The following is a 230,686-nucleotide window of genomic DNA, read 5'->3' on the forward strand; positions in this document are numbered from 1 at the left end:
GTGCTGGCGTCGGCCGCCGTCGGGGGACTCGTGCACGAGGGTGGAGACGATCCCCACGCCGAAGGGGGCGAGCAGCTCGTCCAGGTTGTTGCCGTGGGTGTCCTGGTCGCACTCGGCGAGGACGACCAGGCCGCCCCCCGCCGCCACGTGGTCGACGACGGCGTCGATCTCGGACTGGTCGAGGACCGGGGGAAGTCCGCCGGTCACCCGCTCGCTCGCCTCGGCGGCGAGGTGCGGGATGACGAGGACGTCGACGCCCTCGAGGGCCGTGGGGGTCAGCCGGCCCTCGGTGTGCGCGTCGACGCGGGTGCCGCGCTCGCGCAGCAGGGCGGCGGAGCGGGCGAGGCTGGCGTCCCCCGGGTTGGCGGGATTCATCTCCGCGGCACGGTCGGCGTCGAGCGACCACGCGCTGGAGTGCACCTGGTCGACGAGGACACGGGCGAAGGGGGTCATGACAGCCTCCGGGGTCGGAACGGGAAGTTCATCCGTTCCAGCGTGTCAAAACAGGACGAGTTTCGCCAGTTCGTGCACGCGGAAGGTGGATCATCCGTCCGCGACCCGGGGTGGCCGCAGCGTGACGTCCCCCCGGCCCGGCGTCCGTAGGATGGGCCCACCCGACATCGAACCGGAGTGTGACGCCCGACCATGGACTCGTCCGCGAGCCCCCCGACATGATCACCACGATCATCACCCTGCTCCTCGGGATCGTCGTCCTGCTGGCGGTCATCGCCGCGAACGGCTACTTCGTGGCCCAGGAGTTCGCCTACATGTCCGTGGACCGGACCCGCCTGGCCGCACAGGCGAAGGCCGGTGATGCGGCGGCGGAACGCGCCCTCAAGGTCACCCGGCGCACCTCCTTCATGCTCTCCGGGGCGCAGCTGGGCATCACCGTCTCGGGCCTGCTCGTCGGTGAGCTCGCCGAGCCCATGGTCGGCGAGGCCCTCGGTGCGCTGCTCGGGGTGGCGGGGGTGCCGGCGGCCGTGAGCATCGGCATCGGCACCACGCTCGTGCTCGTCCTGGCGACCGTCGTGCAGATGATCTTCGGCGAGCTCTACCCGAAGAACCTCGCGATCGCCGCGCCCGAGCCGCTGGCCCGTCGACTGGCCCGCTCCACGGTGATCTACCTCAACCTATTCGGCTGGCTCATCACCCTCTTCGACCACGCCGCGAACGCCCTGCTGCGGCTGCTGCGCATCGAGCCCGTCCACGACCTCGACACCAGCGTGACCGCAGAGGAGCTCAAGCGGGCCGTGGCCGAGTCCCGTGAGTCGGGTGACCTGCCGCCGGAGCTGTCCCTGCTCATCGACCGGGTGCTGGATTTCCCCGACCAGGACGTCGAGCACGCGATGGTCCCGCGCGCGGGGGTGGACGTGGTGTCCACGGACACCACGGTGGAGCGGCTGCGGGACCTGATGTCGCAGGCGCACACCCGGTACCCCGTCATCGACGGAGAGGGCGACCCGGTGGGCGTCGTCGCGCTCGGCGACGTCCTGCATGCCGGGGGTGCCGGGACCGCTGCGGACCTCATGGGCGAGCCGCTGGTCGTACCGTCCCTGATGCGGCTGCCGGAGGCGCTCGCCCAGCTCGTGGCCAGCCGCAACCAGCTCGCCTGCGTCGTCGACGAGTACGGCGGCTTCGCGGGCGTCCTCACGGTCGAGGACCTCGCCGAGGAGCTCGTCGGCGAGATCACCGACGAGCACGACGAGGAGCCCGCACCGACCGTGGTCACCGAGGCCGACGGTGTCTGGCGGATGGCCGGCGACGTGCACCTGGACGAGGTCGCCCGCCTCCTGGGCCACGACCTGCCGGAGGGCGACTACGAGACGCTGGCCGGCCTGCTCATCGCCCACGAGGGCACCCTCGTCGAGGTCGGGAAGAGCGTCCGGGTCCCGTTGCCCGACGACCCCGGCGACCTCGCCTCCGAGCACCCCGCGCACCGTGCACTCGCACTCGAGGTGCTCGATGTCTCACGACACGTGCCGAGCGACCTGCGGGTGCACCTCGTCGAGGACGTCCCGGACGGGTCGGACCCGTCCCCGGAGCCCGCCACGGAGGAGGAGCGATGAACCCGGTCACGGTCGTCCTCGTCACGGTCGCGCTGCTGGTCCTCAGCGGCTTCTTCGTCGTCATCGAGTTCGCCCTCATGGGTGCCCGACGGCACACCCTCGAGGCAGAGGCGGCGACGAGCCGCTCCGCGCGGGCCGCGCTGCGCGGCATCCACGAGCTGACGATCATGCTCGCAGTCGCCCAGCTCGGGATCACCGCGTGCACCTTCGCCCTCGGCGCGGTGACCAAGCCGGCGGTCGACGACTGGCTGGGACCGCTCCTCACCGGGGTCGGTGTCCCCGGGTGGCTGGCCGGGAGCACGTCCTTCGCCCTGGCCCTGCTGGTGGTCACCTTCCTCCACCTCGTCGTGGGGGAGATGGCGCCGAAGTCGTGGGCCATCGCCCATCCGGAACTGGCGGCCAAGATGGTCAGCCCCCCTGCCCGCGGCCTCGCGTGGCTCTTCCGCCCGCTGCTGGTGTGGATCAACGACATGGCCAACCGGCTCGTCTCAGCAAGCGGGGTCACGCCCGCGGACCGCGCCGCCGTCGGGGGCCAGGACGTCGACACCATCCGCCAGCTCGTCGACCACTCCGCGTCCGTGGGCGCGCTCGAGGCCGGCTTCCGGACCCAGATCTCGCAGGTGCTCGACCTCGAGCGGATCGTCGTCGCCGACCTGGTGCCGACTGACTCTCCCACCGCGGTCCCCGCCGGGGCCACCGTCGCGGACGTCCAGCGCGCCGCTGCGGAGTCGGGTCACATGCGCATCCTCGTCGGTGACCGGGCGGTCCCTCCGCGCCAGGTCCACGTGCGCGACACGCTGCGCGAGCCGGGGGACCGTCCGGTGGCGGACCTCACCCGCGAGGCGATGACCTTCGACGCGCAGACGCCGGCCCACGAGGCACTCCACCGGATGCGCTCGGCCAGCGAGCAGCTGTCGGTCGTCGTGCGGGACGGGCGGTTCGTCGGGGTCGTGAGCATCGCCGACATCCTGCGCCGGGTGCTGCCGGGCCAGGAGGACCGCACGGGCTGATAGCGTCCGGAGGGCGCGCGACGCGCGCGGGGGTGACCAGCCCCTCAGGGCCCTCTACCGTAAGGGCCCATGGCACCCGTGACGCAGAAGTCAGCACTCGAGTTCGCCCCCACCGACCTGCTCGTCGGCGGGCGGTGGCGGCAGGCGGAGCAGGGTGGCACCTTCGCCGTCCACGACCCGGCGACGGGTCAGGTCCTGGCCGAGGTGGCCGACGCCACGGTCGCCGACGGGCGGGCCGCCCTCGATGCGGCCGTCGCCGCCCAGGCCGACTGGGCCGCCACCGATCCGCGCGAGCGCTCCGAGATCCTGCGGCGCGCCTTCGACCTGCTCACCGAGCGGGCCGACACCTTCGCGATGCTCATGACCCTCGAGATGGGCAAGGCCCTGGCCGAGTCCCGTGGCGAGGTCACCTACGGCGCGGAGTTCTTCCGTTGGTTCGCCGAGGAGGCGGTGCGCATCCACGGCCGCTACGCGGCCGCTCCCTCAGGCGGCACGCGCCTGCTGACGATGCAGCAGCCGGTCGGTCCCGTCTTCGCCATCACCCCGTGGAACTTCCCGCTGGCGATGGGGACGCGCAAGATCGGGCCGGCGCTCGCCGCCGGGTGCACGGTCGTCATCAAGCCCGCTGCCGAGACACCGCTGACGACGCTCGCGCTGGCGAGGGTGCTCGAGGAGGCCGGACTGCCGCCCGGCGTCCTCAACGTCGTCACCACGAGCCGCTCCGGCGAGGTCAGCGAGCCGATCATCCGCGACCCGCGCCTGCGCAAGCTGACCTTCACCGGCTCCACGCCGGTGGGCCAGACGCTGGTGCGGCAGTCCTCCGAGCAGCTGCTGCGCACGTCGATGGAGCTGGGGGGCAATGCCCCCTTCCTCGTCTTCGACGACGCCGACCTCGACCGCGCCGTGGACGGCGCGATGCTGGCCAAGATGCGCAACATCGGCGAGGCCTGCACCGCGGCCAACCGCTTCCTCGTCCACGAGTCGGTGGCGCAGGAGTTCGCCTCCCGGCTGGCCGAGCGGATGGGCAGCCTGACCGTCGGCAAGGGCACGACGAAGGGGGTCGACGTCGGCCCCCTCATCACCGAGAAGGCGCGCGCCAAGGTCGTCGACCTCGTCGAGGACGCCGTCGAGGGCGGCGCGAGCGTCCTCACCGGCGGTGAGGTCCCGAGCGGCAAGGGGTGGTTCTACCCGCCCACGGTCCTCACCGACGTGCCGACGAGCGCGCGCTTGCTCAGCGAGGAGATCTTCGGCCCGGTCGCCCCGATCACGACCTTCCGCACCGAGGAGGAGGCCGTCCGCCTGGCCAACTCCACCGAGTACGGCCTCGTCGCCTATGTCTTCACCGAGCAGACGGCGCGCACGATACGGGTCGCCGAGGCGCTCGAGTTCGGCATGGTCGGCGTCAACCAGGGCGTCGTGTCCAACCCCGCGGCCCCCTTCGGCGGGGTGAAGCACTCCGGCTTCGGCCGAGAGGGCGGCTTCGAGGGGATCGAGGAGTACCTCGAGACCAAGTACGTCGGACTGGCGTTGTGACATGAGCAGACGATGGCGCCTGCGGATCCGACTCGCCGGGGCCGTCCTCGTGGTGGTCGCGGCGAGCTGGATCATGCTCAACGGCGGCGACCCCCGAGAGCTGAAGGTCCCCGGGTCGCCCGCGGACCGGTCGAGCACCTCGGCACCCCGGGACTCCTCGACGCCCGACTCGGGGCTCGGGACGATCCCGGAGTCGCAGCTGCCGCCGCAGGGGCGGGAGACCCTGGGGCTGATCCACGACGGCGGCCCCTTCCCGTACGACCGCGACGGGATCACCTTCGACAACCGCGAGGGCATCCTGCCGCAGCAGCAGAGCGGCTACTACGACGAGTACACGGTGCCGACCCCCGGTCTGGACCACCGTGGCGCCAGACGCATCGTCTGTGGTGAGGCCATGGACTGCTACTACACCGACGACCACTACGCGAGCTTCGCGCAGATCGAGGAGGGCCAGTGATCCACATCGAGGCGGCGGGGGTCGACGGGCTGCTCGCCCGGGCCGCAGCCGGCACCGACCACGTCCACGTCGTCGACGGTGGCACCGACCGCACCGCGATCTACGACCACTTCGTCGAGGCCCTCGCGCTGCCGGAGCACTTCGGGCGCAACCTCGACGCGCTCATGGACTCCCTCCGTGACGTCGCCGACCGGCACGACGCGCCGTGGACGCTCGTGTGGCGCCCGGGGCGGGCCGTGCCCGGGACCGGGGGGCTCGACGCCGGCACCGACGAGGGGGTCCTCGACGTGCTCGCCTCGCTGGAGCGGGAGTACCCGGATCTCAGCGTCGTCATCGCCGACCGGTGAGGGGGCCCGCCCACGGGTCGAGGACGAGGTGCACGTCGTCGGCGATCCGGTAGGGGCCGGTCGTCACCAACCCGCCGACGACCCGCCGCAGCCGGCTGACCTCCGCACGGACGGTCACTTTGTGCTCCTCGTCCTCGAAGAGCGCACGACTCAGCTGCGCGGCACTGCACCCGCTCGCTCCGACCCCGGCCAGCACCCGCAGGATCTGGGCGTGCCGTGGCGTCAGCGTCGTGGACCAGCCGCGGTCGTCGCCGGCGGCCACGAGGTCGAGCACGTCGCTGCCGGCGACGGTGCGCAGCCGGGCTTCGAGCCCGGTCGCGGCGGCGGCGGGTGGCCGCACCAACCATCCCTCCGGCAGCCGCTCCGGCAGGCACAGCCCCAGCCCGGGGACGGCGATCAGCCTGCCCTCCTGCGGGACCGGGATCCGGTCGCGCACGGGCACACCGGAGCCATGGGCCACCCAGCCATCGTCGTCGACGACGAGCACCGGGGCCGATGACGTCGCGACGAGGTGCTCGGCCGACCGGCGCAACCGTCGCAGCGACTCCGCGTGGTGCTCTCGCAGCCGCATCTCGGCGAGCGCGGTCGTCGTCTCGACGAGGGCCGTCACCGCCGGGTGCATGGTCAGGGCGGGGCCGCTGACGTCGATGACGCCGAGCAGGGCGCCCGTCCGGGGGTCATGGACCGGCGTCGCGGTGCAGTACCAGGGGTGCTGGCCCTCCTCGAAGTGCTCCGCGGCGAAGAGCTGGACCGGGGCACGCTCGGCGAGTGCAGTCCCGATCGCGTTGGTACCCACGACCGCCTCGGTCCACCGCGCTCCGCACTGGAAGCCGAGCCGGTCGGCGCCCCGGAGCACGCCCGAAGAGCCCCGCCGCCACAGGATGACGCCGTCCGCGTCGGTGACGACGACGATGAAGTGGGAGGCGTCGGCCACCGCCGTGAGCGCGGTGAGCACCTCGCGCACGACGCGGGTGAGGGGTGAGGTCCTCCGCCGCTGCTCGATCTGCTCCCTGGGGAGCGGCGCGCGGTCGGCCGGGCGGGACGGGTCCAGTCCGGCCTCCAGCACCCTGCTCCAGGAGCGGGAGACGAGGGGCCGCGGGGCCGAGGGTGGCGTGTCACCGGACATGACCGCGTCGTGCACGGCCAGGAGGGCGTGGGCGTGCCGGTCGAGGTCGGCCCCCGGGGCGACCGCACCCGTGATCCGGGCAGCCATGGTCGTGCCTCCTTGCCTCACCACTTCGTGACGCGTGCGCCCAGCATAGGACGGTGGCGGGCGGAAGGGGAGGTGGTGCCCGGAGGTGCGTGCAACCCCGTGCAACTCTTCCCGCGGGCACCCGGCCGCGCTGGACTGGGCCCTGCGGGTCAACGAGGACCCGCAGGCCACGAAGGAGAGACCCGGATGACCGACACACTGGACCGGACCGAGGACGAGCAGACGGCGGCACCCTCCCGCGCCGAGGCTTGGCTGGCCGACTTCGAGACCACGCTGACCGCCGGCGACCCAGCCGCGGTCGCCGACCTCTTCTGCACCGACAGCTACTGGCGTGACTTGGTGTCCTTCACCTGGAACCTCGTCACCGTCGAGGGGCGTGCCGGCGTGCGTGACCTCGTCGCGGAGACCGCGACGAGGACGGCACCGTCGGACTTCACCACGAGTGAGCCCGCCACCGAGGACGGGGGCGTGGTCACGGCCTGGATCGCCTTCGAGACAGCGGTCGCCCGCGGCGAGGGGCTGCTGCGCCTGCGTGAGGAGGACGGCCGGGACCGGGCGTGGACCCTCCTCACGGCGATGACCGAGCTGAAGGGGTACGAGGAGCCGAGGCGGGACCGCCGGCCCATGGGTGCCGCCCATGGTGCGTCGAAGGAGCGGACCACCTGGAAGGAGCGCCTCGAGCAGGAGGCCGCCACCCTCGGTGAGACGACGCAGCCACACGTGCTCGTCATCGGGGGCGGTCAGGGCGGGATCGCCGTCGGCGCACGGCTGCGCCAGATGGACGTACCGGCGCTGGTCGTCGACGCCCACGAACGTCCCGGCGACCAGTGGCGTGGGCGCTACAAGTCGCTGTGCCTGCACGACCCGGTCTGGTACGACCACCTGCCCTACCTGAAGTTCCCCGACAACTGGCCGGTCTTCGCGCCCAAGGACAAGATCGGGGACTGGCTCGAGTCCTACGTGAAGGTCATGGAGATCCCGTACTGGTCGAGCACACGGGTCACCTCGGCCCGCTGGTCCGAGCCGGACCAGCGCTGGGACGTCGAGCTCGTCCGGGACGGGCGGCCCATGACGCTGCACCCGAGCGAACTCGTCTTCGCGACCGGGATGTCGGGCAAGCCGAACATGCCGGAGGTGCCCGGCGCGGATGTCTTCAAGGGGGAGTTCCACCACTCCTCGGCCCACCCCGGTCCGGACGCCTACCGCGGCAAGAAGGTCGTCGTCATCGGCAGCAACAACAGCGCCTTCGACATCTGCGGGGCGCTGTGGGAGCACGACGCAGACGTGACGATGGTTCAACGCTCCTCGACCCACATCGTCAAGAGCGCCAGCCTCATGGAGTACGGGCTCGGTGACCTCTACTCGGAGCGGGCGCTCGCGTCGGGGGTCACGACGGAGAAGGCCGACCTCACCTTCGCCTCTCTCCCGTACCGGATCATGCACGAGTTCCAGATCCCGGCCTACGAGAAGATGGCCGAGGTCGACCAGGACTTCTACGAGCGGCTGGAGGCCGCCGGCTTCTGGCACGACTGGGGCGCCGACGGCTCCGGTCTGTTCATGAAGTACCTGCGGAGGGGCTCGGGCTACTACATCGACGTGGGCTCGGCCGAGCTGGTCGCCGACGGCGAGGTCGCCCTCGTGCGGGGTCAGTTCGACCACCTGACCGAGGACTCCGTCGTCCTCCAGGACGGACGGGAGCTGCCCGCCGACCTCGTCGTCTTCGCGACCGGCTACCGGTCCATGAACGGCTGGGTCGCCGACCTCATCGATCAGGAGACCGCGGACCGGCTCGGCAAGTGTTGGGGCCTGGGCTCCGACACGCCCAAGGACCCCGGCCCCTGGGAGGGCGAGCAGCGCAACATGTGGAAGCCCACCCAGGTCCCACACCTCTGGATGCACGGGGGCAACCTGCACCAGTCCCGGCACTACTCGCTCTACCTGGCCCTCCAGCTCAAGGCGCGCCACGTGGGGATCGACACCCCGGTCTACGGGCTCCAGGAGGTGCACCACCTGGGGTGACAGGACGCCGCACCTTGCGATGATGGCCCCGTGACGACATCCACCGACACCCGCATCACGCTCTCGCGCATCATGACCAATGCCGAGGCCAACCTCCTCGGCACGGTCCACGGCGGCAACATCATGAAGATGGTCGACGACACGGCCGGCGTCGCGGCCAACCGCTTCGCGCAGGGGCCCGCGGTCACCGCCGCGATGGACGAGATGGCCTTCCACAACCCCGTCCGGGTCGGTGACGTCCTCCACGTCAGCGCACAGGTCAACTGGGCCGGCCGCACCTCGATGGAGGTCGGCGTGCGCGCCGAGGTCGACCGCTGGGACGCGGTGACCGAGCGCGTCCACGTCGCGAGCGCCTACCTCGTCTTCGTGGCGGTCGACGACGAAGGGGGTGTCCGCGAGATCGGCGAGCTGGTCACCTCCGAGGAGGAGGAGGTCCGCCGCTTCCGCGAGGCGCAGATCCGCCGGGAGAGCCGCCTGGCCCGCCGCGAGGCGATCAGGTCCAGCCGTGAGGACGCGACGGGAGCGAGCGCGTGAGCAGCGGCGACCGCACCCGGGTCACCCTCCTCGGCTCGACCGGCTCCATCGGCACCCAGGGCCTGCAGGTCGTCTCCGCGCACCCCGAACGCTTCACCGTCGCCGCGATCTCCGGCGGGTCCAACCTCCGGCTGCTCGCCCAGCAGGCGGCCCGGTACACCCCGGCCCTCGTCGCCGCCGCGACCGGCACGGTCGAGGAGCTGACCGACGCGATCACCGCTGCCGCCCACGAGACCGGCACCACCGACTACACGCCCGAGGTCCTCGTCGGCCCGGACGCGGCCACCGAGGTCGCCGGACGCCCGAGCGACGTCGTCCTCAACGGCATCACCGGCGCCATCGGCCTGCGGCCGACGCTGGCGGCGCTGGGCAGCGGCGCGCGCCTGGCCCTGGCCAACAAGGAGTCGCTGATCATCGGCGGCCCGATCGTGCGGGAGGCCGCCGCCCCCGGACAGATCGTGCCCGTCGACTCCGAGCACTCGGCGATCGCCCAGGCGCTGCGCTCCGGCCGCCGGGAGGAGGTGCGCAAGCTGGTCGTCACCGCCAGCGGCGGCCCCTTCCGCGGCATGTCGCGTGCCGAGCTGCGCGAGGTCACACCGGAGGCCGCGCTCGTGCACCCGAACTTCGCCATGGGACGGGTCATCACGACCAACAGCGCGACCCTGGTCAACAAGGGCCTGGAACTGATCGAGGCGCACCTGCTCTTCGACGTGCCGATGGACCACATCGAGGCCGTGGTGCACCCGCAGCAGATCATCCACTCGATGGTCGAGTTCCACGACGGAGCCGTGGTCGCCCAGCTCGGTCTGCCGACGATGCTCGCGCCGATCGCCCTGGGGCTGTCCTGGCCCGACCGGCTCGCCGACGTGGAGACCCCCGTCGACTGGACGCAGGCCGCCGACTGGCGCTTCGAGCCGCTGGACCACGAGGCCTTCCCCGCAGTGCGGCTGGCCCAGCAGGTCGGTGAGGCGGGCGGCACCCACCCGGCCGTGTACAACGCGGCCAACGAGGTCGCGGTCGACGCCTTCCACGACGGTGCCTGCGGCTTCCTCGACATCGTCGACACCATCAGCGAGGTCGTCTCGCGGCACGACGGCGCGGACTTCGACGCGCACACCGTCGAGGGCGTCCTGGCCGCCGACGACTGGGCCCGGCGGGAGGCGGCGCGCGTCCTGTCCACCTGACCCACCCCCTTCGCACGTCCGCACATCCTCGGGGAAATCGGGGGAGAGGGCGTGCGGGTGCGCGTGAGACGATTGAGACATGCTCTATGTCCTCGGGGTCGTTCTCGCGTTCGTCGGGATCGCCCTGTCCATCGCGCTGCACGAGGTGGGCCACCTCGTGCCGGCCAAGAAGTTCGGCGTGCGCGTGCCCCAGTACATGGTCGGCTTCGGGCCGACGATGTGGTCACGCACCCGCGGTGAGACCGAGTACGGCGTCAAGGCCGTCCCCCTCGGTGGCTACATCCGGATGATCGGCATGTTCCCGCCGGCCAAGGGCCAGGACCCGACGATGACCCGGGCCTCGAGCACGGGACGCTTCGGCCAGCTCGCCGACGAGGCCCGCAAGCAGAGCCTCGAGGAGATCAGGCCCGGCGACGACGGCCGCATGTTCTACCAGCTGCCCGTGTGGAAGCGGGTCGTCGTCATGATGGGCGGCCCGACGGTCAACCTCCTCATCGCACTCGTCCTCTTCACGGGCATCTTCACGCTCCACGGCGTGGCGGTGGCGACACCGAAGATCTCCTCGGTGAGCGAGTGCGTCGACATCACCAGCGCCGGCCAGCAGGCACGCACCGAGTGCACTTCCGACATGCCGCTCGCACCGGCCAACGAGGCCGGGCTGAAGCCCGGCGACACGATCACCGCGGTCAACGGGACCTCCGTCTCGACGTGGGACGACGTGCGCCAGGCCATCCGCGACAACCTCGGCGCGCCGTTGACCCTCACCGTCACCCGGGACGGCGACCCGATGACGCTCGAGGCCGACCCGATCGTCCTCGACCTGCCCGTCTACGACGAGAACGGCCAGCTCCAGCACGACGACGACGGTGAGGTCGTCACCGAGCGGGCCGGCTTCCTCGGCGCCAGCGGCAGCCGCGAGATGCAGGAGCAGCCGGTCACGGCCGTCCCGGGCCTCTTCTGGGACCAGGTCGAGCAGACCTACGGGCTGCTGGTGAGGATCCCGGAGAAGCTCGTCGGCGTCGCGGAGGCCGCCTTCGGCAGCGCCGAGCGGGACCCGAACGGTCCGATGTCGGTCGTCGGCGTCGGCCGGATCGCCGGTGAGGTCGCCAGCTCCGACGCCTTCGGCGACACCCGGGAGAAGGCGGTGCTGCTGGTCTCCCTGCTCGCCTCGCTCAACCTCGTCCTCTTCGCCTTCAACACCATCCCGCTCCTGCCCCTCGACGGGGGGCACGTCGCCGGGGCGCTGTGGGAGGCGCTGAAGAAGGGGTGGGCCCGGGTGCGCGGGCGTCCCGACCCCGGGCCCGTCGACGTCGCCAAGGCGCTGCCGCTGGCCTACGGGGTCGCGCTCGCCTTCATCGCCATGACCGTGCTGCTCGTCTACGCGGACTTCGTCAAGCCGATCCGTCTGACCTGACGCGCGCCCGCTGGACGGTACCCAGCGGGCGTTCAGACGCCGGGACGCATAATGGAGGCATGAGTGTCTCCCTCGGAATGCCGAAGGCCCCCGCGCCCGTGCTCGCGCCGCGCCGCCCGACCCGACAGATCAAGGTCGGTGCCGTGGGGGTGGGCAGCGAGAGCCCGGTATCGGTGCAGTCGATGACGACGACGAACACCGCGGACGTCAACGCCACCCTGCAGCAGATCGCCGAGCTCACTGCGGCCGGCTGCGACATCGTCCGGGTGGCCTGCCCGACCCAGGACGACGCGGACGCACTGCCGGCGATCGCGGCCAAGTCGCAGATCCCGGTCATCGCCGACATCCACTTCCAGCCGAAGTACGTCTACGCGGCCATCGAGGCCGGCTGCGCCGCCGTGCGCGTCAACCCGGGCAACATCCGCAAGTTCGACGACCAGGTCAAGCAGATCGCCCAGGCGGCCAAGGACCACGGCACCTCGATCCGCATCGGCGTCAACGCCGGCAGCCTCGACCGGCGTCTGCTGGAGAAGTACGGCAAGGCCACCCCGGAGGCGCTCGTCGAGTCGGCCGTGTGGGAGGCCGGCCTGTTCGAGGAGCACGACTTCCACGACTTCAAGATCTCGGTCAAGCACAACGACCCGGTGACGATGGTGCGGGCCTACGAGCTGCTCGCCGAGGCCGGTGACTGGCCGCTGCACCTCGGCGTCACCGAGGCGGGTCCGGCCTTCCAGGGCACGATCAAGTCCGCCACCGCCTTCGGCGCGCTGCTCTCCAGGGGCATCGGCGACACGATCCGCGTCTCCCTCTCCGCGCCGCCCGTGGAGGAGATCAAGGTCGGCCAGCAGATCCTGCAGAGCCTGGGGCTGCGCCCGCGCAAGCTCGAGATCGTCTCCTGCCCCAGCTGCGGCCGGGCGCAGGTCGACGTCTACGAGCTGGCCGACAAGGTCACCGCCGGTCTCGAGGGCATGACCGTCCCGCTGCGCGTCGCCGTCATGGGCTGCGTCGTCAACGGCCCGGGGGAGGCCCGCGAGGCCGACCTCGGTGTCGCCTCCGGCAACGGCAAGGGCCAGATCTTCGTCAAGGGCGAGGTCATCAAGACCGTCCCCGAGGCGCAGATCGTCGAGACCCTCATCGAGGAGGCCATGCGCATCGCCGAGGAGATGGGCGAGGACGCCGAGGGCGAGGAGGCCGGGGCCACCGTCACGGTGAGCTGACCCCCTTCGCCCCCGACGTGCAGGTGGGCTCACTAGGGTGGGGGAGTGCTGCGCACCCGCCAACCGATCCGGCTCCTGGGCGTCGACGACGTCGATGACGCCTTGGACCTGTGTGCGCGGGATCCCGCGGCGAACGTCTTCGTCGCCAGCCGGATCCTCGACGGCGGGCTCGGTCCCGGGTCGACCGCCGCGCACGGCTACTTCGCCGACGGGCGGCTCGAGGCCTTCGTCTGGTCCTACGCCAACGTCGTCCCCGTCAACACCGGGCCCGACAGCTGGGGTCCCCTCGCGGGCCAGGTCAAGCGCATGCGGCGACGCAGCGCCTCCTTCCTCGGCCCCCGCGAGGAGGTCCTCGGCCTGTGGAAGGAGACCCGGTCGGCCTTCCCCCGGCCGCGTGCGATGCGCTCGGAGCAGCCGCTCATGGCCACCCGCACCCCGCCGTCACAGCTGGGCTTCCCGGTCGACGCGCGCGTGCGGCAGGCCCAGCTCGACGAGGTCGACCTCGTCATGCCGGCCGCCGAGCACATGTTCACCCACGAGATCGGCTACCGCCCCTACACCGGCAGCCCCGCCTTCTACCGCGACTCGATCTGGCGCCTGATCCGCCAGGGACGCACCTACGTCGTCATCGAGGACGGACGGGTGATCTTCAAGGCCGACATCGGCTCGGTGGCCCTCGACGCGTGCCAGATCCAGGGCGTCTGGCTCTCCCCGGAGCTGCGCGGGCAGGGGCTGGCCGCCGGCTTCATGGCCTCGGTGGTGGAGCAGACCATGGCCGACCACGCCCCCTTCGTCACGCTGTACGTCAACGACTACAACGTGGCCGCCCTGGCGACCTACGACCGCATCGGCATGCAGCGGGTGGGCACCTTCGCGACGATCCTCTTCTGATCAGAGGGTGAAGACGACCTTGCCCACGAGGTCGCCGGACTCCATCGCCGCGAAGCCGTCGCGGGCCTGCTCCAGCGGCAGGGTGCGGTCGATGAGCGGTCGCGCGCCCGAGGAGTCGAGCAGCCGCATGAGGTCACCCAGCTCGTCCCGGGACCCCATCGTCGAGCCGATGACGCTCAGCTGCAGGAAGAAGATCCGGGTCAGGTGCGCCTCGTCGGGCCGGGCTCCGGAGGTGTGCCCGCAGATGACGATGCGGCCACCGGGACGGAGCGAGCGGATCGAGTGGTCCCAGGTGGCGCGGCCGACGGTCTCCATGACGGCGTCGACCTTCTCCGGCAGGCGCTCGTTCGAGTCGAAGACCGCGTGCGCCCCGAGCTCCAGCGCCCGGGTCTTCTTCTCCTCGCTGCGCGAGGTGGCCAGCACCCGCACGCCGGCGGCGCGGGCCAGGGTGATCAGCGCGGTGGCCACACCACCGCCGACACCCTGGACGAGCACGGTCTCACCGGGGCGCACGCCGCCACGGACGAAGAGCATCCGGTAGGCGGTCAGCCACGCCGTCGGCAGGCAGGCGGCCTCGGCCATCGACAGGCCTGCGGGCTTGGCGACGACGTTGCGGGCCGGCACGACCACGGTGTCGGCGAAGGTGCCCTGGTGCTTCTCGGACAGCAGCGAGCGGCGCGGGTCGGTCGTCTCGTCGCCGGTGAACCCGGGCGAGGAGATCACCGAGTGGACGACGACCTCCCGGCCGTCCTCGTCCAGACCGGCGGCGTCGCAGCCGAGGATCATCGGCAGCTTGTCCTCGCCGAGCCCGACGCCCTTGAGCGACCACAGGTCGTGGTGGTTCAGCGCGGCTGCCTGCACCGTGACCCGCACCCAGCCGTCCGGAACCTCCGGCTCGGGACGCTCGCCCACCACGAGTCCGGACAGCGGGTCGTCGGGGTTGATGCTCTCGGCGTACACGGCACGCATCGACGCGTCCTCTCGATCGGGGGTCTCTCTCCGGCCACTCTGCCAGCGCGGACTCCGGAGATCCACGGGGGTCCACGGGGGCGCAGGTCGCTCTGCGACCGTGAGCCCCTGTGCGAGCGGCTAGCGTGAGCGCAGCCACGCCGATCGCAAGGAGCGAGCATGCCGACCATCGCGGACAACGCCGTCGCCACACTGCGGGCCAACGGGGTGACTCGTGCCTACGGGATCCCCGGGGACTCCCTCAACGGCTTCACCGAGGCCATGCGCCGGGACGGGTCGATCGAGTGGATCCTCGTGCGCCACGAGGAGGCCGCGGCCTTCGCCGCGGCGGCTGACGCCGAGCTCACCGGTGAGCTGGCGGTCGTGCTCGGCAGCTGCGGCCCGGGCAACCTGCACCTGATCAACGGGCTCTTCGACGCCCACCGCAACCGGGTCCCGGTGCTGGCGATCGCAGCGCAGATCCCCAGCGCGGAGATCGGCAGTGGCTACTTCCAGGAGACCCACCCGCAGGACCTCTTCCAGGAGTGCAGCGTCTACTGCGAGATGGTCTCCGACCCCCGGCAGATGCCGCGGATGCTGCAGACCGCGATGCGCGCGGCGATCCAGCAGCGCGGGGTCGCGGTGCTCGTCGTGCCCGGCGACGTCGCCCAGGCCGAGGCGGTCGACGAGCGGGTCAGCGTCATCGAGCGCGCTCGCGCCAGGATCGTCCCGCAGGCCGACCAGCTGGAGCGGGCGGCGCAGCTGCTCAACTCCTCCCGCCGCACGACGATGCTCGTGGGTGTGGGCGCGCAGGGGGCGAAGGGGGAGGTCCTCGAGCTCGCCGACACCCTCGCCGCACCGATCGTGCACACCCTGCGCAGCAAGCAGCACATCGAGGGCGACAACCCCTTCGACGTCGGGCTGACCGGGCTGCTCGGCTTCGCCTCGGGCTACCGGGCCATGGAGGAGGCCGACACCATCCTGATGCTGGGCACGGACTTCCCGTACCGGCAGTTCTACCCGCAGGGCGCGACGATCATCCAGGTCGACGTGCGCGGGGAGCAGCTCGGCAAGCGGGTGCCCCTCGACCTCGGCCTCGTCGGCGACGTCGGCGAGACGGTCCGCGAGCTGCTCCCGCTGCTGCGACGCAGCACCCACCGTGGCCACCTCGACGACGCGGTCAAGCACTACGGCCGCACCCGCGAGAGGCTCGACGACCTCGCGGTGCCGACGAAGACGGGCCGGCTGCGCAGGAGCGAGGCCATCCACCCGCAGTACCTCGCGCGCGTGGTCAACGAGGTCGCCGACGACGACGCCGTCATCGTCCCCGACGTCGGCTCGCCCGTCGTCTACGCCGCCCGCTACGTGCAGTGCCACGGGGACCGCCGGGTCATCGGTTCCTTCATCCACGGCTCGATGGCCAACGCCGTACCGCACGCGATCGGTGCACAGACCGCCTTCCCGAAGCGCCAGGTCATCACGCTCAGCGGCGACGGCGGGCTGACGATGCTCATGGGCGAGCTGCTCACCGTGCGCCAGCTGGACCTGCCGATCAAGATCGTCGTGCTGAACAACTCGTCGCTGAACTTCGTCGAGCTGGAGATGAAGGCCGCCGGCCTGCCGGACTTCGGCACCGGACTGGACAACCCGGACTTCGCGAAGGTCGCCGAGGCCATGGGCATCCGCGGCTGGCGGGTCGAGGACTCGGACGCGCTGGAGCCCGCCGTGCGCGAGGCCTTCGCCCACGACGGTCCCGCTCTCGTCGACGTCGTCACCGACCGCCAGGAGCTGACGATCCCGCCCGCCATCTCCGCGGAGCAGATCAAGGGCTTCACGCTCTACGCCCTGCGGACGGTGATGTCGGGACGCGGCGACGAGCTGCTCGACCTCTCCCGCTCCAACCTGCGACAGATCTTCTAGACGATGCTGGAGTGGTCGGCGACGACCGACGCGGACGTCGGGGCACTGGTGCGTCTCGGGCAGGCCTGCCTGGAGCGGGACGGCGGTCTGCCCGACCTGGCCGACCCGGAGCACATGCGCACCTCCTTCGTCACCGGTCAGGCGATCTGCGGGCGCGACGAGCTCGGCGACGTCCTCGCCGCCGCCGCGATCGGCCGCGACTCCTCCGGCGGGCGCACCGCGACGGGGCTCGTCGACCCCGCGGTGATGGGGCAGGGCGTAGGTCACGAGCTCGCCGACTGGGTCGCCCGCCACGCCGGGGGGCCGGTGCGCTTCGTCATGGACTCGGTCAGCCCCGAGTCCGAGAGCCTGCTCGTCGACATCGGGCTGCACCGCGTCTTCGCGGAGACGATCATGCGCCACTCGCTGCGCCACGTCCCCGTGGTCAAGGTGCCCGACGACATCGTCACGCTGCCCTTCACCGACGACACGTCCGAGGCCTTCCACCACGCCTACGAGGAGTCCTTCGGGGACCAGCCCGGCTACGACGAGGGGAGCGCCCGGGCCTGGGGCCGGTGGTTGCGCGAGCAGCGCGGCTTCGTGCCCGAGGACTCCCGCGTGGCCATGGACCGCTCCGGCCACGTGGCCGGATTCGTCACCGTCAGCGAGGGCTGGATCGAGGAGGTCGGTGTCGTGCCGGCCTGGCGCGGTCGGCGGTTGGGTGCCCACCTCGTGGCCCGTACCCTGACGGCGATCGAGAAGCAGGGCCGCACCGAGGCCTGGCTGGCCGTCGACTGTCGGAGCCCGGCACGATCCCTCTACGAGCGCCTCGGGTTCCGCAGCCACGGCACGCGGGCCCTGTACGACCAGCGATGACCACGCCGCACCCCGCAGGAGGAGACCGATGACGACGCCGGAGACGACCGCAGACGCCCTGCCCGAGGAGGTGGTCGCCGCCGTGCGCGGCGCCCGCCGCGTGCTCGTGCTCTCGGGCGCCGGGATGAGCGCCGAGTCGGGGGTGCCGACCTTCCGCGACGCCCAGACCGGGCTGTGGGAGGAGTTCGACCCCGCGCAGCTGGCGACCGCCGAGGCATGGCAGGAGGATCCCCCCTTCGTCTGGGGCTGGTACGCGTGGCGGATGCACCTGGTGCGCGGGGTCGACCCCAATGCCGGCCACCGGGCCCTCGCCGAGCTCGGGCGGCTGCGGGAGGTGGCGATCTCGACGCAGAACGTCGACGACCTGCACGAGCGGGCCGGCTCGGACGTCGCCGCGCACGTCCACGGGTCCCTCTTCGCCCTGCGGTGCGCGGACTGCGGCGCCCCGTACGAGCAGGAGGTCGACCTCCCGACCGAGCCGCAGGAGCGCCTCACGCCACCGGAGTGCCCCGCCTGCGGCGGCCACGTGCGCCCCGGCGTCGTGTGGTTCGGCGAGATGCTCCCCGAGGCGGACGTCGCGGCGACCGAGTCCGCGATCGACGCGCTGGAGCCCGGTGACGTCGCCCTGGTCGTCGGCACGTCCGGGATCGTCTTCCCGGCGGCCGGCTACCCGGCGATGGCCCGCGCCGAGGGAGCCACGGTCATCGAGGTCAACCCGCTCGAGACCGACATCTCCGACATGTGCCACCACGTCGTGCGCGGGACCGCGGCCGAGGTGCTGCCCGCACTCGTCGCCGCCGTCCGCGACGCGGACCGGTGAACCCCGTCGTCCTCGATCTGCCCTTCCGTGGGCGCTGGCGCGCGGAGATGAGCCCCGTGCGGCGGGTGCCGAGCCACGGCACCGAGGCCTACGGGTCGAGTCACGCGATCGACTTCGTCGCGGTCGACGAGCGCGGCCGCAGCGCCCCGTCGTCGTGGCGCAGCGTGCTGGCCACCGAGCCGCCCGAGGGCTTCCTCGGTTTCGGCACCGAGGTCCTCGCACCCGTGGCCGGCACCGTGGTCGCCACCCACGACGGCGAGCCGGACCACGAGGGGCGACGCTCGCCCTTCGCCCTCGTGCCGTACGCGCTGACCCAGGCCTCCCGGGCGCGGGCCGGCCACCACGCCCTCGCCGGGAACCACGTCGTCATCGAGATCGCCGGCGGCCGGGTCGTCCTCCTGGCCCACCTGCGATGCGGCTCCCTGCGGGTGCAGCCGGGCCGGCAGGTGGCCACCGGGGACGTCGTGGGGGAGTGCGGCAACTCCGGCAACTCCACCGAGCCGCACGTGCACCTCCAGGTCAGCGACCGCAGCGACTGGGACCGTGCGAAGGGGGTGCCGCTCGCCTTCCGCCTGGCCGACGGCGTGCGGGTACCGCGGGAGCGCGAGGTCGTGCGGGGGTGACTAGCGCGTGCCGGCCACGGGCACGGGGACCGGCTCCGGCTCGACCGGGACACGGCGCCGGGACCGGCTGGAGGCCAGCAGCACGCCGCCGATGACGAGCGCACCACCGAGCAGCTCGAGCGGTTGCGGGACCTCCGCGAGGACCAGCCAGGCCAGCCCTATGCCGGTGACCGGGACGAGCAGCGAGAAGGGCGCCACCGACCCGGCCGGGTGCCGGGACATCAGCCAGGTCCAGATCCCGGATCCGACGACGGTCGCCACGATCGTCGTGTAGGCCAGACCGCCCCACGCCAGTAGGGCCTCGCTCGAGAGCGAGGCGGTGAGGGCCTCGCCGATGCGGGCCGGCCCCTCGGTGGCCAGGGACAGCGCGAGGAGCGGGACGGGCGGGACCACGGTCATCCACATCGTCAGGTGCAGCGGTCGCGGGGCCGCGGCCAGGCGTGAGGAGAGGTTGCCGAAGGCCCACCCCAGACCCGCCAGCAGGGTCAGGACGAAGGGGAGGATCCCCGCCGCGCCGTCCATGCGCTGGCTGCCGACCACCGCCATGCCGGCTGCGGCGACGAGCACACCGGAGCCCGCGCGCAGGGTCAGGTGCTCACCCAGGAGGGCGGCGCCGAGCACGACGGTGAAGGGCGCCGAGCTCTGCAGGACGAGGGAGGCGAGGCCCGTCGGCATGCCGCTGTCCATCGCGAGGTAGAGGAAGGCGAACTGCAGGACGCCGAACCCCGCCCCGTACCCGAGGAGCCACCGGGTCGGGACCTGCGGACGCGGCACGAGGACGATCGTCGGGATCGCCAGGAGGGCGAAGCGCAGCGCCGCGCACAGCAGGGGCGGGAAGACCTCGAGGGAGGCGTGGATGGCGAGGAAGTTCGCACCCCAGATGACGGCGACGGTCGCGGCGAGCAGTCGGTGGCGGATGGGCATGCCCTCGATCCTGCGTCCCTCGACCATGCAGGACAAGCGAATACTCGTGCATCATCGAGTTAGGGTCCCTACATGGATATCCGGCACCTGGAGCTGCTGAGGGACCTGCGTGAGCGGGGGAGCCTGTCGGCCGTCGCCGCGGCCACCCACCGCACTCCCTCGGCCCTGTCCCAGCAGCTGCGCACCGCCCAGCGGGCGGCCGGGACCGCGCTCGTCGAGCAGGACGGACGCCGGCTCCGGCTCACCGAGGCCGGAGAGCTGCTCGCCGACGGAGCGGACGACGTGACGGCGGCGATCGCGCGCGTGCAGGCCCGTCTGGAGGAGCACCGCGGCCGCCCCGTCGGCCGGGTGCGCGTCGCCGGGCTGCCGAGTGCCCTGACCTTCCTGCTGCCGGGGACCCTCGCGGCGCTCGCCGGTTCCGGGGTCACCCTCGACGTCACGGACCGGGACCTCGCCGAGCCGGACTACGCGGCCGCCGCGGCGGACACCGACATCGTCGTCGCCCACTCCCTCGTCAGCGACGTGCCGGCCGGCTCGGCGGGGCTGCACCGCACGGTCCTTGCCCGCGAGCCGCTCGACGTCGCCCTCCCCGTCGGCCACCCGCTCGCGGCCGGGGTGGGGCTGCGCGCCCGGGACGTCGCCGCCGAGCCGTGGATCGGCGTGCCCGAGCACTACCCCTTCGACACCGTGCTCGAGCGGATCTCCGCGGCCTGCGACGTGGCGATCAGCCCGCGCCTGCGCATGCGCGACAACCAGCTCATCGCCGCACTGGTGGCGGCGGGGGAGGGCATCGCCCTGCTGCCGCGGTACACCACGGACGAAGGGGGCGGACTCGCCCTTCGTCCCCTCCTCGACGTGCCCTCCGCCCGCTGGGTGGTCGCCCTCTCCCGGCGGGACCGGGCGGAGCGGGCGGCCGTGCGACTCGTCGCCCGCACGCTCGCCGAGGTCGGCTCCGCGGTCGCCGTCTGAGCCGGACGATATCCTTGGTCGGTACCGACCCCGTCACCTCCAGGAGCCGCTCCCGTGGTCACCCGCATGTCCTCCCTCTTCCTCCGCACCCTCCGGGAGGATCCGGCGGACGCGGAGCTGCCGGGGCACAAGCTGCTGGTGCGCGCCGGGTACGTGCGCCGCGCCGCGCCCGGCATCTACACCTGGCTGCCGCTGGGGCTGCGGGTCCTGCGCAAGGTCGAGGCGATCGTGCGCGAGGAGATGGAGGCGATCGGCGGCCAGGAGCTGGCCTTCCCCGCCCTGCTGCCCAAGGAGCCCTACGAGGCGACCAACCGGTGGACCGAGTACGGCGACAACCTCTTCCGCATCGTCGACCGCAAGGACGCGCAGATGCTCCTCGGGCCCACCCACGAGGAGATGTTCTGCCTCGCGGTCAAGGACATGTACACCTCGTACAAGGACCTGCCGCTGACGATCTTCCAGATGCAGAACAAGTACCGCGACGAGGCCCGGCCGCGCGCCGGCGTGCTGCGCGGCCGCGAGTTCATCATGAAGGACTCCTACTCCTTCGACATCGACCAGGCGGGCCTGCAGAAGGCGTACGACGCGCACCGCGACGCCTACATCAAGATCTTCGACCGCTTCGGCTTCGAGTACGTCATCGTCCAGGCCGACTCGGGGGCGATGGGCGGCAGCGCGAGCGAGGAGTTCCTCGCGGTCAGCCCCAACGGCGAGGACACCTTCGTCCGCGACGCCTCCGGCTACGCGGCCAACGTCGAGGCCGTCGAGATCCCGGTCGCCGCTCCGGTCGAGGTCACGGCCGGCCCGGCGCACGTGGAGGACACCCCTGACACCCCGACCATCGAGACGCTCGTCGCGGCCCTGCAGGCCGACCACCCCCGCGCCGACGGCCGCCCGTGGACCGCTGCGGACACGCTGAAGAACGTCCTCGTGATGCTCGTGCACCCCGCCGACGAGGAGCACCCGCAGGGACGCCGTGAGCCGCTGGCCATCGGTGTCCCCGGTGACCGTGACGTGGACGCCAAGCGGCTCGAGGCGCAGGTCGCCCCGGCACAGGTCGAGGGCTTCGAGGAGACGGACTTCGCCTCCCACCCGACGCTCGTCAAGGGCTACATCGGGCCGGGGGTGCTCGGGACCGAGCGCGCGTCGGGGATTCGCTACCTCCTGGACCCCTCCATCGCCGAGGGCAGCGCCTGGGTCACCGGCGCCGACGAGCACGGCAAGCACGTCCTCGACCTCGTGCTCGGACGCGACTTCACCGCCGACGGGCGCATCCAGGCCGCCGAGATCCGCGAGGGCGACCCCAGCCCGAGCGGCACCGGCACCCTCACCCTCGCCCGCGGCGTCGAGATGGGCCACATCTTCCAGCTCGGCACCAAGTACGCCGAGGCGCTGGGTCTGAAGGTCCTCGACGAGAACGGCAAGCTCGTCACCGTCACCATGGGCTCCTACGGGGTCGGCGTCACCCGCGCCGTCGGCGTCATCGCCGAGGGCAACCACGACGAGGTCGGCCTCGTCTGGCCGCGCCAGGTCGCCCCCTTCGACGTGCACATCGTCGCCGCCGGCAAGGGCGAGGAGATCTTCGCCGGTGCCGCCGACCTTGCTGCGCGGCTGGAGGCGGAGGGCGTCGAGGTCCTCTACGACGACCGCGCCGGCAAGGTCAGCCCGGGTGTGAAGTTCAAGGACGCCGAGCTCATCGGCGTCCCCACGATCCTCGTCGTCGGCAAGGGCCTGGCCGAGGGCAACGTCGAGATCAAGGACCGCCGCACCGGCGAGCGGCGTGAGGTCCCGGTCGACCAGGCCGTCGAGGCCGTCCTCGCCGAGGTCAGGAGCACGGGATGAGCATCGACGAGGTACGCCACCCGCTGGCCGTCCACGAGCGGCCGGCTGCGGGACCGGTGCACGCGGTGATCTTCGACTGGGGCGGCACCCTCGCCCCCTGGCACACCATCGACCTGGGCCAGCAGTGGCGCGTCTTCGCCCGCGAGGTCCACGGCATCCCCATCGACTCCGACGAGGTGCCCCAGGAGGACCTCGACCGGGCCCAGGAGCTCGGCGAGCGGCTGCACGCCGTGGAGCAGGCGGCCTGGCAGCGGGTGCAGGAGGACCACCGCAGCGCCCGCCTCGACGACATCCTCGCCGAGGCCGGCGTCGATCCCCGTGAGGACCGCCACCACGTCGCGCTCGCGGCCTACCGGCGCTTCTGGGAGCCGCACACCCGCACCGACCCGCAGGTGCGACCGCTCCTCGAGGGACTGCGCGCCCGCGGCCTCAAGATCGGCGTGCTGTCCAACACCATCTGGAGCGGCGAGTTCCACCGGGAGATCTTCGCCCGCGACGGGGTGCTCGACCTCATCGACGGCGACGTCTACTCCTCGGAGCTGCACGTGATGAAGCCGCACGCGGAGGCGTTCGAGGCGGCCTGCGCGGCCCTCGGGGTCGAGCCGGTCAACTCGGTCTTCGTCGGCGACCGGCTCTTCGAGGACGTCCTCGGCTCGCAGGAGGTGGGCATGCGGGCGATCTGGGTGCCGCACAAGGACATCCCGACCGACCAGCAGGTCACCGTCGAGGACGTGACCCCGGACGGCGTGGCCGAGTCCCTCGTCGACGTGCTGGACGTCCTCGACCCGTGGCTCGCCGAGGGCGCCTGACCCAGCAGATCCGCTGCTGTCGCGTGCGCCGTCGGGGTCACCCGCCGCCGAGCACCGCGAGCACCTCGGCGACGACCAGCCAGGTCGCCAGCCCCAGCGCGAGGACGAGACTGGCCTGCCACACCGCTGCGGGGAGCCACGTGAGCCGGGCGAGGACACCGACGTCACTCGTCGCGTCGGCCCGGCCGAGCACCGTCGCGAGGTGGCGCCAGGCCCCGACGAGGAGCACCACGCCGACCCCGACCAGCACGTGCTGCTGGAGCACGTCGTCGCGCCACCACCACAGCGCGCCGGTCCCCGCGAGAGCGGCGAGGACGACGACACCGGTGAGTGCCGAGCGGACGAAGAGCAGCGCGACCACCAGCCCCGCCAGCAGTGCCGTCAGGACCGGGGCGGTCCACCCCTTCGCCGCGACCCACACGAGCAGCGCCCCGATGACCGCCGGCGCCGGGTAACCGGCCCACGTCGTCGCGATGACGCCCGGGCCCGTGGGACGGCCGACGGTCACCGCGTGACCGGACATGTCGGCGCGCAGCACGAAACCGCGCAGCCGGCGACCGACCGCGACGCCCACCACCGCGTGCCCGAGCTCGTGCACGAGCGTGACGACGAGACGGAGCACGCGCCACGCCGGCCACCAGAGCGCGGCGACGGCGGCGACGGCGAGCACCGTGGCCAGACCGGGTGCGGCGAGCCGCGGGGTGCGGGCCGCGGGCAGCGCGCGGTCGACGATCTCGGTGAGCAGGTCCACGCCGCAGACCGTACGGGGTGGGCCTGCGGTGGACCTGTGTGCCCGTGGCAGTCTGGGCGCATGACGCACGTGCTGGTCCTCGGTGGCACCGCCGAGGCCCGTGACCTCGCCGCCCGCCTCGAGGCGAAGGGGGTCCCCCTCACCTCCTCGCTCGCGGGCCGGGTCTCCTCGCCGCGGTTGCCGGTCGGGCCGGTGCGCATCGGCGGCTTCGGGGGCGTGGCGGGGCTCGTCGACTGGATCGCCGAGCACGAGGTGGGTGCGGTCGTCGACGCGACGCACCCCTTCGCCGGGACGATGGGTTCCCATGCGGCACAGGCCTGCTCGCAGGCCGATGTCCCGCTCCTGCGACTCGCCCGCCCCGGGTGGAGGGACCATCCCGACGCCGGTGACTGGACCTGGGTGGACGGTCACGACGCCGCCCGTGAGGCGGCCGACGCCCTGGGCGGGACCCCCTTCGTCACGACGGGTCGGCAGACCCTGCACCACCACGTCACGGCATGGGCCGACCGGGAGGTCCTCGTGCGGCTCGTCGAGCCGCCGGAGGAGCCGCTGCCGCCGACGTGGACGGTGCTGCGCTCGCGCGGTCCCTTCGAGGTCACGGGCGAGGCGGCGCTGATGCGTGGGCACGGGGTGGGGGTGCTGCTGACGAAGGACTCGGGTGGCAGCTTCACGGCGGCGAAGCTCGCGGCCGCCCGAACCCTCGGGATCCCCGTGGTCGTCGTCGCCCGGCCCCCGCGCACCGACGGTGTCGCGCAGGTCGGCGACGCCGCCGCTGCCGCGGACTGGGTGCTCACCCGCTCCTGAGCCGGATGCCCGGAACGGCCACGGCGACGACCGCTGCGAGGGTGATGGCACCCACGCGCCGGGCCAGCCGCACCGCGCGGGGGAGGTCCGCCACCGTGACCGGCCGCCCGTGGCCGAGCGCCGGGCGCTCCTCGACCCCGCTCGCGTAGACCGTGCGGCCACCGAGGCGGATACCCAGGGCCGCCGCGAATCCCGCCTCGACCGGGCCGGCGTTCGGGCTGGGGTGGTCCTTCCCGTCCCGGAAGGCCGTGCCGACCACCGCTCCCGCGCGAAGGGGGACCGCCGCGGCCGTCGCGAGCACGGTCACCCTGGCCGGCAGCCAGCCCAGGGCGTCGTCGAGGCGCGCGGCGGCCCAGCCGAAGCGCGCGTACCGCTGCGTGCGGTGGCCGTGCATCGCGTCGAGGGTGTTGGCGGCGCGGTGCAGCACCACCCCGAGCGGCCCCAGGAGCGCGCCCCACACGAGCGTGCCCACGACGGCGTCCGAGGAGTTCTCCGCGACCGACTCGACGGCCGCCCGCGCGACCTCGTCCGCGGTGAGGTCGTCGGTGACCCGCCCGACGAGGTGGCGCAGCCGCGCCCGGGCCCCCGGCAGGTCCCCGTCGACGAGCAGGTCGTGCACGGCCGTGCCCTCCCGCCCCAGGCTCGTGCCACCGAGGGCGGCCCAGACCAGGGCCGCGGTGGCGCCGCCCCGCGCCGGTGCGGGGAGCCGGCCGGCGGCGACCCCGAGGGCGAGCACCGGCGCCAGCACGATCGCCTCGGTCGCGATCCCCGCCGCGCGCGAGTCCGCGTGGGTGCGGGCCTCCACCCAGTCGGCCCAGGAGCCGAGGAGCGCCACGGGATGGCCCCGGCGCGGGTCACCGAGGAGCTGGTCGGCGACCCACCCCGCGACGAGGCCCACCGCGACGGGCGGGGCCGCGGGCAGCGTCACGCCCCGCCCTCCACGGAGCCGTCCGCCTCCTTGACCGTGAGCACCTGCCCGGCGACGACGAGGAGCACACGGTCGGCGCTCGCGGCGAGGCGCTGGTTGAGCAGCCCGAGGCGGTCGGCGAAGACCCGCCCGGAGCGGTGCTCGGGGACGACACCCCACCCGACCTCGTTCGTCACGGCGACGACGTGCCGTGACGCGTGCCAGGCGGAGTCGAGCGTGGCGATGCGCTCGTCGAGCCGCGGTCCCCACCGTGACTCGGGAGCCTCCCACGCATCGAGCTCGTCGAGCTGTGCGGTCAACCACGTGCCGAGGCAGTCGAGGAGCACCGGGCCCGTGGCGTCGGTGAGGGCCGCGGCGGCGTCGGTCGTCTCGAGCGTCGACCACGACGCGGGACGCCGCTCCCGGTGGCGGGCGACGCGTGCGGTCCAGTCGGCGTCGTCGCTGCGGGGGCCGGTCGCGAGGTAGGTGACCGGGGCGTGGAGCGGCAGGTGCGGGGGCAGCAGCAGCGACTCCGCGTGCCGGGACTTGCCGGAGCGGACACCGCCGGTGACGAGGACGCGCATGCTCACCACGCCAGCGTGAGGACGACGAGGGTGGTGGTCAGGGTGACCTCGACGGCGGCCCCGAGCACGTCACCGCTGATCCCGCCGAGGACGGCGACGGCCTTGTCGCGCAGGAGGGTCGGGGCCAGCAGGCCGAGGACGACCGCGAGGAGCACCATGAGGCCGCCGCGCAGCAGGTCCCTGCCCTCGAGGAGGGACAGCTGGGGGAGGGCCGCGAGGAGGAGGACCCCGGCCATCGCCAGGGTGAGGGCCGCTGCGGCCGGGACGGGCACCGTGCCGACGAAGGTCGCCGCCATGCGGGAGCCGTCCGCCGGCGTCGTGTCCGTCGCGCACAGCCGCGCGCACACCGACCGGGAGAGCAGCACCGCGGCGGCCACGACGAGGGCACCGCGCCACCCGGCGGCGAGGAGGTCGGTGATGGCGGCCGCCTGCAGCAGGAGCACGAGCACGAGGGCCGCGGCGCCCATCGGGCCGACGTCACCACGACGCATCACCGCCAGGGCCCGCTCGCGGTCCCAGCCGGCGCCGAGCCCGTCGACGACGTCCGCGAGCCCGTCGAGGTGCATGGCCCGGGAGCCGTGCGCGAGGACGAGGAGGACGAGCCCGGCGGCGACGAGGGGAGGCAGCCCCACCTCGACGCCCGCGGCCACCAGTCCGGCGAGGAGTGCGAGCGGCAGCACCGCGACCGGCGCGAGCAGCAGCGCCGCGCGGGCCGTGCGCTCGTCGAGCGTGACCGTGCCGCTGGGGATCCTCGTGAAGGTCCCCAGCGCCAGCCGCAGCCCGTCACCGGTCGTGCTCACCCGCGCTCCTCCGTACCGGCCAACGCTGCCACGACGTCCCCGATGACGGTGATCGCGGGCGGGGCGATGCCCCCTTCGTCCGCGGCGCGTGCGATCCCGGACAGGGGAGCGCGCACGACCCGCTGGTCGGGGCTGGCGCCGTCGGCGATGGACGCGGCCGGCGTGGTCGGGTCGAGCCCGGCGTCGATGAGGGCCCGGGCGATGGGACCGAGCGTGGCCACGCCCATGAGCACGACGACGGTCAGGCCGGAGGTGGCCAGCGCCGGCCAGTTGACCTCGCTGCGCGGGTCCTCGGGGGCCACGTGCCCGGAGACGACGGCGACGCCCTGGGACAGGCCGCGGTGGGTGACGGGGATCCCGGCGAGTGCGGGCACCGCGAAGGCCGAGGAGACGCCCGGCAGCACCTCGACGGGGATGCCCGCGTCGGTGCACACCTGCCACTCCTCGCCGCCGCGGCCGAAGAGGTAGCCGTCGCCCCCCTTGAACCGCACGACGGTCCGGCCGGCGCGGGCGTGCTCGAGGAGGATGTCGTTGATGCGCTCCTGGGGGGTGAACGTCCCGCGGGGGATCTTGCCGACGTTGATCACCTCGGCCTGCGGGGCGTGCTCGGCGATCGAGGCCAGGGGCGCGAGCCGGTCGGTGACGACGACGTCCGCCGCGGCGAGCGCGTCACGTCCGGCGAGGGTGAGCAGGCCCGGGTCACCGGGACCGCCGCCGACGAGGAGGACCCGGCCGGTGCCGTCGCTGGGGGGAGTGCTCATGCTGACCTCGTGTGCTCTCGTCGTGGCAGTATCCGACCCAGCTCGCGCAGCAGGCCGTCGATGGTGTGCGGGTCACGGACGGCGATCCGTACCCACGCAGGGTCCAATCCCGGAAAAGTATCCCCCCTGCGCACGGCCCAGCCGGCAGTGCGCAGCCCTTCGCGGACGCCGGGACCGACCCGGGCGAGGACGAAGGGGGCGTGCGTGCCCGCCGTCGGGACGCCGAGGTCGGCCAGCCCGGAGGTGAGGTGGGCGCGCCAGCGGGTGGTCTCCTCGGCGGCGCGGGCGGCCTCGGTCCCGGCGTGGGGAGCGGCCGTCTCGGTCATGACGCGCAGCGCGAGGGAGCCGACGGACCAGTGCGGCTGGTGGGCGGCGAGGGCGGCGACGAGGTCCCGGTCACCGGCGACGTACCCGGCGCGCAGGCCGGCGACGGCCCACGTCTTGGTCAGCGAGCGCACGACGAGCAGCCCGCCGAGGTCGCCGGGCAGCAGGGACTGGACCTCGCCGGGCACCGCGTCCATGAAGGCCTCGTCGACGAGGACGACGCGTCCCGGACGTGCGAGGGAGCGGAGGGTGTCCGCCCGGTGGAGTGCCCCGGTCGGGTTGGTCGGGTTGCCCAGGACGACGAGGTCGGCGTCGCCGATCTCCTCGGCGGCGGCGTCGGTGAGCGCGAAGTCGTCCTCCGGTCGCAGGAGCACCCGACGCACCTCGTGGCCGGCCGCGACGAGGGCGGCCTCCGGCTCGGTGAACTGGGGGTGGACGACGACGGCGTCGCGCGGGGTGAGGGCGCGCGCGAGCAGGGTGAAGGCCTCGGCGCCGCCACTCGTCGGGAGCACCTGCTCCCGGGCCAGCCCGTGCCGGCCAGCGAGGGCGTCCCGGGCCCGGGTGGCGTCCGGGTAGGTCGCGACCGCGGCCAGCTCGTCGACCAGCGCCGCGGCGAGCCATGCCGGCGGCCGGGCCAGTCGCACGTTGACCGCGAGGTCGACGAGGTCGTCGGCGAGCTCGGCGTCGCCGTGGTGGCGGAGCGGGTCGCCCGGGGGCGCCCCCTTCGCCCCCTCCGGATACGAACTACTGCAGGCAGTACCTGGTATCGCGTGCAGTACCTCGAGGTGCTGCTGACGATACGAAGTGCTGCCTGCAGCAGTTCGTAGGGGTGGGACGGCGGCGGCCGCACCGACGAAGGACGCAGCGACCTCGGGGGAACCGGCCCAGTGGGTGTGCAGGTAGGAGGCGACGAGGGTGGCGCGACCCGTGCCGGCGGGATCGAGGGCGAAGCCCTCCTCGCGTCCGTCGAGCGACCAGGCGGCGCTCGTCCCCGCGCCGGGAGTGGTCCGGGTGCGGTGGAACTCGTGCCCGGTGACTCGCGTGCCGGCCGGTCCGAGCACGGAGTCGGTGGCCGAGACCGCCTCGCGGTAGCCGAGGGTGAGCCGCTGGCCCATCGCGGCCCGCGCGGGGAGGGCACCGACCATCGGGTGGTCGTCGAGGGACTCGGCGAGGTAGAGCATCCCCGCGCACTCGGCCACGGTCGGCATCCCGGCGGCGACGGCGGCCCGGATCTCCTCCACGAGGGGACGGTTCGTCGCCAGGGTCCGCGCGTGGACCTCGGGGAAGCCTCCGCCGAGGTACAACCCGCGCGTCCCCGCGGGCAGCGCAGCGTCGCGCGCGGGGTCGAGCTCGACGACCCGCGCGCCGGCGGCCTCGAGCAGCTCGACGGTCTCCGGGTAGCGGAAGGTGAAGGCACGCCCGCCGCCCACGGCCACGACGGGCCGGTCGGCGCCGGCCGGGACCGATGGCCCCACCGCGACCTCGGGGGCCCACGGCTCGACACCCAGCGCGGGCGCGGTGGCCGCGGCGGTCAGCAGCGCGTCGAGGTCGAGGTGCTCCTCGGCGACCGCGGCGATGTGGCCGAGCGTCGCTGCGGCGGAGTCGCGCTCGGCGGCCGGCACGAGCCCGAGGTGGCGCGAGGGGACGTGCATCGCGGCATCCCGGGGGAGCACGCCCCACACGGGGACACCGACCGCCTCGACGGCCCGCCGGGCCTCCTCCCCGTGCCGGGAGGTGCCGGCCTTGTTGAGCACGACGCCGACCACGTCCAGCCGCGGGTCGATCGCCGCGAGCCCGTGCACGCTCGCGGCGACCGTCCGGGACGTGGAGGAGATGTCCACGACGAGCACGACCGGGGTGCGGGTGAGCGTCGCGACGTGCGCGCTGGAGGCGAAGCCGTCGGCGCCCAGGCGCCCGTCGAGCAGACCCATGACCCCCTCGATGACGGCGATGTCCGCGGCCGTGGGGTGCGTGGCCCCGCGGGCGAGGAGGGGAGCGACGCTCCCTTCGCCCACGAGCCACGGGTCGAGGGTGCGGCTGGGCCTGCCGGTGGCGAGCGCGTGGTAGCCGGGGTCGATGTAGTCGGGCCCGACCTTGGCCGGCGCGACGGCCAGGCCGCGGCGCGCCAGTGCCGCCATGACGCCCACGGCGACGGTCGTCTTGCCGTGCCCGGAGGCGGGGGCGGCGACGAGCACGCGGGGAAGGGGGGCGCTCACCTGCTCCGGTGAGGTCACCACTCGATGCCCTTCTGGCCCTTCTGGCCCCGGTCGAAGGGGTGCTTGACCTTCGTCATCTCGGTGGCGACGTCGGCGACCTCGAGGAGCTTCGGGTGCGGGTCGCGGCCGGTGATGACGACGTGCTGGTAGCCGGGCCGCCGCGTCAGGGTCTCGACGACGTCGTCGACGTCGACCCAACCCCACTTGAGGACGTAGGTGAACTCGTCGAGCACGTAGACGGTGTGGGTCCCGGCGGCGAGACGGCGCTTGATCTCGGCCCACCCCTCGCGGGCGTCCGCGGCGTGGTCCTCCTCCGTCCCGGCCTTGCGCGACCAGGACCAGCCCGAGCCCATCTTGTGCCACTCGACGGGCGCGCCCTCGCCGGTCTCCTCGTGCAGCCGGCCGAGGGTCCGGTAGACCTCCTCCTCGCCGATCCGCCACTTGGCGGACTTGACGAACTGGAAGACGCCGATGGGCCAGCCCTGGTTCCAGCCGCGCAGCGCGAGCCCGAAGGCGGCGGTCGACTTGCCCTTGCCGGTGCCGCCGTGGACGACGACGAGCGGGGAGTGGCGGCGCTGCCGCGTGGTCAGGCCGTCGTCCGGCGTGACGGGGGTGCTTCCGCGGGCCATCAGGCGGCGCTCCTTCGGGGGTGGGTGCGGTCGGTGACGATCTCGACGAGGCCGCTGGCTGCGACCTGCTCGAGGGGGATGTGCTCGGCGCCCATGCGTGCCGCGAGGTCGGCGGCCAGGCCCATCCGGAAGCGGCCGGACTCGCAGTCGACGACGACCGTCTCCGCGGAGGAGGCCGCACGGCCCCACCGATCGGCCACCAGCCGGGCCCGGACGAGGGCGTCCTCGCCGGCCGTCGCGCGGCCGTCGGTGACGAGGACGACGAGGGCGCGTTGGTGGCGGTCGCGCACGCGCTCGCGGGCGACGACGCGGGCGACCTCGGCCAGGCCCTCGGCCAGGGGCGTGCGACCGCCGTGGGGCAGCTCCGCCAGCCGTGCGGCGGCGGCGTCGACGGACGAGGTCGGCGGCAGGGCGACGTCCGCTCCGGTGCCGCGGAAGGTGACCAGCCCGACGCGGTCGCGGCGCCGGTAGGCGTCCAGCAGCAGGGACAGGACCGCGGTCTTGACCTCGCTCATCCGCTTCCGGGCGGCCATCGAGCCCGAGGCGTCGACGGCGAGGAGCACGAGGTTGGCCTCCCGGCCGCGGGTGACGGCGTGGCGCAGGTCGGCGCCGGTGACCCGGGCGGGACCCGTGCCCGTGGCGCGGCGAGCGGCGCTGGCGCGAAGGGTGGCGGTCAGGTGCACGGGCGAGCCCGCCGGTTCGCGGTCGGGCGGGTGGACGCCGACCACGCGGCCGCGCGGGGTCAGCGCGGGGGAGCGCTGCCCGGACGGGCCGGAGCCGACGCCGGTCAGCTCGAGCCGGCGGGCGCGGTAGGGCTCTTGCGCGCTCGCGGTGCCCACCGGGACCGGTATGCCGCCGGGGGGCGCGTCCCCGGACTCGGGCGAAGGGGGGTCCACCGGGTCGGAGGCGTCGTCCGGCGCGTGGTCCGTTGCGCTGGGTGACGGTGCGTCGCGGCCCTCGTGCGCTACCTCACGCGGTGGGGTAGCGCACGAGTCGCCGGAGGCGCCGTCCGGCCCGTCGCCCTGTGGTGCGTCCTCCTCGGGGCCGCCGTCGCCCCCTTCGCCGTCGCCGGGGGAGTCCCCACCACCGGGCGGGTCGTCCTCCGGCTCGTCGTCGAGGAGCGCATCGAGGAGGTCCTCGTCCAGGCCGGGTGCGTCGAAGGGCGCACGGCGCCGTCGGTGGGGGAGCGAGAGCAGCGCGGCGGCGCGGACGTCCTCCCGGGTGACGTGGTCGCGACCCTGCCAGGCGGCGTGGGCGGCGGCGGTGCGGGCGGTGACGATGTCGGCGCGCATCCCGTCGACGTCGAAGCCGGCGCACACCCGGGCGATGGTGCGCAGCATCCGCTCGTCGAGGCCGACGTGGCGCACCGCGTCGCGGGCAGCGGCCAGGCGCTGGGTCAGCTCGGCCTCGGACTGGGCGAACCGCGCGGCGAAACCCACCGGGTCGGCGTCCGAGTCGAGCCGCCGGCGCACCACCTCGGCACGCTCGTGCGGGTCCCGGCTCGCCGCGACGTGCACGGTCAGGCCGAAGCGGTCGAGCAGCTGGGGGCGCAGCTCGCCCTCCTCCGGGTTCATCGTGCCCACGAGGGTGATCCGGGCCGGGTGCGAGATCGAGACGCCGTCGCGCTCGACGGTGTTGCGCCCCATGGCCGCCGCGTCGAGGAGGACGTCGACGAGGTGGTCGTGCAGCAGGTTGACCTCGTCGACGTAGAGGATCCCGCGGTGGGCGTCGGCGAGCAGCCCCGGTTGGTAGGCGGCCTCGCCGTCGCCGAGGGCGCGGCGCAGGTCGAGGGAGCCGACGACCCGGTCCTCGGTGGCGCCGACGGGCAGCTCGACGAGTCGTGCCGGTCGGGTCGTCGCCGCACCGGTGTGCGGGCCGTCGGGGCACTCCTCGGTGCGCTCGGGGTCGCACCCGAAGCGGCAGTCCTGTGCGATGTGCTGCTCGGGCAGGACGGAGGCCAGCGCGCGCACGGCGGTGGACTTGGCCGTGCCCTTCTCACCACGGACGAGGACACCACCGATCTCCGGGGCGATCGCGCTGAGCACGAGGGCGGTCGTCAGCTCCTGCGCGCCGACGAGTGCCGTGAAGGGATAGCTGGGTGCAGAGCCGGAGCGGGTCACTGATGCCTCCTGGCGAGTGTCCACGCTCGCCGTACGACGTCGCCGGGGCGGGCTCGCTCCGACGAGCGCAGACCGATGTCCTGGCTTGGCCCAACGGGGCCTTCACAGTGGCGGGACCGCTCCGGATTCGCACCGGATTCCTCGGTTGGCTGCGCCGGGCGACAGCATGCCACAGGTGGTCGTGGGCCTATGGTTGGCCTCCGTGATCGACGTCGTGGGTATCGGTGATGACGGCTGGGTCGGCCTGGACGACGGGCGGCGCCGCCTCGTCCGCGACGCCGCCACCGTCCTGGGTGGCCGGCGTCATCTCGACCTCGTGGCCGGGCACACCGCCCCCGGGACCGGTCTCGTGGCCTGGCCCAGCCCCCTTCGCCCGGCGCTGCCGTGGCTGCTCGAGTCGGCCGAGCGAGCCGGTGCCGTCGTCGTGCTCGCCAGCGGGGACCCCCTTCGCTCCGGGATCGGGACGACGCTGATCGACCTGCTCGGAGCCGACCGGGTGCGCATCCACCCGGCGGTCTCCTCGGACGTCCTCGCCCGGGCCCGGCAGGGCTGGTCCGCGGAGGAGACGACGGTCGTGACGACCGTCGGCCGGGACCTGCGGTCGGTGCTGCCGCACCTGGCCCCGGGAGCGCGGCTCGTCGTGCTCTGCTCGGACGGCGCGGACTCGGCCAACCTCGGTGTGCTGCTGGCCGAGCACGGCTGGGGCGCAACGCAACTCACCGCACGCTGGCACCTGGGCGGCCCGGGTGAAGGTGCGCTCGCCGCCCGCGCGGACGCCTTCACGGACACGACCGCGGACCTCGTCGTGTGCTGCCTCGACGTGCGCGCCGACGACCCGGGTGCGGGGACGACCGCCGGGGCCATGCCGGGGCGGGTGGAGGACTTCGTCGAGCACGACGGGCAGGTGACGAAGCGGGACGTGCGCGCCAGCGCCCTGGCGCGCCTGCGACCCACCCCCGGCGCGCACCTGTGGGACCTCGGCGCCGGCAACGGGACCATCGCCCTGGAGTGGTGCCTGGGCGCCGACCGGGCCACCGCCACCTGCGTCGAGAAGGACGGCGTCCGCGCCGAGCGGATCACCGCCAACGCCCGCGCCCTCGGCCTCGCCGGACGGGTGCACGTCATCCACGACGACACCGCGACGGCCGACCTGGGCGCGCTCACGCGGCCGGACGCGGTCTTCGTCGGCGGGGGACTGGCCGAGCCGGTGCTCGAGAGGGCCTGGTCCTCCCTTCGTCCCGGGGGTCGGCTCGTCGCGCACGCGGTGACCCTCGACGGGGAGGCCGCGCTGCTCGCCCTCCACGGGCGCACCGGCGGGGACCTCACCCGCCTGACCGTCGAGCGGGCAGTCCCGCTCGGCACCCACCTGTCGTGGACCCCGGCTCGTGCCGTCGTCCAGCTCGCCGTCGTCCGAGGAGACGCATGACCGTCCACTTCATCGGCGCCGGCCCCGGTGCCGCCGACCTGCTCACCGTCCGCGCCACGCGGCTGCTCGCCGCGAGCCCGGTGTGCCTCTACGCAGGTACCTACCTCGATGCCGCCGTCCTCGAGCACTGTCCCGAGGGGGTCCGCCTCGTCGACACCCAGCACCTCGACCTCGACCGGATCATCGCCGAGATGGCTTCCGCCCACGAGGGCGGCGAGGACGTCGCCCGGCTGTGCTCCGGCGACCCGTCCGTGTACTCGGCGATCGCCGAGCAGACACGACGTCTCGATGCGCGGGGCATCCCGTGGGACATCACCCCGGGCATCGCCGCCTACGCCGCGACCGCCGCGCGCCTGGGCCGCGAGCTGACCGTTCCCGAGGTCGCCCAGTCGGTCGTGCTCACCCGCGCCCAGCGTGACTCGACGACGATGCCGACGGGGGAGTCGCTCGAGGCCTTCGCCGCGACGGGCGCCACGCTCGTGCTGCACCTGGCGGTCCGGCGGGTGCGCGAGCTCGCCGGGCGCCTCGTCGAGCACTACGGCGCGGACTGCCCGGTCGCCGTGGCCTACCGCGTCGAGCAGCCCGAGGAGATCGTCCTGCGCGGCACTCTCGCCGACATCGCCGACCGGGTCGAGGCCCACGACCTCCGGCAGGCGGCGGTCATCGTCGTCGGCCGGGCGCTGCGGGCCGAGGACTTCGTCGAGTCGCACCTGTACTCGTGCCACCGGGTCGAGGGGCTGTCCGGTGGGCGGGGTCCCGGACGCCGCTGAGAGCGCGTGCGGACACGCACGCGGATCGAGTTACCCTTCAGTAGCACCCGTTTTTCTGCACCTGTCGAAGGATCATCGTGAACCGTGCCCCGCGCGTCCTCTGGACCGTCCTGACCGCCCGCCGTCGTGGCCGGGTCGCCACCGGTGAGGTGGCCGTGCTCCCGCTGCGGGTGCTGCCCAACGACATCGACCTCGCCGGGCACATGAACAACGGCGTCTACTTCACGATGGCCGACCTCGGTCGCATCGACCTGGCGATCCGGTCCGGATGGATCCGCGCCCAGCTGCGCCACCGCGTCGCACCCGTGGTGATGCAGGAGACGATGACCTTCCGCACCTCGCTGCAGCCCTTGCAGGCCTTTCAGCTGCACACCCACCTCGCCGGGTGGGACCGGATCAGCGTCTTCTACGAGCAGCGGTTCGTCGCCGACGGGCAGGTCGCGGCGCAGGCGCTGGTGCGCACGCGGTTCCTGCAGCGCGGCAAGGGTGTCGACCCGCAGCGACTGTGGCAGCTGCTGGGCATCGACCCGCCACCCTCGCAGGTCCCCGGCTGGGCGAAGGGGTGGGGAGACGGGACCCGCCTGCCGTCACCGCGCGCGGACGCCCCCGCGGGTCCGCCACCCTTCTGGACCTGAGGTCCCGATCGACGGTCGCGTCCGGCCTCACCGCGCCGCCCGGGCCGGTCGGGCCGTCCGGGCCGGTCGGGCGAGCTGGTTGACCGCCGCGTCGAAGACGGCGGGCACCCCGGCTGCGGCACCGACGATCCCACGACGGATCGGTGGCACGGCGGTGGCCAGGACCAGCCCCCCGGTGAGCAGGTCGTGACGTCGGCGCAGCCGGCGCCAGTCGCCCTCGTAGCGCTCTGGTCGCTCCTCCGCGAGGGCGGCCACCGCCGCGTGCGCCTGCGCCATCCCCAACGCGATGCCCTCGCCGGTGAGCGCGTCCACGTAGCCTGCGGCGTCGCCGACCAGGAGCACCCGACCCGCGACCCGCGCCCGGGACCGCTGCCGCAGGGGGCCGGCGCCCCGGGTCCGTGACGTGGCCCGTCCGGCGATGCGCCTGCCCAGGAGTGGGAACTGCGCGAGCAGCTCGGGCATCGGTCGTGGTCCTGAGGTGAGCACGGCCACGCCGACGAGGTCCTCGGCCACCGGGGTGACGTAGGCCTCGCCGGCGCCGGACCAGTGCACCTCGACGTAGGAGGTCCATGGCGCGACCTCGACGTGGCAGCGCAAGCCGTAGCGCCGATGGCGCGCCGGAGACCGGCCCAGTCCCAGCAGCCGGCGCACCGGCGAGTGCAGCCCGTCGGCCGCGACGAGGTAGCGGGTCGGCTCCCCGTCGACGACGAGGTGGTCGCCGCGGTCGAGGACCTCGCGCACCGGCCGGTGGTCGACCTCGATCGCGGCCTCGGCGGCACGGGCCCGCAGGGCGCCGTGCAGCACGGTGCGTCGCACCCCCAGCCCGGGCCCGTGGCGGAAGTCCGCCTGCGCCGTCCGTGCCCCGTCGAGGTATCGCACGCCGAGGACCGGGTGGCCGTGGGGGAGGACGCCCAGGTCGTCCAGGGCGGCCACCGCGCCGGGCATCAGACCTTCGCCGCAGGCCTTGTCGATGTCACCGCTCCGCGGCTCGCGGACCGCGACGTCCAGCCCGGCCCGGGCGGCGTACAGCGCCGCGGCGAGTCCGATCGGGCCGCCCCCGGCCACCAGCAGGTCACGCATCGGCGGTCCCGGGCTCGGGCAGCGACGCGAGGGCGGCGTCCTCCACCCGCAGCCGCACGGCCAGCAGGCCGGCGTTGAGGACGGTGAACGTGACCGCGGTGATCCACGCGGCGTGCACCATCGGCAGCGCGATGCCCTCGACGACCACCGCCACGTAGTTGGGGTGGGCGAGGAGGCGGTAGGGGCCGGTCCGGACCGCAGGGAGGTCGGGCACCACGATGACCCGGGTGTTCCACCGGGGGCCGAGGGTGAGGATGCACCACCAGCGCAGCGCCTGGGAGGCCGCGACCAGCGCCAGCATCGACCACGCGAGGACCGATGGCACCTCCGGGCGGCGCACGAAGGCCTCCACCAGCATGGCCACGAGGAAGCCGGAGTGCAATACCACCATCACCGGGTAGTGCCCGCGGCCGTACTCGCGCCCACCGCGCGCGAGGCTCCACGCGGCGTTGCGCCGGGAGACCACGAGCTCGGCCAGCCGCTCGAGGGCGACGAGCCCGACCAGGACGACGAAGGGGGTCAGCCCGGTCACGGCGCACCGCCGTCCCCGGTGGCGCGCAGCAGTACTAGCTCGGAGCAGAACCCCGGTCCCAGTGCCATGAGCATCCCGAGGCTGCCCGGCGCGGGAGGCCGCTCCCGCAGGGTGTCGGCGAGCACGTGCAGCACCGAGGCGGAGGAGAGGTTGCCGATGTCGGCCAGCGACTCCCGCGTCAGGGCGAGGTCGTGGTCGCTCAGGTCGAGGGCGTCGCGAAGCGCGTCGATGACCTTCGGCCCACCGGGGTGGCAGACCCACCACCCGATGTCCGCCCGCGACAGGCCGTGGTCGGCGAGGAAGCCGTCGACGTCCTCGCCGATGTAGCGTCCGACGATCGCGGGTACCTGGGCGTCGAGCACGATCCGCAGCCCGTGGTGACTGACGTCGAAGCCCATGGTGCGCTCGGAGTCGGGGTAGAGGCGGCTGCGGCTGTCCAGGACCTCGACGGGGCCCTCGGACCCCGGCCCCTCGTCGCCGCCCCGGGCCACCACGGCCGCGGCGCCGTCGCCGAAGAGGCCGCTGGCGACGAGGTTGGGCATCGAGGTGTCGTCGCGCTGCACGGTCAGCGAGCAGAGCTCGACCGTGACCAGCGCTGCGACCCGACCGGGGTGGCCGCCGAGGTAGTCGTGCAGGCGGGCGAGGCCGGCGGCCCCGGCGACGCACCCGAGTCCGACCATCGGGACCCGTCGCAGGTCGGGCCGCAGCCCGAGCACGGCCGCGATGCGTGCATCCAGTGACGGGATGGCCAGGCCGGTCACGGTCGCGCAGACCAGCAGGTCCAGGTCCTCCCGGCGCAGGCCGGCGGTCTCCAGCGCATCGGACAGCGCCCGGGCGCCGAGGGCGACGGCGTGCTCGAGGAAGAGGTCGTTGGCCTGGCCGAAGTCCTCGAGCTCGCCGTAACGGGTGATGGGCAGCACCAGGTTGCGGTGCTCCACGCCGGCGTTGGCGTGCAGCCGCCGCAGCACCCGCTGGTCGACCTCCCCGCGGGCGATGACCTCGGCGAAGGCGTCGGTGATCTCCGCCTGGCTGTGGCGGTGGGGCGGTAGTGCCCCTCGGACGGAGAGCACCTCGGTGGTCGACATGTCAGCCTCTCATCGGGGTCAGCTGGTTGCGGATCAGGCCGGCGCCCAGCGAGGCGACCAGGCGGGGCGTCAGCCGGCCGTCCCCGAGCCCGAGCTCGACCAGGTCGTCGAAGGTGTGCTGGTCCCTGCCCGCGGCGGTGATCCCGGCCTCGACGACCTGCGGGTGGCGGGTCAGCCGTCCGGCGAGCCAGGTGTGCCGCAGGTGGTGCTCGAGCAGGGCGCGGACCGCGGCTCGGTGGCGGGCCCCGGCGGCGACCGCTGCGTGGTCGGCGACGCAGGTCATGGCGGTGCGGCCCGCGACGGCACCCGTGGCCACCGCGTAGTAGATGCCTTCGCCGGTCATCGGGTTGACCAGGCCGGCGGCGTCGCCGGCGTAGAGGACGGGTCCGTCGGGCTGCTCGGTCCGCCACCCCCAGCCCGAGAGCGGCAGGTGGTGGCCGCGCCACCGCTCGGCCTGCGGGACGGTCCCCGGCAGCAGCTGCTCGAGCTGGTCGAGCAGCACGCCGCGCGAGGGCTGCCGTGGGCCACCGAGCAGCTCCCCGTAGCCCACGTTGGAGATCCCGTCGCCGCGGTCGAAGGCCCACGCGTAGGACGGCTGGGACCGCCCTTCGCCGTACCGGATCAGCTGGCGCCCGGCCCGCCCGGGCGGGGTCGGTGCATAGCCGCGGATCGCGATGGCCTCCCGTACGCGCCGGGGACCGGCCAGTGCGGTGCGGACCGCCGAGCGCGCACCGTCGGCGGCCACGACGACCCGGGCCCGGAAGCGTCCGTCGAGCACGACGGCACCGTCCTCGACCCGGACATCGCGGACGCGGTGCTGCACCAGCCGCGCGCCCGCGGCCACCGCGTGGTCGACGAGCCGGGCGTCGAAGACCTCGCGCGGGACCACCCGGACCGGCCGCGCCATCTGTCCCTCGACGGTGCGCCGACCCCGCGAGAGCTCCAGCCGCTGCAGGGGACGCCAGCCGTCCACGACGTCGTCGGCACCGAGGGGAGCGAGGACGTCGAGCACGTGCGGGGCGATCCCGTCCCCGCAGCTCTTGTCGCGGGGGAAGCGTGTCCGGTCCAGCAGCAGCACGCGTGCGGTGGGCTGCTGGGCCAACGCCGCCAGGGCCGCGGTCGAGCCGGCGGGTCCGGCGCCGACGACGGCGAGGTCCCAGGTCTCCTCGTTCATCCGGCCGCCACCACCAGCAGCAGCACGTCCAGCACCGCGATGCCGATCGCTGCCCGGAAGGGGACCCGACCACGGGCGACCAGCGCGAGCCCCGCGAGGGCGACGACCGCGACGAGCACGAGCGCCACGACCGGCCGGGGCACCTGCCCGGCGCCCACGGCGACCACCACCGATGCGGTGGTCAGGGCGGCGACGGCCAGGACCGACGCGGCCCGGGCACCGATCCGGTGCGGCAGGCCGCGGACACCGGTCGCCTCGTCGTCCGCGAGGTCCGGCAGCGTGTTCAGCAGGTGCGCGCCGACGCCGAGGAGCGCCCCGGCGGCGACGATCCACCAGGGCGGCGGCCCGGAGCCCGGGTCGGCGAGGGTGACGAAGACCGGGAGCCCCCCGAAGGCGAGGGCGTAGGGCAACCACGACCACACCGTGGCCTTGATGCCCAGGTTGTAGGCCCAGCCCGCGGCCACGCACCCCAGGTGCACGGCCCCGGCCACGAGGCCGCAGGCCAGGGACAGGACCACGGTCGCCGCGATCGCTCCCGCGCACGCGAACCGCGCGACCGGGAGCGGCAGCTCGCCGGTTGCCAGGGGCTTGTCGGTCCGACCGACGGCACGGTCGCGGCGGGCGTCGAGCAGGTCGTTGCCCCACCCGATCGACAACTGTCCGGCGAGGACCGCGGCCGTCACGAGCGCGGCCCGCCCGGGAGCGAGGCCGGTCGACACGGCGAAGGCCGCCGCCAGCAGGGTCACCGCCAGTGCCGGGCCCGGGTGCGCGGCGCCGAGCAGCGTCGACCGGACGCGCGGGGACGTGGACGGAGGGCCGGTCCCGAGCAGGCTGCGGGATTCACTGCTCACCGGCGGCTCCTTCGGATCGGTGTCGCGGACCGCGTCCGCAGCCCGGGTCCTACCCGCGGGAGGGGCGGGCATGCGATGACACGTCCGCGGGTCCGGTCCGGGACGGGTTGTCCACCCCAACCCTGCTCCCCAGCGAGCGCGGCGTCCAGACCCGTCCGTCGGCGGTGACCCGCGTGGTCGAGGCGCCGACGACGACGAGGCACCCCATGTCGACGGCGGCGACGTCGAGCCCACCGAGCGTGGTGACGACGACGGACTCCTCGTCGCGGCCCACGTGGCGGGCGACGACGACCACCCGCTCGGGGCCGACCGCCGCGACGAGCAGGTCCCGCGCGGCACCGAGGGTGTCCGGGCGGGAGCGCGACCGCGGGTTGTACAGCGCGACCGCGACGTCCCGTGAGACGAGGGCGGTGAGCCGGTCGGCGAGCACCTCCCACGGCTTGAGGTTGTCGCTGAGGTTGACCAGGGCGTGGTCGCCGCCGAGGACGGCGCCGACCAGCGCGCTCGCGGCGTGCGCGGCGGTCACGCCGGGTACCACTCGTACAGGGACGTCTGCATACGCGGCGTCGTCGTGCAGGGCGCTCTCCCGGGACTCGAAGATCGCCGTCGCCATCCCGAAGACCCCTGCATCACCCCCGGAGACGACGGCGACGTCGTCCCCGGCCCGGGCCAGGTCGAGCGCGAGCCGGCCGCGGTCGGTCTCCACGCCGTTGCCCGATGCGTGCCGCGTCAGCCCCTCTCGTTGCGGCACCCGGGCGACGTAGGGGCCGTAGCCGACGACGTGGTCGACCGCGGCGAGGACCTCGCTCGCCTCGGGGGTGAGCCAGCGGTCCGGCCCGGGGCCGAGACCGACGACGTGCACGGTGCCGGGGGACGAAGGGGGCGTGAGGTCGCCCTCGTCGGTGGTCGCGGTCAGCCGTGCGAAGTCGGCCGCCCGGCCCGCCGCGTCGTCGCGCAGCCCTTCCCCCGGGACGACGACGAGCGACATGTAGGGCACCCGTCCCTCGTCCACCTCGGCGGCGGGCAGGACGACCTCCCCCGTGCCGGAGGCTCGCTCGACGTAGACGGCACGCTCGAGCACGCCGGCCCGGCGCAGCGCCTCGCGCACGCCGGCGAAGGTGCGGCCGAGCTTCATGATGATCGCCGCATCGGTGTCGGCGAGCCGTCGGGCCAGCTCGGTGACGGGCAGCGTGCCGGGCAGGACGGTCAGGGTGTCCTCGTGGCGGCACAGCCCGGTGGCGACGGCCGCCGTGGCCGCCGACAGCGAGGTGATGCCCGGGACCACCTCGGTGGGGTAGCGGGGGCTGAGCCGGTCGTGGACGTACATGAAGGACCCGAAGAACAGCGGGTCCCCGACGGCGAGGACCACGACCGTGCGCCCCGCTGCCAGGTGCGCCTCGAGACGGTCGGAGCACTCGTCGTAGAAGTCGGCCAGCGCGCCGTAGTAGCCGCGCGGGTGGTCGGTGAAGCCGGTCGTCACCGGGTAGCGCAGCTCCTCCTCGACGACACCCTCGGGGATGAGGTCGGCGGCGATGGACCGGGCCATCGACTGCTTGCCGGTGCCCGCGTGGTAGGCGACGACGTCGGCCCCGGCGATGAGCCGCGCGGCCTTGAGGGTGATCAGCTCGGGGTCGCCGGGGCCGACGCCGACACCGTAGAAGTGCGCGCTCATGCCAGCTCGTCCGGGTTCGCGAGGGCGTTGAGCGCGGCGGCGGCCATCGCCGACCCGCCGCGTCGGCCGTGCACGACGAGCCAGGGCACGGGGCCGCCGGGCAGCTCGTGCCCGGCCAGGGCGACCTTCGACTCGGCCGACCCGACGAAGCCGACCGGCATCCCGATGATCGCGGCCGGGCGCGGCGCCCCGTCGTGGAGCATCTCGAGCAGGTGGAACAGGGCGGTCGGCGCGTTGCCGATGGCCACGACCGCGCCCTCGAGCCGGTCCGCCCACAGGGACACGGCCGCAGCGGCGCGGGTGGTCTCCCACTCTCGGGCCAGGTCCGGCACGGAGCCGTCGCGCAGGGTGCAGACCACCTCGTTGTCCGCGGGCAGCCGCCGTCGGGTCACCCCCGAGGCGAGCATGTGGCTGTCGGTGAGGATCGGCGCCCCGGCGGCCAGCGCCGCGTGCGCGGCGTCGGCGACGCCGGGGTGGGCGGCGACGTCGCGGGTGATCGCGACGTCACCGGCGGCGTGGATGATCCGCACCGCGGCGCCGTGCAGGCTCGGTGGCAGCGCGGACAGGTCGGCCTCGTCGCGGATCGTCGCGAAGGAGCGGCGGTAGATCTCCTGGCCGTCGGTGACGTAGTCGTAGCGCCGCGGGGGCTGGATGAGCACGTTCATCGGTCCTTCTCGGGTCGTGGGGAGCGTTGTGCGGCAACGATGTCCGCAGTGGTCGACGGGTTCAGGGAGATGTTGTGCGGGCGAGCGGGGTGGCCGCAGGAGCGGTCGCACCCGATGACGTGCACGGGTGGTCCGTCGACGTCGACGAAGGGGGCCGCCTCCCGCGCGATCCGGCGCGTCCGCGTCGTCGTGCGGCCGCACGAGGGTGCCCCGGCGCAGGCGGTCAGGACCGTCCAGGGGGAGTCGGCGGTCGTCGCGAACCCCGCGGCCGCGAGGTCGTCCGCGTGCGCGGCGCCCCCGGGCACGACGACCGACCGCCACGGGGTGGTGCGCAGGGTGGTTTCGAGGCTCGGCCGCGGGCGGCCTCGCACCTCAACCACCGATGCACGTCGGCTGAGGTGCGAGGAGCTCTGCGACGAGCCTCGAAGCCCGGAGAGCACCTCGGCCATCTCCGGAGTGAGCACCCCCAGCGGCACGAGGGCGACGAGGTCGTCACCGTGGACTCCCGGTGCCGGTGGCCCACCGGGAGCGGGCGCGAAGGGGGTGCCCCCCGGCAACAGGTCGGCCCGGTCCGCCGCGGGCAGGTCCCGCACGTTCCACGTGCGCTCGTCGGTACGCCTCGCGAGGAAGCGCCGGGCCGCCTCGAGAGCGCAGCCGACGGCATCACCACGGGCGACCACGACGCCCCTGCCGTCGACGACGACGCGAGCGGACCCCCCTTCGTCCACGATCGCCAGGTCCCACGGCTCGGCCAGGACCGGCCCGTCCGGCTCGGCGACGGCCATCAGGAACCGCCCGGGCAGTCCTGCGAGGTCCGGGTCGGCGAGCAGTCCCGCGTCGAGGTCGGCGACGAGGTCGTCCAGCACGCCCGCCGGGTCCGCGACGATGTTGCGCGCCTTGTCGTGGGCGCCGGACGGGACGAGCCCGAGGTCGTCGACGGCGGCGACGAGCCCGCGGGGGAGCGGGTCCGCCAGGCCGCGCAGCTGGACGCTCCCGCGGGAGGTGAGGGTGATGTCCGGGTCACCGAATCGCGTTGCGAGGGAGGAGATCTCGCCCAGCGTCGCGGCCTTGATCCGACCACCGGGGAAGCGCAGCCGGACCATGGCGCCGTCCGCGGAGACGAAGGGCGCCAGCAGTCCCGGGCAGCGGTCGGCGCCGTCCCGGGAGGGCGAAGGGGTGGACACGGGGTCGCAGCATACGCAGGGTCCGGCAGTGCGGTCCTTGTCCTCCGTGTCGGTCGCGGCTCTAATGGGGGGGAGACCGTGCCGGGAGGGCCGCATGCTGGATGTCCTGACAGCCGTACTGATCCTCACGCTCGTCGGCGTCTGGCTGGCCGCCTTGGGCCGCTCGACCATGCCGCGTGCCGAGCGGCTGCCGCTGGGCGCGTGGCGGGTCCCCGAGGTCGTCGCGAACATCGCCATCGGCTACCGGCAGCTGGTGGCGGTCCACGAGCGCATGAGGTGGACGGCCGGCAGGCGCGACCACCCGGGTGGGTAGGCTGCGCTCGGCAGATCCAGACGGAACCCGGTGCGAACCCGGGACGGTCCCGCCACTGTGAGCGATTGATTCGCGAGTCAGACACGTCGGATCCGCTGGCCCGGGCACACGGCGCGGGTCCCTTTCGACCGCGGGGCGCGGAACCCCGCTCAAGGAGCGCACGACGTGCCCACCGTTGCCCTGCTGTCCACGTCCGACACCGACCTGCTCAGCGCCCGGACCGCCACCGACTCCGGTGCCGACTTCGTCGTCGGCAACCCGGCCCGCCTGGACGAGGAGCAGATCGCCGAGCGCGTCTCCGGCGCCGACATCGTCGTCGTGCGCTACCTCGGCTCCCCGCAAGGACTGTGGGAGGGCTTCGCCGACCTGCGCACGGCCGCCGCCCCCCTCGTCGTCCTCGGCGGCACCCAGGAGCCGGACGCCGCGCTCATGGAGCTGTCGACCGTGCCACCCGGCACCGCCGCGGAGGCCCACCGCTACCTCGCCGAGGGCGGTCCGGCGAACCTCACCCAGCTGCACGCCTTCCTCGGTGACACCCTGCTGCTCACCGGCGAGGTCTTCGACGCCCCGAGGGCCCTGCCGACCTGGGGTGTCCTCGAGCGGGAGGCACCCGCCCCCCTTCCCGACGGGGCCGTGCGCCCCCGCGTCGGTGTGCTCATCTACCGGGCCCAGTACGCGGCCGGCAACACCGCCTACGCGCACGCCCTCGCCGACGCGATCGACGCCGCCGGCGGCCACGGCGAGGTCATCCACGCCGCGTCCCTGCGCGACGCCCCGGAGGGGCTGCTCGCCCACCTCGCCACCCTCGACGCGATGGTCACCACCGTGCTCGCCGCCGGCGGCACCAGGCCCGCCACCGCCGGCGCCGGGGAGGACGACGAGGCCTGGGACGTCGAGGCGCTCGCCGCCCTGGACATCCCGATCCTGCAGGGGCTGTGCCTGACCTGGGGCCGTGCCGACTGGGCCGACTCCGACGACGGGATGAGCCCGCTCGACGTCGCCACCCAGGTCGCCGTCCCCGAGTTCGACGGCCGGCTGATCACCGTCGCCTTCTCGTTCAAGGAGTTCGACGAGGAGGGCCTGCCGCACTATGCCGCCGACCCCGAGCGCGCCGCCCGCGTCGCCGGCATCGCGGTGGGCCACGCGCGGCTGCGATCCACCCCGCCGGCGCAGCGCCGGGTCGCGGTCGTCCTCTCCGCGTACCCGACGAAGCACTCCCGCCTGGGCAACGCCGTCGGCCTCGACACCCCGGTCTCGACGGTCCGCCTGCTGCGCGCGATGCGCGAGGCCGGCTACGACCTCGGGGAGGGCTGCGTCGGGATGGACCCGCTGCCCGAGGTCGACGGCGAGGCGCCCGACACCACGTGCGGCAACGCCCTGGTCCACGAGCTCATCGCCGCCGGCGGGCAGGACGAGGAGTGGCTCACCCAGGAGCAGGTCGAGGGCGCGCAGGTGCGCATCCCCGCCGACCGGTACCGCGAGTGGTTCGACCGCCTCCCGGACGAGCTGCGCGGGGCGATGACCGAGCACTGGGGCGAGGCGCCGGGCGAGGTCTTCGTCGACACCACCCGGGACGCGAAGGGGGAGATCGTCACCGCAGCCCTCGTGCGGGGCAATGTCGCGCTGCTCGTGCAGCCGCCGCGCGGCTTCGGGGAGAACCCGATCGCGATCTACCACGACCCCGACCTGCCGCCGACGCACCACTACCTGGCGACCTACCGCTGGATCGAGGAGGAGTTCGGCGCGCACGCGATCGTCCACGTCGGCAAGCACGGCAACCTCGAGTGGCTCTCCGGCAAGAACCTCGCGATGTCCGCCGCCTGCGGCACCGACGCCGCGCTGGGCAACGTGCCGCTGATCTACCCCTTCCTCGTCAACGACCCCGGCGAGGGCACCCAGGCCAAGCGCCGCGCCCACGCGACGATCGTCGACCACCTCATCCCGCCGATGGCCCGCGCCGAGTCCTACGGCGACATCGCGCGCCTGGAGCAGCTGCTCGACGAGTACGGGAACGTCACCGCCATGGACCCGGCCAAGGCGCCGGCCCTGCGCGGTGAGATCTGGCAGCTGATCCACGCCGCGCAGATGCACGTCGACCTCGGCCTGACGGACGTCGACCTCGACGACGCGGAGGGCTTCGACGAGCTCGTCATGCACGTCGACGGCTGGCTCTGCGAGATCAAGGACGTCCAGATCCGCGACGGTCTGCACGTCCTCGGTCAGGCGCCCGAGGGGGAGGAGCTGGTCAACCTCGTGCTCGCCGTCCTGCGCGCCGCCCAGGTCTTCTCCGGGCAGGTCGGGTCCGTGCCCGGCCTGCGCGCCGCGCTCGGGCTCGGCGAGGACGCCTCGGCCACCGAGACCGACGCGGTCGAAGGGAGGGCCCGTCGCCTCGTCGAGGGGCTCGCCGCACGCGACTGGTCGGCCGGCTCCGCGAGCGCCGTCGTCGCAGAGGCGGAGCCGGACCTCGATCCCGGCCGGGTCGACGAGGTCACCCGCGTCCTCGAGTTCGCCGCCACCCAGGTCGTGCCTCGCCTCGCGGCGACCGACCGGGAGCTCGACGTCGTCCTGCACGCCCTCGACGGCGGGTACGTGCCCGCGGGGCCGAGCGGGTCCCCCCTTCGCGGCCTGGTCAACGTCCTGCCCACCGGCCGCAACTTCTACTCCGTCGACCCCAAGGCGATCCCCTCGCGGCTGGCCTACCAGACCGGCACGGCGATGGCGGACTCGCTGCTCGAGCGCTACCGCGAGGAGACCGGTGGGCTGCCGCGCTCGGTCGGCCTGTCGATGTGGGGCACCTCGGCCATGCGCACCTCCGGGGACGACATCGGCGAGGTGCTCGCGCTGCTCGGCGTCACCCCGGTGTGGGACGAGCAGTCCCGTCGCGTGACCGGGCTCGAGCCGATCCCGCTCGCCGAGCTCGCTCGTCCCCGCGTCGACGTCACGGTGCGCATCTCCGGGTTCTTCCGCGACGCCTTTCCGCACGTCATCGCACTCATCGACGACGCCGTCGCCCTCGTCGCCGGGCTCGACGAGAGCGCCGAGGACAACCACGTGCGCGCCCACGCGGCGGCCGACCTCGCCGAGCACGGGGACGAGCGGCGTTCGCGCACAAGGATCTTCGGCTCCAAGCCCGGTAGCTACGGCGCCGGCATCCTCCAGGTCGTCGAGTCCGGCAGCTGGCGCAGCGACGAGGACCTCGCGCAGGTCTACACGCAGTGGGGCGGCTACGCCTACGGCCGCGACCTCGACGGGGCGCCCGCCGCCGAGGACATGGAGCGCACCTACCGACGCATCCAGGTCGCGGCGAAGAACGTCGACAACCGCGAGTCCGACATCCTCGACTCCGACGACTACTTCCAGTACCACGGCGGCATGGTCGCCACCGTGCGCGCGCTGACGGGCGCCGAGCCGAAGGCCTACGTCGGCGACTCCACCTCGCCGGACGCCGTGCGGACCCGCACCCTGCAGGAGGAGACCAACCGCGTCTTCCGCTCCCGCGTGGTCAACCCGCGGTGGGTCTCGGCGATGCAGCGGCACGGCTACAAGGGCGCCTTCGAGCTGGCGGCGACCGTGGACTACCTCTTCGGCTTCGACGCCACCGCCGGCGTCGTCCACGACTGGATGTACGACCGGATCGCGCGTGACTACGTCCTCGACGGGGCCAACCAGGAGTTCATGCGCCGGGCCAACCCGTGGGCGCTGCGCGGCATCGTCGAGAAGCTCACCGAGGCCGCCGACCGGGGCCTGTGGGAGGAGCCCGATACTGAGGTCGTGCAGCGGATGCAGCAGGTGTACCTGGACGTCGAGGGTGATCTGGAAGACGCAGCGGACGGAGACTGACGATGACCGACGAAGGGGGCGCCCCCCGGTACGCGCGGCCCGTCCCCACCGTCGGGGACGTGAGCAGCGCCGCGCAGCGGCGGGAGGACCCTGCCGGCTGGGCGATGGGGGAGACGGTGACCGAGGCGCTCGCCGCGGTGGTCGCCGGGCGGCGGGACATCCGCCGCTACCGACCGGACGCCGTGCCGGAGGACCTGCTCACCGCCGTCCTCGAGGCCGGTCACCGCGCCCCCAGCGTCGGCCACTCCCAGCCGTGGCGGTTCATCGTCGTCACCGACCCCGCCACCCGTGACCGGGCCGCGGCGATGGCCGACCGGGCCCGTCTGCAGCAGGCCGAGCACCTGGCCTCCGAGCGCGCAGCCCGCATGCTCGACCTCAAGCTCGAGGGCCTGCGCGAGGCCCCGGTCGGGGTCGTCGTCGCGTGCGACCGGCGGACACCCGCGAGCGGTGTCCTCGGCCGGGCGACCTTCCCCGACGCGGACCTGTGGTCGTGCGCCACCGCGATCGAGAACATGTGGCTCACGGCCCGCGCGCACGGCTTGGGCATGGGCTGGGTGACGCTCTTCGACCCCGACGAGCTCGCCGACCTGCTCGGCCTGCCCGAGGGCGTCGTCACCCTCGGCTGGTTGTGCCTGGGCTGGCCGGACGAGCGGCCGCCCTCGCCCGGGCTGGAGCGGGCGGCCTGGTCGCGGAGGACACCGCTCGACGAGGTCGTCATCCGCGACCGGTGGCCCGCGGACGAGGGCGCGCCGCGGCAACCCGTCTCGCACCTGCGGGCCCCCGCGGGGGAGCGCCTGGTCTCGGCCACCGACGCCGCCGACGAGCTGCTCTCGCCGCCGGAGTCGCTGGGTGTCCTCGACCGGGCGCTCAACCGGGCGGTCGCCGTGGGCGCGGAGGGCGTCACCGGCGGCACGCTCGTGCTCGCCGGGGCGGACCACCCCGTGACCGACCTCGGGGTCAGTGCCTTCCCCGCCTCGTCGACGGGCGACGTGCTCACCGCGAGCGTCGCGGGTACCTCCCTCGGTGCCGCCACGGCGGCGGGCGCCGGTCTCGCCGTCGTCCCGGTCGACGCGGGCGTGGCCACCCCGGTCGCGGGCGCCCGGGACGCGCGCCCGTCCGGCCCGCGGGGTGACCTCGCCACGACCGACGCGATGACCGTCGCGGACGTCGAGGCCCTCGTCGCGGCCGGTCGGGAGGTCGGCGCCGAGGCAGCGGCCTCCGGCCTCGTCTGCCTCGGCGAGGTCGGTGTCGGCAACACGACGGTCGCGGCCGCACTCGCCTGCGCCCTGCTCGACCTCGAGCCCCAGGACGCCGTCGGCCTCGGCTCCGGCTCCGACGCAGCGATGGTCGCGCGTAAGCGCGAGGTCGTCGCGTCCGCGCTCGCCCGGACGAAGGGGGAGGCCGGGCCGCCCAGCCCCCTTCGCCTCCTCGCCACCGTCGGTGGCCCGGAGATCGCGCTGCTCACCGGGGTCACCCTCGGTGCCGCCGCGGCGGGTGCGCTCGTCGTCCTCGACGGCCTTGCTGCCTCGCTGCCCGGGGTCATCGCCGCGCGTCTGGAGCCGGGGGTGCAGGGCTACCTCCTCGCCGGGCAGGTCAGTCGCGAGCGGGCCCACGCCCTCGTGCTGCGCGAGCTCGGTCTGGAGCCCCTGCTCGACCTGCGGCTGCGGGCCGGCGAGGGCGTCGGCGCCTGTCTCGCCGCCTCGATGCTCCTGCAGGGGCTGGCGGTGCGCCGCGTCGCCGCCCGGACCCGCTGAGACACGTCTCCCGCACGGGTGACCGACCCGTGGCACCTTCCGCCTGCGCGCCGGTAGATTCGGCGCGATGACGGTTCTCTTCCTGCACGGTGCCGGCGGCTCCGAGGACGACCAGGTGATGGTCGATGCCCTGCGGGCGGGGCTCGACGAGGAGGTGCTCGCCCCCGACCTCGACGAGGGCGAGACGACCCACGAGGCCTGGTCGCAGCAGATCGCCGAGCACCTGGGCGCCGACGTCGACGTGGTCGTGGGCCACTCCTTCGGCGGCTCGACGGTGCTCAGGATGCTCACCGAGCGCGACCTCGGGATCCGTCGCCTCATCCTCCTCGCCACCCCCGACTGGGGACCGGACGGCTGGGACGTGCCCGAGCTCGCCCTGCCCCACGACACCGCCGACCGGCTCCCGGCGGGTGTCGAGATCGAGCTGCACCACTGCCTCGACGACGAGGTGGTGCCCGTCGAGCACCTGTACCTGCTCGCCGCGCGGTTGCCCGATGCCCTGGTGAGGTACCGCCACCACGGCGGCCACCAGTTCCTCGCGCCCGCGATCGACGCGATCGTCCGGCGTGTGCTCGGCACCCGCGAGGTCGAGGACACCGGTCCCTTCTTCCACGGCACCCGGGCCCACCTCCAGGTCGGCGACCTGCTGGAGCCGGGGCGTGACTCCAACTACGGCGTGCGTCAGCGGGCCAACTTCATCTACCTCACCGCGACCCGGGACGCCGCGGTCTGGGGCGCGGAGCTGGCCCTCGGCGAGGGGCCTCCTCGCCTGTACGAGGTGCAACCCACCGGCGTGATCGAGGACGACCCCAACCTCACCGACCAGCGGTTCCCGGGCAACCCCACGCGCTCCTACCGCACGCGTGAGCCGCTGCGCGTCGTGGGTGAGGTCACCGACTGGGAGCCGCACCCACCCGAGGCCGTGCAGCGGATGCGCGACGGGGTCGCCGACCTGTCCCGCCGCGGCATCGAGGCGATCAACGACTGAGCCCAGCTCGGGCCGGCGTGAGCGCGTAGACGTCCATCACCCAGCCGTGCTCCTCGCGCAGCCGGGCACGCAGGTCGACGATCTCGTCGATGACGTCGGCCAGGCGCCCGGAGCGCAGCTCCTGCTGGGGCATGCCGACGTAGGCGCCCCAGTGGATGACCGTGTCCGGGTGGGTGTGGGCGATCTCGCGGCAGTGGAGGTGCCCGTCGAGCATGACGACCACCGTGCCGAGCGCGAGCCCGGCGGACTCCGCACGGGTCCACTCGTCGACGAGCCGGCGCCCGGTCGTGACGTGGACGGGTTCGCCGACGCGGTGCAGCACGATCCCGTGCGCGGCGGCGAGGGTCTGGAAGGCGGAGATCCCCGGGATGACCCGGACCGTGGTGGGGAGGCGCTCGCCGATCGCGTCGACGACGCGGATCGTGCTGTCGTAGAAGGCCGGGTCCCCCCACACGAGGAACCCGACGACGGCGTCCGACGGCAGCTCCTCGATGATCCGCACGTAGGCGTCGGTGCGTGCGGCGTGCCAGTCGCGCACTCCCTGCGCGTATGCGCCGGAGTCGCGCTCGGCGTCGGGGCCGCGCCTCGGGTCCGGCACGGTGACGAACTCGTACGCGTGGTCGGCCGGCACGAAGCGGTCGCAGATCGCGCGCCGCACGGCCACCAGCTCGTCCTTCGCGTCGCCCTTGTCGGCGACGAGGAAGACGTCGACCTCGGCCAGCGCCTCGGCGGCCTCGGCGGTCACGTGACCGGGCGACCCGGCGCCGATGCCGATGACCCGGATCGATCGAACGCTGCCCGGGCGGGCCGTTGGATTCTTCACGGGGTCTCCCCGACCATGGCCAGGAGGGCGTCGACGTCGACGTGCGCCTCCAGGGCGTTGGCGAGGGTGTCGACCATCCGCTCCCGGCGTGCGGCGAAGGGGGTCCCCCCGGCGGGTGCGCGCCAGCCCGACCCGGTCGTGGTCGCCACGTCGGTCAGGAGGGCGTGCCGGAAGTCGTCGCACTCCAGCGTGCCGTGCCAGATCGACCCGCGCACCGGTCCGACCGCGTGCCCGCCCGGGAAGTCCTCGCCGCCGGTCGGGGTCACGACGCCGTGGTGGATCTCGTAGCCCTCGACAGGGTGTCCGTGCCAGCCTCCGGACGGTCGCGCGAGGACCTTCTCCTCGCGGAAGTCGACCCGTCCGGGGAGCAACCCCAGACCGGGCACCGCTGCGGGGGAGGGGTGCTCGCCCCCCTTCGAGGCCCCTTCGTCGCGCCTCAGGACACCGCCTTCGCCCTCCACGCCGTCGACGATCTCGTCGGCGAGCATCTGGTAGCCGCCGCAGATGCCCAGGACCGGCGCACCGCGCCGCGCGCGCTCGACGACTACGTCGGCGAGGCCCGAGCGCCGCAGCCAGGCCAGGTCCGAGACCGTCGCCCGCGAGCCGGGGAGCACGAGCAGGTCGGCCTCCCGGGCGGTGTCGACGTCCCGTGTCACCCGCACGTCCACGCCCGGCTCCGCGGCCAGGGCGTCGACGTCGGTGGCGTTGGATGTGCGCGGCAGCCGGACCACCGCGACCGTGAGGTGCTGGTCGGCCGTCCCACCGACGTCGCCGTCCCCCCACGCGCCGACCGAGAGGCCGTCCTCGGAGTCCAGCCACACGTCCTCCAGCCATGGCAGCACCCCGAGCGAGGGCATCCCCGTGCGGCGGGTGATCTCCGCCAGCCCGGGCTCGAGCACCGAGGCGTCCCCGCGGAACTTGTTGATGACGTACGCCGCCAGCAGCGGCCGGTCCTCGTCGGACACCAGCGCCCACGTCCCGTACAGCGCCGCGAGCACCCCACCGCGGTCGATGTCACCGACGAGCACTGTCGGCATCGAGAAGCTTTGCGCCAGACCGAGGTTGACGTAGTCGCCGGCACGCAGGTTGATCTCCGCGGGGGAGCCCGCGCCCTCGCAGACGACGACGTCGTGGTCGGCGGACAGCTCCTCGTACGCGGCGAAGGCGGCGTCGGCGAGGTGCTGCCGGCCCGTGGTGTACTCACCGGCCCGCAGCTGCCCGGCGGGTCGACCGCGCACGACGACGTGGGCGCGCCGGTCGCTGCCGGGCTTGAGCAGGACCGGGTTCATCGCCGACGTCGCCTCGACGCCGGCCGCCTGCGCCTGGAGGTACTGCGCCCGACCGATCTCGGAGCCGTCGCGGCAGACCATCGAGTGGTTCGACATGTTCTGGGCCTTGTACGGCGCGACCGACAGGCCGCGCCGGGCGAGGACTCGGCACAGGCCGGTGACGACGAGGGACTTCCCCGCATCGGAGGAGGTTCCGGTGATCAGCAGTCCGCTCACGAGCCGCCACTCTACGAGCGCGGGCTAGCGTGGACCCCGTGAGCCCCACCCGTGTGCACCTGATCCGTCATGGGGAGTCCACCTGGAACCGTGACGGGATCATCCAGGGTGCCCACCGGGGGTCCGGGGAGGCGGTCCTCACCGAGGTGGGACGCACCGATGCCGCCCGGGCCGGACTGGCACTGGCCGCCCTCCTCGGGGCGCCGGGCGGGCACCGCTCGCTCTCCCTGTGGAGCAGCGACCTGCTGCGCGCGCTGCAGACCGCCGAGATCATCTCCGTGGCGCTGCGCCCGGGCGGCTGGAGCGCCTCCGTGCGCAACGAGGCCGGCCTGCGGGAGCAGGCCCTCGGCGACCTGGAGGGGGAGCGCGCCGACACGCTCCGGGCGCAGGAGGTTCCCGAGGGGCAGCACATCAGCGAGGTCCGCTGGGGCGGTGGCGAGTCGATGCGCGACGTCCACGACCGGGTCGGGGAGTGGTTCGCCCCCGCCCTCATCGAGCAGCCCGAGCACCTCGTCGTCATCAGCCACGAGCACACGATCCGGGCCGCGCTCGCCTGGCTGCGGCAGCGATCGTGGCGCGACATCGACTGGGACGAGCCGATCGGGCCCGGCACGATCACGACCTTCGACGTCATCGACTGACCCCACCCCCGAGGGTGCCGGACGATCAGGCCCCGAGTTGCCCCGCCAGGGCGTCGGCGTCGGTCACCGGCCGGTCGCAGACGAATCCCCGGCACACGTAGGCCGTCGCCCGCCCGTCCACGAGCGGCCGGTCGGCGAGCAGCGGCTCCCCGGGTGCGTCCGGTCGGCCGGTGACGATGACCAGGCCCGGTGCCGGGGAGGCCTCCGCCACGGCGCGAAGGGGGCCGGTCCCCCCTTCGTCCTCGCCCACGATGGCGACCTGCCGGGGCCCGTCGAGCATCGCCTCGGTCTGCGCCAGGGCCCACCCGGCGAAGCGCGGGTCGTGGGTGATGATCCGCGACTGGGCCGCGACGGCCTCCTCGGCCAGGGAACGGTGCTCGGCGCTGCCGGTGACGGCCGAGTGGGTCAGCAGCGCGCCGGCGATCGCGGAGACCCCGGACGGCTCGGCGTTGTCGGTGCGGCCGCGCGGGCGGGTGATGAGGGCCTCGCCGTCGATCGGGGTGTCGTGCCACCCCTCGGCGTCATGGAAGAGGTGGGTCGCCAGGTCGATGACCGTCCCGGCGTGGTCGAGCCAGGCGGTCTCGCCGGTCGCTCGGTGCAGGGCGAGCAGGCCCTCCGCGAGGTTGCCGTGGTCGTCGAGGACGGCCGGCGCGGCGCCCACCCGGCCGGCGAGCGAGGTGCGGCGCAGGCGTCCGTCGACGAGGTGCCGGTCGAGGACGAGGCGCGCTGCGGCCGCGGACGCGTCGACGAGCTCGGGGCGCTGCAGGGTGACGCCGGCGTCGGCGAGGGCGGCGACGGCCAGGCCGTTCCAGCTCGTGACCACCTTGCCGTCGAGGGCCGGCTGGGGGCGCTCGTCGCGGGCGGCGAGCAGCCGGACGCGCACCTCCTCCCACCACTGCGGGTCGTGGGGGTCGTGCAGCAGCTGCAGCGTCGACGCCCCGTGCTCGAAGGTCCCCTCCGGAGTGACCTCGAGCAACCGCGCCGCCCGGGCGGCGTCCTCCTCGCCGAGCACCTCGGCCAGCTGGGCCGGGGTCCACACGTAGGTGGCGCCCTCGACGGAGCGGCCGTCCACGACCGTGTCCGCGTCGAGGGCGGAGGCGAATCCCCCTTCGTCCGTGCGCAGGTCCCGCAGCAGGAAGTCCGCGGTGCTCCCGGCGACCCGGGCGGCCAGCGGTGACCCCGTCTGGCGGTACCAGTGGGTGTACACGCGCAGCAGGAGGGCATTGTCGTAGAGCATCTTCTCGAAGTGGGGGACGACCCACTCGGAGTCGACGCTGTAGCGCGCGAAGCCCCCCGCGAGCTGGTCGTGGATGCCGCCGCGGGCCATCGCCTCGCAGGTGCGCTCGACCATGGCGAGCGCGTCCGCGTCACCGGTGCGGGCGTGGTGGCGCAGCAGGTGCTCGAGGGTCATCGACGGCGGGAACTTCGGCGCCCCACCGAAGCCGGCCCGGGCGTCGTCGAAGGTCTTGCGCAGCGAGTGCACGGCCAGCGCGACCTGCTCCTCGTCGACGGGGGAGCCGGGGCCGGGGTCCGCGATGCCCGCGAGCTGACCCGCGATGCTCGACGCGCTCGCCATGAGGCGCTCGCGGTCCTCCCGCCAGGCCGTGCCGGCTGCGTCGAGCAGCTGCAGCAGCTGCGGCTTGGGCAGGTAGGTCCCGGCGAAGAAGGGCTCCCCGTCGGGCGTGATGAGCACGGTCATCGGCCAGCCGCCCTGCCCGGTCATCGCCTGCGTCGCGAGCATGTAGACGGCGTCGATGTCCGGTCGCTCCTCCCGGTCGACCTTGACGCTGACCCATCCCTGGTTGAGGGCGGCGGCCACGGTCTCGTCCTCGAAGCACTCGTGCGCCATGACGTGGCACCAGTGGCAGGCGGCGTACCCGACGCTGAGGAAGATCGGCACGTCCCGCCTGCGCGCCTCGGCGAAGGCGTCCTCGCCCCACTCGAACCAGTCGACGGGGTTGTCGGCGTGCTGGCGCAGGTAGGGGGAGAGGCTGTCGGTGAGTCGGTTGGCCATGCCTCCACCGTGTCACGCAGGGGTGGGCGTGGGTGGAAACCCATACGTGTGGGACCTGCGAAAGGGTGGGCCGCGGGTCGCGTGTCGGACCCGGACCGGGTCGATCTGCCGAGGGTGACGTCGATGTTCATGCCTAGCCGACGACATACCGTGGACCGAGCGTGAAGATCGACGTCACCCATGGCTGTGGACAACTGACGGCGCGGTCAGGCGGGTGCCCGGCACGATGAGCCGATGGACCCACGGATCGCGACCGTCCTCGGGACGAATCACGACGTCACCTCCACGCGACACCTCCTCGCCCGGGGCGTCGCCCGCCGGGAGATCGACCACGCACTGCGTACCGGTGGTCTGGTGCGGGTGAGACGCAATGCCCTCGTGCGCGGCTCGACCTGGCGCGAGTCGGCTCCGTGGGAGCGTCATGCGCTGCGGGCCCGGGCGGTGATGGCCGGAGCGAGCCGGGGGAGTCCGGTGGTGCTGACCCACCACAGCGCGCTGGCACTCCACGGGATATCGCTGCACGACGTCGATGACCGGGTCCACCTGGCGAGGACGGACACGACCCGGGGTCGATCGGACGCCGTCGTGTGCAGTCACCGGCATCTCCCCGAAAGCCAGGTCACGACGGTGGGCGTCGTGCGGGTGGCGACCGTCGCGGCAGCGTGCCTGCAGGTGGCGGCACAGTCGGGTGTTGAATCCGGGCTCGTCAGTCTCGACGACGCGCTCCACCGGCGGCTCTGCCGGTGGACCGACGTGGAGTCGGCGTTCACGGACCTGAAGCTGGCCACGTGGTCTCGTGCCGCCCGACAGGTGATGGCTCTCGCCGACGGTCGGACCGAGTCCGCAGCCGAGTCCCGGGCCCGGTGGGCCTTCCATACGCTCGGGTTCCGGCAGCCGACACCGCAAGTGGAGATTTATGACGGGGACGGGGTCCTCGTCGCGCGGGTGGACTTCCTCTACGAGGACCTGAAGCTGATCGTCGAGGTCGACGGCCTCGGCAAGTACCGGGGTCCGCAGGACCTCATCGCCGAGAAGCTGCGCGAAGACCGCCTGCGCGACCTCGGCTACGCGGTCGTGCGTCTGACCTGGGCCGACCTGGACGATCACGTGGTCGTGCAGCGCAAGGTGCTCGACGGGGTGGGTCGAGCGGCAGCGTGACGTCGAAGTTCACGCCTGGCCCACGACATACCGTGGGCCAAGCGTGAAGATCGACGTCACCTCCCGCCGGTCGCCTACCTCAGTCGCCGAGCGCCTTGATGATCGAGATCGCGAGCGAGACCCGGTCCTGGTCATCGTCCTCGAGCGCCCAGATCGCGTTGACGACCTCGCGCAGCGCCGAGACCGGCCGGACGACGTCCTCGTCGAGCCCGCCCACCTCGCACGCGAGCTCGACCCGCCGCCGCACCGACCACCGCAGCGACGCGCCCGTCCCCATCTCCTCGGCGCGGTTGGCCAGCAGCGGGGCGACCTCCCACGCGGGGTGCCCGTTGACGGGCTTGGGGTCGATCGCGACCCAGTCGGTGCCGTCGGAGAGGACGTTGGCGTAGTGCAGGTCGCCGTGGAGGAGGCGCACCTCCTCACCGTCCAGGGAGCGAAGGGTGGCTCTCGCCCTCTCGAGGACCTGCCGGGGCAGTCGTCGGCCGGCCGGTCGGGACAGGACCTCCGCCACCCACGGCGTCAGCGCCGGCACCCGCGGCAGCGGCTCGGTGTGCAGGTCCGCGTAGAGGCCGGCGACGACCCCCACGGCCTCCTCGTCCCACACCAGGGACAGGTCCTCCGTCGTCAACCGCTCGAGCAGCATGACCGAGCGGCGCGGGTCGGCGGACAGCAGGCGCACCGCCGAGCGGCCGTCCCAGGCGCGCAGCGCGAGGTGCTCGCCCTCCGCCTCGGTGTGCGGCCACCCGAGCTTGAGCGCGGCCCGCCCGCCGTCCCTGCGCACGGGGAGCACGAGCGAGCACCGGCCGGTCGTCGGTGACCCGTCGACCTCGAGGGACCACTCGTCGAGCACGTCCGCGAGCAGGTGGGGGAGCGCGGCCACCCACGAGGCCCCCGACGGACCCCCTTCGGCCCCGAGGCCGGCCATGCGCTCGGTGAAGGCCGCGGGCACGAGCGCTGCCGCGTCCTCGACCCTCACGAGTCGGTCGGGTCGTCCCCGTAGAGGACCGGGACCTCCAGCGGGAAGCGGTCGCGGGAGAGCCGCTCGGCGGTGACCATCCACTGGGGGACCTCGAGGGCGGCCCTCCGGTCCCCGCCCAGGCGGGGGAAGGTGTCCGCGTACGCCGCCAGCAACCGCTCGAAGCTGCGCCGGCCGAGCTCCCGCCCCTCCTCCGCGGTCAGCTCGTGGGGCACGTCGTAGCCCAGGGGTGCGGGCCTGACCGCCTCACCCGCTGCCGTGGTCTGGCGCACGCTCAGTCGGTGCAGGCCCTTCGCGGCCTCGAGGACCTGCTTCGAGACCCGCTCGTCGGTGGCCCTCGCGGCGATGAGGTCCAGGGCGTAGACCGTGGCCCGGGTCGCCTGCAGGGCGTCGGCCGCGGCCCCGCGCGCCCGCCAGGCCTCGGTGCCGGGCTCGCTCCACAGCTCCTCGTGGGCGCCCGCGAGGATCCGGTGGGTCGCGGTCAGCCGGCCGACGAGGGGGAGCACCCCGGGCCCGCAGTCGCGGATCGACCCCTCGAAGGCGGAGACGACCTCTCCGCCCGTGGCCGGCGCCGTGACGTCGGCCACGAGATCCTGCGGGACCTGGGCCTCGAGGAGTGCCTGCCGCAGCAGCTCGGCCCGCTCGTCGGCGTACTGCTCGTCACTGCCCTCCAGCGCCCCCAGCATCGCCAGCAGGGCCGACTCGCCGGGGATCGGCTCCCGCGTCGGGACGAACGGGATGCGCGGTGCGTCGTCCTCCAAGCGGACCCCGCAGCCGGTCAGGGTCGTCACGCCGGCGGCGAGGGCACCGGCGAGGACGAGTCGGCGACTGGGCGGGACGAGCACGGGGACGATCTTCGCACGAGGCAGCGCGTGTCGTTCATGACTAGAGTGTCGGCCCAGCACGGCAACTCCACACGGAAGGCTTCCCATGGGTCTGGACCAGGACGTCCACGAGCAGGTGTCCGCGGCACTGGGTGACGACTTCACCGTCGACGCGGTGACGGTGACGCCGGCCGGTCGGCGGCGCGTCGCCCGCATCACGGTCGAGCGGCCCGTCGAGGAGGTCGTCGGGGACAGCCCGGTCGAGCCGTTGACCCTCGACGAGATCGCCGACGCGACCAGGCTGGTCAGCGACGCACTCGACGCGAGCGACGTCATGGGCAGCCAGCCGTACACCCTCGAGGTCTCCACGCCCGGCACGGACCGCCCGCTGACCGAGCCCGTGCACTTCCGCCGCGTCGTCGGCCGGATGGTCGCGCTCGCCCTCACCGACGGGGAGCAGACCGGCCGGGTCCTCGCCGTCACCGCGGACGGGCTGGACCTGCACGTCAAGGGCACGAAGACGAAGCAGCCGCACACCGCCCACATCCCCTTCGCGGAGATCACCAAGGGCGTGGCCCAGGTGGAGTTCTCCCGACCCCAGAACCCGTCGGTGGATGCCGACGCCGAGACGGAGGCCTGATCCATGGACATCGACATCCACGCCCTCAAGGCGCTCGAACGCGAGCGCGAGATCCCCTTCGACGTCCTCGTGGACGCGATCGAGGCGGCCCTGCTGGGTGCCTACCACCGCACGGAGGGTGCCTACAAGCACGCCCGCGTCGAGCTGGACCGCAAGCACGGGCACGTCATCGTCTGGGCCCGCGAGGAGCACCTCGTCGAGGAGGAGGTCCCGGTCGAGCCGGCCGAGGGGGAGGCCCCGCCGGTCGACGAGGACGGCAACCCGCTGATGCGCACGCGCACGCGCCGGGAGCAGGGCCCGGAGTTCGAGGACACCCCGGAGAACTTCGGCCGCGTCGCCGCCGCGACGGCCCGCCAGGTCATCACCCAGCGCATGCGTGACCTCGAGGACGAGGCGGTCCTCGGCGACTTCCGCGGCCGGGAGGGCGACATCGTCGCCGGCGTCATCCAGCAGAGCCCCAACCCGCGCCACGTCACCGTCGACTTCGGCACGGTCGAGGGCATCCTCCCGTCGGCGGAGCAGGTGCCGGGCGAGGTCTACAACCACGGGGACCGCATCCGCGTGTACGTCGTCTCGGTCAAGCGCGGCATGCGCGGCCCGGAGATCACCCTCTCGCGCACGCACCCCAACCTCGTGCGCAAGCTCTTCGCCATGGAGGTGCCGGAGATCGCCGACGGGTCCGTCGAGATCGCCGCGCTGGCCCGCGAAGCCGGCCACCGCACCAAGATCGCCGTGCACTCCAAGATCCCCGGCCTCAACGCCAAGGGCGCGTGCATCGGCGCGATGGGCGCCCGGGTGCGGGCGGTGATGTCGCACCTGCAGGGCGAGAAGATCGACATCGTCGACTACTCGCAGGACCCGCAGCAGTTCATCTCCGCGGCCCTGTCGCCCTCCAAGGTCCAGTCGGTCACGGTCGTCGACCCCAAGCTGCGCTCGGCCCGCGTCGTCGTGCCGGACTACCAGCTCTCGCTCGCCATCGGCAAGGAGGGGCAGAACGCCCGCCTGGCGGCCAAGCTCACCGGTTGGCGCATCGACATCCGCCCGGACACGGCTCCGGACGTCAGCGGCGGGGTCGCCGTCCCGGGGCAGTCCCCGGGGTGACCGATCCGGATCGGATAGGCGGTAGAGTGGTGGAGGTCGCTCGGACTGGACTCCAGTGCGAGGCACCCCCGACAGGCCCGATCCGGACCTGCATCGGGTGCCGAGGACGGGATAGCCGATCGACACTGCTGCGCATCGTCGTGGTGACGGATGATCGTGGGTCGACCACGGCGGTCCCGGACCCGCGCCGACGTGTGCCGGGTCGTGGGGCGTGGCTCCACCCCGACATCGCCTGCCTGGAGCTCGCCGTCCGGCGGCGGGCCTTCTCCCGTGCGTTCCGACGCCGGGTGGATGGGACCGACGCCGTCCGTGACTGGCTCGAGGACGAGCGCAGCAGCAACCAGTGAGTATCGACCAACCGTACGCACAGAACCGAGAGCGGGTTTGACGCTGATGAGCACCCGATGAGTACTCAGCAATGAGCATTCACCTCAACTGACGACGGTCCGCGCCTTCTCTCAGGTACGGACCAGAGAAGGAGAAACGTGGCCAAGGTCCGTGTCCACGAGCTCGCCAAGGAGCTCGGGGTTTCCAGCAAGGCCCTCCTCACCCACCTGGGTGACATGGGGGAGTTCGTGAAGTCGGCGAGCTCGACGATCGAGGCGCCGGTCGTGCGCAAGGTGAAGGACAACCCACCTGAGCCCGACCCCAAGGCGAAGAAGGCTGCCGCGAAACCCGCGGCCAAGCCCTCGCCCGCCAAGCCGGGACCGGCCAAGCCGGCCCCCCAAGCGCCGGCCGCCGAGGCACCCGCGGAGCCCTCGGCTCCCGCGCAGCCGTCGGCTCCCGCAGAGCCGTCCCGGCCCGCTGCCGGGCCGGCCCCGACGCCCGGCCCCGCGGCGCCCAAGCCCGGCCCGGCCGCTCCCGAGCAGCCGGCCGCCGAGACGCCCGCTGCACCCGAGGAGAAGCCTGCCGCCCCGGAGCAGCCGGCTGCCAAGAAGTCCGACGAGGGCGCGAGCCCGGCTGCCAAGCCGGGCCCCAAGCCCGCGACCCCCGGCCCGCGTCCGACGCAGGCCAAGCCGGGCGGTGGCCGCCCGGGCCCGCGCCCGGGCAACAACCCCTACGCCTCCAACCAGGGCATGGGCACCCGTCGCGAAGGGGGCGGCAGCGGCGGTCCTCGTCCCGGCAACAACCCCTTCGCCTCCAGCCAGGGCATGCCGCGTCCGGGGCAGCGTCGTGACGGTCAGCGGCCCGGGCCCCGTCCGGGCGGTGCCGGTGCCGGCGCCGGCCAGCGCCCGGGTGGCGCAGGCGGCGGTGCCGCCGGGGGCGCTCCGCGTCCGTCCCCGGGGATGATGCCGTCCAGCTCGGCCGTCCCGCGTCCGGGCCAGCGGCCCGGTGGTCGCGGCGGTGCCGCAGGTGGTGGTCGTGGCCGTCCCGGTGCCGGCCCCGGCGGTCGTCCCGGTGGTGGCGGCGGTGGCTACCGCGGTGGTCCCGGCGGTCGTGGCGGCACCCAGGGTGCCTTCGGCCGTGGCGGCGGCAAGCGCAAGCAGCGCAAGTCGAAGCGCGCGAAGCGGGCCGAGTTCGAGCAGATGCAGGCGCCGTCGGTCGGCGGTGTGATCGTCCCCCGCGGCGACGGCACCACCAAGATCCGCGTGCGCCAGGGCGCCTCGATGACCGACTTCGCGGAGAAGATCGACGCGAACCCGGCATCGCTGGTCACCGTGATGTTCAACCTCGGTGAGATGGCCACGGCCACCCAGTCGCTGGACGAGGAGACCTTCCAGCTGCTCGGTGCCGAGCTCGGCTACGTCATCGAGATCGTCTCGCCGGAGGAGGAGGAGCGTGCGCTCTTCGAGTCCTTCGACGTCGACCTCGACTTCGGTGTCGATGTCGAGGAGGACGAGGACCTCGAGGCCCGCCCGCCGGTCGTGACCGTCATGGGTCACGTCGACCACGGCAAGACGCGACTGCTCGACGCGGTGCGCAACGCCGACGTGGGCGCGAGCGAGGCCGGTGGCATCACCCAGCACATCGGTGCCTACCAGATCCACACCGAGCACGAGGGCCACGAGCGGGCGCTGACCTTCATCGACACCCCGGGCCACGAGGCGTTCACCGCCATGCGTGCCCGTGGTGCGAAGGTCACCGACATCGCGATCCTCGTCGTCGCGGCCGATGACGGCGTCATGCCGCAGACCATCGAGGCGCTCAACCACGCCCAGGCGGCGGATGTGCCGATCGTCGTCGCCGTGAACAAGGTGGACGTCGAGGGCGCCGACCCGGCGAAGGTGCGCGGTCAGCTGACCGAGTACAACCTCGTGGCCGAGGAGTACGGCGGCGACACGATGTTCGTCGACGTCTCCGCCAAGCAGGGTCAGAACATCGACTCGCTGCTCGAGGCCGTCCTGCTCACCGCCGACGCGGCCCTCGACCTGCGGGCCAACCCCGAGCGGGACGCCCGCGGCGTCGCGATCGAGGCCAACCTGGACAAGGGCCGCGGCGCCACGGCGACCGTCCTCGTCCAGTCGGGCACGCTCAACGTCGGTGACGCGATCGTCACCGGCTCGGCCTACGGCCGTGTGCGCGCCATGCTCGACGAGCACGGCAACCAGGTGAAGGAGGCGGGTCCGTCCCGTCCGGTCCAGGTGCTCGGGCTCTCGTCCGTGCCGCGGGCCGGCGACACCTTCGTCGTCGCCCCCGACGACCGCACCGCGCGCCAGATCGCCGAGAAGCGTGAGGCGGCCGACCGTCAGGCGAGCCTGGCCAAGGCCCGCAAGCGGATCAGCCTCGAGGACCTCGACCAGGTCATCGCCGCGGGCAAGATCGACACCCTCAACCTCATCATCAAGGGTGATGTGTCGGGTTCGGTCGAGGCGCTCGAGGACGCGCTGCTGCAGATCGACGTCGGCGACGAGGTCGACCTGCGGATCATCGACCGCGGCGTCGGTGCGATCACGCTGAACAACATCAACCTGGCCATGGCCTCCGACGCGATCATCCTCGGCTTCAACGTGCGGGCCGAGGGCCAGAACGCCGAGGTCGCCGAGCGCGAGGGCGTGGAGATCCGCTACTACGGCGTGATCTACCAGGCCATCGAGGAGATCGAGCAGGCCCTCAAGGGCATGCTCAAGCCGGAGTACGAGGAGGTCGAGCTCGGCTCGGCGGAGATCCGCGAGGTCTTCCGCTCCAGCAAGTTCGGCAACATCGCCGGTTCGATCGTCCGCAGCGGCCTGATCAGGCGTGGCGCCAAGGCGCGCATCACCCGCGAGGGTGTCGTGCTCACCGAGGGCCTCGAGCTGACCGGTCTGCGTCGCTTCAAGGAGGACGTCACCGAGGTCCGTGACGGCTTCGAGTGCGGTATCAACCTCGGCAGCTTCAACGACGTCCGTGAGGGTGACCTGATCACCACCTACGAGATGCGCGAGAAGCCCCGCGACTGATCGACGGGCACAGCCACGAAGGGGGGCCGGCAGCGAGAGCTGACGGCCCCCCTTCGAGGCTCCTTCGTCGCACCTCTGGACGGCGCCCTTCGCCTGCCCCCGTACACCCCGCGGGGTGCGTAGGGTGTGCGCATGACGACGCCACCCCCACCACCGCCCGGACCGGGCGGAAACCCTCCCTACGGCTCCTCCGAGGGACCCGAGGGGGAGCCCCCCCGGAGGCCGGGCCCCGCGGGCCCGCCGCCGGGTCCCCCCGCCGGCCCACCCCAGGGTTCGCCCGCGGGTCCGCCGCCCCCTCCCGGCTCGCCACCGCCCCCACCCGGGTCCCCGGCGCAGCCGCCCTACACGGGCCCCGCCGGACCGCCCTACGGCGGCCAGCCGTACCAGGGCCAGTCGCCCTACGGTGCGGGTGGACAGCCGCCGATGGCGCCGCCGCCGGCCCCCGGCAGCGGTGGCCCGGGCGACAACAACGCCAAGATCATGTCGATCGCCTCCCTCGTCGTCGGCGTCATCGGCCTGTGCTCGTGCATGTGCTTCGTGGGCTCGATCGCCGCGATCGTGCTCGGCGTGCTGGGCAGGAAGGGCGCCGAGAGGACGGGTGACGCCAGCAGCCGGACGATGGCGCTGATCGGTCTCGGGCTGGGTGTCGCCGGGATCGTCGTGGGCATCGGGTGGTGGATCTGGATGCTCGTGTCGGCCTCCAGCGGCTACTCGACGTACTGACCCCACGACGGGCAGCGCCCCCGGCCACGCGGTCGGGGGCGCTGCCCGTCCCATCGGCGTCGCCCGCCGTGCCGTTCGTCGCATACCGTGGGGTCGTCCCCACCCCAGCCCCTCACCGGAGGTGTGCCATGGCCGACCCGGCCCGCGCCCGCAAGATCGCCGACCGCATCAAGGAACTCATCGCAGCCAACCTCGAGCAGGTCGTCAAGGACCCCGACCTCGGGTTCGTGACGATCACCGATGTGCGCGTCACCGGTGACCTCCAGCACGCCTCGGCCTTCTACACCGTCTTCGGCGACGAGGCCCAGCGCGAGCGGACCGCGGAGCTGCTAGAGGCCAACCGCGGCCGGCTGCGCTCCTTCGTCGGGCAGCGGTTGGGCATCCGCCTGACCCCGACCCTGGAGATCATCCCCGACGCCCTCCCGGAGAACGCCTCGCACATCGACGACCTCCTGCGCTCGGCCAAGGAGCGCGACGAGGACCTGGCCCGGTCGCGCAGCGCCGCCCGGCCCGCCGGTGAGGCCGACCCGTACCGCACGAAGGGGGACGACGAGCAGTCCCCGTCCGCGCCGGAGTGAGCGACGGACTGGTCGTCGTCGACAAGCCCGCCGGCTGGTCGAGCCACGACGTCGTCGCCCGCAGCCGTCGGCTCTACGGCACCCGCAAGGTCGGGCACGCCGGCACCCTCGATCCGATGGCCACCGGCGTCCTCGTCCTCGGGGTCGGCAGGGGCACCAAGCTGCTCACCTTCCTCGTCGGCGCCGACAAGGCCTACACGGCCACGATCCGTCTGGGGCAGGCGACGATCACCGACGACGCCGAGGGCGAGGTCACGGCCACCGGTGGGGTGACCGGCATCGACCGGCCCGCGCTGGAGGCGGCGATCACCCGGCTCACCGGCGACATCGAGCAGGTGCCGAGCTCCGTCAGCGCCATCAAGGTCAAGGGCGAGCGCTCCTACGCCCGGGTGCGCGCGGGGGAGGACGTCGAGCTGCCGGCCCGTCCGGTGACCGTCTCCCGCTTCGACCTGCTCGACGTGCGCGAGGCGAGCTCGGGCAGCACGGCCGGGCCCGGCGGTGCTGTCGGTGTCCTCGACGTCGACGTCGAGGTGGAGGTCTCCTCGGGCACCTACGTGCGCGCGCTCGCCCGTGACCTCGGCGCCGACCTGGGCTGCCACGGCCACCTGACCGCCCTGCGTCGCACCCGCGTCGGTGGCCTGACCCTCGAGCACTCCCACACGCTCGAGGAGCTCGCCGCCCTGCGTGACGGCGGCACCGAGCCGGCGGACCTGCCGATGACGCCCCTGGCCGACGCCGCACGCGCGGCGCTCGTCCAGCGTGAGCTCACCGCCGAGCAGGCGCGCTCGCTCGGCTTCGGGCAGCGGATCCCCAGCGCCCTTCCGGGCCGGCAGGAGCCCGTGGGGGCCTTCGCCCCGGACGGCTCGCTCGTCGCCGTGCTCGACGAGACCCGTCCCACGGCACGTGCCCACGTCGTCTTCGCGCCGGCCAGTTCGTAGAGTGGGTGCCCGTGCAGCACTGGACATCCCCGGGTGACACCCCGTCGCAGCTGAAGCCGTGCGTGGCGACCTTCGGCAACTTCGACGGGGTGCACCGCGGTCACCGCGCGATCCTCGACGAGCTGGTCCGCCAGGGCCGCGAGCGCGAGCTGCCGGTCGTCGTCGTCACCTTCGACCCCCATCCCGTCGAGGTGATGCACCCCGAGCGTGCGCCTGAGCTCATCGCGCCGGGCAGCCTGCGTGACGACTTCCTGCGGGAGGCGGGCATCGACGGGGTGCTCGTCCTGCCCTTCACGGCGGAGTTCGCCCAGACCTCCGCCGTCGACTACATCGTCGACACCTTCGTCACCGGTCTCGGTGCCGCCGCCCTGGTCGTCGGCGCGGACACCAAGGGCTTCGGTGCCGGCTACACCGGGGACGTCTCGTTGATCCGCGAGCTCGGGGAGCAGCACGGCTTCGACGTGGTCGTCATCGAGGACCAGGGCGACGAGGAGCGCTGGTCCTCCTCCGCCGTGCGCACCCACCTGGCCGCCGGTGAGGTGGAGGCCGCCGCCGAGATCCTCGACCGTCCGCACCGGGTCGTCGGCACGGTCGTGCACGGTCACCACCGCGGCCGCGACCTCGGCTACCCGACCGCGAACCTCGGCAACGACACCCTCGGCCTCGTGCCGAGCGACGGCGTCTACGCCGGCTGGCTCACCCGCCTCGACCTGCCCGAGGGCAGTGTGGACCGGCGCCTACCCGCCGCGATCTCGGTGGGCACCAACCCGACCTTCGACGGGCAGGTGCGCGTCGTCGAGTCCTATGTCCTCGACCGCACGGACCTCGACCTCTACGGCGAGCTGGTCGCCGTCGACTTCGTCGGCCACGTCCGCCCGACCCTGCGGTTCGACTCGATCGACGAGCTGCTCGAGGCCATGGCCCGGGACGTCGACACGACCCGGGCGATCCTGGCGCCGTGACCACGCGGAGGCGCGGCTGGGACATCGCCGGTCTGCTGCGCTCCGACCTCGTGCTCGTCGCGGCGGCGCTGACCGCCTCGGGTCTGGGCGCCCTGCTGGTGCACTCCGCGACGCGGACGGAGGCCGGGTCGGCCTACCTCGTGCGGCACCTGCTCAACCTCACCATCGGGGTGGTCATCGCCCTCGTCGTGGTGCGGCTGGACCGGTCGATGCTGCGCGCCCTGGCGCCGGTGGTCTACCTCGCGGGGATCCTCGGGCTCGTCCTCGTGCTCACCCCCCTGGGCGTGGAGGTCAACGGCTCGCGCTCGTGGATCCGGGTGCCGGGGGGCTTCTCCCTCCAACCCAGCGAGCTGGCGAAGGTCGGGCTGTGCGTCGCCCTGCCGATGCTGCTCGCCCCGGCCGCCGAACGGCGCCAACGCCCCCGCCCGCGCGAGATCCTCCTCGCCGGGCTGGTCACGGGGGTCCCGGTCCTGCTCGTCATGGCCCAGCCGGACCTCGGGTCGGCCCTGGTGCTCGTGGCGCTCGCACTCGGCGTGCTCGTCATCTCCGGGGCCGCGTGGCCGTGGTTGCTCGCGGTGCTCGTCGCCGGCGTCACCGCCGTGGTGACGGCGTTCACCACGCCCCTACTCAGCCCGTACCAGCGCGACCGGCTCACCGCCTTCCTCGACCCGGGGACGGATCCGCAGGGGATCGGGTACCAGACCCGGCAGGTGCGGGCCGCGATCTCCGAGGGCGGCTGGGGCGGCCAGGGCCTGTACTCGGGCGAGCTGACGAGCGCGGGCGCGATCCCCTTCCAGGAGACCGACTTCGTCTTCTCGGTGGCGGGCGAGGAGCTCGGCTTCGTCGGGGCGGCCTTCGTCATCGGCCTGCTCGGCCTCATCGTGGCCCGGATCGCGCTCGCGGGCACCCGCAGCGTCGACCCCTTCGTCCAGCTCGTCTGCTGGGGGGTCGCGGCGTGGTTCGCCGTGCAGTCGGTGGAGAACATCGGGATGAACCTCGGCCTCGTCCCGGTGACGGGACTGCCCCTGCCCTTCCTCTCCTACGGTGGGTCGTCGATGTTCGCCTGCTGGGCGGCGGTCGGCATCGTGATCGTCGTCACGACCGAGCACCGGGGTCGACCCGGGCTGCAAACGCGCGCAAGGGAACTGGCGCGCGAGTACCGGATCTGACCGGCGTGGTCACCAATGGGTGAACATGTGGACAGGTGGGTGACAATCGACGTACCGGTGGGTCATGATGCGCTCACCGAACGCCCACAAAGGAGTGGCCACCGTGCCTGACACCATCCCCCGCACCCCCGCCGACGAGGCCTTCGACGCCAGTGTGTTCGACGACCGCGCCCCGAGTGTGGGGCACCTGCTGCGGCAGCGCATCGCCGACACCCCCGACAGCACCGCCTACTCCTTCCCGGCGGGCATCGCCTGGGACGAGCTGACCTGGGCACAGCTCGGGGACCGGGTCTGGGCGCTCGCCGCCGGCCTCGTCGACCTCGGCGTCCAGCCCGAGGACCGGGTCTCCCTCGCCTCGAGCACCCGGATCGAGTGGGTGCTGAGTGACTACGCGATCATGGCCGCGGGCGCGGCGACGACGACGATCTACCCGACGTCGATCAGCGACGACGTCGCCTTCATCCTCGACAACTCCGGCTCCAAGGTGGTCATCGCCGAGGACGCGGAGCAGGTCGGCAAGATCCGCGAGGTCCGCGACGCCATCCCGGGCGTGACCCACGTCGTGGTCATCGACCCCGAGGGTGTCGAGCTGGATGACTGGGTGCTCACCTTCGCCGACCTCGAGCAGCGCGGCGCAGCGGTCCTCGCGGCGGAGCCGGGGCTCGTCGACGCCCGGATCGACGGCACCGGGCCCGACTCGCTCGCGACGATCATCTACACCTCGGGCACCACGGGACGGCCGAAGGGGGTGCGCCTGCAGCACAAGACGTGGACCTACCAGGGCGCGGCCATCCGGGCGAACGGCATGCTCACCCCGCAGGACGTGCACTACCTCTGGCTGCCGCTGTCGCACGTCTTCGCCAAGGTGCTCCTGCTCATCGCCACCGATGTCGGCATGCAGACCGCCGTCGACGGGCGCATCGACAAGATCGTCGACAACCTCGGTGAGGTCCGTCCGACCTTCATGGCGGCGGCCCCGCGCATCTTCGAGAAGGTGTACGCCAAGATCTCGCTGGGCATGGCGGAGGAAGGGGGCGCGAAGGCCAAGATCTTCGACTTCGCCTCCCGGACGGCACGCGAGTACTCCCGGGCCCTGTCCGAGGACCGCAAGCCCGGGATGGTCCTGCGCCTGAAGCACTCCATCGCCGACAAGCTCGTCTTCGCCAAGGTCCGCGAGCGCTTCGGTGGCCGGATCCGCTTCTTCATCTCCGGCTCCGCCGCGCTCAACCAGGACATCGCGCACTGGTTCAACGGCGCCGGGCTGCAGATCCTCGAGGGCTACGGCCTCACCGAGACCTCCGCCGCGGCCACGGTCAACCGGCCCTACGCGCTGCGGGTCGGGTCCGTCGGCTGGCCCACCCCCCAGACGGAGATCAAGGTCGCCGAGGACGGCGAGCTCCTCGTCCGCGGCGAGCACGTCATGGAGGGCTACCACGACAACCCCGAGGCGACGGCCGAGGTGCTCACCGAGGACGGCTGGTTCCACACCGGCGACATCGGCGAGATCGACGAGCGCGGCTTCGTCAAGATCACCGACCGCAAGAAGGACCTGTTCAAGACGAGCAACGGCAAGTACGTAGCGCCCTCGCTCATCGAGTCGACCTTCAAGGGGCTGTGCCCGTACGTGGGCCAGCTGCTCGTGCACGGCGAGTCGCGGCAGTTCGTCACCGCGCTGGTCACCCTCGACGAGGAGGCCATCCGGCCCTGGGCGGAGGCCAACGGGCTCGGCGAGGCGAGCTACACCGAGATCGTCTCCTCGCTGCAGGCCCGCGAGATGGTCCAGTCCTACGTCGACGAGCTCAACGCCGGCCTCAACCGGCACGAGCAGATCAAGAAGTTCCACATCCTCGGCCGCGACCTCACCGTCGAGGACGGCGAGCTCACCCCGAGCCTGAAGATGCGCCGCAAGGTCGTCGCGGACAAGTTCAGGGGCGACATCGAGGAGATGTACCCGAGCTGACGCGACGTAGGTCAAGTCCGGACGAGGATCGGCGTCGCCCCTTGGTCGTTCGTTCCGGGTCCTGAGGTTGTGAGTCCGCGCAGCGGGCGAGCCTCGAAGGGCACTCCCTGAGTCGGGGCAACCCCGACCTCGTCCGGACCCTCCACCTTCGACCTCGTCGCCTTTGGGAGGAGGTGGCCAGCCCCCGTACCCTTGGTGCATGAGCGGTGAGACGATCTTCCCTGCCCTCGAGCCCCTGCTCGAGAAGGTCAGCAAGCCCATCCAGTACGTCGGCGGCGAGCTGAACTCCACGGTCAAGGAGTGGCAGGTCGGCGGCCACGGGCCCGGGGGCGAGGAGCTGACCGTGCGCTGGGCCCTGATGTACCCCGACGCCTACGAGGTCGGCGTGCCCAACCAGGGCGTGATGATCCTCTACGAGGTGCTCAACGAGCGCCCGGACGCGCTCGCTGAGCGCACCTACGCCGTCTGGCCCGACATGGAGGCCCTCCTGCGGGAGCACGGCCTGCCGCAGTTCACCGTCGACGGGCACCGCCCGGTGGGTGACTTCGACGTCTTCGGGCTGAGCTTCTCCACCGAGCTCGGCTACACCAACATGCTCACCGCCCTGGACCTCGCGGGCATCCCGCTGCACAGCAGCGAGCGCACCGACGAGCACCCGCTGGTCATCATGGGTGGCCACGCCTCCTTCAACCCCGAGCCGGTGGCCGACTTCGTCGACGCCGCGATCGTCGGCGACGGCGAGGAGGCCGTGCTCGCCGCGACCGACATCATCGGCGAGTGGAAGGCGCAGGGCCGGCCCGGTGGTCGGGTCGAGGTGCTGCGTCGCCTCGCCGCGACGGGCGGCGTCTACGTCCCCGCCTTCTACGACGTCGACTACCTGCCCGACGGGCGCATCCAGCGCGTGGTGCCGACCGAGTCGGGCGTGCCGTGGCGCGTCGACAAGCACACGGTCATGGACCTGGACGAGTGGCCGTACCCGAAGCAGCCCCTCGTGCCGCTCGCGGAGTCCGTCCACGAGCGGATGAGCGTGGAGATCTTCCGCGGCTGCACCCGCGGCTGCCGCTTCTGCCAGGCGGGCATGATCACCCGACCGGTGCGCGAGCGCTCCATCACCGGTATCGGCGAGATGGTCGAGCAGGGTCTGCAGGCCACCGGCTTCGAGGAGGTCGGCCTGCTCTCGCTCTCCAGCGCCGACCACTCCGAGATCGGCGACGTGGCCAAGGGGCTCGCCGACCGCTACGAGGGCACCAACACCGGTCTGTCGCTGCCGAGCACGCGCGTGGACGCGTTCAACATCGACCTGGCCAACGAGCTGACCCGCAACGGTCGCCGGTCCGGGCTGACCTTCGCGCCCGAGGGCGGCTCGGAGCGCATCCGCAAGGTGATCAACAAGATGGTCACCGAGGAGGACCTCATCCGCACCGTCTCCGCCGCGTACGGCGCGGGCTGGCGCCAGGTGAAGCTCTACTTCATGTGCGGCCTCCCGACGGAGACCGACGAGGACGTCCTGCAGATCGCCGAGGTCGCCAAGCGCGTCATCGAGACGGGCCGCGAGGTCGCCGGCCACAACGACATCCGCTGCACCGTCTCCATCGGTGGCTTCGTGCCCAAGCCGCACACCCCCTTCCAGTGGTCGCCGCAGCTGGGCGCCGAGCAGACCGACGAGCGGCTGCACAAGCTGCGCGACGCGATCCGCGCCGACAAGCGCTACGGCCGCTCCATCGGGTTCCGCTACCACGACGGCCGGCCGGGCATCGTCGAGGGACTGCTCTCGCGCGGTGACCGCCGCGTCGGTCGGGTCATCGAGCAGGTGTGGCGCGACGGTGGTCGCTTCGACGGCTGGAGCGAGTACTTCTCCTACGACCGCTGGATGGCCGCGGCGGAGAAGGCCTTCAAGGGCACCGGCGTCGACGTCGACTGGTTCACCACCCGTGAGCGCGAGGAGGCCGAGGTCCTGCCCTGGGACCACATCGACTCCGGGCTGGACAAGGAGTGGCTCTGGCAGGACTGGCTGGACGCCCTCGACGAGACCGAGGTCGAGGACTGCCGCTGGACGCCGTGCTTCGACTGCGGTGTCTGCCCGCAGATGGGCACCGACATCGAGATCGGCCCCACGGGCAAGCAACTGCTGCCCCTGACCGTCCTCGGCTCCGGCAAGGAGTCGATGGTGCGCTCCTGACGCGCCGAGCGTCGGGACACCCCTCCACGGGAGCGGGGCGAAGGGGGACAATCGCCTCATGACCGCGTCGACCCACGAGATCACCGAGGCCCTTCGTCGCTCCGGGGTCGCCGATGTGCGCGCCGACGCGCTGACGGTGGGGATGTTCTCCACCGACGCGTCGCTGTACCGGGTGCCCCCGCGAGCCGTCGTCTTCCCCCGGGAGACGGGCGAGATCGAGGCCACGCTCGCCGTCGCCCGCGACCTGGGCGTCCCGCTGACCGCCCGTGGCGGCGGGACCTCGTGCGCCGGCAACGCCGTCGGCCCGGGCATCGTCGTCGACACCTCGCGGTACATGAACCGCGTCCTCGAGGTCGACGTGGACGACGCAGGCGACGGCTCGGCCCTCGTGGAGGCCGGCACCGTCCACGCCACCCTCCAGGCCGAGGCCCGACGCGTCGGGCTGCGCTTCGGTCCCGACCCGAGCAGCCACTCCCGCTGCACCGTCGGCGGCATGATCGGCAACAACGCCTGCGGCAACCGCGCCCTCGGGTACGGACGCACGAGCGACAACATCGTCGGCATGGACCTGCTCACCGCGGGCGGCGCGCACCTGACCGCGACGACGGGAGTGGCGGGGGGACCCCCTTCGCTCACCGGTGACGACGTCCTGGTGACCCGGCTGACCGAGCTGCGTGACGCCCACCTGGAGACGATCCGCACCGAGTTCGGCACCTTCGGGCGGCAGGTCTCCGGTTACGCCCTCGAGCACCTCGCGCCCGAGCGCGGCCTGGACATCGGCCGCATGCTCGTCGGCTCCGAGGGCACGCTCGCGCTGGCCACCCACGCCCGGGTCCGGCTCGTCAGCGACCCGCCGGCGACCGCGCTGGCCGTCCTCGGCTTCCCCGACATCTACGCCGCGGGCGACGTCGCCCACCTGCTCAAGGGACTAGGCGCGGTCGCCGCCGAGGGCATCGACTCCCGCATCGTCGACGTCGTGCGCGTCCGGCGCGGGCCGCAGGCCGTCCCGGACCTGCCACGGGGCGCCGCCTGGATGCTCGTCGAGGTCCCGGGGGAGAGTCCGGCGGGCGCCGTCGCGGCCGCCGAGCGCATCTGCCGCGAGATCGAGTCCCTCGACGCCCGCGTCGTGACCGACCCCGCCCAGGCCCGCTCGCTGTGGAGGATCCGCGAGGACGGCGCCGGCCTGTCCGCGCGCTCGCAGCGCGACCGCCCCGCCCACGCGGGGTGGGAGGACGCGGCCGTGCCGCCGGCGCGGCTGGGGGACTACCTGCGCGCCTTCGACGACCTCCTCGAGGAGCACGACGTCCAGGGCCTGCCGTACGGCCACTTCGGGGACGGCTGCCTGCACATCCGCCTCGACATCGAGCTCGACACCCCCGGCGCGCAGGAGCGCTACCGCTCGCTCGTGGAGGAGGCCGCCGACCTCGTCGCGGCCCACGGCGGATCGCTGTCGGGGGAGCACGGGGACGGCCGCGCCCGCTCGGCGCTGCTGCCGCGGATGTACGGGCCGGAGACGATCGCCCTCTTCGGCGCGGTCAAGCACGCCTTCGACCCGACGAACCTGCTCAACCCCGGCGTGCTCGTCGACCCGGCGCCGGCCGAGGCCGACCTGCGCATCCCCGCCGCGCACAAGGTGGCCGTGCCGCTGGCCTTCGGCTACCCGGAGGACGGCGGCGACTTCAGCCAGGCCGTCCACCGCTGCACCGGCGTCGGCAAGTGCCGCGCCGCCGGGACGTCGACGACGGTCATGTGCCCGAGCTACCAGGCGACGGGGGAGGAGAAGGACTCGACCCGCGGCCGCGCCCGGGCCCTGCAGGAGATGCTCAACGGCACGACGGTCACCGGCGGCTGGCGCTCCCCGGAGGTCCACGAGGCCCTCGACCTGTGCCTGTCCTGCAAGGGCTGCGCCAGCGACTGCCCGACCGGTGTCGACATGGCCACCTACAAGTCCGAGGCACTGCACCAGACGTGGAAGGGGCGCCTGCGGCCGCGCAGCCACTACTCGCTCGGGCGGCTGCCGCAGCTGGCCCGGGTCGCCTCGCGCGCACCGCGGCTGGTCAACGCGATGACCTCGCTGCCGGGGCTGAAGAAGCTCACCCTGCCGGCCGCCGGCGTGGACCCGCGGCGCAACCTGCCGACCTTCGCATCGGAGACCTTCCGCACGTGGGCCCGGCGCGAAGGGATGATCGCCTCCGCCCCGCAGATGGCCGGCGCCGACCACCCGGTCGCGCTCTTCGTCGACTCCTTCACCGACCACTTCTCACCGCACGTCGGCCGCGCGACGGTGGCGCTCCTGCGGGAGGCGGGATTCTCCCCCTTCGTCCCGGCGGAGGCGTTGTGCTGCGGCCTGACCTTGATCTCCACCGGTCAGCTCGACGCGGCGAAGTCCACGCTGGAGACCGCCGCCCGGGTGCTCGCCCCCGCGACCCATGCCGGCATCCCGGTGCTCGGCATGGAGCCGAGCTGCACCGCGGCCCTGCGCCACGACCTGCCGCGACTCGTCGACTCCGCCGCGGCCCGGACGGTCTCCACCAACGTGCGCACGGTCGCCGAGCTGCTCGCCGCCGCCATCGACGAGGGCCGGTGGAGCGCGCCCGACCTCACCGGGACCGAGGTCGTCGCCCAGCCGCACTGCCACCAGCACGCGGTGATGAGCTGGAGCGCGGACGAGGCGCTGCTCGCGCGCACCGGCGCCACGGTGACCCGACTGGGCGGCTGCTGCGGGCTGGCGGGCAACTTCGGGGTCGAGCTCGGGCACTACGACGTCTCGGTGCAGGTGGCCGAGCTGCAGCTGCTCCCGGCGATCCGGCAGGCGGGCACGGACACGGTCGTCCTCGCGGACGGCTTCTCCTGCCAGACGCAGATCGCGGACCTGTCCGAGCGCGAGGGCGTGCACCTGGTCGAGCTGCTCTCGCGCGACGCATAGGGTTGATCCCCATGGCCAAGCAACGCACCCCCGAGGGGCCGCCCCCGCCGCCGCCGGTCCAGAAGCTGCGCATCCAGTACGCCCGGCGCGGACGGTTGCGCTACTCCTCGACCCGTGACTTCGGCCGGGCGCTGGAGCGCGCGCTGCGCCGCTCCGGGGTGCCGATGGCCTACTCGGCCGGGTTCCACCCGCACCCGAAGATCTCCTACGCCAACGGCGCACCCACGGGGGCGGCGAGCGAGGCGGAGTACTTCGAGATCTCGGTGACCGAGCAGGTCGACCCCGCCGCCGTGGCCACGGCCCTGGACGAGGCGCTGCCCGAGGGGCTGGACATCGTCGCGGTCGTCGAGGCGCGCCCGGGGTCGCTCGCGGACCGGTTGCAGGCCAGTCGCTGGGAGCTGCGCTTCCCCGGCGTGGACCCGGCCGAGCTGGAGACGGCGGTCGCCGGATTCCTCGCCGAGGAACGCATCGAGGTCGAGCGGATGTTCAAGCGTGGGATGAAGTCCTACGACGCGCGCGGACCGGTCGAGTGGGCGCGTACCGGGGTCGCCGAGGACGGTTGTGCGATACTGGAGATGGTCGTGCGGCACACCACACCTGCCGTACGCCCCGACGACGTCCTCAGCGCGATCACCGCTGCCACCTCGTTCGCGCCGCCGCGGTCGCCGATCGCGACCCGGTTGGCGCAGGGGATCTGGAGCAGCGAGACCGAGAGCGTGGCCGATCCACTGGCCACCGACTGAGTCGCCGTCGGCCCCGTGGGGGTGCCGCGCACGGCGCGAGCCACCTCGAGGTAACACGGACTTGCTTCCGCGGGCCACCTGAGCCCGCGAACGCCGCGCCTGCGGCCTGGTCGCACCCTGCGAGGTGCCGGTGTGGGGCAGGGTCGCCGGCGCTGGAGGTGCCGCATGGCTCCCGAGAACGAGCACGCCGAGGAATCGACCGAGGCCACCGCCCCGGCCGACCAGCCCGAGCAGACCGAGGACGAGCAGACCGAGGACGAGCAGACCCCGGAGCAGGCGCCCGCCGCCGCACCGGGCTTCGGGCTCCTCTTCCAGCCGCCCACCCCCGTCGCCGCCCCGCCCCGCCGTCAGCGCGACCCGGAGCCGTACGACGACGAGGACGAGGACGAGCAGGACTCCGCCCGGGACTCCGACGACAGCGACACCCCGCAGGGTGACGACTCGGACAACCAGCAGGGCGAAGGGGGCCGCAACCGGCGTCGCCGCCGTGGCGGGCGCGGTCGCAACCGCTCCTCCGACTCCTCCGACGGCCCCGACTCCGACGACGACGGCTCGAGCGGGTCGGGCTCCTCCAAGAGCTCGTCCAAGGACTCGCCGAAGGAGACCTCGAAGGATTCCTCGAAGGACTCTTCGGACGACTCCTCCGACGACGAGGACGACGACCAGAAGTCCTCCGGTGGACGTGGCCGCGGCCGCGGCCGGGGTCGAGGCCGCGGCAACGGCTCTTCGGGGCAGGACGAGCGCTCGTCCGACTCCGGCGATGACGACAACGACAACGACGACGACTCCGACACCGACTCGGGCGACGAGGACCAGTCCTCGGGCAGCTCGCGTCGTCGGCGCCGTCGCCGCCGTGGTGGCGGCGGCAGTGGTGGTGGCAACGGCGGCGGCAGCGGTGGCGGAAACGGTGGTGGCGGCTCCGGGCAGGACGACCCGCCCGGGACCGTGACCAAGGTCCGCGAGTCGCGCCGCAGCGAGCCGCAGGCCATCAAGGGCAGCACCCGCCTGGAGGCGAAGAAGCAGCGTCGCCGCGAGGGCCGCGAGGCCGGTCGGCGCCGCACGGTCATCACCGAGGCAGAGTTCCTCGCCCGCCGCGAGAGCGTTGAGCGGGTCATGGTCGTGCGCCAGCAGGGTGACCGCACCCAGATCGGCGTCCTCGAGGACGGCGTGCTCGTCGAGCACTACGTCTCCCGGGAGACGACCTCGACGATGGTCGGCAATGTCTACCTCGGCCGCGTGCAGAACGTGCTGCCGAGCATGGAGGCCGCCTTCATCGACATCGGCAAGGGCCGCAACGCGGTGCTCTACGCCGGTGAGGTCAACTGGGACGCGCAGGGTGTCGGCAACGGCCAGGCCCGGCGGATCGAGAACGCCCTCTCCTCCGGCGACTCGGTCCTCGTCCAGGTGACGAAGGACCCGATCGGCCACAAGGGCGCGCGACTGACCTCGCAGGTCTCCCTCCCCGGGCGCTACCTGGTCTACGTGCCCGAGGGCAACATGACCGGCATCTCCCGCAAGCTGCCCGACACCGAGCGCTCACGCCTGAAGTCCATCCTCAAGCAGGTCGTCCCGGACAGCTCCGGCGTCATCGTGCGCACCGCCGCCGAGGGGGCCTCCGAGCAGGAGCTGACCGCCGACGTCGAGCGGCTGACGAAGGCCTGGTCGAGGATCAGCGACAAGGCCGAGGCCAAGAAGGGCAAGAAGACCTCCGCGGGCGGCGCCCCGACGCTCCTGCACGCCGAGCCGGACATGACCGTGCGCGTCATCCGCGACATCTTCAACGAGGACTTCGCGAAGATGGTCGTCTCCGGCGACGGTGCGTGGGAGGAGATCAAGCGCTACGTCGACGACGTCGCCCCCGATCTGGCCGACCGCCTCGAGAAGTGGACCGGCGACCGGGACGTCTTCGCCGAGCACCGCATCGACGAGGGGATCTCCAAGGCGATGGACCGCAAGGTCTGGCTGCCCTCGGGTGGTTCGCTCGTCATCGACCGCACCGAGGCGATGACCGTCGTCGACGTCAACACCGGCAAGTTCACCGGCTCCGGGGGCAACCTCGAGGAGACGGTGACGAAGAACAACCTGGAGGCCGCCGAGGAGATCGTGCGGCAGCTGCGGTTGCGCGACATCGGCGGCATCATCGTCGTCGACTTCATCGACATGGTCCTCGAGGCCAACCGCGACCTCGTCGTCCGGCGCCTGCTGGAGTGCCTGGGGCGCGACCGCACCAAGCACCAGGTCGCCGAGGTCACCTCGCTCGGCCTGGTCCAGATGACGCGCAAGCGGGTCGGTTCCGGCCTCATCGACGTCTTCTCCGAGAACTGCGAGGCCTGCAACGGCCGCGGCATCATCGTCCACAACGAGCCGGTGGCCCACGACCACGGCGGCAACGGCGGCGGTGGCTCCGGCAGCGGTGGCGGTGGCGGCGGCAAGTCCCGACGGGGCCGCGGCAAGGGCGGCAGCGACAAGGACCCGCAGCCGAAGCCCGCGCCCGAGGAGGAGAGGGACGCCAACGGGCGCACCGCGGCCCAGATCGCGGCCGCTGCCCACGCGGCCGCGGTCAAGAGCATCGCCGAGCCCGGCGCCGGCGAGGACGTCGCTGTCGGCGACCCGGGGGCGAGGACCCCCGCACTGGAGCCGGAGGAGCCGAAGAAGGGCGAGGCGCCCGAGCCCGAGCCCGAGGCGCCCGCCCCCGAGCCGGCGGTCGTGGAGGCAACCCCCGAGGCTGCCCCCGAGCCCGAGCCCGAGAAGAAGCCGGCTCGACGTCGTGCCGGTCGCCGTGCGGCCTCCAGCGCGGGTGCCCCGGTGGCTCTCGAGCCGGTCGACCTGACCGCCCCCGCGGCCACCGCGAGCGCACCGCTGACGTCGATCGCGGGGGAGAGCGGGGAAGCCCCCACGACCCCCGTCGCCGACCCCCCGGCCGAGCCGGCCACCCCGCCGCGTCGCAAGCGCAAGCGCGTCACCGCCCAAGCGGGGCCGCCGGCGCCCGAGGCCACGGACTGACCCCCGTCGAGGTCCCTGCCGGAGCGCGCAGTCGCGTTTTGCGGCGGCAGGGCCCTCGACGGTAGTCTCTACCCTTGGTGCGCCCACCGCGTGGACGCTTCGTGCCCTCCGGCGCGAGGATTGTCTGCCGGTCAGACCAGAGCGAGTGCGCCGGAAGCGAAAGTGAGTTCCCACTGATGTACGCGATCGTTCGCGCAGGTGGTCGCCAGGAGAAGGTCTCCGTCGGCGACACCATCACCATCAACTCGATCAAGGGCAACGCCGGCGACAGCGTCGACCTGAAGCCGATCCTCGTCGTCGACGGCTCCACCGTCACCTCCGACGTCGACGCGCTGGCCAAGGTCAGCGTGACCGCCGAGGTCGTCGGGGCCGCCAAGGGTCCGAAGATCGTCATCACCCGGTACAAGAACAAGACCGGTTACCGCCGTCGCCAGGGTCACCGCCAGCCGCTGACCCAGCTGAAGATCACCGACATCAAGGCCTGAGCCTTCCAAGAGAGGAACCACTGACATGGCATCCAAGAAGGGCGTGTCCTCGACCAAGAACGGTCGCGACTCCAACTCCCAGCGCCTCGGTGTGAAGCGTTACGGTGGCGAGGTCATCGGCACCGGTCAGATCATCGTCCGCCAGCGCGGCACCCACTTCCACCCCGGCGACAACGTCGGTCGTGGCGGTGACGACACGCTGTTCGCCCTCGCCGACGGCGAGGTGCAGTTCGGCTCCAAGCGCGGTCGCAAGACCGTGAGCATCGTCCCGGTTGGTTCCGCCGGCTGACGCGACACACTGCGTGAGGCGAAGGGGGCGGGTCCTGTCGACCTGCCCCCTTCGTCGTCCCATCCAGCCAGAAGTAGAAGAGGTGAGGTCGTGACGACCTTCGTAGACCGGGTCACCCTGCATGTCGAGGCCGGCAAGGGTGGCCACGGTGTCGCCTCCGTGCACCGCGAGAAGTTCAAGCCGCTCGGTGGACCGGACGGCGGCAACGGCGGTCACGGCGGCGACGTCGTGCTCGTCGTCGACCCGCAGGTGACGACCCTCCTCGACTACCACCGCAGCCCGCACCGCCGCGCGACCAACGGGGCGCCCGGCGCCGGGGACGAGAAGAACGGCGCCAACGGCGAGGACCTCATCCTGCCCGTGCCCGAGGGCACCGTCGTGACCGACAGCCGGGGCGATGTGCTCGTCGACCTCGTCGGTCCCGGCGCGCGCTTCGTCGTGGCCACGGGCGGACGCGGTGGCCTGGGCAACCGCGCGCTGGCCAGCCGCCGACGCAAGGCCCCCGGCTTCGCGCTGCTCGGCGAGCCCGGGGAGGCCACCGACGTCGTGCTGGAGCTGAAGTCGCTCGCCGATGTCGCCCTCATCGGCTTCCCGAGTGCCGGCAAGTCCTCGCTCGTCTCGGTGCTCTCGGCGGCCAAGCCGAAGATCGCCGACTACCCCTTCACCACGCTCGTGCCCAACCTCGGCGTCGTCACGGCCGGTGACGTGCGATACACGGTCGCCGACGTGCCCGGACTCATCCCGGGAGCGAGCGAAGGCCGTGGCCTCGGCCTGGAGTTCCTGCGCCACGTCGAGCGGTGCTCGGTGCTCGTCCACGTCATCGACTGCGCGACCCTCGAGCCCGGCCGCGACCCGATGACCGACCTCGACGTCATCGAGGAGGAGCTGTCGGCCTACGTCGCCGACGAGACGCTCGGCGGCCAGCCGCTGTCGGAGCGCACCCGCATCGTCGTGCTCAACAAGGCCGACGTCCCCGAGGCCCGTGAGCTCGCGGAGATGGTCAAGCCGGACCTGGAGGAGCGGGGCATCGAGGTCTTCATCGTCTCGGCCGTGGCGCACCAGGGGCTGAAGGAGCTCACCTTCGCCATGGCGCGCCACGTGGTCGAGGCGCGCAAGCAGATCGAGTCCGACGTCAGCCCGCAGCGGGTCGTGCTGCGGCCGAAGGCCGTCGACGACTCCGGCTTCGTCGTGCGACGGGAGACCACCCACGAGGGCGAGGTCTTCCGCGTCATCGGCGCCAAGGTCACCCGCTGGGTGCACCAGACCGACTTCGCCAACGACGAGGCGATCGGTTACCTCGCCGACCGGCTCAACCGGGCCGGCGTCGAGGAGGAGCTGACCCGGGCGGGTGCCGTCGCCGGGTCCACCGTGCTCATCGGTCCCGAGGACAACGCCGTCGTCTTCGACTGGGAGCCCACCCTCGTCGGTGGCGCCGAGCTGCTCGGTGGCCGCGGGCAGGACCTGCGTCTGGACGAGAACACCCGCCGCACCACCGGCGAGCGCCGGGAGGAGTTCCACGCCCGCAAGGACGCCCAGACCGCAGCGCGCGAGGAGCTGCGCGCCGAGCGGGCGTCCGGCCACTGGGTCGAGGACGAGTGAAGCCCGAGCGCGCGCGACGGGTCGTGGCCGAGGCGCGACGTCTCGTCGTCAAGGTCGGCTCGTCGTCCCTGACGAGCGCTGCCGGGGGAGAGCTCGACGTCGCCCGGTTGACCGCGCTGGTCAACGCCCTCGCCGCGCGCCACACTGCCGGCACCGAGGTCGTCCTCGTCTCCTCGGGCGCGATCGCCGCCGGCATCGGCCCGCTGGGGATGGCCACCCGTCCGCGTGACCTGGCCCGCCAGCAGGCCGCGGCAAGCGTCGGGCAGGGCGTGCTGCTGTCCGCCTACGACGCGGCCTTCGGCCGGCACGGGCACACGATCGGCCAGGTGCTGCTCACCGTCGACGACGTCACCCGGCGCACCCACTACACGAATGCCCGGCGCACCCTGGACTCGCTGCTCGGGATCGGTGTCGTCCCGATCGTCAACGAGAACGACACGGTCGCCACCGACGAGATCCGCTTCGGCGACAACGACCGGCTGGCAGCGCTCGTCGCCCAGCTGATCCGCGCAGACGCACTCGTGCTGCTCACCGACGTCGACGCGCTGTACACCTCGTCGCCGCACGACCCCGGTGCCGAGCGGGTCCCCGTCGTGGAGGACCCCAGGCAGCTGGCACAGATCTCCATCAGCGGCACCGGCTCGGCCGTCGGCTCGGGTGGCATGACCACCAAGGTCGAGGCGGCGACGATCGCGCACGCCGCGTGCATCCCGACGGTCCTCACCTCCGCCGACCAGGTCTGCGCGGCGATCGACGGGGAGGACGTCGGCACCGTCTTCCTCCCAGGGGAGCGCTCCCGCGGCTCGCGCGGGCTGTGGTTGGCCTACGCGACCTCGCCCCGCGGGTCGGTGCAGATCGACGAAGGTGCGGTCACCGCCCTTCGCGAGCGGGGCCGCTCACTGCTGCCGGCCGGGATCACCGGGGTGACCGGCTCCTTCACCGACGGGGACCCGATCGACGTCATCGGGCCCGACGGCGTGGTCGTCGCCCGCGGGCTGGTCAACTACACCTCCGGCGAGCTGCCGCACCTCATGGGCCGCTCGACCAGGGAGCTCGCCGCCGCGATCGGCCCGCAGTACGAGCGTGAGGTCATCCACCGGGACCACCTCGCGATCCTCTAGTCGACCCGGACGAAGGGGGGCCTCGCCTCAGCGCACCCGCGTGACCTCGAACTGCATCCGCGGGTCGGCGTAGACCTCCTGCGCCTGGACGAGCTGCAGCTCACGGCGCCCGGAGTCGAGGGTCGTGCTCAGCAGGTCGAAGACCGAGGAGGCCGTCCGGCCGAGCGCCTCGGGCAGCGAGCGCGTACGCACCCAGTGGCTGGTGAAGAGGGCGGCGGTGACGTCACCCGAGCCGTTGGCCTTCAGCGGCAGGTGCGGCGTCTGCACGATCCACGCCTCGTCGTCGTGGCAGGCGAGCATCTCGATGGTGCCCTCGGGGCGGTCCGGCCGCAGCACGGAGGTCACGAGGATGGTGCTGGGCCCGATCTCGCGGGCCCGGTCGACCGAGGCGAGCGTCTCCTCGAGCGTGTGCGGCTGCGTATCGGTGAGGTAGCCCAGCTCGAACTGGTTCGGCGTGATCAGGTCCGCCTTCGGGGCGACCTTCTCGCGCAGCAGCACCGGGATCGACTCGTGGACGAAGCAGCCGGACTTCTCGTTGCCCATGACCGGGTCGCAGGCGTAGATCGCCTCGGGGTTGGCGGCCTTGACCTCGGCGACGGCCTCGAGGATCGTCGCGCCGATGCCCTCACCGCCCTGGTAGCCGGACAGGACCGCATCGACCTCGCCGAGGGCATCGCGCTCGCCGATGCCGGTGATGACGTCGGCGACGTCCGCCGGGTCCATCAGGGGACCGCGCCAGGCGCCGTAGCCGGTGTGGTTGGAGAAGTTGACCGTGTGGACCGGCCACACCTCGACACCGAGGCGCTGCATCGGGAAGACGGACGCGGAGTTGCCGACGTGTCCGTACGCGACGTGGGACTGGATGGACAGGATCGTCGTGGTCACCCGGGCATTCTTCCACTGCCCACCTCCCGGACCGTCATCGGCGGGGGGAGCGATCCCTCCTACTCTGGTGGCATGACCGACAGCACCTCCGTCGTCCGTGACCTGGCCGAGCGGGCCCGCGTCGCCTCCCGCCGCCTCGCGCTGCTCACCCGCGCGGAGAAGGACGCGGCGCTCCTCGCGCTCGCTGACGCGCTGGACGCGGCCACCGAGGAGGTCGTCGCCGCCAACGGCGAGGACCTGGCACGGGGGCGCGAAGGGGGGATGGCCACCGGTCTCCTCGACCGCCTGACGCTGGACGCCGACCGTGTCGCCTCCGTCGCGCAGGCCCTGCGCGACGTCGCGGCCCTGCCCGACCCGGTGGGGGAGGTCGTGCGCGGCTCGACGCTGGCCAACGGCCTGCAGATCCGCCAGGTCCGCGTGCCGATGGGCGTCGTCGGCATGATCTACGAGGCCCGGCCCAATGTCACGGTCGACGCGGCCGGCCTCGGCCTGAAGTCCGGCAACGCGATGATCCTGCGTGGCGGCTCCGCCGCGGCGAGCACCAACCGCGCGCTGGTCGCCGCCCTTCGCGCCGCCCTGGCCGAGCACGGGCTGCCGCAGGACGCCGTGCAGCTGCTCGAGGGCGACCACGACGCCGTCAAGGCGCTGATGACCGCCCGCGGCCTGGTCGACCTGCTCATCCCGCGCGGGGGAGCGGGCCTGATCCGGGCCGTCGTCACCGAGTCGACCGTGCCCGTGATCGAGACCGGCGTCGGCAACTGCCACGTCTACGTCGACGCCGGCGCCGACCAGGACAAGGCACTGGCGATCACCCTCAACGCCAAGACCCACCGGCCCAGCGTGTGCAACGCCGCCGAGTCGCTCCTCGTGCACGCCGGCATCGCCGGGGACTTCCTGCCCCGCGCGCTCGCCGACCTGGCGGCCGCCGGCGTGACGCTCCACGGCGACGAGCGCACCGTCGAGCTGGCGCCCGAGGGTGTCGAGGTCCTCCCGGCCACCGACGAGGACCACGACTGCGAGTACCTGGCGCTGGAGATGTCGGTCGCGGTCGTCGACGACGTGGACGCGGCGATGGAGCACGTGCGCCGGCACGGCTCGGGCCACACCGAGGCCATCGTCACCGAGGACCGGGCAGCCGCCCGCCGGTGGACCGCCGAGGTCGACGCGGCCGCCGTGCTCGTCAACGCCTCGACGCGCTTCACCGACGGTGGGGAGTTCGGCTTCGGCGCGGAGATCGGCATCTCGACGCAGAAGCTGCACGCCCGCGGCCCGATGGCGCTGCCGGAGCTGACGACGACGAAGTGGGTCGTCGAGGGCGACGGTCAGGTCCGCGCCTGACGGTTCGCCGCGCAGGCCGGCGGGTACCGGTCCACCACCCGGGAGGGGCCGACGCAGGACGAGGGCCCTCCCTTCGGGGAGAGCCCTCGTCCGCTGTGTGCGAGCCACGATCCTGCGGCGACAGCAGCACGGCGTCGTGGCACGAGGCCGCGACGTCGCGGTGACACGTGGACCAGGAGGTGCCGACGCAGCGGTCGCCAGGGCCAGCACGGTGTGGGCCCGTGCAGGCATGCCGACGTCGTTATCCCTGTGGTCCGTTGGCCGTGCACCCCCCTCTGGAGTGGCGATCACGACCGCGGTGTGAGGACTGTTCTACGCCGCTGCGGCGCTCGGTGGCAACAGTTGTCGGCCACGATCTGTGAACGGCCACCACACACAGCCGTGTCCACAGGAACATCGCGCTTCCCTCGTGGTCGTCCACAGGGCTGTGGACGGGGACGGTGGACAAAGGTGGTGTCGAAGGGGGCGCCGCCCCTCGTGCGCGGGCCGGTAGGATGGCCGCCATGCTGAGTATCGCCCTGCCCCTCCTCGCCGGGGCCGAGACCCACGTCGAGCTCCCGGTCCCGCCGTTCGTCTACGGCCTGATCGCCCTGGCCGTCTTCGCGATGATGCTGGGCGCGCTCTTCGCCGTCCGCCAGGCCTCGACGAAGTTGCCGCGCCGGGAGAACACCGTGGCGCACGGGGCCCCGCACGCCTACGAGGGCAAGGGCGTCTACGGCCACGGCGACGACGAGGCCCACCGCTGAGCAAGCGCCCCAGGCGGCTGGGCGTGATGGGTGGGACCTTCGACCCCATCCACCACGGCCACCTCGTGGCGGCCAGCGAGGTCCAGTCGCTGTACGAGCTCGACGAGGTCGTCTTCGTGCCCACCGGCAAGCCGTGGCAGAAGGCGCACGCGGAGGTCTCGCCCGCCGAGCACCGCTACCTGATGACGGTGGTCGCCACGGCGTCCAACCCGCGCTTCACCGTCAGTCGGGTCGACATCGATCGTGAGGGGCCGACCTACACGATCGACACCCTGCGAGACCTGCGCGAGCAGCGGCCCGACGACGAGCTGTTCTTCATCACCGGTGCCGACGCCCTCGCGCAGATCCTGTCCTGGAAGGACATCGACGAGCTGTGGGAGCTGGCGCACTTCATCGGCGTCACCCGTCCCGGCTACCACCTCAGCGAGTCCGGACTGCCCCGGCACCGGGTGACCCTGCAGGAGGTGCCGGCCATGGCGATCTCCTCCTCCGACTGCCGTGCGCGCGTCGCCGACGGCGAGCCGGTCTGGTACCTCGTACCGGACGGCGTCGTGCAGTACATCAGCAAGTACGAGCTCTACACCGACGACCGGGAGTGACCGACAGACCGTGGTAGCCACCCAAGAGGCCATCGACCTCGCCAAGATCGCGGCGCATGCCGCCCATGACAAGCTCGCGACGAGCATCACCGGACTCGACGTGTCCGGGCAGATGCCCCTCACCGACATCTTCCTCATCGTCTCCGCGGACAACGAGCGCCAGGTCCAGGCGATCGTCGACGCCGTCGAGGACGACATGCGGGAGAAGGCGCAGGCCAAGCCGCTGCGCCGCGAGGGCAACGGGCCCGGCCGGTGGGTCCTGCTCGACTTCGGCGACGTCGTCGTGCACGCGCAGCACGACGAGGAGCGCGACTTCTACGACCTCGAGCGCCTGTGGCGCGACTGCCCGCACCTCGACCTCGGCGTCGTCGGCTCGGCGCAGGAGCAGGGCGGAGCGTGAGCGAGGTGACCCGCTCCCTCGCCGCCGAGGCCACCACCGGTGCGGCGAAGGGGGAGCCCCGTCGCCTCGTCGTGCTCCGGCACGGCCAGACCGTCTCCAACGCCCAGGGGATCTGGCAGGGCCAGCTCGACCACGAGCTGTCCGAGCTGGGCCACGAGCAGGCGCGCGCCGCCGCGGCGGCGATCTCCTCCCTTCGCCCCTCGCGGGTGGTCTCCTCCGACCTCTCCCGCGCCCACGTCACCGCGCAGGAGGTCGCCTCCGCCAGCGGCAGCCTCGACGTCAGCCTCGACGAGCGCTGGCGGGAGATCCACGCCGGCGGCTGGCAGGGGCTGACGGCCGACCAGGTGTACTCGCAGTACCCGGAGGACGCCGACAAGCTGCTCACCGGTGAGGACTTCCGGCGCGGAGGCCACGGCGAGTCCCTCGCCGACGTCGCCGCGCGCACCCGTGCGGCCCTCGACGAGCTCATCGCGACGATGGGCCCGGGGGAGTGCGTCGTCATCGCCACGCACGGCGTCACGGGCCGCTGCCTCGTCGCCGAGCTCGTCGGCTTCGACCAGTCGCTCGCCTGGCGTGCGCTCGGGGGCTTCGGCAACTGCCACTGGGCCGTCGTCGAGGAGGGCAGCACCCCCGCGACCGGCCGCAGCGGCTGGCGCATCGCGCAGTGGAATGCGTCAGCGGAGGGGCTCTGAAACGCCGATTTGGATAACGGTGGGTGCGTCGGGTTAAACTCTCGCAGTCCCCTTCACGGGGGATCCCACACTCGGGGCTGTAGCGCAGTTGGTAGCGCACCTCCATGGCATGGAGGGGGTCAGGGGTTCGAATCCCCTCAGCTCCACTTCGTAGGACCGGGCTCGGCGAACGCACGTTCGCCGGGCCCGCTGCCGTTGGTGCAGACGGCTGCCTGCCCGCTCAGGCGAAGTGAGGCGCTCGGCGCAGGAACTGCCAGGTGAGGTCCACGGGCGCGTCGTCGCTCTCCGCCGAGTCGTCCTCGGTCCAGTGCTCGATGATCGCCCAACGCGTCGTGGTGCGCGGCACCTCGAACGACGCGCGCAGGGTCGCTCCCGAGTCGGACCTCGCGTCCACCTCGTGGCTGCCCGGGGGGAGGCTCAGGGGGAAGTAGATCCAGTTGTGCTGGTCCTCGACGTGGAAGTCGTCGTCGACGACCGTGACGCCGTCGATCACCACGGTCAGGCGCGCTTGCTCGTCGTCGAGCGACTGGTTGCTGACGATGAGGACCAGATCGGCCCTGGCCTCGTCGACGAGTGCGACGGTGGCGTCGGGAGCGGTCACGTCGGAGTGCGGTGTGGGGTCCTCGCCCTCCGTCACGCCGCAACCCACCAGGGCGAGGGCGGCGATGGCGAGAACCAGGGGGCGGCGCACAGTCACGAGGATAGGCCGCTGCGGGTCCTACCGTGGACCCCATGACCACGATCCACACGATCGGCCACTCCACGCGACCGATCGAGGAATTCATCGAGCTGCTCACCGACCAGGGCGTCACGCGGGTCGTGGACATCCGCACGGTGCCAAAGTCCCGGCACAACCCCCAGTACTGGGGTGATGCGCTCGAGGCGTCCCTGGCGGACGCCGGGCTCGGCTACTCCTACGTCAAGGCGCTCGGCGGGCTGCGGCCCAAGCACGCGGACTCGCCCAACACCGCCTGGCGCAACACCTCCTTCCGCAACTACGCCGACCACATGCTCACCCACGAGTTCCGCTCCGGGCTCGAGGAGCTGATGGCGCTGGCGGAGGACGACTCGTGCGCGATCATGTGCGCCGAGGCCGTGCCGTGGCGCTGCCACCGCCGGCTCGTCGCCGACGCCCTGCTCGTGCGCGGGTACACCGTCCTGGAGATCATCTCCGGGGGCGCGCCGAAGGAGCACGAGCTGACCCCCTTCGCCGTCGTCGAGGGGACGCGGGTGACCTATCCGGGCAGCGATGAGGGGGAGCCGGCCGGGGAGTGAGGCTCAGCGCGCCTGCGAGTGGTACTCGTGGTTGGGCACCATCCCCAGGGCGCTGGAGACGCGGTTGGTCATGTTGAACATGCCGATCACCTGGACCGCCTCGAGGATCTCGTGCTCGTCCATGCCGGCCGCGCGCATCGGCTCCAGGTCGCCCTCGTCGACCGACCCCGGGGCGCGCGTGAGCAGCTCGGCGTACTCGGCCATCGCCTGCTGTCGCTCGTCCAGCTCGGCCTGGCGCCAGTTGACCGCGACGAGGTCGGCCGTCACCGGGTCACCGGAGTACTCCCGCAGGGCGGCCCCGTGGGAGACGGCGCAGTAGGTGCACCGGTTGATCCCGCTGACGACGACGGCGATGAGCTCGCGCTCGGCATTGCTCAGGTGGCCCTCCTTGTTGACCAGGAGGTTGAAGTACTTCCACCACGCCTCGAACTGCGCGCCGTTGAGGGCCTGCGCGCGGAAGACGTTGGGGATGAAGCCGAAGGCCTCGCGGGACTTCTCCCACAGTCGCTGGACGCCCTCGGGGACGTCCTCGACGCCCGGGACACGGAGGAAGGAGATCGGACGCGGTGTGTCAGCCATGCAGGCACGCTACTGCGGCGTGTGGGCGATGAGCGCGATCCCGCGCAGGTGGGAGCGGTGGGCGCGGAAGGTGGCCCGCATCGCCAGCACGCGTCTGCGGGCGTCACGCTGCCGCAGGAGGTTGACGCCGAAGCGCAGGGCACCCACGAGCCCCTCGTCGGCGATGATGCGCATGGGGTCGAGCAGCGCCATCGGGGCCGTGCGCACATGATCGATGACCAGACCCTGCCCGATGAGCAGGTCCTCCCACTCGAGGACCGTCAGCGGGCGGGCGTTGAGCTTGATCGAGCGGGCCAGGGCCCGACGGATGTCGGTCCTGACCTCTTCGGCGATGGACTCCGGCACCAGGGCGAGCTCGTGGATCGCGTAGCGCCCACCCGGCCGCAGGAGCCGCACCGCTTCCGCGACGATCGCTGCCTTGGCTCCCTCGCCCTGCATCGTGAGCATCGCCTCGCCGATGACGACGTCGGCGTCGGCATCCGGCAGCCCGCTGCGGGCGGCGTCGGCGGTGACCACTGTGCCCAGTGGCGCGACGACCTGCTCGGTGGCGCGCGCCGCGTCGGGGTCGGCCTCGACGCCGCGGTAGCTGCGCGGATCCAGCGCGATGATCTCGCCGGCGGTACGCCCCAGGCCCGGCGCGAGCTCGACGACGCCCACCCCGGTCGGTCGGCTCTCCCGCAGCAGAGTTCGCGTCAGCTCCACCCCGCCGGGCCGCAGGACGCGCTTGCCCAGCCGGGCCAGCAGCCAGTGGCCGTGGACGGCCAGGTCGTCACGGTCGGCGAAGGGGGTCGGTCGGGCGCTCATGGCGGTTCTCCTCGGGCGGGTGAGGGTAATTAGTACACCAGAATTCGTGAAAAAGATCACCCGGTCACTACGCTGGGTCCAACGCACCCACCGAAGGAGAGATGTCATGCAGTCGCTGTCACTGACCGAGTTGGCGCAGGAGCACCTGGCGAAGGCCCGTGGCGGCAGCGCCGGCCGCAGCGCCGTCACCGTCCACGGCCGGCACGACTACGTCCTGCGCCAGACGCTCGTCGCCCTGGTCGAGGGTGAGGCGCTCGCTCCCCACGACAGCCCGCAGGAGGCGACCTTGCAGGTCATCTTCGGCAGGGTGCGCCTGGACACCGGTGAGGAGACCTGGGAGGGCGGTCCCGGCGAGCTGCTCGTCATCCCGCCGCAGCGCCACGACCTGCTCGCGCTGGAGGACTCCGCGGTGCTGCTGAGCGTCGGCACCGGCAGCAACACCTGAGGGTGGACACCGCCCGCTCGAGCGTGGTGGCACCCGGCCCGGTGATGATCGCCCTGGGCTGCGTCGCTGTGGTGCTCGGGGGCCTCGTCGCCGCGTTCACCGGTCCCCTCGACTGGGCGAAGGGGAGCTGGGCCGCGGCCTACCTCGTGCTCGTGGTCGGCGCGGCCCAGTACGTCATGGGACGGATGCGTCCGGCCGGCCGGCGACCCGACCGGACGGGGTGGGCCCAGCTGGCCGGCTGGGACCTCGGCAGCCTCCTCGTCATCGGCGGCACCCTCGTCGCCACCCCGGTCCTGGTCGACCTCGGGTCGGCGTTGCTCGTCGCGGCGCTGGCCCTGGCGCTGCTGGCGGACCTGCGGGCACCAGAGCGCGCCGGGGCGTGGGGGACGTGGGCCTACCGCGCGATGCTGCTCGTGCTGCTCGCGAGCATCCCGGTCGGGATCGTGCTGTCCCACCTGCGCAACTGAGCGGTCCGCTCCCTTCGCCGGGTCACGGCCCCAGCAGCCGGGCGGCGTTGTCGTGCAGCACCCCGCGCACCCACTCGTCCCCGAGGCCGAGCCCGATGACGGCGTCGACCGCCTCGAGGTACGGGTAGGGGATGTTGGGGAAGTCGCTGCCGAAGAGCACCCGGTCACCGAGTGCGCGCAGGTCGTCCAGACGGTCGCTGGGGAAGGGGGTGGCCTCTTCGGTGAAGGCCGTGAACGCCATCGTCGTGTCCAGATGGACGCGCGGGTGCTCGGCGCAGATGTCGAGGAACTCGCCGTAGTCGGGCATGCCCATGTGCGCGATGACGAGCGTGAGGTCGGGGTGGCGGGCCAGCAGCCGGCGCACCGCCTTCGGCCCGGTGAAGGTCCCCGGCGCCGGGCCGTTGCCCGCGTGCGTGATGATCGGCGTGCCCGCCTCCTCCAGCACGGTCCACACGTCCTCGAGCAGCGGGTCGGCCATGTCGTAGTCGCCGACCTGCACGTGCACCTTGAACAGCTGGGTCCCGCTCGCGATCGCGCTGCGCACCTCGTCGGCGGCGCCCGGCTCGGGGTAGAAGGTCGCCGAGCGGAGCACGTCCCGGTGGTCGTCGGCGAAGCCCGCGGACCACCCGTTCAGCCACGCGGCCATGCCGGGTTTGTGCGGGTAGTTCAGCGACGGGAAGGCGAGCACGCCGAAGGAGCGCAGCGTCGCCAGGCGCTCCTCCTCGCTGGTGCGGTAGGCGATCGGCCACGGCCGGCCGATGAGCGGCCCCGCCGAGTCGAAGTACGCCCACACCTTGTCGAGCACGCGCTGCGGCATGAAGTGCGTGTGGACGTCGATGATCCCGGGCAGGCGGAGCGCGTCCACCCGCGCCCTGATCCGTGCGGCCTCGTCGGCGGGTGGCGCGTACGTCGTCGGGGCGTCCATGGCGCCACCCTAGGAGGCGCTCGGACCGACCCGGCGGGCGGTCAGGCGAGGTGCGCCAGCGCCGCGACGACGAGGGCCCGGGTGCCGACCTCGAGCGTCGGCCGGACCACCGGTGCGAAGGCAGGGGAGTGGTTGACCGGGATGTCCCGGTCGAGACGTCCGGCGGCCTCGGCTCGGGCGTACTGCTCGGGGTCGGTGCCCCCGATGCCCCAGTACGTGTACGGCGCGTCGAGCGCGTCGGGCACGTCACTGAAGTCCTCGCTCGCCGACTGCAGCGCCAGCTCGCCGGCCGCGTCGCCGAAGTGCGTCTCGAATGCCGCCCGCACCGTCGCGGTGACGCCGGGGTCGTTGACGGTCACGGGGAATCGGTCGTAGTACTCGAACTCCGGCTCGCGCGGGCTCCCGGACGCCGTGCACTCGGCGCGCACGATGCGCTCGATCGACGCCAGCAGGCCGGCGCGGGTGGCCTCGGAGTATGTGCGCGTGTTGACCTCGAGGACGGCCCGGTCGCTGATCACGTTGCTCTTGCTGCCCGCGTGGAGCGACCCGACGGTGACGACGGCGGGGTCGGTCGGGTCGATCTCCCTGGAGACGATCGTCTGCAGACGCAGCACGATCATGGCCGCGAGCACGACCGGGTCGACGGAGGTCTGCGGCATGGAGCCGTGGGACCCCCGCCCGTGGACGGTGATGCGGACGCTGTCGGCCGCCGCGAGGACCGGACCCTCACGGGTGGCGACGGTGCCGGCGGGGAGGGCGAGCACGTGCTGGGCCATCGCGACGTCGACGGGCCCGACCAGGTCGGCGAGCCCGTCCGCGACCATGGTCCGTGCCCCGTCGCCGAGCTCCTCCGCCGGCTGGAAGAGCGCGATGAGCGTGCCCGACCACGCCGCCCGCTCACCCGCGAGCAGGTCCGCGGCCTCGAGCAGGCAGGTGACGTGCACGTCGTGCCCGCAGGCGTGGGCGACGGGCACCTCGGTGCCGTCTTCGGTGGTCGCGGTGGCCGTGCTCGCGTGGTCGGCGCCGGAGGCCTCCCGGATCGGCAGGGCATCCATGTCGGCGCGCAGGAGGACGCGCGGCCCCTCGCCGTTGGTGAGGACCCCGACGACGCCGGTGCCCCCGACCCCTTCGGTGACCTCGAGGCCGGATGCCCGCAGGCGCCCGGCGACGCTCGCGGCGGTCGCGTGCTCCTGGTGGGAGAGCTCCGGGTGGGCGTGCAGGTGCCGGTAGTACTCCTCCCGGCGGGTGCGCGTCTCCTCGAGGCGGGCGAGGACCTTGGGGGGCGGTGCGGTGTCGCTCATGACGCAGCTCTCCTCGAGCGGGGGTGATGGCTGCGAGCCACTGTGCCACCGATGCCGCAGTGCTCGTTTACCCTGTATCAGTCCCACGTCCTTGACCCACGGAGCCGCCACATGATCTGCACCGTCAGCACCATCAAGGACTCCCTCACCAACGTCACCCGCTTCGTCGAGGGCAACCTGGCTGCCGGGGCGGACCACCTCTTCATCTTCCTCGAGGGCGGTGACCGCGAGGTCCTGGCCTACCTCGAGAAGCACCCGCACGCCACCGTGGTCGACTCCGACGAGGCGAACCGGCACAACCCGCAGCCGGACAACCTCAACGCCCGGCAGACGATCAACGCCAACCGCGTCAACGTCCTGCTCTCCGACATCGAGAGCGCCCAGTGGCTCTTCCACATCGACGGCGACGAGTGCCTGGACATCGACAAGGACCGCCTCCTCGCGATCGATGGTGGCGTCGCGACGGTGCGGCTGCTCCCCAAGGAGTCCGTCAGCTCCTCGCGGGAGGGCGATGACCGGTACTTCAAGCGTCTGCTGGCGCGGGAGGAGCTGTCCCTGCTGACGGTGCTCGGCCTGATCGACAAGCCGACCAACCGCAGCTACTTCCACGGTCACGTCTCCGGCAAGATCGGGATCCGTCCCTCCTTGTCGTTCGGCATGCACATCCACCAGGCGCGCGTCCTCGGCGAGGACGAGACGACGACCGACTTCGAGGCTGACTGGTTGCACCTGCTGCACTACGAGTCGTTCACGATGGAGGAGTTCCTGCGCAAGTGGGTGGCCCACCTCGGCGCCGGCGAGGGGGCGAAGTTCCGCGGGGAGAAGGACCTCGTGCGCGGCGCGGTCAGCGCGGTGCTGGCCAACCCGCACCTCGACGAGGACGAGAGGCGTCGGTACCTGACCGAGATCTACCAGCGGCGGATCGAGGAGGACGTGCCGACCCTGCTGAAGCTCGGTCTGCTGGACACCGTCGAGCGGGGCGACTACCGGCCGAGCTCCTTCACGCCGCGGGAGCGGAAGAAGCTGACCCACGAGCTGTCGGCACTGCTGGTGGCTGACAAGGGGCACTTCCAGCCGCGGAAGATCGAGCACGACCTCGTGGAGCTGAAGCGCAGGATCCACCGCGGCCCCGTTCGCCGCTTCCACCGCACGAGCTGAGCAGCCATCGCCCGCGGTGGCCACCGCGGACCGGACGGGGGCAGGGCGTGTCCGGCTAGTAATGTGCGCCGTGGGCCGAACGGCCGAGGCAACCCCGGGAGACACAGCACTGATGAGCGAGACGCCGTACCGCTACACCGCCGAGATGGCCGGTCGGATCGAGGTCGACTGGCAGGACCGGTGGGAGGAGCAGGGGACCTTCCGTGCGCCGAACCCCACCGGACCGTGGGCCGAGCCCGAGCGCGTGGCCTCCTACGACGGGCACATGCTCGTCCTCGACATGTTCCCCTACCCCTCGGGCGCCGGCCTGCACGTCGGCCACCCGCTGGGCTACATCGCCACCGACGTCTACTCGCGCTTCCAGCGGATGCTCGGCAAGAACGTCCTGCACTGCCTGGGCTACGACGCCTTCGGACTGCCCGCGGAGCAGTTCGCCGTGCAGACCGGCCAGCACCCGCGCAAGACCACCGAGGACAACATGGTGGTGATGAAGCGCCAGCTGCGCCGCCTGGGCCTGGGGCACGACGACCGGCGCGCCTTCGCCACGATCGACCCCGACTACTACCGGTGGACGCAGTGGATCTTCCTGCAGATCCACAACTCCTGGTACGACCCGGACGCGGTGCGCCCCGACGGCGGCACCGGCCGCGCCCGCCCGATCGACGAGCTGGTCGACTCCTTCGCCTCCGGTGAGCGGCCCCTGCCGAAGGGGGAGACCCGCCCCTGGGCGCAGCTGTCCCCCAAGGAGCAGGCGGACGTCCTCGACGAGTACCGCCTCGCCTACACCAGCCACGCCCCGGTGAACTGGGCCCCCGGTCTGGGGACCGTGCTGGCCAACGAGGAGGTCACCGCCGACGGACGCTCCGAGCGCGGCAACTACCCGGTCTTCAAGGCTAACCTGCGCCAGTGGGTCATGCGCATCACCTCCTACGCCGACCGTCTCGCCGACGACCTCGACCGGGTCGACTGGCCGGAGAAGGTCAAGGCCATGCAGCGAAACTGGATCGGCCGCAGCGAGGGTGCCGCCGTCACCTTCCCCGCGAGGGGTGCAGACGGGAGCGAGCACGGCATCGAGGTCTTCACCACGCGCCCGGACACGCTCTTCGGCGCGACCTTCATGGTCCTCGCCCCGGAGCACCCGCTCGTCGACGCGCTCGTGCCCGAGGGTGGTTGGCCCGAGGGGACCGACGAGCGCTGGACCGGGGGAGCGGACACCCCCTTCGCCGCCGTGAGCTCCTACCGCGACGCGGCCGGGCGCAAGACCGAGGTCGAGCGCCAGATCGACACCAAGGACAAGACCGGTGTCTTCACCGGTGGCTGGGCGACCAACCCGGTCACGGGCGAGCAGGTCCCGGTCTTCGTCGCCGACTACGTCCTCATGGGCTACGGCACCGGCGCCATCATGGCGGTGCCCTCGGGCGACCAGCGCGACTTCGAGTACGCGACCGCCTTCGGGCTGCCGATCGTGCACACCGTGCAGGCGCCGGAGGGGCACGAGGGTGCCTGGACCGGCGAGGGCACGATCATCAACTCCACCGCCGAGGGCATCTCCCTGGACGGGTTGAGCGTCGCCGAGGGCAAGGCGAGGATCACCGCCTGGCTCGAGGAGACCGGCCGGGGCGAGGGCACGGTCAACTACAAGCTGCGCGACTGGCTCTTCTCCCGGCAGCGCTACTGGGGCGAGCCCTTCCCGATCGTCTTCGACGAGGACGGCGTCGCGCACGCCCTGCCCGAGTCGATGCTGCCGGTCGAGCTGCCCGAGGTCGAGCACTACAGCCCGCGCACCTTCGAGCCTGACGACGCGAGCAGCGAGCCCGAGCCGCCGCTGGGTCGCGCGACCGAGTGGGTCGAGGTCGAGCTCGACCTCGGTGACGGGCCGAAGAAGTACCGTCGCGAGACCAACACGATGCCCAACTGGGCCGGTTCCTGCTGGTACTACCTGCGCTACCTCGACCCGGCCAACGACCAGGCCTTCGTCGACCCGGGCAACGAGGCCTACTGGGTCGGCCCGCGTCCCGAGTCGGTGCCCGGCGCCCCCGCCGGCACCCGCGACCCGGGTGGCGTCGACCTGTACATCGGCGGTGTCGAGCACGCCGTGCTGCACCTGCTCTACGCGCGCTTCTGGCACAAGGTCCTCTTCGACCTCGGCCACGTCACGAGCGAGGAGCCCTTCCGCAAGTACTTCTCGCAGGGTTACATCCAGGCGCACGCCTACCGCGACGGCCGCGGCCAGCCGGTGCCGGCCTCCGAGGTCGAGGAGCACGGTGATGAGCACGGGCGGACGTCGTTCACCTGGCAGGGCCAGCCGGTCACCCAGGAGTACGGCAAGATCGGCAAGTCGCTGAAGAACGCCGTCAGCCCGGACGAGATGTACGAGCAGTTCGGTGCCGACACCTTCCGCGTCTACGAGATGTCGCTCGGCCCGCTGGAGCAGTCCAAGCCGTGGGAGACCCGCGCGGTCGTCGGCAGCCAGCGCTTCCTGCAGCGCCTGTGGCGCAACGTCGTCGACGAGGAGAGCGGCGAGGTGCACGTCACCGACGACGCCCTCGACGCCGACACCGAGCGCCTGCTGCACCAGGTGATCGCCGCGGTGCGCGAGGACTACGACGGTCTGGGCTTCAACACCGCCATCGCGCGCCTGATCGAGCTGAACAACGCGCTGACCAAGCTCGACTCCGTGCCCCGCGCGGGCATCGAGCCGCTCGTGCTCATGGTCGCCCCCGTGGCGCCGCACCTCGCGGAGGAGCTGTGGTCGCGCCTCGGGCACGAGGAGTCACTGGCCCACGCGCCCTTCCCGGTCGCCGACGAGTCGAAGATGGTCGAGTCGAGCGTCACCTGCGTCATCCAGATCAAGGGCAAGGTCCGGGATCGGGTCGAGGTCCCCGCGGACATCAGCGAGGCCGACCTCGAGGCGCTCGCGCTCGACCGCGAGAAGGTCCGGGCGGCGACCGAGGCGGGCGTGCGCAAGGTCATCGTCCGCGCGCCCAAGCTGGTCAACGTCGTCCCTGTCTGACGCTCGCCCGTGCGGGCCCCACCCGTGCCACCCCGCCCCGTGCCGGCTCCGCCCGGACGAAGGACGGGAGGCCCTTGGTCGTTCGTTCCTCACTCCCTGAGTCGGGCCAACCCATCCTTCGTCCGTGCATCGCCCACTGCTCCCGTGGGGCCTCACTTCCATTGAGGCAGCACGCAACTCCGCCGGGCTGGCCTGGCCGGTCGTCAGGTGGTCAACTCGTGCGACTCACAGCGGAATTTGACGCACCACGTGACCACCTGATGGGCCGCCTACTGTCCTCGCGGCCTGATCCGTGCGTTCGGTAACGCCGGAGCAGGAAGGGGGGCGGGCTGGTTCGGCGGGAAGGTCCCGAACTGCGGGTACCCGATACCGGCGCCGTAGCTGCCGGACTCGGCGGCCGAGACGGCGCCGGGGAACTGCTCGGCGCCGATCTCGGTCTGCCAGGCCTCGCGGTGGGCGACGATCTCGTCGTGGCTGCGGCCGACGAAGTTCCACCACATGACGATCTGCTCGCCGAAGGGCCGCCCGCCGACGAGGATCGCGCGGACCGGCTCGTCCCCGGCCTCCAGACGGATCGTGCCGGGACCGTCCTCGGGCAGGTGGGCGAGCTCGGTCGGGGCGACCGGCTGCCGGTGTCCGTCGACGACGAGCGTCAGGTCACCGGAGTCGACGAGGACGCCGTGCTCGAAGTCGGTGTCCACCTCGAGCTCGACGCTCTCGCCGGCGCGGACGTCGACCTGGGCGGCGAGGGCGTCCACCCGCGTGCGCACGGGTGAGGTGATCCCGGCGCAGGTGCCGATGTAGGTCATGACCGCGCCGCCGGGGACCTCGGCGCGCTCGGCGACGTGGTGCTGGGACCCGGGGGCGGAGTGACGCACCGCGTCCGGGAGGGCGTACCAGAGCTGGACACCGTGGAGCGTCGTCGTGTCGGCGGAGGAGAACTCCGAGTGCGAGACCCCGGTGCCCGCGATCATCAGGTTCACCTCGGCGGGGCGCACGACGTTGGCGAAGTCCGTGGAGTCGATGTGCTCGATGCGCCCCTCGAAGAGCAGCGTCACCGTGGCCAGGCCGGTGTGCGGGTGGCGGGGGACCGACATCCCACCGCTGCTGGCGACGGCGTCGGGGCCGAAGTGGTCGACGAAGCACCACGGACCGATGAGGCTGCGCCTGCGCTGGGGCAGGGTGCGCCGCACCTTCATCGCCCGTGGGCCACCGAGGGGGACCTCACGGGCGGTGATGATCTCGATGGCATCGGCGCACGTGACGTGCTCGCCCTCGTACTCGAGCGGGTCGATCTCTGCGTTGCTCATGGCTCTCCTCGCCGCTTGACGGGGTGCTCCGAGAGGATGGAGACGCGGTTGTAGGCGTTCATGGTCACGGCGGCCCACTCCACGGCGGTGAAGGCCTCGTCGCCGAGGGTGTCGTGCGCGGAGCGCAGCCGCGCCCGTCGCACGTCGACGTCGGGGAGGGAGGTGGTCACCTCGGCGACCTCGAGCACGGCGCACTCGACGACGTCGAAGAGGGTGGACTCCCGCCACGCCGGCAGCTGCGCGATGCGCTGGCTCGTGGCGCCCGCCTCCTCGGCCTTCCGGGTGTGCAGGTCCAGGCAGAACGAGCAGCCGTTGAGCTGGGAGATGCGCACGTTCATCAGCTCGAGCGTCTGGCGGTCCAGCCCGGCGGCCTCCGCGGCGGCCGAGACCTTCATCGCGAGGGAGTTCAGCGCCTTCCACACGTCGGGGTCGGAGCGGTCCAGGAAGGGCTGACGGTCACTGGAGGACATGCCCGCAGGCTAGCCCGGACCGCTGATCGTGTCGCTCCTCGATATCCTCACCTCGTGAACATCGCCGTCGTCACCGACTCCACCGCGTCGCTGACCGAGGACCTCCGCAGCCGGCACGGGATCACCGTCGTGCCCCTGCACGTGGTCGTCAACGGCGTCGACCGCGCCGAGGGCGAGGGCGCGGACACCGGGTGGGTCGTGGAGGCGCTGCGCGCCAAGGCGGACATCAACACCTCCCGGCCGACCCCGGCGGCCTTCCTGCAGGCATACCAGCAGGTGGCGAAGGGGGGTGCCGACGCGATCATCTCGGTGCACCTGAGCGGTCACCTCTCGGGCACGGCGGACTCCGCCCGCTCCGCCGCACCCGAGTCCCCGGTACCGGTGCACGTCGTCGACTCGCAGCTGATCGGGATGGCCCTGGGGTTCGCCGCGATCGGTGCCGCGCGGGACGCGCAGGCCGGGTACGACGTCGACGACGTCCTCGAGCGCCTGGAGCGCCGCTGCGCGGCCTCGTCGATCCGACTGGTCGTGCACAGCCTCGAGCGGCTGCGCCGGGGTGGCCGCATCGGCGGTGCGGCGGCGCTGCTGGGGTCGGCCCTGGCGATGAAGCCCCTCCTCCACGTGGTGGACGGCGAGGTCCAGCCGCTGGAGCGGGTGCGCACTGCCGGCAAGGCGATCGCCCGGCTGCAGGCGCTGACGGAGGCCGACTGCGACGCGCTGCCCGACTGGGCCGACGGCGCCGACGTCGCCGTCCACCACATCGACGCGGGGGACAGGGCCGAGCTGCTGGCCGCGAACCTGGGGCAGCACGTCGACGGTGACGTGGACCTGGCGAACCTCAGCGCCGTCGTCGCCGCGCACGTCGGCCTCGGCACCGTCGGTGTCGCCGTGAGCCCGCGCCCCCGCGACTGAGCCACCACTGCTCCACAACCACCAGCGCTCGACCGGCCGGTCCACAGCGCAACGCAGGACCGACCCCGCACACCCCGCACCTCCCTAGCGTCACGGGCATGAGCCCACGTGCCAGCGAGCCCTCCACCCGGGTCGCCGAGATCCTCGATGACGACCGTGACCCCGCGGTGCTCGAGCTGCCCTCGACCGTGGCGACCGGTCGCTACTCGGTCAGTCGCCAGGCCGTGATCGGCATCGCCCTCGTCGTCGCGGTCGCGGTGGCGGTGCTCGGTGGTCGCTATCTCATGGCGCGCCAGGACGCGGCTCCCCAGCCCGTGGCGGCGGTGGCCGACGAGGGGGACCGCAGCGCCTACGCCGGGCAGGAGGCTGATGGTGAGGGCGGTGGCGCCGGAGCGGGCGGATCGGTCCCGACGCCGGCCAGCGAGCCGGACGGGGCAGCCGGCTCGGTGGCCGCCGCACCATCTGCCGCACCCGGCGTCACCGTCCACGTCGTCGGCGAGGTCAAGAGCCCGGGGATCGTCTCGCTGCCCGGGGGCTCGCGCGTCACGGACGCGCTGGAGGACGCGGGCGGCGCAACCTCCAAGGCCGACCTGACCGGCATCAACCTCGCCCGCGAGCTCGTCGACGGTGAGCAGGTCGTGGTGCCGAAACCCGGGGAGACGCCTGTCGGGGCGGCGCCTCCGACCGGGCCGGGTAGCCCCGGAGGGCCGGCCTCGCCGGATGCCCCGGTCAACCTCAACACCGCCGACCTCGCCACGCTCGAGACGCTGCCGGGTGTCGGCCCGGTCCTGGCGCAGCGGATCATGGACTGGCGCCTGGAGCACGGGCAGTTCGTCGCCGTCGAGGAGCTCGGCGAGGTCAGCGGCATCGGCGACAAGACCTACGCGCAGCTCGCCCCCAAGGTCACCGTGTGACCTCCGCGCAGCCGGTCCTCGACCTGCGGCTGCTCCTGCCGTGCCTCACAGCGTGGGCGGTGGGGGCGTGGGCGCTGTCCTGGTCCGGCGCCCAGCGCGCCACCGGTGTCGCCCTCGCCCTCGCCCTGCTTGCCGTGCTCGTGGCCGCGGGTGTGCGCTACCGCGGTCGGCACGCCCGGGCGTCGTGGCGCCGGGACGGTCCCGGCGTGCTCGCGCTGACCCTCGTCGCGACCGTGCTCGTCCTGGGCTCCTCGGCCGCGCACGAGTGGCGCCGACAGCTCGGCCCGGTCGACCGGCTCGCCGAGCGTGGCGCGATGGTCCGGGCGGAGGGGGTGGTCCTCACCGAGCCGAGGGTGCGCGCCGGGCGGCCCTCGGGCGACGAAGGGGGCGAGCCCCCTCAGCAGGCCTACCTCCGGGTCCGGCTCGAGAGCGTCGACTCACGCGGGGTCAGGACCCGGGTCCACGCGCCGGTCTTCGTCCGCGGTGACGCGGCGTGGGCCGAGGTCGGCTGGCACGACCGGATCGAGCTGACCGGCAAGCTCTCGCCAGCCGATGCCGCGGCCCCGGAGGTCGCGCAGCTGAGCCCCCGCGGCCCGCCGGTGCCGGTGGGGGAGCGCTCCACCGTCCGGGCCGGCGCCGAGCACCTGCGCAGCGGGATGCGCGAGGCGGTCGACCCGCTGCCGACCGATGCCCGCGCCCTGCTGCCGGCCCTGGTCATCGGCGACACCTCGATGACACCGCAGGAGCTGACCGACGACATGCTCGTCACCGGCATGAGCCACCTGTCGGCGGTGAGCGGCTCCAATGTCGCGGTCGTCCTCGCGGCACTCGTCGGGGCCTGCCGGCTGGGTGGGGTCCCGCGGCGCTGGCGACCGTGGGCGGCCGGGGCCGGCCTGGCGTTCTTCGTCGTCCTCGCGCGACCGGAGCCCAGCGTCATCCGGGCGGCGACGATGGGGGCGATCGGCCTGATCGGGATGAGCACCTCCCGTCGCGGGGCCGGGACACCGGTGCTCTGCACGGCGGTACTCGTGCTGCTGGCGATCGATCCGTGGCTCGCCCGCTCCTACGGCTTCGTGCTGTCGACGCTGGCGACCCTGGGGCTGCTGCTCTTCGTGCGGCCCTGGTCGGCGGCGATCAACGCGCACCTGCCCCGGCAGCTGCACCTCATCGGGCCGGCGGTCGCGATCCCGCTCGCGGCGCAGCTGGTCTGCGGCCCGGTCATCGTCCTGCTCCAGGGCAATGTCAGCCTCATCGCCGTCGTGGCCAACCTCGTCGCCGCACCCTTCGTCGCACCGGCCACCGTCCTGGGCGTCACCGCCGCCCTCGTCGCGGTCGTGAGCACCACGGTGGCGACGCTCGTGGGGTGGCTGGGGACCCCCTTCGCCCTGGTCATCGCGTGGACCGCCCGGGTGGCCGCGGACGTGCCCGGCGGGGCCCTGCCGTGGCCGGACGGTGCGCCGGGGGCGCTGCTGCTCGCGGCCGTGACGGCGGTGGGCATCCTCTGCGGGCCGTGGGTGCTGCACCGGGCCCGGGCCAGTCCGCTCGTGGCTCTCGGGGTCCTCACCGTCCTCACGACCGGGTTGGTCCCCTCCCGCAGCCTCGGGTGGCCACCACCGGGGTGGCGGCTCGTCGCGTGCGACGTCGGGCAGGGGGACGGGCTGGTCCTCGCCTCGGGCCCCCGTCGGGCGGTGCTCGTCGACGTCGGTCCGGAGGACAGCGACATCGACGGTTGCCTGGACCGGCTCGGGGTGCGCTCGCTCGACGCGGTGGTGCTCACGCACTTCCACGAGGACCACGTGGCCGGTCTCGAGGACGCGCTGGGCGGACGGGCGGTCGGGGCGCTGCTCGTCACTCCCGAGGCCGATCCCGAGTGGGCGGCCCGGCAGGTCCGGGAGGTCGCCGCGGAGCACGACGTGCCGGTGCGCACGGTCGTGGCGGGCGACCGCTTCGAGCTCGGTGAGGTCAGCGCGACGGCGTGGTGGCCGGCCCGTCCCGTGGCCGGGGGGTCGCCGGCCAACAACGCGAGCATCGTGCTGCACGTGCGCAGCGGGGACGTCGACGCGCTGCTGCTCGGGGACATCGAGCGCGAGGCCGGGCACGCCCTGCTGCTCGCCCTGCGGCGCGACCCGGCGATGGCCGCGGCCGCCGACGGGCTCGAGGTGCTGAAGATGCCCCACCACGGGTCGAGCAACCTGGACGAGGGCTTCATGGACGAGGTCGCCGCGCCGGTCGCGCTCATCAGCGTCGGTGCCGACAACGACTACGGCCACCCCACGCCCTCCGCCCTCGCCTGGGCCGCGAGCCACGCCTCCCGGACCCTGCGCACCGACGTCCACGGTGACATCGCGGTCCTCGACGGGCCCAGGGTCGTCACCGAGAGGCCCGGGTGAGCCCGTAGCGTCAGACGGAGGCGGGCGTGGCCGTCGCGGCGGAGGCGACGAGCGCCTCGAGCGTGGCGGCGACGGCCGGCACCTTGAGCAGGTCCTCGGTCGTGACCGCGTGGATCCGGCGATGGCTCGTCGGGTCCAGCGGACGGATGACGACGTCGGGGTTGGAGGTCGCCGCGCGGATGAGGTCGGGGATGAGCGCCACCCCGAGACCGGCGGCGACGAACCCCTGGACGGCGACGTAGTCCTCGGTCTCGAAGGCGACCTTGGGCGCGAATCCCGCGTTGTTGGCGATCTGCAGCAGGTGCCCGCGACAGCGGGCGCACCCGGCGATCCAGTCCTCGTCGGTCAGGTCGGTCATCGAGACGACCTCCTGCCCGGCGAGCGGGTGGTCGTGGGGGAGGGCGACGCGGACCTCCTCCTCGAGCAGGGGGTGGACGGCGAAGCCCTCGAGGTCCTCGCCACGGGCGATGTCGCTGCCGTCGTAGGAGAAGGCGACGGCGAGGTCGACCTCCCCGGAGCGCAGCGCGGCGATCGACTCGGGCGGCTCGGCCTCGGCGAACTGCACCGACAGGTCCGGGTACTGCCTGCGCACCGCGGCGAGCGCGCGGGGGACGAGCGTGACCGAGGAGGAGGGGAAGGCCATCAGGCGGACCCGACCGGAGCGCAGCCCGGCGATCGCGGCGACCTCCTCCTCGGCGGCGTCGAGGGCGGCGAGCACGGGGGCGGCGTGGCGGGCCAGGACGCTGCCGGCCTCGGTCAGGCGCACGGAGCGACCGACCTTCTCCACGAGCACGGTGCCGGTGCGCTGCTCGAGCCGCTTGACCATCTGGGAGACGGCCGGTTGCGAGTAGCCGAGGGCGAGGGCAGCGGCGGTGAAGCTGCCCTCCTCGGCGATGGCGCGCATCACGCGCAGCCCTGCGGCGTCGATCATGCCGCCATGCTAAGCCGTGGGTGGTGGATCAGGGGTCCGGCTACGTCGCATACTGGGCGGGTGATCGAGGACATCGCCCGCGTGCTGTCGGCAGGACCGGCGCTGGTGCTCACGGGCGCCGGCATGTCCACCGACTCCGGCATCCCCGACTACCGCGGCCCGGACGGCCAGCGGAAGGTCACGCCCATGCACCTCTCGGAGTTCGTCGCCAGCAGCGAGGCGCGGCGGCGCTACTGGGCGCGCAGCTTCGTCGGTTGGCGCCGCTTCCACGCGGCCCGGCCCAACGCGGCGCACCATGCCGTCACGCGCCTGCAGGAGCTCGGAGCGGTGGGCCCGCTGATCACGCAGAACGTCGACGGCCTGCACCAGGCCGCCGGCACCCGCGAGGTCGTCGAGCTGCACGGCAACCTCGTCGACGTCGTCTGCCTCACCTGCGACGCGCGGGTCGCCCGTCCCGTCCTCGACGAGCGGATGGCCGCGGAGAACCCCGGCTTCGACGTCGACAGCGACGAGATCCGCCCGGACGGCGACGTGCGGCTCGACGCCGTGGACGTCGAGCGGTTCCGGGTACCGATCTGCACCTCGTGCGGGCAGGACACGCTCAAGCCGGACGTCGTCTTCTTCGGGGGAGCGGTGGACAAGCCGAAGGTCCAGCACTGCTTCGACCTGACCGACCAGGCGCCGAGCCTGCTCGTGCTCGGTAGCTCGCTGCAGGTGATGTCCGGGCTGCGCTTCGTGCGCCGGGCGGCCAAGCGCGGGATCCCGGTCGCGCTGATCACCCGGGGGCCGAGCCGGGGCGACGACCTCGTCGACCACCGCGTCGACGGGGAGCTGGCCGACTCCCTTCGCTCACTGACGCAGTCGTTGGACCGGGTGGCCGCGAGCGCCTGAGGTGGTCAGCGCAGCGCGGCCCTGACGACCTCGGGGTCGGGGTTGGTGTGCACCTCGTCGCCGATGCGCACGGTCGGGACGGTCTCGTTGCCGCCGTTGACCGAGCGGACGAAGGCGGCCGCGTCCTCGTCCGCCCAGATGCTGACCCAGGCGGCCTTGTCCTTGTCCTTGCCCAGGGCGCCGCGCAGGCGCAGGCAGAACACGCACCCGGGGCGCCAGTAGATGACGACGGGGAACTCGCTGCGCCTCGCCTCGACCTCGGCGTGGCCCGGCCCGCCGCGGCCGTTGAGCGGGGAGAGCCACCACGCGAAGACGAGGACGACGACGAACAGCACGACGTTGGACCCCTCGCCGGTGCGCACTCCCTGTGCCGCGAGGACGATGCCCGCGACGAGCAGGGCCAGTGCGGATCCCCATCTGCGCATGGGGCGATTGTGCCTCAGAGGCTGCGCAGGACCGCCGTCACCTTGCCCAGCACGGTCGCGTGGTCGCCGTCGATCGGCTCGAAGGCCGGGTTGTGGGGGAGCAGCCAGACGTGGCCGTCCTTGCGCTTGAAGGTCTTGACCGTCGCCTCGTTGTCGAGCATCGCCGCGATGATGTCGCCGTTGTCGGCGTCGGGCTGCTGGCGCACGACGACCCAGTCGCCGTCGCAGATGGCCGCGTCGACCATCGAGTCGCCGACGACCTTGAGCAGGAAGAGGGAGCCCTCGCCGACGATCTGCTTCGGCAGCGGGAAGACGTCGTCGACGAGCTCCTCGGCGGTGATCGGCACACCGGCGGCGATCTCACCCAGGACCGGCACGTAGCTGGCCTCGGGCCGCTCGTCGCCGGAGCCGGTGATGTCGACGTCCTCGTCCTGCGCGGTCGCACCACCACGCATGCCGCCGAAGTCGGCGGTGTCGGCGATGACCGCCTCGGCGTCCGCGTCGGGGGAGATGACCTCGATCGCGCGGGGGCGGTTGGGGTCGCGGCGCAGGTAGCCCTTGCGCTCGAGGGAGGAGAGCTGGTGGGCGACCGAGCTGGGGCTGGTCAGGCCGACGAGCTGCCCGATCTCGCGCAGGCTCGGCGGGTAGCCGCGGGTCGCGACGGCGGTGCGGATAACCTCGAGCACCTTGCGCTGGCGGGCCGTGAGGCCGTCGCCGGAGTCCCGCTCCGGGAGGTGGCGCACGGTGCTGTCGCCGCCGCCGGAGTCCGTGCTCGTGTCCTTGCCGCTGCCCTTGCTCATCTCGACCCTTCCGTCCGTGTCACCAGCGTTGTCGGTGGTCGCTGGTCAACTTCTCGGTAGTGGAGACAGTAGGACGATCGAACAGGTATTTCAAACATGTGTTCGAGCGTGTTGTTGATCTTCTTCGAACATCCGTGCTAGACATCGTACAGACGTTCTATCGAACACCGGTTCGAGGGAACACGCCACGAGGAGGACCAGATGACCGCACTCACCGTCACCCACGGCGCGCCGGTCGGTGCGCCCGCAGTCCGACCGACCCGCACCCGCCACCTGCACTCCGTCCCCACGGGCGACGCGGTCGCTGCCCCGGCGAAGGGGGCGGTGCGGCTGACCCGTCGCGGTCGCCTCACGATGACCCTGACGACGCTGGCGGTTGCCTCCGTCGCGGGCGCGGGGATGGCCTTCGGTGGCCCCGCGGCCACGCCGCAGGAAGTCACCGTCGAGCAGGGACAGACCCTGACCTCGATCGCCGCCGTCGAGATGACCGGCGTGCCGACCGACGACGCGATCGCGCAGATCCGGCAGGCCAACGACCTGGCGACCAGCCACGTCCACGCGGGGCAGACCCTGGTCATCCCCACCCCCTGAGAACCTCCCGGGCCCATCGACCCAGCCCGGGCCGGCCGTCGGCCACCTCCGCATGCCGGAGGTGGCCGACGTGCGTGTCAGGGGGGTCGGTCGAGGTGCCGCAGGGGGTTGGTCGAGGCGTCGCGGTCGCGGGTGCCGGCGAGCTGATCCCCGGTATTCCGGCCCTGTGCGCAGGGCGGTGACCGCTCACCGACGGCGCCACGCCGGGGACTTGCATCCGTTGTGTGACAGGGGTCTAATGGTCACTACATCTAGTGGTTACACAGATGTCATTCGTCCACATCTAGTACACAGGATGAGTTCGGTTCTCCACAGGATTCGGGGAATCGTCCCCATCCCGTCCACCGTTTCATCCACAGGCACACCCCTACGAACCGAGAGGAGTCGGCCATGCACTGTCCCTTCTGCCGGCACACCGACTCCCGGGTCATCGACAGCCGGACCACCGACGACGGCAGCGCGATCCGCCGCCGCCGCCAGTGCCCGGAGTGCTCCCGGCGCTTCACCACGCTGGAGAGCGCGAGCCTGTCGGTGACCAAGCGGTCGGGTGCTGCCGAGCCGTTCAGCCGGGCCAAGGTGCTCGCCGGTGTCCGCAAGGCCTGTCAGGGCCGCCCGGTCACCGAGGACCAGCTCGCCCTGCTCGCCCAGCGCGTGGAGGAGAGCATCCGCTCGCAGGGCAGCGCCGAGATCGACGCCCACGAGGTGGGCATGGCGATCCTGCCGCCCCTGCGGGACCTGGACGAGGTCGCATACCTGCGCTACGCGTCCGTCTACCAGTCCTTCGAGTCGCTCGAGGACTTCGAGGCGGCCATCAGCGCCCTGCGCCGCGAGCACGCGACCGCCACCGAGGGCGCCACCCCATAGACCCCGGGTACCGATACGCGATTGGGCTGTCGGTACCCGGTGCAAACGTAAGAACCGTACACACGGATCGAGGAGAGAAGAGCATGACCGAGACCGCCGGCAAGTCCAGCGCACGTCGCGGCTCCCGCACGAACAAGGGGCTGACGATCGAGCGCATCCACACCACCGAGGGCGTGCACCCGTACGACGAGGTGACGTGGGAGAAGCGTGACGTCGTCCAGCAGAACTGGAAGACCGGCGCGACGATCTTCGAGCAGCGCGGGGTCGAGTTCCCCGACTTCTGGTCGTTGAACGCCTCGACGATCGTGACGACGAAGTACTTCCGGGGCGCCCTGGGCACCCCGGAGCGCGAGACCGGTCTGAAGCAGCTCATCGACCGCGTCGTGCTCACCTACGTCAAGGCCGGCAAGGACAACGGCTACTTCGCCACCGACACCGACGCCGAGATCTTCGAGCACGAGCTGACGTACGCCCTGCTCCACCAGATCTTCAGCTTCAACTCCCCGGTGTGGTTCAACGTCGGCACGCAGAGCCCGCAGCAGGTCAGCGCCTGCTTCATCCTCTCCGTCGACGACTCCATGGACTCGATCCTCAACTGGTACAAGGAGGAGGGCTTCATCTTCAAGGGCGGCTCCGGCGCCGGCCTGAACCTCTCCCGTATCCGCTCCTCCAAGGAGTTGCTCTCCTCCGGTGGCACCGCCTCCGGCCCGGTCTCCTTCATGCGTGGTGCCGACGCCTCCGCCGGCACGATCAAGTCCGGTGGCGCGACCCGTCGCGCGGCGAAGATGGTCGTCCTGGACGTCGACCACCCGGACATCGAGGAGTTCGTCGAGACCAAGGCCCGCGAGGAGCACAAGATCCGTGCGCTGCGTGACGCCGGCTTCGACATGGACCTCGGCGGCGCGGACATCACCTCCGTGCAGTACCAGAACGCGAACAACTCGGTGCGCGTCAACGACGAGTTCATGCGTGCGGTCGAGGACGGGACCGAGTTCGGTCTGAAGTCGCGCACCGACGGCTCGGTCATCGAGAGCGTCGACGCCCGCGAGCTCATGGGCAAGATCGCCCAGGCCGCGTGGGAGTGCGCCGACCCGGGCATCCAGTACGACGACACGATCAACGACTGGCACACCAACCCCGAGTCGGGTCGGATCACCGCGTCGAACCCCTGCAGCGAGTACATGTCCCTGGACAACTCCTCCTGCAACCTCGCCTCGCTGAACCTGCTGAAGTTCCTCGGCGACGACGACACCTTCGACGCCGAGCGCTTCCAGAAGGTCGCCGAGCTGGTCATCACCGCGATGGACATCTCCATCTGCTTCGCGGACTTCCCGACGGACCCGATCGGTGACACCACGCGCGACTACCGCCAGCTGGGCATCGGCTACGCCAACCTCGGCGCGCTGCTGATGGCGACCGGTCACGGTTACGACTCCGACGGCGGTCGTGCCCTCGCGGCGTCGATCACCTCGCTGCTCACCGGTGCCTCCTACAAGCGCTCCGCGGAGCTCGCCGGCATCGTCGGCCCGTACAACGGCTACGCCCGCAACGCCGACGCGCACAAGCGCGTCATGCGCAAGCACCAGGCCGCCAACGACGAGATCCGCACGCTGCACACGATGGACCGCTCGATCCACAAGGCGGCCACCAAGGCCTGGGACGCGGTCGTCAAGGTCGGCGAGAAGAACGGCTACCGCAACGCCCAGGCGTCGGTGCTCGCTCCCACCGGGACCATCGGCTTCATGATGGACTGCGACACCACCGGTATCGAGCCGGACTTCTCGCTGGTGAAGTTCAAGAAGCTCGTCGGTGGCGGCTCCATGCAGATCGTCAACCTGACGATCCCGCGTGCGCTGAAGCTGCTCGGCTACACCGAGGAGACGTCCGAGGCGATCGTCGAGTACATCGCCGACAAGGGTCACGTCATCGACGCCCCGGGTCTGAAGCCGGAGCACTACGAGGTCTTCGACACCGCCATGGGTGAGCGCGCCATCGCGCCGATGGGCCACGTGCGGATGATGGCCGCGGTGCAGCCCTTCCTCTCCGGTGCGATCTCCAAGACGGTCAACCTGCCGGAGAGCGCCACGGTCGAGGAGATCGCGGACGTCTACTCCGAGGGCTGGAAGCTCGGCCTGAAGGCGCTGGCGGTCTACCGCGACAACTGCAAGGTCGGTCAGCCGCTGTCCGACGGTGGGTCCACGGCGAAGGGGGCCAAGGCGGACGCCGAGGCCGCTGCGGCGGAGTCCGCGAAGGTCGTCGAGTACCGCCCGCTGCGTCGTCGCCTCCCGAAGCGTCGCACCTCGCAGACCACGAGCTTCGCCGTGGGCGGGGCCGAGGGGTACCTGACCGCCGGCACCTACGAGGACGGCGAGCTGGGCGAGATCTTCCTGAAGTTCGGCAAGCAGGGCTCGACCCTGGCCGGTCTGATGGATGCCTTCTCCATCGCGATCTCGATCGCGCTGCAGCACGGTGTGCCGCTGGAGACCTACGTCGAGAAGTTCACCAACCTGCGCTTCGAGCCGGCCGGTATGACGGACGACCCGGACGTGCGGATGGCGCAGTCGATCATGGACTACGTCTTCCGTCGCCTCGCGCTGGACTACCTGGACTTCGACACCCGGTCCTTCATGGGCATCCACACCGCCGACGAGCGGTCGCGCCAGCTGGAGACCGGCTCGTACGCCCCGTCGTCCTCCGACGAGGACGAGGACTACGACGACGAGTCCTACAGCCAGACCGTGGCCACCACCGAGGCCCGGCCGGCCGCCAAGGAGGAGTCGACCGACACCTCCGGTACCGGCAGCGCCTCCGCACGGGAGGCCGACGCCACGATCCACTCCTCGGCCGAGCTCATGGAGAAGCTCCAGGGCAAGGCCTCGGACGCCCCGATGTGCATGACCTGCGGGACCAAGATGCGCCCCGCCGGCTCCTGCTACGTCTGCGAGGGTTGCGGCTCGACCAGCGGTTGCAGCTGATCCGCTGAGTGACTGACAGTGGCCCCCGACTCCACACGGAGTCGGGGGCCACTGTCACTTCAGAGATCAGTGTTTCTGACGACGCAGAAGCCCTCGGTAGGTCTCCTCGATGAGATCCGCCGCATCACTCGGCGGTACGTGCTCCCACAGTCGGAGGACGGTCCAACCAAGATCGGCAAGGCGCCGATCGGTGTCACGGTCTCGTTGCTCATTGATCGACAATTTCCATAACCACCAGTCTCGGTTCGACTTGGGAGTGGTGCCGTGGACCGGGCAGCTATGCCAGAAGCAGCCATCGACGAGCACTGCCAGCTTCACGCGTGTGAAGGCCAGGTCCACTCGTCGTCGTGGCAGACCGCTGATCCGATGTTGTATCCGAAACCGGAGCCCCCGTGCATGAAGGTGCTGTCGGATACGGACTTCCGGCGCGGTGCCCTCCCTCGCTTGCCGGGAGAAGCGCCGACTGACGACGGCGTCTGGCCGTCGTCGGGGTGGTGGCGTGATCGACATCGTTGACGAGGCTACTCAGCTGGTGAGGATCTCCATCGGTCTCCGGCTCGTGACCTCGGACTGGTAACGCTCTGAGACATGCTCCAAGAGAGCGTCGAGGTCACCGCTGAACGACTGCTGCACGATGCGATCGATCGTCTCGACGAGCTTCAAGCCCGGCACCAGCATCACGGGGTACTCGTCGTCCACGATCTCGACTTGTGCTTGCTTCGAGAAGTGGCCCGTTGTGACGTATACGCCGATCCAGCCACGTCGCAGCCTCGCGACGAGCCGTGCAACCTGATCTGGACTGACGCCGGAGCTAGGGAGCACGCACTTGGCTTGGCCGAGGACGACCAACGGCGCCTTGCCGTGGCCGATGCCAACATCGAGGCGGCCAACGAAGTCCATGCCACCGTCACCGCCAGCGCGAGTGAGCCATCCTGCCGTGTACGTGTGTCCCTGCTCGCCGAGGAGCTCACCCGCAACCATTGAGGCGAGGTACTCGAAGGAGTGTTTTTGACCGTCGAAGAAGCGATACGTCCTCGCGAGCAGATCCCCGTACTTGGAGCCTGCGACGGGCAGTTGCTCTTCGCGGCTGCGAACACGGCTGCTCATGACGCGACGCCGAATTCGTGGGAGCGCGGCTCGACCGTCCTTGACCCAGCGCTTCCAAGATTCGGGGGCGCGCTCGAGAGCCTGGCTCGCATTGAGCCGCGGGTCCCGTCGGTCATCGATCCACGACCAGTCGAGCTCATCGTCACGGCCGAGCGAGATGACGTTCAGGTCGAGGGCCAGGTTCGGAAAGCTTCGTCCTGTGACGGGATCCCGTTGGACTACGTACTCCAAGCGCTCGATCAGGGCCACCCCACAGAAGTCGATAAAACCCTTGTCGCGTCGCCGTCCATCTACGTACTCGCTGCGCCCGGCGAACACAAGGAGAGGCTCGGCCTGTAGCCGTTCATCGCGATCTGTTGAACCGTGACGGGACCAGGCATCGATGAGTGCCTTGTTCCCCCGCGTAGACCCCAGCGGGCCAGCGGTGGTCGCCTTGTGGTCCCCGAAGTACCGGATGTGCCCGTGGTCCAGATCGAACTCGTCATGCCAAGGCGTCTCCAACGACCCGGCCTTCCAGGGGCTGGACCGTATCGCGATGGCAGGCCGCCTCTGGCCATCGAGGGCCTTGACATGCTGGACCGCATTGATCCCGCTCTCCAGGATGATCCGTCGTTGATCATCACGCGCGCCCTGCGCGAAGTAGTGAAAGTTGAGGTATCCCTCAAAGATCGGGTCGGCGTTGGCCTTCTTCGCGTATCGAAGTGTCTCCCCGAACTGGAGCAACTTTGGGGTCGACATGGGCCGAGCTAAGCATCTACTTGGTTGCGTGTGAAGGAGGCACCCCGGAACCCGGGCATTCAGTGGCCTCCTGAGGCAAGGGCGGAGAAGAGTCCAGCACCGGCACTCTCTGTTGTACCAACGAGGGTGCCCCGGTCCAGCACGAGATTGAACCCTTCGCAACTGGTCTCTGGGAGTAGGAGGCAAGCGTGGCAGGCAGCGAGGTTGAGACCGTCCACGCCAGATGGTCCGGATTCCAAACACACAGGGTCAGACGTGCACCAGCTTGCGCGTTGAAGGGCAGACGCCAGGACGGCAGCGAACCTGTGCGGATCGCTGAGCGCAGCCAAGCCACCCAGGCTGCCAGCACTATCGGCTGTCGCAGTGTAGATCAGGATCCCGCTCTGGTCGCCATCGGTATAGAGCCGCTCACGCAGTGAAGCTGTTGGATACCCGGCGGTCAGCGAGCATTCATCGATTAGTGCATGTGCTAGCGAGTGGAGGACAAGCCGCTTCGCGCTCACATCTAGCCCACTGGCCATGGACTGCGGCGACAGTTGGTCCTGTGCCTCGAGGAGGCTTCTAACTCTGCCAACGGCGAAGGGGCTGTCGCTCCACGCGTTTAGCTGGCCAGTGTCGAGTCGGAGGAAAATGCCTTCGCCGAGAACCTCCAGCGCTGGGAGCCACCTGACATCCGCGGAGGCCAGGGGCGCCCGACGCGTTTCCTGATCCTTGTCGGACTCGACGGTCATCGGTGTGACTCGGGAGAAGCCAGCAAGAGCCCGAACCTCGCGTAGGCGAGAGACACGAGAGACCTGGGCAATTACCGGTGGTAGTTGTGCAGACGAGATGTCCACCTTGGCACAAAGGAACTCGTCGGTCCCCAGACCCTCCGTCAGACCGTTAACCAAGGCGCGGTACTCCTCGGCACGTAGGTCCTGCTGCGAGGGCCTTTCACCGCTTGCCGCAGGGGTGCGCAGTTCGAGAATGGCAGCCGCGACATCATCGGCAGTGCATCCTTCTGGCGGCTTGAACATCGATGCAAGCGCCACTGGGTCTGCGGTGGGGGTCGCATCTCGAAACTTTCGCGCGGCAAATGCCCGTGCGCGAGAACGGACTGACGGGATGGAGATCGCCGACCTCGTCTCGGCGAACCATGCATTCGATGAACCGCGCTGCAGGGTCCTGAGGGCCCCGGAGCACGATTCACTTTCAGCATTGGGTAACCAGGGGCGTTGACCGGAGCATCCCTTGATGTCCTTCAAGGCCGTGAAGTCGAATGACCCGAACATCGAGCGCTTTTGACCGCAACTGCACTCCACGATGACGTCGGACAAGCTGGAGGACTTGCCTCGTGTTGTGAAGCGCAGGTCGTGCCCTTCGGCGCGCACATATTCGCCTTGGTGAACCCACGAGCGATACGGGAAGTCTTCGATGTGGCCATTTTCGCAGCACACGATGAATCGGGAGGGGGAGACCTTGGCGTTACAGGCTTTGCACCGACGCGAGTCGTTTGCAAGTGACCAGTGGGGTGCCAGGCTGCGACAGTCAGGACAAAAGGCCCACTCAGGGAAGCGAACTACTGGTATGTCACCCGCCTTGCGCCCTGCTGCCGGAGACCGGAACTCGGCTACCCCCAGACTCGCGGCAAGCCGAGGCTCGAACACCTGTGGCCCCTCGGGCCAGTCGTCCAACCCGCAGATCATCATGCTGTCGCTCTCCGTTGGGAAGAGAGAGCCGACACCATAGGTAGTCACCAGGCTCGTACGGCGTGCCTGGCCTACAAACTTACTTGCCACGATTCCTCCGTCGGCGAACTAGAAACAACTTGGACTCAGCATCGACGTCTCGCATGCTCGTCAGAGTGGGCCATGGTGGATCCGTCACTGGGAAGTTCGCTTCGTCGTCGTGGTCGGCTACGACCGAAGATGCGTCCTTGAGTAGAGCGCCAACCTTTCGGTCGTACCAACCCGCATAGTGCGTGAGCGACTCGTCAGAGAGCCATCGTTCGATGAGCTCATTAAGCTCGTCCTCGATGACGTCGGGCGACTCGTCCGGTGGGTAGACCTCCTCGTTCTCCAGGATCTGCTCAGCTCGATCCACGATGCGGGACGCGATGCTCTGGAGCTCGTGCTCCCAGTCCACGGCCGCGCCCGCAGAGCCATCAGGCATCGCCTCTGGGATCAAGAGGCGCGCCATTGACACCAGCACGCCGTGCAGGGCCCGATCGCGAGCACGAGGTGCCAATGGCGTGGCCCCGGTGGCCTCCACATGCCGGTAGATCATTTGGTGATAGCCGGTGAAGTTCTCGAAGTGGGAGAGGTCTCGGGTTCTGGCGGCGTTATAGACCGTCACGACCAGACCAGGCCTGCGACGACCGACTCGGGAAGTTGCTTGAATGTACTCTGAACTGGTCTGAGGCTGTCCCATAACTGCCATCAGGCCAAGGCGGTCCACGTCGACGCCAACGGAGATCATGTTCGTAGCCAGTACAACGTCGGCGGCTTGGTCGTCCCCACGATGCCTTTCGAGGATCTCAAGTTCCTCGGGAATCTCCGAGGACTTCTTCCGGGAAGTCATCTCGCGTGGCTGGTCCAGTTCCCGGACCTTTTCGTTGCGACGCTCTGCAATGACATGCATGTGTCCGGGAACATCATCGATCACCTGCATGTAAGCACCCCCAAGAACTCGAAGGCTATTGAAATAGCCAAGAAGGGTCCAGTAGAGATCCGCATCATCGGATTCTTCTTGAACCGCTGCTGCGCTCTGGAGCAGCGACGCGTAGACGCGGACCATCAGGGTCGTATGACTTGTGCCGGCGCCCATAACTCCTAGATAGGCCCTGGACCCCTTCTCGTCCCGAGATGCCTCGATAGCAAAATACGAGTCTTTTTGAGTGCGCCCAGGTGGCGGGAATTGCCGTGCCTGGCGGGCAAAGACAGCCTTGACCTGTGCGCTAGCACGACGGATCGTCGCGGTTGAGGCTACGACCTTGGGTGGTGCAGGGCGTGAGCATGCGGCGTCGACCGCCATCTCATACAGACCCACTACGGTGCCGAGCGGACCACTGATGAGATGCAGCTCGTCCTGGATGATGAGATCCGGGGGGATGGTGGAACCGGGGCCGTTTGTCTTGGCGTCGGTACCAAAGAGTGCCCCGACCTCGTGCTTCCACGGCATCATCGCGAACTTGTCGACAGTGGCGATGAGGAGCGAAGGTCGTTCGCGATACACGTCCTCGTCAACGATGTTGACGGGTAGGCCGTTGCGGAAACGGCAGCCAGCGAATGCGCAACGGACCACCATTTTTTCATCGTCCACGATCGTGTAGTTCTCGTGAGTGAGCTCAGTTCCGCACCAAGGACATTGGCGCAGTTGGACTGGATCTGCGCGATCCTCTTCGACATCGGCTCGCCCGTTCCTAGCGGCCTGCAGTGCCTTCTTGGCGTCCTTGACCGTGTTGGGAGTCGAGGCCTGGCCGACCCAGAGGCCGATCGAGATGCTCTTGCTTTTCGGGATCTCGCGTACGCGGAGACTCTCTAGCGCGCAGATCAGTCCCGTAGCTCGCTGATACTGCTGGAGTGTCAAGAGACGCAGCGTGTACCGCATCAGAACGGACACGCCCGCATCGTTAGGATTCCGCAAACGCCGCAACATGATGCTGATGGCGACCAGACCCAAGTACGCCTCGGTCTTACCGCCACCTGTGGGGAACCAGAGAAGATCTGCTAAGCGCCGGTCGGGAGAGGATGGCTCACACAAGCCTTCTAGGTTCAGCAAGATGAAGGCCAATTGGAAAGGGCGCCACGAGGCATCCGTATTGCTCGGTGGATCTCCGACGCCACCGTTGCGGTGAAATTCCTGGCGGCTTCGCTGCTCGGACATGGCTTCGTTCATGAGACGGAACGAGGACGCGATCGCTTGATCGCTGTCCAGCAATTCGATGCCGCGACGGATCCGTCGGGCGGCCACTCGGGCCTCGGCCTGGTGTCGCCTCAATGCCTCGACGTCTTGGGTTGATAGCTCAGCCACGTCTTGATCGAGTTGTTCGATCCATCGCTCGTAGTCGTCGGCCAGAACCGCGAGGCCAGAGAAGTCAGTGGTCTTGGCCAGAGAGGACATGGCCAAGTCGAGCGCAGCGATGCCGCCAGGATTACTGAGCAACAGTTCATGGGTAGGCAGGAAAGTGGTCGAGAGTTCTGTCGGAGCCTGGGAGCTTGCACCCCACTCGACAGCACAACCATGACCGATCGCGTAGGTGTTGACGTCGCCGAAGAGCAGACGCTGCGAGTGCACCTCGTCGTCGTCGAGGCCCGCCACGACCACGTCCGGTCGCGCACACAGAACGCCTTCTTTGGCCTTAACGTAGACCTGCGGGTTGAACCAACAGCGTGCGGGCCTTTCTTCCCACGTCGCTTCTGCGGTGTTGACTAGCGCGATCGTCACTGAGACGACTCCATCTTGCGGTGAGCGCACGACGGTCCGCATTTCCAAGCCTGCGACAAGTGTGCGGCGATCAGATCCCACCTGCGAACAGTCGAGGTCGGCTGCCTCAAAAGCCAGGCCCTCACGCGACCACACGGGCTCGTCGCCGACGGTAGACCGAAGGTATCGAGACGCGGTCGGAGCAAGAGTCACGCGTGAACCTCGTTCAAGGTTTACGGCGAATGTCAGGCCCATCGTGCGTGGGTGACGCACCTGCGCGAGGGCTACGACCGGGTCGTCCTGGCCATCCGTGGTCCGGGCGCCTGCATCCCCGTCCTGAGTGGTGTCCAGCCCGTCGGCGTCGATGCCTTCTGCGCTGGAAGTTTCCGTGGTAGCTCGACCGGGGTACAGGACGCCGACGACGAACCTCGACAGGGGGTCCTCGCTCATCTGTTCGTCGGATTCGCCGCCCAAGAGGTCCTCGTATAGGCGTTGAACCATGAACTCACGCGTTTTGTAAGCGCCCAACAGGTCGGCCATAAGTCATCTCCACTTCAGATCGATAACGCCCGATATCCGGGCCCCCAGCCACAACCCGTGCTTGCCGCCAGGGGTGCTGCTGGCGGGGCCTACGACGGTCTCAAGACCCTCAACGTGCCCACCCCTTAGTAATGGCCTGGTTCGTCGACTCTTCGTCGCCATGAAGCGGCCGAAGACGTCACCAGATCGTGCTACGGGTGTACCGGAAACGGTCGCCACCCATGATGGGAGCAGGTCTCCGTCGACGTCTTCGATGTCGTCGCCGTCTTCCCAGGCAACCGTCTCACCGATGACTGCGTTCGATAGCGTGGCCGAAGCTCCAAGTGCGCGCGCAAGTGATGGTTCCATCAGCAGACCGTTGATGCCGCCACGTCGACCTCTAGGGCCGTGAACCCACATGGTCTCCCCAGAACCGACTCTTGCCTTGAACCATCCATGAGGCGCGTAGTCGCGCGTATAACTTACTCGAGTATGTGCCCGGGAGAGCGCCACATACAGCATGCGAGCTATACGAGACTGATCCTCGTCCGGCCTCCACCAGTCGTCAGGATCGATCAGCACAACGTTATCGAACTCGAGGCCCTTGGCTCTGTGCACAGTTGAAACCACGAGCGGTGCCGTGGCGTTCGGTGGAAAGGTCGTGATGCTTCGTCGCGTGAGTCTGCCCGCGAGTGTCGGGATATCCAGGACGCGATCAGAATCAGCGATGGTGATTAGTTCTCGCCAGGCCGCCTCAGGCTCCTCGACCCCAACGGATCGAGCGCGGTCGAGGAACACATCTCGGGGGATTGATCTGGTTGGGACATCGCCCAGGCATTGAGCGATCCATGCAGGTAGAGGTGTCTTCTCAGCCGCAGTCGCCAGCCGTGAGGGTATGCCTGCCCGGCCCAGCTGGTCAGCAACGAGGCCTGCTCGAGCATTGTTGTCGCAGAGGAGTGCTGTTGTGCCAGGCCACCCAGCAATAGTTTCGAGGGCATCATCGTCAAGCGGTCCTAGCGGTGCCAAGTTTGCTACGGCGGACCGGAGCCGACGGAGACGCTCGTCGTCATTCAGAGCTATCAGATCTGATCTCAGGGACGATATCTGGCGTGCATCTGGGGTGATGCTGCGATAGTCGCCAGTTAGGTGGATATGGGTCGGTGAGAACAGTTCGTCTACTCGATCCAGGAAGTCCGTGCATGTCCAGTTGTGGCGGCCTTCCATCTGAAAGTCGTAAAGTGACTGCAAAGGATCGCCCAGGAGAGTGAAGCCGGCCCCTCCTGCCACTGCGGCCTTGAGGAGTTCGCAGACGAATTCGGCCCGTACGCCGACGACGTCCTGGACCTCATCGATTATGACGTGCTGGAACTCGAACGGATATCCACCTTCGGCGCCGTGAGCAAGGATGTCCTTGGCTGCCATCACCGTGTTGTCGAAGCTGGTGAGGACAGGTTCTTCGTGGCCTTGCTCTCTGATCACCCGTGCAGCCAGTGAATCGATAGTGGCAGTGGAAACCGAGCTGCCTTCGTCAACGATATCTGACGTTCGGTCGTTCACGACCTGGACGGCAGCGCGCGAGAAAGAGACTACTAGGATCTCATCCGGCCACAGACCATGATCGACGACAAGCTGTCGGGACAGTTCACCGACAACGTGCGACTTCCCTGAGCCTGGCCCAGCTGTTATGACCGTCGCCTGCGTCGGGTCTGCTGCGACAGCAAGCTCCTGAGCCGCGTCCAACGTGGAGGTGATCATGGTTCGTTGCGCCTCCACAAGTGGTGGAAGTGATGGAATGCGAACTCTGTACCATAGTTCGTCAGGTTGTCGGCGACGTTAACGATCAAGACCTCGGAGCTTCCTCCGTTGAGTGGACCTCGGAGTCCACGTCCGATCATCTGTTGATACACATTTGGGCTGAACGTAGGGCGCGTGATGTAGACAGCATCCAGCGTAGGTACATCGAATCCTTCGGTGAAGACATTGTAGTTCGTTAGAACGCGGATCTTCCCCGATTTGAAATCCTCAATGTATTGACGACGTTCAGCTCTGGAGGTCTGGGACGAAACATCCCGGGCAGAAACGCCGTGAAATGTCATGAGTGCGGCAAGGACCCGAGCGTTTTCCACCGAACTGGCGAAAAGCAGAATCTTCGCCGATTCATCGAGGCTCAAGATCGACTGAAGGATGGTGTTGTTGCGTCCTCCGTCCTCTCCCAGACGAGCGGTCACCGAATCGGCGAGCCTGTAATTGGTGGCCTCATCGATCTCTTCGTCTGTAAGGGTGATTTCCGACCCTTGAAGTTCGATCTGCCTGATTCTGGCCAACACCTGCATGTCTTGCAGGTGCCCATAGACGTCATTGTCAGGGAAGACCCCCTCGTCCAGGAGGTTCTCGTCGTAGCGCTTCGCCAGCCGCTTCGTCTCGTCGTTGTTGAACCCTCGGAAGGGTGTGGCCGTCAAGCCAAGGAGCGGTGTGGTGATGTCCTGGACCCGCTTTCGCCCTCCGAGCGCGGCGAGCGTCCGGGTGTACTGCGGGCTGATGGACTTGTGAGCCTCGTCGACGATTATGAGGGCTGGCTCCTTGAGCCAGCCATATTCGACTTCCCAGCTGCCTGTGCCCTCGCCTCGTTTCACGATGCTATCCAACTTGCTGATAGAGGTGACGACCACTTGGAAGCCATCGCGCTCATTGGCTTCGTTCTGGGCCCACAACCGGCTCAGAGTGAGTGGGATACCTTCAGCGCCGAAAGCGCGCCACACGACCGACCACGTTTGGATGGCCTGCTCGCACAGTTCGTCCGTCTCCGCAACCCAGACGACACGCATGCCATCCGCCGACCACGCCATGGACTCGACCAGGGCCTGTACAGCAACGCGGGTCTTACCAGCGCCAGTGGGGAGGGAGACCAACCCGCGGTTGGCGCGAGGGCCATTGTGGAGCAAACCCTGGACGTTCTTCGCGATCTTGACCTGGTAGGCGTGCAGGGGGCCAAGACGGGGAGGTCCTTCAACTTCGAGCTCGGCGTCTCTCGAGGTCGAAACGAAGCCCGCAAACTCGATTGGGAAGCCAAGTTTACGAACCCACTCCCTTGCGGCTCTCCTGCCAGCCCATTGCGAGGGCGGATCCAACTGTCTGCGCTGGAGCTCCTTCGCATGGTTTGCGAGGATGGAATAGCCATCCATCGCCAGTGCCAGGCGTGCTATCTCATTTTCGGACAGGGGCTGGTCCACTGAATCCGAGAGTGCGTCGAGAGCGGGGCGGGGGATGGAGCGTTGGAGGGAGTCGACGCCGATGGCGAGGACCAACTTCTTGAGAAGGTCGTCGGTCTCGGCGATCTCAACGCGTAGCTTCTCCCGCTGTTGCTGTTCCATGCGTCGGAGCACCGCGTCAGGTTTGAAGGTCGAGTTCGTCTCGCGGGCGATCTCCAAGAGAAGGTCCCGACCTCGTATCGCTGTGGTGAGGAGTGTTTTGCCCTCCAACCGAGATGAGAGAGGTCGAGAACGCTGACCGCGAGGCGTCGAAGTCAGTAGGGAAATTCGATTGCACGGCTGGATCGACAGCTCAAGGTGGTCAGGCGGCAAGGCGTGCCGCAGGGGAGGGAACTTGTCTACGGCGAGTGTTGGCTCGCCTGCGTACTCCGCATCAACTGATTCCTCGAGGAGGCCTTCGGCGGGGGACAGGCCCCACTTTTCGACGAGGATATCGGCGTCGTACTCGGTAGTGAAGATCGAAGGAATGCCAGCTGCTAGGAGAGAGTCGCGTTCGTCTTCTCTGTGCGTGACGGCCACGTCTTCCGTTGGAGCATCGATGTGACCACGTTCACGAAGCACCCGCAGGGTCGAAGGAGGCTGCTGGTCACAAAGCGCCGCCCACGCATAGAGCAGGAAGCGCGGCTCGTGCTCCAAGGCGGTGGCGTTCTGGAGCAGAGCCGCCCAGGCCTCGCTTGGGAGCTGGCTTACGTTCTCACGGATGTGCAGGCTCTCTGCCTGCGACGCGGTTACGGTGTCTTCCAGGAAGGGGAGGGGCTGCTTGACGCCCTCGACCACCGCGTCATCCCCTTGGGCGAGGCACCACTTGACGGGTTGAAGACCTGCCTGAGTATCGAGGACACCGTGGTTGGCCAGACGCGCCCAGATCGGGTCTGGAACGGTACGCCTCTTACCGCCATCCTTGCGCGTAATCGTCCACCGCTCGTCTCCGGAAAGTCCCCGTAGCACCTTACGAGTGACCGCTCGTCGAGCAGCTGGCGATAGCTCGGAGAGGAACTCGAGCGGCCAGAAGATGCGGCCCGTGTCGATCTGGATGGTCTCGTCGCTCAGTCGGGAGTTGCCCGTCCACTCTCTGTACTGATCGCGCGCGTTTAAGTACTTGGCTCGGATCCACGACTCCAAGGGCGGGTTGTCCAAGCGATGAGGTCCATCGACCATGCCGAGACGCTCCAACAACCTGATGTCCTGCTGATGAAAGCGGTGGTCGACGACCCAGCGGCCATCGCGGCTACCATCGCCAGGGATGACCTCGCCAGGAAGGTAGACCATTCCCGCCGGTCGCCATTGGCCTGCGAAATTTCGAACTCTGATGTTGTCGAGGAGGTCGGTCCCCATAGTCTCCCGAAAGATGGCCTCAGCATCTTCGGGTGTATTTCGGCGCGAGCTCGACCACACTCTCTCCCACGCGACCGGCGTCCGGGCAAGTTCAGATCTGAGTTCGCCCGCGTGATCGAAGATCTGAATCCCCAGGCTCTTGAGCGCCAGGTCGACTTCTGGAATCGCCGCAAGAACTGGGTTGATGATCAGTTGGTCAGATTGTTCTTGTCCTCCAGGAAGGAAGACCTGCCCAGCGATGCACGCACCCAGTGAGCCGTCTTCGAGCAGCAGAACACGAGCCCTTGCCAGTTTCGCTCTGATCTGTGGATCCCGCGCGCTCAGAGCTGCAACGAGCCGTACCGCAGCGGCGGACCCTTCGACGTCACCTTCCTTTGCGAGATGCTCGACCCATTCCCGAAGGTCTGTGCTCGATCGTCCATGATGAGCGAGGAGGCGGACGACCTTCGACCGGCGCTCAGCGCTCGTAAGGGAACCGTGCACCCAGTTCTCGGGATCAGTGCAGGCGTCCAGGAAGCTTTCAAGCTCCTCGGGACTAGCTTCGTCGGGATGGAGCTTTACCCGTGTGGGATGACGAAGTTTGTTGTCTGCAGTGGGCACGCATTGCACTCGCGCTACCGCATCGAAGACCGGCTGATTGATAACGTCATCTGCGTGACCTCGGGATTCCTTTCCGCGGGCGGGAAGAAGGTCGATCACCATGCTCGCTTGTCCAGCCTTGGCCAGTTCGGGCAGCGCTTTAGTCACCAGTTTGGGCAGCACCTCGACGAGGAGTTCGTCATTGAACCTTCCCGGCAACAAGCTCGCCCTGTCGTCAGCTAACTTCCAGGGGGCGTTCGTTATGCCGGAGAGCGTCGTTAGTTCATCGGTGGGGAAGAAGGCCCAGAACGTCCCCACTCCCCTCTGCGCGCCTTCAACCGGTGCCGCCCAACTGACGTCTACGGTCGAGCGTGCCGCCTGATACCCCCCGTCCCTGAGCGCTTCGGGTGATGGGGAGTGTGTGTGGGAAACGACGATCCACTTGGACGTCTTGCCCGACTCGCGAAGCGATATGAGGCCATCCGCGTCTCTGGTGAGTGAAATGCTCCGGAGTTCTTCGTTGACTCGATCTTCGATGTCGAGCTGAGTCACGTGCTGCGAGAAGAGCAAGAACTCCTTGGGAAAGACTTTCATGCTAGACGCTATCAAGTCGGGCTGGATGAGCTGAGGTAGAGCGATGACGGTCGTAGCCCATTTCATCAACGAATCCAGAACCGGATCGTCGCGACGTGCGGCGAAAGGATCCAGTGGCTGGGCCAGCCTGCTCACAGGGTAGTGACTTTGCCCAGGGATGAGTTCGGCCAGCCTGGCTCGAGACCACTTTCGGTCGAAACCGAGGGAGCCGGATCGGCTATAAATCCGTGGTGAGTCGGTCACTGCTAGAACGGATTTGAACCCGAGTCCGAATCGGCCGATCTGTTCGTCCCGCTTGGCGGACAGGTGTGCGGCCATGAGCGTTTCGACGCCGTCCTTGGTCAACGGCTCACCGGAGTTGGCGACGTAAAGTGTGCGACCGGCCAGGACGACCTCGCAGCGGCCATCGGTGCCGCGCATAGCGTCGGCAGCGTTCTGCAGCAGTTCGAAGAGCTGGCGCTTCGCGTACGCGCCCTCGTGAATCGAACGTTCTGTGTTGGCGTCCTCTTCGAGTCTTCGGGGGTCCGCTTCATAGGTTTCCAGAAGCCTCTTGTTCTGAAGTTGAACCGCTGCCCCGACATCGCCATCGATGCCTTGCCAACCAGCCACGTGCCCTCCGTAAGATTTCGGTCAGGCCACTGTGGCATACGCCTACGACAGTGCGTGGCTAGGAGTTTTACAACTCAGTAACATTACGGGCCACGAGAATTTCGCGTCAGAAGAGACGACGGGTCGTACTCAGCTCGGCTCCGCTCGAGGCAGCTACGATCTGTCTGCCGATGGCCTCGCCAAGTCGTACTGGGACAGCGTTTCCGATCTGACGGGCGATCTGTGTCTTGCTGCCGATCCAGATGTAGTGGTCCGGGAAGCCCTGCAGTAGCGCTGCCTCCTTGTGAGTGATCGCTCGGTTGGCGGTGGGGTGGAGGTAGCGACCCTTCTCTGGCTTGAAGAACTCGGTGCGAACTGTGACGGACGGTCGGTCTAGGTGCATCCGTCCCATGACGTCCCCAGCTCCAGTGGTGTGTTTCCGCCAGCAGGGCGAAAGGAGTTCGTCAGGCAGACTGAAGCGATTGCCACCCGGTGGGATCGCTCGAAACCGGTCCAGACTCAATTGCGCATACTTGCGCGTGATGTGGAGCTCCCTCGTCGTGTATGGCCCCGGGAGTACCTGATCGCGGAAGGTCAGCGTGCGCACTTCTTCGAACTCGGTCCGGCGAACCTGGGGAGAAGTCCGGTCGAAGACCGTCGCAGCAGGTACCCAGGTATCGCGATCGTGAGTGGCCTCTGGCAATCCGACCTCCGGGAGGTCTCTACGCCGGCCGAGAACGATGGCTCGACGTCGCGTCTGTGCAGCCCCGAAGTCAGCTGCATTCAGAACGTCCGCGTCGATCGTGTAGTCCTCGAGGAGGCCGCCCTTGGTGAAGGCGTCCTGCAGCATGGCGAACTCCGGGGTATTGAACATGGCTGCGACGTTCTCGAGCACGAAATATCTGGGCCTAGCGAGCCTGACGGTCTCCATGTAATAGCGCCACAGCAGGTTCCTCTCATCGCCCTCCCGGTACCTGTTCAGGCGTGAGAAGCCTTGACACGGGGGGCCGCCCACCACGACGTCCGCTTCAGGAACCTCTCCGGAGTCGACCCATTCGGTGATGTCGCCGACGTGAACCACGTCCCCGTGGTTCTGCGCAAACGTTGCGCTCGCAGCGAGGTCCATTTCCACGGCGGCGACGGGTCGAAAACGACCTGCCTGCTTCAGGCCTTCGGTCAGACCCCCTGCGCCTGCAAAAAGGTCGATGGTCGTGATCTCGGGCTGAGTCACTTCAGGCGGAGGGGCGGGCACGTGCGGAAGCCTATAGCGTCGGGGTTAGAGAGCGGTGGCGCCACGCAGGAGCGATCGAAACGGGGGACAACACCCGTTGGCCGTTTGGGCTGTGGATGGCTCGGACCACGCGGTCGCATGTGCTGAACCCGTACGGGCGCCCGATCTGTGCGGGGGCGTCGTTCCAACACCAGGTGTTGTCATACGGCGCACATAGAGTTGATCTCATCGACGGGACGCGCCCGCCGAGGTAGGTCTGGGGAGAGATAATGCAGGACATCTGGGTCATCAGTGGCGGCCGTGCGGGTCGCGGGGCCACCTTCGAGTACTACACCGGCAGCGAGACAGCGCTGGCGAGGGGCTAAAGGCACTCGAGGTCGCCGCACGTCAGGAGTTCGAGGAGCTCGACCAACGACTGGACCTAGATTGCACATGGGAGCAGTACCGCGAGATCCAGGACTTGTTGCCGTATGACGTGCACGGCGTCCCTGACGCCGAGTCTCTGATCCCGTCCAGTGACGGCACACTGACTGGCGGTGTGCCTTCGGGGCGTCTCTGGGTCCCCCTGGAGGAGGGGCGTCCAGAGGAGGGCCACGGGTACCGGCAGACCGAGGAGGGGGCTGTGGACCACGTGTGGAGCCGCAACTGGGCTCGATGGGAGTGCTTCCTCATGGGTGAAGAGATGCCCTTTGCCGAGTACAAGGCACAGTCCTTCGGCGGGCCGTTCGACTACGCGCCGGTCGACCCGGGGCCCGAACAGGCGTGACCAGCGTCTGAGAGGCTTTCGTTCGAGACGGTGGCTGAGCAATCCCCGCAGGGAACGGTGGGCCTCGAAGTTCACCCGCTGCATTGATTCGCACCTCGACGGGTGAGGGGTGGCCGAGTTTCACCCGTCATAGGGATCCGTTTCTCGGACAGCACGCGCGTCGGTACGTTCGGTGCATGGGCACCGCAGCTGATCCCGGAGGGCGCCCACGCTTCACGACCGAGTCCGAGCAGGTCGTGGGGGAGCGGCTTCCGGCCTCACTGCATAGCGTGACTCCCTTCGCCCGGAGGGCACGTTCGTCGCCGACCTCCGCTTCACCGGGCACGCTCTCGTCCTCGTCCTGCCGGACGCCGGCGTGGTGGCGTCGAGGTCAAAGGAACCGGGGTCCGCATCGACGATGGCATCTATAACGCGGAAGTGAGGGCTTGCTCCAGCCTTCGTGGGATCGGGAGCGCTGTCATACCCCACTGACAGACTCGTACACATGTTCGAGGATGAGATGGCCATGCTGGAAGAGTCCTTCCGAGGACTGGGTAACGCCCGCGAGAGGGTGAGCGCGCGCGGCAGGCGAGCCGACGAGCAGACTCTGACGCGGGCCCTCGAGACCACGGAGCGGCTCAGACGGGCAGCCGATGCCCTGGAGCTCTCGGTGATCGGACAGGCAGTGCGCTGGGGTGAGGAGCGCGGACCGGACGGGATCTACCGCGCCGTGCACCTCGATGAGGGTGAGGTCGCGGAGTTCGCCGTCGAGGCCGTCGGTGTCACCTTGCGGGCGAGCACCTACGAAGCCAGGGGTCGATGCGACCTTGCGGCGCGTGCGGTCACCGACCTGCGCGAACTCGCAGATCTCATCGCCGACGGGCGACTGAGGGAGCGGGCCATGGGTGTCGTCGCCAAGGAGACCCGCCTCGCCGAGCCCCACGCCGTGGCAGAGGTGGTCGCGCACCTCATGGCACCGATGCGCGGCCGACCTGACTCGATCCGCATCGTCGAGTTGGAGGAGCGCGAGATCCGCAAGGCCTGCCGTCGCATCCTGCAACGGGTCCAGCCCGACCTGCTGAGGGGTGAGAGCAAGCGCAATCGCCGCGAGCAGCTGGATGCGCGCTTCAGCGCCGGCCCTGTCGGCACCACCGATCTCCACGGGACCCTTCCCAGCGAGCTCGCACTGGCCCTGAAGTCCGCCATCGACGAGGCCGCGAAGCAGCGTCTCGTGGACGACCCCGACCTCACCGCCGGAGCCGCCCGCGCGTTGGGCCTGGTCGACCTCGCCCTGCGCGGGGTCGAGGTCACCGCCCAGGTCAGAGTCGGTATCCCAGTCATCACCTCCGCTGCCTCCCGTCTCGCGTTCGCCCCCTACGAAGGGGGCGAAGGGGGTGGTGGTCGTGGAAGCCTGGGCCAGGACCTGCACGGCCCCACTGCTCGCGAGGGCCGGCTCGTCACCGGCGACGGAGCCGACGCGGTGGAGGTGCTCGCGGAGGAGTGGGCTGGTGACGCGGTCAGCTCCCAGGTGCCGACCACGTTCGGCCCGGACGGACCTCCTTCGTGGATCAGTGGGTGCGACATCCCCGGGATCGGCTACATCCCACCGGACGCCGTGGCCGCCATCGTCAGCAACCTCGAGACGAAGGTCTCCCGAGCGCTCCTCGACGCACGCACCGGCACCCTCGTCGAGACCTCCAACCCGCGCTACGTCGTCACCGACTCGATGCGTGAGTTCGTCGCTGCCCGTGACGAGGTGTGCCGGATGTGGGGCTGCAACCGTCGGGCGTGGCGAGGTGCCCTGATGCCCGCGGCCGACCTGGACCACGCGCGGCCGTGGCCCGAGGGCCCGTCCTCCCCGCGGAACCTCTCCGGCCTCTGCCGCCACCACCACCTGCTCAAGCACTCCGAGCGCTGGACTCACGTGCTCCACCCCGACGGCACCACCGAGTGGATCAGCCCCGGCGGCGTCTCCACGGTGACCTTCCCCGCCCAGTGGGTACACACCGAGGACGAAGGGGGAGACCCCGGGGCTCTCACTTCGCCCCCTTGGGAGGGGGCGAACACCGACTGGCTGGAGTCGGCCGTTGATGGGGCAACCGAAGACAAGGTGGATGTCTTCGCCTCCCTCCCGGAAGTGGTGCCCTTCTGAATCACGGTATTCGCGGTGAATGTAAGGGTTTCGTTGTAGTCCGCAACGGTTCTAGCGCGGGTGCTGACAGTGGGCCGTCGATACGTTCTACACATGGCACCGCAGCTGATCCCCGAGGACCCACGCTTCACGACCGAGTCCGAGCAAGTCGTGTGGGAGAGGCTGCGGGACTCCCTTCGCCCCGAGGACACGGTCATCGCCAACCTGCGCCTGACCGACAGCCGCAAGGACCACGAGGCCGACCTCGTCGTCGTCATGCCCGACGCGGGGGTCATCGTCGTGGAGGTCAAGGGGGGCAAGGTGCGGATCGAGGACGGTGAGTGGAGCACCATGCGGCACGGCAAGAGGGTGCCGATCCACCCGGTCGACCAGGCGCGCGACACGCGCTATGCGATCCGGCAGTACGTCGAGTCCGACCGCCGCTGGGCCAACTCGTCCCGGGGCAAGGTGCGGTTCGCGCACGCGGTCGTCACCCCCTTCGTCGGTCTCGGTCTGGACTTCGACCTGCCCGACTGCCCGCGGTGGATGATCCACGACCGCGAGGACCTGCATGACCTCGCCCGCCGGCTGGCCGACGTCCCGCTCGGCTTCGAGACCCACCGCCGTGTCCCGACCGAGGACGACTGCGCGCTGATCGTCGACATCCTCAGCGCGCGCGGCACCGACGCCGTCCCGTCCGTCACCGACGAGGCCGACGAGCGCCTTCACCGCGCCGACCGCCTGAGCGAGGAGCAGAGCCAGATCCTGCGCGTCACCCGACTGCTGCGCCGCGTGGAGATCCGCGGCGGTGCCGGCAGCGGCAAGACCCTCCTCGCCCTCACCCAGGCCCGCCAGCTGGCGGCCGGACGCGATGGCCGCACCGCGGAGCGCGTCGCCCTGCTCTGCTACTCGATCGGCCTGGCCACCCACTTCGCGCGCGAGGTCGCGACCTGGCCGCACCGTCAGCGTCCGGCCTTCGTCGGCACCTTCGAGGACCTCGCCAACCTCTGGGGACTGCCCTCCGGCTCGCGCGACGACCCGGACTACTGGGAGGAGACCCTCCCGCTGCTCATGGCCGAGCGCGCCGCGCAGCTGCCGCCGGGGGAGCGCTACGACTCCTTCGTCGTCGACGAGGCGCAGGACTTCGCCGAGTCGTGGTGGCGTCCACTCATCGCCGCGCTGACCGACGAGAGCGACGGCGGCCTCTTCATCTACAGCGACGAGAACCAGCGCCTGTTCAACCGGTTCGGCCGGCCACCGGTCCCGCTCGTGCCCCTCGTGCTCGACCACAACCTGCGCAACACCAAGCAGATCGCCGAGGTCTTCAAGCCACTCGCACCGTTGCGGATGCGGCTCGAGGGAGGCGACGGCCCCGCCGTCACCTTCATCCCCGCGAGCCCCGAGGAGGCCGTCGGTCGGGCCGACGACCAGGTCGACCTGCTCCTCGACGAGGGGTGGGACCCAGGGCACATCGCCCTCCTGACCACAGGCCACCGCCACCCCGTGCAGGTCGAACGCCAGGAGAGCCTCGGTCAGGCCGGGTACTGGCGCACCTTCTGGGAGGACGAGGACGTCTTCTTCGGTCACGTCCTCGGGGCGAAGGGGATGGAGCGCCGCGTCGTCGTGCTGTGCATCAACGAGGACGGCACACGGGAGCGCTTCCGCGAGCGGCTCTACGTCGGCCTGTCCCGGGCCACCGACCGACTCGTCGTCGTGGGCGACCCGACCACCATCGCGTACGCGGGCGAGAAGGTGGCCACGACCCTGCTCGATGCGGCGGATACAGTCACGGCAGCACCGCAGCAGACAGGGGAGTAGGGATCGTGAACGAGCACGCGCCGGGTTGGTACGACCACGAGGGGGAGCGCCGCTACTGGGACGGCCAGCGGTGGACGCACTCCACGTCGGTGCCGCAGATCCCGGCCCCGGGCACGCCGCCGCACGGGCAGGTCCCGCCACCACCGCCCTACGGCCAGCCGGGTGCCTACGGCAGCCAGGCGCCCCCCTTCGCCGGCATGCCGGTCGCGCGCAAGGAGCCGGCGCTGTCGCTGCTGGCGTCCTTCTTCGTCCCCGGCGTCGGCCAGATGATCAACGGCGACACCGGGCCGGGTCTGGCCTTCCTCGGCGCCTACCTCGGCGGCCTCGTCGCGGTCATCTGCCTCGGGTGGATCCTCATCGGCTTCATCGGCCTCCCGATCGCCATCGGTGCGTGGATCTGGTCGATGATCGATGCCTACCAGGGCGCGGTGCGGTTCAACCAGCGAGCCGGGTACCCCGGCTGAGCCCGGTCGCCTGCCGTCAGCACTCGATGACGTTGACGGCCAGCCCGCCGCGCGCGGTCTCCTTGTACTTCACCTTCATGTCCCGACCGGTCTCCCGCATGGTCTTGACGACCTTGTCGAGGGAGACGACGTGCGAGCCGTCCCCGCGAAGGGCGGTGCGCGCCGCCGTGATCGCCTTCACCGAGGCGACCGCGTTGCGCTCGATGCACGGGATCTGCACGAGCCCGCCGACGGGGTCGCAGGTCAGACCGAGGTTGTGCTCCATGCCGATCTCCGCGGCGTTCTCCACCTGGGCGGCCGAGCCGCCGAGGACGGCGGCCATCGCCCCGGCGGCCATCGAGCAGGCCGAGCCGACCTCGCCCTGGCAGCCGACCTCGGCACCGGAGATCGAGGCGTTCTCCTTGTAGACCACGCCGATCGCGGCCGCGGTGAGCAGGAAGCGGACGATGCCGTCGTCGTCGGCGCCCGGCACGAAGTCGACGTAGTAGCGCAGCACCGCGGGGATGATGCCCGCCGCGCCGTTGGTCGGGGCGGTGACGACGCGCCCACCGGCGGCGTTCTCCTCGTTGACCGCGAGGGCGTAGAGCGTCAGCCAGTCCATGCCGCGGAGCGGGTCCTCGTTGTTGGCGCCCTCGGCGCGCAGCCGGCGGGAGAGCTCGGGGGCGCGGCGGCGGACCTTGAGGCCACCGGGCAGCACGCCCTCGCTGCGCACGCCGTTGTCGATGCACTCCTGCATCACCGACCAGATGTGCAGCAGCTCGGCACGCACCTCCTCCTCGGTGCGCCAGGACTTCTCGTTCTCCAGCATCACCTGGGCGATGGACAACCCGGTCTCCTCGCAGATCGCGAGCAGCTGGTCACCGGTGGTGAAGGGGTGGGCGACCGGGGTCGTGTCGGCGACGACCTTCGTCGAGCCGGACGCGTCCTCGCCGATGACGAAGCCGCCACCGACGGAGTAGTACGTGTGGCTGCTGATCGGCTCCTCGCCCTCGCCCCATGCGGTGAAGGTCATGCCGTTGGGGTGCAGCGGCAGGGTCTTGCGCCGGTGCAGCACGAGGTCCTCGGCCTCGTCGAAGGTGATCTCGTGCTCACCGAGGAGAGGGAGCCGTCCCGAGTCCCGGATCCGGCTCAGCTTCCCGGTGACCGAGCGCGGGTCGCACACCTCGGGGCGCTCGCCCGAGAGCCCCAGCAGCACGGCGGTGTTGGAGCCGTGGCCGTGGCCGGTCGCGCCGAGCGAGCCGAAGAGCTCGCCCTTGACCCGGCGCACCTGGTCGAGCACGCCCTCGTCGCGGAGGGTCTCGCCGAAGGTCACCGCCGCCCGCATCGGGCCGACGGTGTGCGAGCTCGACGGGCCGATGCCGATCGAGAAGAGGTCGAAGACACTGAGTGCCACGGAAGTTGACTCCTGGGTGCTCGGGTGGGGGCACGGACGGCCGTCGCCGTGGGTGGACGACGTGCCGCTCATCACACTACCTCCGCCGGCTGATCGTGAACGTGCCCCGAGGTGCGAGGGAGGAGCCGCGACGGGCTCTGTGGAAAAGCTCGCGGCGGCTCCGCCCGACGTGGCCATGATGAAGGGCATGACATTCGAAGACCTGCCCGGTGACTGGCCCACCCGACCCCTGACCGACACCACCGTCGCACCTGACGTCGTCGACCTCGTCGTGCGCGAGAGCGACCGCGAGGGCGGGTGCCTGAGCATCCTGCTGTGCGGCGAGAACCACCGCATGCTCCAACCGGTGGCGATCACCGACCTCGACGCGGAGCCGCACGTGCTGCACCGGGAGCTCCTCGATACGTTCCTCGGTCATCTCGGCGAGGAGCTCGGCGGCATCGTCATCGCGATCGGTCGACCCAGCGGACTCCAGCCCGACGACGAGGCGCGTGCCTGGCACGAGGCAGCGATCGCCTCCTGCCGCGAGCACGGGGTGCCGCTGCTGGGCACCTACCTCGCCACCGCGCACGGCGTCGTCGAGATGCCGGTGTGGGACGAGCTGCGGGCCGCGGGCTAGAGCTGCCCGTTGATCTGCTCGGTGATCGCGGTGCCGATGCCCGAGGCGAAGCCCTCCGGGTCCTCGTGCGCGGCGGGTGACTCCGGGACGATCACGTCGACGAGCCCGTCCTGCAGCATCTGTGCCGCACCCACCCGCTGCCGGGCCGCGAGCAGGGGAGCGTGGTCGATGTCCTTGTACAGGATCGCGCTCGCACCCTCCGGCGGCAGCGGCGACAGCCAGGCATTGCTCGAGGCGATGACCCGCCGCGCGGGCAGCATCGCCAGGGCGCCCCCGCCGGTGCCCTCACCGAGCAGCACCGAGACGCTCGGGACGGTCAGCGAGGTCATGTCCGCGATCGAGCGGGCGATCTCGCCGGCCAGCGCGCCCTCCTCCGCGTGGGGGGAGAGGTCCGCACCGGGGGTGTCGATGACGGTGACGAGCGGCAGCCCGAGCTCGGTGGCCATCCGCATCCCGCGGCGGGCCTCGCGCAGCGCGGCCGGGCCCATCGACTCGGCGACCTGGTAGCGCCGGTCCTGCCCGACGAGCACGCACGAGCGGCCCCCGAAGGACGCGAGCGCCAGCATCACGCCCTTGTCCAGCTCCCCGTAGCCGGTGCCGTTGAGCGGGATGACGTCGTCGGCGGCGTACCGCAGCAGCTCGCGCACGCCGGGCCGGTCGTCCCGGCGCGTCACCGTGATCGCCGACCAGAGCGCGTCGACCTCCTCCTGGGTCGGCTCCGGCCGGGAGACGAAGGGGGTGACCCGCCAGACCGGGTCCTCCCCGTCGGCCGCGGGGGAGCCCGGGGAGGCGTCGCGCGCCTGCGGGTGCGTGTGCCCCTCGGTCGTCGCGGACAGCAGCGTCAGTGCGCGCGCGGCGATCCCGGCGAGCTGGTCGGTGGGTACCACGGCGTCGACGATCCCCTTGTCGACGAGGTTCTCCGCGAGCTGCACCCCTTCGGGGAAGGGCTGCCCGTTGACCGTCTCGTAGACGACCGGCCCGAGGAAGCCGATGAGCGCCTCCGGCTCGGCGATCGTCATGTGCCCCAAGGACCCCCACGAGGCGAAGACCCCGCCGGTCGTGGGGTGGCGCAGGTAGACGAGGTAGGGCAGGCCGGCCGCCTTGTGCGCGACGACGGCCGCGGAGATGTCGACCATCGTCACGAAGGCCGGGGTGCCCTCCTGCATGCGCGTGCCACCACTGGCGGTCGCGGCGATGAGGGGAAGGCGCTCGGTCGTGGCCCGCCGGATCGCGGCGACGATCCGACCGGCGGCCGCCCGGCCGATCGAGCCCGCGAGGAAGCGGAACTCCCCGACGATCAGCGCGGCGTCGTGGCCGTGGATCCGGGCCGAGCCGGTGAGCACCGACTCGTCGGTGCCGGCCCGCTCGGCGGCACGGTCGAGCGTGTCGAGGTACGCCTCGTCCAGACCGTCGAGGTCGAGGGACTCGTCCCAGGAGACGAAGGTGCCCTCGTCGACGACCGTGTCGATCAGCTCGTGGGCAGTCAGGCGACGCGAACTCATGCCGTGATCGTCCCAGTCCCGGCGCTCGGTAACCTTGCGCCGTGCTTGTGCCCTTGACCACTGTCGTGATCGTGGCCGTCGGCGTGCTCGGGGTGATGGCCCTGGTCTACCTGCTGATCAACCGCCTCGTCGACGACGCCATGCTGCTCGTGACCGCCGTCGTCGAGCTGTCCCTGCTCGTCCTCGTCGTCGCCAGCGCCATCGCGCAGGGCAGGGTCACCGGCACCGGGCAGGGCGCGACGATGCTCGCGTACGCGCTGACGCTGCCGCTCATCCCGCCCGCAGTCGTCTTCATCGCGCTGAAGGAGAAGACCCGCTGGTCCATGGGGGTCGTCATCGCCGGCGCCTTCACCGTCGGTGTCATGGCCTACCGCATCCTGCAGATCTGGGACGTCCATGGCCCCGCCTGACGTGCGGACCGGCACCGGCCCGGGCCGGGTCGTCGTCGCCGTCTACGCCGTGCTCGCGCTCGCCGCCACCGGCCGCTCGGTCCTGCAGCTGACCCAGTACCTGGACCGGGCGCCGCTGGCGTACGTGCTCTCCGCGCTGGCGGCGGTGATCTACATCGTCGCGACCGTGGCCCTGGCGAAGGGGGGACGCACCGGCGCCCGGGTCGCCACCGGGGCGATCCTCGTCGAGGCCGTCGGGGTGCTCACCGTGGGCACCCTGTCCTACCTCGTGCCGGAGCTCTTCCCGGACAAGACGGTCTGGTCGCACTACGGAGCGGGCTATGCCTACGCGCCGCTCGTGCTCCCCTTCGTCGGGCTGTGGTGGATCCGCAGGGTGCGACGGGCCCGCCGGGGCGCGGGGGACTGACGGGGGACGCCCCCTTCGCCCGGGAGGTGAGACACCCTCCGCCGGACCACGGGGCGTCTCATATGCTCTGGGCAGGTCTTGAGTGCCAGCGCACAGCCCCGGCTAGCTGGCCGGCAACCCTCCTCCGCGGTGGGGTGCCCCGGGAGACGACCAGGTCCGTGGCAATCCGTCACGGTCAAGCGCGCACCACACCAGGAGCACAGACATGTCCGACCCGACCACGTGGAACTTCGAGACCAAGCAGATCCACGCCGGCCAGGCACCCGACCCGACGACCGGCTCGCGGGCGCTGCCGATCCACCAGACGACGTCCTACGTCTTCAAGGACACCGAGCACGCGGCAAATCTCTTCGGCCTCAAGGAGCTCGGGAACATCTACACGCGGATCATGAACCCGACCCAGGACGCGGTCGAGAACAAGATCGCCGCGCTCGAGGGTGGCGTCGCGGCGCTGATGACCGCCTCGGGCATGTCCGCGACCAGCCTCGCGCTGATGAACATCGCCGAGGCCGGTGACCACATCGTCGCCAGCGCCGCGCTCTACGGCGGCACGGTCAACCTCTTCCAGTACACGCTGCCGAAGTACGGCATCGAGGTCACCCTCGTGGAGGACCCGAGCGACCTGCAGGAGTGGAAGGCCGCGGTCCGGCCGAACACGAAGGCCTTCTTCGGGGAGACCATCGGCAACCCGAAGGACGTCGTCCTCGACATCGCCGGCATCGCCGACGTCGCGCACGAGGCCGGGGTCCCGCTGGTCGTGGACAACACGATCGCCACCCCCTACGTGCTGCGTCCGATCGAGCACGGCGCCGACGTCGTCGTGCACTCCGCGACGAAGTTCCTCGGGGGCCACGGCACCTCGATCGCCGGCGTGATCGTCGACGCCGGGAAGTTCGACTACGCCGCCGACCCGGAGAAGTTCCCCAACTACAACGAGCCCGACCCGAGCTACCACGGCCTGCGCTTCGGCCCGGACCTCGGCGTGAATGGCGCCATGGGGGCCAACCTCTCCTTCATCCTCAAGGCGCGGGTGCAGCTGCTGCGCGACCTCGGCCCGGCCGTCTCGCCGTTCAACGCCTTCCTCATCGGACAGGGCATCGAGACGCTCAGCCTGCGCATGGACCGCCACCTGGACAACGCCCACAAGGTCGCCGACTACCTCGGTGGCCACGCGCAGGTCGAGAAGGTCACGTGGGCCTCGCTGCCGAGCAGCGCCAGCCACGAGACCGCGCAGAAGTACACCCCCAAGGGCGCCGGCTCCATCCTGTCCTTCGAGATCAGCGGCGGCCTCGAGGCGGGCAAGAAGTTCGTCGAGGGCCTGGAGCTGCACAGCCACCTGGCCAACATCGGTGACGTGCGCTCGCTCGTGATCCACCCCGCGTCGACGACCCACTCGCAGGGTCCGGACGAGGACCGCCTCGCCGCCGGCGTCACTCCCGGCCTGGTGCGCCTCTCGGTCGGCCTGGAGAACGCCGACGACATCATCGCCGACCTCGAGCAGGGGTTCGCCGCCGCCAAGGCCTGACCTCGATACATCACCCCGCGGGGCCTGTGGAGAACTCCACGGGCCCCGCGGCGTTCTTCCCTACGGTGTCCGCATGGGTGACGACGGGATCTCGATCGACGGCGAGGGCATCGCCCGCCTCGGGGAGCGGCTCGGGGACATCGCAGACGGACTCGAGGATGCCGCGGCGCGGACCGCGGAGACGGCCGTGTACGGGTTCCCCTCCGGCACGGGCGAGCGGGCCCTGGACGGCGTCCTCGGCGACCGGGAGCTGGTCCGGGTCGAGGTGTGCGGCACGCTGCGGGCGCTGCGGGACCTGGCTCGGCACGCCGGCGGGTGCTTCATCAGCACCGAGCAGCAGGTCGACCTGCGCTTCCGGGGCGGCTCCTGATGGCGTTGCGGATGTTCCACACCGAGTTGGGGGACCCGGCCCTCCTGCGCGCCCGGGCGTGGAGCCTGCGAGCCCGGGCCGACGCGATGTGGGAGGCGGCCGCGCGGCTGCACGAGGTCTCGACGAAGGGGGTGTGGGAGTCGCCGTCCGGCGTCACCTTCGCCTCGCGGGTGGACGAGTGCCCGCAGACCCTGCACCGGCTCGCGAGCACGCTGTCCGACGCGGCGCAGGTGATCGAGTCCTACGCGGACCTGCTCGCCTAGTCCCAACGCGTCATGCGCATCGAGCGCGCGGCCTACGAGGAGCACGTGGCGACCTCGGACGCACTCGAGGCCCAGCTGGCGCACCTGTCGCCCGAGGACCCGCGGTACGCGCAGGTGGACCGGCAGTGGCGCGACGCGGCCGACGAGCGGGAGCTCGCCAAGCGGCGCTACGAGCGCGAGGGCGAGCAGGCGACACTCGACGAGGAGACCGTCGCCCGGCGTCTGGACGACATCGGGGCCGATGCGAGCGACCCGTGGGGCTACGACTTCTTCGAGGGGTTGAGTGATCTCGGTCAGAGCCGGACCGTCGACAACGTCCTCACGGACTTCGTGCCGCATCTGCGCCTGCTCGCACTGCTGCAGTTCGGCGACCCGATCGGCAAGCTCGGTCTGCGTGCCTTCTACGGCCAGGGCAGTTACGCGGGCGCGGCGAAGGCCGCACGAGAGACCCTCTTCAACGTGGTGAAGACCCCCATGGGTGCCGGTGCCAAGGCCGACGATGCCGCCCGGAGGGCGAGCCGCGCGAGCGAGACCGCCGCGGCGAAGGCACGCCACGGCAATACCGTCGGAGTGGCCGGGAGCGGGACGAAGCGCCTGCGGCACAAGGCCGGGACCAGGGTCAGGCAGACGACGACCCAGGCCGGTGTGCGCGCCAAGCACCTCGCGCAGGATGGCTTCGAGCACGCCACCGGGACCCGCCTGATCAGCGACATGACCTCCGACTGGGCAGCCATCGCGGGGGCCGGCCACGTGACGAAGGGGGCACACATCCTGAGGTACTCGGTCGCCGCGGCGGACACGGTCGACGGCACCGTCCGATCTGCGCGCACGACGGCAGGCCTGCTCAAGCCCCTCGCCAGTACGGACGCGCGCAGGGACCGGCGCGAGGCCCGGGAGAAGGCATCGCGCTGAAATCCGTTGCGCCCCTGCGTCCGACCGGTGGAGGATCGAGCGCATGACCTCTCGCGTGACCGTCCACCGGATCGACCCGCAGGACCCGGCCGGGGCCGAGGCGGTCCTGGACCTCGACCAGCTCGTCTGGGCCGACGACCTGCGCACCCCGCGCGAGGCCGCGCTCGCCGACACCCCGACCAGGGCGGCGTCGATCGCCCGGGCCGACGGTGAGGACGCCGGCATCGCCGCGTCCTGGGACGTCGAGCTGTCGATCCCCGACGGTGACATCGCCTCCCTTCGTCCGGTCGAGGGCCTGACCTGGGTCGGGGTGCACCCCGACCACCGGCGCCGGGGTGTGCTCACCGCGCTCATCCGTGAGCACCTGCACTGGACGCGCCACGAGCAGGGTCGTGCGATCAGCGTCCTCAAGGCCTCCGAGCCGGGGATCTACGGCCGCTTCGGCTACGGCGTCGCGAGCTCGACGATGATGTCCTCCTTCTCGCGGGGGACGACCTTCGCCGCCCCACCGGCCGTGCGGGCGCTCGCGGACGCGACGACCCTGCGCACGACGACCGCGAGCCACAACCAGGGCAGGCGCTGGCACGAGCTGGCCAGGGAGTGCGCCCGCACCGGCGCCGGACACGTCGTGCGCAGCGCGCAGGACAGCGAGCGGCTCCTCGTCGACCACCCCGAGAGCCGGGGGAGCCGCGAGCCCGCACGTCTGGTGTGGGCCACCCGGGACGGGCGGGACGTCGGCGTCGCCCACTTCCACCGCTCGCCGAAGTGGACCAGCGGCACCCCCGCCGGCACCGTCGGCGTCTTCTTCCTCCTCTCCGCGGACGCGGGTGCCCGACTGGCGCTCGCCGAGCGTCTGGTCAACATCGACCTCATGGCCACCACCGAGTACTGGGTCGCCCCCGACGACGTCCTCGCCCTGTGGCTGCCGTCGCCGCGGTCCGTCGGTGGCAGCGGCACGACCGACAACCTCTGGCTGCGCCTGGTCGACCTGCCGGCCGCCGTCACTGAGCGCGGTCACGCCGCGGACGTGGAGCTCGTCGTCGGGGTGCGCGACGCGATCCTCCCGGACAACGCCGGCAGCTGGCGCTGGACCGCCACCGGCGGCACCGGCGCCGTGAGCCGCACCGACGCCACGCCGGACGTGACCCTCGACATCGGCGACCTCGGCGCGGTCTGGCTCGGCGGGCAGACCCTCGCGGCACGGACCGCGGCCGGCTTCGTCGCCGAGCACCGCCCCGGTGCGGTGGCCGAGCTCGACGCCGCCCTGCGCACCGCGGTCGGCCCGGTCGGGACGATCGACTTCTGACGTCCCTTCGAGACGCTTGCTTCGCAAGCTCCTCAGGGACCGTGGGGCGGGGATCGAGGTGGAAGATATCGTGCTGACCATGACCGCCCCTGTCCGTGAACCCGTCGCGGCGGCGGACCTGCACTACGCGGAGGAGCTGCCGGTCGTCGCCCGCAAGGACGACATCGCGCAGGCGCTGCAGGAGCACCAGGTCGTCATCGTCGCGGGGGAGACCGGCTCCGGCAAGACCACCCAGCTGCCGAAGATCGCCCTCGAGGTCGGGCGCGGCACGACCGGCCAGATCGGGCACACCCAGCCCCGCCGCATCGCCGCGCGCTCGGTCGCCGAGAGGATCGCGGACGAGATGCAGGTCGAGCTCGGGGAGCTGATCGGCTACCAGGTGCGCTTCGCCGACCACAGCAGCGACGCCACCGCGGTGAAGGTCATGACCGACGGCATCCTGCTCAACGAGATGCAGCGCGACCGGGAGCTGCGCCGCTACGACACGATCATCATCGACGAGGCCCACGAGCGGTCCCTGAACATCGACTTCATCCTCGGCTACCTCAAGCAGCTCCTCCCGCGCCGACCCGACCTGAAGGTCATCATCACCTCGGCGACGATCGACCCGGAGCGCTTCGCTGCCCACTTCGCCGACGCGAGCGGCGAGCCCGCACCGATCATCGAGGTCTCCGGCCGCACCTACCCGGTCGAGGTCCGCTACCGCCCGCTCGAGGACCCCGAGAAGGACGGTGACGACGGCGAGAAGAGCGGCGGCGACTCCGACCAGGTCACCGGCATCTGCAGAGCGGTCGAGGAGCTGTGGACGGAGCCCGATCCGGGCGGCCCGCGCGACGTGCTCGTCTTCCTGTCGGGCGAGCGGGAGATCCGTGACGCGCAGGAGGCCCTGACCTCGATGCGGCTGCCCGACACCGAGATCGTCCCGCTCTACGCGCGCCTGTCCGCCGCCGAGCAGCACCGCGTCTTCTCCTCGCACGCCGGACGCCGGATCGTGCTGGCCACCAACGTCGCCGAGACCTCGCTGACCGTCCCCGGCATCCGCTACGTCATCGACGTCGGCACCGCCCGCATCTCGCGCTACTCCCAGCGCACCAAGGTCCAGCGTCTGCCGATCGAGCGCGTCTCCCAGGCCTCGGCCAACCAGCGCGCCGGCCGCTGCGGGCGCATCGCCGAGGGCATCTGCGTGCGGCTGTACTCGCAGGAGGACTTCGAGTCGCGCCCGGAGTTCACCGACCCCGAGATCCTGCGCACCAACCTCGCCAGCGTCATCCTGCAGATGACCTCCCTCGGCCTCGGGGACGTCGCGCGCTTCCCCTTCGTCGAGCCCCCGGACGCCCGCCAGATCACCGACGGCGTGCGCCTGCTGCAGGAGCTGCAGGCCTTCGACACCGAGGGCACGGTGACCGCGGCAGCCAAGAGCGCGAAGGGGGACCGCCGCGGGCGTCGCGGCGGTGGCCGGCGCCTCACGCCGACCGGGAAGACGCTCGCCCGCCTGCCCGTCGACCCGCGCCTGGGTCGGATGCTCATCGAGGCCGACCGCCTCGGGTGCACCACCGAGGTGCTCGTCATCGTCGCCGCGATGTCGATCCAGGACCCGCGCGAGCGCCCGGTCGACAAGCGCTCGCAGGCCGACCAGCAGCACGCGCGCTTCCGCCAGGAGGGCTCGGACTTCGCCGGCTGGTGGCACCTGTGGACCTATCTCAAGGACCAGCAGAAGGCGTTGTCCGGCAGCGCCTTTCGCCGGATGTGCAAGCGCGAGTACCTGCACTACCTGCGCATCCGCGAGTGGCAGGACCTGCACGCCCAGCTCAAGCGGGCCGCCAAGCAGCAGAAGCTCGACACCCGCCAGCGCACCGCCGCCCGCGACGCCGACCCGGACTGGGACACGATCCACCAGGCCCTGCTGACCGGCCTGCTCAGCCACATCGGTCTGCGGGACGAGGACAAGCGCGACTACCTCGGCGCCCGCGGCGCCCGCTTCTCCATCCAGCCGGGCACGACGAACTTCCGGCGGCAACCCCCCTTCGTCATGGCGGGGGAGCTCGTCGAGACCTCGCGGCTGTGGGCCCGCTCCACCGCGCGGATCGACCCGGTCTGGGCCGAGCGAGCCGGTGCCCACCTGGTCAAGCGGACCTACTCCGAGCCGCGCTGGAGCAAGAAGGCCGCCTCGGTGCTCGCGACCGAGCGGGTGACCCTCTTCGGCGTCCCGCTCGTCGTCGGCCGGCCCGTCTCCTACGGGAAGATCGACCCGGTCGTCAGCCGTGAGCTGTTCATCCGGCACGCGCTCGTCGAGGGCGACTGGGACGGCCGGCACGACTTCCTCACTGCCAACCGCCGGCTCGTGCGGCGCCTCGAGCAGCTCGAGGAGCGGGCCCGCCGCCGTGACCTCCTCGTCGACGAGGAGGACATCGTCGAGTTCTACGACGAGCGGGTGCCGGCGGAGGTCGTTTCCGGGGCGCACTTCGACTCGTGGTGGAAGAAGGCCCGGCACGAGCAGCCCGAGCTGCTCACCCTCACCGAGGAGCGCCTCACCCGTACCGGCGCCGAGGCGGTGAGCACGAGCGACTACCCGAAGCGCTGGCGCAGCGACGGCATCGAGCTCGCGGTCACCTACCAGTTCGAGCCCGGCCGGGAGGACGACGGGGTAACCGTCCACGTGCCCGTCGACGTGCTCAACCAGCTGACCCCGGCCGGCTTCGACTGGCAGGTGCCCGGGCTGCGCGCGGAGCTCGTCGCCGCCCTGATCAAGTCCCTGCCCAAGGCCACCCGCCGCCACCTCGTGCCCGCCCCCGACCACGCCCGCGCCGCTCTGGCCGAGCTCGACCCGGACGCCGGCACGTCGATCACCAGCCAGCTGTCGACCGTCCTCGGGCGCCGGGCCGGGCTGCGCATCGACGAGGGGGAGTGGGACTGGTCGAAGGTCCCCGACCACCTGCGGGTGACCTTCGCCGTCGAGGACCAGCGCCGCCGGCGCCTCGGCCGGGGCAAGGACCTCACCGAGCTCGCCGAGCAGATGGCCGGCCACCTGCAGCAGCGCATGTCGCGCGCCGGCGCCTCCATCGAGCGCACCGGCCTGACCGGGTGGGACATCGAGGACCTCCCGGACACCTTCACCACGAAGGCGGGCAAGCACACCGTGGTCGGCTACCCCGCCCTCGTGGACGAAGGGGGTTCGGCCGCCCTGCGCGTCCTGCCGGACGAGCAGCAGGCCCGCGCCGCCCACCGCGACGGCGTGCGTCGCCTCCTCCTGCTGGGCACGAGCCCGCCGTGGAAGCGCGTCCTCGCCCGACTGACCAACGAGCAGAAGCTCGCGCTCGCGGACAACCCGCACGGCTCCGTCCCGAAGCTCCTCGAGGACGCCCTCGCCGCGGCCGTCGACGACATCGTCACCCAGCACGTCGACGGGCCGGTGCGCACCGCCGCGGCCTTCGAGGAGGCCCTGAAGGCCACCCGCACGCACGTCGCCCAACGGGTGCTGTCGATCGTCGCCGAGGTCGAGCCGGTGCTCGCCCAGCGCAGCGAGGTGCTGCGCCTGCTGGAGCGGATGACCGCCCCCGCGCTGTCGGTGACCGTCGCCGATGCCCGCGCCCAGCTCGACGGGCTCGTCCGCCCCGGCTTCATCGCCGACACCGGCGTGGCGAAGCTGCCCGACCTGCGCCGCTACCTGCGCGGGATCCTCGTGCGCCTGGAGCGCGCCGCGGAGAACCCGCGCCGCGACGCCGGTCACCAGGAGGCGATCGACTCGGTGGAGTCCGCCTACGCCGACCTGCTCGACGCGCTCAGCCCCCTTCGCCGCCGAGCGCAGGACGTCGTCGACATCGGCTGGATGATCGAGGAGCTGCGGGTCTCCCTCTTCGCCCAGCCCCTCGGGACCGCCCACTCGGTCTCCGCCAAGCGCGTGCGCGCCGCCATCGCCGCGGTGCCCCGGGAGTGACCGGGTCGACTGGTTGCCGGACCATCGGCGCGGGGAATGGGCCGACCACCCGGGTCGTTGACACAATGAGTGCTGAACCGACAAGGAGGAACTGACGTGGCCGAGCGCCTCTACCGTTACGAGGTCGACACCGACCCCGCGGCCCTGGAGCCGGGGCCGATGATCGTCGCCTTCGACGGCTTCTTCGACGCCGGGATGGCCCAGCGCCTGCTCGTCGACCACCTGCTGGAGGTCAGCGAGCCGACCGTCGTCGCGTCGTTCGACGTCGACTCCCTCGTGGACTACCGCTCGCGCCGGCCGGTCATCACCTTCGACGCCAACCGGTACACCGACTACAACGACCCGTCGATGCTGCTCTACCACCTGACCGACCGGGACGGGCAGAGCTACTACATCCTCGCCGGGCCGGAGCCGGACTACCGGTGGGAGGCGGTGATCTCCGCCGTGACGACGCTCATGGACGAGGTCGGCATCTCCCTGGTGGTGCACGCCCACGGCATCCCCATGGCCGTGCCGCACTCCCGCCCCGTCGGCATGACCGTCCACGGCAGCAACGAGCGCCTCATCGGCGAGCACAAGCCGGTCTTCGGCACCGTCCAGGTGCCCGCGAGCCTCGCCGCGCTGCTCGAGATGCGGCTGGGGGAGTCCGACCGCGACGCCGTCGGGTTCAGCCTGCACGTGCCGCACTACCTCGCGCAGTCGACCTTCCACGACGCCGCGCTGACCGCGCTCAACGCCGTCGTCGACGTCACCGGCCTCAACCTGGCCAACGACGCGCTCGCCGAGGCCGCCCGCGAGGGCCGGCTGCAGATCGAGCGCGAGGTGGAGGAGAACGACGAGGTCCGCGAGGCCGTCCAGGCGCTCGAGCGCCAGTACGACGTGCACCTGCGTGGTCTCGAGCGGCCCAGCCTGCTCGCCGGGGAGGGCCAGGACCTGCCGTCGGCGGACCAGCTCGGCGCGGAGTTCGAGGACTTCCTGCGCACCCGGGACGACTCCTCCGACTCCAAGTAGACGGAGGCGGTACGCGCCTGCTCAGGTGCCGGCTGCTCGGCCGGCACCGCCCCGTCGTGCTGCCCAGACGGACAGGGCGAGCAGGCACAGGGCGACGCTGAAGAAGCTCCACTCGCCGTGCAGTCCGATGTTGTCGGGTGAGAACACGCGGCGCCCAGCGGCGTCGGCGACGAACGAGATCGTGGCGCCGACCAGGGTGACGGCGATGAACGCGAGCACGGTGTAGCCCACCCGTGCCGCCCCCTCGTGCCCGGCGCCCACGTGCACGGCCACCGCGGCCAGGGTCAGGACCATCGCGCCGAGACCGATGAAGAACAGGATCGAGTCGAGCGGCTCGATGTGCGAGTTGGTGATCGTGATGATCGCGATGTCGACCACGAGCGCCACACCCGCGATCGCACCGAGGACCGCGATGGCCCGCAGCGACCCGAGCCCGAACTCGTCGGCGTCAGCTGTGGCCACCCCGGGTGTCCAGGCACCTCTCCGGTGAGTCCCCATGGACAGATCCTCCTCCGGCGACCGATGCCGCACAAGGGTGCGAAGGAGGCGCCGCGGTGATCATTTCGCCTCGGACCACCGACGCACGATCGAGGTGTCGGCGACGAAGCGCACCTGCTCGCCCCCGAGCCAGCGCCGCGCCGCATCCGTGAGCGCCCGGTCGACCGCGGCGGCGGCCTCCTCGGCGTGCTCCTGTGGCACGTGGACGAGCAGCTCGTCGTGCAGGCACAGCACGATCCGGGAGCGAAGGGGGCGCACCGCCACCCGCACGGTCGCGGCCCAGGCCTTGAAGAGCTCGGCCGCCGACCCCTGGATCACGGCGTTGCGCGCGAAGCGCCCGCGTGCCGAGGACACGGCATCCTGGTCCTCGCCGCCGGGGACGTCGGTGCGCACGAGCCGGCCGCCGAAGGTCACCACCGGCTCCCCGCGCCGGCCCGCGTCCTGGGCGCGCTGCAGGTGCGCCATCGCCACGGGGTACTCCCGCTCCAGCCCGCGCAGCGCCTCGGCCGCCGGGCCGGAGCGCTGGCCGTACATGGCCGCGAGGACCGCGATCTTCGCCACCGAGCGCTCCACCCCGAGCCGCGCCGCCACCGGGGCGTAGAGGTCGTCCGCGCGGGTCGCGGCCGCGAAGGCCCGGTCGCCCGAGACGGCGGCGAGCACCCGCGGCTCGACCTGCCCGAGGTCGGCGCGGACGAAGACCCAGCCGTCGTCGGCCGCCACCGCAGGGCGCAGCTCGGCCGGCAGGTTGTGCAGCCCGGCCTGCGCGGTCATCCGGCCGGCCGCGCCGTCGCAGGCCTCCCAGGCGCCGCGCAGCCGGTCGTCGGCGCCGACGTGCTCGCGCAGCCACCGCCAGCCGTAGGTCGTGGCGATCCGCTCCTTCCGGCGCCACTCGAGCAGCGCCGGGACGAGCGGATGGGCATGGACCTGCGCCTCGAGGACCCACTTGCGCGTCGACGGCACGTCCACCCCGGCGCGGGCGAGCATCGACTTCACCTGGGCGGGGTTGCGCAGGTCGACGTGACCCGTGCCGGGCAGCGCCGCGAGGACCGGGGCGTCACGCACCCGCCGGGACTCGAGTTCCTCGGCCACGTCGTGCGGCTCCGGGCCGGCCGCCTCGGTGACCAGGTGGCTCGCTGCCGCGCGGTCGATGGGCAGGCCGGCGGTCTCGAGCTCGACGCACAGGACCGCGGCCGCCGACTCGGCGTACGCCGTGGCGAGCGCCCGGGGACCGGCGGCCGACCTCCCTTCGCGCTGGTGGTGGGCGACCTGCCGGGCCGCGTCCGCGAAGGCCGCGCAGCGCTCCGGCGTCGTCAACCACGCACCGGAGACGGCGTCCGCGCGCAGGTGACCGTCCGGGCGGACGAGGTCCTCCGCGGGCAGCTCCTCGGAGAGCAGGTCGAACAGGTCCCCGGTGGGCGCGCTGGGCACCTCGTGCGGGTCGAGGCCGTGGACCGCCGCCCAGGCCAGCTCGGGTCCGGCGGCCCAGCCGCCGTGGGTGAGTCGGTGCACCTCGGCGACGTCCCACGTGCGGTCGAGGCGGGCACCGGCGCGGATGGCCGCGGCGACGGCGTCGGCCGACCAGGTGACCCAGCGCACGGTCGGGTCCAGCGCGGCGACGAGCGCCTCGACGTCCGTGGTGGGCACGGCAGGGGAGTGCGGCGGCAGCACGGCGCCGACACCGTCCACGCCGACCACGACGGCCCCGAGATCCTCCACGGGCAGCGAGGCTACCGGCGTGGGCCGACACTCCTGCCCACGCACGTCCCCGGCGCCGGCGGCGTGGCAGGATCGGGACCGGACCACCGGTCGCACCACACACGAAGGGCGTCACATGGGCTTCATCACGGACATGTTCGGCCGCGGTCGGGGCAGGCACGCGTCCCGGGACACGCGATCCGCCCTCGAGCAGGCCCAGGACCCGCAGGCCTCGTCGGGGACGGTCGTCACGCTCGTGCAGAACCTGCTCGACGTCGGCATCGACGGCCGCGGCCCCTTCGACTCCGCCGTCTCGGTGGCGGAGACCGCGCTGCTCCGGGCCGGCGGCAACGCCGAGAGGGCCATCGACGACATCGTCGGCAGGCACGTCAAGCTCGCCGGCGCCCACGGCTTCGTGACCAACCTCGGCGGCTTCACGACGATGCTCGTCGCGCTCCCCGCCAATGTCCTCGGCTTCTACGTCCTCGCCACGCGCATGGCCGCCGCCGTCGCCCACGTGCGCGGCCACGACCTGCAGCGGCCGGAGGTGCGCTCCGCCGTGCTGCTCAGCCTCGTCGGCGCCGACGCCCAGGACCTGCTGGCGAAGGCCGGGATGGTCGCCCCGGGCGGTCGCCTCGCGACCTTCGCGACGCAGCGGCTGTCCGGACCGGCCCTGATGGTGGTCAACAAGGCCGTCGGCTTCCGCATCCTCAGCCAGGCGGGGAAGGGGGTCTTCTCCCGCTTCGGCAGGGCGGTCCCGGTCGTCGGTGGCGCCGTCGGCGCGGGGCTGGACGTGTGGTTGCTCAATCAGCTGGCCGACCACGTGCGCGCGGAGTTCGCCGCGGAGGCCGCTCCGGGCATCGAGGGTCCCACCGCCTGAGGAGTAGCCTGCGTGGTGTCCACCACCCGGAGGTGACCGATGCCCATCGGCCCCAGCACGTACCGAGCCGCCCGACTCGCCCACGCGATGCACGAGGCCTCGACCGCCCCCGGTGCGCCGGGCCTGTGGGCCCGCGTGCGCGCCGTCCCACGCATGGTCCGGGCCGTGCGCTCCGGGCGGTACACGGGCCTGACGTCGACGCGGCTGATGATGCTGCTCGCGGGGGTCGGGTACGTCGTCTCCCCGGTCGACCTCGTCCCGGAGGGATTCCTCCTCGCGCTCGGGCTCGTCGACGACCTCCTCGTCATCGGGTGGGTCGCCACCGCGCTCATGCGTGAGACGGAGGACTTCATCGCCTGGGAGCGCGGCGCGACCGCGTGGGCCGGGCAGCGGGCGCGAGGTCAGGACCGGCCCGAGGGGCGGACGGTGCCCTCCCACGTCGTCCCGGACTGACGCCACCCACAAGCTCTTCCGCGTGCGACGCACTACCCACAGGCGGCGAAGGGGGCGCCCCCCGCACCGACGATCATCGGCAGATTCGGGGCATGACAACGACAGTTCGCCCCCGCAATCCCGCCGAGCTCGCCGTGGTGCTCCCGTACCAGCTCGGCTACCACCCCGGCCCCTCCGTCGTCGTGACCGTCCTGCACGGCAAACGCCTCGGGCTCGTCCAGCGCCACGACCTGCTCAGCGACCCCGAGGACTGCCGCGGTGCCGCCGGGCAGGCGATGGCGATCGCCGCCCGCGAGTCGGCGACGGCGGTGATGGTCATCGCGCACGAGGACCGTGCAGGTGACTCCGCCCCCTTGTCCGAGGCGATGCTCGAGGCCGCGACGGCCGAGGGGATCAGCGTCCACGACCGCGTCGTGGTGCGCGACGGGCGCTGGTACTCACCCGACTGCGCCCAGAGCTGCTGCCCCGAGGAGGGTCAGCCCCTGCCTCGGCCGGAGGACGTGCCCGCCGTCGCGGCCTTCGTGCACGCCGGCGTCGCGCCACTGCCGAGCCGTGCGGCCATCGTTGAGGGAGTGCTACCGGGGCGGGACGAGGACCGCGCGCGCTCCGTGGGCCTGCACCTGGCAGCCCTCGGGTCGCCCAGCAGCACGCGCACCTTCGGTGGTGGCCCGACCGGCCCGCCTGCCTCCTGGTTGGACCGTGGGGAGGACGTCCTCGCGTGGTGGGCACAGCTCCTCGACCCGCGACCCCGGGCGATGGCCGTCACGGTCTTCAGCGACGAGGCGCTCGCCCGGGTGGCGACCTCGCTCCGGGACGTCGTCTGGCGCGACGCCCTCCTGGGCGTCCTCTGCCCGGGTGCCATGCCGATGGCCGAGAGCTGCGGCGCCCCGGCCGCTGCGGCGGTGCTCGCCGCCCGGTGGTGCCCGTGGGTGCCCGACGTCGACATCGCCGTCGAGGACGTCGCGGCAGGGATCGACGAGGAGCGGGCGCGTGCCTCGGCCGACGTCTCTCCCGAGCGGTGGCACGAGGAGGTGCTCGCCGTGCGCTCGCGCCTGGTCGAGCTGAGCCGGTTGCTGCCACCCGAGGCGACGCCGCCCGTCCTGACCCTCGTGGCCCACCTGGCCTGGTGGGTGGGGGACGGGACGGTCGCCGGCATCTGCCTGGAGCGGGCCCTGGAGATCGAGCCGGACCACCGGCTCGCCGAGCTGATGCTGCGGTTGCTCTCCGCGGGGGTGCGACCCTGGGCCGGTGCCCTCCGGGAGGGGGCGTCGGGGGAGGCCGCCTGAGAGGCCCGCCGGAGGGTCCGGTGTGCGGACCCCGCTCGATCCTTGTCGCTTCACTGGCTATGGTTGTCGGCAGGTCATGAGCGCCAGCGTCAAGCCCCGGCTTGCTGGCCGGCAACCCTCTTCGCGACGGGGTGCCCCGGGTGATGACCTGGCTGCACCGTAGGGGTGTGGCAAGGCGAGCCCCGGGAGACCTCATCATGAGCGTGACCACCAGGCCCCCCACGACTGCGGGTTCCTGGCGCGACGGAGACCACCCCGGCCGCCGGAAGTTCGTCACCATCGGTGACCTCGATCTCGAGTCCGGCGACCGGCTGCCCGACGTGGTCCTCGCGTACGAGACGTGGGGCGAGCTCAACGAGCGCCGTGACAACGCGATCCTCGTCGAGCACGCCCTCACCGGGGACAGCCACGTCGTCGGCCCGGCCGGTCCCGGCCACCCCACCGCGGGCTGGTGGCCCGACCTCATCGGCTCCGGCGCACCCCTGGACAGCGACGAGTACTTCGTCGTCGCCATCAACGTCCTCGGCGGCTGCCAGGGCAGCACGGGCCCCGGCGCCCGCTCCGCCGACGGACGTCCGTGGGGGAGCCGGTTCCCCCGGGTGACGATCCGTGACCAGGTCACCGCCGAGGCGCGCCTGGCCGACGAGCTGGGCATCCACACGTGGCAGTCCGTCATCGGTGGGTCCATGGGCGGCATGCGCACCCTCGAGTGGGTCGCGAGCTTCCCCGACCGGGTCGCCGCCGCGGTGGCGCTCGCGACGAGCGGTTACGCCACGGCCGAGCAGATCGGGTGGAGCCAGGCGCAGATCCTCGCCATCCGCAACGACCCCTGGTTCGCCGGCGGCGACTACTACGACAACCCGCAGGGTCCCGAGGCCGGCCTGGGCATCGCCCGGCGCATCGCGCACATCACCTACCGCAGCGAGCCCGAGCTGCACCAGCGCTTCGACCGCGAGGTCCAGGACGAGCCGGTCGGGCCCAACGGCCGACCGCGGTACACCGTCGAGAGCTATCTCGACCACCACGGCGGCAAGCTCGCCGCCCGCTTCGATGCCAACTCCTACGCGGTGCTGTCGGAGGCGATGAACTCCCACGACATCGCTCGTGGGCGGGGTGGCCTGCGCGAGGCACTCGCCCCCTTCGCCGGTCGTCTCGTCGTGGTACCGGTCGACTCCGACCGGCTCTACCCGCCGCGGCTGTCCGAGGAGCTCGCCGAGGCCAAGCCGGGGGCCGAGCTGGTGACGATCAGCTCCCTCGTCGGCCACGACGGATTCCTCACGGAGGGCGACCAGGTCGCCGACCTGCTGCGCTCCGTCGTCGTGCCGCCACCCCGCTGAGGCGTGCCCTGCGAAATCGTCGCCACGCCAACGCATTCGTGAGACACGTCACGCGGTCGCGGTGTAGCGTTCGACCTAGGTCTTCCATCAGCAAGTCGTCTTGAGGAGCACAGATGATCGTCGTGGGGTACGTGTCGACCAAGGAAGGCGAGGCCGCGCTGGAGCGGGCCTTCGAGGAGTGCAAGCTGCGCGACGAGCAGCTGACCGTCATCCACTCCGATCGTGGCGGTGCCAGCCTCAGCGGTGACGCCGCCCGCAAGAACGACAGCGACCTGCGCCGGGTGGCAGCCCGTCTCGAGGATGCCGGCGTCAAGGGCGATGTCCGCGGGCTCGTGCGCGGCAAGGAGCCGGCCGAGGACCTCATCGCCGTCGCGGAGGAGACCGATGCCTCGCTGATCGTCATCGGGCTGCGTCGCCGCACCCCGGTCGGCAAGCTGATCCTCGGGTCCAACGCGCAGCGAGTCCTGCTCGACGCACCCTGCGACGTGCTCGCGGTCAAGGCGGACGCCCGCTGAGGACCGCACACCAGCGACACCGGGGCGCTCCCTCTGCAGGGGACGCGCCCCGGTTTCGTGCACCTCGGGCCACCCTCGGGTACCTGTGCCGGACGGCAAGGATTTATAATGGGGACACAGCCCATCGCGCAGCGTGCGGGCGAGTCGGGACACCGGGGACACGCCACCTCCACGATGCCCCGGCGGAATCCACCGTGACGAAAGGTTGTTGGTGACTGCTGTGTCCCCACGGTTCGACGGGGCGCAGGGCTCCCTCCCCAAGGAGTTCTCGCACTCAGCGCTCCAGGAGCTGGTGCGCCAAGGACATACCGCAGGGCTGGTCACGCCAGACCAGCTGCAGGTTGCATTCAGCGAAGCCAAGATCAGCCCCAGCCGGGGAAAGGCCGTCTTGCGTGCGCTCGACGACCAGGGAATTGAGGTTCAGGTGCCAAAGTCCATAGCCGCGAAGAAGACGGCCAAGAAGGCCCCCGCGAAGAAGGCCGCGGCTGCCTCGACGTCGGAGACGTCGGAGAAGAAGGCCACGCCGGCGAAGAAGGCTGCCGCGAGCACGAAGTCCACGGCCAAGAAGTCCGCCGCGAAGTCCACCGCTGCGGCGGCGGAGACGCCGGAGGCCCCGGAGGCCGCGAAGGCCGCGGAGAAGAAGACCGCGCCGAAGAAGGCGGAGTCGACCAAGAAGGCCGCGACGAAGAAGACCGCCGCGAAGAAGACGACGGCGAAGAAGACGGCCGCCACCAAGACGAGCGCGGCCGCCGCTGCCGCGCCGGCGAAGAAGGTCGCGCCCGCCAAGCAGGCCGCCGCCAAGAAGGCCGCCGCCAAGAGCGCCGCCGCCAACCCGACGACCACCACGGCCGAGGAGCCCGAGGAGGGCGAGGACGAGGTCCTGGGTGAGGACCCGAAGGAGAAGTCCAAGAAGGAGCAGGAGGCCGACGAGAAGGGCGGCTTCGTCATCAGCAACGATGACGAGGGTGATGCCCCTGCGCAGCAGGTCGTCACCGCCGGCGCCACCGCCGACCCGGTCAAGGACTACCTGAAGCAGATCGGCAAGGTCGCCCTCCTCAACGCCGAGCAGGAGGTCGAGCTCGCCAAGCGGATCGAGGCCGGTCTCTTCGCGGAGGAGAAGCTGGCCACCGCCGAGAAGATCGACATGAAGTTCAAGCGCGAGCTGTGGTGGATCGCCCAGGACGGCAAGAACGCGAAGAACCACCTCCTCGAGGCCAACCTGCGTCTCGTCGTCTCGCTGGCCAAGCGCTACACCGGCCGCGGCATGCTCTTCCTCGACCTCATCCAGGAGGGCAACCTCGGGCTGATCCGTGCCGTCGAGAAGTTCGACTACACGAAGGGCTACAAGTTCTCCACGTACGCGACGTGGTGGATCCGCCAGGCCATCACCCGCGCGATGGCCGACCAGGCCCGCACCATCCGCATCCCGGTGCACATGGTCGAGGTCATCAACAAGCTCGCCCGCGTGCAGCGCCAGATGCTGCAGGACCTGGGCCGCGAGCCCACCCCGGAGGAGCTGGCCAAGGAGCTGGACATGACCCCGGAGAAGGTCGTCGAGGTCCAGAAGTACGGCCGCGAGCCGATCTCGCTGCACACACCCCTCGGCGAGGACGGCGACTCCGAGTTCGGTGACCTCATCGAGGACTCCGAGGCGGTCGTGCCGGCCGACGCGGTCAGCTTCACCCTCCTGCAGGAGCAGCTGCACAGCGTCCTGGACACCCTCAGCGAGCGGGAGGCCGGTGTGGTCTCGATGCGCTTCGGCCTGACCGACGGCCAGCCGAAGACCCTCGACGAGATCGGCAAGGTCTACGGGGTCACCCGCGAGCGCATCCGCCAGATCGAGTCGAAGACAATGAGCAAGCTGCGTCACCCCAGCCGCTCCCAGGTCCTGCGCGACTACCTGGACTGAGCATCACCCACGACGAAGGGGGCGAAGCAGCGACGGCTGCTCCGCCCCCTTCGTCATGGGTCGGGATGGAGAACTGCGGCCGGGATCAGGCGGTGGACGCCGCCCGCAGCGGGCACCGCGGCGCGGCGAACCAGCAGACCGCGCCAGCAGCACCAAGGACGCCGGCACCGATCCCGACGACGAGCCCGGCCGTGGCGGGCAGCTCCTGGACGAGGACGAACACGCCCATCACCAGCACGAAGATCCCGAAGCCCTTGCGCAACGCCGCCTCCGGAATCCGCCCGGCCAACCGCGCCCCGAGGAACGAGCCGACGACGGCCGCGGTCGTCACCGCGCCGATCAGCCCCCACTCCAGGGTGACCGTGGTGAGGTAGCCGGCCAGGCCCGCGAACGACTTCATGGCAATGACCACCAAGGACGTACCCACGGCCACGGGCATGGCCAGCCCGCCCATCAGTGCCAGGGCCGGGACGACGAGGAAACCACCGCCGGCCCCGACCAGACCGGTCACCAGGCCCACGACGAGGCCCTCGAGAATCACCTTCAGCACCGGCAGCTCCCGATCGTGGGGCTGGACAGCCTGGTTCTTGCGGCCGCGGATCATCGCCACGGAGGTGGCGACCATCATCAGCGCGAAGGCGATCATCAGCAGCGTGCCGGAAACGTGGCCACCAAGCAGGCCGCCACCGAAGGCCCCGGCCATACCGGCGGCGCCGAAGACCAGCCCGGTGCGCCACTTCACTCGCTGGTTGCGGGCGTGATTGACGGCACTGACGGCCGAGGTGACTCCGACCACGAACAGGGAGGCCGCGATCGCCTCCTTGGGCGGGAGCCCCGCCACATAGGTCAGGATCGGCACGGTCAGGATGGACCCGCCGCCGCCGAGCAGACCGAGCGAGAGCCCGATGAGCACCGAGAACAACAAAGTCAACACAAGAGTGGCGGTCATGAATCCATGTCCTTATCCTCCCAGCCGACTCCGGCCGGGATCACGATCGGGTGGCAACACTGCTGCACTGGCACGGGCCGGAGAGACTCCAGGGCCCCAACGGAGGGTCCGACCCCACCACGTTCTTGAGTCGAGTATTGCAGATACCCCCCGGAGTATCCACCTGCCCGGGTCGGCTCCTGCCTATCGCCGGCGGACGAGGTCGACCGCGCGCTGCGGCAGGGAGAGCCAGGCGTCGACGCCGGCCCGTGGCCACAGGATCGCCTTCAGGCGGGAGCTGGTCATCCGCTGGTGGCGGACCGTCCCGACGATCGAGGTGACCTCGGCGGAGACGTCGGGCAGGTCCTGGTCCGGGCGCCCGTAGCGGGCGCGCTCCACGGTCGCCACGACGTGGTCGAGCTGCTCACGCGTTGGGTCGTCGAGGTAGCCGTTCCTGCCAACCCACTCGCCGACGCGGCGCGGGGTGGCCCCCACGGGCGGGCGCAGGCCCAGGTCGTCGAGCCGGCCGATGAGGTCCTGCCACTCCGCCTCGACCCGGGCCGGGGGGTCGGGGGCCGTGGCCCGCTCGCGTCGACGGGCCAGCCACGCGGTGACCGGCATGATCGCCAGTGCGGCCACGGCGAGCAGGAGGCCGAGCAGCCACGGTCGCCACGGCCGGCTCTCGCCCTCGCCGGTCGGGTCGACCGCGGTCCGGTCCTGCGCCTCCGGGACCGGCTGCGTGCTCGTGCTCGTCGTGGTCTCGCTCGTGGTCGTCGTCTCGTCCGTGGTCGCGGCCCCGTCGCGCTCGATGGAGATGGAGTACGACGGCACGCTCGCCGCGCGGGCGCCGGGGGTCGGCTCGAAGCGGGTCCATCCGACACCCGCGAAGTACAGCTCCGGCCAGGCGTGGGCGTCGCTGGCCCGGATGACGCGTTCCTCGGCATCGACGGCCTCACCGGGGAGGAAGCCGACGACCACCCGGGCGGGGATGCCGTGGGCGCGCGCGAGCAGGGTCATCGTCGAGGCGAACTGCTGGCAGTAGCCGACCTTCGTCTCGAGGAAGGACAGGACCGGGTCGTCGGGGGCCCCCGGCGGGTCGGGGACCTGGAGGTCGTACTCGAAGTCCGGCCCGCGCAGGTACTCCTGGTACGCCTGGGCGGCCGTGAGGTCGTCGGCGCCCCCGGGCGCCAGGGAGAGGGCCAGCTCCTGGATCGCCTCGGCCGACGCGGGGTCGAGGGCGAGGTACTCGTCGGTGTACGCGGGGACGTCGACCGAGGACCTCGACTCGCCCGTGCCGAAGTCCTCCTCCTGCGGGTCCAGCTCGAGGTAGCTGCTCGAGTAGCTGCTCGGGGTGCGCTGCACGCGGGCCGTCCCGTCGGAGCCGAGCGCCCAGGGGATGCCTCCGAGGTCGACCTCGGTGGGGTGTCGTGGCAGGGCGATCTGCGGGGCGGCCACGCCGTTGGCGCTGATGGCGAGGCTGCGCTCCTCGCGGGCGATGGACTCGGCCGCGGCGGACGCCGGCCGGGGCAGGTCGAACTCCTCCCGGGGTTGCAGCGCTCCCGAGCGCATGCGCCCGAAGCCGTCCTCGAAGTCGGTGACCACGGCGACCCGCAGCGGCTCGGGCGTCGGATCGTCGGTCGTGTAGCGCAGCACCGGCTCCTCGCTCGGTGACCGGAGGCTGCGCCTGAGGTCGAGCTCGGTCGACAGGCGGATGCCGTCGGTGGAGCGGGCCGACCCCGCACCTCCCGCGCCGAGCCCGTCGAGGACGTATCGGGTGGGCAGGTGGGGCAGCGCCGCCGGGATGAGGAGGGCACCGACGAGGCAGATCGCGGAGATCCGTGCTGCCTGCCACCGCAGCGAGCGGGCGGCGAGCGCCTCCCCGTCGGCGTCGGCCATGAGGGGGACGGCCGTCGTCCACTCCCGCATCTCGCGGTCGGACTGGTTGACGACCATCGCCATCCACAGCACGGCACCGACGGCGAACCACCCCCACGGGAGCGCGCCGCCGGAGTTGGCCGCCGAGACGAGGAAGAGCGACAGCAGCGGCAGCCCCGCGACCGTCGGGGCCGCGGCCGTCGCCGCGGACATGTCGACCGCGAGCCCGACGACGACGACGATGATGACGAGCACGACGGTGACGCCGGGGGACTCCGGCGCGGGCGCGGCGTAGGTGGTGATCGTCTCCTGGGCGTCCCGCACGTAGTCGAGGAGCCGCGGCCACGTCCGAGCCGTCGGCACGACCCCGTAGACCGTCGTCCCGCCCAGCTGGGTGGCCAGGACGTAGGCGGTCGCCGCGAGGAGCTGCCCGAGGATCGTCACCCCCGCCCGCCGGACGAGGCCCCGCAGGACGACTCCGGTGACGGCGACGACCACGACACCGAGCACCGCGGCCGGCAGCCACGCCGACTCCTCGAAGAGCGTCGTCAGCGGCATCGCGACCACGATGGTCGCCACGGCCGCGAGCGTCGCCGCCAGCGACTGCGTCCCGGTGTTCATCCGCGGACCACCCGTGCGACCGCGAGCTGCTCCCACAACCGCGGGAGCTGGTCACCGGGGTGGACGACGAGGCTGCGCCACCCACCGAGCTCGAGCCGTTGCGCGGTCAGCTCGGCGGAGTCGCCGGCGTCCGCGCCGAACCCGTCCCGGTCGATGACCAGGGCCAGCCCGTGGGGGGCGCGGGCGGCGACGGGCTCGGCGTCCCGTGCGCCGAGCGCGCCGATGACCGCGACGACGAGACCGCCTCCGTGCCGGGCGAACTCGTCGAGCGCCTCGACCATGTGGTGCGCCGAGGCCTGGTCGGAGGGCTGTACGGCGGCGAACCGGTCGAGCGCGTGCTCGACGTTGTCGAGCACGAGGACGTGGCCGGCACCGGCGGAGGCGAGCGAGAGGTGGACCTCGAAGCGCTCCGCGAGCAGCAGCGCCGTGACGGACGCCGCCGCGGTGACCGCCCACTCGAAGGAGCCGCCGTTGCCCGTCCCGGCATGGACACAGGCCCGGTCGTCGAGGACGACGAGGGCGCGACGACGCGTGGGCTCCTCGTCCTGGCGGACCATCGTCTCGCCGGTGCGGGCGGTGGAGCGCCAGTGGATGCGCCGCAGGTCGTCACCGATGCGGTACTCGCGCACGCCGATGTCGTCCTCGCCGTGCAGGGCCATGCGCGGGGTGGAGGCGGAGTCGCCACCGCTGCCGGCGGTGACACCGCGCACGGGGAGCAGTGGGACGGTGCGCGGGAGGACGACCAGGGCGCTCTCGCCGGGCACGGCCACGAGGCGGGTGGTCAGGCCGAAGGGGTCGTTCACCCGGACCGACAGCGGGCCGATCGTGTGGTGGCCGCGCACGTGGGAGCGCACCCGGTAGCGCAGGGCGCGCTCCTCGTCCCGACGCAGCCGGGGGATGAGCAGGTGCGGGCGGTCGCCGAGCGCGTAGGCCAGTCCCTCCTCGCCGCGCAGGAGCGGGGAGGTGGTCCGACCGGTGTTGCGGACGGTGAGCGTGACGTCGGCGTGCCCGTCGATCGGGATGCGGGCGGGGGAGAGGGAGCGGCCGACCTCGAGCGAGACGGGGCGCCGCGTCAGCAGGGAGGCCAGCAGGGGCAGGACGACGAGCAGGGCGCCGATCCGGGTCAGGTCGTGCAGCCCGAGGACCATGCCGGCCACGGCGATGCCCACCCCGGCGCCGACGAAGGCGCGTCCTCGCAGGGTCATCGCTCAGCGGGGGCCGGGCACTCGCGTGCGCTGCACGATCTCCGCGACGACGTCGGCGGCGGAGTGCCGGGCGAGCTGGGCCTCGCTGCTCAGCAGCAGCCGGTGCTCGAGCACGACCGTGGCCAGCGCCTGGATGTCGTCGGGCAGCACGTGGTCACGTCCGGCGAGCGCCGCGTGGGCCCGCGCGGCCCGCAGCAGGTGCAGGGTCGCGCGCGGTGAGGCGCCGAGGCGGATGTGGGAGCTGTGGCGGGTGGCGGTGGCCAGGTCCACGACGTACTGCCGCACGGCGGGGGAGGCGTGCACCGTGCGCACGGCCTGCACGAGCCGGACGATCCCCTCGGCGTCGGTCACCGGCTCCAGGCCCTCCAGCGGGGAGCGGGACCCGTGGTGCTCGAGCAGGTCGACCTCGGCGGCGGCCGTCGGGTAGCCCACCGACAGCCGTGCCATGAAGCGGTCGCGCTGGGCCTCGGGGAGGGGATAGGTGCCCTCCATCTCCACCGGGTTCTGCGTGGCCATGATGATGAAGGGGTGCGGGAGCTCGTAGGTGTGCCCGTCGACGGTCACCTGCGACTCCTCCATGCACTCCAGCAGCGCTGACTGCGCCTTGGGGGAGGCCCGGTTGATCTCGTCACCGACGACGACGTTGGCGAAGACGGCGCCGGGGCGGAACTCGAAGTGCCGGGTCTCCTGGTTGTAGATGCTCACGCCGGTGATGTCGCTCGGGAGCAGGTCGGGGGTGAACTGCACGCGCCGCACCGAGGCATCGATGCTGCGGGCGAGGGTCTTGGCCAGCATCGTCTTGCCGACGCCCGGGACGTCCTCGATGAGCAGGTGGCCCCCCGCGAGGAGCACGGTGATCGCCGTGCGGACGACGTCCGGCTTGCCCTCCATGACGCCGTTCATCGCCTCGGCGAGACGTGCGCCCACGGCCACGACGTGCTCGAGGTCCTCGCTCGGCGCGTGGGCGGGCGCCGCGTCTTCCTTGCTCAGCGTCACCACGACTCCGATCCGTGGGTTCCCGGACGTTCCCCCACTTCGCTCCAACTCACCCCCGAGCCTACGTGGCGTCGGGCTGCGAGCCCGCTCCCACGGGGTCGCTCACCTGCGCCGACGGCTCCCGGCGTCGCCGCCATGGCCGGAGGAGGGCGAAGGGGGGCGGCAGGCTGCGAATTTCCCCCCACTTTGCACCACCTGCCATTTATCAGGGGAAACACAGGGTATTCAGGCTCGATTTGTGGGCGCGGGAGGTGTGTTTCGGGCCCCGGTGGAGTAAAGTGGGGGAAGAAGGAAGCGCGTGGTGCCATTCGGGTCGATTCGTAGGGGAGGTGACCGCGATGTTCCTCGGGACGCACACCCCCCGTCTGGACGACAAGGGGCGCCTGTTCCTCCCCGCCAAGTTCCGGGACAAGCTCGCCGGTGGCCTCGTGATGACCCGTGGGCAGGAGCGCTGCCTCTACGTCTTCCCGATGGAGGAGTTCGTCAAGGTCACGCAGAAGTTCCAGGAGGCCCCCACCTCCAGCAAGGCGGCCCGTGACTACATGCGCGTCTTCCTCTCCGGGGCGAGCGACGAGATCCCCGACAAGCAGGGCCGCGTCACCGTCCCCGCCGCGCTGCGCGAGTACGCCGGGCTCGACCGCGAGTGCACCGTCATCGGCGCCGGCTCGCGCGTCGAGGTCTGGGACACCGCCGCGTGGAACGAGTACCTCGCCAGCACCGAGCAGGCCTTCGCCGACCAGTCCGAGGAGGTGATCCCCGGACTCATGTGACGGCAGCTGCCGTCCGGCCTCCAGCCGAGACGTACGCCGACGCGACTTCCCCCGCGCCGGACGCGTCCCGGATGGGGACCGGGTGGCAGCTGCAGGACACGACAGGTACCGGAGATCACCCCTCTGCCCAGACCCACCACCGCACCAGACCGAGACGACGAAGGGAGTGACCGTGGACGATGCGCACGCCGGCCCCGAGCCGGGCCGGGACGCCGCCTCACGGCACGTCCCCGTCATGCTCGAGGAGGTCCTGACGCTGCTGGCGCCCGTCCTCTCGACGCCTCCCGAGGGCATCAGCCGTCTCGTCCACGTCGACGGCACGCTGGGCATGGGCGGCCACGCCGAGGCGGTCCTCGAGGCCGGCCCCGACGTGCACCTCGTCGGTATCGACCGTGACCCCCAGGCGCTGGAGCTCGCGGGGGAGCGGCTGGCCCGATTCGGTGACCGCGTCACCCTCGTGCACGCGACCAACGACGAGATCGGCGACGTCCTCGACGACCTGGGCATCGAGACCGTCACCTCCGCCTTCTTCGACCTCGGGGTCTCCTCCCTGCAGCTCGACGAGACCGAGCGCGGGTTCGCCTACGCGCACGACGCCCCGCTGGACATGCGGATGGACCCGACGGTCGGCATGACCGCTGCCGACGTGCTCAACACCTACGAGGCCCGCGACCTCGCCCGCGTCCTCTCCCAGTACGGCGAGGAGCGCTTCGCCCGCAAGATCGCCGCGGCGATCGTCCGGGAGCGGGAGGTCACCCCCTTCGTCACCTCGGGGCGCCTCGTGGAGCTGCTGCGCAGGACCATCCCGATGGCCACCCAGCGCGGTGGTGGCCACCCGGCCAAGCGCACCTTCCAGGCGCTGCGGATCGAGGTCAACGAGGAGTTGGCCGGCTGGAGCCGGGCGCTGCCGCTGGCCCTGCGGCGCATCGCGATCGGCGGCCGGATCGCCGTGCTGTCCTTCCACTCCCTCGAGGACCGCATCACCAAGCGGGCCCTGGCCGCCGGCGCCACCTCCACCGCACCCCATGACCTGCCCGTCGAGCTGCCCGAGCACGAGGCCGAGCTGCGCCTGCTCACCCGCGGTGCGCTCGGGCCCACGCAGGCCGAGCTCGACACCAACCCCCGATCCGCCTCGGTGCGCCTGCGTGCCGCCGAGCGCACCAGAGCCCCCCGGCCGATGAAAGGCACCATGAGATGAGCCAGATGTCTGTGGCAACCACCGTCGCCAAGCGCTCCACGACGGGCACGCGGCGGACCTCGCTGCGCGTCGTCACCCCGGAGGAGCGGACCGACTCCGCATGGTTCCCCGTCCTGTGCGTCGCGCTGCTGCTCGCCGGCCTGGCCGCCGTGCTGGGGCTGAACACCGCGATGGCGCAGGACTCCTTCGAGGTCACGGCGCTCGAGGAGAGGACCGCCGAGCTCTCCGACACGCACGCCGCCCTCGAGCAGTCGATCAACGACCACTCCGCCCCGCAGAACCTCGCCACCGAGGCCCGAGCCATGGGCATGGTCCCCAGCGACACCGCCGCCTTCATCGACATCGAGAAGGGCCGCATCCTCGGCGTGGCGACGGTCGCGGACAAGCGGAAGGGATTTACCGTGGACGCAGCATCCACGGCCACGGTCGAGGAGCAGAAGTCCTCCGACGAGAACGCGTCGTCGCACGACACGGCGGCGGACGACGAGCCGGGCGGCACCGAGTCCGCCGACACCCCCGAGACCCCCAGCGACTGACCGACATCACCACCCGCGACGCAGAGAGGCAGCGCCTGTGACCGAGCGTCGATCCGGCGGCAGCGGGCCCTCGCCCCGCCGCACGTCCGGAGCGAAGGGGGCCTCCCCCCGGCCACGCACCGCGCCCACCGCAAAGAAGGCCGTGCCGAAGAAGACCGCGGGCCCGAAGGCCACCGGACGGCCGAGCGCGAAGAAGGCGGCACCGAAGAAGGCGACGCCGAAGAAGGCCGCCTCGCGGCCGAGCGCGAAGAAGACGGCACCGAGGCGCCCGGCACCGGTGCGCCGGCCCGCCGTGGCCGCCACGGCCGGGACGGCGGCCCCGGGCAACTCCCGGGCGCGCATGCGCGCCCTGATGGTCACCTCGCTGATCGTGCTCAGCCTCTTCGCCGCGCAGCTGCTGCGCATCCAGGGTTTCGACTCCGAGGCCGTCGCGGCCAACGCCCTGGCCCAGCGCACCCACACCGAGACCATCCCGGCCCAGCGGGGCACGATCTACGGCGTCAACGGGACGGTCCTGGCCCAGAGCCAGGAGCGACGCACCGTGACCGTGGACCAGACGGCCGTGCCCGAGTACGAGAAGACCGTCGGCGGCGAGCTGACGAAGGTCGGCGTGCAGGGCGCCGCGCAGGACCTCGCGGCGCTGCTCGACGAGTCCGAGGGCGACCTCGCGGAGGCCATGACGGGTGAGGAGCGCTACGTCGTCCTGGCGAAGAACGTCTCCCCGCTGACTTGGCGCAGGATCAGCGACCTGGGCATCCCCGGCATCTACTCCGAGCGCACGTCTCAGCGCACCTACCCGCAGTCGACGACCGTCGCCTCGCTCGTCGGCTTCGTCCAGCCGCAGGACCAGAGCGCCGGCGCCGGCCTGGAGCTGCAGTTCGACGACGTCCTCAGCGGCGAGCCGGGCCGGGCGACCTACCAGATCTCCCAGGACGGCTCCCGCCTGCCCAACGCCTCGGACGACATCAACTCCGCCGAGCCCGGGCGCGACATCCGCCTGACGATCGACAACGACATCCAGTGGTACGCGCAGAACGCCCTGGCCAGCAAGGTCGAGGAGACCGAGGCGCTCTCCGGCACCGTCGTCGTCCAGGACGTCAACTCCGGTGAGCTCGTGGCGCTGGCGTCGTACCCGACCTTCGACCCGAACGACCTCGGCAGCGGGGAGGGGGTGTACACCAACCTCGCCTTCAGCGACGTCTTCGAGCCCGGGTCGACCGCGAAGATCATGACGGTCGCCGCCGGTCTGGAGGAGGACACCATCACGCCGCAGACGCCGATGCTCCTCCCGTACTCGATGCGCCGTGGCAACGCCACGCTCAAGGACTCCCACCCCCACCCGGACGAGTACCGCACCGTCGCCGGCGCCCTCGCCCAGTCGAGCAACACCGGCATGATGCTCATCGGCGAGACGATGGAGCCCAAGACGCTCGAGGAGTACCTGCGCCGCTTCGGTCTGGGCTCGACGAGCGGCTCCGGCTTCCCCGGCGAGTCCGGCGGTCTGCTGCCTCCGGCGGAGGACTGGAGCGGCTCGCAGCGGTACACGATGACCTACGGCCAGGGTGTCTCGACGACCGCGGTCCAGGTGACCAACGTCTTCCAGGCGATCGCCAACGACGGCCTGCGGATCAGCCCGACCTTCGTCGACTCGATCGCGGACGAGGACGGCACCTGGCGCCCGGCGCCGGAGGGGGAGACCAACCGCGCGGTGTCGAAGAGGACGGCCAACCAGGTCTCGCGGATGCTGGAGGGCGTCGTCTCCGAGGACGGCACCGCCCCCGAGGCGCAGATCGAGGGGTACAGCGTCGCCGGCAAGACCGGCACCGCGGACCGCTACGACCCGGACACCGGCGGGTACTCCGGCAAGACGGCCAGCTTCATCGGCTACGCCCCGGCGGACGACCCGCAGCTGGTGATCTCGGTCATCCTGCAGCGCCCGATCAACGGCTACTACGGCGGCACGGTCGCCGCGCCGGTCTTCAAGGACGTCATGACCTACGCCCTGCAGAAGAAGAAGGTCCCCCCGACGCCCGCGGACGAGCGCACCCCGCAGGTGCGCACCGTCCCGCCCGGCAAGCCGGACATGGACGACCCGGATCTGCTGCGTGACCGGGGCGCCCCTGGTGGAGGGTAAGGTCGACGATCGTGTCATTTCCACGTCCTGAGCGGGTGCAGCCGCTGACCCTGGCCGAGGTGGTCGAGGCCCTCGGACCCGACGCCGCACGGCTCGTCGACCCCTCGACCGGGTCGGTCGCGGTGACCGGGGTCTCCCTCGACACCGCCACCGTCCGTCCCGGCGACCTGTGGGCCGCCCTGCCGGGCGCCCGGGTCCACGGCGCCGACTTCGTGGCGGCAGCGGCCGGGGCGGGGGCGGTCGCCGTCCTCACCGACGCGGACGGTGTCTCCCGGATCGCGGCGAAGGGGGTCGACCTGCCCCTCGTCGAGGTGGCCGGCCCACGCTCGCGCCTGGGCGAGGTCTCCGCGGCGATCTACGACAGCGCCGCCGCGATGCCGACGATGTTCGGCATCACCGGCACCAACGGCAAGACGACGATCGCCTACCTCATGGTCTCGGCGCTCGAGGCGCTCGGCCGCACCACCGGGCTCATCGGCACGATCGAGACCCGGGTGGGCGAGGAGCGGATCAAGTCGGTGCGCACCACCCCGGAGACGACGGACCTGCACGCGTTGCTGTCGGTCATGGGGGAGCGGGGCGTCGACGACTGCGTCATGGAGGTCTCCAGCCACGCGCTGACCCTCCACCGCGTCGACGAGGTCGTCTACGACGTCGCGCTCTTCACCAACCTCAGTCAGGACCACCTCGACTTCCACCTGACGATGGAGGACTACTTCCAGGCCAAGGCCGGACTCTTCACGCCGCAGCGCTCCCGGCACGGCGTCGTGTGCATCGACGACGAGTGGGGGTACCGCCTCGCCGCGCAGGCGGGTGTCCCCGTCACGACCGTCACCTCGCGCCTGGACGTCGAGGCCGACTGGGTGGTCCGCGGCGACCCGCGCGAGCCCGACCTGACCCTCAGCAGCGCCGACGAGGTGCTCCACCTGCGCTCGGCGCTGCCGGGTGACTTCAACCGCGTCAACACCGCCATGGCGGCGGTCGCGCTCATGCTCTCCGGCATCGCCCCCGACGACGTCGCCGAGGCGGTCCTCACCCGGCCGGAGGTCCCCGGCCGGATGGAGCTGGTCCTGCCCAGCGACACCGCGCGCCCCGACGTGGAGGACCTGCCGACCGCCCTCGTCGACTTCGCGCACACCCCCGACGCCGTCGGTGCGGTGCTGTCCGCGCTGCGCCTGCAGACCAACGGCCTGCTCGTCGTCGTCCTCGGCGCCGGCGGCAGCCGTGATCCCGGCAAGCGTCCGGGCATGGGCGCCGCCGCGGCCGCGCACGCCGATGTCGTCATCGTCACCGACGACAACCCCCGCGACGAGGAGCCCGAGGTCATCCGCGCGGCCGTCGCCGACGGGGTCTGGCCGCGCTCGCGCGCCCGACTGGAGAACGTCCCCGGTCGCGCCACCGCGATCGAGCGGGCCGTCGAGATCGCCTGCGAGTCCGGGCCCGGCGCCACCGTCGCCGTCCTGGGCAAGGGCCACGAGCAGGGCCAGGAGGTCCGCGGCGAGGTCCGCGACCACGATGACCGGGTGGTCCTGCGGGCCGCCCTCGACCACCGGAGCGTCACGGGATGATCCCCACGACCCTGGGCGCCGTCGCCGGCATCACCGGCGGGCGCCTCCACGGATGCAGCACCAGCGAGGCCGAGGCGATCACCGTCGACGGCCCCGTCGTCACCGACTCCCGGGAGGCCGCCCCGGGCAGCCTCTACATCGCCCGCGTGGGCGAGTCGGCCGACGGCCACCAGTTCGTCCCGGCCGCGGCGAAGGGGGGAGCAGTCGCCGCGATCACCACGCGCGAGGTCGACGGCCTGCCCGCCGTCGTCGTCGAGGACGAGCAGGCGGCCTTCGTCGCCCTCGCGCGCCACCTCGTCGACTCCCGCCCCGACCTGACGGTCATCGGGATCACCGGCTCGTCCGGCAAGACGAGCACCAAGGACCTGCTCGGCGCCGTCCTCGGGGCCGACGGCGAGACGGTCGCCCCGGTCGGCTCCTACAACTCCGAGGTCGGGGTGCCGCTGACCGTGTGCCGGATCACCCCGGCCACCCGGCACCTCGTCGTCGAGATGGGCGCCCGCGGGATCGGGCACATCGAGTACCTCACCCGCATCGCCCCGCCACGCATCGGCATCGTCCTCAACGTCGGCCACGCCCACGTCGGTGAGTTCGGCTCGCTCGAGGCCGTCGGCCGGGCGAAGTCCGAGCTGCCCGCCGCGCTGCCGCCGGAAGGGGTCGCCGTCCTCAACGCCGACGACCCGGTCGTCGCCGGCATGGCCGCCCGCACCCGCGCCCACGTCGTCCTCGTCGGGGAGTCCGAGGGGGCCACCGTCCGCGCCACGGACATCACCCTCGACGAGGCCGGCCGCGCCTCCTTCACCGTCACCGCCCCCTTCGGCACCGCGCACGTGGCCCTGGGCCTCGTCGGCCGCCACCACGTCGGCAACGCCCTGGCCGTCATCGCGGCCGCCGACGCCGCGGGGATGGACCTCGACCGGGTCGTCACGGCGCTCGCCGCCGCCCGCCCGCTGAGCCGCTGGCGGATGGAGGTCACCCGCCGCGAGGACGGCGTGACCGTCGTCAACGACGCCTACAACGCCAACCCCGACTCGATGTCGGCCGCCCTGCGCTCGGTGGCCGGGATGGCCACGCAGGGCCGGCGGTGGGCCGTCCTCGGGGCGATGCTCGAGCTGGGTGACGACGCGCCGGTCCTGCACGCGCAGGTCGGGGCCGAGGTCGCGGAGCTGGGCTTCGACGAGCTGCTCGTCGTCGGCGAGGACGCGCTGCCCCTGGCCGACGGCGCCCGGGGGGCCGGGGTCGAGGGCCTGCACGTGCGGACCGTCCCCGATGCCGACGCCGCCGAGGGCCTCCTGCGCGAGGAGCTCGACGCGCAGGACGTCGTGCTGCTCAAGTCCAGCCGTGACGCCGGGCTCCGGTGGCTCGGCGACGCCATCAGCCAGGAGGCCCGCGCATGAAGGCGGTACTCATCGCTTCCGTCATCTCCCTCGTCGTGGCCCTCCTGGGCACGCCGATGTTCATCAAGTACCTCGTCAGGCAGGGGTACGGCCAGTTCATCCGCGACGACGGCCCCGACTCCCACCACACCAAGCGCGGCACCCCGACCATGGGTGGTGCGGTCATCATCCTCTCGACGGTCGCCGCCTACGTCCTCGCCCACCTGGTGCTGTGGACACCGCCGACGGCGAGCGGCATCCTCGTGCTCTTTCTCATGGTCGGTCTCGGCGCCGTCGGCTTCGCCGACGACTACATCAAGATCAGCAAGCAGCGCAGCCTCGGACTGAAGTCGGGGGAGAAGCTCGTCGGGCAGGCCCTCGTCGGGGTGACCTTCGCGGTCCTGGCCCTGCAGTTCCCCAACGAGGCCATGCGCAGACCCGCGTCCACGCACATCTCCTTCGTGCGCGACCTGCCGATCGACCTGTACTTCGCCGGCCCGGTCATCGGCCTGGTGCTCTTCGTCATCTGGTCCAACCTGATGATCGCCGGCACCTCCAACGGCGTGAACCTCACCGACGGACTCGACGGGCTCGCGACCGGCGCCTCGGTGATGGTCTTCGCCGCCTACGTCGTGATCGCCACATGGCAGTTCAACCAGAACTGCCAGATCAACCCCGGCGCCAAGTGCTACGACGTGCGCGACCCGCTCGACCTGGCGGTCATCGCCGCCGCCGGTATGGGGGCGTGCTTCGGCTTCCTGTGGTGGAACGCCTCACCGGCGAAGATCTTCATGGGGGACACCGGCTCCCTCGCCCTCGGTGGTGCCCTGGCCGGTCTGGCGATCATGTCGCAGACCCAGCTGCTCGTCGTCGTGCTCGGCGGCCTCTTCGTCACGATCACCCTGTCGGTGATCGTCCAGGTCGCCTCGTTCAAGACCACCGGCAAACGGGTCTTCCGGATGGCGCCCCTGCAGCACCACTTCGAGCTGCTGGGGTGGCAGGAGGTCACCATCGTCATCCGCTTCTGGATCATCGCCGGGCTCTTCGTCGGCGTCGGCCTGGGCGTCTTCTACGCGGAGTGGGTCGTGGGAGCGCCCTCGTGACCGGGGCACCCGACCGTGACGCCCGCAGTGCTCGAGTGGCCGACCTGACCCACCGGGACGCCGACTGGTCCGGGCTGCGCGTCGTCGTCACCGGGCTGGGGGTCTCCGGCTTCGCCGCCGCCGACTCGCTGCTCGAGCACGGTGCCCGCGTGCGCGTCGTCGACGCGCAGGCGCCCGAGTCGGGGTCGATGATGGCCCAGCGGGCCCAGATCCTCGAGGTCCTCGGGGCGCAGCTGCTGCTCGGCGACGGCGCGGAGGAGGCCCTGCCGGGCCCCGCCGAGGACATCGACCTCGTCGTCACCTCCCCGGGCTGGCCCCCGCACCAGCCGCTGCTCGCGGCCGCCGCCGACGCCGGCATCCCCATCTGGGGCGATGTCGAGCTCGCCTGGCGGATGCGCCCGAGCGAGGGAGCAGCACCCTGGCTGCTCGTCACCGGCACCAACGGCAAGACGACGACCGTGCAGATGCTCACCGCGATGCTGCGGGCCGCCGGGCTGCGCGCCGCCAGCGGCGGCAACGTCGGGACGCCCGTCATCGAGCTGGTGCAGGACCCGCAGCCCTTCGACGCCATCGCCGTGGAGCTGTCCAGCTTCCAGCTGCACTGGAGCCACTCCCTTCGCCCGCTGGCCGCGGCCTGCCTGAACATCGCGCCCGACCACATCGACTGGCACGGCTCCCTGGCGGCCTACACGCAGGACAAGGGCAAGGTCTTCACCCACGCCGAGGTCGCCTGCGTCTACAACGTCGAGGACCCGGCCACCCGCCGCCTCGTCGAGGAGGCCGACGTCGTCGAGGGCTGCCGCGCGATCGGCTTCACCCTCGGCACACCGCAGCTGTCCATGCTCGGGGTGGTCGAGGACGTCCTCGCCGACCGGGCCTTCGTCGAGGACCGGGAGCAGTCCGCGGCCGAGCTCGGCACGCTCGCTGACGTGCAGGGGGAGGCGACCGCCCTCGCCCCGCACCTCGTCGCCAACGCCCTGGCGGCCGCCGCGCTGGCCCGCGCCTGCGGGGTCCCGCCGATCGCCGTCCGCGAGGGCCTGCGCACCTGGCAGCCCGAGCCGCACCGGATCGCCCACGTCGCCACCTTCGGCGACGTGCAGTGGGTCGACGACTCCAAGGCGACCAACCCCCACGCCGCCCGGGCCAGCCTCGTCGCGCACGAGCACGTCGTCTGGGTCGCCGGCGGGCTGCTCAAGGGCGCCGACGTGGACGAGCTGGTCGCCGCGGCCGCCCCCCGGCTGCGGGCGGCGGTGCTCATCGGGCAGGACCGCGCGCAGATCGCGCAGGCGCTCGCCCGACACGCGCCCGACGTCCCCGTGATCGATGTCGCCGCGACGGACACTGGTGCGATGGATCTCGTCGTCCGGCACGCGGGTGACCTCGCGCGACCGGGTGACGTGGTGCTGCTGGCCCCGGCAGCGGCATCGATGGACATGTTCGACAACTACGGGGCCCGCGGCGACGCCTTCGCCGCAGCGGTGGATCGGTACGTGCAGGAGGGGTGACGGTGAGCAGCAACGCAGCGACCGGACGTGGTCGGTCTGCGACGCGCCGCGATCGCCGGGGGAGCCGTCCGCTCGAGCAGTGGCTGGCCCGCTTCGAGTCGCCCATGACGACCTACTACCTCCTGCTCGGCGTCGTCGGGCTGCTCGTGGGCATCGGCCTGGTCATGGTGCTCTCGGCGTCGATGATCGTCTCGCTGAAGGAGAACGACTCCTCCTTCACGATCTTCCTCAAGCAGTTCGTCTTCGCGGTCGTCGGTGCGCTCGTGCTGTGGTGGTCCGCCCGGCGCAGCGTGGCGTTCTGGAAGTGGCTCGCGTTGCCGGCGCTGCTGGTCTCGATCGTGCTGCTCGCGCTCGTCTTCTCACCCCTGGGGTTCGGCTTCCAGGGCAACCGCAACTGGATCGGGGTCGGTCCGGTGACCCTCCAGCCGAGCGAGGTCGCCAAGCTCGGGCTCGTCCTCTCCGGTGCCCTGATCCTCGAGCGCAAGCGCGAGCTGCTCGGCTCGATCAAGCACGCGCTGGTCCCCTTCGTCATCCCGATCGCCCTCGCGCTGCTCACGCTCGTGATGCTGGGGCACGACCTCGGCACCGCGACGGTCATCGCGATGATCGTCGTCGGCATGCTCTTCGCCGCGGGGGTGCACCTGCGGTGGTTCGTCGTCGGCGCCGGGCTCTTCGCCGCACTGGGTGTGGTCGCCGCCGGCGTCGGCAACAGCCGCATGCAGCGCATCCAGATCTGGCTCGACCCGCAGGCCTGCGCCCCCGGCAGCCAGCTGTACTACGACATCTGCCGCCAGCCGATGCACGGACGCTTCGCCCTCGCCGACGGCGGCTGGCTCGGCGTCGGGCTCGGCGCCAGCCGGGAGAAGTGGGGCTGGCTGTCCGAGCCGTACAACGACTTCATCTTCGCGATCATCGGCGAGGAGCTGGGGCTGCTCGGCACCCTGGCCATCCTCGGGCTCTTCGCCGCCTTCGCCCTGACCGGGATGCGCCTGGTCTCGCGCACCGACGACGTCTTCGTGCGGATCGTCACCGCAGGCATCTGCACGTGGGTGCTCGTCCAGGCCACGATCAACATCGGTGCCGTGATCGGCATGCTCCCCGTCATCGGCGTCCCACTGCCCTTCGTCTCCTCCGGCGGGTCCTCGCTGGTGACCACGATGCTGGCCGTGGGCGTGCTGCTCAGCTTCGCGCGCAACGAGCCGGGCTGCTCTGAGATGATCGCTGCCAAGCCGTCCGGGCTGCGTGCCCTGCGCGCCCGGCTCCCGATCAGGAGGACCTCCACCCGATGACTGGCTCCCGCCCCACACGCGTCCTTCTGGCGGGGGGTGGCACCGCGGGTCACGTCTCGCCGCTGCTCGCCCTCGCCGACTGCCTGCGCAGGCGCGACCCGGACGTCGACGTGGTCGCCCTGGGCACCGTCGAGGGACTGGAGTCGCGCCTCGTGCCCGAGCGCGGCTACGAGTTCCGCACCGTCCCCAAGGTGCCGCTGCCGCGCAAGCCCACGGGCGATCTCGTCCGGCTGCCGGTCAACCTGCGCCGGGCCGTCGCCGCCGCGCAGCAGGCGATCGAGGAGATGGACGCCCAGGTCGTCGTCGGCTTCGGCGGCTACGTCTCCACCCCCGCCTACCTCGCCGCCCGTCGCCTCGGGGTGCCGATCGTCATCCACGAGCAGAACGCCCGGGCCGGCATCGCCAACAAGGTCGGGGCGCGCTTCACCGACCACGTCGCGATGACCTTCCCGGAGACCAGGCTGCCCGGCGGCCGGGTCATCGGCATGCCCCTGCGACCGGAGATCATCGCCCTCGACCGGCCCGCGATGCGTGTCGGGGCGCGGGCGTACTTCGGTCTGCGCGAGGACCTGCCGGTGCTGCTGGTGACCGGCGGGTCGCTGGGGGCGAAGCGGCTCAACGACGCCTTCGCGGCGAGCGTGGCGACGCTGCGTGACGCCGGCGTGCAGGTGCTGCACGCCACCGGCGCCGGCAAGGACTTCGTGGCCGTCGGCGGCGACGAGAGCGTGCCCTACGTCGTGCTGCCCTACGTCGAGCGGATGGACCTGGCCTACGCGGCCGCGGACGCCGTCGTCTGCCGGGCCGGGGCCAACACCGTCTGCGAGCTGACGGCCGTCGGCCTGCCCGCCGTCTACGTCCCGCTGCCCATCGGCAACGGCGAGCAGCGCCTCAACGCCTCCGGTGCGGTGGCGGCCGGCGGGGGACTCCTCGTCGAGGACGCCGACGTCGATCCGGGCTGGGTCGCCGCGGAGATCGTCCCGCTGCTGCGGGACGCCCAGCGGCTGGACGCGATGTCGCGGGCCGCGGCCTCGGTCGGCCACCGCCACGCCGACGAGACCCTGGCCGACATCGTCACGGCGGCCTGGGTGGAGGGCGGCAGCCGTGGCTGATGCGCTGCCACCCGTGCCGCGCAACCCGCGCTTCGACGTCCTCGCCCCCCGACTGGCCCTGGCCGACCTGGGCGTCGTCCACGTCCTCGCCGCGGGCGGGGCCGGCATGTCGGCGATCGTGCGACTCCTCCTCGACGCCGGGGTGGAGGTGCGCGGCAGCGACGCGAAGGACTCCCCGTTGCTCGACCGGCTCCGCGGGCTGGGCGCACGCATCCACGTGGGGCACGACCCCGCCCACATCGAGGGCGCCGACACGGTCGTCGTCTCCTCCGCGATCCGCGAGTCCAACCCCGAGCTCGTCGCGGCACGGGAGCGCGGCCTGCGCGTGATCCACCGCAGCCAGGCCCTCGCCGCCGCGATGGACCGGCAGGAGCGGGTGGCCGTGGCAGGAGCCAACGGCAAGACGACGACGTCCTCGATGCTCACCGTCGCCCTCCTCGAGGCGGGGGAGAACCCCTCCTTCGCCCTCGGTGGCGAGCTGTCGACGCAGGGCGTCAACGCCGCCCTCGACGACGGGGCCGCCTTCATCGCCGAGGCCGACGAGTCGGACGGCTCCTTCATCGCCTACGAGCCGCACGTGGCCGTCGTGACCAACGTCCAGCCGGACCATCTCGACTTCTACGGCGACTTCGCCACGGTCGAGGCCGCCTACCTCGAGTTCGTCGGGACGATCGAGCCGGACGGCCTGCTCGTCGCGTGCGCCGACGACGAGGGCTCGGCCCGACTGGCCGAGCGGGCGGCCGAGGCGGGCCGGCGCGTGCTCACCTACGGCTTCACCGAGGGCAGCGACCTGCGACTGTCCGACCCGGTCCTCGACGGGACCGACGCGCGCGCCACCCTCACCGCCGGCGGGACCGACCGGGAGCTGGCCATCGCCGTCCCCGGACGGCACAACCTGCTCAACGCCGCGGCCGCCTACGCCGCCGCCGTCGAGGGCCTGGGCGTGGACGCGGAGGCGGTGCTCGCCGGCCTCGCCGCCTACGGGGGGACCCGACGGCGCTTCGAGACGAAGGGGGTCGCCCGCGGCGTCACCGTCGTCGACGACTACGCGCACAACCCCGGCAAGGTCGAGGCCGTCGTCCGCACCGCCCGGGAGATCGCGGGGGAGCGGCGTCTGGTCGTCGTCTTCCAGCCGCACCTGTACTCGCGCACCCGCGACTTCGCCGAGCTCTTCGCCCGGGGCCTCGCCCCGGCCGACGAGGTGCTGCTGCTGGACGTCTTCGGCGCCCGTGAGGAGCCCGTGGAGGGGGTCAGCTCCCGGCTGGTCGCCGAGCCGCTGGCGGCAGCCGGGACGACGTCCTCGGTCGTGACCGAGGACGAGGCCCTGGAGCGCGTCGTCGCCACCACCGCGGAGGGCGACCTCGTGCTCACGGTCGGCGCCGGTGACGTCACCGCGCTCGGTCCGCGCATCCTCGACGCCCTGCGACGGTGAGGAGGACTCCATGGCACAGCGGTCGATGAAACGGCGCCCTGCGCGCAGCGGGACGAGGGAGGCGACGGAGCGTCGCTTCGTCGAGCGGGCGGCGCAGGCCCGGGGGCAGCGACTGCGTCGATGGCTGGTCGCCCTCCTCGTCATCGCGGCGCTCGGCGGACTGGGCTGGCTGCTGGGCTTCTCCACGCTGCTGGACGTGCGCACGGTGGAGGTCACCGGGGCGGACAAGGCCGACCGTGCGGCGATCGAGCAGGTCGCCGCCCAGCAGGAGGGCACCCCGCTCGCCCGGGTCGACGGCAGCGCGGTGGCGGCCCGGATCTCGCAGGAGGTGCCCGCGGTGAAGTCCGTGGACATCGACCGCGGCTGGCCGCACACCCTCAATGTCAACGTGACATCGAGAGTTCCGGCGCTGGCGGTGCGGGAGGACGACGGCTTCCGGCTGCTGGACATCGAGGGAGTGGTCATCCGCACGACCTCCTCGGCGCCGAAGGGCGTGCCCACCGTCAGGGCCGAGGACGGCGCCGAGGTCTCCGGGCACGGCGTGCGGGCGGCCCGCGGCATGCTCAAGGCGCTGCCGGAGGACATGCGCGATCGCGTGCGCGGCGTGACGGTCGACGGGGCGGACCAGGTCAGCTTCCGGCTGGGCCGCACGACCATCGTCTGGGGTGACGCCGAAAGTCCGAAGGTCAAGGTGAGGCTCATCCCGATCCTGCTGGAGAAGAAGCCGGAGATCATCGACGTCTCCGCCCCCGGCTCACCCGTGACGACGGGTTAGGCTGGGCGACACGCCGGGCCGTGCGTTTGCTCCCCGGGCCGGGGCGGCATAACGTCACCCGCACACCGAGCGTGACCAAACTGTAACCCTGAAGTTCACCTTGAGCTTATGGGGTGACGGCACCACCGAGCAGCAGCAACAGGAGTCCCCCGTGGCATCAGCCCAGAACTATCTGGCCGTTATCAAGGTCGTCGGCATCGGCGGCGGTGGCGTCAACGCCATCAACCGGATGATCGAGGTCGGGCTCAAGGGCGTCGAGTTCATCGCGATCAACACCGACGCCCAGGCGCTCCTGATGTCCGATGCCGACGTCAAGCTCGATGTCGGTCGCGAGCTGACGCGCGGTCTCGGTGCCGGCGCGGACCCCGAGGTCGGCAAGAAGGCTGCCGAGGACCACGCCGAGGAGATCGAGGAGGTCATCAAGGGGGCCGACATGGTCTTCGTGACCGCCGGTGAGGGAGGCGGCACCGGCACGGGTGGTGCCCCCGTCGTCGCCAAGATCGCCAAGAGCCTCGGTGCCCTGACCGTCGGTGTCGTCACCCGCCCCTTCACCTTCGAGGGGCGTCGCCGGGCCAACCAGGCCGAGACCGGCATCGGCTCGCTGCGCGACGAGGTCGACACGCTCATCGTGATCCCCAACGACCGGCTGCTCTCCATCAGCGACCGCGCCGTGAGCATGCTCGACGCGTTCCGCTCGGCCGACCAGGTGCTCCTCTCCGGTGTCCAGGGCATCACCGACCTCATCACCACGCCCGGTCTGATCAACCTCGACTTCGCCGACGTCAAGTCCGTCATGCAGGGCGCCGGGTCCGCGCTCATGGGCATCGGTTCCGCGCGCGGTGAGGACCGGGCCGTGCAGGCCGCGGAGCTGGCGATCTCCTCGCCGCTGCTCGAGGCGAGCATCGACGGCGCGCACGGCGTGCTCCTGTCGATCCAGGGTGGCAGCGACCTCGGCCTCTTCGAGATCAACGAGGCCGCCCGCCTCGTCCAGGAGGCTGCGCACCCGGAGGCCAACGTCATCTTCGGGACGGTCATCGACGACGCGCTCGGCGACGAGGTCCGCGTGACCGTCATCGCCGCCGGCTTCGACGGTGGCGCCCCGACGCCGCGCCAGGACGACCGGGCCCTGGGGCAGGTCCAGTCCGGTGGCCGCAACCAGCCGGCCGCGCCGCCGCAGCAGGGTGGCCAGCCGCAGCAGTCTCCCGCGCAGGGCCGGCCGGCCCAGCAGGCACCGGCCCAGCAGGCACTGCCCCAGCAGGCGCCGGCCCAGGGGCAGCCGCAGTACGCGCCGCAGGGCCAGCCGGCCCCGCAGCAGGGTGGTCAGCCGCAGCAGGCTCCCGCGCAGGGCCAGCCGGCCCAGCAGGCCCCCGCGCAGGGCCAGCCGGCCCAGCAGGCGCCGGCCCAGGGCCAGCCGCAGCAGGGGCAGCCCGAGCAGGGGCAGCCGCAGCCGGCCCCGGCCCGGCAGCAGGCCTACCCGGCCGCGCCGCCGCGCCAGGTGACCTTCGACGACGGCGACGACCTGGACGTGCCGGACTTCCTCAAGTGATCCACCGACGGGCGGCCCGGGAGCGCAGCTGAGGTGTTCCTCTGGCGATCGAGCGCGCCGGGGCCGTTGCAGGCCTTCACCGACCGGCACGACGGGGCGAGTGCCGCCCCCTTCGCCGGGCTCAATCTCGGCGCCCACGTCGGTGACGAGGCCGAGCACGTGGCGACCAACCGGCGCCGCCTCGAGGCGGAGATCGGCATGCCGACGGTGTGGGCGGACCAGGTGCACGGCACCGACGTCATCCACGTCACCGACGAGGTGCTGCGGGGTCCCCGCACGGTCACGGGTGCCGTCGGCACCGCCGACGCCCTCGTCACCACCCTGCCCGGGATCGCGCTGGGCGTCCTCGTCGCCGACTGCACGCCGGTGCTGCTCCACGACGAGCGGGCCGGCGTCGTCGGCGTCGCGCACGCCGGACGCCAGGGCATGACGAAGGGAGTCGTCCCCGCCGTCGTCGCCGCGATGCGCGACCTCGGGGCGAAGGACCTGCGGGCGACCGTGGGTCCATCCGTGTGCGGTCGCTGCTACGAGGTCCCCGCCGCCCTGCGCGAGGAGGCGGCCGCCGTCGCGCCGGTCTCCGCCGCGCTCACCTGGACGGGCACCCCGGCGATCGACGTCGCCGCCGGCGTCGTCGAGCAGCTGGGCACGATGGGCATCCCCGTCGAGTGGGTGCCCGGCTGCGCCCGCGAGGACGAGTCCCTCTACTCCCACCGCCGCGACGGCACGACCGGACGCTTCGCCGGGATCATCGGCCGGCCCGCATGAGCGAGCGCCGGGACGAGCTGGCCCAGGGCCTCGCGGCCGTCGAGGAGCGGATCTCCCGCGCCTGCACGGAGGCGGGACGTCCGCGCGAGGACGTGCACCTCGTCGTGGTCACGAAGTTCTTCCCGCGCACCGACCTCGACCTCCTCGCCTCCCTCGGGGTCACCGACATCGGGGAGAACCGCGAGCAGGAGGCGGCGGCGAAGCTCGCGGAGGGCGGCCCGCCACCCGGGGTGCGCACCCACTACATCGGTCAGCTGCAGTCCAAGAAGGCCAATGCCGTCACCCGCTGGGCCGACGTCGTCCAGTCCGTCGACCGCCCCAAGATCGTCGCTGCCCTCGCCCGGGGAGCCGGCAACGCCGGCCGCGAGCTGACCGTGCTCATCCAGGTGGACCTGGACCCGGACCCCGCCGAGCACCGCGGGGGAGCGCAGCCGGCCGACGTGCCCGCCCTCGCCGACGAGGTCGCGGCGAGCGACTCCCTTCGACTCGGTGGGCTCATGGCCGTGGCGCCCCTCGGCGGGGACCCGGACGAGGCGTTCGCCCGCCTGGCGGCGCTGTCGGAGCACCTGCGGGAGGACCACCCGGAGGCCGACTGGATCTCCGCGGGCATGAGCGGGGACCTCGAGGCGGCAGTGCGCCACGGAGCGACACACCTGCGTGTCGGGACGGCAATCCTCGGAACTCGTCCGCCCCAGCGGTAACTTCGGTACCGACGACGAGGACCCGAAGCTGGTTAAGGATGAGCACATGACGGCACTGCGGAACGCGATGGTCTACCTCGGCCTCGCCGAGGACGACAAGCGGTACGAGGAGTACGACGAGTACGTCGAGGACTACGACGAGCCTGCTCACGACATGGCAGCAGGGGAGCCGTCCGCCGAGGTCACCCCGATCCGACGGGTCCAGGCCGCTCCGGCCGTCCGCGAGGTGGAGGTCACCCAGATGAACCGCATCACCACGATCCACCCGAGCACGTACAACGACGCGCGGGCCATCGGGGAGAGCTTCCGCAGCAACACCCCGGTGATCATGAACCTCTCGGACATGGACGACTCCGACGCCAAGCGTCTCGTCGACTTCGCCGCCGGACTCGTCTTCGGTCTGCACGGCTCGATCGAGCGCGTGACCAACAAGGTCTTCCTGCTCTCCCCGGAGCACATCGAGGTCGACGCCGAGGGCGGCGAGACCCCGCAGACGCGAGGTCTGTTCAACCAGTCCTGACCTGCTCGTCCGCGCCACCGGTGCGGCACATAGGCTTGCGCCCATGCTGATCGTCCGAGAAGTGCTCGACCTCCTGCTCGGCATCTACCTGTACATCCTCATCGGACGACTGATCTTCGAGTGGATCCAGGTCTTCGCCCGTCAGTGGCGGCCCACCGGTGTGGTCCTCGTCGTCGCCGAGGCCATCTACACCGTCACCGACCCGCCGCTCAAGGCCATCCGCAGGGTGGTCCCGCCGCTGCGGCTCGGCGGCGTGGCGATCGACCTCGCCTTCCTCATCCTCATCATCCTGGTCTCGATCCTGCGAGCCATCGTCTAGGCTGAGCGGTGATGCCCGTGCGTGCCCTCGCGCCGTACGTGCCCCGAACTGCCCGATCGCATACGGAGGAAGTATGGCGCTCACGCCCGAGGACGTCCTCAACAAGACCTTCACCCAGACCCAGTTCCGTCGTGGGTACGACGAGCGCGAGGTCGACGACTTCCTGGACGAGGTCGTCGCCGAGATGCGTCGCATGGTCAAGGACTCGGAGGACCTGCGCTCGCGCGCCGGTGACGGTGGCGCCGCGCCTGCGGCGGCCGCGACCGCAGGTGCCGGCAAGCCCGACGAGGCCCTGACCCGGGAGAACCGCGAGCTGCGCAGCCGCCTCGAGAAGGAGACCGCCGCCCGCGCCGAGGCCGAGAAGCGCGCCGCCGAGCTCGAGTCGCGCGGCCCGGCCCGCGACGAGAAGCGGCGCGGTGACTCCGCGAAGGTCGCCTCCGCCGAGGCCGACGCCGACGAGCGCGTCAGCATCGTCAACGCCCGTGCCGACGAGGCCGAGAAGAAGGCCCAGGAGCGCATCGCGGCCGCCAACGCCGCCGCCGAGCGCGCCGAGGCCGAGGCCAAGACCCGCGCGGACAAGGCTGCCGCCCAGCCGGCCGCCGCCTCCGCCGACTCCGACACCAGCGCCGGCGAGATGGCTGCGGCCGCCGGTGGCGGCGCCGGGGCCTCCGGCCTGATCGCCCTGGCCCAGCGCCTGCACGACGAGCACGTCGCCGAGGGCCGGACCCAGCGCGACAAGCTCGTCGCCGAGGCCGAGCGTCAGCACGAGGAGCTCGTCACCAAGGGCCAGAGCAAGCACGACGAGCTCTCCACCTCGGGTCAGAGCAAGCACGACGAGCTGGTCAAGGCCGGCCAGACCAAGCGTGACCAGCTCATCGGCGAGGGCACGAGCCAGCGCGACAAGCTCGTCTCGGACGCGCAGACCAAGTCGGCGTCGCTCGTCAACGAGGCCGAGGCCAAGCGCAAGAAGATCCTCGACGACCTCAACGCGCAGAAGACCAGCCTGGAGACCCGCATCGCCGAGCTGACCACCTACGAGCGCGACTACCGTCGCAAGCTCAAGGACTTCATCTCCGGTCAGCTCAAGGACCTCGAGTCGGCCCCCGCGGTCGCCCCGCAGGAGAGCGCCAAGCACTGATCACGACCCGGCCGGCATCTTCCCGGTCGCGCCCGACGAGAGGCGGCGGTGTCCACCCGGACACCGCCGCCTCCGTCGTCGCCACGCCGGTCGGCGGCGGTGATGAATCGCCGGCTCGTGATCCTGCTCTCACCCGTCAAAAGGACGTACCCTGCGGGCACACCAGGTCCGTGCGCGACGCACGAACCTCCTGATACCGAGGACGGTCATGGCGGCGAAGAAGTCGACGGCCCGCAGCACGGGCGCGAAGAAGGCCACCCCTGCCAAGGGTTCGGCCAGCAGCACGGAGAACGGGACCACGCCGGCGAAGAAGTCCGGCGCGAAGTCCACGTCCGGGGGGAAGAAGCCGGCGAAGAAGGCGAGCACGACGACGCCCGCGAAGAAGTCCACGACGAGGAGCTCGGCAGGCAGGGGCACGACGGCGACCCGGGCCGGACAGCTCGTCGTCCGGGAGGACGAGTCGCCGTGGACGGCCGCGGAGCTGAAGGAGGTCCGCGCGGAGCTCGAGGAGGAGATCGCCCGGCAGCGGGCCGACCTCGAGGCCTCGGAGACCGAGCTGACCGCCTTCCTCAGGGAACCGATCGACGGTGCCGGTGACGACCAGGCCGACGCGGGGGCGAAGTCCTTCGAGCGCGAGCACGAGCTGAGCCTCGTCGCCGGGGCCCGGGCGGGCCTGGAGCAGAACCTCCACGCGCTCGAGCGGCTCGAGGACGGCAGCTACGGGATCTGCGAGTCCTGCGGCAACCCGATCGGCAAGCTTCGACTCCAGGCCTATCCGCGTGCGACCCTGTGCATGACATGCAAGAGCACACAGGAGCGCCGCTGAGCGCCACACAGCCACCGGGGGACGGTGAGACCACCCCGGCGAGATCCCGCGCGCGGATCCTGGCGTGGTACGCCGTCACCGCCATCGTCGTCCTCGGCATCGACCAAGCGAGCAAGGTGTGGGCGCTGCGCACCCTCGACGGGGAGCCGGGGGTCCGCCTGATCGGTGACCTGATCGGCCTGCGCCTCATCCGCAACTCCGGTGCGGCCTTCTCGATCGGGGGGTCGGTCACCTGGGTGATGTCTCTCGTCGCCGTCGCGGTCACCGTGGCGATCCTCGCTGCCGTCCCGCGCATCGGCTCCGTGCGCTGGAGCCTGGCGCTGGGACTGCTGCTCGGAGGCTCGCTGGGCAACCTCTACGACCGCTTCTTCCGCGAGCCGGGCCCGTTGCAGGGTCACGTCATCGACTTCATCGACTACGGCGGTCTCTTCGTCGGCAACGTCGCCGACATCGCCATCGTCGGTGGGGCCGGGCTGCTGCTCTGGCTCGTCTTCACCAACATCGGCATCGACGGCTCGCGTCCGCAGCACGTCGTCGGCCACCGGCACCAAGGAGGAGACCGATGAGTGACGTCCGCAACGTCCTCGTCCCCGAGGGGCTCGAGGGGGAGCGCGTCGATGCCGCCGTGGCGCGTCTCTTCGGCCTCTCCCGCACCCGGGCCGCCGAGCTCGCCGCCGAGGGGCTGGTCGAGATCGACGGCGCCGGCGTCGCGAAGTCCACGCGGGTGACCGCGGGGGCCCGGATCGAGATCGCCCTGCCGGCGGCACCGACCAGCCCCGAGCTGGAGGTCGTCGCCGAACCGGTCCCGGGGATGCGGATCATCCACGACGACGACGACATCGTCGTCGTGGACAAGCCCGTGGGCGTGGCCGCGCACCCGAGCGTCGGCTGGACCGGTCCGACGGTGCTGGGCGGGCTCAAGGCCGCCGGCTACCGGATCACCACCAGCGGCGCCAGCGAGCGGCAGGGGATCGTCTCCCGGCTCGACGTCGGCACGAGCGGGCTGATGGTCGTGTGCAAGAGCGAGTACGCCTACTCCGTGCTCAAGCGGGCCTTCAAGCAGCGCACGGTCGACAAGACCTACCACGCGCTCGTCCAGGGCCTGCCGGACCCGCACGTCGGCACGATCGACGCGCCGATCGGTCGTCACCCGAGCGGCGAGTACAAGTTCGCGGTCATGGACTCCGGCAAGCACGCGGTCACCCACTACGAGCTGATCGAGGCCTTCCGGCACGCGTCCCTGCTCGACGTGACGCTCGAGACCGGACGCACCCACCAGATCAGGGTGCACATGGCCGCCCTTCGCCACCCGTGCGTCGGCGACCCGACCTACGGGGCCGACCCCACCCTGGCCCGCAAGCTCGGGCTCGAGCGGCAGTGGCTGCACGCGATGGGGCTGGGGTTCATCCACCCCGGCACCAACGAGTACGTGTACTTCGAGAGCACCTACCCCGACGACCTGCAGCAGGCGCTCGACCGGCTCGCCGACCTGTCCTGAGGCCTCACCGGCGCACGGAGAACAGGTCGCCGGGCGTGCAGTCGAGGGCGTCGCACAGGGCCGTCAGGGTCGAGAAGCGCACGGCCCGGCCGCGGTTGTTCTTCAGCGCCGAGAGGTTGGCGTGGGTGATCCCGATGCGGCGGCTGAGCTCGGTGACGGTCATCCCGCGGGCCTCGAGCAGCGCGTCGAGGTGGCAGACGACCCGGTGGTCCTCCGGCGGCATCAGATGAGCCCGTCCTGATCCGCCTGCAGCTGGCTGCCGCGGCGCAGGACGAGGGCGACGAAGGACAGCGTCATCGCCCCGACGTAGAGGTACCACCACTGCGTCGTGATCGCTTGGGCGTCCCAATCACCCGCCCGTGCCTGGAGGGCGAGGTTCGTCGCCGGTCGGCGCAGGAGGGACGGGACCAGGAGCATCACGATGACGATCCAGCTCGCGGCCGTGGCCCACCGCGCCGTCGCGCGGGTGAAGACGTCCCCGCGCAGCATCGCCACGACGCACAGCGACAGCAGGACGAGCACGGCCGCGGCGGTGGCCCACTGGAGGACGTCGGCGGCGCGCAGGGTGACGAGCGCCCATCCGGGCAGGTCGGCGGTCGCGACGAGGACGGTCCTCGGCAGCTCGTCCGGGTCCAGGGCCGCCAGCGCCACCACGTCCGCCGACCACCGGTCGGTGACGCTGTGGATGACGTGCACGAGCAGCGCGAGCCCGGCGAGGCCGAAGGCGAAGATCGAGGCGCCGGCGTCGCGCCGCAGCCGGGTGGTGGATGTGCGGGCCATGGGGTCCTCCCTGACGACTACATTGTTCTTCGATGTATCGATAAACAATGTAGCAGAGGTGAGCGAAGGGGGTGGCGCGCCGGCCGAACGCCGGTGCGCCACCCCCTTCGCCCGCGTGGGTCGTGAACCCCCGCGTCAGTTGACCTGGCGGTCGCGCCCCTCCCAGTACGGGGCGCGCAGCTTGAACTTCTGCAGCTTGCCCGTGGCGGTGCGGGCGAGCTCCTCGCGGAACTCGACGGAGGTCGGCGACTTGTAGCCGGCGACGCGCGCCTTGCACCAGGCGATGAGGTCGGCCTCGGTGGCCGTGGACCCCTCGGTCACGACGACGAGGGCCTTGATCGTCTCGCCCCACTTCTCGTCGGGGACGCCGATGACGGCGACCTCGGTGACGTCCGGGTGGGAGAAGAGGACGTCCTCGACCTCGACGGAGGCGACGTTCTCACCGCCGGTGATGATGACGTCCTTCTTGCGGTCGCTGATCGTGACGTACCCGTCGTCCTCGATGTAGCCACCGTCACCGGTGTGGAACCAGCCGCCCTCGAAGGTCCGCTCGGTCTCCTCGGGGAGGTTCCAGTAGCCCTCCATGATGACGTTGCTCTTCGCCAGGACCTCCCCGGACTCCGACACCGACATCTCGACTCCGAGCGCGGGCATCCCGGCCCGCACGAGCTTGCCGGCGCGCTCCTCGGGCGGAAGGTCGTCCCACTCGGCGCGGGTGGTGTTGATCGTCAGCAGGGGCGAGGTCTCGGTGAGGCCGTAGATCTGCTGGAACTCCCAGCCGAGCTCGGTCTCGACGCGGGCGATCGTCTGCGTGGGCGGCGGGGCGCCGGCGACGATGATGCGCACCCGGTCACGGCCGGGGATCTCGCCCTCCCACTCGGCCGCCGCCGCCAGGACGGCGTTGACCACGGCGGGTGCGGCGCACATGACGGTGACGCCGTGCTCCTGGACCCGCCGCAGGATCTCCGCGCCGTCGATCTTGCGGATGACGACGTGCTGGGCACCGACGCCGGTCATGGCGAAGGGCATGCCCCAGCCGTTGGCGTGGAACATCGGCAGCGTGTGCAGGTAGACGTCACGGTCGCCGATGCCGGCGTGCAGGCCGAAGGTGACCGCGTTGACCCAGATGTTGCGGTGGGTGATCTGCACTCCCTTGGGGCGGGCCGTCGTGCCGGAGGTGTAGTTGATCGTCGCGACGGCGTTCTCGTCGGGCTCCCAGGGGCGCGGGTCCGCGGCCGCGATCTCCTCCTCGGTACCGAAGAGGTGCTCGTCGTCACCGAGGACGAAGGTGTGCTCGGCCTGCACCTCGTCGATGAGGGAGGTCAGCTCGGGGTCGATGTACAGGACGCGGGCGCCGGAGTGCTCGACGATGAACTTCACCTCCTCGGGCGCGAGGCGGAAGTTGATCGGCACCAGGACCCGTCCGGAGCCGGCGACACCGAAGAAGCTCGTCAGCAGGCGGGCGGAGTTGTGCGAGACGACGGCGATCCGGTCGCCGACCTCGATGCCGAGGGAGTCCAGGTGCGCGGCCTGGGCCCGGGCCAGCTGGCGCATCCGTGCGTAGGTCACGCCCTCGAGCGGCGGCGCCGGCTGGTCCGGCTCGTCCACGACGGCGGTGCGCTCGCCGTAGACCTTCGCGGCGCGGTCGAGGAAGTGGTTCACGGACATGGGGACGAACATCCTCAGGGCCTCCTGTGGCTGGCGACGGTGTCTCCTCCGACGGTAGACCCACCGCTGACGGGGGAGAAGGAAGGAGGGTAGCGGCGCGGCGAGCGGCTCGTGGTACGCGATCGGCGGCCGGTCGCGCCACTCGTCGGGCAGGGACCGAGTTGTCCCTGGCTCGGCCTAGACTCGGGGCGATGTCCGAGCTGCCGCGTTCCGAGAACTTCGTCCACCTGCACAACCACACCGAGTACTCCATGCTCGATGGGGCTGCCCGGATCACGGACATGTTCTCCACCGCCCAGGAGATGGGCATGCCGGCGATCGCGACGACCGACCACGGCTACCTCTTCGGTGCCCACGAGTTCTGGAAGACGGCGCAGTCCTACGACGTCAAGCCGATCATCGGCCTCGAGGCCTATGTCGCGCCCGGCCACACCAGCCGCAAGGACAAGACGCGGGTGAAGTGGGGCGACGAGCGCACCCGCAAGGGCGACGACGTCTCCGGTGGTGGCGCCTACACCCACATGACGCTGCTGGCGCGCAACAACACCGGGATGCACAACCTCTTCCGCATGGACTCGATGGCCTCCCTGGACTCGGTGTACGCCAAGTGGCCGCGGCTGGACCGCGAGCTGCTGTCGCAGTACGGCGAGGGGCTCATCGCGACGACCGGCTGCCCCTCCGGCGAGATCCAGACGCGGCTGCGCCTGGGTCAGTACGACAAGGCGATCGAGGCCGCCTCGGAGTTCCGCGACATCTTCGGCAGGGAGCACTACTTCCTCGAGCTGATGGACCACGGCAACCAGATCGAGCGCCGGGTGCGCGAGGACCTGATGCGCCTGGCGAGGGACCTGCAGCTGCCGCTCCTGGCGACGAACGACCTGCACTACGTCAAGCAGGAGGACTACATCGCCCAGGACGCGCTCCTGTGCATCAACTCCGGCTCGACGCTGCTCGACCCCGACCGGTTCTCCTTCGAGGGCGATGGCTACTACCTGAAGTCCCCGGCGGAGATGCGCCGGTTGTGGCGCGAGCTGCCGGAGGCCTGCGACAACACGCTGCTCGTCGCCGACATGTGCGAGGTCTCCTTCACGGAGGGGGAAGGGCGGTACATGCCGCGCTTCGACGTCCCACCGGGGGAGGACGAGCAGTCGTGGTTCGTCAAGGAGGTGCAGACCGGGCTGGGTCGGCGCTTCCCGGACGGGATCCCGGAGTACGCGCAGAAGCAGGCGGACTACGAGGTGGGGGTCATCGCGGGCAAGGGGTACCCGGGGTACTTCCTCGTCGTCGCCGACTTCATCAACTGGGCGAAGGACAACGGCATCCGGGTGGGGCCGGGCCGTGGCTCCGGTGCCGGGTCGATGTGCGCCTACGCGATGGGGATCACCGACCTCGACCCGATCCCCCACGGGCTGATCTTCGAGCGCTTCCTCAACCCGGAGCGACAGTCGATGCCCGACTTCGACGTCGACTTCGACGAGCGTCGCCGCGCCGAGGTCATCCAGTACGTCACGGACAAGTACGGCGACGAGCGAGTGGCGATGATCGCCACCTACGGCACGATCAAGGCCAAGCAGGCCGTCAAGGACGCCGCCCGGGTCATGGGCCACCCCTTCTCCGTCGGCGAGCAGCTGACCAAGGCGATGCCCGCCGACGTCATGGGCAAGGGCGTCCCGCTGAACAAGATGTACGACCCGCAGCACGAGCGCTACAACGAGGGCCAGGAGTTCCGCGACCTCGTCCAGAGCGAGAAGCACCTCGGCGAGATCGTCGAGACCGCCAAGGGCCTGGAGGGCCTGAAGCGGCAGTGGGGTGTGCACGCGGCCGGCGTCATCATGTCCAGCGAGCCGCTGATCGACGTCATCCCGATCATGCGTCGCCTGCAGGACGGCCAGGTGCTCACCCAGTTCGACTACCCGACGTGCGAGACGCTCGGGCTGGTCAAGATGGACTTCCTGGGCCTGCGCAACCTCACGATCCTCGACGACGCCCTGATCAACATCAAGAGCAACCGCGACGAGGAGATCGACCTCGACGCCCTGAGCAAGGACATGACCGACGAGGCGACCTACCGCCTCCTCGGTCGTGGCGACACCCTCGGCGTCTTCCAGCTCGACGGCGGCGGCATGCGCACGCTGCTGCGACTGATGCAGCCGGACAACTTCGAGGACATCTCCGCCGCCCTCGCGCTGTACCGACCCGGCCCGATGGGCGTGAACGCGCACACGAACTTCGCGTTGCGCAAGAACGGCCGTCAGGAGGTCGTCCCGCTCGACCCGCAGCTGAAGGGCAAGCTGCAGCCGCAGATGGTCGAGGCGCTCGAGCCGATCCTGGGCACGACGCACGGTTTGTGCGTCGCGGGGGAGACGCCGATCATCGACGCCGACTCCGGGGAGCGGGTACGAGTCGACGCGCTGGAGCAGAGAGTCCGTGACGGCTTCTTCACCTTTGGCGTGGACGACACCGGCGCCGTCGTGCGCCGACGGGTGACGCACTGGTGGCAGATGCCACCCAAGAAGGTGCTCACCGTGGTCACCTCCTCGGGCCAGAGGATGCGGCTGTCGGCCGACCACAAGGTGCTCACCCCCCGGGGGTGGATCCCTGCTGGGCAACTCGTGGCAGGCGTCGACCGGATCGCCCGTCCACGTGACGAGCAGGAGTGGACTTCGCCCTCGACGGTCACCCCGGATGAGGCTGCACTGCTGGGTTACCTCGTATCGGACGGTTACATCACGCTGTACGAGAACACATTCATCAGCTCCACGCCCGAGTTGCGCCAGGAGGTGTCCCGGCTGTGTTTGGCGCTCTTCGACGACACGTTCCCGGTCGAGGACTGCCTGGACCGGCGGGCGCCGCGCGTACGTCTGGCCGCGGCTCCTGGAGGGAGTGGCAACGGAGGCAACCCCACGAGAGGCTGCTTCACCGCCATCGGAGTCAACCGATGGTTGCGCGAGCTCGGCTACGCAGGAAAGACGACCTCAGGTCACAAGTTCGTCCCCGAGCAGATGAAGCGTGCGAGCCTCGAGGCACGCACACGCCTGCTCGCCGCTCTTTGGGACGGGGACGGCCACGTGGGGTCGAAGTTGGCCTTCTACAAGACGATCAGCATGCAGCTCGCCGAGGACGTGCAGGAGGTCCTGTCGGGTCTGGGCATCCCGTCTCGGCTGAAGCACACTGACAGTTACCTGTCGCAACGTCACGGCATCCAAGACGTGTGGACGGTGCACGTGTACGACGAGCGCTTCTGGCAGCTCATCGTGCCTGCCATGGTCCACCAGGCCAAGGTCTCGCCACGGGCCGAACTGCACACGGCATCTCGTAGCCGCGGCATCGATTGGGAGCACATGCTCGTCCGTGCCGGTGATGTCGTGCGGTCGGACCCCGCACTGTCGACGCGCACGCACCGAACCATGGCGCACGGCCCGGCCACCCTGCCGGCGCTTCGTCGCCACCTATGGCGTCAGGACCGCGTCGACTCCCCGAAGACCACCCATCCGCTCTTCGACGGATCCTTCCTCTACCCCTTAAACGAGACTTCGCGTGCCTACCTCGATGCCATGGGGACGCCCGAGGACCACTTCGCCGCGTCTCTGGACTGGAACCGCGTGGTGGAGATCCGTGTCGGGGACGAGGAGCCCGTCTACGACATCACGGTCGAGGACGTCCACAACTTCGTCTCCAGCGGCATGGTGCTGTCGAACTGCATCTACCAGGAGCAGGTCATGGAGATCGCGCAGAAGCTCGCGGGGTACACCCTGGGCAATGCCGACCTCCTCCGCCGCGCGATGGGCAAGAAGAAGAAGGAGGTCCTCGACAAGGAGTACGTGCCCTTCTCCGAGGGGATGAAGGCCAACGGCTACAACGAGGCCTCGGTCGCCGCGCTGTGGGGCGTCCTCGTTCCCTTCTCCGACTACGCCTTCAACAAGGCGCACACCGCCGCCTACGGTCTCGTCTCGTACTGGACGGCCTACCTCAAGGCGAACTACCCGGCTGAGTACATGGCGGCCCTGCTGACCTCCGTCGGTGACGACAAGGACAAGTCGGCGCTCTACCTCAACGAGTGCCGTCGCATGGGCATCAAGGTGCTGCCGCCGTCGGTCAACGAGTCCGAGGGGCCCTTCGCCGCCGTCGGCGAGGACATCCGCTTCGGGCTGCTCGCGATCCGCAACGTCGGCCGCAACGTCGTCGACGCGATCATCGCCACCCGCGAGGAGAAGGGGGCGTTCACCTCCTTCGACGACTTCCTCGCCAAGTGCCCGGCAGTGGTGTGCAACAAGCGCACCATCGAGTCGCTGATCATGGCCGGCGCCTTCGACGACCTCGACCACCCTCGCCAGGGCCTGGTCATGGTCCACGAGGAGTACGTCGAGGCCTTCGTCGGCGTCAAGCGCCAGGAGGCCGTCGGCCAGGACTCGCTGTGGGACATGTTCGGCGGGGACGAGGCCGCCGACGACGGTCCCGGGTCCGGCATCGAGGGGATGGGCCTCCGGGCGATCCCCGATGTCGAGTGGGACAAGAAGGCCAAGCTCGCCAACGAGCGCGACATGCTCGGGCTCTACGTCTCCGACCACCCGCTCTTCGGCGTCGAGCACGTGCTCCAGCGCGCCGCGGACACCTCCATCGCGACGCTGACCCAGTCCGACAACGGCGTGAAGGAGAACAGCCACGTCACCATCGCCGGGCTCGTCACCGGGCTGAGCGTCAAGCGCACCAAGAAGGGCGACCTGTGGGCCATCGCGACCGTCGAGGACCTCGAGGGAGCGATCGAGTGCCTGTTCTTCCCCAAGACCTACCTGACGGTGCAGACGATGCTCACCCAGGACATCGTCGCCGTCGTGCGCGGCCGGGTGAACGTGCGCGACGACTCCGTCTCCCTCTACGCGGAGGACCTGAAGATCCCCGAGCTCACCGACGGGCCCCGCGGCCCGGTCGTGCTCACGCTCGACTACGCCCGCGCGACCACCGGGCGGATCGAGGAGGTCAAGCAGGTGCTCTCGCAGCACCCGGGCAGCACCGACGTGCAGATCAAGCTCATCCAGCCCGGGCGGTCGGTGACGATGTCCGTCGACGCCAGCTACCGGGTCGAGCCCAGCGAGGCGCTCATCGGCGACCTCAAGGTCATCCTCGGCGCCCGGGCGGTGTCGGCGTGAGTGACGCGACGAGCAACCAAGGAGCCCACGAGATGACGCAGAGCCAGGCGCACGCGACCCCGCCAGTGCCGGAGAAACGCGAGCACGTGCGCAGCCACCACGGGGACGACGTCGTCGACCCCTACGAGTGGATGCGCGACGGCGAGGACCCCGACGTCCTGGCGCACCTCGAGGCGGAGAACGCCTATGCCGAGGCCACGACGGCGCACCTGGGCCCCCTTCGCCAACGGCTCTTCGACGAGATCAAGGAGCGCACCCTCGAGACCGACCTGTCCGTCCCCATCGCCTCGGGGCCGTGGTGGTACTACGCCCGCACGGTCGAGGGCCAGCAGTACGCGATCCACTGCCGCGCGCCGTTGACCGACGCCACTGCCGTGCCCGAGCTCGACCCGAGCCGGCCGCTGCCCGGCGAGGTCGTCCTCCTCGACGGCAACGCGCTCGCGGAGGGGCACGAGTTCTTCTCCCTCGGCGGGCTCGATGTCAGCCACGACCACTCCCGTCTCGCCTACGCGGTCGACGTCACCGGCGACGAGCGCTTCGACGTGCGCGTCGTCGACATCGCCTCCGGTGAGGTCCTCGACGAGGCGATCAGCGGGGCGGGGTACGGCCTGGCGTTCTCCCGCGACGGCGACCACCTCTTCCACGTCGCGGTCGACGAGGCCTGGCGACCGCACGAGGTGTGGCGCCACGCGGTCGGCACGCCCCGCGAGGACGACGTGCTCGTGCACCGTGAGGAGGACGAGCGGTTCTGGATGGGTCTGGGTACCAGCCGGGACGACCGCTGGATCGTGCTGGGCCTGGGGTCGAAGACGACCTCGGAGGTGCACCTCATCGACGCCACCGACCCGACGGCACCGGCACGCTGCGTCGCGCCGCGCCGCGATGGCGTCGACTACGACGTCGAGCCCGCCGCCGACCACCTGCTCATCGTGCACAACGAACGCCAGCCCGAGGGTGACCTCGCCTGGGCGCCGCTCGACGCGACTGGTCCCGAGCAGTGGCAGCCGCTGCTGCAGCGCGGGGAGGACGAGCGCTTCATCGGCGTCGATGCCTTCGACGACTTCGCCGTCCTGTCGCTGCGTGCCGGCGGTCTGCCGGCGCTGCGGATCCTGCCGCGGGTCGAGGGCGGGGGACGGTCGACACCGTTCTCCCCGAGCGACTACGGGGACCCGGTCGACGTCACCTTCGACGACGAGCTGCACTCCGTCGCCCTGGGCCCGATCGCCGAGCCCGGCACCGACCGGATCCGCGTCCTGCACGAGTCCTGGGTCAGCCCCCGCTCCGTCCTGGACGTCGTCGTGGCGACCGGCGAACGCATCGTCCTCAAGCGCCAGCCGGTCCTCGGGGGAGTCGACCTCGACGACTACGAGCAGAAGCGCACCTGGGCGACGGCCCCGGACGGCACGCGGGTGCCCGTCTCCCTCGTCATGCGGCGCGGCACCCGGGCCGACGGGACCAACCCCGGGCTGCTCTACGGGTACGGCAGCTACGAGATGAGCTTCGACCCCTACTTCTCCATCGCCCGGCTCTCCCTGCTCGACCGCGGGGTCGTCTACGCCGTCGCGCACGTGCGCGGTGGCGGCGAGCTCGGCCGGCACTGGTACGACGACGGCAAGATGCTGCACAAGCGCAACACCTTCACCGACTTCGTGGCGGCCGCGGAGCACCTCCACGACAGCGGCTGGGTCGCGCGGGACCGCCTGGCGGCCGAAGGGGGGTCCGCCGGCGGTCTCCTCGTGGGCGCCGCGACGAACCTCGCGCCCGACCGCTTCGCGGCGGTGCTGGCGGCCGTGCCCTTCGTCGACACCCTGACGACGATCCTGCGCCCGGACCTGCCGCTGACGGTGCAGGAGTGGGAGGAGTGGGGGGACCCGCTGCACGACCCCGAGGTGTACGCGTACATGCGCGGCTACACCCCGTACGAGAACATCGCCGCCGTCGAGTACCCGGCGGTCCTCGCCACGACCTCGCTGCACGACACCCGCGTGTACTTCACCGAGCCCGCGAAGTGGGTGGCCCGCCTGCGCGAGGTGACCGCCCACGACGAGCAGCGCCCGATCCTGCTGCGCACCGAGATGAGCGCCGGGCACGGTGGCCGCTCGGGGCGCTACGACGCCTGGGAGCAGGCCGCCTGGGAGTGGGCCTGGGTCCTCGACCGGATTGGGGCGACCGAGCCGGTGACCCGAGCCTGAGGGTTCGCCGGAGCGAGCACCTGTCCTGGGTCTCTCGGCGCCACTGTGTCTGCCGCCGAGCGATTCCTGTCCCCATTCGAAGAGGAAACGCGGCCGCCATGTCGCGATGCTTCTTCGAATGACGACGTGAGAGCGCGCTACCGATGATCCCGCCGGGCGCTCAGGAGCCGGTGTGCCTCCACCACCTGGTCGATGAAGGCATCGCGATGCAACCGGAGACCGATGAGGTTCATGCGCAGGATGACGTCACCGCCCATGGTGATGGCGTTCCCGCGAAGGTGGTCGAAGGTGACCTCGAGTCCTTCGGAGTGTGCTGCGCCGTCGATCTCCAGAGCGAGGCCGATGTCCTCCCAGCCCACGTCGAGGTACCTGACGCGGCCATCGATACGCCGGAGTGCCTGACGTGTCGGGGTGGGGAGGCCACGTCGGCGCAGCAGGGGCACGATCTCGAGCTCGCCGAGCGATTGGGCCCCGTCCGCGATGTCATCGACGAGTCGCGTGACGAGGGAACGACGCCTGCGGCCCGGATACTGGGCGTGGGCCTCGCGTAGGTGCGCCGCCGTGGTGATGCGCTGCTGGGTCGGGAGGACGAGGAAGAGCGCGGCCTGACGGTCGGACACCGCCCACTGGGCTGCTCGCAGCGCAGCGAGTGCCGGAGTGGTCCGGGGCAGACCGGGCAGCTCGGAGTCTCCGGGTATCCGTCGGGACACCTTGTGCTGGACCACGCCGTCGATGGCACGCACCTGGCACAGGTGGTGCAGCGAGACGTGGACGATCTGGTCGCTGAGACCTGTGACGCCGGCCAGTTGGAGGCTGGTGACCCCGTCGACTCGGGCATCCCCGACGCTCTCGTGGACAGCTCGCCACGCCAGGGCGAGGGATGACAGCGCCCCGGTGTGCAGAGCAACGGTCTGACGACCGTGCAGCTGCCACCGACCGGCTCGAACCTGACTTGCCACGCGGTCCCTTCCCACACCGAGTGCGCGCAGCTGCGTACGGGAGAGCACTCCGTCGCTGGCGTCCGCTGCCTCGAGCGCACGCTCCCTCAGCAGTGCGCTGAGCCGACTGCGGCTGAGTTGCTCCATGCCGGAGGGCTGCTGGTGCTCCATGCCGGAAGACTGCTGCGATCGGTGGGCCGCGGGGCCTTGCACGGCCATGGTGTGGACAAGGAGCGATTGACTGACGAACGTGTGCGCGAGTCCGATGACTCGTGGGTGGGTCTTCCCCATTCGAAGAAGGAACGCGACCCACAGGTCGCCTTCCTTCTTCGAACGGCCAAGGTCAGCACGAGCCGGTCGACCTGCGTGACCGAGCCGCCGTGCGACCGGCCAGCCAGCGGCCTCAGTCGGCGAAGCCCAGCTCGGTCGCGAGTATGCGCGACCACGTGCGCACGACCCGACGGCGACGCTTGGAGTCGTCGGTGAGCAGGTCGGCCAGGGCGAGGCCGCGGGCGATGTCCAGGGTGGTCTGGATCAGGGTGCGCACGTGCGGGTCGGAGTCGTCGACACCGAGGTGGGCGACGGCCAGGTCGTGGACGGACCGGGCGAATCGGCGCTCCAGGGGGGCGATGACCTCGCGGACCTGCTCGTCGGCGGCTGCCGCGGTCCAGGCGTGCAGGGCCGCCCGGAACAGCTCGCCGTTGTACGTCTCGACGAGGGTCTCGACGACCGCGTGGACGCGCGCAGGACCGTCACCGGTCGGCGCGGGCAGTTGCTCGACGCGGGTCGCGCGCTCCTGGAACATGTACTCCAGGGCTGCGACGACCAACGCCTCCCGGGTGGGGAAGTGGTGCTGGAGCGCTCCGCGACTGATCCCCGCCGCGTCGGCGATGACCGAGACCGTGGCCGCGGTCCACCCACGCTCGGCGAGACAGTGCACGGTGGCCTCGAGCAGCCGCTGCCGGGTGGCCCGACTGCGGTCCTGCTTCGGCTCGGTCGTCGTGCGCATCGCGCTCATCCCTCGCTCGGCGCCCACAGGGGAGAGCGCTTCTGCATGAAGGCCGTCATGCCCTCACGGGCCTCCTCGCTGACGAAGAGCCGCGCGGACTGGTCGGCGACCCGGTCGCGGTGGGCATCGATGTGGTCGAGGACCTCGTGCGTGACCAGCGCCTTGCTCTCGCGCAGGCCCTGCGGCGAGCACCTGCCGAAGGCACCCGTCACCCCGGCGACGGCCTCGTCCAGCTCGTCGGTCCCGACCACGGCCTCGGTCACCAGCCCGATGCGCGCGGCCTCGGCAGCGTCGAACTTCGAGCCGGTGAGGAAGTACCGGGCGGCGGCCCGTGGGTCGATCCTCGGCAGCACGGTCAGCGAGATGACCGATGCGGCCAGCCCCAACCGGGACTCGGTGAGCGCGTAGGTCGCGGCGTCGCTCGCGATCACGATGTCGCACGCCCCGACCAGCCCCATGCCACCCGCGCGCACGTGCCCGTCGATCCGGCCGATGACCGGCTTCGGCAGCGCGACGATCGCCCGCAGCAGGTCGACGAGCTGGTCGGCGCGGGCCCGGGCGGGGTCGTCGGCGGTGTTGCTGCTCGCCTCGGACAGGTCCGCCCCGGCGCAGAAGGTCGTGCCGGTGTGCGTGAGCACGACGCAGCGGACGTCGTCGTCGCGCTCGGCCGCGGCCAGCCCCTCGGTCAGCTCGGCGACGAGCCGGTCGGAGAGGGCGTTGCGGTTGTGCGGCGAGTCGAGGGTGATCGTCATGACGCCCGAGCTCGTCCCGGTCCTGACCCGGGGTCCCTGCGGTGCGCTCATCCTGCGTTCCTCTCCTCGATGTCTCTGCTGTCGCTGTCGTCGGCAGCGACGGCGGCGTCGCCGGTCGCGTCGTCCTCGACGACGGCCAGCGTGGCGCCCTGGTCGACCTGCTGGCCCACCGCCACCGCCACCCGGGTGACGGTACCGGCAGCCGACGCCGTGACCGCGTGCTCCATCTTCATCGCCTCGAGGGTGAGCACCGTCCGTCCCGCCTCGACGACGTCCCCGGGCTCCACGTGGACGCCGGTGATCGTGCCCGGCATGGGTGCGACGAGCGCGCCCCCGGGGGTCAGGGCCGACGGGTCGACGAAGCGGGGTGGCAGGCCCAGGGTGCTCGACCCCAGCGGGGAGTCGACGGCGACCATCTCCTGACCCGGCCCGTCACCGGCGATCCAGGCGACGTCGAAGCGACGCCGCACGCCGTCCAGGTCGAGGACGACGCAGGTCGGGTCCGCCTCGACGAGGACCACCCGGTCCGCGGACGAAGGGGGCGACTCCAGCTCGAGGCCGTCCCGCCCGATCCGGTGCCCGACGACGACCTCGTCGTCGCCGTGGGCGAAGGTGCGCCGCTGGAAGGTCGAGGGCACGTTGCGGAACCCGGTCTGCACCGACCGCAGCACGGGGCGCTGGGCGACCTGGCGTGCACCGTCGGCGAGGGCGGCCACGAGCCCGGCGAGCTCCGGGGCGAGGGCGGTGCCCTTGGTCAAGGTGCTCGGGTCGTACCGACCGTAGAAGCCGGTGTCCGCGGTGCCGTCGAGGAACTCCGGGTGCAGCAGGCTCTCGACGAGCAGGTCCCGGTTCGTCGTGATGCCGTGGATCCGGCTGCGGCGCAGCGCGGCCGCGAGCTCGCGGACCGCCTCCTCCCGGGTGGGAGCCCGGGAGATGACCTTGGCCAGCATCGCGTCGTAGTGGGTACCGACGACCGACCCGGTCTCCACGCCGGAGTCGAGCCGGATGCCGTGCTCGGGCGCGACCGCAAACCGTGTGGCGACGCCGGGCACGGACAGGGCCGCCACCGTCCCGGTCTGGGGGCGCCAGTTGGCGTTCGGGTCCTCGGCGTAGAGCCGCGCCTCGACCGACCACCCACGGGTGGCCGGTTCCTGCGCGGGGAGGGACCTCCCTTCGGCCACGTCGAACTGCAGACCGACGAGGTCGGTGCCGGTGACCGCCTCGGTGACCGGGTGCTCGACCTGCAGGCGGGTGTTCATCTCGAGGAACCAGAAGGAGCCGTCGGGCAGGGCGAGGAACTCCACGGTGCCGGCGCCGCAATAGCCGACCGCGGTGGCCGCGTCGCGACCGGCCTGCAGAAGGCGCTCACGCATCTGCGGGCCGACCCGCTCGACGAGCGGCGAGGGGGCCTCCTCGATGACCTTCTGGTGGCGGCGCTGCAGCGAGCACTCCCGCTCGCCGAGCGCCCACACGGTGCCGTGGGCATCGGCCATGACCTGGACCTCGACGTGGTGCCCGGTCTCGAGGTAGCGCTCGACGAAGACGGTGGGGTCGCCGAATGCCGAGTCCGCCTCCCGGGAGGCGGAGGCCACGGCCTCGTCGACCTCGGCCAGGGTGCGCACGACCCGCATGCCGCGGCCGCCACCGCCGCTGGAGGCCTTGACGAGCACCGGCAGGTGCTCCTGCGTGACCTCCTCGGGGGCGATGCGGTCGAGGACCGGGACGCCGGCCTCGGCCATGCGCTGCTTGGACTCGACCTTGCTGCCCATGACGTCGATGGAGCGTGGGTCGGGACCGATCCAGGTCAGTCCCGCGGCGCGGACCCGCTCGGCGAAGGCGGCGTTCTCGGACAGGAAGCCGTACCCGGGGTGGATCGCGTCGGCCCCGGCAAGCCGGGCGGCCTCGATGACGAGGTCACCGCGCAGGTAGGTGTCGGTGGGGGAGCTGCCGGGCAGGTGGACCGCGGCGTCGGCCTCGCTCACGTGCGGGCTGTCGGCGTCCGGGTCGGAGAAGACGGCGACGGTGGCGATCCCGCGGGCACGGCAGGTCGCGAAGACCCGGCGGGCGATCTCCCCGCGGTTGGCGACGAGGACCGATCGGATCGGGGTGGCAGGTGTGGTGGCGAGAGAGTTCACGGTGCTCCTCACATCCGGAAGACGCCGAAGGAGGAGGTCCCCTCGACCGGTGCGGTGTGGATGGCGGACAGGGCGATCCCGAGAACGTCCCGGGTGTCGCGGGGGTCGATGATGCCGTCGTCGTAGACGAGGCCGGAGAGGACCATCGGCATCGCCTGCGCGGTGATCTGTCCCTCGACGTAGTCGCGCACGGCTTGGGCGCCCTCCTCGTCGAAGGGCTTGCCCTGCGCGAGCGCGGAGGCCTTCGACACCGAGTAGGTGACGTCGGCGAGCTGCTGTGCGCCCATCACGGAGGAGCGTGCGGACGGCCAAGTGAAGACGAACCGCGGGTCGTAGGCACGTCCGCACATCCCGTAGTGGCCGGCGCCGTAGGAGTTGCCCAGCAGCACCGAGATGTGCGGGACGGTGGAGTTGGACACCGCGTTGATCATCATCGCGCCGTGCTTGATGATCCCGCCCTGCTCGTACTCCTTGCCGACCATGTAACCGGTGGTGTTGTGCAGGAAGAGCAGCGGGGTGTTCGAGCGGTTGGCCAGCTGGATGAACTGGGCCGCCTTCTGCGACTCCTCGCTGAAGAGCACACCGCGGGCATTGGCGAGGATCCCGACGGGGAAGCCGTGCAGCTGGGCCCACCCGGTGACCAGGGAGGTGCCGTAGAGCGGCTTCCACTCGTCGAAGTCGCTGTCGTCGACGATCCGGGCGATCACCTCGCGCGGGTCGAAGGGGGACTTCAGGTCCGACGGGACGATGCTCAGCAGCTCCTCGGCCGGGTACCGCGGTGGCCTGGGCTCGGCGGTGACCGGACCGGAGGCCTTGCGGTGGTTCAGGCGGGAGACGATGGTCCGCCCGATCCGGATGGCGTCCTGCTCGTCACGCGCGTAGTGGTCGGCGAGCCCGGAGACGCGGGCGTGCATGTCGGCGCCGCCGAGGGACTCGTCGTCGGACTCCTCGCCGGTGGCCGCCTTGACGAGCGGGGGCCCGGCGAGGAAGACCTTGGAGCGCTCCTCGATCATCACGACGTGGTCGCTCATGCCGGGCAGGTAGGCACCGCCGGCGGTGGAATTGCCGAAGACGAGCGCGATCGTGGGGATGCCCTCCCGGGAGAGCCGGGTGAGGTTGCGGAAGATCGCGCCACCGGGGATGAAGATCTCCTTCTGGGTCGGCAGGTCGGCTCCACCGGACTCGACGAGCGAGATCACCGGGAGCCGGTTGGCCAGCGCCACCTCGTGCATCCGCAGCGTCTTCTTCAACGACCACGGGTTGCTCGCGCCACCCTTGACGGTCGGGTCGTTGGCGACGACGAGGCACTCCACGCCGCTGACGAGGCCGATGCCGGCGACGACGGAGCCGCCGACGGTGAAGTCCGACCCGTAACCGGCGAGGGTGGCCAGCTCGAGGAACGGGGACTCCAGATCGAGCAGGAGCTCCACCCTCTCGCGGGCGGTGAGCTTGCCGCGGTCGTGGTGCCGGGTGACGTACTTCTCCCCGCCACCATCCACGGCCCGAGCGACCTCGACGCCGATGTCGGCGAGGGAGGCGTGCATCGCGTCCGCCGCGGCCTGCGCCTCGGGGGTCGTCGGGTCGAGGGTGCTGTGCAGGATGGTCATGCCACCAGTCCCAATCGTCGTGCGGCCATCTGGTTGAGGATCTCGACGGTGCCCCCGCCGATGCCGAGGATGCGCATGTCGCGGTACTGCCGCTCCACCTCGCACTCGGCCATGTAGCCCATCCCGCCGAAGAGCTGGACAGCCTGGTGGGCGACCCATTCGCCAGCCTGCGTCGCGGTGTTCTTGGCGAAGCACACGGCGGGGATGAGCTCGGTGAGCGGTTCTCCGGCCTCGTGCCGGTCGACGACCGAGCGGGTGTAGGTCCGCGCGACCTCGATCCGGGAGGTCATCTCCACGAGGGTGTCCTGGACCGTCTGGCGGGAGATGAGCGGCTGACCGAAGGTGCGTCGCTCCCGGCACCACTCGGTCGTCAGGTCGAGGCAGCGCTGGGCCTGCGAGTACGCCTGCGCGGCGATGGCGATGCGCTCGGTGAGGAAGGCGCTGCCGATGAGCAGGAAGCCGGCGTTCTCCGGGCCGACGCGGTGCCTCGCCGGGACGCGCACATCGGTGAAGGCCAGTTCCGCGGTGTCCGAGGAGCGCCAGCCCATCTTGTCCAGGCGCCGGGTCACCTCGAAGCCCGGCATGCCCTTCTCGAGGACGAGGAGGGAGAGCCCGCGGCTGCCCCGGTGCTCCTCGCCGCCGGTACGCACGGCGGTGGTGACGAAGTCGGCTCGGACACCCGAGGTGATGTACGTCTTGGTCCCGTTGACGACGTACTCGTCACCCTCCCTTCGCGCCCTCGTGCGCAGGCCGCCGACGTCCGATCCGCCGTCCGGCTCGGTGATGCCCAGCGCACCGATCATCTCGCCGGCCAGCGTCGGGGCGACCCAGCGCTCGATCTGGGCCGGGTCACCGGCGGTGACGATGTGCGGGCAGGCGATGCCGGCCGTGAAGAGGGAGGCGTAGGTGCCCCCGGCCGCACCGGCCTCGTGGAAGGCCTCCGCCACCACCACCGCGGCGCGCTGGCCGGCGCCCCCGCCGCCGGCGGTCTCGGGGAAGCCGACCCCGATGAGGCCGAGGCCGCCGGCAGTGCGGTGCAGCTCGCGGGGGAGCTCGCCGTCGCGCTCCCACGCGTCCTGGTGCGGCAGGACCTCGCGTCGGACGAACTCGCTCGTCGTCGCGCGCAGGGCCGTCAGCTCCTCGGTGTACCAGTCCTCGTGGCTCATCGGTCCTCCGTCGGGTCGAGCAGGGTCGCTGGGATGTCGACCTGCCGGGCACGCAGCCATTCGCCCAGCCCCTTGGCCTGGGGATCGAAGCGCGCGTTGTACGCGACGCCCTCGCCGAGCAGGCCCCCGATGACGATGTTGACGGCGCGCAGGTTCGGCAGGTGGATGACGGTCAGCGGCAGGTCGTCGGTCTCCGGGAGCAGCTCGCGCACCCGCTCGGGGGTGAGCAGCCCGGACAGCCACGGCCAGGCTGCGTCGTCGCGCACCCACACGCCGATGTTGGCGTTGCCACCCTTGTCCCCGGAGCGGGCGCCGGCGACGGTGCCCAGCGGCGCACGGACGGTGGCGCCCTCCTGCAACTGCCTAGGCTCTTGCGAGGTGTGGGGGTCCTGCCCGTGCAACTGCTTGGGCTCTTGCGAGGTGTGGGGGTCCGTCAACGGTTCGAGGGCCTGCGTCGTCATGGGAGGTGGGACGTTCTCGACGGAGCCGTCGTCGAGGACGACCTCATGGTGCGGCACCGACTGCGGGACGTAGCCGGGCGTGAAGACGCCGTAGGGCGTGGCGGTGGACGGTGGAGCGAGCGTGTGGAAGCCGGGGTAGGACGCCAGGGCGATCTCGATGGCCGCGCTCGAGAAGGGACGACCGACGACCTTCGCGTCCGGGTCGCGCGCGACGACGGTCAGCAACGCCGCGGCCTGCTGCTGCGTCGGGGCGTCTGCGGAGTCGGTGCGCGCCAGCGTCCACGTCAGCTCGGCGGGGGCGGTGGTGAGCGCGTCGTGGAACTGGCGCTTGACGAGCTCCGCCTTGGCCTCGACGTCCAGTCCGGTCACGGCCATCGTCATCTCGTTGCGGAAGCCCCCCAGGGACGTCAGCGACACCTTGACGTCCGGCGGTGGGGCCTCCCCACGCACCCCGGTGATCGAGACGCGGTCCGTGCCGTCCGGGCGAAGGGAGATCGAGTCCAGTCGGGTGGTGACGTCCGGGCCGGCGTAGCGCGCGTCCTGCACCTCGTAGAGCAGCTGGCTGGTGACGGTGCCGACGGTGACCGCACCGCCCGTCCCCGGGTGCTTGGTGATGGTGCTCGACCCGTCGGGGAGGATCTCGGCGATCGGGAAGCCCGGGTGGACGAGGTCCTCGATCTCCGTGAAGAAGGCGTAGTTGCCGCCCGTGGCCTGGGTGCCGCACTCGATGACGTGGCCCGCGACGGTCGCACCCGCGAGGGCGTCGAGGTCGTCGCGGCCCCACCCGAAGTGCGCGATCGCCGGGCCGACGATGACCGACGCATCGGTGACCCGACCGGTGACGACGACGTCCGCGCCCGAGGACACGGCACGGGCGATGCCGAAGCCGCCGAGGTAGGCGTGCGCACCCAGCGGGGTGCCGAGGGCGAGAGCGTCGGCGCGCGGGGTGAGATCGTCGCCGCGCACGTGGGCGACGGTGGGGGAGAGGCCCTGCTCGGCGGCCAGCGCGCGGATCGCGGCGACCAGGCCCGGGGTGTTGACGCCCCCTGCGTTGGCGACGATCGTCACTCCCCGGTCCATGGCGAGCCCGAGGCAGTCGCGCAGCTGTGTCAGGAAGGTCTTGGCGTATCCGGTGCTCTCGTCCTTCATCCGGTCGCGGGCGAGGATGAGCATCGTCAGCTCGGCCAACCAGTCCCCGGTCAGGACGTCCAGCTCCCCGCCCTCGAGCATCTCCCGCATCGCGGAGAGCCGGTCGCCGTAGAAGCCGGAGCAGTTGCCGACGCGCAGTGCCTCGCCCGTCCCGGTGCTCATGCCTGCGCTCCCGCCCGGGTCGGCGCCCCGGCGAAGGCTTGGGCGAAGGTCAGCCAGTGGGCCGCCTCCCCGGTGGCGACGAGATCGGTGGCGGCGAGCTCGCGCCGCTGGGTGACGACGAGGGCGAAGTCCTCGGCTGACCCGGTGACGGTGTCGTCCCCGTCCTCACCCCAGACCCACGGCTCGCCGCCGGGGGAGGCCAGCTCGACATGAAAAGGCACGGAGGGGGTGTCCTTGTCGTTGATGATGTAGGCGAAGTCGCGCGTGCGCACCCCGAGGTGGCAGATGTCGCGCAGCCGGTCGGTCGGCTCGCGGCGCACTCCCAGGGCGTCGGCGACATCCTGTCCGTGGGCCCAGGTCTCCATCAGGCGGGCCGTGGCCATCGACCGCGCGCTCATCGGTGGGCCGAACCACGGCAGCTTCGTCCCGTCGGGGGTGGAGCGAAGGGCGTCGGCCAGCTTCTCGCGACCGGTGCGCCACCGCGCCAGCAGCTCGACCGGGGGAGCGGCTGCTCCCTTCGCCGCCTGCTCGTCCACGTGCCCCGTGACGTTCTGCAGGGCCGCCTCCACCTCTCTCGCGAACTCCTGCGGCGCTGTCGCGGCGAGCACGGCGACCTCGTCGGTCCACGCGAGGTGGGCGATCTGGTGGGCGACGGTCCACCCCTTCGCCGGGGTGTCGTGGGCCCAGTCCGAGTCGTCCAGGGCGGCGACGAGGGCATCGAGATCGGTGCACTCGTCGAGGAAGGCGGCCACGGTGTCGCTCATGGGGTGAGAGTGCCACGCACCGAACAAACAATCAAGCATGCTTGTTTTATTCGTTGACGGTGGCTACCGTCGCGGTCATGCGCCTCACCGATGAGCACATCGCCTTCCGCGCCAGCGTGCGCGCCTTCGTGGAGTCCGAGATCAACCCGCACGTGGACGCGTGGGAGGAGGCCGGGATGTTCCCGGCCCACGAGCTCTTCCCGAAGGCGGCCGCCCTGGGTCTGCTGGGCCTCGAGCGCGACCCCGAGTACGGGGGCGAGGGCGCGGACCACTCCTTCCAGATGGTCGCCGCCGAGGAGCTCGGCCGCGCCGACGCCGCCGGGGTGGCCATGGCGCTGGGGGTGCAGTCGATGATGGCCACGCCCTCGCTCGCCACCTTCGGCACGCCGGACCTGAAGCGCGCGTACCTGGCGCCCGCGCTCGCCGGCGAGCAGGTCGCCGCGATCGCGGTGACCGAGCCGGACACCGGCTCGGACGTCTCCCGGCTGCGCACCCGAGCGGTCCGTGACGGCGACGACTGGGTCATCACTGGCCGCAAGACCTACATCACCAACGGCAGCCAGGCGGACTGGCTCTGCCTGCTCGTGCGCACCTCTGACGAGGGCGGCTACCGGGGGATGTCCCAGATCATCGTCCCGACCGACTCGCCCGGCTTCTCCGTTGCCAAGCGCCTGGACAAGCTCGGCAACCGCTGCTCCGACACCGCCGAGCTCGTGCTCGACGAGGTGCGGGTGCCCGTGGCCAACACCATCGGCGAGGTCGGTCGCGGCTTCCAGCAACAGATGCAACAGTTCATCATCGAGCGGATGTACGCGGCCTACTCCAGCGTCGGCAGCTGTGACAAGGCGCTCGAGCGCACCCGCGCCTACATCACCGAGCGCGAGGTCTTCGGCCAACCGCTGGCCACCAAGCAGTACGTCACCTTCCGCCTGACCGAGCTGCAGGCGCAGGTGGAGATGCTGCGCAACCACAACGCCGCCGTCTGCGAGACCCACCTCGCCGGCGGCGACATCACCCGCGGTGCGAGCGTCGCCAAGCTGACCGCCGGTCGCCTCGCCCGCGAGGTCGCCGATGCGTGCATCCAGTTCCACGGCGGCATGGGCTACATGGAGGAGACGTGGACCGCGCGCTTCTTCCGTGACACCCGCCTGGGCTCCATCGGCGGTGGCGCCGACGAGGTCATGCTCCAGGTCCTTGCGCGGCTCGACGGACTGCCGGCCTGACCCCCTTCGCTACGCTCGGCCGACCAGACGACCCACCCAAGGAGAGACGACCATGACCCGCACCCTCGCCGGCCGCACCATCCTCATGTCGGGCGGCAGCCGCGGCATCGGGCTGGCCATCGCCGAGCGCGCCGCCCGGGACGGCGCCAACGTCGCGATCGTCGCCAAGACGGACACCCCGCACCCGAGGCTCGAGGGCACCATCCACACGGCGGCGGCCGCCATCGAGGCCGCCGGCGGTCAGGCCCTGCCCGTCCTCGGGGACGTGCGCTCGCAGGAGTCGGTGCAGGAGGCGGTGGACCGCACTGTCGAGCGCTTCGGTGGCATCGACGTCGTCGTCAACAACGCCAGCGCGATCGACCTGTCGTCGACGGCGGACCTGTCGATGAAGAAGTACGACCTGATGCAGGACATCAACACCCGCGGGTCCTTCCTGCTGGCGAAGACGGCGCTGCCGCACCTGCGGGCGTCGGGGGCGGCACACGTGCTCACCCTCTCGCCGCCGCTCAACCTCAACCCGCGGTGGGCGGGCGCGCACCTCGGGTACACGATCGCCAAGTACGGCATGAGCCTGGTGACGCTCGGCCTGGCCGAGGAGTGGCGCGAGCACGGCATCGCGGCCAACAGCCTGTGGCCGAGGACGGCCATCGCCACGGCCGCCGTGCAGAACCTCCTCGGTGGTGAGAAGGCCATGGCGGGTAGCCGCAAGCCGGAGATCATGGCCGACGCGGCCCACGCGGTCCTCACCCGCGCCCCGGCCGAGTGCACCGGGCAGTTCCTCATCGACGACGAGGTCCTCGCAGAGGAGGGCGTCACCGATCTCTCCGTCTACGGGCCGCCGCTCGAGGAGCTGCTGCCCGACTTCTTCCTCGACGAGTGAGGCTCAGCGCAGGCCGAGGGTGATGAACTTCGGCCGGTAGAGCGTCGGGTTGTTCATCAGCTCCTCGAAGTCGAAGGTGTTGACGTTGTAGGAGATGAGCAGCCGGCCGTCCTGCGACAGCGCCGGGTGGCCGTGCGCGTTGTAGGTGAAGTGCTGCCCCTGCGTCTCCGGCGTCTCGTAGATCGTCTGCGGCTGCTCCCACGGGCCGGTGGGGGAGCAGGCCGTCCACGCGTTGATCTTCGGGCTGTACGGCTCGGAGGTGTCCGAGGAGATCATCAGGTACCCGTCGCGGAAGGGGGAGACGCTCAGCTCGTTGGCCACCCCCTTCGTCAGGCGCTCGCTCTCGTCGGGGTCGTCCTCCCAGCCGTCCGCGCCGAGGTACTCCCACGTCGAGCGGTCGGCGAGGGAGCCCGCGGGCGCGCGCGCCACGTGCAGGTGCTTGGCCTTCTCCCGGTCCTCGATGCCGTAGATCCACGTGTGCGTCGAGGTCGACATCAGCCCCGCCCCCCACGCGACCGGACCCTCGAAGCCCTCCTGGATGTCGGTGACCTCCAGCTCGGGCAGCGACACGTGGGCGAGGGTATTGCGCTCCCACTCGAAGCCGTTCTCGCCGACCTGCTTGGTGCGGGAGAGGAAGACGAGCAGCTCGCCGCCCTCGACCTTGGCGTCCTGCACCCAGTAGTAGGTCTTCTCGCCCGGGTCCGGGAAGAAGGACTCCGGGCCCTCGCGGGTCAGCGTGCTCAGCTGCCCGGACCCGTCCTCGACGACCAGGGCGTTGTGCACCATCGTCATCCCCGGCTGCGGGTTGCCGTTGTCGTCGACGGTCCCGATGAGCGAGTCGCTGAAGAGCCACAGCGTGCGCTCCTGCGGCAGCTGGACCGAGTAGGTCGAGTCGCCGCCGATCCAGCCCGGCCCGGACAGCTCGAAGCGGGCGTCGTCGGAGCGCGAGGGCTGCGCCCAGTCGAAGTCGGCGGAGAGCGCCTCGCAGTCGCCGCGGTCCCGGTCCCTCTCCTCGGAGCACCCGGCGAGCAGCCCGGCACCGACCGCGAGCACGGCGCAGACCGCGGTCAGGCGTCTGCGGTGCATGCGGGCTCCTGGCGAAGGGGGCGGGTCGCCTCCCATTGTGACCGACGCGTAGCCCCCGGTCGCCGTGCGTCTCGGGCCGTGTCCCGAGGTGCGACCGGGACGCCCGTCAGGGAGTCACCCGGACGGGGTGCTCTCCGCGAGTCGGCGCCCCAGCTCCTCGCCCCACTCCCGTGCCCGCTCCAGCTCGCCGGGCAGCAACGGCCCCTCGTAGTCCTCGACGTAGAAGGTCTCCGGGTCGGCCAGCACGGTGCACCCCATCTTCCTCAGCGTCTTGGCCGCTCCGTGGCCCGCGTGTCCCGGCAGGTTCGGGTGGCGCACGTGGGTGTCGAACGTGGCGACCGTCAGCTGCGCGCTGCCGGTGGCGATCCACTCACGGACCCCGGTCGTGAGCATCCGTCCACCCCGCCGGTGGGCGTCCTCCCGGGTCGAGGGCCGGCTGAGACCGAAGGCCTGGGTGGGAGCTCCCACCACGAGGAGGTCGACTCGCAGGTCCGGCAACGGCGGTGCCTCACCTACGGCCACCACCTCGGTGGTCAGGTGCAGGCCGAGACCGGCCGCGATCGCCTCGGCGACGGCCCGGGTGTTCCCCCAGGCCGACTCGTGGACGACGATGGCCTTCATCCCGCCTCCTTCGGTCCGTGGGTCAGCGCCGGATCCCGCGCGTGAAGTAGACGAGGGGGCCGACGAAGCTGACGGCGATGACCGCCGCCCACCGTCCCTTGCCGCCGCGCACCTCGCTCGCGGGCCGCAACGCCAGATCGGTCCAGGCGGTCAGCGCGAGGGACAGCTGGATCGAGGCCAGGGTCAGCACGGTCGTCTGCTGTCCCGGGCTCAGGTCGTCCCAGCTGCGCTTCCCGCGGGTCATGTCGTCTCCCCTCGACGTCGGGTCCATGGAGGATCCACCCTCACCCGTGATTGTGGCACGGTGCTGGTGAGCCGGGTCATCAGCGGGGTGGAGTGAATTCCCTCCGTGGGCGGGGCCGGAGGAGAGCGGTCAGAGCCAGCCGAGGTCCTGGGCGCGGCGGGCGGCCTCCACGCGGGTGGCGGAGCCGGTCTTGCCGATGGCCGAGGAGAGGTGGTTGCGCACCGTGCCGGGGGAGAGGTGCACCCGCGCGGCGATGGCGGCCGCCGAGCCGCCCTCGAGGGCGTGGGTGAGCACCTCGCGCTCGCGCTCGGTGAGGGGGTTCGGCCCACCGACGACGCTCTCGGTCGCGAGCGAGGGGTCGACGACCCGGCCGCCCCGGGCGACGGTGCGCACGGCCTCCGCGAGCTCCTCCGACGGCGTGTCCTTGACGACGAAGCCCCGCGCACCGGCCTCGAGCGCCCGGCGCAGGAAGCCGGGGCGACCGAAGGTCGTGACGATGAGCACCCTGGTCCCGGGGACCTCGCGGGCCAGCTGGGCGGTGGCGGCGATGCCGTCCATCCCCGGCATCTCGATGTCGAGCACGGCGACGTCGGGGCGGGTGCGGAGCGCCGCCTCGAGCACCTCGTCGCCCGAGCCGACCTCGGCGACGACCTCGAGGTCGTCCTCGAGCCCGAGCAGCGCGGCCATCGCCCCGCGCACGAGGGCCTGGTCGTCGGCGAGCAGGACGGTGGTCACGGCAGCTCCACCCGCACCCTCGTGCCCGGCCCGGCGGAGCCGGTGAGGCCCTCACCGACCTCGATGCGTCCGCCGGCCTGGGCGACCCGCTCGCGCACACCGGTCAGCCCCGATCCCTCCTTGTGCCCGCGCAGGCCGCGGCCGTCGTCGCTGACCTCGAGCCACGAGGGACCCCAGGCGACCTCGACGCGACGGGCGCCGCTGTGCCGGATGACATTGGTGACGGCCTCACGCAGCACCCACGCCATGGTGATGCGGTGGGCCGGGTCGACGACGTCACCGTCCTCGGGCAGGCGGGCCTCGATCCCGGCGTCCCGCAGGGCGGTGGCCGCCACGTCCCGCTCGTCGGCCAGCCGGGCCACCCGCAGGCCGGCGACGGTCGCGCGGATCTCGGCGAGGGACTGACGGGTGAGCGAGCGGATGTCGGCCAGCTCCCCCTTCGCCCGCTCCGGGTCGATGTCGATGAGGCGCTCGGCCAGGTCGGCCTTGAGGGAGACGACGGTCAGCGAGTGGCCCAGCACGTCGTGCACGTCGCGCGCGACCCGGTCGCGCTCGGCGGTCACGGCCAACGACCGCTGCATCACCTGGTGACGCTCGTCGCTGAGCGTCATCCGGCGCAGCAGCAGACCGAACGCCCCGATGGCGAGGGGGAGGAAGAGCAGGAACCACACCTCCCGCAGGGCGTCGGTCACCGCCAGGACCAGCGCAGCGAAGACGACCACGGCGGCCACCGAGGGCAGCGGCCACCGGGCGGGGAAGCTGAAGGCGGCGAGCGAGGCCAGGAAGGGGGCCATGCCCACGGCGCCCGGACCGATGAGGGGGATCAGGGCGACCATGATCGCGATCCCCGCCAGGAAGCTGCCGAAGACGATGACCAGGTCCGCTCGTCGCCAGCCGCAGCGCAGTGCCCCCTGCCCGCGTACGAACCCCCACACGTAGAGGCCGGCGAAGGCGAGGACGCCGGCGAGGGCGACTGCGCGCAGCAGCGGCCGCTCGCCCGTCCGCTCGATCACCGAGAGGGCGGGGAAGGCGAGGAAGACCAACCAGATGGCGGCGAGGACCCACCCGTGCCTGGCCCACGGGTCGGCGAGGTACTCCTCGTCGGAGGGTGCCTGCGCCACCGGCTCGGCCGGGGTCACTGCCGCTCCCGCCCCCGCCGCGCCAGGAAGACCGTCGCCACGGCCATGATCATCGTCCACACCACCACGTTAGCCAGCGGCACCCACAGCGACTCGTGGGTGAGGTCGCCGGACGTCTCCACGGAGTCGCCCCCGGTGAGCGGGTAGCGGGCGAGGGAGACGAAGCCGTAGAGCGGGGTGAACTTCGCGATCGTGAGCATGATCCCCGACAGCGGGATGAAGATGTTGCCGAGGAAGGCGAAGATCACCAGCGACCCGGAGGCCGCGCCGACGGCCGACTCGGACCGCAGGGCGAGCCCGAAGACCAGGCCGTACAGCGCGAAGACGCCCGCGCCGAGGAGCACGATGGCCGCGGAGGTCGCCCAGACCCAGGCCTCCCCCTTCGCCCCCGTGCCGATGCCGATCCCGTAGATCAGCGTGATCGGGATCAGGGCGACGGACAGGGCGATGAGCGCCTTGCCGGCGACGTACGAGCTGTCGCGAAGGGGGGTCAGGCCCAGCTGTCGTCCCCACCCCTGCTGTCGCTCGACGGCGGCCTGACCGCCGATGCTCACCGTCGCGGTGACCGCGCCGTACACGGCCATGGAGATCATGATGTAGAGGGAGACGTTGCCGCGGCCGATGTCCTCCGCGCCGAAGGTCTGCGCCGCACCGAAGATGACGTACATGAAGGCCGGCAGCCCGGCGATGAAGAACAGCCCGACGTGGTCGCGGGAGATCCGCTTGAGCTCCAGGCCGATGATCGTGGGGTTCATCGCAGGGCCTCCGTCCCGGCCGCGCCGGCCGTCTCGTGGATCTCGTCGGTGGTGATCTCCTCGCCGGTGATGGCCAGGAAGGCGGCGTCCAGCGAGGCCGCCGTGACCTCGAGGTTCCTCCCGCCCAGCTCGGTCAGCAGGACCCGGGCGAGGGCGTCGGAGTCCTCACCGATCGCGGTGACCCGCTCGCCGGTCGTGGTCACCCGGGTGGTTCCCGGGAGCGCGCGCAGCTGCGCGACCGCCGCGCCGACGTCCCCCCTGCGGACGTCGGCGCTGACGGTCCGGCCGCTGCCCCGGGCGCGGATCTCCTCGGTGGTGCCGTCGGCGACCACCCGGCCGTCGGCCATGAGGACGATGCGGTCGGCGAAGTCGTCCGCCTCCTGCAGGTAGTGGGTGGCGAAGAGGATGGTGCGCCCCCGCTGCGCGACGGCGTGCATGGTGCGCCAGAAGTCGCGCCGTGCGCTCACGTCCATCCCGGCGGTGGGCTCGTCGAGGACGAGCAGGTCGGGGTCGGGCAGCAACGCCAGGGCGAAGCGCAGGCGCTGCTGCTCGCCGCCCGAAAGCTTGTGGACGAGGCGGTCGGCCTTGGCGGCCAGACCGGCCCGCTCGAGGACGGTGTCGACCGGCTGGTGGTCGGTGAAGGTGGAGGCGATGAAGCGGACCGTCTCGCGCGCCGTGAGGTCGCGCAGCAGCCCGCCGGTCTGCAGGACCGCGGAGACCCGCCCGGCCCGGACGGCGTCGCGCGGTGGTTGGCCGAAGGCGGTGACGGTGCCGGTGTCCGACTGGGTGAGGCCCAGGATCATGTCGAGGGTGGTCGTCTTGCCCGCGCCGTTCGGCCCGAGGATCGCCACGACCTGCCCGGGCGTGACGACCAGGTCGACGCCGGCGACCGCCCGGACGGTCCCGCTGCGCGCACGGAAGGCCTTGGTGACCCCCTGCAGCTGGATGCCGTCGGCCGGGTCGCTGCGCGAGGTGGCTGGTGCGCTGGTCATCGATGTCATGGCCCAAGCCTCGTGCGCCGCAGGGGATCGCCACCATCCCCGGATGTCACGAGTCGGACATGACAGGTGTCACGAGGGCAGACATCCGGCGCCCGAGCCGTCATGATGGAGACAGGACGGGCCCGGGTGTGCGACGGCCGGGCCGACATGACGATGGAGGTCGAGATGGGCGCAGCAGTCGAGATCAGCACCGGGACGATCGACCCGGTCCACCTCAAGGGCAAGCACGTCATGCTCGGCGCCGAGTCCCTCGGGGTGCTCGACGGGACCCGGTCGGTGGTGCGGTACGACATCCCCGCCGGCAAGCACATCGTCTACCTCAAGGACGGGCTGACCACCTCCGGTGCGGTCGCCTTCCGGGTCAGCTCGGGTCACTGTGCCCAGCTGACGATCAGGGACGCGGAGGCAGGGATGTTCGCGGCGATCTTCGGCGGCTGGGTCGCGCTGAAGCGCTCCGGTGACGAGCACCTCGACGACCAGGCGCCCGGGGCCGAGGAGATCTCGGTCGACGAGGTGCCGGTCGACGCCTGAGGCGTCGGGCCCGCGTGGCACCATCTGAGCCATGCAGGTCACCCAGGTACGCATCTATCCGGTGAAGTCCCTCGGCGGCACCGCCGTCGAGTCCGCCCGCGTCGAGCCGTGGGGCCTTGCGGGCGACCGGCGCTGGGCGCTCGTCGACGAGATGGGGGAGCGGGTCACCGCCCGCGAGGCCGGCGCCCTGCTCGGGCTGCGTGCCCAGGTGGTCGACGAGGAGACGATCCGCATCCACGCCGGCGAGGAGAGCATCCTCGTCGACACGCCGCTGGGTCTGCCACCGGTGCCGGTGGGCATCTCGCGGCAGGACTTCGCCCCGCCCGCGGACCAGGACGTCAGCGAGTGGATCAGCGAGCGCGTGGGCCGCCCGATGCGGCTGGTGTGGCAGGAGGACCCGCAGGTGCGGCGGATGTCCGGCGCCCACGGCGGGCAGGAGGGGGACACGCTCTCCCTCGCCGACGCCGGTCCGCTGCTGCTCACCTCGCAGACCTCGCTCGCCCGGCTGGAGGAGTGGATGGCCGCCGAGGCCGGCGAGCCGGACCCGGAGGACCTCGACCCCGACGACATCAGCGGCACCGGGGCCGGGTCGGTCATGACGGGCGACGGGGGACCGCGCCTGAGCATGCTCCGCTTCCGCCCGAACGTCGTCATCGACGGCGAGGAGCCCTTCGCCGAGGACGTCTGGCCGACCGTGCGGATCGGGGACGTGGAGTACCGCACCGCCGAGACCTGCGACCGGTGCGTCGTGACCACGATCGACCCGGAGACCCTCGAGCGCGGCAAGGAGCCGATGCGCACCCTCGCGCGGCACCGCCGCTGGGACGGCAGGACGTGGTTCGGGACCCGGCTCGTCCCCCTCGGGGACGGCGAGCTGCGCGTCGGCGACGACGTCGTCCCGGGATGAGCGGCGAGCCGGGCGGGAGCCCACCCGTGGACCCGCCGGTGGTGACCGGGACGCACGCGCAGCTGCCGAGCGAGGCGGAGCAGGCGCAGGTCCACCGGCGCACACTGACCGTCGTCGTCATCAGCCAGATCCTCGGTGGCGCCGGTCTGGCCGCGGGCATCTCCGTCGGGGCGCTGCTGGCCGAGGACATGCTGGGCTCGCAGGGCCTGTCCGGGCTGCCGACCGGGCTCTTCACCCTCGGGTCCGCCCTGGCGGCCTACCTGGTGGGTCGCTCCACCCACCGCCTGGGACGGCGACTGGGGCTGGCCCACGGCTTCCTCGCCGGTGGTCTGGGGGCCTTCGGCGTGGTCCTGGCGGCGGTGGCCGACTCCGTGCCCCTGCTCTTCGTCTCCCTCTTCGTCTACGGCTCCGGGACGGCCACCAACCTGCAGGCCCGGTACGCCGGCAGCGACCTGGCGCCGGAGCACCGTCGCGGATTCGGCACGAGCATCGCCATGGTCGCCACCACGGTGGGGGCCGTCGCCGGCCCCAACCTCATCGAGCCCATGGGCGTGGTGGCCGGCGCCGTGGGCGTGCCCGCCCTCGCCGGTCCCTTCATCCTCTCCGGTGCGGCCTACGGCGCGGCCGGCGTGGTGCTCTTCATCTTCCTGCGGCCCGATCCGTACCTGCTGGCCACGCGGATCGCCGCCGGCAGGCTCGCCGCGTCGGCCGTGCCCGGCTCGACGCCCGGCCCGGTGCCCACGGTCGGCGCCGGTGCCTGGGTCGGCGCGACGGTGATGGTCCTGACCCAGCTGGTCATGGTCGCCGTCATGACGATGACGCCGGTGCACATGCGCGCCCACGGGCACGACCTGGGCGCGGTCGGGGTGGTCATCGGTGCGCACATCGCTGCGATGTGGCTGCCCTCACCGATCACCGGTGTCCTCGTCGACAGGCTCGGGCGCACCCCGATGGTGGTGGCCGCCGGCGTGACGCTGCTGGGCGCCGGGGTGGTCGCGGCGCTCGCCCCGGGTGACTCCCTGGGCCTGCTCATCCTGGCCCTCGTCCTGCTCGGTCTCGGTTGGAACGTCGGCCTGCTCACCGGCACCACGCTCGTCGTCGACGCCACCGACCCGCGGAACCGGGCCCGCACCCAGGGCACCATCGACGTCCTCGTCGCGCTCGCCGGTGCGGGGGGCGGGGTCTCCTCCGGCCTGGTCCTGGCGGCGAGCAGCTACCAGGCACTCGCCCTCGGTGGCGGGCTGCTCTCCCTCACGCTCGTCCCGGTCCTGCTCTGGGCGCGGGCGCGGCACGCCGTCCCCGCCTGAGCGAGCGGCTCACTCGCAGCCGACGCCGTCACCGTCGCGGTCGAGGTGCGGGCCGTAGCCCGGGTCGCCCACGCGCACGGGTGCTCCGCCGGCGGCACGGGCCGCGGTGCAGTTGTCGAAGGGGGTCTGCCCGCCTCCCGAGGGGGGCGCCGGTGGGGCCGTGGTCGCCGGTTCCGGCTCGGGCTCGGGCTCGGGCTCGGGGACGGGTTCCGGCTCCGGCGGTGGAGGCGGGGGTGGTGGTGATGGTGGCGGTGGCGTGGTCGTCGTCGTGACCGTCGGGACGTCGGCGGTCACCGTCGGGGTCGTGGTCACCGTGGCCGTGGTGGTGACGGTCGCGGTGGAGGTGTCCGCGGCGACGGGCTCCCCGACACCCCCGCACCCGCCCAGGGCGAGCGTGAGCCCGAGGAGCAGGGCCGGCGCGGCCCCCTTTGCCCGGCTCATGCTCCACCCCGCGGCGGCACGCCGGTGCCCGCCGAGGTCGGCAGCGGCTGCCCGGGGCACGCGCCGAGGATCCGGGTCAGGGCGTCGCGCTCGTGCGGGGTCACCCACAGGTCGTAGCGCTGCTTGACCGCGATCTGGCCGGCGGCGTACTCGCAGCGGTAGGCCGCGCGGGGCAGCCAGGTGGCGGCATCGCCGTCACCCTTCTGCGCGTTGGCGCTGCCCTGGACGGCGAGCAGGTTGAGCGGGTCGTTGGCGAGGTCCTCGCGCCGCTGCTCGCCCAGCTGCTGGGCGCCGGTCTGCCACGCGTTGGACAGCGCCACGAGGTGGTCGACCTGGACCTCCCGCGAGGTCTCCTGGCCGCGGACGAAGGAGATCGTCGTCCCCGTGAAGGGGTCCTGCAGCGTCCCGGTGAGCACGACGCACCCGCCGGTGCCCGGGTCGAGCGTGGTGCCGGTGAGGTCGCGGCGCAGCACGTCGTTGCGGGTTATCTGCACTGCCTCCTCCCCTGAAGGCACGAATGGCGGAGAGCGACACAATATTGTCCCTCGCGAATATCCCACACTGGTGATGGACGGGGCTCTACGTTCGGCTCATGCCATATCGGGCGGAGCGAGCTGACTCTGCGGCTGGTCACTCGTGGTTGGTCATCGACACCGAGACATTCGAGGTGCATGCGGGCGTTCGCGAGTATGTGCTCTTCCTGCGTGGCGGTTCCCGCTCACCGAACACCATCCGTGCCTATGCCCGCGCGATCGCTGTTTTCTTGACCTGGTGCGAGCGGACCCGAACGGACTGGCGCACGGTCCGGCTCGGTGACCTCGCCAGGTTCAAGACCTCGGTCGAGTCGAGCCCGACACCGCAGGGGCGGCCGCAGTCGGGACGGTCGGTGGATCTGACGCTGACGGCGGTGTGTGAGTTCCTGCGCTTCGCAGCCGCCAGCGGCCTGGCGGATGGGGATGTGGCGGCGATGCTCAGTGAGCGTCGCCACCTGACATTTGTGCCCTCGGCCTTCGATGTCGGCGAACAGGGCCAGTTCAGATCGGTGCGCTCTCGCGCCCTGCGCACCCGGGCTGCGCCGTTGCCGCCGGCGACGTTCACCACCGAGCAGGTCGAAGCACTGCACGAGGCGGCGACGACCGCCCGGGACCATTTCATCGTCCGGGTGCTCAGCCGCAGTGGCGTGCGGGTGGGCGAGCTGCTGGGCATGCGCCTGGAGCATCTGCACTTCCTGCCCGACTCGATGCCGCTGGGATGCCGCGTACCCGGCGCCCATCTGCACGTACCCGCAAACGGCGACGGGACGACGGCCGCGCGGAGCAAGTCCGGCGCCCGCACGGTCCCGGTCACCGCGGATGTGGTCATGGACTACCGCGAGTACCGCACCGAACGCTTCGACCTGTTCGGCGAGCGCGACCAGAGCGGCCACGTGCTGATCAACCTGAGCGGACCGCGTGCCGGGGCACCGATGAGCTATTCCAACCTCCGCCAGATCCTCGCGCGGCTGGGCACCGGGCTGGGGTTTCGGGCGACACCGCACATGTTCCGTCACACCGCAGCCACCGAATGGCTCGAGGCGCACATCGCTCCGGATGTCGTGCAACAGCTCCTGGGGCATGCCAGCCAGTCCACCCTGGCGGTTTACACACATCCGAGCGATGCCGCCGCTCGCGCGGCAGTGGACCGTGTCCACGAGGGAAGGTCACGATGAGCGTTGCGCTGCATGCCCTGCCCGAACTGCCGGCGCCCGCGCCGGGGACGACTTGGCAGGACTGGGTCACCTCCCACCTCGAGCAGGGGTGGCGCCCCGTGGAGTGGAATACGCAGACGCATGAGTTCGCCGGTGACGTGGACAACCCGATGACGGGTGCCTATACCTGCACCACGCCGGGGTGCCCTGGCGTGACGAGCGTGCAGCATGGCGGCTGCTCGGGATGTCGCAAACCGCGGCGGACGGGTCGACGGATGCGCTCGGACGCCAACGCCTTCATCGTCCACCGGTTCAGCCTCGCCGCGGTGAACCCCACCGTGCGCTCGGAACTGCTGTACGGGCTGCAGTGCCGCGACCGCGACCAGATCGCGCTGGTGCCGTGGACGATGCGGTCCGTGCTCAAGAGGCTACCCGCGGATCTTGACTCCCTGATGCAGCTGGACCGAACGGCGGCACTGCCCGGGATGACCGCGGATGGCGCCGGTCTGCTGCGGGGGATCCTGGCACCGGTCGACCGGCTCCACCTGGCGTTCACCGGGACCGACCCGACCGCGACGGATATCTGGGACTGCACACTGGTCGGACTACGGTCGGCCCCGGACCGTCGCTACGTGGCCGTGACCGGGACACTGGACTTCACCCCGATCCGCCTGGACTGGCTGCGAGAACTCGTCAAGGCGTGGGCCCGGGACCTGCGCCCACCCGTCTCCATCGTCCGGTACACGCTCTACGCCGCCACCGTCGCCGACCGCGTCCTGCGTACCGCCGCTCATCGCGGCGATCCGGGCCAGCTGGGCTTGGCCGACATGGCCAGGGTTATCGAAGCCCTGATGGCGACAACCGCTGCGGACGGGACGCCGCACTCACACAGCCACCGCCGCGCACATGTCGGGTACCTGCGACGACTGCTCGACTACGCCCGGGCGGCCGGGCTGATGGAGGTCATCCCGGGCGGCTTCACCATGGCCGGCCACTTCCGGACCCTGCCTACCGAGCTCGCCGAGGACACAGAGGCCGGGCAGGCCATTCCAGAGCACGTCCTCGCCCAGCTCGACGAACACCTGTCGTTGCTGGGGACCCAGTCGAACTACGCTCGCGGCGGTTGGCAGCCGGCCGACTACGCGCTGATGTACCAGACCATCTACCAGATCCAACGCGACACCGGCCGCCGCAACAACGAGGTCGTCAGCCTGGGCCCCCACTGCCTGACTTGGGACGGGGACCGACCTGTCCTGGTCTATGACAACCACAAGGCTCGCCGACTCGGGAGACGCCTACCGATCCACCGCGACACCGCAGCCCTGATCCAGAACTGGCAGCGTCACCTCGGGCGGCTGCCGGTGCCGCAGGAAAGCAGTGCCTACCTCTTCCCGAGCCCCGGGCAACGGGGCCGTGCCCGACGTGGCCACGTCAATAAGCTCACCTACGGGCGCATCTTCCGCGTCTGGGTCGAGGCACTCCCCACGCTGAGCGGGGTCGGCTTTGACGACGATGGGGCCCCGAACTTCTTCCCGAAGGAACGGATCACCCCCTACGGGCTACGACATGCTTACGCCCAGCGGCACGCCGACGCCGGCACCCACGTCGACGTGCTCCGGGAACTGATGGACCACCGCAGTGTGGAAACGACGATGGGCTACTACCAGGTGAGCCTGAAACGCAAACAGGAAGCCGTGCGGATGCTCGCGCCGACCGCGATCGACCGCAACGGACGGTCGGCCGCCTTCGCCGATGACACGGACTACGAGTTGGCCTCGGTGGCCGTGCCCTTCGGCAACTGCACCGAGCCGACCAACGTCAAGGCCGGCGGGAAGCAGTGCCCCATCCGGTTCCAGTGCGCTGGGTGCAACTACTACCGACCCGACATCTCCTTCGTGCCGGCGATCGCCGAGCACCTGATCGAATTGCGGGCCGACCGCGAGCTGGCCACCAGCACGGACGCCGCCGATTGGGTGGTCGCCAACATGGACGATCAGATCACCGCGTTCGATGAGATCCACGCCCGGCTGCACGACCAGCTGACCAGCATGTCCACCTTCGACCGCGAAGCCATCGAGTCCGCCAGCCGGGAGCTGCGCAAAGCCAGGGCCGTGGCCTTCATCCCCACCGAAGACCTTCGGATCAGGCCTCATGACTCGTGAGGAGCGGACCACGCGACTGGTGCTGGATCGCCCCGGGAGTGGTGGAGGGTGTGATCTCCCCAGGAGGATGGAGTCATGCCTGCACCGAGGAAGTATCCCGATGAGCTGCGCCAGCGAGCTGTGAGGCTGGTGCGTGACCGTGTTGCTGATGAGCCCGCGCTACCGGTCTCTCGTGCCTGCCGGCTCGTGGGTGAACAGCTAGGGATCAACGGCGACACGCTGCGTAACTGGGTCCGCTCCGAGCGCGTCGATGCCGGCGAGCTGCCGGGCACCACCAGCGCCGACGCGATGCGGATTGCCGAGTTGGAAAAGGAGGTTCGTGAGCTGCGCCGTGCGAACACGATCCTTCGCCAGGCGAGTGCCTATTTTGCGCAGGCGGAGCTCGACCGCCGCTGAAGGACGTTGATGCGTTCATCGACGATCACCGCGATGAGCATGGGGTCGAGCCGATCTGCACCACCTTGGCCGAGGCCGGGGTCCAGATCGCCCCGAGTTCGTACTACGCCCGCAAGGCCCGGCCGCCCTCGGCGCGGGCTCGTCGCGACGCGGTGCTGGACGAGCGGCTGGCGATGGTGCACGAGGACAACATGGGCGTGTACGGAGTGCGCAAGATGTGGAAGACGATCAACCGGCTCTACCCGGGCGAGCAGGTGGCCCGGTGCACCGTGGAGCGCCGGATGCGCGCGCTGGGATTGGCGGGGGTCACCAACGCCAGGTCGACCCGCACGACCCGCCCAGCTCCGGCGGCGGACGCGCGCCCGCAGGACAGGGTCAACCGCGACTTCACCGCCGCGGCGCCCGACCAACGATGGGTCGCAGACATCACCTACGTCCCGACGTGGGCAGGGTTCGTCTACGTCGCGTTCGTCATGGACCTCTTCTCCCGGCGGATCGTGGGCTGGCGGGTGTCGACGTCGCTGCGCACCGACCTCGCGCTGGACGCCCTCGAGCACGCCATCTGGACCCGGCAACGTGACCAGCGTGACCTGTCTGCGCTGATCCACCACAGCGATCACGGCTGTCAATACCTGTCGATTCGCTACACCGAGCGCCTCGCCGAGGCCGGCATCGAGGCCTCCGTGGGATCCGTGGGCGATTCCTACGACAACGCCGCTGCCGAGGCATTGAACAAGCTCTACAAGAAGGAACTCATCTGGCGCCGGGGACCCTGGAGCGGCCTCGACGCCGTCGAGATCGCCACCCTCGAATGGGTCGACTGGTACAACAATTCACGACTTCACGGCCACTGCGGAGACATCCCGCCCGCCGAGCTCGAAGCCACCTACTACGCTGACACGACCACCGACCCGGCAACCGCCGAGACGGCACAACCCGCCCTCCACTAAACCCGGGGCGATCCACAGCTGGGAACGATCCGTGCGGTCGCCTTCGACAAGACCGGCACGCTGACCCGCAACGAACCCCAAGTGGTGGCCACTGCCGCTGCGGATGGCCACACCGACGCCGAGGTCCTGGCCATGGCGGCGGCCCTGGAGGCCACCAGCCGGCATCCGCTGGCCACCGCCGTGGTCGCCTCCTCACCGGGCCACCCCGAGGCCAGCGACGTGCACGAGCACGCCGGGCACGGGGTGACCGGCCTGGTGCAGGGCCGCCGAGTGCGTGTGGGCAGCCCCCGCTGGGTCGCGCCGCAGGAGCTGGCTGATCGTGCCGACGCGATGGCCGACGAGGGCATGAGCCTCATCGTGGTCGAGGCCGACGGCCGGGTGTCCGGGCTGATCGGCATCCGCGACGAGCTGCGCGCCGAGGCGGCAGAGGCGATCAACGCGTTGCACCAGCAGGGCGTGTCCACTCTCATGCTGACCGGCGACAACTCTCGCACCGCGCACGCCATCGCCCACGAGGCCGGCATCCGCGACGTCCACGCCGAGACGTTGCCTCAGGACAAGGCCGATCACATCCGCCGTTCCATGGCCCGCACCCCCACGGCGATGATCGGTGACGGCATCAACGACGCTCCCGCCCTGGCGTCGGCCACCGTGGGTATCGCGATGGGCGCCAGCGGTTCGGCCGCCGCGGTCGAGTCCGCCGATGTCGCCTTCACCGGCCATGATCTTCGTCTGCTGCCGCAAGCCCTGGCGCACGCGCGTCGGGGACGGGCCATCATGACCCAGAACGTGGTGCTGTCCGTGGCGCTGATCGTGGTCCTCTTCCCGATGGCCCTGTTCGGCGTGCTGGGCCTGGCGGCTGTTGTACTGGTGCACGAGGTTGCCGAGGTCATCGTCATCGCCAACGGCCTGCGGGCCACCCGGACACAACGTCTCGAGACATCCCGCAGCTCGGGCACCCCCGCCAGTACCAGCAGCCCCCGTGCTTCGAAGGTAGGAAACCGTTGAGCAAGAGCGTGAAGTTGTCCGTGGCCATGGTGGTGGCCGTCATCGTGGCCCTGACCGCCGCGGTGGTACTCAGCCGCCCCGGCGATTCCGCCAGCCCGACCAGCTCCGGTGATGGCGCGCCCGCGCCGTTGGTGCGCCAGGACAGTCCTCGGCTGACCTCCGGCAAGGACGCGGTCTTCGTGGAGTTCCTCGATTTCGAGTGCGAGGCCTGCGGCGCGGCGCATCCGGTGCTCGAGGACCTGCGCGAGCAGTACGGGGACCGGGTCTCCTTCGTGGTGCGCCACATGCCTCTGCACAACAACTCGATGAACGCGGCCCTGGCCGCAGAGGCCGCCGCCGAACAAGGCGAGTTCGAGGCCATGCACGACAAGCTCTTTCAGACCCAGGCCGAATGGAGCCACCAAGAGGCCTCGCAGATGGAGACCTTCGTCGGGTACGCCAAGGAACTGGGCTTGGACATGAGGCAGTTCCGTGCGGATCTGGAAGACCCGGCCCTCACGGAGCGCATCGAGCAGAGCAAGCAGGACGCGCTGGACCTGGGCGTCACCGGGACGCCCACCTTCTTCCTCGACGGCGAGAAGCTCGAGCTGACCACCGTCGCCGACCTCGAAGCCGCGCTCGATGCCGCTGTCGACGACTGATCGGAACGCACTGGCCACACCCAGTTCTGGGTCTGCTGAACGCGGGCTGGGGCTGCTGTACCTCATCGCAGGTTTGCTCGGTCTGCTCGCCGCCGTGGTGCTGCTCGTGGAGAGCATCGCGCTGCTGAAGAAACCCGACTACGTCCCCACCTGCAGCATCAACCCCGTCCTTTCCTGCGGGTCGGTGATGAACACCCCCCAAGCAGCAGCGTTCGGGATCCCCAACCCGATCATCGGCGTCGCCGGCTTCGCGGCCCTGTCGATGCTCGCCGTGGTGGTCCTCACCGGCGCCACCATCCGCCCGTGGCTGTGGACGGCCACCCAGGCCAGCGTCACCTTCGCCGTGCTCTTCCTCCACTGGCTGATCTACCAGAGCCTCTACGTCATCGGCGCATTGTGCCCCTACTGCATGCTCGTGTGGGTCGTGACCATCGCCGTCTTCTGGTACACCACCATCCACACCCTGCAACGCCGCCGCCACGGTCCAGCCGACTCACGTCCACGAGGGATCGTGGCCGCGCTCAGCGACTACCGCGCAGCAGTCCTAACTGGCTGGTACCTGGTGATCATCGTGCTCATTGCGCACCGGTTCTGGGACTACTGGATCACCCTCGTCTGACGCCGGGCACCACGGTGAATCGCCCCGGGTTTCGGCCCTCAGTCGTCAACGTCGTTGTCTATGTCCGGTCGTTGCGGCTAGCGTCGCAACGGTGACCATCCTGTCCGGCCTGGCCGACCACGCGCCTCTCGTGGAGCTCTCCTGATCGATGAGCATTGGCTTCCGCCTCCCCGACACCGTGCGGCGAACGAGGAGCGCGACTTCGCGTGGGTCGGTGCTGGATGCCGCCCTGATGGTGACGGCTGCGACCCTCTGGTGGTTGGCGTTGCCACCACGCGGGTGGTGGGAGCTTTTCCCGCTGGGGGTTACTGCATTCATGCTGGCCCTGGCTGGTCGTCCGCTGCGTGAACGTCTGTGGCTCGGCGCGCTGGCTGGAGTCGTCCATTACGGCATCGCCCTGCGCTGGCTCACCGACTTCACCGGCGGCGGGTACCTGGCCGTCGTCGTTCTTGAGACAGCACTGCTGGTGCTCGTCGCAGCGGTGTCGTTCGGGGGCCCGACACGGGCGGGCGCAGTCACCCGGCGTCCCGGGAGGCGGGGCTGGTGGCTGACCACCCCCGCCGCGCTCGTGCTGCTGGAGGCGGTGCAGAACCGCTTCCCCTTCGGCGGGTTCCCGCTCCCGTCTCTGGGCTTCAGCCAGGTCGACGGGCCGTTCCTGGGCGCGGCCCCTGTCGGTGGTTCCCTGTTGGTGACCGGACTCGCGGCGTTGACCGGAGCCGCGGTGGCTGCTCTCGTCCTCGAGTCGAAACGGACCCGCGCTGTCGCTGCGATCAGTGCCTTGGTGGCGCTCGTCGTGCCACCGGCGCTGCCGGACACCCCAGGGACCGCGGCAGCGGGCACGCTCGACGCGGTGCTCGTCCAAGGAGGCGGTGCACGGGGGGTGCACGTGATCCAGTCGGTGGATGCCACGGCCGAGCACCTGCGAGCCGCCCGAGGCATCACCGGATCACCGGACCTGGTGCTCATGCCGGAGAGTATCGCCCACGTCGACGGTCCGATAGGCCAGACATCCGTGGGTGCACGCTTCGCCGACCTGGCCCGACGGCTCGAGACCAACCTCGTCGTCGGGACCACCGAAGCCGAAGGGCGGGACCGCTTCCGCAACGCGTCCGTCCTGTGGGGCCCGGAGGGGAACCTGCTGGGTCGCTACGAGAAGCACCACCGCGTCCCCTTCGGCGAGTACCTGCCGATGCGGGATCTGGTCGAGCCACTCAGCGACCTGACCCGACTGGTGCCGCGCGATGCCATCGCCGGCCAGGGCCCCGCAGTGCTCCAACCGCGTGGGACACCACCGTTGGGCATCGTCATCTCCTACGAGACGTTCTTCCCCGACCGGGTCGCCGCGGCGGTGCATGCCGGCGGACAGCTGGTCCTCGCTCCCACGAGCGCCTCGTCCTTTACCGGCCGGACCGTCCCCGCCATCGAAGTCGCCGCGTCCCGCCTGCGCGCCCGGGAGTTCGGTCGCGCTGTCTTGCAGGCCGCACCCACGGGGTACTCGGCCATCATCCGACCCGACGGTGCGCTGACCGATCTCAGTGGTCTGGGGACGCGAGAGCTGATGAGGGCCAGCGTCCCGTTGCGGACCGGGTTGACTCCCTATGCGCGCATGGGCGACACCCCGATGCTCGTGCTCGCACTACTCGTTCTCATCGCACCGGTGGGCGTCCACGCCACCCGTCGGCGCTCCGTCTGACCGGCGGTCCATCCTCAACCTGCATGGGTGGCTGCGGCGGTCCGGCAATCGTCGAACCTCCGTCAGTCCCACGGAATGTCGACGGACGGGGCGTCCGCCCCACCGCAGCCCAGGACCGCGGAGGCGTCACCGAAACATGCGTCAGGGTGACGCGCTCCTGAGGCCTGCCAAACCGTAGAGGCGAAGGAGGGTGTAGCGGATCATGGTGGCCTTACTGGGCGTAGCTGTGCATGCCGATGAAGTAGAAGTTGACGACGGTGTAGTTGATGATGATGCACGCGAACCCCGCGACGGCGATCCAGTTCGCGGTCCGGCGCGGGGTGGTCTTCGTCGCGCGCGCGTGCAGGTAGGCGGCGTAGACCGTCCAGATGACGAAGGTCCACACCTCCTTGGGGTCCCACGTCCAGTACGCACCCCAGGCCTCGCGCGCCCAGATGGCGCCGGCGATGAGGGTGAAGGACCACAGCGGGAAACCGATGATGTGCAGGGAGTACGAGAACTTCTCCAGCCACTGCGCCGGGGGCAGCTTGCGCCAGAACCGCTCGCCGCCCACCTCGCGATCGCTGAGCAGGTAGAGCCCACTGACGATCGCGCCCACAGTCAAGACACCGACCGCCAGGGTAGCCACGGTCACGTGGATCGGCAGCCAGTAGGACTGCAGCGAGGGCACGACCTCGTCGGCCTCGACGTACCAGGAGGTCGAGGCGACCATGAGCAGCAACGTGACGAAGGCGGTGACGAACACCCCGAGCCAGCGCAGGTCGCGGCGCGTCGAGGCCACGCTGAACGTCGCCAGGGCGAAGAAGGCCCCGCCGATGCTGAACTCGAAGAGGTTGCCCAGCGGGAATCGGTCCACCGCGAACCCGCGCAGCGCGAACGACAGCAGCAGGAACCCGGCGCCGAGCCACGAGAGGGAGCCGGCGACACCGGCGGCCTTGCGTGCCCGCACCGCGGTCTCACCAGCGGTCGCGGAGCCGGTCTCGGCTGGGGCAGACCCCCCTTCGCCATCGGCCGGACCGCCCACGATCGCCGGGACCTTGGACCCGACCTCGGCGCGCTCACGCATCGGCACGGCCTGCGCGAGGTAGAGGGCGTAGCAGAGCATCGCCACGGTGATGACCAGCGCGGCCGAGGCCAGCGCGTAGTTGGCGTACTGGGCCAGCATCTCGTTGTTCATGATGTCCTCGATTCTCCCACGAGCCGGTCTCGCACCTGCTTGACCACCTCGGTCAGTCCCTCGTCGTCGTCACGGCTCATGCCGCCCACCTCGACCCGCACCCGGCCCTCCTCCTCGTGCAGCCGCACGAAGACCCGCCGCCGCTTGACCAGCAGCGTGGTGATGAGGCCACCGAGCGCCAGCAGCGCGGAGACCAGCATCAGTTCTTCGCCCGGGTCATGGCGCACGGAGAAACCGGCGTACCGCTCGATGCCGTCGAAGGTGATCGTGCCCCGGTCACCGGGCAGCGTCTTGGTGTCGCCGGGGGTCAGCCACAGCCGCGTCTGGTCGGTGCCGTCGGCCGTCTCGACCTTGTCCATCGACTTCGTGTCGAGGGTGAAGACGGACTGCGGTTGGCCCCCGGGGTACAGCTCACCGGTGTAGAGGCTCAGCGCGAGGGCCGGCGCGCGGGTGTCCGGGAAGACCGAGACCGGGCCCTGCTGGTCGTCGATCATCGCCGTGGGCAGGAAGAGCCCGACGAAGCCGAACTGCTCGGGCTGCGTGGCCGCCCCGACCTTGATCGCACCCGTGGAGCGGTAGTTGCCGTCCTGCGCGAGGAAGGGGGTCGCCCCCTTGTAGAGGACCTCCCCCTGCGCGTCCTTGACCGTGACGACGGGGGCGTAGCCGTTGCCGAGCAGGAAGACGGTCGCGTCCGTCATCTCCAACGGTGCGTTGACCTTGATCTCGTCGGTGAAGGACTCACCCTCGACCGGGTCGACACGCACCTGTGCCTCGAAGTCGCGCGGCTGGCCGAAGCTGCGGGCGTTGGGATCGACGTCGTTGAAGTCCGCCGTCATCTCGTCGACCGCGACGACGAAGGGAGCCAGCGATGACTCGTCGACCAAGGGCCCCGGCGCCCAGGTGTCGAAGCGGGTGACGGTGCTGACGAAGGACTCGCCCGAGGGGACGATGATGTCGGCCTTCCACCCCCACAGGTAGCCGATCGCGACGCCGATGATCAGCGCGACCAGGCTCGTGTGGAAGATCAGGTTGCCGGTCTCCTTGAGGTAGCCGGTCTCGGCTGAGACGCTGACGTCGTCGTGGCTCGCGACGCGGTAGCGGCGCCCCCGCAGCACCGTGGTCGCGGCCTCGCGGACCTCCTCGAGACTGCCCTCGACCTCGCCCTCGGCGTGGGCCTCGAGGCGGGCCAGGCGTCCCGGGGCGCGCGGGGGCCTGCCGCGCAGGGCGCGCAGGTGGACCCCGGTCCGGGGGATGATGCAGCCGATGAGCGAGATGAACAGCAGCAGGTAGATCGCCGAGAACCAGGGCGAGGAGTAGACCTCGAAGGCTCCGAGCTTGTCGAGGATCGGGCCGGTCGTCTCGTGCCGGTCGATCCAGTCCGCGACTCGGCCCGGATCGAAGCTGCGCTGGGGGAAGACCGAGCCGGGCACCGCGCCGATCGCCAGGAGGAGCAGCAGGAAGAGCGCGGTGCGCATGCTCGTCAGCTGTCGCCAGCCCCACCGCGCCCAACCGACGACACCGAGCCTGGGTTGGGTGATGTCCTGCTTCGGGTCGGGCTTCGTGCCGATCGCCATCAGATGAGGACCTCCACGTCGCTGATCAGCTGGGTCTGCAACCACCGGGTCAGGTAGTCCCAGCCGCCGGTGAGCAGGAGCAGACCCACGATGATCAGCAGGATCGCGCCAGCGACCTGGATCCTGCGCTGGTAACGCAACAACCATGCGGACACCGGGGCCCAGCGCTCGTAGGCGGCCGCGATGAGCACGAAGGGCAGACCCAGCCCCAGGCAGTAGGCGACAGCGAGGATCACCGCACGGGTGGTCGACGCATCACCGGCGAGGTTGAGGGCGAGGACCGCCGCCAGGGTCGGACCCATGCACGGCGCCCACCCGAGGCCGAACACGGCGCCGAGGAGCGGCGCCCCGGCCAGCCCGGTCGCGGGTTTGACCGGTAGGCGGAAGGTCCGCTGCGTGCCTGCCCCCAGGAAGACCAGGGCCATCAGGATCACCACGACGCCGCCGACGCGCATCAGCAGCACCCGGTGCTCCACCAGCGCGCGGCCGGCGGTGGCCACGAACAGCGACGCGAGGACGAAGACGAACGTGAAGCCGAGGATGAACAACAGCGCACCCGCGATCATCCGGCCGCGGCTGCGCTCCTCAAGAGCGACGTCGGACAGCCCGGTGACGTACCCGAGGTAACCCGGCACGAGCGGAATCACGCACGGGGTGGCGAAGGAGACCAGGCCGGCGAGGGCGGCCACGAGCACTGCGAGCGGCAGGGCCCCGCCGGCGACCTGGTCACTCAGCTCAGCAGGCACGGAGATGAGCGCCGGGAGCCCGGAAGTACTCATCCCTCCTCCGACAGGGTGTCCTCGATGATGCCGACGAGGGTGCTCTCGGTCACCGGGCCGAGGACGACGGCGGCGATGCGCCCCTCACGATCCAGGACCGCGGTCGAGGGCTGGGTGGTCATCTTGCCCTGCATGTCGATCGCGGTCGAGCCGCTCTCGTCGTAGATCGAGGGCCAAACGAAGCCCCACGTCTCCGCCTGCGCCAGCCCGGTCGCCACCGAGGACTCGCGGTAATCGATGCCGACAAAGGCGACGTCCTGCCCCTTTGTCGCCTCATAGGTGTCCACCAGGTGCGGCGCCTCCTTGGCGCACGGACCGCACCAGCTGGCCCAGAGGTTGACCACGACCACCTCGCCGCGGTGCTCGGCCGAGTCCCACGTCGTGTCGCGGATGGTCTCCCCTGCGAGCTCGACCGGCTCGTCGCGCTCGTCCGCGGGGATGAGGTGCAGGGTGCCGTCACCGGAGCGGTACCCGGCGTCCTGGGCCGCATCCGCGGTGTCGGAGGAGGACGAGCAGCCGGAAACCGCCATCACTGCGAGGGTGCTCGCGGCGGCGACGACGGTACGGCGGGTGGGACGGTGGGCAGTCATCGAGGGGCAGGCTCCAAGGTCATCGAACTGCGCGCGTACAGGCGTGCAGCCGAAGGTGCGGTCGGGCGAAGGGCGGTCGACCAAGAATCGGGTTGCCAACCAGAGAGGAATCGATCAGGCTCACCTTCTGCTGACTCATGGCACCGATCCTCTCAGGCTAGACCCGGAGCCCAAGGTCAGGGGTGTCAGTACTTGGGTCCTAGCATTGCATCAGGCTTTCGGCGAAATCGTTCTATCAGCGCACGAGCGGCAGGGAGATGGTGAAGCACGAGCCCCTTCGGGGCCCGGGGCTGGACGCGGTGAGGTCCCCATGGTGCGCGTCGATGATGGCCTTGCTGATGGTCAGGCCGATGCCGGAGCCTCGTCGGTCGTTGGTGCGGGCCGAGTCCCCGCGATAGAAGCGTTCGAAGGCGTGCTGCACCTGGTCGGGTGTCATACCTTCACCGGTGTCGGTGACGGTGATGATGGCCTCACCGCCCTCGCGGCCCGCCGCGAGGGTGATCGTTCCGCCTGCAGGTGTGTGCCTGAGGGCGTTGCTGAGGAGGTTGGTCATGACTTGGGCGAATCGGACGGGATCGACCAGGGTCTCGAGTCCTGTCGCCTCGTCAACCTCCAGGACCAGGTTGAGGCCCTTCTCCGAGTAGCTGTCCCGCATGCCCCCGTAGGCTGCCCACAACAGGTCAGCGACCTTGTGGCGCTGGATGTCGAGGGCGAGGTGTCCTTCTTCGGCCGTGGAGACCTCGTTGATGTCCTCGGCCAGTCGCGCGAGTCGTTTCGTCTGGGCGGTCAACGCCATACGAGAGTCATCACCGAGGGTGACGACACCGTCGTGCAGTCCCTCGTGGTAGGCGCTCAGGGTCGCGATCGGCGTGCGTAGTTCGTGGGCGAGGTCGGACAGCATCCGCCGTCGGGTGTCCTCGACCCCCTGCATGCGGGCCGCCATCACGTTGAAGGCGCCGGTGAGGGTCTCGAGCTCAGTCCCCGCACCAACATGTGGCACCCGGGTGGAGTAGTGGCCACGGCTCAGTTCGCGCGCGGCATCGGTCATCTGCGCCAACGGTTGGCGCAACCGTCGGGCGAGGAACCAGGCCACCGCGGTCGCCCCAATCAGAGAGATGAGCAGGCCTACACCCAAGGCGATGAGCGAGGCGTCCCGGTAGGCCATCTCGATGTGGACCAACTCGGCCGCGTTCTCCCGGTGCCCGGCTTGGAGGAGATGGTCGTGGAAGATCGAGGGACCGATGACGGCGGCGACGAGCCCGGTGGTCAGTGCTCCCGCAAGCAGCACCAGGATCTGTCCCGCCAGCAACCGGGGGGCCAGCCCTCGGGAGAGCATGTCGGTGCGGTTGTTCATCCCGGCCCCATCCGGTAGCCGATGCCGCGCACCGTGGTGATGTAGCGAGCCAGATCGGGATTGTCTCCGAGCTTGCGCCGAAGGTGAGCGATGTGGACGTCGACCAGGTGCTCGTCACCGACCCAGCCGCCACCCCAGACCTCTTCGATCAGCTGGGTGCGGGAGAGGGCCATCGAGGGTCTGTGGGCGAGGGTCATCAGCAGATCCCGTTCGGTAGGGGTCAGCGAAACTGGTTCCCCCTTCAGGTGAACCTGCTGCCCGAGAGGGTCGACCTGAAGGTCGCCGAATACCCACGGAACTGCCGCAGCGGTGGGGTTGCCGGGGGTCCCGCCCCGTGGGCGACGCAGGACCGTCTGGACACGTGCCACTACCTCTCGCACGCTGAAGGGTTTGGTGACGTAGTCATCGGCGCCCACGGACAGCCCGATCAGGGTGTCCACCTCGTCCGTCCGGGCGGTCACGACGATGACGTAGCAGTCGCTGAAGGTGCGGATCTGGCGGCAGACCTCGATGCCGTCCAGTCCGGGCAGCCCCAGATCCAGGATCACCACGTCGGGGGACTGCGCTCGTGCTGCGTTGACTCCGGCGACGCCGTCGTGCTCGATTGCGGTCTGGTACCCGTTGCGAGTGAGATAGGCGGCGATCATCTCTGCCAGTGTCTTCTCGTCCTCGATGACGAGCACCTTCGCCAACGGCTCGACAGGAGTTGGTGTGCTCACGACAGACAGTCTCTCCCGAGGAGGTCGTGACAGCGCTCGTCGGTGGTGAAGCGAGGAGGATCTTCGTCAAACCTCAACGCGGAAACCATCAGTCCATGACATTTCCGCCAGATCATGGACATATGACGGTGCGTGACGAGAAGAGCCCACGAAGGAGCATCCGATGATGAACTCCGGCTGCGACATGATGTGGCTGGGCATGCTTGCGGGGGTCCTCGCCTTCTGGGTCATCGTCGTGCTGGCCGTGCGCGCGCTCTTTCCCGGGCAGAAGAGCGCCGGTGCGGACCGTCCCCGACCTGACGCGTTGGTGCTTCTCGACGAAGCATTGGCTCGCGGCGATGTGAGCATCGACGAGTACGAGAAGCGTCGGCACCTGCTCATCAACGGCCGCTGACGTACGTCGGTGCGGCGACGCGTGGAGGGAAACATGAAGACCATCACACGCCGTGGACTGCTGATCGGCGGTCTCGGTGCTGCTGGCGCAGCGGGCGTGGGAGCCTATGCCGCCACCCGAGGACCGGGTGCACGCGCGCCGAGGGGCCCCTTTGGTGCTCCGACGCCTGTCTCACCTGAGTCTGGTCAGACGGTGGTGACCAAGTCGTTGACGGCCAAGCCGGTCACCCTCGATCTGGCGGGCCACACCGTCTCGACCTGGGGATACGGCGACTCCGTGCCTGGTCCGCTTCTGCGAGCCACCGCCGGCGACTTCCTGCGCGTCACCCTCGACAACCAGCTTCCGGACGAGACCACCATCCACTGGCACGGGATTCGTCTGCGCAACGCCGCCGACGGCGTCCCCGGCATGACCCAGGACCCGGTGAAGCCAGACACCTCCTACGTCTACGAGTTCACTGCGCCCGACCCGGGCACGTACTTCTTCCACCCCCACGTCGGCGTCCAGCTCGACCGTGGGCTGTACGCCCCGATGATCATCGACGACCCGAACGAGCCAGGCGGCTACGACACCGAGTGGATCCTTCTCCTCGATGACTGGATCGACGGAACGGGCACCACGCCGAAGCAGGTCCTGGAGAAGCTCCTTGCCAATGACTCCGGGTCCGGGGGCATGGGCGGCATGGACCACGGCGAGATGGATGGCATGAACCATGGCGCCATGGGCGAGGCCGGGCCCTGGGGCGACGCCGGAGACGTCGCCTACCCCTATTTCCTCATCAACGGACGGCCGCCAGCAGACCCCGAGACGCTCACGGCCAAGCCGGGGCAGAGGGTCCGTCTGCGCATCATCAACGCCGCCTCCGACACCATCTTCACCGTCGCTCTCGGGGGGCATCGGATGACGATCACGCACAGCGATGGATTCCCGGTCGAGCCGACCGAGACGGGCGCCATCTACATCGGGATGGGCGAACGTTACGACGCGATCGTCACCCTCGACGACGGGGCCTTCCCCTTGGTGGCCAAGCCGGTCGCCAAGACCAGCGGCGGCCAGGCCATGGCCCTGGTCCGCACCGGAAACGGGGCCGCACCCGGTGAGGACGCCAACCCACGAGAATTGACTGGACGGGTCCTCGTCGGCTCCGACCTGAGACCCGCGCAGGCAGCCAAGCTGCCCAGCAGGAGACCCGATGCGATCACGCGGCTCGCTCTGACTGGGTCGATGCAGCACTACGAATGGGGGATGAACGGAGCTCCATTCGGCAAGAACGAACCCCTGACCGTCCAGGCCGGGCAACGACTGCGGATCAACGCCACCAACATGACGATGATGACCCACCCGCTGCACGTGCACGGCCACACCTTCGCCCTGCCCTCCGGGCTCAGGAAGGACACCGTCCTCATGGCCCCCATGCAGTCATTCGCCATCGACCTCGACGCCGACAACGAAGGCGACTGGATGATCCACTGCCACAACATCTACCACGCAGAGGCCGGCATGATGATCGCCCTGGAGTACACCGCATGAAACCCCGTCGACGACGTGCCGCCCGAGGTATCGCTGCCGTCGCTGTCGTGGCGCTGCTGGCCGGGTGCTCTTCGACATCCGATAACGGGACACCCCAGTCCACCGGCGGCGAATCGTCCAGCCCAGCAGCGGGCGAGGCGGCCGAGCAACCCGCACCCTTGATCCACGTTCATGGCATCGCTCGTCACCCACGCACCGACGACCTGCTGGTGGCGACCCACCAAGGCTTGTTCCATCAGGTCGACGGTGAGTTCGTCCGCAAGGGTCCTGCCATCGACCTGATGGGCTTCACCATCGGCGATGACGGCACTCTCTATGCCTCCGGCCACCCAGCGCCGGGCACCGACCTTCCTCAGCCAGTAGGTCTCATCACGTCGCAGGACACCGGCCGCACCTGGCAGGTCGCTTCCCTCGGTGGACAATCGGACTTTCACGCGCTGACCGCCGGCCCGAACGGTGCCATCGGGTTCGACGGAACGCTTCGACACACCGAGGACACCAAGACCTGGGACACGCGGGACATCCCTTCGCCGCCCCGGGTACTGGCCGCCTCCCCCACGTCCGGGAAAATACTGGCCACCACAAGCGCCGGCCTGCTCATGAGCCACGACGAGGGCACCACCTGGACCTCCCTGGCCCCGCCGCAGACCGCCGTCCTCGCCGCCTGGGCCGACGAGGAGACCATCGTGGTCTCGTCCGCCGAAGGAAGACTCGCAACCAGCAGCGACGCCGGCCAGACCTGGACCCTTCACCCCACAAGCATCGGGCCGGCCGAAGCGCTGTGGGCGGGCCGCACCACCGACGGGCAGCTGGAGATCATTGCGTCCGTCGACGGGCGCGTGATCAGCACCACGGATGCAGGAAGGACCACCCAGACATTGGTCCAGTGAGTCGTCGCCGTCATCCCTGCGACCAGGTCCCGGACTCCGCATCGCCGACCCTCCACCGGCAGCGCGGTGGCCTTCATCCAACCTCCACACGATCGGGATCGAATCATCATCCCGCGACGTGAAGGTTGGTCCAGTCCTCGAACATTCTGCGAAGGAGTCCCCGATGACCCGCCCTGGACGGCGCGCTGCCCGCGTGGTCGCGACAACCCTCACCGTAGGCGCCCTGGCTGCCTGCTCCAGCGGCTCGGACGGATCCATGTCCGGGATGGACCACGACAAGACACCGATGAGCACCAGCGAGACCTCGGCGACGGCGGACGGGCGGCAAGGCGACATCATGTTCGCCCAGATGATGATCCCCCACCACGAGCAGGCGATCGCGATGGCCGACCTCGCTCTCGATCCTTCCGCCAAGGCGTCGGAGCAGGTCCGCGACTTCGCGAAGGACATCAAGGACGCCCAAGGCCCCGAGATTCAGACGATGGCAGGGTGGCTCGAGGACTGGGACGCTCCCACCACGAGCTCCACCGGCATGGACCACGGGTCCGGGATGATGACGCAGGAGGAGATGGCCATCCTTGAGACGGCCACTGGCGCCGAATTCGACCGGCAGTGGCTCACCCTCATGATCCAGCACCACCAGGGCGCTGTGACCATGGCGGATCAAGTTCTCGCCACGACCGAGGACGACGCAGTCCAACGGATGGCCAAGGCCATCGTCAGGACGCAGGAGGACGAGATCAAGGCCATGCAGCGAGCTCTGAGCGCGGCATGACCTTGATGGGCCCGGCTGGCCGGACCCAGGGTGGCGCGCGATCCGCGCCCGGTGGACAGTCAGGTGAGCGAGTTGATCAGCGCGCGGCACGCCTGCTCGCACCGCCGGCACGCCTCGGCGCAGATGCGGCAGTGTTCATGCATCGAGGCATGTTCCTCGCAGCTGTCGCCGCACG

The 230,686-nt window shown here is 71.3% G+C and carries 199 protein-coding genes, 1 tRNA gene, 3 pseudogenes, 4 riboswitches and 1 other annotated feature (2 of these 208 running past the window's edge); of the genes and pseudogenes, 124 read left to right on the forward strand and 79 right to left on the reverse strand.

Annotated elements, in window-relative coordinates:
* A protein-coding gene (locus O9K63_RS01580) for a DUF6421 family protein (protein ID WP_277240048.1) crosses the window boundary here: on the reverse strand, positions 1-453 show its 5' portion. 1,704 nt of this gene lie to the left of the window's left edge; 453 of the gene's 2,157 nt are visible here — the first part of the coding sequence; it begins with the start codon at positions 451-453; its stop codon lies beyond the left edge, outside the window.
* A gap of 218 nt (positions 454-671) precedes the next feature.
* Here O9K63_RS01580 and O9K63_RS01585 point away from each other — a divergent pair, with 218 nt between their 5' ends.
* The 5 genes from O9K63_RS01585 to O9K63_RS01605 all read left to right on the forward strand — a co-directional run bounded on the left by O9K63_RS01585 (position 672) and on the right by O9K63_RS01605 (position 5,413).
* Positions 672-2,066: a hemolysin family protein gene (locus tag O9K63_RS01585; protein WP_277240049.1), complete on the forward strand. Its 1,395-nt coding sequence runs from the start codon at positions 672-674 to the stop codon at positions 2,064-2,066.
* Positions 2,063-3,076 (forward strand): CNNM domain-containing protein, encoded by a 1,014-nt coding sequence (locus O9K63_RS01590; protein WP_277240050.1) that lies wholly within the window; start codon positions 2,063-2,065, stop codon positions 3,074-3,076. The genes O9K63_RS01585 and O9K63_RS01590 overlap by 4 nt, the downstream gene beginning before the upstream one ends.
* Before the next feature lie 69 nt (positions 3,077-3,145).
* Positions 3,146-4,609: an NAD-dependent succinate-semialdehyde dehydrogenase gene (locus tag O9K63_RS01595; protein ID WP_277240051.1), complete on the forward strand. Its 1,464-nt coding sequence runs from the start codon at positions 3,146-3,148 to the stop codon at positions 4,607-4,609.
* Between the two features lies 1 nt (position 4,610).
* Entirely contained in the window at positions 4,611-5,066 is a 456-nt protein-coding gene (locus tag O9K63_RS01600; protein ID WP_277240052.1) for a ribonuclease domain-containing protein, read from the forward strand.
* A complete protein-coding gene (locus O9K63_RS01605) occupies positions 5,063-5,413 on the forward strand; it encodes a barstar family protein (RefSeq protein WP_277240053.1) in 351 nt (116 codons plus the stop codon). Before O9K63_RS01600 ends, O9K63_RS01605 begins: the two co-directional genes overlap by 4 nt.
* On the opposite strand, the gene O9K63_RS01610 is transcribed toward O9K63_RS01605, so the two are convergent.
* Entirely contained in the window at positions 5,397-6,626 is a 1,230-nt protein-coding gene (locus O9K63_RS01610; RefSeq protein WP_277240054.1) for a GAF domain-containing protein, read from the reverse strand. The genes O9K63_RS01605 and O9K63_RS01610 overlap by 17 nt on opposite strands.
* Positions 6,627-6,812: 186 nt before the next feature.
* On the opposite strand from O9K63_RS01610, the gene O9K63_RS01615 reads away from it, so the two are divergent.
* The 6 genes from O9K63_RS01615 (at position 6,813) to O9K63_RS01640 (ending at position 13,885) form a co-directional block, all read left to right on the forward strand.
* Complete coding sequence (locus O9K63_RS01615; protein WP_277240055.1) at positions 6,813-8,645, forward strand: NAD(P)/FAD-dependent oxidoreductase; 1,833 nt, start codon at positions 6,813-6,815, stop codon at positions 8,643-8,645.
* A gap of 30 nt (positions 8,646-8,675) precedes the next feature.
* On the forward strand, positions 8,676-9,179 hold the full coding sequence (locus tag O9K63_RS01620) for an acyl-CoA thioesterase (protein ID WP_277240056.1): 504 nt from the start codon (positions 8,676-8,678) through the stop codon (positions 9,177-9,179).
* Positions 9,176-10,363, forward strand: coding sequence for a 1-deoxy-D-xylulose-5-phosphate reductoisomerase (gene dxr / locus O9K63_RS01625; RefSeq protein ID WP_277240057.1), 1,188 nt, complete (start codon positions 9,176-9,178; stop codon positions 10,361-10,363). Before O9K63_RS01620 ends, dxr begins: the two co-directional genes overlap by 4 nt.
* A 79-nt stretch (positions 10,364-10,442) precedes the next feature.
* Positions 10,443-11,777 carry a M50 family metallopeptidase gene (locus tag O9K63_RS01630; RefSeq protein ID WP_277240058.1) on the forward strand — a complete coding sequence of 445 codons (1,335 nt, stop codon included), beginning with the start codon at positions 10,443-10,445 and terminating at the stop codon, positions 11,775-11,777.
* 59 nt (positions 11,778-11,836) lie between these two features.
* Positions 11,837-12,994 (forward strand): flavodoxin-dependent (E)-4-hydroxy-3-methylbut-2-enyl-diphosphate synthase, encoded by a 1,158-nt coding sequence (gene ispG / locus O9K63_RS01635; RefSeq protein ID WP_277240059.1) that lies wholly within the window; start codon positions 11,837-11,839, stop codon positions 12,992-12,994.
* Between the two features lie 45 nt (positions 12,995-13,039).
* A complete protein-coding gene (locus O9K63_RS01640) occupies positions 13,040-13,885 on the forward strand; it encodes a DUF4081 domain-containing GNAT family N-acetyltransferase (RefSeq protein ID WP_277240060.1) in 846 nt (281 codons plus the stop codon).
* Here O9K63_RS01640 and O9K63_RS01645 read toward each other — a convergent pair whose 3' ends face one another.
* Positions 13,886-14,854, reverse strand: a complete 969-nt coding sequence (locus O9K63_RS01645; RefSeq protein ID WP_277240061.1) for a zinc-binding dehydrogenase — start codon at positions 14,852-14,854, stop codon at positions 13,886-13,888.
* Positions 14,855-15,013: 159 nt separating this feature from the next.
* Between O9K63_RS01645 and poxB the strand changes: the two genes are divergently transcribed.
* From poxB to O9K63_RS01665, 4 genes are read left to right on the forward strand one after another with little or no spacing between them, the layout of a single operon-like run.
* On the forward strand, positions 15,014-16,753 hold the full coding sequence (gene poxB / locus O9K63_RS01650) for a ubiquinone-dependent pyruvate dehydrogenase (RefSeq protein ID WP_277240062.1): 1,740 nt from the start codon (positions 15,014-15,016) through the stop codon (positions 16,751-16,753).
* Between the two features lie 3 nt (positions 16,754-16,756).
* Entirely contained in the window at positions 16,757-17,608 is an 852-nt protein-coding gene (locus O9K63_RS01655; RefSeq protein WP_277240063.1) for a GNAT family N-acetyltransferase, read from the forward strand.
* A gap of 28 nt (positions 17,609-17,636) precedes the next feature.
* The gene (locus O9K63_RS01660) at positions 17,637-18,428 is read left to right on the forward strand and encodes an SIR2 family NAD-dependent protein deacylase (protein ID WP_277240064.1); all 792 of its coding nucleotides are present in this window, start codon (positions 17,637-17,639) and stop codon (positions 18,426-18,428) included.
* Positions 18,425-19,051: a M23 family metallopeptidase gene (locus O9K63_RS01665; protein WP_277240065.1), complete on the forward strand. Its 627-nt coding sequence runs from the start codon at positions 18,425-18,427 to the stop codon at positions 19,049-19,051. The genes O9K63_RS01660 and O9K63_RS01665 overlap by 4 nt, the downstream gene beginning before the upstream one ends.
* Here O9K63_RS01665 and O9K63_RS01670 read toward each other — a convergent pair whose 3' ends face one another.
* Positions 19,052-19,975, reverse strand: coding sequence for an EamA family transporter (locus O9K63_RS01670; protein WP_277240066.1), 924 nt, complete (start codon positions 19,973-19,975; stop codon positions 19,052-19,054).
* Between the two features lie 72 nt (positions 19,976-20,047).
* Between O9K63_RS01670 and O9K63_RS01675 the strand changes: the two genes are divergently transcribed.
* From O9K63_RS01675 to O9K63_RS01685, 3 genes are read left to right on the forward strand one after another with little or no spacing between them, the layout of a single operon-like run.
* Entirely contained in the window at positions 20,048-20,944 is an 897-nt protein-coding gene (locus O9K63_RS01675; protein WP_277240067.1) for a LysR family transcriptional regulator, read from the forward strand.
* A gap of 54 nt (positions 20,945-20,998) precedes the next feature.
* Positions 20,999-22,786, forward strand: coding sequence for a proline--tRNA ligase (locus tag O9K63_RS01680; protein WP_277240068.1), 1,788 nt, complete (start codon positions 20,999-21,001; stop codon positions 22,784-22,786).
* The gene (locus tag O9K63_RS01685) at positions 22,783-23,595 is read left to right on the forward strand and encodes an HAD family hydrolase (RefSeq protein WP_277240069.1); all 813 of its coding nucleotides are present in this window, start codon (positions 22,783-22,785) and stop codon (positions 23,593-23,595) included. The genes O9K63_RS01680 and O9K63_RS01685 overlap by 4 nt, the downstream gene beginning before the upstream one ends.
* 37 nt (positions 23,596-23,632) lie before the next feature.
* On the opposite strand, the gene O9K63_RS01690 is transcribed toward O9K63_RS01685, so the two are convergent.
* Positions 23,633-24,346, reverse strand: a complete 714-nt coding sequence (locus O9K63_RS01690) for a M50 family metallopeptidase (protein WP_277240070.1) — start codon at positions 24,344-24,346, stop codon at positions 23,633-23,635.
* Positions 24,347-24,406: 60 nt separating this feature from the next.
* Between O9K63_RS01690 and O9K63_RS01695 the strand changes: the two genes are divergently transcribed.
* Positions 24,407-25,150 (forward strand): cobalt-precorrin-6A reductase, encoded by a 744-nt coding sequence (locus O9K63_RS01695; RefSeq protein WP_277240071.1) that lies wholly within the window; start codon positions 24,407-24,409, stop codon positions 25,148-25,150.
* Here the strand turns inward: O9K63_RS01695 and cbiB are convergent.
* From cbiB to O9K63_RS01730, 7 genes are read right to left on the reverse strand one after another with little or no spacing between them, the layout of a single operon-like run.
* Positions 25,137-26,078, reverse strand: a complete 942-nt coding sequence (cbiB, locus tag O9K63_RS01700; RefSeq protein ID WP_277240072.1) for an adenosylcobinamide-phosphate synthase CbiB — start codon at positions 26,076-26,078, stop codon at positions 25,137-25,139. The two genes, O9K63_RS01695 and cbiB, sit on opposite strands and share 14 nt — an antisense overlap.
* Positions 26,075-26,641 carry a bifunctional adenosylcobinamide kinase/adenosylcobinamide-phosphate guanylyltransferase gene (locus tag O9K63_RS01705; protein WP_346771053.1) on the reverse strand — a complete coding sequence of 189 codons (567 nt, stop codon included), beginning with the start codon at positions 26,639-26,641 and terminating at the stop codon, positions 26,075-26,077. The genes cbiB and O9K63_RS01705 overlap by 4 nt, the downstream gene beginning before the upstream one ends.
* Before the next feature lie 2 nt (positions 26,642-26,643).
* The gene (locus O9K63_RS01710) at positions 26,644-27,441 is read right to left on the reverse strand and encodes an adenosylcobinamide-GDP ribazoletransferase (protein ID WP_277240074.1); all 798 of its coding nucleotides are present in this window, start codon (positions 27,439-27,441) and stop codon (positions 26,644-26,646) included.
* On the reverse strand, positions 27,438-28,202 hold the full coding sequence (cobA, locus tag O9K63_RS01715) for a uroporphyrinogen-III C-methyltransferase (RefSeq protein WP_277240075.1): 765 nt from the start codon (positions 28,200-28,202) through the stop codon (positions 27,438-27,440). The genes O9K63_RS01710 and cobA overlap by 4 nt, the downstream gene beginning before the upstream one ends.
* The gene (locus O9K63_RS01720; protein ID WP_277240076.1) at positions 28,199-30,760 is read right to left on the reverse strand and encodes a cobyrinate a,c-diamide synthase; all 2,562 of its coding nucleotides are present in this window, start codon (positions 30,758-30,760) and stop codon (positions 28,199-28,201) included. The genes cobA and O9K63_RS01720 overlap by 4 nt, the downstream gene beginning before the upstream one ends.
* Positions 30,757-31,371, reverse strand: coding sequence for a cob(I)yrinic acid a,c-diamide adenosyltransferase (gene cobO / locus O9K63_RS01725; protein WP_277240077.1), 615 nt, complete (start codon positions 31,369-31,371; stop codon positions 30,757-30,759). The genes O9K63_RS01720 and cobO overlap by 4 nt, the downstream gene beginning before the upstream one ends.
* On the reverse strand, positions 31,371-33,491 hold the full coding sequence (locus O9K63_RS01730; RefSeq protein ID WP_277240078.1) for a VWA domain-containing protein: 2,121 nt from the start codon (positions 33,489-33,491) through the stop codon (positions 31,371-31,373). Before O9K63_RS01730 ends, cobO begins: the two co-directional genes overlap by 1 nt.
* A 53-nt stretch (positions 33,492-33,544) precedes the next feature.
* Positions 33,545-33,659, reverse strand: a riboswitch (cobalamin riboswitch).
* Between the two features lie 34 nt (positions 33,660-33,693).
* Between O9K63_RS01730 and cbiE the strand changes: the two genes are divergently transcribed.
* From cbiE to O9K63_RS01745, 3 genes are all read left to right on the forward strand, one after another.
* Positions 33,694-34,917 (forward strand): precorrin-6y C5,15-methyltransferase (decarboxylating) subunit CbiE, encoded by a 1,224-nt coding sequence (gene cbiE / locus O9K63_RS01735; RefSeq protein WP_277240079.1) that lies wholly within the window; start codon positions 33,694-33,696, stop codon positions 34,915-34,917.
* Positions 34,914-35,687 (forward strand): precorrin-4 C(11)-methyltransferase, encoded by a 774-nt coding sequence (cobM, locus tag O9K63_RS01740; RefSeq protein ID WP_277240080.1) that lies wholly within the window; start codon positions 34,914-34,916, stop codon positions 35,685-35,687. Before cbiE ends, cobM begins: the two co-directional genes overlap by 4 nt.
* 77 nt (positions 35,688-35,764) lie before the next feature.
* Entirely contained in the window at positions 35,765-36,322 is a 558-nt protein-coding gene (locus tag O9K63_RS01745; RefSeq protein ID WP_277240081.1) for an acyl-CoA thioesterase, read from the forward strand.
* Between the two features lie 27 nt (positions 36,323-36,349).
* Here the strand turns inward: O9K63_RS01745 and O9K63_RS01750 are convergent, their stop codons facing one another.
* The 8 genes from O9K63_RS01750 to O9K63_RS01785 are packed head-to-tail and all read right to left on the reverse strand — an operon-like array spanning position 36,350 to position 44,565.
* Entirely contained in the window at positions 36,350-37,402 is a 1,053-nt protein-coding gene (locus O9K63_RS01750; RefSeq protein WP_277240082.1) for an NAD(P)/FAD-dependent oxidoreductase, read from the reverse strand.
* Positions 37,395-37,934 carry an isoprenylcysteine carboxyl methyltransferase family protein gene (locus O9K63_RS01755; protein ID WP_431190343.1) on the reverse strand — a complete coding sequence of 180 codons (540 nt, stop codon included), beginning with the start codon at positions 37,932-37,934 and terminating at the stop codon, positions 37,395-37,397. Before O9K63_RS01755 ends, O9K63_RS01750 begins: the two co-directional genes overlap by 8 nt.
* The gene (locus O9K63_RS01760) at positions 37,931-39,019 is read right to left on the reverse strand and encodes a type III polyketide synthase (protein WP_277240083.1); all 1,089 of its coding nucleotides are present in this window, start codon (positions 39,017-39,019) and stop codon (positions 37,931-37,933) included. The genes O9K63_RS01755 and O9K63_RS01760 overlap by 4 nt, the downstream gene beginning before the upstream one ends.
* A 1-nt stretch (position 39,020) precedes the next feature.
* Positions 39,021-40,193, reverse strand: coding sequence for a geranylgeranyl reductase family protein (locus O9K63_RS01765; RefSeq protein WP_277240084.1), 1,173 nt, complete (start codon positions 40,191-40,193; stop codon positions 39,021-39,023).
* Positions 40,190-41,044 (reverse strand): UbiA family prenyltransferase, encoded by an 855-nt coding sequence (locus tag O9K63_RS01770; protein ID WP_277240085.1) that lies wholly within the window; start codon positions 41,042-41,044, stop codon positions 40,190-40,192. Before O9K63_RS01770 ends, O9K63_RS01765 begins: the two co-directional genes overlap by 4 nt.
* A gap of 49 nt (positions 41,045-41,093) precedes the next feature.
* Positions 41,094-42,716, reverse strand: coding sequence for a precorrin-2 C(20)-methyltransferase (locus tag O9K63_RS01775; RefSeq protein ID WP_277240086.1), 1,623 nt, complete (start codon positions 42,714-42,716; stop codon positions 41,094-41,096).
* Positions 42,713-43,381: a precorrin-8X methylmutase gene (locus O9K63_RS01780; protein WP_277240087.1), complete on the reverse strand. Its 669-nt coding sequence runs from the start codon at positions 43,379-43,381 to the stop codon at positions 42,713-42,715. The genes O9K63_RS01775 and O9K63_RS01780 overlap by 4 nt, the downstream gene beginning before the upstream one ends.
* On the reverse strand, positions 43,378-44,565 hold the full coding sequence (locus O9K63_RS01785) for a cobalamin biosynthesis protein CobG (protein ID WP_277240088.1): 1,188 nt from the start codon (positions 44,563-44,565) through the stop codon (positions 43,378-43,380). Before O9K63_RS01785 ends, O9K63_RS01780 begins: the two co-directional genes overlap by 4 nt.
* 94 nt (positions 44,566-44,659) lie before the next feature.
* Between O9K63_RS01785 and O9K63_RS01790 the strand changes: the two genes are divergently transcribed.
* The 5 genes and pseudogenes from O9K63_RS01790 to arr all read left to right on the forward strand — a co-directional run bounded on the left by O9K63_RS01790 (position 44,660) and on the right by arr (position 51,460).
* Positions 44,660-44,878 carry a hypothetical protein gene (locus O9K63_RS01790; RefSeq protein WP_277240089.1) on the forward strand — a complete coding sequence of 73 codons (219 nt, stop codon included), beginning with the start codon at positions 44,660-44,662 and terminating at the stop codon, positions 44,876-44,878.
* 22 nt (positions 44,879-44,900) lie between these two features.
* A riboswitch (cobalamin riboswitch) is annotated at positions 44,901-44,963 on the forward strand.
* Positions 44,964-45,043: 80 nt separating this feature from the next.
* Positions 45,044-48,718 (forward strand): cobaltochelatase subunit CobN, encoded by a 3,675-nt coding sequence (cobN, locus tag O9K63_RS01795; RefSeq protein ID WP_277240090.1) that lies wholly within the window; start codon positions 45,044-45,046, stop codon positions 48,716-48,718.
* Between the two features lie 2 nt (positions 48,719-48,720).
* Positions 48,721-50,472, forward strand: coding sequence for a 5,6-dimethylbenzimidazole synthase (gene bluB, locus O9K63_RS01800; protein ID WP_277240091.1), 1,752 nt, complete (start codon positions 48,721-48,723; stop codon positions 50,470-50,472).
* A 67-nt stretch (positions 50,473-50,539) separates the two neighbouring features.
* Positions 50,540-51,037 (forward strand): annotated as a pseudogene (locus O9K63_RS16840) (alpha/beta fold hydrolase); the annotation flags it as partial.
* A complete protein-coding gene (gene arr, locus O9K63_RS16845; RefSeq protein WP_431190377.1) occupies positions 51,020-51,460 on the forward strand; it encodes an NAD(+)--rifampin ADP-ribosyltransferase in 441 nt (146 codons plus the stop codon). The pseudogene O9K63_RS16840 and the gene arr, both read left to right, overlap by 18 nt.
* Here arr and cobF read toward each other — a convergent pair.
* Together cobF and O9K63_RS01820 are read right to left on the reverse strand one after the other, a co-directional pair.
* Positions 51,450-52,283: a precorrin-6A synthase (deacetylating) gene (gene cobF / locus O9K63_RS01815; protein ID WP_277240092.1), complete on the reverse strand. Its 834-nt coding sequence runs from the start codon at positions 52,281-52,283 to the stop codon at positions 51,450-51,452. The genes arr and cobF overlap by 11 nt on opposite strands.
* Positions 52,280-53,788, reverse strand: a complete 1,509-nt coding sequence (locus O9K63_RS01820; protein WP_277240093.1) for a cobyric acid synthase — start codon at positions 53,786-53,788, stop codon at positions 52,280-52,282. Before O9K63_RS01820 ends, cobF begins: the two co-directional genes overlap by 4 nt.
* A 38-nt stretch (positions 53,789-53,826) precedes the next feature.
* Between O9K63_RS01820 and O9K63_RS01825 the strand changes: the two genes are divergently transcribed.
* Positions 53,827-54,429 (forward strand): histidine phosphatase family protein, encoded by a 603-nt coding sequence (locus tag O9K63_RS01825; protein WP_277240094.1) that lies wholly within the window; start codon positions 53,827-53,829, stop codon positions 54,427-54,429.
* 25 nt (positions 54,430-54,454) lie between these two features.
* Here O9K63_RS01825 and O9K63_RS01830 read toward each other — a convergent pair whose 3' ends face one another.
* Positions 54,455-56,443: a thioredoxin domain-containing protein gene (locus O9K63_RS01830; protein WP_277240095.1), complete on the reverse strand. Its 1,989-nt coding sequence runs from the start codon at positions 56,441-56,443 to the stop codon at positions 54,455-54,457.
* Between the two features lie 234 nt (positions 56,444-56,677).
* On the opposite strand from O9K63_RS01830, the gene O9K63_RS01835 reads away from it, so the two are divergent.
* Entirely contained in the window at positions 56,678-57,601 is a 924-nt protein-coding gene (locus O9K63_RS01835; RefSeq protein ID WP_277240096.1) for a hypothetical protein, read from the forward strand.
* A 79-nt stretch (positions 57,602-57,680) separates the two neighbouring features.
* Here O9K63_RS01835 and O9K63_RS01840 read toward each other — a convergent pair whose 3' ends face one another.
* Entirely contained in the window at positions 57,681-58,577 is an 897-nt protein-coding gene (locus O9K63_RS01840) for an aminoglycoside phosphotransferase family protein (protein ID WP_277240097.1), read from the reverse strand.
* A complete protein-coding gene (locus tag O9K63_RS01845) occupies positions 58,574-59,422 on the reverse strand; it encodes a hypothetical protein (protein WP_277240098.1) in 849 nt (282 codons plus the stop codon). The genes O9K63_RS01840 and O9K63_RS01845 overlap by 4 nt, the downstream gene beginning before the upstream one ends.
* 85 nt (positions 59,423-59,507) lie before the next feature.
* On the opposite strand from O9K63_RS01845, the gene rimP reads away from it, so the two are divergent.
* The 18 genes from rimP (at position 59,508) to proB (ending at position 83,194) form a co-directional block, all read left to right on the forward strand.
* Positions 59,508-60,041: a ribosome maturation factor RimP gene (gene rimP, locus O9K63_RS01850; protein WP_277240099.1), complete on the forward strand. Its 534-nt coding sequence runs from the start codon at positions 59,508-59,510 to the stop codon at positions 60,039-60,041.
* Between the two features lie 3 nt (positions 60,042-60,044).
* The gene (gene nusA / locus O9K63_RS01855; RefSeq protein WP_277240100.1) at positions 60,045-61,142 is read left to right on the forward strand and encodes a transcription termination factor NusA; all 1,098 of its coding nucleotides are present in this window, start codon (positions 60,045-60,047) and stop codon (positions 61,140-61,142) included.
* A 143-nt stretch (positions 61,143-61,285) separates the two neighbouring features.
* Positions 61,286-61,489: a YlxR family protein gene (locus O9K63_RS16775; RefSeq protein ID WP_346771034.1), complete on the forward strand. Its 204-nt coding sequence runs from the start codon at positions 61,286-61,288 to the stop codon at positions 61,487-61,489.
* A gap of 138 nt (positions 61,490-61,627) precedes the next feature.
* On the forward strand, positions 61,628-64,519 hold the full coding sequence (infB, locus tag O9K63_RS01865) for a translation initiation factor IF-2 (protein WP_277240102.1): 2,892 nt from the start codon (positions 61,628-61,630) through the stop codon (positions 64,517-64,519).
* 423 nt (positions 64,520-64,942) lie between these two features.
* Complete coding sequence (locus tag O9K63_RS01870) at positions 64,943-65,242, forward strand: DUF4190 domain-containing protein (protein WP_277240103.1); 300 nt, start codon at positions 64,943-64,945, stop codon at positions 65,240-65,242.
* A 128-nt stretch (positions 65,243-65,370) separates the two neighbouring features.
* The gene (gene rbfA, locus O9K63_RS01875; protein WP_277240104.1) at positions 65,371-65,820 is read left to right on the forward strand and encodes a 30S ribosome-binding factor RbfA; all 450 of its coding nucleotides are present in this window, start codon (positions 65,371-65,373) and stop codon (positions 65,818-65,820) included.
* Positions 65,817-66,758 (forward strand): tRNA pseudouridine(55) synthase TruB, encoded by a 942-nt coding sequence (gene truB, locus O9K63_RS01880; RefSeq protein WP_277240105.1) that lies wholly within the window; start codon positions 65,817-65,819, stop codon positions 66,756-66,758. Before rbfA ends, truB begins: the two co-directional genes overlap by 4 nt.
* A gap of 11 nt (positions 66,759-66,769) precedes the next feature.
* Positions 66,770-67,720, forward strand: a complete 951-nt coding sequence (locus tag O9K63_RS01885; RefSeq protein WP_277240106.1) for a bifunctional riboflavin kinase/FAD synthetase — start codon at positions 66,770-66,772, stop codon at positions 67,718-67,720.
* Complete coding sequence (locus O9K63_RS01890) at positions 67,717-68,889, forward strand: FtsW/RodA/SpoVE family cell cycle protein (protein WP_277240107.1); 1,173 nt, start codon at positions 67,717-67,719, stop codon at positions 68,887-68,889. Before O9K63_RS01885 ends, O9K63_RS01890 begins: the two co-directional genes overlap by 4 nt.
* A 103-nt stretch (positions 68,890-68,992) precedes the next feature.
* Positions 68,993-70,849 carry an AMP-dependent synthetase/ligase gene (locus tag O9K63_RS01895; RefSeq protein WP_277240108.1) on the forward strand — a complete coding sequence of 619 codons (1,857 nt, stop codon included), beginning with the start codon at positions 68,993-68,995 and terminating at the stop codon, positions 70,847-70,849.
* Between the two features lie 199 nt (positions 70,850-71,048).
* Positions 71,049-73,028: a TIGR03960 family B12-binding radical SAM protein gene (locus O9K63_RS01900; protein ID WP_277240109.1), complete on the forward strand. Its 1,980-nt coding sequence runs from the start codon at positions 71,049-71,051 to the stop codon at positions 73,026-73,028.
* Between the two features lie 58 nt (positions 73,029-73,086).
* Entirely contained in the window at positions 73,087-75,954 is a 2,868-nt protein-coding gene (locus O9K63_RS01905; protein ID WP_277240110.1) for an FAD-binding and (Fe-S)-binding domain-containing protein, read from the forward strand.
* Positions 75,955-75,965: 11 nt separating this feature from the next.
* A complete protein-coding gene (locus O9K63_RS01910; protein ID WP_277240111.1) occupies positions 75,966-76,697 on the forward strand; it encodes a TIGR03936 family radical SAM-associated protein in 732 nt (243 codons plus the stop codon).
* 165 nt (positions 76,698-76,862) lie between these two features.
* The gene (locus O9K63_RS01915) at positions 76,863-79,700 is read left to right on the forward strand and encodes an Rne/Rng family ribonuclease (protein WP_277240112.1); all 2,838 of its coding nucleotides are present in this window, start codon (positions 76,863-76,865) and stop codon (positions 79,698-79,700) included.
* A gap of 176 nt (positions 79,701-79,876) precedes the next feature.
* Positions 79,877-80,185, forward strand: coding sequence for a 50S ribosomal protein L21 (rplU, locus tag O9K63_RS01920; protein WP_277240113.1), 309 nt, complete (start codon positions 79,877-79,879; stop codon positions 80,183-80,185).
* Positions 80,186-80,210: 25 nt separating this feature from the next.
* Positions 80,211-80,474, forward strand: a complete 264-nt coding sequence (gene rpmA, locus O9K63_RS01925) for a 50S ribosomal protein L27 (protein WP_277240114.1) — start codon at positions 80,211-80,213, stop codon at positions 80,472-80,474.
* Positions 80,475-80,564: 90 nt separating this feature from the next.
* Entirely contained in the window at positions 80,565-82,073 is a 1,509-nt protein-coding gene (gene obgE / locus O9K63_RS01930; protein ID WP_277240115.1) for a GTPase ObgE, read from the forward strand.
* Complete coding sequence (gene proB, locus O9K63_RS01935) at positions 82,070-83,194, forward strand: glutamate 5-kinase (RefSeq protein ID WP_277240116.1); 1,125 nt, start codon at positions 82,070-82,072, stop codon at positions 83,192-83,194. The genes obgE and proB overlap by 4 nt, the downstream gene beginning before the upstream one ends.
* Positions 83,195-83,221: 27 nt before the next feature.
* Here proB and pdxY read toward each other — a convergent pair whose 3' ends face one another.
* Positions 83,222-84,079, reverse strand: a complete 858-nt coding sequence (gene pdxY, locus O9K63_RS01940; protein ID WP_277240117.1) for a pyridoxal kinase PdxY — start codon at positions 84,077-84,079, stop codon at positions 83,222-83,224.
* Positions 84,080-84,151: 72 nt separating this feature from the next.
* On the opposite strand from pdxY, the gene O9K63_RS01945 reads away from it, so the two are divergent.
* The 6 genes from O9K63_RS01945 (at position 84,152) to O9K63_RS01970 (ending at position 88,000) form a co-directional block, all read left to right on the forward strand.
* Positions 84,152-85,417: a glutamate-5-semialdehyde dehydrogenase gene (locus tag O9K63_RS01945; RefSeq protein ID WP_277240118.1), complete on the forward strand. Its 1,266-nt coding sequence runs from the start codon at positions 84,152-84,154 to the stop codon at positions 85,415-85,417.
* Positions 85,418-85,920: 503 nt separating this feature from the next.
* A complete protein-coding gene (locus tag O9K63_RS01950) occupies positions 85,921-86,163 on the forward strand; it encodes a hypothetical protein (RefSeq protein WP_277240119.1) in 243 nt (80 codons plus the stop codon).
* A gap of 17 nt (positions 86,164-86,180) precedes the next feature.
* Complete coding sequence (nadD, locus tag O9K63_RS01955) at positions 86,181-86,762, forward strand: nicotinate-nucleotide adenylyltransferase (protein WP_431190378.1); 582 nt, start codon at positions 86,181-86,183, stop codon at positions 86,760-86,762.
* A gap of 10 nt (positions 86,763-86,772) precedes the next feature.
* Positions 86,773-87,162: a ribosome silencing factor gene (gene rsfS / locus O9K63_RS01960; RefSeq protein ID WP_277240121.1), complete on the forward strand. Its 390-nt coding sequence runs from the start codon at positions 86,773-86,775 to the stop codon at positions 87,160-87,162.
* Positions 87,159-87,854, forward strand: a complete 696-nt coding sequence (locus tag O9K63_RS01965; protein ID WP_277240122.1) for a histidine phosphatase family protein — start codon at positions 87,159-87,161, stop codon at positions 87,852-87,854. Before rsfS ends, O9K63_RS01965 begins: the two co-directional genes overlap by 4 nt.
* 73 nt (positions 87,855-87,927) lie before the next feature.
* Positions 87,928-88,000 (forward strand) — tRNA-Ala (locus O9K63_RS01970).
* Between the two features lie 74 nt (positions 88,001-88,074).
* Here O9K63_RS01970 and O9K63_RS01975 read toward each other — a convergent pair.
* Positions 88,075-88,545 (reverse strand): hypothetical protein, encoded by a 471-nt coding sequence (locus O9K63_RS01975; RefSeq protein ID WP_277240123.1) that lies wholly within the window; start codon positions 88,543-88,545, stop codon positions 88,075-88,077.
* Positions 88,546-88,586: 41 nt separating this feature from the next.
* Here O9K63_RS01975 and O9K63_RS01980 point away from each other — a divergent pair, with 41 nt between their 5' ends.
* The gene (locus tag O9K63_RS01980) at positions 88,587-89,129 is read left to right on the forward strand and encodes a DUF488 family protein (protein ID WP_277240124.1); all 543 of its coding nucleotides are present in this window, start codon (positions 88,587-88,589) and stop codon (positions 89,127-89,129) included.
* 3 nt (positions 89,130-89,132) lie between these two features.
* Here the strand turns inward: O9K63_RS01980 and O9K63_RS01985 are convergent, their stop codons facing one another.
* Together O9K63_RS01985 and O9K63_RS01990 are read right to left on the reverse strand one after the other, a co-directional pair.
* A complete protein-coding gene (locus O9K63_RS01985; RefSeq protein WP_277240125.1) occupies positions 89,133-89,708 on the reverse strand; it encodes a peroxidase-related enzyme in 576 nt (191 codons plus the stop codon).
* A gap of 9 nt (positions 89,709-89,717) precedes the next feature.
* Positions 89,718-90,512 (reverse strand): class I SAM-dependent methyltransferase, encoded by a 795-nt coding sequence (locus O9K63_RS01990; protein ID WP_277240126.1) that lies wholly within the window; start codon positions 90,510-90,512, stop codon positions 89,718-89,720.
* A gap of 106 nt (positions 90,513-90,618) precedes the next feature.
* Between O9K63_RS01990 and O9K63_RS01995 the strand changes: the two genes are divergently transcribed.
* Entirely contained in the window at positions 90,619-90,957 is a 339-nt protein-coding gene (locus O9K63_RS01995; protein WP_277240127.1) for a cupin domain-containing protein, read from the forward strand.
* A 2-nt stretch (positions 90,958-90,959) separates the two neighbouring features.
* Entirely contained in the window at positions 90,960-91,424 is a 465-nt protein-coding gene (locus O9K63_RS02000) for a hypothetical protein (protein ID WP_277240128.1), read from the forward strand.
* A 22-nt stretch (positions 91,425-91,446) separates the two neighbouring features.
* Here O9K63_RS02000 and O9K63_RS02005 read toward each other — a convergent pair whose 3' ends face one another.
* Positions 91,447-92,349, reverse strand: coding sequence for an amidohydrolase family protein (locus O9K63_RS02005; protein WP_277240129.1), 903 nt, complete (start codon positions 92,347-92,349; stop codon positions 91,447-91,449).
* A 41-nt stretch (positions 92,350-92,390) separates the two neighbouring features.
* Positions 92,391-93,650: an amidohydrolase gene (locus O9K63_RS02010; protein ID WP_277240130.1), complete on the reverse strand. Its 1,260-nt coding sequence runs from the start codon at positions 93,648-93,650 to the stop codon at positions 92,391-92,393.
* 111 nt (positions 93,651-93,761) lie between these two features.
* Between O9K63_RS02010 and O9K63_RS02015 the strand changes: the two genes are divergently transcribed.
* Both O9K63_RS02015 and leuS read left to right on the forward strand, forming a co-directional pair.
* The gene (locus O9K63_RS02015) at positions 93,762-94,808 is read left to right on the forward strand and encodes a glycosyltransferase family 2 protein (RefSeq protein ID WP_277240131.1); all 1,047 of its coding nucleotides are present in this window, start codon (positions 93,762-93,764) and stop codon (positions 94,806-94,808) included.
* A 112-nt stretch (positions 94,809-94,920) separates the two neighbouring features.
* On the forward strand, positions 94,921-97,821 hold the full coding sequence (gene leuS, locus O9K63_RS02020) for a leucine--tRNA ligase (RefSeq protein ID WP_277240132.1): 2,901 nt from the start codon (positions 94,921-94,923) through the stop codon (positions 97,819-97,821).
* Positions 97,822-98,090: 269 nt separating this feature from the next.
* Here the strand turns inward: leuS and O9K63_RS02025 are convergent, their stop codons facing one another.
* Both O9K63_RS02025 and O9K63_RS02030 read right to left on the reverse strand, forming a co-directional pair.
* Complete coding sequence (locus tag O9K63_RS02025; protein WP_277240133.1) at positions 98,091-99,131, reverse strand: pirin family protein; 1,041 nt, start codon at positions 99,129-99,131, stop codon at positions 98,091-98,093.
* Entirely contained in the window at positions 99,128-99,601 is a 474-nt protein-coding gene (locus O9K63_RS02030; protein WP_277240134.1) for a carboxymuconolactone decarboxylase family protein, read from the reverse strand. Before O9K63_RS02030 ends, O9K63_RS02025 begins: the two co-directional genes overlap by 4 nt.
* Positions 99,602-99,655: 54 nt before the next feature.
* Here O9K63_RS02030 and O9K63_RS02035 point away from each other — a divergent pair, with 54 nt between their 5' ends.
* The 3 genes from O9K63_RS02035 (at position 99,656) to O9K63_RS02045 (ending at position 103,817) form a co-directional block, all read left to right on the forward strand.
* Positions 99,656-100,513 carry a DegV family protein gene (locus tag O9K63_RS02035; RefSeq protein ID WP_277240135.1) on the forward strand — a complete coding sequence of 286 codons (858 nt, stop codon included), beginning with the start codon at positions 99,656-99,658 and terminating at the stop codon, positions 100,511-100,513.
* 98 nt (positions 100,514-100,611) lie between these two features.
* On the forward strand, positions 100,612-101,427 hold the full coding sequence (locus O9K63_RS02040) for a ComEA family DNA-binding protein (protein WP_277240136.1): 816 nt from the start codon (positions 100,612-100,614) through the stop codon (positions 101,425-101,427).
* The gene (locus O9K63_RS02045) at positions 101,424-103,817 is read left to right on the forward strand and encodes a ComEC/Rec2 family competence protein (RefSeq protein ID WP_277240137.1); all 2,394 of its coding nucleotides are present in this window, start codon (positions 101,424-101,426) and stop codon (positions 103,815-103,817) included. The genes O9K63_RS02040 and O9K63_RS02045 overlap by 4 nt, the downstream gene beginning before the upstream one ends.
* Before the next feature lie 10 nt (positions 103,818-103,827).
* Here the strand turns inward: O9K63_RS02045 and O9K63_RS02050 are convergent, their stop codons facing one another.
* Positions 103,828-104,748, reverse strand: a complete 921-nt coding sequence (locus O9K63_RS02050; RefSeq protein ID WP_277240138.1) for a LysR family transcriptional regulator — start codon at positions 104,746-104,748, stop codon at positions 103,828-103,830.
* A gap of 60 nt (positions 104,749-104,808) precedes the next feature.
* Between O9K63_RS02050 and O9K63_RS02055 the strand changes: the two genes are divergently transcribed.
* A complete protein-coding gene (locus tag O9K63_RS02055; protein WP_277240139.1) occupies positions 104,809-105,639 on the forward strand; it encodes an NAD-dependent protein deacetylase in 831 nt (276 codons plus the stop codon).
* Between the two features lie 5 nt (positions 105,640-105,644).
* Here O9K63_RS02055 and O9K63_RS02060 read toward each other — a convergent pair whose 3' ends face one another.
* Positions 105,645-106,064 carry a glutaredoxin domain-containing protein gene (locus O9K63_RS02060; RefSeq protein ID WP_277240140.1) on the reverse strand — a complete coding sequence of 140 codons (420 nt, stop codon included), beginning with the start codon at positions 106,062-106,064 and terminating at the stop codon, positions 105,645-105,647.
* A 14-nt stretch (positions 106,065-106,078) separates the two neighbouring features.
* Positions 106,079-106,864, reverse strand: a complete 786-nt coding sequence (gene lexA / locus O9K63_RS02065) for a transcriptional repressor LexA (protein WP_277240141.1) — start codon at positions 106,862-106,864, stop codon at positions 106,079-106,081.
* A 201-nt stretch (positions 106,865-107,065) separates the two neighbouring features.
* On the opposite strand from lexA, the gene O9K63_RS02070 reads away from it, so the two are divergent.
* From O9K63_RS02070 to O9K63_RS02080, 3 genes are all read left to right on the forward strand, one after another.
* Complete coding sequence (locus tag O9K63_RS02070) at positions 107,066-107,455, forward strand: LysM peptidoglycan-binding domain-containing protein (RefSeq protein ID WP_277240142.1); 390 nt, start codon at positions 107,066-107,068, stop codon at positions 107,453-107,455.
* A gap of 390 nt (positions 107,456-107,845) precedes the next feature.
* Positions 107,846-108,319 (forward strand): transcriptional regulator NrdR, encoded by a 474-nt coding sequence (nrdR, locus tag O9K63_RS02075; protein ID WP_277240143.1) that lies wholly within the window; start codon positions 107,846-107,848, stop codon positions 108,317-108,319.
* An 83-nt stretch (positions 108,320-108,402) separates the two neighbouring features.
* Positions 108,403-111,294, forward strand: a complete 2,892-nt coding sequence (locus O9K63_RS02080; RefSeq protein ID WP_277240144.1) for a vitamin B12-dependent ribonucleotide reductase — start codon at positions 108,403-108,405, stop codon at positions 111,292-111,294.
* A 66-nt stretch (positions 111,295-111,360) separates the two neighbouring features.
* Here O9K63_RS02080 and O9K63_RS02085 read toward each other — a convergent pair whose 3' ends face one another.
* The 7 genes from O9K63_RS02085 to O9K63_RS02110 all read right to left on the reverse strand — a co-directional run bounded on the left by O9K63_RS02085 (position 111,361) and on the right by O9K63_RS02110 (position 125,679).
* On the reverse strand, positions 111,361-111,804 hold the full coding sequence (locus tag O9K63_RS02085) for a very short patch repair endonuclease (RefSeq protein WP_277240145.1): 444 nt from the start codon (positions 111,802-111,804) through the stop codon (positions 111,361-111,363).
* A gap of 15 nt (positions 111,805-111,819) precedes the next feature.
* Positions 111,820-113,139 (reverse strand): restriction endonuclease, encoded by a 1,320-nt coding sequence (locus O9K63_RS02090; protein ID WP_277240146.1) that lies wholly within the window; start codon positions 113,137-113,139, stop codon positions 111,820-111,822.
* A gap of 59 nt (positions 113,140-113,198) precedes the next feature.
* Complete coding sequence (drmB, locus tag O9K63_RS16850) at positions 113,199-114,917, reverse strand: DrmB family protein (protein ID WP_431190344.1); 1,719 nt, start codon at positions 114,915-114,917, stop codon at positions 113,199-113,201.
* The gene (locus O9K63_RS02095) at positions 114,907-118,083 is read right to left on the reverse strand and encodes a helicase-related protein (protein ID WP_277240147.1); all 3,177 of its coding nucleotides are present in this window, start codon (positions 118,081-118,083) and stop codon (positions 114,907-114,909) included. The genes drmB and O9K63_RS02095 overlap by 11 nt, the downstream gene beginning before the upstream one ends.
* Positions 118,084-118,086: 3 nt before the next feature.
* Positions 118,087-119,817 (reverse strand): UvrD-helicase domain-containing protein, encoded by a 1,731-nt coding sequence (locus O9K63_RS02100; RefSeq protein ID WP_277240148.1) that lies wholly within the window; start codon positions 119,815-119,817, stop codon positions 118,087-118,089.
* Positions 119,814-124,448, reverse strand: a complete 4,635-nt coding sequence (locus tag O9K63_RS02105) for a DEAD/DEAH box helicase (RefSeq protein ID WP_277240149.1) — start codon at positions 124,446-124,448, stop codon at positions 119,814-119,816. Before O9K63_RS02105 ends, O9K63_RS02100 begins: the two co-directional genes overlap by 4 nt.
* Before the next feature lie 106 nt (positions 124,449-124,554).
* Complete coding sequence (locus O9K63_RS02110) at positions 124,555-125,679, reverse strand: DNA cytosine methyltransferase (RefSeq protein WP_277240150.1); 1,125 nt, start codon at positions 125,677-125,679, stop codon at positions 124,555-124,557.
* A gap of 601 nt (positions 125,680-126,280) precedes the next feature.
* Between O9K63_RS02110 and O9K63_RS02115 the strand changes: the two genes are divergently transcribed.
* From O9K63_RS02115 to O9K63_RS02130, 4 genes are all read left to right on the forward strand, one after another.
* On the forward strand, positions 126,281-126,424 hold the full coding sequence (locus O9K63_RS02115; RefSeq protein ID WP_277240151.1) for a hypothetical protein: 144 nt from the start codon (positions 126,281-126,283) through the stop codon (positions 126,422-126,424).
* A 484-nt stretch (positions 126,425-126,908) separates the two neighbouring features.
* Complete coding sequence (locus O9K63_RS02120; RefSeq protein WP_277240152.1) at positions 126,909-128,555, forward strand: HNH endonuclease signature motif containing protein; 1,647 nt, start codon at positions 126,909-126,911, stop codon at positions 128,553-128,555.
* Between the two features lie 93 nt (positions 128,556-128,648).
* Complete coding sequence (locus O9K63_RS02125; protein WP_277240153.1) at positions 128,649-130,352, forward strand: nuclease-related domain-containing DEAD/DEAH box helicase; 1,704 nt, start codon at positions 128,649-128,651, stop codon at positions 130,350-130,352.
* 5 nt (positions 130,353-130,357) lie between these two features.
* Positions 130,358-130,816: a hypothetical protein gene (locus tag O9K63_RS02130; protein ID WP_277240154.1), complete on the forward strand. Its 459-nt coding sequence runs from the start codon at positions 130,358-130,360 to the stop codon at positions 130,814-130,816.
* 16 nt (positions 130,817-130,832) lie between these two features.
* On the opposite strand, the gene O9K63_RS02135 is transcribed toward O9K63_RS02130, so the two are convergent.
* A complete protein-coding gene (locus tag O9K63_RS02135; protein ID WP_277240155.1) occupies positions 130,833-132,209 on the reverse strand; it encodes an L-serine ammonia-lyase in 1,377 nt (458 codons plus the stop codon).
* A 187-nt stretch (positions 132,210-132,396) separates the two neighbouring features.
* Here O9K63_RS02135 and O9K63_RS02140 point away from each other — a divergent pair, with 187 nt between their 5' ends.
* Positions 132,397-132,828: a hypothetical protein gene (locus tag O9K63_RS02140; protein WP_277240156.1), complete on the forward strand. Its 432-nt coding sequence runs from the start codon at positions 132,397-132,399 to the stop codon at positions 132,826-132,828.
* On the opposite strand, the gene O9K63_RS02145 is transcribed toward O9K63_RS02140, so the two are convergent.
* The gene (locus tag O9K63_RS02145; RefSeq protein ID WP_277240157.1) at positions 132,825-134,330 is read right to left on the reverse strand and encodes a carboxyl transferase domain-containing protein; all 1,506 of its coding nucleotides are present in this window, start codon (positions 134,328-134,330) and stop codon (positions 132,825-132,827) included. The genes O9K63_RS02140 and O9K63_RS02145 overlap by 4 nt on opposite strands.
* A 53-nt stretch (positions 134,331-134,383) precedes the next feature.
* Here O9K63_RS02145 and O9K63_RS02150 point away from each other — a divergent pair, with 53 nt between their 5' ends.
* From O9K63_RS02150 to O9K63_RS02190, 9 genes are all read left to right on the forward strand, one after another.
* Positions 134,384-134,740, forward strand: coding sequence for a hypothetical protein (locus O9K63_RS02150; RefSeq protein ID WP_277240158.1), 357 nt, complete (start codon positions 134,384-134,386; stop codon positions 134,738-134,740).
* Positions 134,727-135,146 (forward strand): hypothetical protein, encoded by a 420-nt coding sequence (locus tag O9K63_RS02155; protein WP_277240159.1) that lies wholly within the window; start codon positions 134,727-134,729, stop codon positions 135,144-135,146. The genes O9K63_RS02150 and O9K63_RS02155 overlap by 14 nt, the downstream gene beginning before the upstream one ends.
* A gap of 74 nt (positions 135,147-135,220) precedes the next feature.
* A riboswitch (SAM riboswitch) is annotated at positions 135,221-135,334 on the forward strand.
* A 17-nt stretch (positions 135,335-135,351) separates the two neighbouring features.
* Positions 135,352-136,671 (forward strand): bifunctional o-acetylhomoserine/o-acetylserine sulfhydrylase, encoded by a 1,320-nt coding sequence (locus O9K63_RS02160; RefSeq protein ID WP_277240160.1) that lies wholly within the window; start codon positions 135,352-135,354, stop codon positions 136,669-136,671.
* Positions 136,672-136,744: 73 nt separating this feature from the next.
* A complete protein-coding gene (locus O9K63_RS02165) occupies positions 136,745-137,041 on the forward strand; it encodes a hypothetical protein (RefSeq protein ID WP_277240161.1) in 297 nt (98 codons plus the stop codon).
* Positions 137,042-137,052: 11 nt separating this feature from the next.
* A complete protein-coding gene (locus O9K63_RS02170; protein ID WP_277240162.1) occupies positions 137,053-137,304 on the forward strand; it encodes a hypothetical protein in 252 nt (83 codons plus the stop codon).
* Positions 137,305-137,316: 12 nt separating this feature from the next.
* The gene (locus O9K63_RS02175; RefSeq protein ID WP_277240163.1) at positions 137,317-138,216 is read left to right on the forward strand and encodes a hypothetical protein; all 900 of its coding nucleotides are present in this window, start codon (positions 137,317-137,319) and stop codon (positions 138,214-138,216) included.
* Positions 138,217-138,259: 43 nt separating this feature from the next.
* The gene (locus tag O9K63_RS02180; RefSeq protein WP_277240164.1) at positions 138,260-139,522 is read left to right on the forward strand and encodes a GNAT family N-acetyltransferase; all 1,263 of its coding nucleotides are present in this window, start codon (positions 138,260-138,262) and stop codon (positions 139,520-139,522) included.
* 79 nt (positions 139,523-139,601) lie between these two features.
* Positions 139,602-143,456 carry an ATP-dependent RNA helicase HrpA gene (gene hrpA / locus O9K63_RS02185; RefSeq protein ID WP_277240165.1) on the forward strand — a complete coding sequence of 1,285 codons (3,855 nt, stop codon included), beginning with the start codon at positions 139,602-139,604 and terminating at the stop codon, positions 143,454-143,456.
* Positions 143,457-143,552: 96 nt separating this feature from the next.
* The gene (locus O9K63_RS02190) at positions 143,553-144,467 is read left to right on the forward strand and encodes a proteasome assembly chaperone family protein (protein WP_277240166.1); all 915 of its coding nucleotides are present in this window, start codon (positions 143,553-143,555) and stop codon (positions 144,465-144,467) included.
* 21 nt (positions 144,468-144,488) lie between these two features.
* On the opposite strand, the gene O9K63_RS02195 is transcribed toward O9K63_RS02190, so the two are convergent.
* Both O9K63_RS02195 and O9K63_RS02200 read right to left on the reverse strand, forming a co-directional pair.
* Positions 144,489-144,929, reverse strand: coding sequence for a hypothetical protein (locus O9K63_RS02195; RefSeq protein WP_277240167.1), 441 nt, complete (start codon positions 144,927-144,929; stop codon positions 144,489-144,491).
* Between the two features lie 96 nt (positions 144,930-145,025).
* Positions 145,026-146,681: a DNA polymerase gene (locus O9K63_RS02200; protein WP_277240168.1), complete on the reverse strand. Its 1,656-nt coding sequence runs from the start codon at positions 146,679-146,681 to the stop codon at positions 145,026-145,028.
* Between the two features lie 115 nt (positions 146,682-146,796).
* Between O9K63_RS02200 and O9K63_RS02205 the strand changes: the two genes are divergently transcribed.
* From O9K63_RS02205 to O9K63_RS02230, 6 genes are all read left to right on the forward strand, one after another.
* Positions 146,797-147,540, forward strand: a complete 744-nt coding sequence (locus O9K63_RS02205; protein ID WP_277240169.1) for an EcsC family protein — start codon at positions 146,797-146,799, stop codon at positions 147,538-147,540.
* 39 nt (positions 147,541-147,579) lie between these two features.
* On the forward strand, positions 147,580-147,993 hold the full coding sequence (locus O9K63_RS02210; protein WP_277240170.1) for a YkvA family protein: 414 nt from the start codon (positions 147,580-147,582) through the stop codon (positions 147,991-147,993).
* Positions 147,994-148,085: 92 nt separating this feature from the next.
* A complete protein-coding gene (locus O9K63_RS02215) occupies positions 148,086-149,279 on the forward strand; it encodes a DUF4192 domain-containing protein (protein ID WP_277240171.1) in 1,194 nt (397 codons plus the stop codon).
* A 72-nt stretch (positions 149,280-149,351) separates the two neighbouring features.
* A riboswitch (SAM riboswitch) is annotated at positions 149,352-149,461 on the forward strand.
* Between the two features lie 15 nt (positions 149,462-149,476).
* Entirely contained in the window at positions 149,477-150,616 is a 1,140-nt protein-coding gene (gene metX / locus O9K63_RS02220) for a homoserine O-acetyltransferase MetX (RefSeq protein ID WP_277240172.1), read from the forward strand.
* A 113-nt stretch (positions 150,617-150,729) separates the two neighbouring features.
* Positions 150,730-151,131: a universal stress protein gene (locus O9K63_RS02225; RefSeq protein WP_277240173.1), complete on the forward strand. Its 402-nt coding sequence runs from the start codon at positions 150,730-150,732 to the stop codon at positions 151,129-151,131.
* Positions 151,132-151,351: 220 nt separating this feature from the next.
* On the forward strand, positions 151,352-153,040 hold the full coding sequence (locus O9K63_RS02230; RefSeq protein ID WP_431190345.1) for an RNA polymerase sigma factor: 1,689 nt from the start codon (positions 151,352-151,354) through the stop codon (positions 153,038-153,040).
* An 85-nt stretch (positions 153,041-153,125) separates the two neighbouring features.
* On the opposite strand, the gene O9K63_RS02235 is transcribed toward O9K63_RS02230, so the two are convergent.
* The 4 genes from O9K63_RS02235 to O9K63_RS02250 all read right to left on the reverse strand — a co-directional run bounded on the left by O9K63_RS02235 (position 153,126) and on the right by O9K63_RS02250 (position 158,665).
* Positions 153,126-153,989, reverse strand: coding sequence for a sulfite exporter TauE/SafE family protein (locus tag O9K63_RS02235; RefSeq protein WP_277240174.1), 864 nt, complete (start codon positions 153,987-153,989; stop codon positions 153,126-153,128).
* 183 nt (positions 153,990-154,172) lie between these two features.
* Entirely contained in the window at positions 154,173-156,464 is a 2,292-nt protein-coding gene (locus O9K63_RS02240; RefSeq protein WP_277240175.1) for a DUF3488 and transglutaminase-like domain-containing protein, read from the reverse strand.
* Positions 156,461-157,669, reverse strand: coding sequence for a DUF58 domain-containing protein (locus O9K63_RS02245; RefSeq protein ID WP_277240176.1), 1,209 nt, complete (start codon positions 157,667-157,669; stop codon positions 156,461-156,463). The genes O9K63_RS02240 and O9K63_RS02245 overlap by 4 nt, the downstream gene beginning before the upstream one ends.
* A 3-nt stretch (positions 157,670-157,672) precedes the next feature.
* Positions 157,673-158,665 (reverse strand): AAA family ATPase, encoded by a 993-nt coding sequence (locus O9K63_RS02250; RefSeq protein WP_431190379.1) that lies wholly within the window; start codon positions 158,663-158,665, stop codon positions 157,673-157,675.
* Positions 158,666-159,003: 338 nt separating this feature from the next.
* Here O9K63_RS02250 and mraZ point away from each other — a divergent pair, with 338 nt between their 5' ends.
* From mraZ to O9K63_RS02265, 3 genes are all read left to right on the forward strand, one after another.
* A complete protein-coding gene (gene mraZ / locus O9K63_RS02255; RefSeq protein WP_277240178.1) occupies positions 159,004-159,435 on the forward strand; it encodes a division/cell wall cluster transcriptional repressor MraZ in 432 nt (143 codons plus the stop codon).
* Positions 159,436-159,670: 235 nt separating this feature from the next.
* Complete coding sequence (rsmH, locus tag O9K63_RS02260; RefSeq protein WP_277242236.1) at positions 159,671-160,633, forward strand: 16S rRNA (cytosine(1402)-N(4))-methyltransferase RsmH; 963 nt, start codon at positions 159,671-159,673, stop codon at positions 160,631-160,633.
* Between the two features lie 5 nt (positions 160,634-160,638).
* Positions 160,639-161,169: a hypothetical protein gene (locus O9K63_RS02265; protein WP_277240179.1), complete on the forward strand. Its 531-nt coding sequence runs from the start codon at positions 160,639-160,641 to the stop codon at positions 161,167-161,169.
* Between the two features lie 6 nt (positions 161,170-161,175).
* Here the strand turns inward: O9K63_RS02265 and O9K63_RS02270 are convergent, their stop codons facing one another.
* The gene (locus O9K63_RS02270) at positions 161,176-161,529 is read right to left on the reverse strand and encodes a hypothetical protein (protein WP_277240180.1); all 354 of its coding nucleotides are present in this window, start codon (positions 161,527-161,529) and stop codon (positions 161,176-161,178) included.
* On the opposite strand from O9K63_RS02270, the gene O9K63_RS02275 reads away from it, so the two are divergent.
* The 18 genes from O9K63_RS02275 (at position 161,510) to O9K63_RS02360 (ending at position 180,773) form a co-directional block, all read left to right on the forward strand.
* Positions 161,510-163,303: a peptidoglycan D,D-transpeptidase FtsI family protein gene (locus O9K63_RS02275; protein ID WP_277240181.1), complete on the forward strand. Its 1,794-nt coding sequence runs from the start codon at positions 161,510-161,512 to the stop codon at positions 163,301-163,303. The genes O9K63_RS02270 and O9K63_RS02275 overlap by 20 nt on opposite strands.
* A gap of 11 nt (positions 163,304-163,314) precedes the next feature.
* Positions 163,315-164,871 carry a UDP-N-acetylmuramoyl-L-alanyl-D-glutamate--2,6-diaminopimelate ligase gene (locus O9K63_RS02280; RefSeq protein ID WP_277240182.1) on the forward strand — a complete coding sequence of 519 codons (1,557 nt, stop codon included), beginning with the start codon at positions 163,315-163,317 and terminating at the stop codon, positions 164,869-164,871.
* Complete coding sequence (locus O9K63_RS02285; protein WP_277240183.1) at positions 164,868-166,268, forward strand: UDP-N-acetylmuramoyl-tripeptide--D-alanyl-D-alanine ligase; 1,401 nt, start codon at positions 164,868-164,870, stop codon at positions 166,266-166,268. The genes O9K63_RS02280 and O9K63_RS02285 overlap by 4 nt, the downstream gene beginning before the upstream one ends.
* Entirely contained in the window at positions 166,265-167,350 is a 1,086-nt protein-coding gene (gene mraY / locus O9K63_RS02290) for a phospho-N-acetylmuramoyl-pentapeptide-transferase (RefSeq protein ID WP_277240184.1), read from the forward strand. Before O9K63_RS02285 ends, mraY begins: the two co-directional genes overlap by 4 nt.
* The gene (gene murD, locus O9K63_RS02295) at positions 167,347-168,855 is read left to right on the forward strand and encodes a UDP-N-acetylmuramoyl-L-alanine--D-glutamate ligase (RefSeq protein WP_277240185.1); all 1,509 of its coding nucleotides are present in this window, start codon (positions 167,347-167,349) and stop codon (positions 168,853-168,855) included. The genes mraY and murD overlap by 4 nt, the downstream gene beginning before the upstream one ends.
* A gap of 2 nt (positions 168,856-168,857) precedes the next feature.
* The gene (ftsW, locus tag O9K63_RS02300) at positions 168,858-170,144 is read left to right on the forward strand and encodes a putative lipid II flippase FtsW (RefSeq protein WP_277240186.1); all 1,287 of its coding nucleotides are present in this window, start codon (positions 168,858-168,860) and stop codon (positions 170,142-170,144) included.
* Positions 170,141-171,253: an undecaprenyldiphospho-muramoylpentapeptide beta-N-acetylglucosaminyltransferase gene (gene murG / locus O9K63_RS02305; RefSeq protein ID WP_277240187.1), complete on the forward strand. Its 1,113-nt coding sequence runs from the start codon at positions 170,141-170,143 to the stop codon at positions 171,251-171,253. Before ftsW ends, murG begins: the two co-directional genes overlap by 4 nt.
* Entirely contained in the window at positions 171,246-172,685 is a 1,440-nt protein-coding gene (gene murC, locus O9K63_RS02310) for a UDP-N-acetylmuramate--L-alanine ligase (protein ID WP_277240188.1), read from the forward strand. The genes murG and murC overlap by 8 nt, the downstream gene beginning before the upstream one ends.
* A gap of 10 nt (positions 172,686-172,695) precedes the next feature.
* A complete protein-coding gene (locus tag O9K63_RS02315) occupies positions 172,696-173,460 on the forward strand; it encodes a cell division protein FtsQ/DivIB (RefSeq protein ID WP_277240189.1) in 765 nt (254 codons plus the stop codon).
* A 151-nt stretch (positions 173,461-173,611) separates the two neighbouring features.
* Entirely contained in the window at positions 173,612-175,006 is a 1,395-nt protein-coding gene (gene ftsZ, locus O9K63_RS02320) for a cell division protein FtsZ (RefSeq protein WP_277240190.1), read from the forward strand.
* Between the two features lie 33 nt (positions 175,007-175,039).
* Entirely contained in the window at positions 175,040-175,771 is a 732-nt protein-coding gene (gene pgeF / locus O9K63_RS02325) for a peptidoglycan editing factor PgeF (protein ID WP_277240191.1), read from the forward strand.
* The gene (locus O9K63_RS02330; protein WP_277240192.1) at positions 175,768-176,472 is read left to right on the forward strand and encodes a YggS family pyridoxal phosphate-dependent enzyme; all 705 of its coding nucleotides are present in this window, start codon (positions 175,768-175,770) and stop codon (positions 176,470-176,472) included. The genes pgeF and O9K63_RS02330 overlap by 4 nt, the downstream gene beginning before the upstream one ends.
* 46 nt (positions 176,473-176,518) lie before the next feature.
* Positions 176,519-176,992: a cell division protein SepF gene (locus O9K63_RS02335; protein WP_277240193.1), complete on the forward strand. Its 474-nt coding sequence runs from the start codon at positions 176,519-176,521 to the stop codon at positions 176,990-176,992.
* Positions 176,993-177,035: 43 nt separating this feature from the next.
* Entirely contained in the window at positions 177,036-177,311 is a 276-nt protein-coding gene (locus O9K63_RS02340; protein WP_277240194.1) for a YggT family protein, read from the forward strand.
* A gap of 73 nt (positions 177,312-177,384) precedes the next feature.
* Positions 177,385-178,449, forward strand: a complete 1,065-nt coding sequence (locus O9K63_RS02345) for a DivIVA domain-containing protein (protein ID WP_277240195.1) — start codon at positions 177,385-177,387, stop codon at positions 178,447-178,449.
* Positions 178,450-178,657: 208 nt separating this feature from the next.
* The gene (locus O9K63_RS02350) at positions 178,658-179,275 is read left to right on the forward strand and encodes a TraR/DksA family transcriptional regulator (RefSeq protein ID WP_277240196.1); all 618 of its coding nucleotides are present in this window, start codon (positions 178,658-178,660) and stop codon (positions 179,273-179,275) included.
* On the forward strand, positions 179,248-179,841 hold the full coding sequence (lspA, locus tag O9K63_RS02355) for a signal peptidase II (protein ID WP_277240197.1): 594 nt from the start codon (positions 179,248-179,250) through the stop codon (positions 179,839-179,841). Before O9K63_RS02350 ends, lspA begins: the two co-directional genes overlap by 28 nt.
* Positions 179,838-180,773 (forward strand): RluA family pseudouridine synthase, encoded by a 936-nt coding sequence (locus tag O9K63_RS02360; RefSeq protein WP_277240198.1) that lies wholly within the window; start codon positions 179,838-179,840, stop codon positions 180,771-180,773. The genes lspA and O9K63_RS02360 overlap by 4 nt, the downstream gene beginning before the upstream one ends.
* A gap of 4 nt (positions 180,774-180,777) precedes the next feature.
* Here O9K63_RS02360 and O9K63_RS02365 read toward each other — a convergent pair whose 3' ends face one another.
* The 3 genes from O9K63_RS02365 to O9K63_RS02375 all read right to left on the reverse strand — a co-directional run bounded on the left by O9K63_RS02365 (position 180,778) and on the right by O9K63_RS02375 (position 183,221).
* Positions 180,778-180,996 (reverse strand): helix-turn-helix domain-containing protein, encoded by a 219-nt coding sequence (locus tag O9K63_RS02365; RefSeq protein WP_277240199.1) that lies wholly within the window; start codon positions 180,994-180,996, stop codon positions 180,778-180,780.
* Positions 180,996-181,553 carry a hypothetical protein gene (locus O9K63_RS02370; protein WP_277240200.1) on the reverse strand — a complete coding sequence of 186 codons (558 nt, stop codon included), beginning with the start codon at positions 181,551-181,553 and terminating at the stop codon, positions 180,996-180,998. The genes O9K63_RS02365 and O9K63_RS02370 overlap by 1 nt, the downstream gene beginning before the upstream one ends.
* Positions 181,554-181,688: 135 nt before the next feature.
* Entirely contained in the window at positions 181,689-183,221 is a 1,533-nt protein-coding gene (locus tag O9K63_RS02375) for an AMP-binding protein (RefSeq protein ID WP_277240201.1), read from the reverse strand.
* Between the two features lie 191 nt (positions 183,222-183,412).
* Here O9K63_RS02375 and dnaE point away from each other — a divergent pair, with 191 nt between their 5' ends.
* Both dnaE and O9K63_RS02385 read left to right on the forward strand, forming a co-directional pair.
* On the forward strand, positions 183,413-188,368 hold the full coding sequence (gene dnaE / locus O9K63_RS02380; protein WP_277240202.1) for a DNA polymerase III subunit alpha: 4,956 nt from the start codon (positions 183,413-183,415) through the stop codon (positions 188,366-188,368).
* A gap of 32 nt (positions 188,369-188,400) precedes the next feature.
* Positions 188,401-190,560: a S9 family peptidase gene (locus tag O9K63_RS02385; RefSeq protein WP_277242238.1), complete on the forward strand. Its 2,160-nt coding sequence runs from the start codon at positions 188,401-188,403 to the stop codon at positions 190,558-190,560.
* A 137-nt stretch (positions 190,561-190,697) separates the two neighbouring features.
* On the opposite strand, the gene O9K63_RS02390 is transcribed toward O9K63_RS02385, so the two are convergent.
* The 8 genes from O9K63_RS02390 to O9K63_RS02425 form a co-directional block, all read right to left on the reverse strand.
* Positions 190,698-191,669 (reverse strand): hypothetical protein, encoded by a 972-nt coding sequence (locus O9K63_RS02390; protein ID WP_277240204.1) that lies wholly within the window; start codon positions 191,667-191,669, stop codon positions 190,698-190,700.
* 232 nt (positions 191,670-191,901) lie between these two features.
* Complete coding sequence (locus O9K63_RS02395) at positions 191,902-192,507, reverse strand: TetR/AcrR family transcriptional regulator (RefSeq protein ID WP_277240206.1); 606 nt, start codon at positions 192,505-192,507, stop codon at positions 191,902-191,904.
* Between the two features lie 5 nt (positions 192,508-192,512).
* Positions 192,513-193,310: an enoyl-CoA hydratase family protein gene (locus tag O9K63_RS02400; RefSeq protein ID WP_277240208.1), complete on the reverse strand. Its 798-nt coding sequence runs from the start codon at positions 193,308-193,310 to the stop codon at positions 192,513-192,515.
* Positions 193,307-195,394, reverse strand: a complete 2,088-nt coding sequence (locus tag O9K63_RS02405; RefSeq protein WP_277240210.1) for a biotin carboxylase N-terminal domain-containing protein — start codon at positions 195,392-195,394, stop codon at positions 193,307-193,309. Before O9K63_RS02405 ends, O9K63_RS02400 begins: the two co-directional genes overlap by 4 nt.
* Before the next feature lie 8 nt (positions 195,395-195,402).
* The gene (locus O9K63_RS02410) at positions 195,403-197,001 is read right to left on the reverse strand and encodes an acyl-CoA carboxylase subunit beta (protein ID WP_277240212.1); all 1,599 of its coding nucleotides are present in this window, start codon (positions 196,999-197,001) and stop codon (positions 195,403-195,405) included.
* Positions 196,998-198,167 (reverse strand): acyl-CoA dehydrogenase family protein, encoded by a 1,170-nt coding sequence (locus O9K63_RS02415; RefSeq protein WP_277240214.1) that lies wholly within the window; start codon positions 198,165-198,167, stop codon positions 196,998-197,000. Before O9K63_RS02415 ends, O9K63_RS02410 begins: the two co-directional genes overlap by 4 nt.
* Positions 198,164-199,939, reverse strand: a complete 1,776-nt coding sequence (locus O9K63_RS02420; protein ID WP_277240216.1) for an acyclic terpene utilization AtuA family protein — start codon at positions 199,937-199,939, stop codon at positions 198,164-198,166. Before O9K63_RS02420 ends, O9K63_RS02415 begins: the two co-directional genes overlap by 4 nt.
* Positions 199,936-200,703 (reverse strand): TIGR03084 family metal-binding protein, encoded by a 768-nt coding sequence (locus O9K63_RS02425; protein ID WP_277240218.1) that lies wholly within the window; start codon positions 200,701-200,703, stop codon positions 199,936-199,938. The genes O9K63_RS02420 and O9K63_RS02425 overlap by 4 nt, the downstream gene beginning before the upstream one ends.
* Before the next feature lie 77 nt (positions 200,704-200,780).
* Between O9K63_RS02425 and O9K63_RS02430 the strand changes: the two genes are divergently transcribed.
* Both O9K63_RS02430 and O9K63_RS02435 read left to right on the forward strand, forming a co-directional pair.
* Positions 200,781-201,926, forward strand: coding sequence for an acyl-CoA dehydrogenase family protein (locus O9K63_RS02430; protein ID WP_277240219.1), 1,146 nt, complete (start codon positions 200,781-200,783; stop codon positions 201,924-201,926).
* Between the two features lie 52 nt (positions 201,927-201,978).
* Positions 201,979-202,806, forward strand: a complete 828-nt coding sequence (locus O9K63_RS02435) for an SDR family oxidoreductase (RefSeq protein WP_277240220.1) — start codon at positions 201,979-201,981, stop codon at positions 202,804-202,806.
* Between the two features lie 3 nt (positions 202,807-202,809).
* Here the strand turns inward: O9K63_RS02435 and O9K63_RS02440 are convergent, their stop codons facing one another.
* The 7 genes from O9K63_RS02440 to O9K63_RS02470 form a co-directional block, all read right to left on the reverse strand.
* Positions 202,810-203,892, reverse strand: a complete 1,083-nt coding sequence (locus tag O9K63_RS02440) for a DUF4185 domain-containing protein (protein WP_277240222.1) — start codon at positions 203,890-203,892, stop codon at positions 202,810-202,812.
* Positions 203,893-204,006: 114 nt separating this feature from the next.
* Positions 204,007-204,513: a flavodoxin family protein gene (locus tag O9K63_RS02445; protein ID WP_277240224.1), complete on the reverse strand. Its 507-nt coding sequence runs from the start codon at positions 204,511-204,513 to the stop codon at positions 204,007-204,009.
* Positions 204,514-204,535: 22 nt separating this feature from the next.
* Positions 204,536-204,757 carry a hypothetical protein gene (locus O9K63_RS02450; protein ID WP_277240226.1) on the reverse strand — a complete coding sequence of 74 codons (222 nt, stop codon included), beginning with the start codon at positions 204,755-204,757 and terminating at the stop codon, positions 204,536-204,538.
* A 129-nt stretch (positions 204,758-204,886) separates the two neighbouring features.
* Positions 204,887-205,492: a response regulator transcription factor gene (locus O9K63_RS02455; RefSeq protein ID WP_277240228.1), complete on the reverse strand. Its 606-nt coding sequence runs from the start codon at positions 205,490-205,492 to the stop codon at positions 204,887-204,889.
* Positions 205,489-206,631, reverse strand: coding sequence for a sensor histidine kinase (locus O9K63_RS02460; RefSeq protein ID WP_277240230.1), 1,143 nt, complete (start codon positions 206,629-206,631; stop codon positions 205,489-205,491). The genes O9K63_RS02455 and O9K63_RS02460 overlap by 4 nt, the downstream gene beginning before the upstream one ends.
* Complete coding sequence (locus tag O9K63_RS02465) at positions 206,628-207,386, reverse strand: ABC transporter permease (protein ID WP_277240231.1); 759 nt, start codon at positions 207,384-207,386, stop codon at positions 206,628-206,630. The genes O9K63_RS02460 and O9K63_RS02465 overlap by 4 nt, the downstream gene beginning before the upstream one ends.
* Positions 207,383-208,378, reverse strand: coding sequence for an ABC transporter ATP-binding protein (locus tag O9K63_RS02470; RefSeq protein ID WP_277240234.1), 996 nt, complete (start codon positions 208,376-208,378; stop codon positions 207,383-207,385). The genes O9K63_RS02465 and O9K63_RS02470 overlap by 4 nt, the downstream gene beginning before the upstream one ends.
* 111 nt (positions 208,379-208,489) lie before the next feature.
* Between O9K63_RS02470 and O9K63_RS02475 the strand changes: the two genes are divergently transcribed.
* The 3 genes from O9K63_RS02475 to O9K63_RS02485 are packed head-to-tail and all read left to right on the forward strand — an operon-like array spanning position 208,490 to position 211,132.
* A complete protein-coding gene (locus O9K63_RS02475) occupies positions 208,490-208,918 on the forward strand; it encodes a hypothetical protein (protein ID WP_277240235.1) in 429 nt (142 codons plus the stop codon).
* A 31-nt stretch (positions 208,919-208,949) separates the two neighbouring features.
* Entirely contained in the window at positions 208,950-209,825 is an 876-nt protein-coding gene (locus O9K63_RS02480) for an MOSC domain-containing protein (protein WP_277240237.1), read from the forward strand.
* A complete protein-coding gene (locus tag O9K63_RS02485; RefSeq protein ID WP_277240239.1) occupies positions 209,822-211,132 on the forward strand; it encodes an MFS transporter in 1,311 nt (436 codons plus the stop codon). The genes O9K63_RS02480 and O9K63_RS02485 overlap by 4 nt, the downstream gene beginning before the upstream one ends.
* Before the next feature lie 9 nt (positions 211,133-211,141).
* On the opposite strand, the gene O9K63_RS02490 is transcribed toward O9K63_RS02485, so the two are convergent.
* Both O9K63_RS02490 and O9K63_RS02495 read right to left on the reverse strand, forming a co-directional pair.
* Positions 211,142-211,573, reverse strand: a complete 432-nt coding sequence (locus O9K63_RS02490; protein WP_277240243.1) for an excalibur calcium-binding domain-containing protein — start codon at positions 211,571-211,573, stop codon at positions 211,142-211,144.
* Positions 211,570-212,067, reverse strand: coding sequence for an HNH endonuclease family protein (locus tag O9K63_RS02495; protein ID WP_346771035.1), 498 nt, complete (start codon positions 212,065-212,067; stop codon positions 211,570-211,572). Before O9K63_RS02495 ends, O9K63_RS02490 begins: the two co-directional genes overlap by 4 nt.
* A 146-nt stretch (positions 212,068-212,213) precedes the next feature.
* On the opposite strand from O9K63_RS02495, the gene O9K63_RS02500 reads away from it, so the two are divergent.
* From O9K63_RS02500 to lnt, 7 genes and pseudogenes are all read left to right on the forward strand, one after another.
* Positions 212,214-213,281 (forward strand): tyrosine-type recombinase/integrase, encoded by a 1,068-nt coding sequence (locus O9K63_RS02500; RefSeq protein WP_277240245.1) that lies wholly within the window; start codon positions 212,214-212,216, stop codon positions 213,279-213,281.
* On the forward strand, positions 213,278-215,422 hold the full coding sequence (locus tag O9K63_RS02505) for a tyrosine-type recombinase/integrase (protein ID WP_277240247.1): 2,145 nt from the start codon (positions 213,278-213,280) through the stop codon (positions 215,420-215,422). Before O9K63_RS02500 ends, O9K63_RS02505 begins: the two co-directional genes overlap by 4 nt.
* A gap of 75 nt (positions 215,423-215,497) precedes the next feature.
* A protein-coding gene (locus tag O9K63_RS02510; RefSeq protein WP_431190346.1) for an IS3 family transposase occupies positions 215,498-216,768 on the forward strand; the annotation gives its coding sequence in 2 pieces (ribosomal slippage) (positions 215,498-215,792 and positions 215,792-216,768; 1,272 coding nt in all).
* Positions 215,782-215,913: a sequence feature (AL1L pseudoknot), on the forward strand. Its footprint overlaps the gene before it by 132 nt.
* 15 nt (positions 216,769-216,783) lie before the next feature.
* Positions 216,784-217,776 (forward strand): annotated as a pseudogene (locus O9K63_RS02515) (heavy metal translocating P-type ATPase); the annotation flags it as partial.
* A gap of 26 nt (positions 217,777-217,802) precedes the next feature.
* Positions 217,803-218,417 (forward strand): DsbA family protein, encoded by a 615-nt coding sequence (locus O9K63_RS02520; RefSeq protein WP_277242240.1) that lies wholly within the window; start codon positions 217,803-217,805, stop codon positions 218,415-218,417.
* Positions 218,398-219,036 carry a vitamin K epoxide reductase family protein gene (locus O9K63_RS02525; protein ID WP_277240250.1) on the forward strand — a complete coding sequence of 213 codons (639 nt, stop codon included), beginning with the start codon at positions 218,398-218,400 and terminating at the stop codon, positions 219,034-219,036. Before O9K63_RS02520 ends, O9K63_RS02525 begins: the two co-directional genes overlap by 20 nt.
* A 232-nt stretch (positions 219,037-219,268) precedes the next feature.
* Positions 219,269-220,729 (forward strand): apolipoprotein N-acyltransferase, encoded by a 1,461-nt coding sequence (lnt, locus tag O9K63_RS02530; RefSeq protein WP_128277488.1) that lies wholly within the window; start codon positions 219,269-219,271, stop codon positions 220,727-220,729.
* Positions 220,730-220,940: 211 nt separating this feature from the next.
* Here the strand turns inward: lnt and ccsB are convergent, their stop codons facing one another.
* From ccsB to O9K63_RS02560, 6 genes are all read right to left on the reverse strand, one after another.
* Positions 220,941-221,906 (reverse strand): c-type cytochrome biogenesis protein CcsB, encoded by a 966-nt coding sequence (gene ccsB, locus O9K63_RS02535; RefSeq protein ID WP_277240252.1) that lies wholly within the window; start codon positions 221,904-221,906, stop codon positions 220,941-220,943.
* Positions 221,903-223,480: a cytochrome c biogenesis protein ResB gene (gene resB, locus O9K63_RS02540; protein WP_277240253.1), complete on the reverse strand. Its 1,578-nt coding sequence runs from the start codon at positions 223,478-223,480 to the stop codon at positions 221,903-221,905. Before resB ends, ccsB begins: the two co-directional genes overlap by 4 nt.
* Entirely contained in the window at positions 223,480-224,259 is a 780-nt protein-coding gene (locus O9K63_RS02545; protein ID WP_277240255.1) for a cytochrome c biogenesis CcdA family protein, read from the reverse strand. The genes resB and O9K63_RS02545 overlap by 1 nt, the downstream gene beginning before the upstream one ends.
* Complete coding sequence (locus tag O9K63_RS02550) at positions 224,256-224,849, reverse strand: TlpA family protein disulfide reductase (protein WP_277240257.1); 594 nt, start codon at positions 224,847-224,849, stop codon at positions 224,256-224,258. Before O9K63_RS02550 ends, O9K63_RS02545 begins: the two co-directional genes overlap by 4 nt.
* Before the next feature lie 235 nt (positions 224,850-225,084).
* Positions 225,085-226,203: a sensor histidine kinase gene (locus tag O9K63_RS02555; RefSeq protein WP_277240259.1), complete on the reverse strand. Its 1,119-nt coding sequence runs from the start codon at positions 226,201-226,203 to the stop codon at positions 225,085-225,087.
* Positions 226,200-226,922, reverse strand: a complete 723-nt coding sequence (locus O9K63_RS02560) for a response regulator (RefSeq protein WP_431190347.1) — start codon at positions 226,920-226,922, stop codon at positions 226,200-226,202. Before O9K63_RS02560 ends, O9K63_RS02555 begins: the two co-directional genes overlap by 4 nt.
* 163 nt (positions 226,923-227,085) lie before the next feature.
* On the opposite strand from O9K63_RS02560, the gene O9K63_RS02565 reads away from it, so the two are divergent.
* The 4 genes from O9K63_RS02565 (at position 227,086) to O9K63_RS02580 (ending at position 230,511) form a co-directional block, all read left to right on the forward strand.
* The gene (locus tag O9K63_RS02565; RefSeq protein ID WP_277240261.1) at positions 227,086-227,316 is read left to right on the forward strand and encodes an SHOCT domain-containing protein; all 231 of its coding nucleotides are present in this window, start codon (positions 227,086-227,088) and stop codon (positions 227,314-227,316) included.
* Positions 227,317-227,349: 33 nt separating this feature from the next.
* Positions 227,350-228,846, forward strand: coding sequence for a multicopper oxidase family protein (locus O9K63_RS02570; RefSeq protein ID WP_277240263.1), 1,497 nt, complete (start codon positions 227,350-227,352; stop codon positions 228,844-228,846).
* A gap of 47 nt (positions 228,847-228,893) precedes the next feature.
* A complete protein-coding gene (locus tag O9K63_RS02575) occupies positions 228,894-229,736 on the forward strand; it encodes a F510_1955 family glycosylhydrolase (RefSeq protein ID WP_277240265.1) in 843 nt (280 codons plus the stop codon).
* A 163-nt stretch (positions 229,737-229,899) separates the two neighbouring features.
* Complete coding sequence (locus tag O9K63_RS02580; RefSeq protein WP_277240266.1) at positions 229,900-230,511, forward strand: DUF305 domain-containing protein; 612 nt, start codon at positions 229,900-229,902, stop codon at positions 230,509-230,511.
* Positions 230,512-230,570: 59 nt separating this feature from the next.
* Here the strand turns inward: O9K63_RS02580 and O9K63_RS02585 are convergent.
* Positions 230,571-230,686: pseudogene (locus O9K63_RS02585) on the reverse strand (four-helix bundle copper-binding protein); it runs 291 nt beyond the window's last position.

Origin of the sequence: Janibacter cremeus, assembly GCF_029395675.1 — a bacterium.
Classification (GTDB): Bacteria; Actinomycetota; Actinomycetes; order Actinomycetales; family Dermatophilaceae; genus Janibacter; species Janibacter cremeus_A.

Bases quoted from the DNA above. Each gene is read 5' to 3' on its own strand.
- O9K63_RS01790 (WP_277240089.1), top strand. From the start codon at position 44,660: ATGCTGGATGTCCTGACAGCCGTACTGATCCTCACGCTCGTCGGCGTC.
- O9K63_RS02545 (WP_277240255.1), bottom strand. From the start codon at position 224,259: ATGAGTACTTCCGGGCTCCCGGCGCTCATCTCCGTGCCTGCTGAGCTG.
- O9K63_RS01585 (WP_277240049.1), top strand. From the start codon at position 672: ATGATCACCACGATCATCACCCTGCTCCTCGGGATCGTCGTCCTGCTG.
- O9K63_RS02465 (WP_277240231.1), bottom strand. From the start codon at position 207,386: ATGAACCCCACGATCATCGGCCTGGAGCTCAAGCGGATCTCCCGCGAC.
- rbfA (WP_277240104.1), top strand. From the start codon at position 65,371: ATGGCCGACCCGGCCCGCGCCCGCAAGATCGCCGACCGCATCAAGGAA.
- rimP (WP_277240099.1), top strand. From the start codon at position 59,508: ATGGGTCTGGACCAGGACGTCCACGAGCAGGTGTCCGCGGCACTGGGT.
- O9K63_RS02440 (WP_277240222.1), bottom strand. From the start codon at position 203,892: ATGCACCGCAGACGCCTGACCGCGGTCTGCGCCGTGCTCGCGGTCGGT.
- O9K63_RS02225 (WP_277240173.1), top strand. From the start codon at position 150,730: ATGATCGTCGTGGGGTACGTGTCGACCAAGGAAGGCGAGGCCGCGCTG.
- O9K63_RS02375 (WP_277240201.1), bottom strand. From the start codon at position 183,221: ATGTCCGTGAACCACTTCCTCGACCGCGCCGCGAAGGTCTACGGCGAG.
- murG (WP_277240187.1), top strand. From the start codon at position 170,141: ATGACTGGCTCCCGCCCCACACGCGTCCTTCTGGCGGGGGGTGGCACC.
- O9K63_RS01905 (WP_277240110.1), top strand. From the start codon at position 73,087: ATGACCGCGTCGACCCACGAGATCACCGAGGCCCTTCGTCGCTCCGGG.
- O9K63_RS02040 (WP_277240136.1), top strand. From the start codon at position 100,612: ATGAGCCCACGTGCCAGCGAGCCCTCCACCCGGGTCGCCGAGATCCTC.
- O9K63_RS01950 (WP_277240119.1), top strand. From the start codon at position 85,921: ATGCTGAGTATCGCCCTGCCCCTCCTCGCCGGGGCCGAGACCCACGTC.
- lnt (WP_128277488.1), top strand. From the start codon at position 219,269: ATGGTGACGGCTGCGACCCTCTGGTGGTTGGCGTTGCCACCACGCGGG.
- O9K63_RS02145 (WP_277240157.1), bottom strand. From the start codon at position 134,330: ATGAGTTCGCGTCGCCTGACTGCCCACGAGCTGATCGACACGGTCGTC.
- ispG (WP_277240059.1), top strand. From the start codon at position 11,837: ATGAGTGTCTCCCTCGGAATGCCGAAGGCCCCCGCGCCCGTGCTCGCG.
- O9K63_RS02175 (WP_277240163.1), top strand. From the start codon at position 137,317: ATGCGCATCGAGCGCGCGGCCTACGAGGAGCACGTGGCGACCTCGGAC.
- O9K63_RS01660 (WP_277240064.1), top strand. From the start codon at position 17,637: ATGACGACGCCGGAGACGACCGCAGACGCCCTGCCCGAGGAGGTGGTC.
- O9K63_RS01910 (WP_277240111.1), top strand. From the start codon at position 75,966: ATGGCCAAGCAACGCACCCCCGAGGGGCCGCCCCCGCCGCCGCCGGTC.
- O9K63_RS01630 (WP_277240058.1), top strand. From the start codon at position 10,443: ATGCTCTATGTCCTCGGGGTCGTTCTCGCGTTCGTCGGGATCGCCCTG.
- O9K63_RS02430 (WP_277240219.1), top strand. From the start codon at position 200,781: ATGCGCCTCACCGATGAGCACATCGCCTTCCGCGCCAGCGTGCGCGCC.
- O9K63_RS02060 (WP_277240140.1), bottom strand. From the start codon at position 106,064: ATGCGCAGATGGGGATCCGCACTGGCCCTGCTCGTCGCGGGCATCGTC.
- O9K63_RS02180 (WP_277240164.1), top strand. From the start codon at position 138,260: ATGACCTCTCGCGTGACCGTCCACCGGATCGACCCGCAGGACCCGGCC.
- rpmA (WP_277240114.1), top strand. From the start codon at position 80,211: ATGGCATCCAAGAAGGGCGTGTCCTCGACCAAGAACGGTCGCGACTCC.
- O9K63_RS01685 (WP_277240069.1), top strand. From the start codon at position 22,783: ATGAGCATCGACGAGGTACGCCACCCGCTGGCCGTCCACGAGCGGCCG.
- O9K63_RS02120 (WP_277240152.1), top strand. From the start codon at position 126,909: ATGTTCGAGGATGAGATGGCCATGCTGGAAGAGTCCTTCCGAGGACTG.
- O9K63_RS01595 (WP_277240051.1), top strand. From the start codon at position 3,146: ATGGCACCCGTGACGCAGAAGTCAGCACTCGAGTTCGCCCCCACCGAC.
- O9K63_RS01870 (WP_277240103.1), top strand. From the start codon at position 64,943: ATGGCGCCGCCGCCGGCCCCCGGCAGCGGTGGCCCGGGCGACAACAAC.
- O9K63_RS02415 (WP_277240214.1), bottom strand. From the start codon at position 198,167: ATGAGCCACGAGGACTGGTACACCGAGGAGCTGACGGCCCTGCGCGCG.
- O9K63_RS02010 (WP_277240130.1), bottom strand. From the start codon at position 93,650: ATGAGCGACACCGCACCGCCCCCCAAGGTCCTCGCCCGCCTCGAGGAG.
- O9K63_RS02215 (WP_277240171.1), top strand. From the start codon at position 148,086: ATGACAACGACAGTTCGCCCCCGCAATCCCGCCGAGCTCGCCGTGGTG.
- O9K63_RS02330 (WP_277240192.1), top strand. From the start codon at position 175,768: ATGAGCGAGCGCCGGGACGAGCTGGCCCAGGGCCTCGCGGCCGTCGAG.
- O9K63_RS02365 (WP_277240199.1), bottom strand. From the start codon at position 180,996: ATGCCGCCGGAGGACCACCGGGTCGTCTGCCACCTCGACGCGCTGCTC.
- O9K63_RS01915 (WP_277240112.1), top strand. From the start codon at position 76,863: ATGGCTCCCGAGAACGAGCACGCCGAGGAATCGACCGAGGCCACCGCC.
- O9K63_RS02400 (WP_277240208.1), bottom strand. From the start codon at position 193,310: ATGAGCGCACCGCAGGGACCCCGGGTCAGGACCGGGACGAGCTCGGGC.
- O9K63_RS02425 (WP_277240218.1), bottom strand. From the start codon at position 200,703: ATGAGCGACACCGTGGCCGCCTTCCTCGACGAGTGCACCGATCTCGAT.
- mraZ (WP_277240178.1), top strand. From the start codon at position 159,004: ATGTTCCTCGGGACGCACACCCCCCGTCTGGACGACAAGGGGCGCCTG.
- O9K63_RS01600 (WP_277240052.1), top strand. From the start codon at position 4,611: ATGAGCAGACGATGGCGCCTGCGGATCCGACTCGCCGGGGCCGTCCTC.
- O9K63_RS02580 (WP_277240266.1), top strand. From the start codon at position 229,900: ATGACCCGCCCTGGACGGCGCGCTGCCCGCGTGGTCGCGACAACCCTC.
- O9K63_RS01655 (WP_277240063.1), top strand. From the start codon at position 16,757: ATGCTGGAGTGGTCGGCGACGACCGACGCGGACGTCGGGGCACTGGTG.
- O9K63_RS02445 (WP_277240224.1), bottom strand. From the start codon at position 204,513: ATGAAGGCCATCGTCGTCCACGAGTCGGCCTGGGGGAACACCCGGGCC.
- O9K63_RS02015 (WP_277240131.1), top strand. From the start codon at position 93,762: ATGATCTGCACCGTCAGCACCATCAAGGACTCCCTCACCAACGTCACC.
- O9K63_RS01610 (WP_277240054.1), bottom strand. From the start codon at position 6,626: ATGGCTGCCCGGATCACGGGTGCGGTCGCCCCGGGGGCCGACCTCGAC.
- O9K63_RS01695 (WP_277240071.1), top strand. From the start codon at position 24,407: ATGACGCACGTGCTGGTCCTCGGTGGCACCGCCGAGGCCCGTGACCTC.
- O9K63_RS02070 (WP_277240142.1), top strand. From the start codon at position 107,066: ATGACCGCACTCACCGTCACCCACGGCGCGCCGGTCGGTGCGCCCGCA.
- O9K63_RS01775 (WP_277240086.1), bottom strand. From the start codon at position 42,716: ATGAGCGCGCACTTCTACGGTGTCGGCGTCGGCCCCGGCGACCCCGAG.
- O9K63_RS01645 (WP_277240061.1), bottom strand. From the start codon at position 14,854: ATGCGTGCCGTGTACGCCGAGAGCATCAACCCCGACGACCCGCTGTCC.
- O9K63_RS02360 (WP_277240198.1), top strand. From the start codon at position 179,838: ATGAGTGACGTCCGCAACGTCCTCGTCCCCGAGGGGCTCGAGGGGGAG.
- O9K63_RS01705 (WP_346771053.1), bottom strand. From the start codon at position 26,641: ATGCGCGTCCTCGTCACCGGCGGTGTCCGCTCCGGCAAGTCCCGGCAC.
- resB (WP_277240253.1), bottom strand. From the start codon at position 223,480: ATGGCGATCGGCACGAAGCCCGACCCGAAGCAGGACATCACCCAACCC.
- bluB (WP_277240091.1), top strand. From the start codon at position 48,721: ATGACCGACGAAGGGGGCGCCCCCCGGTACGCGCGGCCCGTCCCCACC.
- O9K63_RS02160 (WP_277240160.1), top strand. From the start codon at position 135,352: ATGTCCGACCCGACCACGTGGAACTTCGAGACCAAGCAGATCCACGCC.
- O9K63_RS02275 (WP_277240181.1), top strand. From the start codon at position 161,510: ATGCGCGCCCTGATGGTCACCTCGCTGATCGTGCTCAGCCTCTTCGCC.
- O9K63_RS01590 (WP_277240050.1), top strand. From the start codon at position 2,063: ATGAACCCGGTCACGGTCGTCCTCGTCACGGTCGCGCTGCTGGTCCTC.
- O9K63_RS01750 (WP_277240082.1), bottom strand. From the start codon at position 37,402: ATGCGTGACCTGCTGGTGGCCGGGGGCGGCCCGATCGGACTCGCCGCG.
- O9K63_RS02155 (WP_277240159.1), top strand. From the start codon at position 134,727: ATGGCCCCGCCTGACGTGCGGACCGGCACCGGCCCGGGCCGGGTCGTC.
- O9K63_RS02525 (WP_277240250.1), top strand. From the start codon at position 218,398: ATGCCGCTGTCGACGACTGATCGGAACGCACTGGCCACACCCAGTTCT.
- O9K63_RS02140 (WP_277240156.1), top strand. From the start codon at position 132,397: ATGACATTCGAAGACCTGCCCGGTGACTGGCCCACCCGACCCCTGACC.
- O9K63_RS01830 (WP_277240095.1), bottom strand. From the start codon at position 56,443: ATGGCCAACCGACTCACCGACAGCCTCTCCCCCTACCTGCGCCAGCAC.
- O9K63_RS02210 (WP_277240170.1), top strand. From the start codon at position 147,580: ATGCCCATCGGCCCCAGCACGTACCGAGCCGCCCGACTCGCCCACGCG.
- O9K63_RS02050 (WP_277240138.1), bottom strand. From the start codon at position 104,748: ATGATCGACGCCGCAGGGCTGCGCGTGATGCGCGCCATCGCCGAGGAG.
- O9K63_RS01675 (WP_277240067.1), top strand. From the start codon at position 20,048: ATGGATATCCGGCACCTGGAGCTGCTGAGGGACCTGCGTGAGCGGGGG.
- O9K63_RS02395 (WP_277240206.1), bottom strand. From the start codon at position 192,507: ATGCGCACGACGACCGAGCCGAAGCAGGACCGCAGTCGGGCCACCCGG.
- O9K63_RS02080 (WP_277240144.1), top strand. From the start codon at position 108,403: ATGACCGAGACCGCCGGCAAGTCCAGCGCACGTCGCGGCTCCCGCACG.
- nrdR (WP_277240143.1), top strand. From the start codon at position 107,846: ATGCACTGTCCCTTCTGCCGGCACACCGACTCCCGGGTCATCGACAGC.
- O9K63_RS02490 (WP_277240243.1), bottom strand. From the start codon at position 211,573: ATGAGCCGGGCAAAGGGGGCCGCGCCGGCCCTGCTCCTCGGGCTCACG.
- cobA (WP_277240075.1), bottom strand. From the start codon at position 28,202: ATGAGCACTCCCCCCAGCGACGGCACCGGCCGGGTCCTCCTCGTCGGC.
- lspA (WP_277240197.1), top strand. From the start codon at position 179,248: ATGCAAGAGCACACAGGAGCGCCGCTGAGCGCCACACAGCCACCGGGG.
- O9K63_RS01900 (WP_277240109.1), top strand. From the start codon at position 71,049: ATGAGCGGTGAGACGATCTTCCCTGCCCTCGAGCCCCTGCTCGAGAAG.
- O9K63_RS02005 (WP_277240129.1), bottom strand. From the start codon at position 92,349: ATGGACGCCCCGACGACGTACGCGCCACCCGCCGACGAGGCCGCACGG.
- O9K63_RS02025 (WP_277240133.1), bottom strand. From the start codon at position 99,131: ATGAGCAACGCAGAGATCGACCCGCTCGAGTACGAGGGCGAGCACGTC.
- O9K63_RS02390 (WP_277240204.1), bottom strand. From the start codon at position 191,669: ATGGAGCACCAGCAGCCCTCCGGCATGGAGCAACTCAGCCGCAGTCGG.
- O9K63_RS02030 (WP_277240134.1), bottom strand. From the start codon at position 99,601: ATGTCCTCCAGTGACCGTCAGCCCTTCCTGGACCGCTCCGACCCCGAC.
- O9K63_RS02565 (WP_277240261.1), top strand. From the start codon at position 227,086: ATGATGAACTCCGGCTGCGACATGATGTGGCTGGGCATGCTTGCGGGG.
- O9K63_RS02350 (WP_277240196.1), top strand. From the start codon at position 178,658: ATGGCGGCGAAGAAGTCGACGGCCCGCAGCACGGGCGCGAAGAAGGCC.
- O9K63_RS02555 (WP_277240259.1), bottom strand. From the start codon at position 226,203: ATGAACAACCGCACCGACATGCTCTCCCGAGGGCTGGCCCCCCGGTTG.
- O9K63_RS01995 (WP_277240127.1), top strand. From the start codon at position 90,619: ATGCAGTCGCTGTCACTGACCGAGTTGGCGCAGGAGCACCTGGCGAAG.
- O9K63_RS02235 (WP_277240174.1), bottom strand. From the start codon at position 153,989: ATGACCGCCACTCTTGTGTTGACTTTGTTGTTCTCGGTGCTCATCGGG.
- dnaE (WP_277240202.1), top strand. From the start codon at position 183,413: ATGTCCGAGCTGCCGCGTTCCGAGAACTTCGTCCACCTGCACAACCAC.
- O9K63_RS02475 (WP_277240235.1), top strand. From the start codon at position 208,490: ATGATGGAGACAGGACGGGCCCGGGTGTGCGACGGCCGGGCCGACATG.
- O9K63_RS02090 (WP_277240146.1), bottom strand. From the start codon at position 113,139: ATGTCGACCCCAAAGTTGCTCCAGTTCGGGGAGACACTTCGATACGCG.
- O9K63_RS01780 (WP_277240087.1), bottom strand. From the start codon at position 43,381: ATGAACGTGCTCATCCAGCCCCCGCGGCGCTACGACTACGTCACCGAC.
- O9K63_RS02485 (WP_277240239.1), top strand. From the start codon at position 209,822: ATGAGCGGCGAGCCGGGCGGGAGCCCACCCGTGGACCCGCCGGTGGTG.
- O9K63_RS02450 (WP_277240226.1), bottom strand. From the start codon at position 204,757: ATGACCCGCGGGAAGCGCAGCTGGGACGACCTGAGCCCGGGACAGCAG.
- rplU (WP_277240113.1), top strand. From the start codon at position 79,877: ATGTACGCGATCGTTCGCGCAGGTGGTCGCCAGGAGAAGGTCTCCGTC.
- O9K63_RS02170 (WP_277240162.1), top strand. From the start codon at position 137,053: ATGTTCCACACCGAGTTGGGGGACCCGGCCCTCCTGCGCGCCCGGGCG.
- rsmH (WP_277242236.1), top strand. From the start codon at position 159,671: ATGCTCGAGGAGGTCCTGACGCTGCTGGCGCCCGTCCTCTCGACGCCT.
- O9K63_RS02420 (WP_277240216.1), bottom strand. From the start codon at position 199,939: ATGAGCACCGGGACGGGCGAGGCACTGCGCGTCGGCAACTGCTCCGGC.
- O9K63_RS02240 (WP_277240175.1), bottom strand. From the start codon at position 156,464: ATGAACACCGGGACGCAGTCGCTGGCGGCGACGCTCGCGGCCGTGGCG.
- O9K63_RS02435 (WP_277240220.1), top strand. From the start codon at position 201,979: ATGACCCGCACCCTCGCCGGCCGCACCATCCTCATGTCGGGCGGCAGC.
- O9K63_RS02550 (WP_277240257.1), bottom strand. From the start codon at position 224,849: ATGACTGCCCACCGTCCCACCCGCCGTACCGTCGTCGCCGCCGCGAGC.
- O9K63_RS02410 (WP_277240212.1), bottom strand. From the start codon at position 197,001: ATGACCATCCTGCACAGCACCCTCGACCCGACGACCCCCGAGGCGCAG.
- O9K63_RS01990 (WP_277240126.1), bottom strand. From the start codon at position 90,512: ATGAGCGCCCGACCGACCCCCTTCGCCGACCGTGACGACCTGGCCGTC.
- O9K63_RS02385 (WP_277242238.1), top strand. From the start codon at position 188,401: ATGACGCAGAGCCAGGCGCACGCGACCCCGCCAGTGCCGGAGAAACGC.
- O9K63_RS02085 (WP_277240145.1), bottom strand. From the start codon at position 111,804: ATGTCGATCACGCCACCACCCCGACGACGGCCAGACGCCGTCGTCAGT.
- O9K63_RS02285 (WP_277240183.1), top strand. From the start codon at position 164,868: ATGATCCCCACGACCCTGGGCGCCGTCGCCGGCATCACCGGCGGGCGC.
- hrpA (WP_277240165.1), top strand. From the start codon at position 139,602: ATGACCGCCCCTGTCCGTGAACCCGTCGCGGCGGCGGACCTGCACTAC.
- O9K63_RS01615 (WP_277240055.1), top strand. From the start codon at position 6,813: ATGACCGACACACTGGACCGGACCGAGGACGAGCAGACGGCGGCACCC.
- ccsB (WP_277240252.1), bottom strand. From the start codon at position 221,906: ATGAACAACGAGATGCTGGCCCAGTACGCCAACTACGCGCTGGCCTCG.
- O9K63_RS02205 (WP_277240169.1), top strand. From the start codon at position 146,797: ATGGGCTTCATCACGGACATGTTCGGCCGCGGTCGGGGCAGGCACGCG.
- O9K63_RS01765 (WP_277240084.1), bottom strand. From the start codon at position 40,193: ATGAACGAGGAGACCTGGGACCTCGCCGTCGTCGGCGCCGGACCCGCC.
- mraY (WP_277240184.1), top strand. From the start codon at position 166,265: ATGAAGGCGGTACTCATCGCTTCCGTCATCTCCCTCGTCGTGGCCCTC.
- O9K63_RS02315 (WP_277240189.1), top strand. From the start codon at position 172,696: ATGGCACAGCGGTCGATGAAACGGCGCCCTGCGCGCAGCGGGACGAGG.
- O9K63_RS01980 (WP_277240124.1), top strand. From the start codon at position 88,587: ATGACCACGATCCACACGATCGGCCACTCCACGCGACCGATCGAGGAA.
- leuS (WP_277240132.1), top strand. From the start codon at position 94,921: ATGAGCGAGACGCCGTACCGCTACACCGCCGAGATGGCCGGTCGGATC.
- O9K63_RS02470 (WP_277240234.1), bottom strand. From the start codon at position 208,378: ATGACCAGCGCACCAGCCACCTCGCGCAGCGACCCGGCCGACGGCATC.
- poxB (WP_277240062.1), top strand. From the start codon at position 15,014: ATGCCGACCATCGCGGACAACGCCGTCGCCACACTGCGGGCCAACGGG.
- O9K63_RS01670 (WP_277240066.1), bottom strand. From the start codon at position 19,975: ATGCCCATCCGCCACCGACTGCTCGCCGCGACCGTCGCCGTCATCTGG.
- O9K63_RS02245 (WP_277240176.1), bottom strand. From the start codon at position 157,669: ATGACCCTGCGAGGACGCGCCTTCGTCGGCGCCGGGGTGGGCATCGCC.
- cobM (WP_277240080.1), top strand. From the start codon at position 34,914: ATGACCGTCCACTTCATCGGCGCCGGCCCCGGTGCCGCCGACCTGCTC.
- O9K63_RS02095 (WP_277240147.1), bottom strand. From the start codon at position 118,083: ATGGCCGACCTGTTGGGCGCTTACAAAACGCGTGAGTTCATGGTTCAA.
- O9K63_RS02340 (WP_277240194.1), top strand. From the start codon at position 177,036: ATGCTGATCGTCCGAGAAGTGCTCGACCTCCTGCTCGGCATCTACCTG.
- O9K63_RS02345 (WP_277240195.1), top strand. From the start codon at position 177,385: ATGGCGCTCACGCCCGAGGACGTCCTCAACAAGACCTTCACCCAGACC.
- O9K63_RS02165 (WP_277240161.1), top strand. From the start codon at position 136,745: ATGGGTGACGACGGGATCTCGATCGACGGCGAGGGCATCGCCCGCCTC.
- O9K63_RS02370 (WP_277240200.1), bottom strand. From the start codon at position 181,553: ATGGCCCGCACATCCACCACCCGGCTGCGGCGCGACGCCGGCGCCTCG.
- O9K63_RS01835 (WP_277240096.1), top strand. From the start codon at position 56,678: ATGGACCCACGGATCGCGACCGTCCTCGGGACGAATCACGACGTCACC.
- O9K63_RS02570 (WP_277240263.1), top strand. From the start codon at position 227,350: ATGAAGACCATCACACGCCGTGGACTGCTGATCGGCGGTCTCGGTGCT.
- metX (WP_277240172.1), top strand. From the start codon at position 149,477: ATGAGCGTGACCACCAGGCCCCCCACGACTGCGGGTTCCTGGCGCGAC.
- O9K63_RS02480 (WP_277240237.1), top strand. From the start codon at position 208,950: ATGCAGGTCACCCAGGTACGCATCTATCCGGTGAAGTCCCTCGGCGGC.
- nusA (WP_277240100.1), top strand. From the start codon at position 60,045: ATGGACATCGACATCCACGCCCTCAAGGCGCTCGAACGCGAGCGCGAG.
- O9K63_RS02100 (WP_277240148.1), bottom strand. From the start codon at position 119,817: ATGATCACCTCCACGTTGGACGCGGCTCAGGAGCTTGCTGTCGCAGCA.
- O9K63_RS01760 (WP_277240083.1), bottom strand. From the start codon at position 39,019: ATGTCGACCACCGAGGTGCTCTCCGTCCGAGGGGCACTACCGCCCCAC.
- O9K63_RS01985 (WP_277240125.1), bottom strand. From the start codon at position 89,708: ATGGCTGACACACCGCGTCCGATCTCCTTCCTCCGTGTCCCGGGCGTC.
- cobO (WP_277240077.1), bottom strand. From the start codon at position 31,371: ATGGCCCGCGGAAGCACCCCCGTCACGCCGGACGACGGCCTGACCACG.
- O9K63_RS02335 (WP_277240193.1), top strand. From the start codon at position 176,519: ATGACGGCACTGCGGAACGCGATGGTCTACCTCGGCCTCGCCGAGGAC.
- lexA (WP_277240141.1), bottom strand. From the start codon at position 106,864: ATGAGCAAGGGCAGCGGCAAGGACACGAGCACGGACTCCGGCGGCGGC.
- O9K63_RS01945 (WP_277240118.1), top strand. From the start codon at position 84,152: ATGACCGACAGCACCTCCGTCGTCCGTGACCTGGCCGAGCGGGCCCGC.
- O9K63_RS02520 (WP_277242240.1), top strand. From the start codon at position 217,803: ATGGTGGTGGCCGTCATCGTGGCCCTGACCGCCGCGGTGGTACTCAGC.
- O9K63_RS02505 (WP_277240247.1), top strand. From the start codon at position 213,278: ATGAGCGTTGCGCTGCATGCCCTGCCCGAACTGCCGGCGCCCGCGCCG.
- O9K63_RS02125 (WP_277240153.1), top strand. From the start codon at position 128,649: ATGGCACCGCAGCTGATCCCCGAGGACCCACGCTTCACGACCGAGTCC.
- O9K63_RS02265 (WP_277240179.1), top strand. From the start codon at position 160,639: ATGTCTGTGGCAACCACCGTCGCCAAGCGCTCCACGACGGGCACGCGG.